Source organism: Gammaproteobacteria bacterium, assembly GCA_013214945.1.
Lineage (GTDB): Bacteria > Pseudomonadota > Gammaproteobacteria > Enterobacterales > Psychrobiaceae > Psychrobium.
The window spans coordinates 1-230,686 of sequence record JABSRT010000005.1 but is presented as its reverse complement, the minus strand read 5'-3'; the positions used below and the strand labels follow the sequence as shown (position 1 = coordinate 230,686).

Annotated in this window: 206 protein-coding genes and 1 riboswitch (1 of these 207 cut by a window edge); of the genes, 105 read left to right on the top strand and 101 right to left on the bottom strand. The window is 43.2% G+C overall.

Going from position 1 to position 230,686, the window contains the following annotated elements; translation table 11 throughout:
- From HRU23_05395 to dnaA, 5 genes are all read right to left on the bottom strand, one after another.
- Positions 1-673, bottom strand: the 5' portion of a protein-coding gene (locus tag HRU23_05395; protein NRA53560.1) for an HDOD domain-containing protein. The gene continues 338 nt to the left of window position 1, outside the view; only the first 673 of its 1,011 coding nucleotides appear in the window; the start codon lies at positions 671-673; its stop codon lies off the left edge, out of view.
- Positions 674-798: 125 nt separating this feature from the next.
- Complete coding sequence (gene gyrB, locus HRU23_05390) at positions 799-3,219, bottom strand: DNA topoisomerase (ATP-hydrolyzing) subunit B (protein ID NRA53559.1); 2,421 nt, start codon at positions 3,217-3,219, stop codon at positions 799-801.
- Between the two features lie 14 nt (positions 3,220-3,233).
- Positions 3,234-4,301 carry a DNA replication/repair protein RecF gene (gene recF, locus HRU23_05385; GenBank protein NRA53558.1) on the bottom strand — a complete coding sequence of 356 codons (1,068 nt, stop codon included), beginning with the start codon at positions 4,299-4,301 and terminating at the stop codon, positions 3,234-3,236.
- Complete coding sequence (gene dnaN / locus HRU23_05380; GenBank protein ID NRA53557.1) at positions 4,302-5,402, bottom strand: DNA polymerase III subunit beta; 1,101 nt, start codon at positions 5,400-5,402, stop codon at positions 4,302-4,304.
- Between the two features lie 58 nt (positions 5,403-5,460).
- The gene (gene dnaA / locus HRU23_05375; protein NRA53556.1) at positions 5,461-6,831 is read right to left on the bottom strand and encodes a chromosomal replication initiator protein DnaA; all 1,371 of its coding nucleotides are present in this window, start codon (positions 6,829-6,831) and stop codon (positions 5,461-5,463) included.
- A gap of 408 nt (positions 6,832-7,239) precedes the next feature.
- Here dnaA and rpmH point away from each other — a divergent pair, with 408 nt between their 5' ends.
- The 5 genes from rpmH (at position 7,240) to mnmE (ending at position 11,142) form a co-directional block, all read left to right on the top strand.
- Positions 7,240-7,374, top strand: a complete 135-nt coding sequence (gene rpmH / locus HRU23_05370; protein ID NRA53555.1) for a 50S ribosomal protein L34 — start codon at positions 7,240-7,242, stop codon at positions 7,372-7,374.
- Between the two features lie 10 nt (positions 7,375-7,384).
- Positions 7,385-7,747 (top strand): ribonuclease P protein component, encoded by a 363-nt coding sequence (gene rnpA, locus HRU23_05365; protein NRA53554.1) that lies wholly within the window; start codon positions 7,385-7,387, stop codon positions 7,745-7,747.
- Positions 7,708-7,971 carry a membrane protein insertion efficiency factor YidD gene (gene yidD / locus HRU23_05360; GenBank protein ID NRA53553.1) on the top strand — a complete coding sequence of 88 codons (264 nt, stop codon included), beginning with the start codon at positions 7,708-7,710 and terminating at the stop codon, positions 7,969-7,971. Before rnpA ends, yidD begins: the two co-directional genes overlap by 40 nt.
- Before the next feature lie 6 nt (positions 7,972-7,977).
- Complete coding sequence (yidC, locus tag HRU23_05355) at positions 7,978-9,603, top strand: membrane protein insertase YidC (GenBank protein ID NRA53552.1); 1,626 nt, start codon at positions 7,978-7,980, stop codon at positions 9,601-9,603.
- 168 nt (positions 9,604-9,771) lie between these two features.
- Positions 9,772-11,142, top strand: a complete 1,371-nt coding sequence (gene mnmE, locus HRU23_05350; GenBank protein ID NRA53551.1) for a tRNA uridine-5-carboxymethylaminomethyl(34) synthesis GTPase MnmE — start codon at positions 9,772-9,774, stop codon at positions 11,140-11,142.
- Positions 11,143-11,205: 63 nt separating this feature from the next.
- Here the strand turns inward: mnmE and HRU23_05345 are convergent, their stop codons facing one another.
- Positions 11,206-12,606, bottom strand: a complete 1,401-nt coding sequence (locus HRU23_05345; protein ID NRA53550.1) for a methyl-accepting chemotaxis protein — start codon at positions 12,604-12,606, stop codon at positions 11,206-11,208.
- 275 nt (positions 12,607-12,881) lie between these two features.
- On the opposite strand from HRU23_05345, the gene HRU23_05340 reads away from it, so the two are divergent.
- From HRU23_05340 to HRU23_05310, 7 genes are all read left to right on the top strand, one after another.
- Entirely contained in the window at positions 12,882-14,621 is a 1,740-nt protein-coding gene (locus HRU23_05340) for a VWA domain-containing protein (GenBank protein NRA53549.1), read from the top strand.
- 49 nt (positions 14,622-14,670) lie between these two features.
- Entirely contained in the window at positions 14,671-15,198 is a 528-nt protein-coding gene (locus HRU23_05335) for a sigma-70 family RNA polymerase sigma factor (GenBank protein ID NRA53548.1), read from the top strand.
- Positions 15,191-15,775 carry a hypothetical protein gene (locus HRU23_05330; protein ID NRA53547.1) on the top strand — a complete coding sequence of 195 codons (585 nt, stop codon included), beginning with the start codon at positions 15,191-15,193 and terminating at the stop codon, positions 15,773-15,775. The genes HRU23_05335 and HRU23_05330 overlap by 8 nt, the downstream gene beginning before the upstream one ends.
- A 96-nt stretch (positions 15,776-15,871) precedes the next feature.
- Positions 15,872-16,504, top strand: a complete 633-nt coding sequence (locus tag HRU23_05325) for a TetR/AcrR family transcriptional regulator (protein NRA53546.1) — start codon at positions 15,872-15,874, stop codon at positions 16,502-16,504.
- An 8-nt stretch (positions 16,505-16,512) separates the two neighbouring features.
- Complete coding sequence (gene mioC / locus HRU23_05320; GenBank protein NRA53545.1) at positions 16,513-16,956, top strand: FMN-binding protein MioC; 444 nt, start codon at positions 16,513-16,515, stop codon at positions 16,954-16,956.
- A 513-nt stretch (positions 16,957-17,469) separates the two neighbouring features.
- Positions 17,470-19,359 (top strand): tRNA uridine-5-carboxymethylaminomethyl(34) synthesis enzyme MnmG, encoded by a 1,890-nt coding sequence (mnmG, locus tag HRU23_05315; GenBank protein NRA53544.1) that lies wholly within the window; start codon positions 17,470-17,472, stop codon positions 19,357-19,359.
- A gap of 133 nt (positions 19,360-19,492) precedes the next feature.
- Positions 19,493-20,674: a fused response regulator/phosphatase gene (locus HRU23_05310; GenBank protein NRA53543.1), complete on the top strand. Its 1,182-nt coding sequence runs from the start codon at positions 19,493-19,495 to the stop codon at positions 20,672-20,674.
- Positions 20,675-20,703: 29 nt separating this feature from the next.
- Here the strand turns inward: HRU23_05310 and HRU23_05305 are convergent, their stop codons facing one another.
- Positions 20,704-21,615 (bottom strand): DMT family transporter, encoded by a 912-nt coding sequence (locus HRU23_05305; protein NRA53542.1) that lies wholly within the window; start codon positions 21,613-21,615, stop codon positions 20,704-20,706.
- 162 nt (positions 21,616-21,777) lie between these two features.
- On the opposite strand from HRU23_05305, the gene HRU23_05300 reads away from it, so the two are divergent.
- Positions 21,778-22,668, top strand: coding sequence for a helix-turn-helix transcriptional regulator (locus HRU23_05300; protein ID NRA53541.1), 891 nt, complete (start codon positions 21,778-21,780; stop codon positions 22,666-22,668).
- Positions 22,669-22,694: 26 nt separating this feature from the next.
- Here the strand turns inward: HRU23_05300 and HRU23_05295 are convergent, their stop codons facing one another.
- The 11 genes from HRU23_05295 to HRU23_05245 form a co-directional block, all read right to left on the bottom strand.
- Positions 22,695-23,492, bottom strand: a complete 798-nt coding sequence (locus HRU23_05295) for an ATP-binding cassette domain-containing protein (GenBank protein ID NRA53540.1) — start codon at positions 23,490-23,492, stop codon at positions 22,695-22,697.
- Entirely contained in the window at positions 23,492-24,163 is a 672-nt protein-coding gene (gene modB / locus HRU23_05290) for a molybdate ABC transporter permease subunit (GenBank protein ID NRA53539.1), read from the bottom strand. Before modB ends, HRU23_05295 begins: the two co-directional genes overlap by 1 nt.
- Complete coding sequence (modA, locus tag HRU23_05285) at positions 24,150-24,914, bottom strand: molybdate ABC transporter substrate-binding protein (GenBank protein ID NRA53538.1); 765 nt, start codon at positions 24,912-24,914, stop codon at positions 24,150-24,152. The genes modB and modA overlap by 14 nt, the downstream gene beginning before the upstream one ends.
- Positions 24,911-25,381, bottom strand: coding sequence for a molybdopterin synthase catalytic subunit MoaE (moaE, locus tag HRU23_05280; protein NRA53537.1), 471 nt, complete (start codon positions 25,379-25,381; stop codon positions 24,911-24,913). The genes modA and moaE overlap by 4 nt, the downstream gene beginning before the upstream one ends.
- A gap of 3 nt (positions 25,382-25,384) precedes the next feature.
- Complete coding sequence (gene moaD / locus HRU23_05275) at positions 25,385-25,636, bottom strand: molybdopterin synthase sulfur carrier subunit (protein NRA53536.1); 252 nt, start codon at positions 25,634-25,636, stop codon at positions 25,385-25,387.
- Positions 25,637-25,644: 8 nt separating this feature from the next.
- Entirely contained in the window at positions 25,645-26,130 is a 486-nt protein-coding gene (gene moaC / locus HRU23_05270; protein ID NRA53535.1) for a cyclic pyranopterin monophosphate synthase MoaC, read from the bottom strand.
- A gap of 2 nt (positions 26,131-26,132) precedes the next feature.
- Positions 26,133-26,651, bottom strand: coding sequence for a molybdenum cofactor biosynthesis protein B (gene moaB / locus HRU23_05265; GenBank protein NRA53534.1), 519 nt, complete (start codon positions 26,649-26,651; stop codon positions 26,133-26,135).
- 1 nt (position 26,652) lies between these two features.
- On the bottom strand, positions 26,653-27,264 hold the full coding sequence (locus HRU23_05260; protein ID NRA53533.1) for a molybdenum cofactor guanylyltransferase: 612 nt from the start codon (positions 27,262-27,264) through the stop codon (positions 26,653-26,655).
- Entirely contained in the window at positions 27,261-27,776 is a 516-nt protein-coding gene (napF, locus tag HRU23_05255; protein ID NRA53532.1) for a ferredoxin-type protein NapF, read from the bottom strand. The genes HRU23_05260 and napF overlap by 4 nt, the downstream gene beginning before the upstream one ends.
- A 279-nt stretch (positions 27,777-28,055) precedes the next feature.
- Positions 28,056-29,033, bottom strand: a complete 978-nt coding sequence (gene moaA / locus HRU23_05250; protein NRA53531.1) for a GTP 3',8-cyclase MoaA — start codon at positions 29,031-29,033, stop codon at positions 28,056-28,058.
- A riboswitch (molybdenum cofactor riboswitch) is annotated at positions 29,024-29,163 on the bottom strand. Its footprint overlaps the gene before it by 10 nt.
- A gap of 110 nt (positions 29,164-29,273) precedes the next feature.
- Positions 29,274-29,861 carry a TetR/AcrR family transcriptional regulator gene (locus HRU23_05245; protein NRA53530.1) on the bottom strand — a complete coding sequence of 196 codons (588 nt, stop codon included), beginning with the start codon at positions 29,859-29,861 and terminating at the stop codon, positions 29,274-29,276.
- Between the two features lie 164 nt (positions 29,862-30,025).
- On the opposite strand from HRU23_05245, the gene hemN reads away from it, so the two are divergent.
- The 6 genes from hemN to HRU23_05215 all read left to right on the top strand — a co-directional run bounded on the left by hemN (position 30,026) and on the right by HRU23_05215 (position 39,727).
- A complete protein-coding gene (gene hemN, locus HRU23_05240) occupies positions 30,026-31,396 on the top strand; it encodes an oxygen-independent coproporphyrinogen III oxidase (GenBank protein ID NRA53529.1) in 1,371 nt (456 codons plus the stop codon).
- A gap of 381 nt (positions 31,397-31,777) precedes the next feature.
- Complete coding sequence (locus HRU23_05235) at positions 31,778-33,808, top strand: sulfatase-like hydrolase/transferase (GenBank protein ID NRA53528.1); 2,031 nt, start codon at positions 31,778-31,780, stop codon at positions 33,806-33,808.
- Positions 33,809-33,852: 44 nt separating this feature from the next.
- Positions 33,853-35,280, top strand: a complete 1,428-nt coding sequence (locus tag HRU23_05230) for a sigma 54-interacting transcriptional regulator (GenBank protein ID NRA53527.1) — start codon at positions 33,853-33,855, stop codon at positions 35,278-35,280.
- A 178-nt stretch (positions 35,281-35,458) separates the two neighbouring features.
- Complete coding sequence (gene ccoG, locus HRU23_05225) at positions 35,459-36,841, top strand: cytochrome c oxidase accessory protein CcoG (protein NRA53526.1); 1,383 nt, start codon at positions 35,459-35,461, stop codon at positions 36,839-36,841.
- A gap of 387 nt (positions 36,842-37,228) precedes the next feature.
- On the top strand, positions 37,229-39,094 hold the full coding sequence (locus HRU23_05220) for a methyl-accepting chemotaxis protein (GenBank protein NRA53525.1): 1,866 nt from the start codon (positions 37,229-37,231) through the stop codon (positions 39,092-39,094).
- A gap of 144 nt (positions 39,095-39,238) precedes the next feature.
- Positions 39,239-39,727, top strand: coding sequence for a DUF1456 family protein (locus tag HRU23_05215; protein ID NRA53524.1), 489 nt, complete (start codon positions 39,239-39,241; stop codon positions 39,725-39,727).
- Positions 39,728-39,880: 153 nt separating this feature from the next.
- Here HRU23_05215 and add read toward each other — a convergent pair whose 3' ends face one another.
- Together add and HRU23_05205 are read right to left on the bottom strand one after the other, a co-directional pair.
- Positions 39,881-40,882 carry an adenosine deaminase gene (gene add, locus HRU23_05210; GenBank protein ID NRA53523.1) on the bottom strand — a complete coding sequence of 334 codons (1,002 nt, stop codon included), beginning with the start codon at positions 40,880-40,882 and terminating at the stop codon, positions 39,881-39,883.
- Positions 40,883-40,936: 54 nt separating this feature from the next.
- Positions 40,937-41,389, bottom strand: coding sequence for a GNAT family N-acetyltransferase (locus HRU23_05205; protein ID NRA53522.1), 453 nt, complete (start codon positions 41,387-41,389; stop codon positions 40,937-40,939).
- A gap of 377 nt (positions 41,390-41,766) precedes the next feature.
- Between HRU23_05205 and HRU23_05200 the strand changes: the two genes are divergently transcribed.
- The 3 genes from HRU23_05200 (at position 41,767) to HRU23_05190 (ending at position 44,303) form a co-directional block, all read left to right on the top strand.
- The gene (locus HRU23_05200; protein NRA53521.1) at positions 41,767-42,447 is read left to right on the top strand and encodes a SapC family protein; all 681 of its coding nucleotides are present in this window, start codon (positions 41,767-41,769) and stop codon (positions 42,445-42,447) included.
- A gap of 233 nt (positions 42,448-42,680) precedes the next feature.
- Positions 42,681-43,211 (top strand): DUF2132 domain-containing protein, encoded by a 531-nt coding sequence (locus HRU23_05195; protein NRA53520.1) that lies wholly within the window; start codon positions 42,681-42,683, stop codon positions 43,209-43,211.
- Between the two features lie 267 nt (positions 43,212-43,478).
- On the top strand, positions 43,479-44,303 hold the full coding sequence (locus HRU23_05190) for a transporter substrate-binding domain-containing protein (protein ID NRA53519.1): 825 nt from the start codon (positions 43,479-43,481) through the stop codon (positions 44,301-44,303).
- 192 nt (positions 44,304-44,495) lie between these two features.
- Here HRU23_05190 and HRU23_05185 read toward each other — a convergent pair whose 3' ends face one another.
- Positions 44,496-44,720: a hypothetical protein gene (locus HRU23_05185; protein NRA53518.1), complete on the bottom strand. Its 225-nt coding sequence runs from the start codon at positions 44,718-44,720 to the stop codon at positions 44,496-44,498.
- Between the two features lie 542 nt (positions 44,721-45,262).
- On the opposite strand from HRU23_05185, the gene HRU23_05180 reads away from it, so the two are divergent.
- Entirely contained in the window at positions 45,263-45,991 is a 729-nt protein-coding gene (locus tag HRU23_05180; GenBank protein NRA53517.1) for a dienelactone hydrolase family protein, read from the top strand.
- A gap of 361 nt (positions 45,992-46,352) precedes the next feature.
- Positions 46,353-47,276, top strand: coding sequence for a glutaminase B (gene glsB, locus HRU23_05175; protein ID NRA53516.1), 924 nt, complete (start codon positions 46,353-46,355; stop codon positions 47,274-47,276).
- 126 nt (positions 47,277-47,402) lie between these two features.
- Here glsB and HRU23_05170 read toward each other — a convergent pair whose 3' ends face one another.
- Positions 47,403-47,825, bottom strand: a complete 423-nt coding sequence (locus HRU23_05170; GenBank protein NRA53515.1) for a hypothetical protein — start codon at positions 47,823-47,825, stop codon at positions 47,403-47,405.
- Between the two features lie 110 nt (positions 47,826-47,935).
- Here HRU23_05170 and HRU23_05165 point away from each other — a divergent pair, with 110 nt between their 5' ends.
- Positions 47,936-48,208, top strand: a complete 273-nt coding sequence (locus HRU23_05165) for a hypothetical protein (protein NRA53514.1) — start codon at positions 47,936-47,938, stop codon at positions 48,206-48,208.
- Between the two features lie 53 nt (positions 48,209-48,261).
- Here the strand turns inward: HRU23_05165 and gorA are convergent, their stop codons facing one another.
- A complete protein-coding gene (gene gorA, locus HRU23_05160; protein ID NRA53513.1) occupies positions 48,262-49,611 on the bottom strand; it encodes a glutathione-disulfide reductase in 1,350 nt (449 codons plus the stop codon).
- A gap of 132 nt (positions 49,612-49,743) precedes the next feature.
- Here gorA and prlC point away from each other — a divergent pair, with 132 nt between their 5' ends.
- The 5 genes from prlC (at position 49,744) to HRU23_05135 (ending at position 56,027) form a co-directional block, all read left to right on the top strand.
- Positions 49,744-51,816: an oligopeptidase A gene (gene prlC, locus HRU23_05155; protein NRA53512.1), complete on the top strand. Its 2,073-nt coding sequence runs from the start codon at positions 49,744-49,746 to the stop codon at positions 51,814-51,816.
- A gap of 2 nt (positions 51,817-51,818) precedes the next feature.
- Positions 51,819-52,520: a DNA-3-methyladenine glycosylase I gene (locus HRU23_05150; GenBank protein ID NRA53511.1), complete on the top strand. Its 702-nt coding sequence runs from the start codon at positions 51,819-51,821 to the stop codon at positions 52,518-52,520.
- Positions 52,521-53,041: 521 nt separating this feature from the next.
- Entirely contained in the window at positions 53,042-54,061 is a 1,020-nt protein-coding gene (gene dctP, locus HRU23_05145) for a TRAP transporter substrate-binding protein DctP (protein ID NRA53510.1), read from the top strand.
- A gap of 105 nt (positions 54,062-54,166) precedes the next feature.
- The gene (locus HRU23_05140; GenBank protein ID NRA53509.1) at positions 54,167-54,715 is read left to right on the top strand and encodes a TRAP transporter small permease; all 549 of its coding nucleotides are present in this window, start codon (positions 54,167-54,169) and stop codon (positions 54,713-54,715) included.
- Positions 54,705-56,027, top strand: coding sequence for a TRAP transporter large permease subunit (locus HRU23_05135; GenBank protein NRA53508.1), 1,323 nt, complete (start codon positions 54,705-54,707; stop codon positions 56,025-56,027). Before HRU23_05140 ends, HRU23_05135 begins: the two co-directional genes overlap by 11 nt.
- Positions 56,028-56,098: 71 nt before the next feature.
- On the opposite strand, the gene HRU23_05130 is transcribed toward HRU23_05135, so the two are convergent.
- Complete coding sequence (locus tag HRU23_05130) at positions 56,099-57,034, bottom strand: LysR family transcriptional regulator (protein ID NRA53507.1); 936 nt, start codon at positions 57,032-57,034, stop codon at positions 56,099-56,101.
- A gap of 122 nt (positions 57,035-57,156) precedes the next feature.
- On the bottom strand, positions 57,157-57,501 hold the full coding sequence (locus tag HRU23_05125) for a hypothetical protein (GenBank protein NRA53506.1): 345 nt from the start codon (positions 57,499-57,501) through the stop codon (positions 57,157-57,159).
- 168 nt (positions 57,502-57,669) lie between these two features.
- On the opposite strand from HRU23_05125, the gene HRU23_05120 reads away from it, so the two are divergent.
- A complete protein-coding gene (locus HRU23_05120) occupies positions 57,670-58,437 on the top strand; it encodes a class I SAM-dependent methyltransferase (protein ID NRA53505.1) in 768 nt (255 codons plus the stop codon).
- Positions 58,438-58,480: 43 nt separating this feature from the next.
- Complete coding sequence (locus HRU23_05115) at positions 58,481-58,900, top strand: HIT domain-containing protein (GenBank protein ID NRA53504.1); 420 nt, start codon at positions 58,481-58,483, stop codon at positions 58,898-58,900.
- A gap of 274 nt (positions 58,901-59,174) precedes the next feature.
- On the opposite strand, the gene HRU23_05110 is transcribed toward HRU23_05115, so the two are convergent.
- The 3 genes from HRU23_05110 to HRU23_05100 all read right to left on the bottom strand — a co-directional run bounded on the left by HRU23_05110 (position 59,175) and on the right by HRU23_05100 (position 62,951).
- On the bottom strand, positions 59,175-59,948 hold the full coding sequence (locus tag HRU23_05110; protein NRA53503.1) for an NRDE family protein: 774 nt from the start codon (positions 59,946-59,948) through the stop codon (positions 59,175-59,177).
- Between the two features lie 64 nt (positions 59,949-60,012).
- Entirely contained in the window at positions 60,013-61,743 is a 1,731-nt protein-coding gene (locus tag HRU23_05105; protein NRA53502.1) for a permease, read from the bottom strand.
- 158 nt (positions 61,744-61,901) lie between these two features.
- Entirely contained in the window at positions 61,902-62,951 is a 1,050-nt protein-coding gene (locus HRU23_05100) for a Gfo/Idh/MocA family oxidoreductase (GenBank protein ID NRA53501.1), read from the bottom strand.
- Positions 62,952-63,212: 261 nt separating this feature from the next.
- On the opposite strand from HRU23_05100, the gene rsmG reads away from it, so the two are divergent.
- The 13 genes from rsmG (at position 63,213) to HRU23_05035 (ending at position 74,022) form a co-directional block, all read left to right on the top strand.
- Positions 63,213-63,857 (top strand): 16S rRNA (guanine(527)-N(7))-methyltransferase RsmG, encoded by a 645-nt coding sequence (rsmG, locus tag HRU23_05095; protein ID NRA53500.1) that lies wholly within the window; start codon positions 63,213-63,215, stop codon positions 63,855-63,857.
- Between the two features lie 5 nt (positions 63,858-63,862).
- Positions 63,863-64,675 (top strand): ParA family protein, encoded by an 813-nt coding sequence (locus HRU23_05090; GenBank protein NRA53499.1) that lies wholly within the window; start codon positions 63,863-63,865, stop codon positions 64,673-64,675.
- A gap of 127 nt (positions 64,676-64,802) precedes the next feature.
- A complete protein-coding gene (locus tag HRU23_05085; protein NRA53498.1) occupies positions 64,803-65,729 on the top strand; it encodes a ParB/RepB/Spo0J family partition protein in 927 nt (308 codons plus the stop codon).
- A 237-nt stretch (positions 65,730-65,966) separates the two neighbouring features.
- Positions 65,967-66,359, top strand: a complete 393-nt coding sequence (locus HRU23_05080; GenBank protein NRA53497.1) for an ATP synthase subunit I — start codon at positions 65,967-65,969, stop codon at positions 66,357-66,359.
- 3 nt (positions 66,360-66,362) lie between these two features.
- Positions 66,363-67,154 (top strand): F0F1 ATP synthase subunit A, encoded by a 792-nt coding sequence (gene atpB, locus HRU23_05075; protein NRA53496.1) that lies wholly within the window; start codon positions 66,363-66,365, stop codon positions 67,152-67,154.
- A 107-nt stretch (positions 67,155-67,261) separates the two neighbouring features.
- The gene (gene atpE, locus HRU23_05070; protein ID NRA53495.1) at positions 67,262-67,519 is read left to right on the top strand and encodes a F0F1 ATP synthase subunit C; all 258 of its coding nucleotides are present in this window, start codon (positions 67,262-67,264) and stop codon (positions 67,517-67,519) included.
- Positions 67,520-67,554: 35 nt separating this feature from the next.
- On the top strand, positions 67,555-68,025 hold the full coding sequence (gene atpF, locus HRU23_05065; protein NRA53494.1) for a F0F1 ATP synthase subunit B: 471 nt from the start codon (positions 67,555-67,557) through the stop codon (positions 68,023-68,025).
- A 15-nt stretch (positions 68,026-68,040) separates the two neighbouring features.
- A complete protein-coding gene (atpH, locus tag HRU23_05060; protein NRA53493.1) occupies positions 68,041-68,574 on the top strand; it encodes a F0F1 ATP synthase subunit delta in 534 nt (177 codons plus the stop codon).
- 14 nt (positions 68,575-68,588) lie between these two features.
- Positions 68,589-70,130, top strand: a complete 1,542-nt coding sequence (gene atpA / locus HRU23_05055) for a F0F1 ATP synthase subunit alpha (protein ID NRA53492.1) — start codon at positions 68,589-68,591, stop codon at positions 70,128-70,130.
- A 72-nt stretch (positions 70,131-70,202) separates the two neighbouring features.
- Positions 70,203-71,069: a F0F1 ATP synthase subunit gamma gene (atpG, locus tag HRU23_05050; GenBank protein ID NRA53491.1), complete on the top strand. Its 867-nt coding sequence runs from the start codon at positions 70,203-70,205 to the stop codon at positions 71,067-71,069.
- A gap of 31 nt (positions 71,070-71,100) precedes the next feature.
- A complete protein-coding gene (gene atpD, locus HRU23_05045) occupies positions 71,101-72,483 on the top strand; it encodes a F0F1 ATP synthase subunit beta (GenBank protein ID NRA53490.1) in 1,383 nt (460 codons plus the stop codon).
- 33 nt (positions 72,484-72,516) lie between these two features.
- A complete protein-coding gene (atpC, locus tag HRU23_05040; GenBank protein ID NRA53489.1) occupies positions 72,517-72,942 on the top strand; it encodes a F0F1 ATP synthase subunit epsilon in 426 nt (141 codons plus the stop codon).
- Positions 72,943-73,266: 324 nt separating this feature from the next.
- A complete protein-coding gene (locus tag HRU23_05035; GenBank protein NRA53488.1) occupies positions 73,267-74,022 on the top strand; it encodes a M48 family metallopeptidase in 756 nt (251 codons plus the stop codon).
- Between the two features lie 85 nt (positions 74,023-74,107).
- Here HRU23_05035 and HRU23_05030 read toward each other — a convergent pair whose 3' ends face one another.
- The 3 genes from HRU23_05030 to HRU23_05020 form a co-directional block, all read right to left on the bottom strand.
- Entirely contained in the window at positions 74,108-75,139 is a 1,032-nt protein-coding gene (locus HRU23_05030; GenBank protein ID NRA53487.1) for a GGDEF domain-containing protein, read from the bottom strand.
- Between the two features lie 161 nt (positions 75,140-75,300).
- On the bottom strand, positions 75,301-76,143 hold the full coding sequence (locus HRU23_05025; GenBank protein NRA53486.1) for a 23S rRNA (adenine(2030)-N(6))-methyltransferase RlmJ: 843 nt from the start codon (positions 76,141-76,143) through the stop codon (positions 75,301-75,303).
- A 135-nt stretch (positions 76,144-76,278) separates the two neighbouring features.
- Positions 76,279-77,133: an alpha/beta hydrolase gene (locus HRU23_05020; protein NRA53485.1), complete on the bottom strand. Its 855-nt coding sequence runs from the start codon at positions 77,131-77,133 to the stop codon at positions 76,279-76,281.
- Positions 77,134-77,178: 45 nt separating this feature from the next.
- On the opposite strand from HRU23_05020, the gene HRU23_05015 reads away from it, so the two are divergent.
- Positions 77,179-78,099, top strand: coding sequence for an alpha/beta fold hydrolase (locus HRU23_05015; protein ID NRA53484.1), 921 nt, complete (start codon positions 77,179-77,181; stop codon positions 78,097-78,099).
- A gap of 10 nt (positions 78,100-78,109) precedes the next feature.
- Here the strand turns inward: HRU23_05015 and HRU23_05010 are convergent, their stop codons facing one another.
- Positions 78,110-79,870, bottom strand: coding sequence for a GGDEF domain-containing protein (locus tag HRU23_05010; GenBank protein ID NRA53483.1), 1,761 nt, complete (start codon positions 79,868-79,870; stop codon positions 78,110-78,112).
- Between the two features lie 203 nt (positions 79,871-80,073).
- Between HRU23_05010 and HRU23_05005 the strand changes: the two genes are divergently transcribed.
- Positions 80,074-80,433 carry a hypothetical protein gene (locus tag HRU23_05005; protein ID NRA53482.1) on the top strand — a complete coding sequence of 120 codons (360 nt, stop codon included), beginning with the start codon at positions 80,074-80,076 and terminating at the stop codon, positions 80,431-80,433.
- A gap of 64 nt (positions 80,434-80,497) precedes the next feature.
- On the opposite strand, the gene HRU23_05000 is transcribed toward HRU23_05005, so the two are convergent.
- The 9 genes from HRU23_05000 to HRU23_04960 all read right to left on the bottom strand — a co-directional run bounded on the left by HRU23_05000 (position 80,498) and on the right by HRU23_04960 (position 91,759).
- A complete protein-coding gene (locus HRU23_05000; GenBank protein NRA53481.1) occupies positions 80,498-81,475 on the bottom strand; it encodes a carbohydrate kinase in 978 nt (325 codons plus the stop codon).
- A 4-nt stretch (positions 81,476-81,479) separates the two neighbouring features.
- Positions 81,480-83,123, bottom strand: a complete 1,644-nt coding sequence (pgi, locus tag HRU23_04995) for a glucose-6-phosphate isomerase (protein ID NRA53480.1) — start codon at positions 83,121-83,123, stop codon at positions 81,480-81,482.
- 20 nt (positions 83,124-83,143) lie between these two features.
- Positions 83,144-84,604, bottom strand: a complete 1,461-nt coding sequence (locus tag HRU23_04990) for a mannitol dehydrogenase family protein (GenBank protein ID NRA53479.1) — start codon at positions 84,602-84,604, stop codon at positions 83,144-83,146.
- A 116-nt stretch (positions 84,605-84,720) separates the two neighbouring features.
- On the bottom strand, positions 84,721-85,824 hold the full coding sequence (gene ugpC / locus HRU23_04985; GenBank protein NRA53478.1) for a sn-glycerol-3-phosphate ABC transporter ATP-binding protein UgpC: 1,104 nt from the start codon (positions 85,822-85,824) through the stop codon (positions 84,721-84,723).
- Between the two features lie 13 nt (positions 85,825-85,837).
- Entirely contained in the window at positions 85,838-86,671 is an 834-nt protein-coding gene (locus HRU23_04980; protein NRA53477.1) for a carbohydrate ABC transporter permease, read from the bottom strand.
- Positions 86,672-86,691: 20 nt separating this feature from the next.
- Positions 86,692-87,630 (bottom strand): sugar ABC transporter permease, encoded by a 939-nt coding sequence (locus HRU23_04975; GenBank protein ID NRA53476.1) that lies wholly within the window; start codon positions 87,628-87,630, stop codon positions 86,692-86,694.
- 106 nt (positions 87,631-87,736) lie between these two features.
- On the bottom strand, positions 87,737-89,056 hold the full coding sequence (locus tag HRU23_04970) for a sugar ABC transporter substrate-binding protein (protein NRA53475.1): 1,320 nt from the start codon (positions 89,054-89,056) through the stop codon (positions 87,737-87,739).
- Between the two features lie 350 nt (positions 89,057-89,406).
- Positions 89,407-90,303, bottom strand: coding sequence for a helix-turn-helix domain-containing protein (locus tag HRU23_04965; protein NRA53474.1), 897 nt, complete (start codon positions 90,301-90,303; stop codon positions 89,407-89,409).
- Between the two features lie 298 nt (positions 90,304-90,601).
- Complete coding sequence (locus HRU23_04960; GenBank protein ID NRA53473.1) at positions 90,602-91,759, bottom strand: iron-containing alcohol dehydrogenase; 1,158 nt, start codon at positions 91,757-91,759, stop codon at positions 90,602-90,604.
- Between the two features lie 164 nt (positions 91,760-91,923).
- Here HRU23_04960 and HRU23_04955 point away from each other — a divergent pair, with 164 nt between their 5' ends.
- The 3 genes from HRU23_04955 to HRU23_04945 all read left to right on the top strand — a co-directional run bounded on the left by HRU23_04955 (position 91,924) and on the right by HRU23_04945 (position 95,079).
- Positions 91,924-92,787, top strand: coding sequence for an AraC family transcriptional regulator (locus HRU23_04955; GenBank protein NRA53472.1), 864 nt, complete (start codon positions 91,924-91,926; stop codon positions 92,785-92,787).
- A gap of 49 nt (positions 92,788-92,836) precedes the next feature.
- Complete coding sequence (locus HRU23_04950) at positions 92,837-93,250, top strand: PaaI family thioesterase (GenBank protein ID NRA53471.1); 414 nt, start codon at positions 92,837-92,839, stop codon at positions 93,248-93,250.
- Positions 93,251-93,459: 209 nt separating this feature from the next.
- The gene (locus HRU23_04945) at positions 93,460-95,079 is read left to right on the top strand and encodes a diguanylate cyclase (protein ID NRA53470.1); all 1,620 of its coding nucleotides are present in this window, start codon (positions 93,460-93,462) and stop codon (positions 95,077-95,079) included.
- Positions 95,080-95,089: 10 nt separating this feature from the next.
- On the opposite strand, the gene HRU23_04940 is transcribed toward HRU23_04945, so the two are convergent.
- From HRU23_04940 to HRU23_04920, 5 genes are read right to left on the bottom strand one after another with little or no spacing between them, the layout of a single operon-like run.
- A complete protein-coding gene (locus HRU23_04940; protein ID NRA53469.1) occupies positions 95,090-96,343 on the bottom strand; it encodes a HAMP domain-containing histidine kinase in 1,254 nt (417 codons plus the stop codon).
- A gap of 34 nt (positions 96,344-96,377) precedes the next feature.
- Complete coding sequence (locus HRU23_04935; protein NRA53468.1) at positions 96,378-97,049, bottom strand: response regulator transcription factor; 672 nt, start codon at positions 97,047-97,049, stop codon at positions 96,378-96,380.
- Positions 97,039-100,236 (bottom strand): efflux RND transporter permease subunit, encoded by a 3,198-nt coding sequence (locus HRU23_04930; GenBank protein ID NRA53467.1) that lies wholly within the window; start codon positions 100,234-100,236, stop codon positions 97,039-97,041. The genes HRU23_04935 and HRU23_04930 overlap by 11 nt, the downstream gene beginning before the upstream one ends.
- Positions 100,236-101,504, bottom strand: a complete 1,269-nt coding sequence (locus HRU23_04925; GenBank protein NRA53466.1) for an efflux RND transporter periplasmic adaptor subunit — start codon at positions 101,502-101,504, stop codon at positions 100,236-100,238. The genes HRU23_04930 and HRU23_04925 overlap by 1 nt, the downstream gene beginning before the upstream one ends.
- A 19-nt stretch (positions 101,505-101,523) precedes the next feature.
- On the bottom strand, positions 101,524-102,870 hold the full coding sequence (locus HRU23_04920; protein NRA53465.1) for a TolC family protein: 1,347 nt from the start codon (positions 102,868-102,870) through the stop codon (positions 101,524-101,526).
- 297 nt (positions 102,871-103,167) lie between these two features.
- On the opposite strand from HRU23_04920, the gene HRU23_04915 reads away from it, so the two are divergent.
- Genes HRU23_04915 through HRU23_04905 form a run of 3 tightly spaced genes read left to right on the top strand, consistent with a single transcriptional unit; the run spans position 103,168 to position 104,829 of the window.
- Positions 103,168-103,515, top strand: coding sequence for a hypothetical protein (locus tag HRU23_04915; protein NRA53464.1), 348 nt, complete (start codon positions 103,168-103,170; stop codon positions 103,513-103,515).
- Between the two features lie 45 nt (positions 103,516-103,560).
- Positions 103,561-104,259 carry a HupE/UreJ family protein gene (locus HRU23_04910; protein NRA53463.1) on the top strand — a complete coding sequence of 233 codons (699 nt, stop codon included), beginning with the start codon at positions 103,561-103,563 and terminating at the stop codon, positions 104,257-104,259.
- A 9-nt stretch (positions 104,260-104,268) separates the two neighbouring features.
- On the top strand, positions 104,269-104,829 hold the full coding sequence (locus HRU23_04905; GenBank protein ID NRA53462.1) for a hypothetical protein: 561 nt from the start codon (positions 104,269-104,271) through the stop codon (positions 104,827-104,829).
- A gap of 147 nt (positions 104,830-104,976) precedes the next feature.
- Here HRU23_04905 and HRU23_04900 read toward each other — a convergent pair whose 3' ends face one another.
- The 6 genes from HRU23_04900 to HRU23_04875 form a co-directional block, all read right to left on the bottom strand.
- Positions 104,977-106,083: a hybrid-cluster NAD(P)-dependent oxidoreductase gene (locus HRU23_04900; GenBank protein NRA53461.1), complete on the bottom strand. Its 1,107-nt coding sequence runs from the start codon at positions 106,081-106,083 to the stop codon at positions 104,977-104,979.
- A 98-nt stretch (positions 106,084-106,181) separates the two neighbouring features.
- On the bottom strand, positions 106,182-107,198 hold the full coding sequence (locus HRU23_04895; GenBank protein NRA53460.1) for an isopenicillin N synthase family oxygenase: 1,017 nt from the start codon (positions 107,196-107,198) through the stop codon (positions 106,182-106,184).
- A gap of 26 nt (positions 107,199-107,224) precedes the next feature.
- Complete coding sequence (locus tag HRU23_04890) at positions 107,225-108,577, bottom strand: FAD-binding oxidoreductase (GenBank protein NRA53459.1); 1,353 nt, start codon at positions 108,575-108,577, stop codon at positions 107,225-107,227.
- A gap of 62 nt (positions 108,578-108,639) precedes the next feature.
- Positions 108,640-110,157 carry an aldehyde dehydrogenase gene (locus HRU23_04885; protein NRA53458.1) on the bottom strand — a complete coding sequence of 506 codons (1,518 nt, stop codon included), beginning with the start codon at positions 110,155-110,157 and terminating at the stop codon, positions 108,640-108,642.
- Positions 110,154-111,080 carry a dihydrodipicolinate synthase family protein gene (locus tag HRU23_04880; GenBank protein ID NRA53457.1) on the bottom strand — a complete coding sequence of 309 codons (927 nt, stop codon included), beginning with the start codon at positions 111,078-111,080 and terminating at the stop codon, positions 110,154-110,156. The genes HRU23_04885 and HRU23_04880 overlap by 4 nt, the downstream gene beginning before the upstream one ends.
- A 312-nt stretch (positions 111,081-111,392) precedes the next feature.
- Positions 111,393-112,388: a LysR family transcriptional regulator gene (locus tag HRU23_04875; GenBank protein NRA53456.1), complete on the bottom strand. Its 996-nt coding sequence runs from the start codon at positions 112,386-112,388 to the stop codon at positions 111,393-111,395.
- Between the two features lie 183 nt (positions 112,389-112,571).
- Between HRU23_04875 and HRU23_04870 the strand changes: the two genes are divergently transcribed.
- The 8 genes from HRU23_04870 (at position 112,572) to HRU23_04835 (ending at position 120,993) form a co-directional block, all read left to right on the top strand.
- Positions 112,572-113,798, top strand: a complete 1,227-nt coding sequence (locus HRU23_04870) for an aromatic ring-hydroxylating dioxygenase subunit alpha (protein NRA53455.1) — start codon at positions 112,572-112,574, stop codon at positions 113,796-113,798.
- A 106-nt stretch (positions 113,799-113,904) separates the two neighbouring features.
- The gene (locus HRU23_04865) at positions 113,905-114,795 is read left to right on the top strand and encodes a DMT family transporter (GenBank protein NRA53454.1); all 891 of its coding nucleotides are present in this window, start codon (positions 113,905-113,907) and stop codon (positions 114,793-114,795) included.
- 433 nt (positions 114,796-115,228) lie between these two features.
- Positions 115,229-116,401: a glycine betaine/L-proline ABC transporter ATP-binding protein ProV gene (gene proV / locus HRU23_04860; protein ID NRA53453.1), complete on the top strand. Its 1,173-nt coding sequence runs from the start codon at positions 115,229-115,231 to the stop codon at positions 116,399-116,401.
- Positions 116,334-117,395, top strand: coding sequence for a glycine betaine/L-proline ABC transporter permease ProW (gene proW / locus HRU23_04855; GenBank protein NRA53452.1), 1,062 nt, complete (start codon positions 116,334-116,336; stop codon positions 117,393-117,395). The genes proV and proW overlap by 68 nt, the downstream gene beginning before the upstream one ends.
- Before the next feature lie 11 nt (positions 117,396-117,406).
- Positions 117,407-118,435 (top strand): glycine betaine/L-proline ABC transporter substrate-binding protein ProX, encoded by a 1,029-nt coding sequence (gene proX, locus HRU23_04850; protein ID NRA53451.1) that lies wholly within the window; start codon positions 117,407-117,409, stop codon positions 118,433-118,435.
- 89 nt (positions 118,436-118,524) lie between these two features.
- On the top strand, positions 118,525-119,859 hold the full coding sequence (locus HRU23_04845; protein NRA53450.1) for an MmgE/PrpD family protein: 1,335 nt from the start codon (positions 118,525-118,527) through the stop codon (positions 119,857-119,859).
- 105 nt (positions 119,860-119,964) lie between these two features.
- Complete coding sequence (locus HRU23_04840; protein ID NRA53449.1) at positions 119,965-120,270, top strand: DUF2007 domain-containing protein; 306 nt, start codon at positions 119,965-119,967, stop codon at positions 120,268-120,270.
- 261 nt (positions 120,271-120,531) lie between these two features.
- Complete coding sequence (locus HRU23_04835; protein NRA53448.1) at positions 120,532-120,993, top strand: hypothetical protein; 462 nt, start codon at positions 120,532-120,534, stop codon at positions 120,991-120,993.
- A gap of 41 nt (positions 120,994-121,034) precedes the next feature.
- Here HRU23_04835 and HRU23_04830 read toward each other — a convergent pair whose 3' ends face one another.
- Complete coding sequence (locus tag HRU23_04830) at positions 121,035-122,081, bottom strand: GlxA family transcriptional regulator (protein ID NRA53447.1); 1,047 nt, start codon at positions 122,079-122,081, stop codon at positions 121,035-121,037.
- A 239-nt stretch (positions 122,082-122,320) separates the two neighbouring features.
- On the opposite strand from HRU23_04830, the gene HRU23_04825 reads away from it, so the two are divergent.
- The 4 genes from HRU23_04825 to HRU23_04810 all read left to right on the top strand — a co-directional run bounded on the left by HRU23_04825 (position 122,321) and on the right by HRU23_04810 (position 128,025).
- Positions 122,321-122,926: a hypothetical protein gene (locus HRU23_04825; protein ID NRA53446.1), complete on the top strand. Its 606-nt coding sequence runs from the start codon at positions 122,321-122,323 to the stop codon at positions 122,924-122,926.
- Between the two features lie 205 nt (positions 122,927-123,131).
- Positions 123,132-123,806 carry a TetR/AcrR family transcriptional regulator gene (locus HRU23_04820; protein NRA53445.1) on the top strand — a complete coding sequence of 225 codons (675 nt, stop codon included), beginning with the start codon at positions 123,132-123,134 and terminating at the stop codon, positions 123,804-123,806.
- Complete coding sequence (locus HRU23_04815; GenBank protein ID NRA53444.1) at positions 123,799-124,854, top strand: efflux RND transporter periplasmic adaptor subunit; 1,056 nt, start codon at positions 123,799-123,801, stop codon at positions 124,852-124,854. Before HRU23_04820 ends, HRU23_04815 begins: the two co-directional genes overlap by 8 nt.
- Positions 124,855-124,866: 12 nt before the next feature.
- Positions 124,867-128,025: an efflux RND transporter permease subunit gene (locus HRU23_04810; GenBank protein ID NRA53443.1), complete on the top strand. Its 3,159-nt coding sequence runs from the start codon at positions 124,867-124,869 to the stop codon at positions 128,023-128,025.
- 151 nt (positions 128,026-128,176) lie between these two features.
- On the opposite strand, the gene HRU23_04805 is transcribed toward HRU23_04810, so the two are convergent.
- A complete protein-coding gene (locus HRU23_04805) occupies positions 128,177-129,070 on the bottom strand; it encodes a LysR family transcriptional regulator (protein NRA53442.1) in 894 nt (297 codons plus the stop codon).
- Between the two features lie 319 nt (positions 129,071-129,389).
- On the opposite strand from HRU23_04805, the gene HRU23_04800 reads away from it, so the two are divergent.
- The 5 genes from HRU23_04800 (at position 129,390) to HRU23_04780 (ending at position 135,469) form a co-directional block, all read left to right on the top strand.
- Entirely contained in the window at positions 129,390-130,223 is an 834-nt protein-coding gene (locus HRU23_04800) for a dioxygenase (GenBank protein NRA53441.1), read from the top strand.
- A gap of 451 nt (positions 130,224-130,674) precedes the next feature.
- Positions 130,675-131,676 carry a BMP family ABC transporter substrate-binding protein gene (locus HRU23_04795; GenBank protein ID NRA53440.1) on the top strand — a complete coding sequence of 334 codons (1,002 nt, stop codon included), beginning with the start codon at positions 130,675-130,677 and terminating at the stop codon, positions 131,674-131,676.
- A gap of 133 nt (positions 131,677-131,809) precedes the next feature.
- On the top strand, positions 131,810-133,390 hold the full coding sequence (locus HRU23_04790) for an ABC transporter ATP-binding protein (GenBank protein NRA53439.1): 1,581 nt from the start codon (positions 131,810-131,812) through the stop codon (positions 133,388-133,390).
- Complete coding sequence (locus HRU23_04785) at positions 133,387-134,502, top strand: ABC transporter permease (GenBank protein NRA53438.1); 1,116 nt, start codon at positions 133,387-133,389, stop codon at positions 134,500-134,502. The genes HRU23_04790 and HRU23_04785 overlap by 4 nt, the downstream gene beginning before the upstream one ends.
- Positions 134,495-135,469, top strand: coding sequence for an ABC transporter permease (locus tag HRU23_04780; protein ID NRA53437.1), 975 nt, complete (start codon positions 134,495-134,497; stop codon positions 135,467-135,469). Before HRU23_04785 ends, HRU23_04780 begins: the two co-directional genes overlap by 8 nt.
- A gap of 305 nt (positions 135,470-135,774) precedes the next feature.
- Here HRU23_04780 and HRU23_04775 read toward each other — a convergent pair whose 3' ends face one another.
- Entirely contained in the window at positions 135,775-136,674 is a 900-nt protein-coding gene (locus tag HRU23_04775; GenBank protein NRA53436.1) for an alpha/beta fold hydrolase, read from the bottom strand.
- 460 nt (positions 136,675-137,134) lie between these two features.
- Between HRU23_04775 and HRU23_04770 the strand changes: the two genes are divergently transcribed.
- Positions 137,135-138,223, top strand: a complete 1,089-nt coding sequence (locus HRU23_04770; protein ID NRA53435.1) for a TauD/TfdA family dioxygenase — start codon at positions 137,135-137,137, stop codon at positions 138,221-138,223.
- Positions 138,224-138,356: 133 nt separating this feature from the next.
- Entirely contained in the window at positions 138,357-140,090 is a 1,734-nt protein-coding gene (locus HRU23_04765) for a BCCT family transporter (GenBank protein NRA53434.1), read from the top strand.
- Between the two features lie 130 nt (positions 140,091-140,220).
- Here HRU23_04765 and sigZ read toward each other — a convergent pair whose 3' ends face one another.
- Entirely contained in the window at positions 140,221-140,769 is a 549-nt protein-coding gene (sigZ, locus tag HRU23_04760; protein NRA53433.1) for an RNA polymerase sigma factor SigZ, read from the bottom strand.
- Between the two features lie 177 nt (positions 140,770-140,946).
- Between sigZ and arsH the strand changes: the two genes are divergently transcribed.
- Together arsH and HRU23_04750 are read left to right on the top strand one after the other, a co-directional pair.
- Positions 140,947-141,636, top strand: a complete 690-nt coding sequence (gene arsH / locus HRU23_04755; GenBank protein NRA53432.1) for an arsenical resistance protein ArsH — start codon at positions 140,947-140,949, stop codon at positions 141,634-141,636.
- Between the two features lie 116 nt (positions 141,637-141,752).
- Entirely contained in the window at positions 141,753-142,055 is a 303-nt protein-coding gene (locus HRU23_04750; GenBank protein ID NRA53431.1) for a transcriptional regulator, read from the top strand.
- A 278-nt stretch (positions 142,056-142,333) separates the two neighbouring features.
- Here the strand turns inward: HRU23_04750 and HRU23_04745 are convergent, their stop codons facing one another.
- A complete protein-coding gene (locus HRU23_04745; protein NRA53430.1) occupies positions 142,334-143,233 on the bottom strand; it encodes a DMT family transporter in 900 nt (299 codons plus the stop codon).
- A gap of 171 nt (positions 143,234-143,404) precedes the next feature.
- Between HRU23_04745 and HRU23_04740 the strand changes: the two genes are divergently transcribed.
- The gene (locus HRU23_04740; protein NRA53429.1) at positions 143,405-143,989 is read left to right on the top strand and encodes a TetR/AcrR family transcriptional regulator; all 585 of its coding nucleotides are present in this window, start codon (positions 143,405-143,407) and stop codon (positions 143,987-143,989) included.
- A gap of 230 nt (positions 143,990-144,219) precedes the next feature.
- On the opposite strand, the gene HRU23_04735 is transcribed toward HRU23_04740, so the two are convergent.
- From HRU23_04735 to ilvC, 11 genes are all read right to left on the bottom strand, one after another.
- Positions 144,220-145,404: an NAD(P)/FAD-dependent oxidoreductase gene (locus tag HRU23_04735; protein NRA53428.1), complete on the bottom strand. Its 1,185-nt coding sequence runs from the start codon at positions 145,402-145,404 to the stop codon at positions 144,220-144,222.
- A 68-nt stretch (positions 145,405-145,472) separates the two neighbouring features.
- Positions 145,473-146,006, bottom strand: a complete 534-nt coding sequence (gene ftnA / locus HRU23_04730) for a non-heme ferritin (protein ID NRA53427.1) — start codon at positions 146,004-146,006, stop codon at positions 145,473-145,475.
- Positions 146,007-146,173: 167 nt separating this feature from the next.
- Entirely contained in the window at positions 146,174-147,112 is a 939-nt protein-coding gene (locus tag HRU23_04725; GenBank protein NRA53426.1) for an ABC transporter permease, read from the bottom strand.
- A 2-nt stretch (positions 147,113-147,114) separates the two neighbouring features.
- On the bottom strand, positions 147,115-148,092 hold the full coding sequence (locus tag HRU23_04720; protein NRA53425.1) for an ABC transporter permease: 978 nt from the start codon (positions 148,090-148,092) through the stop codon (positions 147,115-147,117).
- Between the two features lie 203 nt (positions 148,093-148,295).
- Positions 148,296-149,849 carry an ABC transporter substrate-binding protein gene (locus tag HRU23_04715; protein NRA53424.1) on the bottom strand — a complete coding sequence of 518 codons (1,554 nt, stop codon included), beginning with the start codon at positions 149,847-149,849 and terminating at the stop codon, positions 148,296-148,298.
- Between the two features lie 140 nt (positions 149,850-149,989).
- The gene (locus tag HRU23_04710) at positions 149,990-151,708 is read right to left on the bottom strand and encodes an ABC transporter ATP-binding protein (protein ID NRA53423.1); all 1,719 of its coding nucleotides are present in this window, start codon (positions 151,706-151,708) and stop codon (positions 149,990-149,992) included.
- Positions 151,709-151,961: 253 nt separating this feature from the next.
- A complete protein-coding gene (locus tag HRU23_04705; protein NRA53422.1) occupies positions 151,962-153,209 on the bottom strand; it encodes a mechanosensitive ion channel in 1,248 nt (415 codons plus the stop codon).
- 95 nt (positions 153,210-153,304) lie between these two features.
- Entirely contained in the window at positions 153,305-153,601 is a 297-nt protein-coding gene (locus tag HRU23_04700; GenBank protein NRA53421.1) for a cell division protein ZapA, read from the bottom strand.
- On the bottom strand, positions 153,598-153,840 hold the full coding sequence (gene zapB, locus HRU23_04695; protein NRA53420.1) for a cell division protein ZapB: 243 nt from the start codon (positions 153,838-153,840) through the stop codon (positions 153,598-153,600). Before zapB ends, HRU23_04700 begins: the two co-directional genes overlap by 4 nt.
- 178 nt (positions 153,841-154,018) lie before the next feature.
- Positions 154,019-155,674 carry an EAL domain-containing protein gene (locus tag HRU23_04690; protein NRA53419.1) on the bottom strand — a complete coding sequence of 552 codons (1,656 nt, stop codon included), beginning with the start codon at positions 155,672-155,674 and terminating at the stop codon, positions 154,019-154,021.
- Between the two features lie 567 nt (positions 155,675-156,241).
- Positions 156,242-157,717, bottom strand: a complete 1,476-nt coding sequence (gene ilvC / locus HRU23_04685) for a ketol-acid reductoisomerase (protein ID NRA53418.1) — start codon at positions 157,715-157,717, stop codon at positions 156,242-156,244.
- A gap of 142 nt (positions 157,718-157,859) precedes the next feature.
- Between ilvC and ilvY the strand changes: the two genes are divergently transcribed.
- From ilvY to HRU23_04670, 3 genes are all read left to right on the top strand, one after another.
- Positions 157,860-158,759, top strand: coding sequence for an HTH-type transcriptional activator IlvY (gene ilvY / locus HRU23_04680; protein NRA53417.1), 900 nt, complete (start codon positions 157,860-157,862; stop codon positions 158,757-158,759).
- A 35-nt stretch (positions 158,760-158,794) separates the two neighbouring features.
- Positions 158,795-159,061, top strand: coding sequence for a DUF5062 family protein (locus HRU23_04675; GenBank protein NRA53416.1), 267 nt, complete (start codon positions 158,795-158,797; stop codon positions 159,059-159,061).
- Between the two features lie 164 nt (positions 159,062-159,225).
- Positions 159,226-160,041 carry a PEP-CTERM/exosortase system-associated acyltransferase gene (locus HRU23_04670; protein ID NRA53415.1) on the top strand — a complete coding sequence of 272 codons (816 nt, stop codon included), beginning with the start codon at positions 159,226-159,228 and terminating at the stop codon, positions 160,039-160,041.
- Here the strand turns inward: HRU23_04670 and HRU23_04665 are convergent.
- Positions 160,038-161,129 (bottom strand): hypothetical protein, encoded by a 1,092-nt coding sequence (locus HRU23_04665; protein ID NRA53414.1) that lies wholly within the window; start codon positions 161,127-161,129, stop codon positions 160,038-160,040. The two genes, HRU23_04670 and HRU23_04665, sit on opposite strands and share 4 nt — an antisense overlap.
- 450 nt (positions 161,130-161,579) lie before the next feature.
- Here HRU23_04665 and HRU23_04660 point away from each other — a divergent pair, with 450 nt between their 5' ends.
- Entirely contained in the window at positions 161,580-164,600 is a 3,021-nt protein-coding gene (locus HRU23_04660; protein ID NRA53413.1) for an EAL domain-containing protein, read from the top strand.
- Between the two features lie 55 nt (positions 164,601-164,655).
- On the opposite strand, the gene hutH is transcribed toward HRU23_04660, so the two are convergent.
- From hutH to hutC, 3 genes are read right to left on the bottom strand one after another with little or no spacing between them, the layout of a single operon-like run.
- Positions 164,656-166,188, bottom strand: a complete 1,533-nt coding sequence (gene hutH / locus HRU23_04655; GenBank protein ID NRA53412.1) for a histidine ammonia-lyase — start codon at positions 166,186-166,188, stop codon at positions 164,656-164,658.
- Positions 166,181-167,890: a urocanate hydratase gene (locus HRU23_04650; GenBank protein ID NRA53411.1), complete on the bottom strand. Its 1,710-nt coding sequence runs from the start codon at positions 167,888-167,890 to the stop codon at positions 166,181-166,183. Before HRU23_04650 ends, hutH begins: the two co-directional genes overlap by 8 nt.
- 17 nt (positions 167,891-167,907) lie before the next feature.
- Positions 167,908-168,624 (bottom strand): histidine utilization repressor, encoded by a 717-nt coding sequence (hutC, locus tag HRU23_04645; protein ID NRA53410.1) that lies wholly within the window; start codon positions 168,622-168,624, stop codon positions 167,908-167,910.
- Between the two features lie 121 nt (positions 168,625-168,745).
- Here hutC and HRU23_04640 point away from each other — a divergent pair, with 121 nt between their 5' ends.
- On the top strand, positions 168,746-169,981 hold the full coding sequence (locus tag HRU23_04640; protein NRA53409.1) for an imidazolonepropionase: 1,236 nt from the start codon (positions 168,746-168,748) through the stop codon (positions 169,979-169,981).
- Positions 169,982-170,094: 113 nt separating this feature from the next.
- Positions 170,095-170,790 carry a Crp/Fnr family transcriptional regulator gene (locus HRU23_04635; GenBank protein ID NRA53408.1) on the top strand — a complete coding sequence of 232 codons (696 nt, stop codon included), beginning with the start codon at positions 170,095-170,097 and terminating at the stop codon, positions 170,788-170,790.
- Positions 170,791-170,844: 54 nt separating this feature from the next.
- Here HRU23_04635 and rho read toward each other — a convergent pair whose 3' ends face one another.
- Together rho and trxA are read right to left on the bottom strand one after the other, a co-directional pair.
- Positions 170,845-172,113, bottom strand: a complete 1,269-nt coding sequence (rho, locus tag HRU23_04630) for a transcription termination factor Rho (protein NRA53407.1) — start codon at positions 172,111-172,113, stop codon at positions 170,845-170,847.
- 184 nt (positions 172,114-172,297) lie between these two features.
- On the bottom strand, positions 172,298-172,624 hold the full coding sequence (gene trxA, locus HRU23_04625; GenBank protein ID NRA53406.1) for a thioredoxin TrxA: 327 nt from the start codon (positions 172,622-172,624) through the stop codon (positions 172,298-172,300).
- Positions 172,625-172,784: 160 nt separating this feature from the next.
- On the opposite strand from trxA, the gene rhlB reads away from it, so the two are divergent.
- From rhlB to metF, 3 genes are all read left to right on the top strand, one after another.
- The gene (rhlB, locus tag HRU23_04620) at positions 172,785-174,089 is read left to right on the top strand and encodes an ATP-dependent RNA helicase RhlB (protein ID NRA53405.1); all 1,305 of its coding nucleotides are present in this window, start codon (positions 172,785-172,787) and stop codon (positions 174,087-174,089) included.
- A 75-nt stretch (positions 174,090-174,164) separates the two neighbouring features.
- Positions 174,165-175,652: a guanosine-5'-triphosphate,3'-diphosphate pyrophosphatase gene (locus HRU23_04615; GenBank protein ID NRA53404.1), complete on the top strand. Its 1,488-nt coding sequence runs from the start codon at positions 174,165-174,167 to the stop codon at positions 175,650-175,652.
- 151 nt (positions 175,653-175,803) lie between these two features.
- Positions 175,804-176,727 carry a methylenetetrahydrofolate reductase gene (metF, locus tag HRU23_04610; protein ID NRA53403.1) on the top strand — a complete coding sequence of 308 codons (924 nt, stop codon included), beginning with the start codon at positions 175,804-175,806 and terminating at the stop codon, positions 176,725-176,727.
- A gap of 122 nt (positions 176,728-176,849) precedes the next feature.
- Here the strand turns inward: metF and HRU23_04605 are convergent, their stop codons facing one another.
- Positions 176,850-177,665 carry an SDR family oxidoreductase gene (locus tag HRU23_04605; GenBank protein NRA53402.1) on the bottom strand — a complete coding sequence of 272 codons (816 nt, stop codon included), beginning with the start codon at positions 177,663-177,665 and terminating at the stop codon, positions 176,850-176,852.
- 248 nt (positions 177,666-177,913) lie between these two features.
- Here HRU23_04605 and argC point away from each other — a divergent pair, with 248 nt between their 5' ends.
- The 5 genes from argC to ltrA all read left to right on the top strand — a co-directional run bounded on the left by argC (position 177,914) and on the right by ltrA (position 184,728).
- Positions 177,914-178,912 carry an N-acetyl-gamma-glutamyl-phosphate reductase gene (gene argC, locus HRU23_04600; GenBank protein ID NRA53401.1) on the top strand — a complete coding sequence of 333 codons (999 nt, stop codon included), beginning with the start codon at positions 177,914-177,916 and terminating at the stop codon, positions 178,910-178,912.
- Positions 178,912-179,697 (top strand): acetylglutamate kinase, encoded by a 786-nt coding sequence (argB, locus tag HRU23_04595; protein NRA53400.1) that lies wholly within the window; start codon positions 178,912-178,914, stop codon positions 179,695-179,697. Before argC ends, argB begins: the two co-directional genes overlap by 1 nt.
- An 18-nt stretch (positions 179,698-179,715) precedes the next feature.
- Positions 179,716-180,633: an ornithine carbamoyltransferase gene (locus HRU23_04590; GenBank protein ID NRA53399.1), complete on the top strand. Its 918-nt coding sequence runs from the start codon at positions 179,716-179,718 to the stop codon at positions 180,631-180,633.
- A gap of 96 nt (positions 180,634-180,729) precedes the next feature.
- A complete protein-coding gene (argH, locus tag HRU23_04585) occupies positions 180,730-182,664 on the top strand; it encodes an argininosuccinate lyase (GenBank protein NRA53398.1) in 1,935 nt (644 codons plus the stop codon).
- A gap of 786 nt (positions 182,665-183,450) precedes the next feature.
- Complete coding sequence (gene ltrA / locus HRU23_04580) at positions 183,451-184,728, top strand: group II intron reverse transcriptase/maturase (protein NRA53397.1); 1,278 nt, start codon at positions 183,451-183,453, stop codon at positions 184,726-184,728.
- Between the two features lie 108 nt (positions 184,729-184,836).
- On the opposite strand, the gene ttcA is transcribed toward ltrA, so the two are convergent.
- The 12 genes from ttcA to ccoN form a co-directional block, all read right to left on the bottom strand.
- Positions 184,837-185,727 carry a tRNA 2-thiocytidine(32) synthetase TtcA gene (gene ttcA / locus HRU23_04575; GenBank protein NRA53396.1) on the bottom strand — a complete coding sequence of 297 codons (891 nt, stop codon included), beginning with the start codon at positions 185,725-185,727 and terminating at the stop codon, positions 184,837-184,839.
- Between the two features lie 128 nt (positions 185,728-185,855).
- Positions 185,856-187,466, bottom strand: coding sequence for a BCCT family transporter (locus tag HRU23_04570; protein ID NRA53395.1), 1,611 nt, complete (start codon positions 187,464-187,466; stop codon positions 185,856-185,858).
- A 376-nt stretch (positions 187,467-187,842) separates the two neighbouring features.
- A complete protein-coding gene (gene uspE / locus HRU23_04565) occupies positions 187,843-188,766 on the bottom strand; it encodes a universal stress protein UspE (GenBank protein ID NRA53394.1) in 924 nt (307 codons plus the stop codon).
- A gap of 190 nt (positions 188,767-188,956) precedes the next feature.
- Positions 188,957-189,688: a fumarate/nitrate reduction transcriptional regulator Fnr gene (gene fnr / locus HRU23_04560; protein NRA53393.1), complete on the bottom strand. Its 732-nt coding sequence runs from the start codon at positions 189,686-189,688 to the stop codon at positions 188,957-188,959.
- Positions 189,689-189,764: 76 nt separating this feature from the next.
- The gene (locus HRU23_04555) at positions 189,765-190,445 is read right to left on the bottom strand and encodes a sulfite exporter TauE/SafE family protein (GenBank protein ID NRA53392.1); all 681 of its coding nucleotides are present in this window, start codon (positions 190,443-190,445) and stop codon (positions 189,765-189,767) included.
- A 2-nt stretch (positions 190,446-190,447) separates the two neighbouring features.
- The gene (gene ccoS, locus HRU23_04550; GenBank protein NRA53391.1) at positions 190,448-190,693 is read right to left on the bottom strand and encodes a cbb3-type cytochrome oxidase assembly protein CcoS; all 246 of its coding nucleotides are present in this window, start codon (positions 190,691-190,693) and stop codon (positions 190,448-190,450) included.
- Positions 190,690-193,128, bottom strand: a complete 2,439-nt coding sequence (gene cadA / locus HRU23_04545; protein ID NRA53390.1) for a cadmium-translocating P-type ATPase — start codon at positions 193,126-193,128, stop codon at positions 190,690-190,692. The genes ccoS and cadA overlap by 4 nt, the downstream gene beginning before the upstream one ends.
- Positions 193,128-193,613 carry a FixH family protein gene (locus HRU23_04540; protein NRA53389.1) on the bottom strand — a complete coding sequence of 162 codons (486 nt, stop codon included), beginning with the start codon at positions 193,611-193,613 and terminating at the stop codon, positions 193,128-193,130. The genes cadA and HRU23_04540 overlap by 1 nt, the downstream gene beginning before the upstream one ends.
- Positions 193,614-193,837: 224 nt before the next feature.
- The gene (gene ccoP / locus HRU23_04535) at positions 193,838-194,788 is read right to left on the bottom strand and encodes a cytochrome-c oxidase, cbb3-type subunit III (protein ID NRA53388.1); all 951 of its coding nucleotides are present in this window, start codon (positions 194,786-194,788) and stop codon (positions 193,838-193,840) included.
- Complete coding sequence (locus HRU23_04530; GenBank protein NRA53387.1) at positions 194,785-194,964, bottom strand: cbb3-type cytochrome c oxidase subunit 3; 180 nt, start codon at positions 194,962-194,964, stop codon at positions 194,785-194,787. Before HRU23_04530 ends, ccoP begins: the two co-directional genes overlap by 4 nt.
- An 8-nt stretch (positions 194,965-194,972) precedes the next feature.
- Positions 194,973-195,587, bottom strand: a complete 615-nt coding sequence (gene ccoO / locus HRU23_04525) for a cytochrome-c oxidase, cbb3-type subunit II (GenBank protein NRA53386.1) — start codon at positions 195,585-195,587, stop codon at positions 194,973-194,975.
- Positions 195,588-195,599: 12 nt separating this feature from the next.
- Positions 195,600-197,021 (bottom strand): cytochrome-c oxidase, cbb3-type subunit I, encoded by a 1,422-nt coding sequence (gene ccoN / locus HRU23_04520; protein NRA53385.1) that lies wholly within the window; start codon positions 197,019-197,021, stop codon positions 195,600-195,602.
- A gap of 308 nt (positions 197,022-197,329) precedes the next feature.
- Here ccoN and HRU23_04515 point away from each other — a divergent pair, with 308 nt between their 5' ends.
- Positions 197,330-197,794: a hypothetical protein gene (locus HRU23_04515; GenBank protein NRA53384.1), complete on the top strand. Its 465-nt coding sequence runs from the start codon at positions 197,330-197,332 to the stop codon at positions 197,792-197,794.
- A 145-nt stretch (positions 197,795-197,939) separates the two neighbouring features.
- Here the strand turns inward: HRU23_04515 and HRU23_04510 are convergent, their stop codons facing one another.
- The 3 genes from HRU23_04510 to HRU23_04500 form a co-directional block, all read right to left on the bottom strand.
- Entirely contained in the window at positions 197,940-198,563 is a 624-nt protein-coding gene (locus HRU23_04510; GenBank protein ID NRA53383.1) for a UPF0149 family protein, read from the bottom strand.
- Between the two features lie 202 nt (positions 198,564-198,765).
- Positions 198,766-199,161, bottom strand: a complete 396-nt coding sequence (locus tag HRU23_04505; protein NRA53382.1) for a TerB family tellurite resistance protein — start codon at positions 199,159-199,161, stop codon at positions 198,766-198,768.
- Positions 199,162-199,412: 251 nt separating this feature from the next.
- Positions 199,413-199,919 carry a DUF3087 domain-containing protein gene (locus HRU23_04500; protein NRA53381.1) on the bottom strand — a complete coding sequence of 169 codons (507 nt, stop codon included), beginning with the start codon at positions 199,917-199,919 and terminating at the stop codon, positions 199,413-199,415.
- A 127-nt stretch (positions 199,920-200,046) separates the two neighbouring features.
- Here HRU23_04500 and HRU23_04495 point away from each other — a divergent pair, with 127 nt between their 5' ends.
- Positions 200,047-200,565, top strand: a complete 519-nt coding sequence (locus HRU23_04495; protein NRA53380.1) for a DUF501 domain-containing protein — start codon at positions 200,047-200,049, stop codon at positions 200,563-200,565.
- Between the two features lie 39 nt (positions 200,566-200,604).
- On the opposite strand, the gene HRU23_04490 is transcribed toward HRU23_04495, so the two are convergent.
- The 3 genes from HRU23_04490 to phaR all read right to left on the bottom strand — a co-directional run bounded on the left by HRU23_04490 (position 200,605) and on the right by phaR (position 202,505).
- Positions 200,605-201,258, bottom strand: coding sequence for a trimeric intracellular cation channel family protein (locus HRU23_04490; GenBank protein ID NRA53379.1), 654 nt, complete (start codon positions 201,256-201,258; stop codon positions 200,605-200,607).
- A gap of 271 nt (positions 201,259-201,529) precedes the next feature.
- The gene (locus tag HRU23_04485; GenBank protein NRA53378.1) at positions 201,530-201,871 is read right to left on the bottom strand and encodes a phasin family protein; all 342 of its coding nucleotides are present in this window, start codon (positions 201,869-201,871) and stop codon (positions 201,530-201,532) included.
- 160 nt (positions 201,872-202,031) lie between these two features.
- Complete coding sequence (gene phaR / locus HRU23_04480) at positions 202,032-202,505, bottom strand: polyhydroxyalkanoate synthesis repressor PhaR (GenBank protein NRA53377.1); 474 nt, start codon at positions 202,503-202,505, stop codon at positions 202,032-202,034.
- Between the two features lie 305 nt (positions 202,506-202,810).
- On the opposite strand from phaR, the gene HRU23_04475 reads away from it, so the two are divergent.
- Positions 202,811-204,028, top strand: a complete 1,218-nt coding sequence (locus tag HRU23_04475) for a polyhydroxyalkanoate depolymerase (GenBank protein ID NRA53376.1) — start codon at positions 202,811-202,813, stop codon at positions 204,026-204,028.
- Positions 204,029-204,596: 568 nt separating this feature from the next.
- On the opposite strand, the gene phaC is transcribed toward HRU23_04475, so the two are convergent.
- The 5 genes from phaC to HRU23_04450 form a co-directional block, all read right to left on the bottom strand.
- Positions 204,597-206,315, bottom strand: a complete 1,719-nt coding sequence (phaC, locus tag HRU23_04470) for a class I poly(R)-hydroxyalkanoic acid synthase (GenBank protein NRA53375.1) — start codon at positions 206,313-206,315, stop codon at positions 204,597-204,599.
- Between the two features lie 183 nt (positions 206,316-206,498).
- On the bottom strand, positions 206,499-207,242 hold the full coding sequence (gene phaP / locus HRU23_04465) for a TIGR01841 family phasin (GenBank protein NRA53374.1): 744 nt from the start codon (positions 207,240-207,242) through the stop codon (positions 206,499-206,501).
- 422 nt (positions 207,243-207,664) lie between these two features.
- Positions 207,665-208,192, bottom strand: a complete 528-nt coding sequence (fabA, locus tag HRU23_04460) for a bifunctional 3-hydroxydecanoyl-ACP dehydratase/trans-2-decenoyl-ACP isomerase (GenBank protein ID NRA53373.1) — start codon at positions 208,190-208,192, stop codon at positions 207,665-207,667.
- A 109-nt stretch (positions 208,193-208,301) separates the two neighbouring features.
- A complete protein-coding gene (locus HRU23_04455; protein ID NRA53372.1) occupies positions 208,302-210,407 on the bottom strand; it encodes an AAA family ATPase in 2,106 nt (701 codons plus the stop codon).
- Positions 210,408-210,457: 50 nt separating this feature from the next.
- Positions 210,458-211,648, bottom strand: a complete 1,191-nt coding sequence (locus HRU23_04450; GenBank protein NRA53371.1) for a class I SAM-dependent methyltransferase — start codon at positions 211,646-211,648, stop codon at positions 210,458-210,460.
- Positions 211,649-211,926: 278 nt separating this feature from the next.
- Here HRU23_04450 and HRU23_04445 point away from each other — a divergent pair, with 278 nt between their 5' ends.
- From HRU23_04445 to HRU23_04420, 6 genes are all read left to right on the top strand, one after another.
- Positions 211,927-212,217, top strand: coding sequence for an acylphosphatase (locus tag HRU23_04445; GenBank protein NRA53370.1), 291 nt, complete (start codon positions 211,927-211,929; stop codon positions 212,215-212,217).
- 115 nt (positions 212,218-212,332) lie between these two features.
- Positions 212,333-212,620, top strand: a complete 288-nt coding sequence (locus tag HRU23_04440) for an alcohol dehydrogenase catalytic domain-containing protein (GenBank protein ID NRA53369.1) — start codon at positions 212,333-212,335, stop codon at positions 212,618-212,620.
- Between the two features lie 557 nt (positions 212,621-213,177).
- Positions 213,178-214,158 (top strand): phenylalanine--tRNA ligase subunit alpha, encoded by a 981-nt coding sequence (gene pheS, locus HRU23_04435; protein NRA53368.1) that lies wholly within the window; start codon positions 213,178-213,180, stop codon positions 214,156-214,158.
- An 11-nt stretch (positions 214,159-214,169) separates the two neighbouring features.
- Positions 214,170-216,557, top strand: coding sequence for a phenylalanine--tRNA ligase subunit beta (pheT, locus tag HRU23_04430; GenBank protein ID NRA53367.1), 2,388 nt, complete (start codon positions 214,170-214,172; stop codon positions 216,555-216,557).
- Between the two features lie 2 nt (positions 216,558-216,559).
- A complete protein-coding gene (locus HRU23_04425; protein NRA53366.1) occupies positions 216,560-216,856 on the top strand; it encodes an integration host factor subunit alpha in 297 nt (98 codons plus the stop codon).
- Positions 216,857-217,106: 250 nt separating this feature from the next.
- Positions 217,107-218,276: a beta-aspartyl-peptidase gene (locus HRU23_04420; GenBank protein ID NRA53365.1), complete on the top strand. Its 1,170-nt coding sequence runs from the start codon at positions 217,107-217,109 to the stop codon at positions 218,274-218,276.
- 91 nt (positions 218,277-218,367) lie between these two features.
- Here the strand turns inward: HRU23_04420 and pyk are convergent, their stop codons facing one another.
- The 3 genes from pyk to HRU23_04405 form a co-directional block, all read right to left on the bottom strand.
- Positions 218,368-219,804 (bottom strand): pyruvate kinase, encoded by a 1,437-nt coding sequence (pyk, locus tag HRU23_04415; protein ID NRA53364.1) that lies wholly within the window; start codon positions 219,802-219,804, stop codon positions 218,368-218,370.
- A gap of 81 nt (positions 219,805-219,885) precedes the next feature.
- Positions 219,886-220,743: a MurR/RpiR family transcriptional regulator gene (locus HRU23_04410; protein ID NRA53363.1), complete on the bottom strand. Its 858-nt coding sequence runs from the start codon at positions 220,741-220,743 to the stop codon at positions 219,886-219,888.
- Between the two features lie 120 nt (positions 220,744-220,863).
- Complete coding sequence (locus tag HRU23_04405; protein NRA53362.1) at positions 220,864-221,691, bottom strand: DUF2989 domain-containing protein; 828 nt, start codon at positions 221,689-221,691, stop codon at positions 220,864-220,866.
- 269 nt (positions 221,692-221,960) lie between these two features.
- Here HRU23_04405 and HRU23_04400 point away from each other — a divergent pair, with 269 nt between their 5' ends.
- From HRU23_04400 to HRU23_04370, 7 genes are all read left to right on the top strand, one after another.
- Positions 221,961-223,394, top strand: a complete 1,434-nt coding sequence (locus tag HRU23_04400; protein ID NRA53361.1) for a glyceraldehyde-3-phosphate dehydrogenase — start codon at positions 221,961-221,963, stop codon at positions 223,392-223,394.
- 194 nt (positions 223,395-223,588) lie between these two features.
- Positions 223,589-224,233 (top strand): adenylate kinase, encoded by a 645-nt coding sequence (adk, locus tag HRU23_04395; protein ID NRA53360.1) that lies wholly within the window; start codon positions 223,589-223,591, stop codon positions 224,231-224,233.
- A 125-nt stretch (positions 224,234-224,358) separates the two neighbouring features.
- Positions 224,359-225,369: a ferrochelatase gene (gene hemH / locus HRU23_04390; protein NRA53359.1), complete on the top strand. Its 1,011-nt coding sequence runs from the start codon at positions 224,359-224,361 to the stop codon at positions 225,367-225,369.
- 160 nt (positions 225,370-225,529) lie between these two features.
- Entirely contained in the window at positions 225,530-226,828 is a 1,299-nt protein-coding gene (locus HRU23_04385; protein NRA53358.1) for an inosine/guanosine kinase, read from the top strand.
- Between the two features lie 248 nt (positions 226,829-227,076).
- Positions 227,077-229,071, top strand: coding sequence for a nitrate- and nitrite sensing domain-containing protein (locus tag HRU23_04380; protein ID NRA53357.1), 1,995 nt, complete (start codon positions 227,077-227,079; stop codon positions 229,069-229,071).
- 296 nt (positions 229,072-229,367) lie between these two features.
- Positions 229,368-230,177: a hypothetical protein gene (locus HRU23_04375; GenBank protein ID NRA53356.1), complete on the top strand. Its 810-nt coding sequence runs from the start codon at positions 229,368-229,370 to the stop codon at positions 230,175-230,177.
- Positions 230,178-230,426: 249 nt separating this feature from the next.
- On the top strand, positions 230,427-230,686 hold a 260-nt coding region (locus tag HRU23_04370; protein NRA53355.1), incomplete at its 3' end, for a transposase.

The window sequence follows — 230,686 nt, the reverse complement described above, 5'->3', positions numbered from 1 at the left end:
TAAACACCGCTATTTTTCCAATATCATGAATTAAACCAACAAAGAATGCAGCATAAGGATCTAAGCCTTGATCCTTAGCCGCCTCTTCGCAATATTTAGCGGTGGTAATAGAGTGCTGCCAAACTTTCTCACCAAATAGCTTAAAATAAATAGGACTCACTTTCATCAACCCACCAAGCGAGGCCGCTGTAACCACCTGCTTAAGCGAGTCGAGACCAATAAAATTAATCGCCATTTTTAGGCTATTAACCTCTTGGTCGGTTCGCCTAAAAGCAGCGCTATTTGCTAGTTTTACGACTTGAGTAGCCATGATAGGATCTTGTTGTAAACTTAACTCGACCTGGTCAATAGGTGCCCCGCTATCAATTTTTTGTAAGGCATCTTTCAAGGCTTTGGGGAAAGGTTCTAATGTCATACTGTCAGGGTTGATCAACAGATCACCGACCGCTTCGACAATTTTTGTCTCTAGGTTATTTTCAATTTCTAGACTCTCTGCTTCTTTGCCAAAGAGCAAATCATAAAATAAATGCTCAGAGTTAATCAAATCAACACTGACCTTGCTTGATCGTTCTTTTTGACTCTGTGGTGCCGCTTGAAATGGCTTACTTTGCTCTAGCTTAGCCGTATCGGAGGCTGACTTACCTCGGTTCATTAAATCCTTAAACCAACTCATATTAACTCCTTTTTATACTGATAATTTAGGTTATCACTAATTGAGCTATATAATCTAATTACACCATATTACCGCCATAAAAAAAGGAGCCAGTAGGCTCCTTTTAACATCACGATTAAACTTATTTAGACATCTAGATTAACCACGTTAAGCGCATTATCTTCGATAAATTTACGACGCGGCTCAACTTGGTCGCCCATTAAGGTCGTAAACAATTGATCAGCAGCAATAGCATCTTCAACTGTCACTTGTAACATGCGGCGGTTCTCAGGATCCATCGTAGTTTCCCACAATTGATCTGGATTCATCTCGCCCAACCCTTTGTAGCGTTGAATATAAAGACCACGCTTGGACTCATGCATTAGCCATTCAACGGCCTCAGCAAAAGACTCGATGTTCTTTTTACGCTCGCCACGTTGAATAAAGGCATCCTCTTCCAATAGACCGTGAATGTCCTTGCCTAACTCAACAATTTTGCGGTAATCACCAGAAGCAAAGAAGGTTGGTTCAAAATGGTAATCGGTATCAACACCGTGCATTCTAATGGTCAGTTGTGGCGTGAAACGATTATGCTCTTCATCGCTAATGACTTGGCCATTAAAGAAAGTACCAGAACTGTCTTGCTCATTTAAGACATTAACCAAAGTCTCTAACCAGTTAGTAACCATCTCACGGCTAGACAAAGCATCAACCGTTAGTTCCGGCGTATAGATAAGCTGAGTTAATACACTCGTTGGGTAACGTAACTTAAGACGACTGATTGCCACTTCAACGCTACGGAACTCTTTAACTAGGCTTTCGAGTGCAGTGCCAGCAATGCCAGGAGCTTGAGCATTAACATGCAATGAAGCATTATCAAGTGCGATAGTCGTTAGATATTCAGTTAGAACTTCATCGTCCTTAATATAGCGCTCTTGCTTGCCTTTTTTAACTTTATACAAAGGTGGCTGCGCGATATAGATATAACCGTTTTCAACCAATTCATTCATTTGACGATAGAAGAACGTTAACAACAAGGTTCGGATATGCGAGCCATCGACATCGGCATCGGTCATGATAATGATTTTGTGATAACGAATTTTTTCAGGGAAATATTCTTCACGACCAATACCACAACCGAGTGCAGTAATTAACGTGGCGACTTCCTGTGAAGATAACATCTTATCAAAACGGGCTTTTTCAACGTTAAGAATTTTACCTTTAAGCGGTAAAATAGCCTGATTTTTACGGTTACGACCCTGCTTAGCACTACCGCCAGCAGAGTCCCCTTCCACGATATATAGTTCAGAAAGTGCAGGATCTTTTTCCTGACAATCGGCTAGCTTACCAGGTAAACCACCGAGATCTAACGCGCCTTTACGACGAGTCATCTCACGCGCTTTACGCGCCGCTTCACGAGCACGCGCTGCGTCAACAATTTTACCGACAACGTCTTTAGCGACTGACGGGTTTTCTAACAAGAAATCATTGAAGTTTGAACCCATGCTTTGTTCAACGGCAGTTTTGACTTCACTAGATACTAGCTTGTCTTTAGTCTGCGAGCTAAATTTAGGATCAGGAACTTTAACTGAAATAACCGCGGTTAACCCTTCACGAGCATCATCACCGGTCGCGCTGGTTTTACTTTTCTTGTTATACCCTTCTTTTTCCATGTAGTTATTCAGAGTACGCGTTAACGCCCCACGGAAACCAGCAAGGTGAGTACCACCATCGCGCTGTGGAATATTATTAGTAAAACATAAAATGCTTTCCTGATAACCATCGTTCCACTGCATCGCCACTTCAACAGTCGTGCCATCAGGACGCTCGTCACTGAAGTGGAAAACGTCAGAATGCACTGCCGTTTTATTTTGATTAAGATAACTAACAAAGGCACTAATACCACCTTCGTATGAGAAGTTTTTGCTCTTACCTTCGCCGCGCTCATCAACCAAGGTAATAGACACGCCCGAGTTTAAGAATGACAACTCGCGCACGCGTTTTGCCAAAATATCGTAATGAAATAAAATATTAGTAAAAGTATCAGTACTTGGCCAAAACTGCATCTTAGTACCAGTCCCGGTACAATCGCCAACCGCTTTTAAGGCTTCAACCGGTACGCCATGAATATATTGCTGGAAGTGTACTTTGTCGTGACGCCTAACCGTCAGTTCAAGTTTTGAAGACAAGGCATTTACTACTGAGACACCAACACCGTGTAAACCACCAGATACTTTATATGAGTTATCATCGAACTTACCACCGGCGTGTAATACCGTCATGATAACTTCAGCGGCAGAGACACCTTCTTCTTCGTGAATATCAACAGGAATGCCACGGCCATCATCTTGAACCGATACCGAGCCATCAAGATGAATTGTAATGGTAATTTCACTACAGTGACCCGCTAAGGCTTCATCTATAGAGTTATCTACTACTTCGAATACCATGTGGTGTAAGCCGGAACCATCGTCGGTATCACCGATATACATTCCAGGGCGCTTACGCACCGCGTCTAGCCCTTTAAGAACTTTAATACTTGACGAATCGTAACTATTCTCTGACATATAATATTCTCGTTCTAATTATCCTGAGTAACCACACCCTGTTCCACGTGAAACAAGCGAGTCTGATATTGGCTGGTTTGAGCGTCTATTTGTTTGACATCGATGACCGATAAAAATAACTGCGCCTGAGTTTCGACCAACTGGTCAATTAATATTTGGCGTTTACTGGCATCGAGTTCAGACGATAGATCATCGACCAGATAGATGGTTTTTTTGTCCACTTGCGTTTGCAAATGAACTCCCTGTGCAATACGTAAAGCACAAACCAAAAGTTTTAATTGTCCTCGTGATAACGCATCTTGAACCGGCACATTATCACAGCGTAACCTTAGGTCCGCTTTATGAGGCCCTGCAGAGGTATAACCAAGGGCTAAATCTCGCGGGTAATTTTTCTCAAGCAATTGAGATAATTCAGTTTTTCTGTCCCACCCCTGACTGTAAGATACAGTAACATTAACAGCGGGCAGAAAACGCTCTATTATACCCTGTAATACCGGATTAAACGAATTTATATAGCTATTTCTTAGGGTGGTCAATTCAAGTGAATATTGAACTAACTCACGGTCCCAATAAGAAATTTCACGATAACTGGCTTTGCGTTTTAACAGCGAATTGCGCTGTTTGAGCAGGCGTTTACAGCGGTTCCAAATTTCATGAAAGTTACCATCGCAATGAAAGACTCCCCAATCGACAAACTGACGTCTATTATTGGGGCCACCGGTTAACAAGGTGAAGCTGTCAGGGGTAATTAATTGCAGCGGTAAATATTCAAGCAAGGTGGCGAGACGGGTGACATTATCACCATCGACCTTAACCTTAACATCACCATTACGAAAACGCTGAATACCAACCGAGTGGCCACTGGCCTTGCCCCAAACGATAAAATCATCAGAGTCATGGGCAATAACACGGCTGGCAAGGTGAGTACGAAAGGAGCGGCCAAGGGCCAGATAGTGAATGGCTTCTAGCAGGCTGGTTTTACCGCTGCCATTGTCGCCAAAAATAATGTTTAGCTGGCCAAACTCCAGTTTGACCTCCGCTAAATTTCTTAATCGTTGAACCGATAATTGTTCTAATAACATCTAAAGCCGCATTGGCATGACAACGTACATCGACTCAGAGCTATCAGCCGCCTCGATTAAGCCACTGCTATTAGCGTCGCCTAAGGTCATCTTAACCTGATCGCTCTTAAGGGCATTAAGCGCGTCCAGCACATAACTGACATTAAAACCAATTTCTAAATCGTCAAATTGGTAATCTAAGTCCACTATTTCTTGTGACTCTTCTTGCTCTGGGTTATTGGCGGTTATTTTCAACTCATTGGCTGAAAAATTAAACCGTACGCCACGAAACTTCTCATTAGATAAAATTGAAGCACGCGCCAGCGCCTGTTTAAATTCAAGCCGCGAAGTAATAATAACCTTATCACCGCCACGAGGCAGCACGCGCTGATAGTCAGGAAAACGACCGTCAACCAATTTTGTGGTAAACACCGCATTGTTAATCTTGGCACGTAGATGATTTTCACCAATTTGAACCGCCACCGGATCATCGGTAGCTTCGATTAACCGCAATAACTCAACCACCCCTTTACGCGGTACTATTACCTGTTTATTCGGCAACTGGGCATTGATTTTACGGCTACTGACCGCCAAACGATGGCCATCGGTCGCCACGGTTTTTAATTCGTCGTTATTGGTTTCAAACAACATGCCGTTAAGATAATAACGGACATCTTGATTGGCCATTGAGAACTGGGTACTTTCGATAACCGAGCGTAACAAATGCTGTGGCAACACAAATTCGGTGTCACTTTGCCAGTTATCTATATTAGGAAAGTCATCGGCCGACAAGATCGACAAGGTAAAACGGCTGCGACCCGAACGAATAATCATCCGCTCGCCCTCGATATTAATCTTGATATCGGCGCCATCTTGCAGGCCCTTACAGATATCAAGAAACTTCTTGGCTGGCACAGTCGTGCGACCGGTCTCAACCGCCCCTTCAAGCTCGACGGTTCCGATTAATTCAACTTCAAGATCTGTTGCTGTAACTTTAAGTAAGTGTTCACTAACTTCCAGTAAAACATTAGACAACACCGCCATGGTGTGACGACGTTCAACTGCTCCAGAAACTAACGTTAATGGTTTAAGTAGCTGCTCTCTGGAAATAGTAAATTTCATGAGATTTCCTGATAAAAAATGGCAATATAGTTAAATCGACCATAACACTAATCTGTGTTTATGATGACAACGTTCTGATTAAGTTAGAATAGTCTTCTTTTATATCATGATTCTCTTCACGGAGCGCTTTAATGCGACGACACGCATGCAACACCGTGGTGTGGTCACGACCACCAAAAGCCTCGCCAATTTCAGGTAAACTATGATTAGTGAGCTCTTTAGACAAAGCCATCGCCATTTGACGAGGCCGGGCAACCGAGCGAGTTCGGCGCTTTGACAGCAAATCAGAAATTTTAATCTTGTAATATTCAGCGACAGTTTTTTGAATATTATCAATCGTGACTAATTTTGCTTGCAGTGCCAACAAATCACGCAGCGCTTCTTTAACAAAATCAATGGTAATTGGCCGGCCAGTAAAGTTAGCGTTCGCCATCACTCGGTTCAAAGCCCCTTCGAGTTCACGCACATTTGAACGCAAGCGCTTGGCAATAAAAAAGGCCACCTCGTCTGGTAAATGTATTTTGTGCTCATCGGCTTTTCGTTGCAAAATGGCAACCCGAGTTTCTAATTCAGGCGGCTCAATCGCAACCGTTAGGCCCCAGCCAAACCGTGACTTCAACCGATCTTCAACCCCGACAATTTCTCTCGGATATTTATCACTGGTTAAAATGACCTGATGATTTCCTTCGAGTAAGGCATTAAAAGTATGAAAAAACTCTTCTTGCGAGCGTTCTTTATTGGCAAAAAACTGAATATCATCGATCAATAGCGCGTCAACACTACGGTAATAACGCTTAAATTCTTCAATCGCGTTGTTGCGCAAGGCCTTCACCATGTCTTGCACAAAGCGCTCGGAATGCATATACACAACTTTCGCATTAGGATTTGCTTCTAAAATACCATTGCCGACCGCATGTAACAGGTGAGTTTTACCCAACCCGGTACCGCCATACAAAAATAACGGATTATAAGCGCCGCCTGGATTTTGCGAAACCTGAATCGCTGCGGCGCGACCAAGCTGATTCGACTTACCCTCAACAAAGTTATCAAAGGTATAATTACGATTGATGTTGCTGCTCAATACCGCTTGCGGCAAATCTGAGTCTTGTTCCCAGCTCGGTTTTAATATGGGCTGCTGCCTAACTGGCTGATCAGGGCGTTTACTCTGCGGCGGCTTAGCAACAGGTTTACTGCCAATATCAAAGCGCAAGGTAGGGGCTTCGTTACCCATCACATCGACCAAAAAGTTATTGATATTATCTAAGTACTTGTCTCGGACCCAATCTAGCACAAAACGATTTGGCGCATAGAGAGTTAACGTGTCGTCTTCAAGCACCGCTTGCAAGGGTCTAATCCACATGCTGAACTGTGTTGCAGGCAATTCATCCTGTAACCTATTTAAGCACTGTTGCCAAATCCAAGCAGTCACTAACTTCTCCAAAAATAAACCACAAAAAGGGCCAACATTTTAGCCTTTGAACCCTAAAATCACCAGTAAAACAATGAAAATTTTACTACTAATGTAAATATATTACCGAATAATTAAACAATAGTTACGGATCGATCATCAAAAAAAAAGGATCTTGCCAAGGATCTGCCTGATGTTTACTTATAACCATTTAAAAACAATGAGATAGAAGCAACCAATTGATTTATACATGCCGTTTTGTAACAAAAACGTGATCTTACCCACGATAAATAGTGCAATAAATGGCTTTTATCATTGACAAATTGGCTGTCATTTTTTAAACTCTCGCGTCCCTTTTAATAGGGTGTGTAAGTTGTAATGATGCAATTTACACTTAATGTAACGTTTAAATTCGATCGAGTTATTAACATGAAACGTACTTTCCAACCTAGCGTTTTAAAACGCAAGCGCAACCACGGTTTCCGTGCTCGTTCGGCTACAAAGGGCGGACGTGCTGTTCTTGCACGTCGTCGTTCTAAAGGCCGTGCAAAGCTAAGCGCGTAATAATTGACCCATGGTTAATTATTCTTATCCTCGGGAGTTAAGGCTCTTAACTCCCGATGATTTCAAAACTGTATTCAAAAAACCACTTCGTGCCGGTTCACCTCAACTCACCATTTTAGCCTGTCCCAATACCCTTGGTCACCCAAGACTTGGCTTAGCAATACCAAAAAAACAGTTAAAATTAGCAGTTGACCGTAACCAGGTTAAACGCGTTCTTCGTGAGAATTTTCGTTTATATCAGCACAATTTACTTGCCCTTGATTATGTCATCATAGCCAAAGGCGGAATTGGAAAATTGGATAATAATGAGCTAAATATACTTACTAATAGACTATGGAAAAAAATCGCTCGCCGTTACAAAGAGCAGCAATAGGCTTAGTACGGGGCTATCAAGTAATTATTAGCCCACTGCTTGGTCCACGCTGTCGCTTTACACCGACTTGTTCTCAATATGCTATTGAGGCAATTAATATCCATGGCCTGCAAAAAGGGACTTGGTTAGCGAGCAAACGTCTATTAAGATGTCATCCTTTTAATCCTGGCGGCAGTGACCCTGTCCCAGATAAAGATTATTTAACCAACAACAAAAGAAATTAACGCCTTATGGAATCACAACGTAATTTGCTAATTGCGGGCTTACTCTTCGTATCTTTTTTGCTGTACCAACAATGGCAAATAGATAACGCGCCGCAACAGCCACAATCTATTGAACAAACTGCAAATACCGTTAACGCGGATATTCCTGCTAGCAGCACTGTCTTAGCGCAATCACAGCCAAACGCCCAAACGCAACGCAAAACAATTACGGTTGTGACTGATTTACTTACGATCGCTATCGATACCCTAGGTGGTGACATTGTAGAATCATCATTAATGGCCTACCCCGTTGAAATGGGATCAGCTGATAGCTTGAAACTATTAGAACAACTGCCAAATTACACCTTTGTCGCGCAAAGCGGTTTAATCGGTGCTAATGGTCCAGATTCTAGTAAAGACGGTCGTCCACAATATGAGGTCAGCCAAGACAGCTATCAATTAGCCGATGGCCAAGACGCCTTTGAGGTTGTATTAACTTACACCAATGACCAAGGCATTAATTTTGAAAAAGTTTTTGGTTTTAATCGCGACAGTTATCAAGTGTCGGTTACCTACCGCATTAACAATAACAGCGATCAAAACATTCAGCTGCAGATGTATGCACAGTTAAAGCAGAGCATTGATAAGCCAACTGAAGAAAGCAGCATGATGATGCAGCTATATCGCGGTGGTGCTTTTTCAACCGAAGAAGATAAATACAGCAAGTACGACTTCGGCGATATGGAAGATGCTAAGCTAAAAGAAATCACCACGGGTGGTTGGGTTGCGATGCTACAGCATTACTTCGTCACAGCTTGGATCCCAAATGGTGAATCTGAAAACGTATTATACAGTCGTATTATTGGCGACGATCATGGCGCCATTGGTTTTAAAGCAGAACCTATTACTATTGCCGCTAATAGCACTGGCGAGATCTCCGCTGTACTGTATACCGGACCAAAATTACAAGATCGCCTTGAGGCTACCGCACCCTACCTTGATTTGACCGTTGATTATGGTTTCCTATGGTGGTTGGCTCAGCCGCTACATATGTTAATCACTTTCTTTTATGGCTTAGTCGGCAACTGGGGTTTTGCAATTATTATGCTGACCTTCGCTGTTCGTGGTGTAATGTACCCACTGACCAAAGCGCAATACACGTCAATGGCTAAAATGCGTCAGCTTCAGCCTAAGATGGCTGAATTAAAAGAACGCTTTGGTGATGACCGTCAAAAGATGGGTCAAGCGACCATGGAGCTATACAAAAAAGAAAAGGTCAATCCTTTAGGTGGCTGTTTACCATTAGTATTGCAAATGCCTATTTTCCTTGGTCTATTCTGGATGTTGCAAGAGTCGGTTGAACTACGTCATGCACCATTTATGTTATGGATTGACGATTTATCAGCACTTGACCCTTATTACGTATTGCCATTATTAATGGGTGCCAGCATGTTCTTAATGAGCAAAATGCAGCCATCAATGTCAACGGATCCAATGCAGCAAAAAATGATGCAGTTTATGCCTGTCATTTTCACAGTCTTCTTCCTATGGTTCCCATCAGGATTAGTACTTTACTGGGTAACCAGTAATATTGTGACTCTGATCCAGCAAACCATCATCTACAAAAACCTTGAGAAAAAAGGTCTGAAATAGATTTAGCTTGCTAGAAAATATAAGCCTGCCTCGTGCAGGCTTTTTTATGTCTGCGCTACCTGCCCGCTATTTTTAGTGCAATCTAGTCAATATTAGAAACTCTCTCCTTGGGTATGCTAAAATCTCGCCAATTATATTTACCAAGAACCCATTATGACCATCAATCAAATGTCGAGCTTCGAAACTGACACCATAGTAGCCCAAGCTACCCCACCGGGTCGCGGCGGTGTTGGCATAGTCAGAATCTCAGGCCCATTAGTCCAGCAAGTTGCGCAGCAAATACTAGGCAAAGTACCCAAACCTAGATATGCCGATTATTGTGCATTTTTGAATAAAGATGGCAGCGAGTTAGATCAAGGCATCGCCCTATTTTTCAATAATCCCAACTCGTTCACTGGCGAAGATGTGTTAGAACTGCAAGGTCACGGCGGCCCAGTGATTGTCGATATGCTCATTAAGCGGATTTTGCAAATAGAGGGGATCCGCACTGCGCGTCCTGGTGAGTTTTCAGAACGTGCTTTTATGAACGACAAAATGGATTTGGCGCAAGCTGAAGCCATTGCCGATTTAATTGATGCGACGTCAGAACAAGCGGCAAAGTCAGCCGTACAATCAATGAAAGGTGAGTTTTCAAACCACATTAATAACTTGGTAGAAAGCTTAATTCGGTTACGCATTTATGTTGAAGCCGCGATTGATTTTCCAGAAGAAGAAATCGATTTTCTGTCTGATGGCAAAGTACTAACAGATTTAAACGCCATTATTGAGCATTTAGCGAATGTCCGTAATCAAGCCCGTCAAGGCAGCTTGTTGCGTGAAGGAATGCGGGTAGTGATCGCCGGTCGCCCTAATGCCGGTAAATCATCGTTGCTTAACGCCCTTTCCGGTCAGGAACTTGCTATTGTGACCGACATTGCTGGTACCACGCGTGATGTGCTGCGTGAGCATATCCATATTGACGGCATGCCATTGCATATTATTGATACCGCTGGCCTACGTGAAAGCCCAGATAAAATAGAACAAATTGGAATTGAGCGCGCATGGCAAGAAATTAATCAGGCCGATCGCATTCTCTTTATGGTCGATGGCACAGAAACCGAGCACAGCGATCCGCACAAAATATGGCCTGAATTTCTCGAAAAAATCCCCGCGGGTGTTGGTTTATCTGTTATTCGCAATAAAGCGGATCTTAGCGGCGACAATACTGGGGGATCAACTGAAAACAACTACCCTATTTTCAATATATCAGCCAAGACCGGTGCAGGCATCGCCGAATTAAAAAACCACCTCAAGCAATGTATGGGTTATCAGAGTGTTACCGAAGGCAGCTTTATGGCGCGTCGCAGACACATAGAAGCACTTGACCATGCCACTAGCCATATTGATATAGGTAAAGAACAGTTAGTGTCTTATAACGCCGGAGAGCTATTGGCTGAAGAATTACGCATTGCGCAAAATCACCTGAGCGAAATTACGGGTGAATTTAGTTCCGATGATTTGCTGAGTCGAATATTTACTTCTTTTTGTATTGGTAAATAACCAGACTACCGCATAAACGAATGTTTCACCTTACGACCACCCGGACGTAAGGTGAATTATTTATTATATTTTAAGCCCAATCATTAACTTATCTAACTGCTCTGCCGTTTGATACAAATCATCACAACTCAATACCGACTGATTAGCCGATTGCTCGACATCATGAGATTGAGACCGGATCTCCAGCATACTGGCACCAATATCATTCGCCGCCAACGACTGCTGCTCGGCCGACGTTGCAATTAAGGTACTTAACTCAAGCACCTTAATACTATGTTGGGCAATATGATTTAAATCATTGCCAGTCATCATCACGTGTTTTTTACCGTCTTGTGCTAATGCTACAGTACGCTCCATCACCTGAGTGAGGTTTTGCGTGCCTGCTTGCAAGTCTTCAATCATCGCTTTAATTTCAACCGTAGCGGCTTGAGTTCTGCCCGCTAAGGTTCTTACTTCATCTGCGACAACCGCAAAGCCACGTCCCTGTTCCCCTGCCCGCGCCGCTTCAATGGCAGCATTTAAAGCCAATAGATTCGTTTGTTGTGAAATAGCATTAATGCTCGATACTACCTCATCAATTTTGCTGGCGTTTTCATTAAGGGTAGTTACGGCGTTAGACGCATTGTCAATTTCACTCGACAGCACATTAATTGCTTCAACCGTGGTTTCAACCCCCTTAGAGCCCTTAATCACCTGATCATTAGACGCTTTAATCTCAGCCGTCGACGACTCAGCGTTGTAAGCAACGTCCTTGACCGCCGTGGTCATTTGCTCCATTGCAGTCGCTAACGAGTCGAGGTGCTGACTTTGCGTTGACGCCAATGACTGACCGGTCTGAGCTGTTAATCTAAACGACTCAACACCTTGACGAACCTGACAGCTGGCCTGAGATATTTGTTGCACCAAGGTATGTTGACGCTCAACAAGCGTATCAACACTGACCGCTAAGGTACTAAATTCATCCTTAACCTCAAAGAAATTTAATCGATGGGTTAAGTCGCCATCAGCCGCTTTTTTCAACGCCGTAACCGTGACAAAAAGTGCGCCACCAACAAAGGTTGAAATGTAATAACCAGCCAAAAAAATAATAAATATTGAGCCGGCCAAAATAGAATAAACAAACCCATGATAATCACTAACATCATTGGCAGCAGTCTGATTATAAGCAGCTCGCCCCACCATCGATGGTTGCGCAACGTTTAAATGGCTAATCTCTGATAAAAATGTCTGTCGCTGCGACAGCGGAATATAAGCTTGAGCCTTGTCGATAATATCATTGATATTAATCTGTTGTTGCAACTGACTATTATTGTTACTTGTTAATATATTTTCAAATTTATTGCTTATTAACAAGGTTAGCGTCACTAATAATATGATTGGAATAATCGACAATAGTGCGAATTTAGTTTTTAAAGTCATGTGGATCAAAAACTGATCTATCCAACGGAATTTTACTTCTTTCATCTGGGTCTCATAAAAATGGTGGCTAACAAAATGTTAGATTACGACATAATATCCGAATGTTTTTCTGAAAAAACATCGTTAATTTACAACCGCTAAAACAGTCCTCAAGTATACAACTTCAACTAAGCAGCCCCCAGCAGATTGATTATTACGACGACCACCACCCAACAAAACGTGACAAAGATCACGTTTACATATCTAACCCAATAAAATAAATAACCCTTTTTGATCTTTGCATCGTTTATACCCTTAACTAACCCCTAAGGATTTTTATTATGCCTACTAAAATACTGCTAACATCATCAATTTCACTTGGTTTACTGCTAACTTTAATTGGTTGTAGTGGCCAATCGAGCCCAGCGCAAACCAATAAAAAACAGCCCAATCAACAAATAACCACGCCAATTCAAGGCTCCCCAACGACTGAAATACTCGCAGAACCGGCAATGCTGCCTATGCCGATATCTAGTCATGCTAAATTGGTTAGAAGCAAACTGGTGAATACCAAACAACGCTTAATGACCACAGCAGATATGAATCATTACCTGCCGCCACCAAACATCCCTGCTTACCCGGTGATCAATACTGATGAAAAAAATAGTGAAAGCTATCAAACGCTCGCCAATAATCCGGTAAAACTGGTGCAACAACAGCCAGTATCGACTTTTTCGATTGATGTCGACACCGGCAGTTACAGCAATATCCGCCGCATGATCAATCAAGGTAATTTACCACCCAAAGCAGCGGTACGACTTGAAGAGTTAATCAATTATTTTAATTATCAATACCCCGTGCCAACCACCACTAAGCAGCCCTTTCTAATTGATACAGAAATGTACGCTGCGCCATGGAACAGCGACCGAAAATTGTTAAAAATTGGCTTAAAAGGCTACCAAGTAGCAACCAATCAACTCGGTAACGCCAATTTAGTCTTTTTGCTCGATGTATCAGGTTCAATGAATCAAGCGAATAAGCTGCCATTACTGAAAAAATCATTAATGATGCTGACGTCGCAATTGGGTAAAAATGATCGGGTATCAATTGTCGTTTACGCCGGAGCTGCTGGCGTGGTGTTGCAACCAACAGCAGGCAATAATCATCAAGCGATAAATATGGCATTAAGTCAGTTGCGCGCTGGCGGTTCAACGCACGGCAGTCAAGGCATCGAACTGGCGTATCAACTGGCCAAGCAATCTTTTATTAGTGATGGCATTAATCGGGTAATTTTAGCAACCGACGGCGATTTTAATGTCGGTACCACTAACATAGAGAGCCTAAAATCATTAATCGAAACACAACGTAAATCAGGGATCGGCCTGACCACCCTAGGCTTTGGCCAAGGTAATTATAATGACCACCTAATGGAGCAGTTAGCGGATATTGGTAACGGTAATTATGCCTATATCGATAATATAAACGAAGCACGTAAAGTGCTAGTTGACCAACTGAGTTCAACGCTGCAAATCATCGCTAAAGATGTCAAAATCCAGGTCGAATTTAATCCAGACCAAGTGGCTGAATATCGGTTGCTTGGTTATGAAAACCGCCAACTAGCGCGCGAAGATTTCAATAACGACAAAGTAGACGCCGGCGATATTGGCGCCGGACATGACGTGACCGCAATTTATGAGCTGACCCTCACGAATGCCACAAACAAGCAAATAGACCCATTGCGCTATAAATCAATCACAAAACAACCAAGCCTATCATCTGAAATAGCGATGATAAAATTACGTTACAAACAGCCAAATTCCGCGCATAGTAAACTAATAACAAAAGTTGTTGCACGTAATTTATTATCAACCGCTGCAACCAATGATTTTAAATTTGCCACGGCAGTCGCAGCATTTGGTCAACTACTCCAAGGTGGAAAGTACCTTGGAAAATATACTTATCAAGATGTTATTGAGCTAGCAAATCGTTATAAAGGAATTGACGACTTTGGTTATCGTCATGAATTTATTCAATTAGTTAGAACGGTATCCTTGCTAAACCCAACACCAACTAACCAATAACTGCACGACAAGGATTAGCACAATCGATAATTTAAGCGATGCTCAACTGATGAAAAAATATTGCGCTGGCAGCCATCTTGCTTTTGGAAAGCTCTATCAACGCCATAAAGCAGCAAGTTATCGTTACTTTCTGCGCCAATGCCGCAATCATCATCAAGCTGAAGATTTATTACAAGAGCTTTGGAGCCGGGTAATAAAATCGCAAACGAGCTATCGCCATACTGCGTTATTTACCACTTGGTTTTATCGCATCGCCCATAATTTGTTGGTCGATCACCATAAACACTTAACACTAGTGAATAGCGTGGTCAGTTCGGAGCCTGACGAGGCATTAGATCTGCACCCTAACGCCTCGCCAGAACAAAATATGCTGGCACAAAAACAACGGCAACAACTGAATCATTGCTTAGGCAAGTTGCCCGCGGTCCAATTAGAGGCATTTATAATAAAACAAGAAACCGGACTAACCATCACTGATATCGCTTTAATTGTCGACGCCAGCATTGAAGCGACCAAAAGCCGAATAAGATACGCTGTGACAAGCTTAACTCAATGTTTACGGAGCTTTCATGAGTAATAATCCAGATAATCAGTCAACACGAAAGCAAGAACAACAGTTAGCCGCCTTATACCAGCAACAAGCCAACGAGAAACCATCGTCTGAAATAGATCAAAAAATATTAAACCAAGCATTAGCGCAGCTCAAAGCAACAAAAGAACTATCGTCAGCCAGCACCAAATATATTCCTTATAGTATTGCTGCAAGTGTCGCCCTAATCGGTATTTTAGTGCTCAATTACCCGCAATATTACCAATTTGGCCAGCCCGAACCCGCTCTCGAGTTAAGCGAAATGCAACCGCAATCTGTCAGCGCTCAATTAAGTCGTAAAAAAGCAGCGCCACAGGCACTACAGCGGATGGCCACTGCAGATATGGCCCCAAGTGCTGTGCCTCTAGCTGAAGAACTCTCGCCACCACAAACTAAAATTAGCGACCAGCCAAAGATAAACTATCAGGCTATAGAGCAGCTGTTGTTAGCGGATAAAAAGCCCCAAGCTATCGAGCAGCTAAAACAGATCCGCCAGCAATATCCTAAGATCATCTTACCGGCAAGATATCAGGCATTATTAGCCGAGGATCCAAGTAACCAATAAGCCATAATAAACTTAAGATCAAATTATGAATTACAATTCGCTTTATCTTTGTCGCCAATAACGTTAACTTAAACTTTTAAAGCTTGAGTGATTATTATGGCCTACCGCCCGACCGATAAAACCCGTGCCCATATGGAGTTACAGCGAAAAAACTTATTAAATGCGGCATTAGAGATAGTATCAGAGCAAGGTTTTAGCGCGCTAAGCATCATTAAAGTAGCCGCAAAATCGGGACTGGCTGTAGGATCCGTATATAAGCACTACAGCTCAAAGGATCAATTGCTGATGCAAGTATATAGTGATCTATCATCAGCTGATCTAGTGCTTGATCTTAAAATCATTAATCAATCTCAAGATGTCACAATTCAATTAAATAGCGCATTAGATCAGTTTTTTGCCAAAGCATTAATGGCCGATAAGCTGGCCTATGCCTTATTTGCCGAACCAATATCACCGATAATTAGTGAGCAACGCCAACAATATAAAGCCGAATTTAGAGGCATATTTATTGATATAATAGATCGGGGAATAGAACAAAAAGTATTTTATAATCAAGATGTAACAATGACCTCTAACGCAATAATCGGTATTCTTATTGAATCATTATTAACACCAATGCAATGGCAAGACAAAGCCATGCCAACATTCGAACGAATCAAACTAATTCAACAATGCCAACAATTTTGCCTCAGCGCTGTTATGGGCCACAATAATCCACTTAAAAATTAGGTAACACCATGAGTAATATATCAATAATAGTAGGATCAATGCTGGGCGCCAGCGAATATATAGCCGATCATTTAGCAGAAATGTTAAGCAAGGATCATCAAGTTTCTATCAATTTAGATCCTGATATTGCTCATTACGATCTCTCTAAAAACCAGCTATGGTTGGTTTGTACCTCAACCCATGGCGCTGGAGATTTCCCTGACAATATAGAACCTTTCTTTGAGCAACTAAAACAGCAAGCACCTGATTTATCTAACATTAACTTTGCTGTGTGTGGACTTGGTGATACCAGTTATGACACATTTTGCAATGCAGGTATTGTCATGGACACCCTGCTCGATAGCTTAGGAGCAACGAGAGCCTATTCTCTCAATATGATCGATATTCTCGAGCAAGAATTACCAGAAGAAAATGCCGAACGCTGGTTAAATTTATGGCTAAACACGCTTTAATATTGAACAAAACCTCAAGTTCCCCGCTTGAGGATCGCATTTTATTGCCGATCCCGATCACATTTATCAATCATTTAAATTAAGCCCCAACGATCGGATCGCGATCCAAATTAACAGATCAACACACATTCATGGTCACATTTCGAGCGGTCGCTCCATTTTTAGTCAAATTAAACTGTGGATAACTTGCTTATATCCACCTTTTAAAAAATATTATCCTCTGCATAAGTTTTGCCTTTATTTTGCCTGTGGATAAGTGCCCTTTTTATGCACAGCTTGTAACCAAGAAAGATCCTGATCCCTCAACTGGTTTTGATCTCGATTAAGATCATGCCTATCAAGATCTTAGATCGGTTACTAACAGATCACCCCGATCATTAATAATAAGAGATAATAAAGATCTTTAAAAAGATCTATTTATATTATGTGATCTCCACTGCTGAAATGATCGTTTTAGATCGCGGCTGACAATGTTAGAATATGCTCCCCTTTTTGAGAGTCGTGTGGTGAGTAATGTTATTTAATAAACAATTTGATGTCATTGTGATTGGTGGTGGTCATGCTGGTACCGAAGCAGCTTTGGCGGCCGCACGGATGGGGCAAAAAACTCTCTTGTTGACCCATAACATCGATACGTTAGGTTTGATGTCTTGCAACCCAGCAATCGGTGGCATTGGCAAGGGGCACTTGGTAAAAGAAATTGATGCGCTTGGTGGTTACATGGCCCAAGCCACTGACCTGTCTGGCATTCAATTTAGAACGTTAAATTCAAGCAAGGGACCAGCGGTTCGTGCTACCCGAGCGCAAACAGATCGTGCTTTGTACAAAGCTGCTGTTCGCTCCAAATTAGAAAACCAGCCTAACTTAATGATTTTTCAACAATCTTGTGAAGATCTTATCGTTGAAAACAATCAAGTTTGTGGTGTTGTTACCCAAATGGGCGTTAAATTTAAAGCCACCAGTGTGGTATTAACCGTTGGTACGTTCCTTGGTGGTCGCATTCATATTGGTTTAGAAAATCATACCGGTGGCCGCGCTGGTGATCCCGCTTCAATTGGCTTGGCTGATCGACTACGAGAATTACCGTTACGAGTTGGCCGGTTAAAAACCGGAACACCACCACGCATTGACGCTCGCTCAATTGATTTTTCTAAATTGGAAGCCCAACCAGGTGATACTCCACTGCCAACGTTTTCGTACATTGGCAATGTAAAAGATCATCCTCAGCAAATACCTTGTCATATCACTCATACCAATGAGAAAACACATGATATTATTCGTCAAGGTTTAGATCGTAGCCCAATGTTTACTGGGGTTATCGAAGGCACTGGTCCTCGTTACTGTCCTTCAATTGAAGATAAAGTAACCCGTTTTGCTGATAAAAACTCTCATCAGATTTTTATTGAACCTGAAGGCTTAACCACTAACGAAATTTATCCAAATGGCATATCAACTAGCTTACCTTTTGATGTCCAGGTTAAATTAGTTCAATCGATGCATGGTTTTGAAAACGCCTTTATCACGCGCCCTGGTTACGCCATTGAGTATGACTATTTTGATCCTCGCGACCTAAAACCTAGTCTTGAAAACAAATTTATCAATGGTTTATTCTTCGCCGGCCAAATTAATGGCACCACAGGTTATGAAGAAGCGGGCGCACAGGGGCTTATCGCTGGCATGAATGCCGCTCGACAAGCTCAAGGCCTAGAGTCATGGACTCCACGTCGTGACGAGGCTTATGTCGGCGTATTAATTGATGATCTGTCAACATTAGGCACCACCGAACCTTACCGCATGTTTACTAGTCGTGCCGAATATCGTTTATTGTTACGTGAAGACAACGCCGATTTACGCCTAACCGAAATTGGTCGTAACATGGGCTTAGTCGACGATCATCGTTGGCAGTTGTTTAGTGAAAAAGCCGAAGCGGTTGAGCTAGAAAAACAACGCCTGCGTTCACACTGGGTTCAAGCAAAAAGCCTTCAAGCAGAACAACTCAATAAAACCCTAAAATCGGCAATGAGTCGTGAAGCCAGTTTAGAAGATCTGTTACGCCGCCCTGAGGTCGATTACAAGACATTAATGACCATTGATGGTTGCGGACCTGGTTTAAGCAATCCAGCAGCAGCTTATCAAGTGCAAACTCAAATTAAATATGCGGGTTACATTACACGCCAGCTTGAAGAAGTAAAAAAGCAACAAAGTCATGAAAACACCTTGTTGCCGGTTGATTTACCCTTCGATCAAATATCTGGTTTATCCAACGAAGTTATTGCTAAGTTAACCGAAGCTCGCCCAGCAACCGTTGGCATGGCGGGGCGTATCTCAGGTATTACTCCGGCCGCCATTTCACTGTTACTTATTTTTATGAAAAAGAAAGGTTTGATCAAAAAAGCGAGTTAATTGTTTAATGAATTAATAACTAAATGCCAGTTTTTAAAATTAACTGGCATTTATGTTCGCAATGGCTTTACTTTTATCTCGTTCGTTGTAACTTACTAATAAATTACTATTGCTGTGCAAGGACGCCACAGAAATGCCAGATACTATGACACTGGAACCTGTCACCAGAGAGCAGTTTACTAAAACAAGTAAACTACTGATTATCGAAGACAATCGATTTGAACGTTTGGTGTTAAGACATATATTAGAAACCACGGGGTTTATTTATATTGATGAAGCGGTTAATGGCGTTGAAGGTTTCGAGAAAATTCAAAATAACCAACCCGACCTGATCATTCTTGATATTGAAATGCCAGAAATGAATGGCATTGAATTTTGTAAAAGAATAAGTTCAAATCCAGCCCTAAAACACATCCCTATTATTACCCAAACCGGGCGTAATCGCAGCGAAGACAAACAACAAATTTTTGCCGCTGGCGCTTGTGACTATGTCGCTAAACCTATTGATCAAGCCGAGTTTATTGCCCGGATTTTTTCACACCTTGAACGCACCCGATGGCATGCCGAGTTGGCTCAGTTTCACAGTCGAGTCCAAGACGAATTGGCAATGGCTTCGCAAACACAAAAGATCTTAATCCCGTCGGCCACGGTACTGAGTAAGGTTAAAGACCGATACAACATTGATATTAGACACCATGAACTCACCTGCTCTGAACTTGGTGGTGATTTTTGGGGAATTCATCAGTTGTCCGATCATCAATTAATTGTTTACCTGATTGATTTTTCTGGTCATGGCATTAATGCCGCATTAAATACCTTTAGATTACACACCTTAATGCAGCAATTTTACGAACAATATGACGATCCCGGGGAGTTTTTATCTCAGCTTAACAATGAATTAGCCGCACTACTGCCCACTGGACAGTTTTGTACCGTGTTTTACGGCATTATTAATACCCAAGATCATAGTTTGACTTATGCGACGGCTAGTTGCCCTGCACCATTGGTGTTTCGTCATAATGGCAGTGCTGAAATAATTGATGGCAGCGGTTTTTTATTTGGCACAATTAAAGGTATTAAATACCAAACTCATACTATAGATTTTGCGCCAGGTGACACGTTATTACTCTATAGTGACGCGTTAACTGAGTCACCCGATGTTACGGGTAACTTAATCGATGAAGAGCAAATCATTGGCTACTTCGCCCATGATCATGCAGCAGGTTTTGATAAATTATTAGCCACTATTAACACGCAATACAAGCGTCCTTGGCCGGATGATTTAACCCTGACCAGTTTTTACTTTTCAGCTTAACAGATCACAGCCAATGGCATTTATAGTGATTAAGTCTCGGTTTGCTGTTTGTTTGTCATAATGGCAGCTAACAGCGGCTTTTTACGTTGAATTAATACATTACCAGCAATTACTAGGAGCAAACCAAAGGTTGAATTTATCGTCCACTGGTAGCCCTCATAGAGCGTCGAAGCCGATAATGCGATTATTGGAGTAATGACCAATAAATAAGCGGCATTGTTAGCCCCTAATCGGTCAACTAAAATCAGGTAAACCGTAAAACCAATCACCGAGGCTGGCGCCGCTAAATAAAGCAAACCGCCGATATAATGTAAGCTCGGATCGAAGTTAAAACTTAAGCCTTTGATTAAAATTAATCCGAACAGTGCAATGCAGCCATAAAGCATCGCATAACTGGTGGCAGTAAAAGGTTCAATCGCTTGGCGACTGTTGTGAATACTAATCATATTACCGATAGAAAAAAACCAAGTACCAGCCAGTGCATACAACAGACCAATCAACACATCTTGTGACCATTGAGTCGCGACTAAATCAGTGGCAAATAATAACGATAGGCCACTAAGGCCCACCACAGCACCGAGCCAGAAATTTGCGCTGGTAGGCGTTTTATAAAATAAGCGGCCATGAATGGCATTAAATATTGGCGCGGTCGCCATGACTACGGCCACTAAACCACTGGCAATGTAAGAAGTCGCGCTATAAAAGGCAATAAAATTACAACAAAACAAGCAGAGTCCCTGCAAGGCAAAGAATTTGTGATGAGATACTTTGGTGTTTTGTAACTTATTAAATAATTTGCCAATAATAAACATTAAACTGGCAGCAATCGCAAAACGATAAAAAATTGATACTTCCATCGCGACATCGCCTTGCTGCCACTTAATTGCGATCCACGAAAATCCCCAAACAAAAATCATTAATAAATACAGTAGTGCCGACATAGTAGCCTCTAAATAAACAGTTCTAAGTTGGTTGGCATTATCGGCTCAATAACGGCAGCAAGCTGTCACGATATTTGGCTAATTAACACAATATTGCGGTTACTATTTCAATAGGCGAGTGATTAGGTTGAGCTGTTGCAGATTTATCGTTAGGCTGGGCAAATGAATAAACCAGCTTCACATGTCAGCTTTGAGTTATCGAATAAACTTTGTTTTCGCCAGCGAGCGTTAACGAAGGGTTTACGCTGGGCGCATTATCAAAACGAACAAGACCGCTTATTTTATATCAACGACCAACAGCATACGCTGAGCATGTATATTGAAGGTGGCTTTCAAACTCATCGCACCGACATTCAATCGGTGTATGGTGCACCAGGACGTTTTTGTTTAATGCCCAAAGGCAGTGAAAGTCGGTGGCAGCTTGGTGAACCACAACAATTTATGCACCTATATTTTGACGATAATCATCTTAAGCAATTGGCATTACGGGTGTTTGATCTTGATCCTCGATTGATACAATTGCCAGAATTAACCTTTAGCGAGCACCCAGCACTTGAGGCTTTAGTGCGTCACACCATGTCGAGTATCAATTGGGATAGCAGCGACAGTCAATTAATGATGGAGCAGGTCACCGACACCATTTTGGTAACCTTGTTGCAAAATACCAGTATTACTAAACAGCTGCGTTTGGTTAAAGGCGGTTTGGCGCCGCGCGTAACCCAGCTTATCTGCGACTTTATCCAGGCTAATTATCAGCGTCAGATATATTTACACGAACTCGCAGAGTTGGCGCAGCTGAGTGAATATCATTTTTGTCGAATGTTCAAACAAAGCATGGCGCAAACGCCACAGCAATATTTAACCGAAGTTAGGGTTGAGCGGGTTAAACACCTATTGGGAGCAAGCCAGCAGGGGTTAGCTGAAATCGCCTTGGCCTGTGGTTTTTCAAATCAGAGCCACATGGGGCGTTACTTTAAGCAGCTGGTTGGCATTTCACCGAGCGGTTACCGCCGACAGATTTTCCCGTCCATTATTCGTAGTAACTGTAGCTAACAACACTATAACGAGCGACGGAGGTATTACGAACGATGTTTAAGCAAATAAACTTCGGTTTGCACGCTTAAATTGGCCAGCTCTTCGTCTGATAACTCAATGGTTAGGGTATTCGTTTGATGATTGATCTCGCGAATTAATCCATGCTGGCCTAAATAGCCATGATCTTTTAATAAACGTTGGGCCGGGCCAAAGTCGATCATCTCGCCGTGCTCTAACATCAATAACTGATCACATAATTGCGAAATCTCGCGAGCACTGTGGCTAACATAGATCATTGGCAAATGATGTTGCTCGCTAAAATCTTTTATTAAGCCCATCAGTTGCTCCTTAGCTGGCATATCTAGCGCCGAGAGGGGCTCATCTAGCAATAATAACTGCGGTTGTGCAACCAAGCTGCGAATAATAGCAACCCGTTGCTGTTGGCCCGATGACAGCGAATGAGCGGGTTTGGTTAATAACGCCATAATGCCAAAGTCGTCACACAGCTGCATAATATCGAGCGTCGGGTTACTCACTTGGGCTTGAACTAAGGTCAGGTTTTGAAAAACAGACAAATGCGGAAACAGTCGACTATCTTGAAATACCAAACCAACTTTACGCTGCTGTGCCTTAACTGGCCGTTTAGTGCCTAGCCATTGCTGACCGTGAAAATTAATTTGGCCGCTAACCTGAGTTTCTAATCCGGCAATGCAGCGTAATAGGGTGGTTTTACCTGAGCCAGAGTGACCAAAAACGCCACTTATGCCGGTCGCTGGAAACTGACATTTTAAATTAAGCGTAAAGTGTGGATGTTGATGGTTAATATTAATCTGTAATGACATTAGGTTTTATCTTTTTGCTGTAACAGGGTGTAAATCAGCAATAACATCACCAACGAGCTAATTAACAAACCGGCCGCCATTTGATGCGCTTGTTGATATTCCAAGGCTTCAACATGTTCGAATAGGGCGATCGCCAACACCTGAGTTTCACCGGGAATATTGCCCCCGATCATCAATACCACGCCAAATTCACCCAAGGTGTGGGCAAAACCCATGACTGCGGCGAGTAAAAAACTCCGTTTAGTCATTGGTAAAACGATGTAACGAAAACGGCGCCATTTTGACAGGCCCAACGTGGTGGCGGCTTCAAGTTCCTTGTTGCCCAGCGTCACAAAACCCGCTTGCAGCGGCTGCACCACAAAAGGCAATGAATAAATAATTGAGCCAATAAATAAGCCGGTGAAACTAAAAGCAAGGGTGGTGCCAGTAGCCGATTGCCATATCGCGCCGGGCAGGTAATTAGGCGAAAACGCCAGCAGTAAATAAAAGCCCAATACGGTTGGCGGCAGCACTAACGGTAAGGCAACTAAGGCTTCAAAAAAAGGCCGTAATCGTGACTGGCTTTTCGCTAGCCACCAAGCAATACAAGGCCCGATCACCAATAAAAATGCCGTGGTTAAAAATGCCAGTTTGAGGGTTAGCAGCAGGGCGGTTAAATCAGCTGACATCATCAGGCTCAAGTAAATAACCGGCATTTAAAATAGCGGTGGCGCTGTGGTTTTTTATAAAGCTAATTAGCTGACGAGCCAGCGCAACATTGTTGCTGCTACTAAGGATTACACCTTGCTGAATAATTTTAGGATATTGCTCAGCGGGTAACAAACTAAAGTGATTGGTCACCCCAGCATTAATTAGTTGTGAATAAGAGACAATGCCAGATTGAGCATTGCCCGACTCGACAAACTGAAAAGTTTGTACCACATTGTTACCACGCACAAGTTTGCTTTTTACCTGATCTAACAATTGTCTGTTTTTAATGTAGGTATATGCTGATTTGCCATACGGAGCTAATCTTGGGTTGGCGATTGCTAACTTACCTTGCTGTGATGATATGAATGAGTCAATGTTGTGCTGTTGTGGTAAGTACTGAGCCGGTGCCCAAAATGCCAATTGGCCAAGCGCATAAGTAAATAAGGAATCGGCCAAAGCTAAGTGTTGTTTTACTAATAGTTGTGGTCGTTCACTGTCGGCCGACAAAAACAAATCATAAGGCGCGCCATGAGATATCTGACTAAACAAGGTGCCAGACGAGGCGACAATAACGGTGATTCTATCGGGACTTTGCCGTTCAAAATCTTTAACAATGGCATCGATAGTGGTCTTGAAATTAGCCGCTACTGCCAGTTTTAGTTCGGCTGATTGAACGTTTGAATGGCTAATAAAAAGTAACAAAAAAATCGTTGGTAAAAGACGGTTTATCATTGCTCGTGCTCCGGCTGCCAACGAGTCGCTGCCGCCTGATCTGTTTCGCGCGCATCAACCCAAACCAATCCCTGATCCGTTTGTTCTTTTTTCCAAAAAGGTGCTTTAATTTTTAAGTAATCGATTAAAAATTCACAGGCTTCAAACGCCGCTTTACGGTGAGCACTCGTCACACCAATATAAACAATTTGGTCGCCCGGTTGCAGCTGACCAACTCGGTGAATAATAATTGGCTCGCCAATTGGCCAGCGTGATTTCGCTTGTTGTATTATCGCCGCTAAAGACTTTTCGGTCATGCCCGGATAATGCTCTAACGACATGGCCGCAACGTGCTGCTGTTGGTTAAAATCACGGACCTTACCAACAAAAGTAACAATGGCGCCGTAACCATGAGGATTAAGCTGATCGTTGTTGAGTTGCTGGTAAAGCGCACCAATGTCGAAATCTTGAGTTTGCACACTGATCATCAGTTAACCGCCAGTGACCGGTGGAAAAAAGGCCACTTCGTCGCCGTCTTTTATTACGACATCCCAGCTGCTCATTTCTTGATTGACCGCCACCAGTAACTTATCGCGTTGCAATGCCAAATCCCACTTGTCTGCGGTAGCGGCTAATTGATGGCGAATGGTTTCGATATTGCTCAGCGCTGGAGAAAACTCAAGCTCGAGGCCATCGCAACCAACGAGTTCGCGGGTTTGGGCAAAAAATAAAATTTTTAACATCGTTATTCCTAATTATCGGCCTGATGGCACCAGTCGCCCGACTTGCCGCCGGTTTTGGTTAATAACTTAACCTGTTCGATCACCATATCTTTCTGGATCGCTTTGCACATATCGTAAATGGTCAATGCAGCTGCGGTCGCGGCGGTTAACGCTTCCATCTCGACCCCCGTTTTTCCCGAAAGTTTACATCGGGTTAAAATTCGAACCTGATTAAGCTCTGGTTCGGCAATCAAATCGACTTCTACCTTAGTTAACATCAGTGGGTGGCACAAGGGAATAATGTCAGAGGTTTTTTTCGCGGCCATAATGCCAGCTAAACGCGCGGTCGCGAAGACGTCGCCTTTATGGTGATCGCCCTTAATAATCATCGCTAATGTTTGATCGGACATCTTAATGACAGCTTGAGCGCGTGCTTCTCGTTCGGTCACCGCTTTGGTTGTTACATCAACCATGTGGGCTTCGCCATTGGCATTAAGGTGGGTTAAATTCGCCATGTTTATACCTGCTTTACATGCGCGGCGAAATTACACGGCGTGTGGCGAATATCGAGTTGTTCTAGCAATATTCCATCCCAGCCAGTACGGCAAGCACCTGTTGAACCTGGCAAGCAAAAAATTCCAGTGCCATTGGCAAAGCCACCAAAGGCGCGAGATTGCACGGTTGATGTACCAATTTCGGTATATGAAATATGGCGAAATAACTCACCAAAACCTTCTATTTCACGATCTAACAATACCTTGATCGCCTCTGGTGTGCGGTCGCGCTTGGTAAACCCGGTGCCCCCAGTACAAATGATTACCTGAATTTGTTCACTGGCAACCCATTGAGAAATAACGGCTCTAATTTTATAAACATCATCGATTACAATTTGCTTATCACTTAGTGTATGACCAGCGGTCATTAACGAATCTGCTAGAAATTTACCCGAACTATCAGTGGTTTCATCTCGGGTATCAGACACCGTTAATACGGCAATATTTAGTGGCTTAAATTCTTTTGTTGCTTGGTGTCCCATATTAACCTCGGTTGTGGTGAGTTGGCGCTTGTCCTAATAGACAGTCTTGCCATTGCTCAGGTGTATTAACATTAATAAAATTATCGGCTTGAGTTTGATCTGTGGTTATTTGATCTAGGGCCAAATTATTGATCAGTCGATAAACAGATCGTGATCTTTTGTCGTTAGTGCTTAGTTGTTGGTTGATCGTGCACACGACGGCATGATCGATCTTAATGATCATTGGAAATAAACTGTCAGCAAAATAACAGCCATTACCGCGATTTAGTTGATTAAAGAGTGGTTGCAGTAGTTGTGGGCACAAATGCGGCATATCAACAGCAACAATCACTAACCACTGGTAATCGTGAGCAAGCAGGTGCTGGAGCACCGTTAAGATACCGCCGACAGGGCCAAGATCATCAACTTGGTCTGCAATTGCATTTTGTTGCTGGCGATTGCCTTTATTGTCACCACTAATAAAAACTTCGCTGCAGCCGGCTTGACTTAAAATTCGGCTGTTACGAGTCAGCAAGCTTTCATTATTGAGTTCGAGCAACGCTTTGTCTTGACCCATTCGGCTCGACTTGCCACCGGCTAGTACTAACCCTGCAATGTTCAGGCGCTGGTTCATGATGCGGATTCTGCAATCAGGTTAATGCTAATGGCATTGGTTGGGCAAATACTGACACAGCCGCCACAGCCAGTACAATCAAGCAGCTCTATTTTTGGTTGTGATACGCCGCCAAGGCGCGGAGCAAATTTAATCGCGTAAGGTTCGCAGCTGTCTTGGCAACTTTGACAATGAACATTGTTTTGGGCCAAGCATTTATCATTAATGACGGCTTTGTAAGGCCAAGGGGTGGTGGTGGCAATGTCGGTAAATAATGGCACGTTGCAACTAACAACGCAGTCTTGGCAAAAAGTACATTCACCTAAGGCGAAATTTATTTCGGGAAAACCGCCGCTGCCCTTAACGATGATATTTTGAGGGCAGGCGTTAATACAATCATTGCAGCGGCTACAGTGGTCGGTAAAGTGTTGTTCGCTAATGCTCCAAGGCAAGCGCACCGCGGTTTGAGAAGTCAGGCTGCCTTGGGCGGCGCTAAATTTTCCTCGCAATAAATTGCGTCGTGATAATGAAATGTTTTGTGTTGTCACCGCTTAGTACACCTTAGAGCATCGCTAACCATGAATTATTACCTGCAAGCTGGTCATTGCTACAACCATCATTGTCGCGATGGGAGCAAAAATAGCGATCAGTGGCACCAAATTTAATTCTTGTTTAGCTGACTGCTTATCGTTGTTTATCATTTGAGTTACCCATAACCTATTAATTATGATGACCGTTAGCATTGGCCGTTAATGTGGTCATTGTGGCGTAATTCAAACTATTTACTTTGATCTATCTCAGCTTGGCCGAGGTTAACCACCAATCGAGGCTAAATGTGGGGTTTGCCCCGTGTTGCCTTGATGAAGGTAGTGACTGACATCTTTAGTGGCGACGGCTTCATGCAATCGACTAACCAGTTGTTGGCGCTGATCATCACGCTGTAATAAATCGCGAATATCAATGCCGTAATCACCAAACAAACATAAATGCATTTTGCCTAACGAACTTACCCGTAAGCGATTGCAGGTAGCACAAAAATCTTGTGAGTAAGGCATGATTAAGCCGAGTTGCCCTTGGTAATCTGGGTGGCTATAAACTTGAGCTGGACCGGCGTCTTTGGCATTTTCATTGAGTTGCCAATTGTTTGCTTCAAGGCGTTGTTTGATGTGTTCGCCTGAATAATGGTGTTTTTGATAAAAACTATTGGTATCGCCACATTCCATTAATTCAATAAAGCGCATTTCAACGGGTCGTTGTTTGATAAAATCTAAAAACAGCCCTAATTCATGATCATTAAAATTCTTAATTAGTACGGAATTAATTTTTATTTTGTCAAAGCCAACTTCTAGTGCCTTGTCGATGCCGCGCATCACGTCATCAAAGCGGTTAACCCCAGTAATTTTATTAAAGGAATTAGCATTAAGGCTATCGACACTAATGTTGATTTGGTTGAGGCCGGCATCAAACCATTGCTGAGCTTTTTTAGCCAGATTATAACCGTTGGTGGTCATGGCTATTTTTTGGATTTGCGGGGTCGCGGCAATGGTTTCGATTATTTGAGTTAAATCTTTACGTAATGCCGGTTCACCACCGGTGATCCGAACTTTTTGGGTGCCAACTTGGGCGAAAGCTTCAACCGTGCGGCGAATTTCATCGAGCGAGATAAAACAATTTTTTTTGGTGTGCTGATAACCGTCGGGCAAGCAGTATTCACACTTAAAATTGCACACGTCGGTAATGGATAATCGCAAATAGTAAAATTTGCGACCAAAGGAGTCACTTAACTGCATATTTAGACCTTTCCAAATGTGGGAGGCAGCTATATTTCTATCAACTACCCTGGCGATTCTAAGATCACGGCGTTAGCGCCATATTCCCGCAGTGGAAACTTAGGCCGAAAACGCTTCGGTTTATATGCTTTACATCATGCCATAAATAAAAAAAATAGTAAGGATGAAATTTGACCTGTATCAAAGGCGCTCAAATTAGTTTAAATAAAGAATAAAATTGTAGTTTTTCAGGTGGTTATGTTAACCAGAAAAATAACCTTTCCATAATCTGGCGAGCGCTGGCGTTATTTCTGATCCAAACAATTGATCTTGATGACGAGTTTGTTGCCAAACTCCCAGCATTAACGCATGGCTGTTGCTCATTAAGTTTAGCGCCAACGAAGTACTTAATACCGGATATTTCAGACTAAGCAGCTCGGCTAGTTTAACTAATTCAGCTTGAAACCACTGTCGGTACGTCGCGATAAATTCATCGTCTACCGCAGGTTCCAGCGTACTGGATGACAACGCGGCTAAATTTAAAAAAACATCATCACTGGTTGGACGAGCAAAACAATTAATTAACTCGGATAATTGATGAGTTCCAGTTAGGGTTTGCTCGATATGGTCAAACCACTGCTGATATTTTTGCTGCAGCAAGCTTAAAAATAGCGACTCTTTACAAGAAAAATATAAATAGATAGTGCCTTTGGCTTGGCCGCTATTTTTGGCGATGGTGGCGACGGTCGGTAAATGTTGTTCTTGTTGAAATAATGCGGCGGCGACATCGATAATCGCTTGATGTTTTTGTTGCTTATCTGCCTTGGTTTTAGCTTTTGCTGATGTCATCAGACCAACCTATATAATTAATTACCTAAATAGTGCTACGAAACCGCTCAATTATCAACAAACAAGCTGTGCTCGCGACCTTAACTTGCTATCGATCAAAGTTTATTGGGCTTAGTTGGTCAATAATATCGAATTAAGTAGCAAAGTTCGCGGGAGAACACTCAATGCAAAAGAAAATTCAATGGGATCAAGCGCTGATTGAAAAGTACAATTACAGTGGTCCGCGTTACACCTCATATCCAACCGCGTTGGAGTTCGATGATTCCTTTGCCATTGATAACCTAGTAACGGCAATAGACGGCAGCTCCAGTGAAAAGTTGTCGCTATATATCCACATCCCGTTTTGTCACATGCTGTGTTACTACTGTGGCTGCAATAAAATAATTACCCGCCATCGGCACAAGGCCGATCAGTATTTAGAATATTTAGCGCGTGAAATAAAGCAGCGAGCAAAATTATTTAAACACCAAACCGTCACGCAAATGCATTGGGGCGGCGGTACGCCAACATTTTTAAACAAACAACAAATTTCAGCATTGGTCGCGTTATTAAAAAGCGAATTTAACTTTGCCGCCGAGGGTGAGTTTAGTATAGAAATTGATCCGCGAGAAATTGAATTAGATACCCTAGATCACTTGCGCCAAGAAGGTTTTAATCGGATTAGCCTCGGGGTGCAAGACTTTAATAAAGAAGTGCAACAAGCGGTTAACCGTGAACAATCTGAAGAATTTATTTTTGCGATGATTGAACGGGCCCGCGAATTAGGATTTGTCTCGACCAGCATTGATTTAATTTATGGCTTGCCGCTCCAGACACCAGAGAGCTTTACTAAAACGATTGAGCGGGTGATTGAGTTATCACCGGATCGTTTGTCGGTGTTTAACTATGCCCATATGCCAGCGATATTTGCGGCTCAGCGCAAATTAAAAGACAGCGACATGCCTAGCCCACGTGACAAGCTGCAAATTTTAGAAAATACCATTAACCAGTTAGTGGCGGCTGGTTATCAATACATTGGCATGGATCACTTTGCCAAACCCGATGACGAATTAGCTATTTTGCAAAATAAGGGCGAACTGCATCGAAATTTCCAAGGTTATACGACCCAACAAGAGTGTGACTTATTGGGATTAGGCGTGTCGGCAATTAGCCAAATTGGCAACTGTTATGCCCAAAACCAAAAAGATATTAAGCACTATTACAGCGATATCGATCGCCAAGAACACGCGTTATGGAAAGGTGTTAGCCTTAATCAAGATGATTTTATTCGCCGCAAAGTCATTAAACAGCTTATTTGTCATTTTGAATTAGACTTTGCCAGCATTGAAGCGATGTGGGATCTGAACTTTGAACAATACTTTGCCCAAGATCTGCAGTTGCTGCAAACGTTCATTGATGACCAATTGGTTACCTATCAAAACCGCACACTAACCGTTACCGCCAAAGGTGAATTGCTCATCCGTAATATCTGCATGTGTTTTGATGTTTATTTACGAGACCGAGCGCGGCAACAGCAGTTTTCCCGCGTGATTTAATTGCCTAACTAGCTCTAAACTTATATGCCCAAGTGAGCTGATTGGCTCTGTTTTACTAAGATGTCGGGCCATGTTGTATCACTGTGTCGTCATTCGTACAGTAAGTCGCCGTAAACCCATTACTACTCGGCGGACTTCCAGATGCTAATGGCATCAGGATTTAGCCTTCGTTTGAGGCGCAGAGCAGCATCTCGGCAATAGCTCCTGCATTGTTCTTATAATATTTAATCAAGCGCTAGCCAAGGATAATAGCGGTGATAAATGATGCTTAAATTCGCGCTCTAAAATATATCTGACTGGTCATTTCATAAAAAAAAACTCTGCTATAGTAAATGGAGCAAAACATGCCATTGGAATAAATATAACTACGGATAGTTAACAATGATCATAAATAAACTTCGTGTTTCATCGCTCTTACTTACAGTCACTATTTTTCTTTGCTCGGTTGCCGAATTAATATTATTAGAAATAAAGTACCAAATGTTTTCTGGTGGCTTCTTACAATCGCATCAATTAATTGGCGCAATTGAGGTGGTACTTTTCTGTGTTTTGTTACTCGCTTATAACAGTGTTATTTATGGGACAGGTTACATTATTTTTAAGCTGATTTTGGGTAGATTTCAAAAAAATGATAGTTTAATCGCCTTTCACTTTATGATGACGGCGGGCATCATAACCGCTTCAGCCTTAGTTATTCAGTTTCAACTCCACAAATACTTTTCTGATGCGATGAATTTAATTTTGATTAAAAATATTGCCGGTGGAGAACTACAAAATGCCTTAATGTACGTGATGGAAGAGTTTGTATTGCTGCTGATTGGCTGTGCGGTTTTATTCATTTTGTATATCGCAATTTATGCTGTGGTTAAAGGTCGTTTGTTAAGATGGGCTGCCGCAGAGCAAGCCGTAATAGCTAAATCTAAACAATATTATAGCGCTCAGGTGTTGGTGGTGTTCGTTATTACAATCTGCAGCACCTTACTTGTTAATCAATATCAAGATGTCCGCTACAACTTAAATAAAAGCAACGCGTTTTCTCTGATTGTTGCCAGCTTAGATAAGCTAAGTGATATTGACGGTGATGGTTTTGGTAGTTTTTCTTACCCGATTGATTTTTCAATTTTTAACGCAAATAATTACCCTGGTGCGTTAGATATTCCAGGCAATGGCATCGATGAAGATAATTTGTTCGGAGACTTTAAGGTCACGAACACTGCAGCTGAGATAACTAGCGCAACTAAGTTTGACAAGCACCAGTTTGCAGCTCCACTTAAACATATCATGATTATTGTGATGGAAAGTGCTCGAGCTGACGTCATAGGAAAACGGATTAATGGTAAGTTAGTTGCCCCTAATTTAATGAAGATAAAACAGCAGGGTAAATCTTTTCAGCAAGCTTATAGCCACACGGGTTACACCGCATCATCTCTTGGCAGTTTGTTCTCTGGCCGGATCGGTAAAATTAAGCCGGAGCAATCACTTTATCCCATTTTAGACGCTAATGGATTCCAGCTAGCTGTGTTCTCAGGTCAGGATGAAACATGGGGCAGGCTCGATAAGAAACTTGGCACTAAAAAGTATGCCGATTACTTTTATGATGCCCAGACCGGGGTCGACCTGCGAGTTTTTCCATCCCGTTTACCTAGCAGCATAAAATTAAGTGAAGAAACATTATGGCAGCAGTTTAAAGGCTATTCTGATGGGCTCGACTGGCAACAACCGCAGTATATTTACTTTAATATGCAAGCGGGTCACTTTCCTTATTATCATTCAAAAATGAAAACAGAGTTTGTTGCAGCAGGGATCCCACGATCAAAAATTAGCATTGAAAATAAAGATTGGCTCCATCGCACGTATTGGAACGCGATGAATCATGCGGATAACTATATTGGCGAGATAATAAACGAATTAAAAAGTAAAGGGCAATGGGACAATACCTTACTTATTATTACCGGCGATCACGGCGAGGAGTTGTTTGATAATAATCACCTCGGGCATGGTTTTTATATGAGTGAGCAGCAAACAAAAATTCCATTTTTAACCAATCAAAAAGATTTTGATATAGCTGAACCTTTTGGTCTGTCAGAGGTTAAAAATCATATTTTAAATTTCGTTTTTGGTCAGAAAAAAACAACTAAGGATCAAACCGATGAAAATAAGTTTGTGTTTCAACTTATTGGGCCGTTAAACAACCCTAACCGAATTGGTTTACGCTATGGCGGTTCACAGCAAATAATTTTCGACCTGCGCAATATGCAAGTGATGCCCCTAGGCAGTCGTCGCTGGTTGACGTTACAAGCTGCGATGGCAAACGATGACATTAAAGCGCAGCTTAAAACATTAGTGCTGCATTGGGAAAATTTAAGATGGCAGAGTCACCTCGTATCAAATAAACCAACTGTTAACAGTTAATTATTTAAGCTAACATAAAGCCTCGATATATCGTGGGCATTGCAATGACGACCAATATAAAACAATACTTAGCTAATTCTGAGTTACTGCTCAATGCCGTAGGTGAAGGTATTTATGGATTTGATCTCAACGGCGATGCTGTTTTTATTAATCCGGCAGCCGAGCAAATGACCGGCTGGTTATCATCGGAATTGCTAGGTCATAACATTCATCAATATCATCATCATAGTCACGCTGATGGTTCTGATTATCCTGCCTGTGACTGCAAAATTTATGGCACCTTGTTAGACGGCATCAGCCGCCAGGTCAAAGGCGAAGTCTTTTGGCGCAAAGACGGCAGTTATTTCCCGGTTGAATATACCACCACCCCAGTTTATCGAAACAAACAGATTATTGGCGTAGTCGCCGTGTTTCGCGATGTCAGCGAGCAAGTCGCCACGGAGCAATCATTGCGTGAAGCATTGACTCGAGTTGGCCAATTAACCGAGCAGTTAAAAGCAGAAAACACCTACTTACAGGCCGAATTGCAGCAGCAGTGGTCGATTGACGGTTTAGTGGGGCACAGTCAAGTCTTTAAACAAATGACCCAGCAGCTGGAATTAGTCGCAGCCACCGACAGTACGGTCTTGATATTAGGGGAAAGTGGCACTGGCAAAGAGCTGGTGGCCAGAAATCTTCATCGCTTAAGTTCGCGTGCTCATTCGGCGATGGTTAAAGTTAATTGCGCCGCCTTTAGTGCTAGTTTGCTCGAATCTGAATTATTTGGTCATGAGAAGGGATCGTTTACTGGCGCGACTGAAAGGCGTAAAGGGCGGTTTGAACTGGCTAATCACAGTACTTTGTTTCTTGATGAGATCGGCGAACTGTCGCTGGAGGCGCAAAGCAAGTTACTGCGGGTATTGCAAGAGCACGAATTTGAGCGTGTCGGCGGCAGCACCACCATTAAAGTTGATATTAGGATCATTGCTGCAACCAACCGTAATTTGATGCAAATGGTCCAACAGGGACTGTTTCGGATGGACCTCTATTACCGGCTTAATGTTTTTCCAATTGAGTTGCCGCCACTGCGCCAACGTCAGCAAGATTTGGCGTCACTGTGTCAGGTGATAATCGAAAAGCTTAATAAAAAGCTTGGAAAACAGATAACTGCGATTAGCAATAAAACCTTAGCAACGTTTAAGCAATATAGCTGGCCGGGTAATATCCGCGAGCTGCAAAACGTGTTGGAGCGCGAGGTTATCTTGGCCAGTGGTCATATTTTAGAACTAAAACAAAATTTGCTCGATCATCAACTGGTCAAAAAGCCACAGTTATTAAACTTGGCCCAAGTCGAAAAAGATCACATTACTAAGGTATTGCAGCACTGCCAGTGGCGTATTGGTGGCCAAGACGGTGCCGCTATTATTTTAGGGATGCCTGACAGCACTTTGCGCTCGCGCATGAATAAATTACAGATTAAACGGCCTGTTTAATATTAATTAAATCATGAAAGCTAAGCCACGATATATCGAGTATAGGTGAAATATCGTGGCCTGGTTGACGCTGAGTCAAATATTAATTCGTTATTTTTCATTGCATTAAGGTGTTTGTCGGTTTGGTTCGATTATTGCTATCTAAGGGGGAGCATTAATCCAACGACAGATAAAAACCATGACAATCGAGATAAACCCGAAAGATCTTATAATTACCCCCAAATCAACCGATGGCACCATTTATGTGCGACAACAGCACGGTTACTTTCAGCGTTTAAGGCGTTATATCGGCGGCTTTTTAATGTTGCTGTTTATTGCGCTGCCATGGCTGACGATTAATGGCAAACCTGCAATTTTGCTCGACCTTGATTTGTTACAGTTTCATGTGTTTGGCATGACCTTATTTCCGCAAGATTTTACCCTGATCGCAGGCATGTTTATGGTTGCCGCTTTTATTTTGTTTTTTATGACGAGTTGGTTAGGGCGGGTCTGGTGCGGTTTTTTATGCCCACAAACCGTTTGGATGTTTGGCTTTGTCTGGATCGAAGAAAAAATCGAAGGCAGCCGCAACCAAAGAATTAAACTCGACCAGCAGCCATGGTCACTCAATAAGTTGAGAAAAAAAATCCTAAAACATAGCGCGTGGCTGCTGGTGGCTTTTTTTAGTGCCACCACTTTTGTTTCTTATTTTATCCCAGTGATCGAGTTATATCGCACCATGGCGCAGTTGCAATGGTCTGGTTCAATCAGTTTTTGGGTCGGTTTATTCACCATTTGTACTTATGGTAACGCCGGGTGGCTACGTGAAAAAATGTGTCATCACATGTGTCCTTATGCCCGTTTTCAGTCGGTGATGTTTGACCAAGAAACTTTAGTGGTCGCTTATGATGAAAATCGTGGAGAAGGGCGTGGTAGGCGCAAGCGTAAAGACGATCATAAGGCGATGGGGTTAGGCGACTGTGTTGACTGTAACTTGTGTGTCGATGTTTGTCCGGTTGGCATCGATATTCGTGATGGCCTGCAATACGAATGTATTGATTGTGGCGCTTGTGTTGATGCCTGCAACCAAACGATGGCGCAATTCAATTATGCCCCTGGCTTAATCAGTTATACCAGCGAGGCGAGGTTAGCAGGTGCTGGCGCTGGTTTTATCCGGCCTAAAATTATTGGTTATGCACTTATTTCGTTGCTGGTGGTGACTGCAATGATTGTTTCGGTCGTGCAAACAGTGCCGCTAGAAGTCGCAGTATCACGAGATCGCAATGTGTTATATCGCATTAACAATAATGACGACATTGAAAATAGTTACCAATTGAAACTACTAAATAAATCAACGACCACTATGGAGTATCAGCTTAGGGTATTAGGACTCGTTGGGATCCAAAGCAGCATTAATAAGCCAATTTCAGTTGCCGCGGGCCAATCAGTGACCGTGATAGTCACCTTAACCGCAGCCACCGATGATATAAAACAATCAGTAACTAAATTAACGTTAAGCATTACGGCAGCAGCAAACCCAGATATTAAGACCAATGCAGAAACTCGATTTTATGCAATGTAGTAATTAACTAGTACTTTAGTACCAAAATTGGCGCATGAAAGAGCGCTACTGATAGCGATACTATTATTATAATTTACACCATAACAATGGTATTGCTAAATAAGTAATCTGGAAACGCTTAAAAAATGTTAAAACATTGTGGTTATTTAGATCGTTTTGTAGTATTAAAGTATTAGTTATGTTGTTTCTTATCATGGATCGATTATCAATTGCAGGCATCTCTCGCATCGCTTTTGCTGAATTATTAACTCAGCCTCGTACAGCGACACTGAAAATAACATAGAAATTAAGCGTAATTGTCTTAATCGACTTTTAATGCTCGGTGTCGCCTGATGCTATTTTTTGTCGCAGGCAATCGCTTCTTAAACCATGATAACAGCAGGATGTATGATGATTTTTAAATATCAACTTGGCTTTAAAAGTAAGCTGCGGCTAGTAATAATTTTGGCCTTGGTCGGTTTCACGGTTCTTTCTGGCATTTCATTTAACACCCTAGAAGTGCTTAGCTCAGCTTCGCAGCGAGTCGATAAAATAAATAATAACGCTAACTTGCTAAAAACTTTGCAGCTGCAAGTATTGAACTTGCACAGTAAACCAGACGGGGCGGCGTTACAGCAATTAATTCCAACATTTGACGATAAGCTACAATCGTTACAAGGTGAGCTTACTGGCACCGAAGCTGAAGTTATTGCTGATATCAAAAAATCATTACAAGCTTGGGTTGAGCATAAACAGCAATGGCAACAACAAAAAGAGCTATTGGGAGTTGGGCCAGGACAGGGTTATCGTCAAGTGCTAAGCGATAAAATGGAGGCGATTAAAAGCTCAATGTTTTCAACGTTTGCCAAACATTGGCGTAAGTTTGAAGTGGGCGTCGATGCCTATCTTGAGCATCGTGGACCAGAGCAGCGCCAACAAGCTTATGCAGGTTTAGAAATCTTTGAAGCCGAAACAAAAAGAATGTCGTTCGATGATTATTACGGCGATAAAGTGGCTGAAGTTAAGGTTGCGCTATCTGCTTTAGTCGACGCCATTTCGGGCATGGCTGAACAACAAAACCAGGCCGATTTAGCTTATCAGACCTTTGCATCTGGCATTGAAAGTTCGAATATTTACCTGCAGAATCAGTTACTGTTGGCGCAAACCAACGCACAAGAGGCGAATGCGCAAGCTAAGTTATTAATCTTAGGGGTGTGTATTGGCGTGGCTTTATTGGTCGTGGGTTTTTTAATTCGGATTAGTCATGACGTGGTAACGACCTTAGAGAATATGTCTCAGGTTTTGTATAAATTAGCCGATGGCGATTTAACCCAACGTTTGGCGGTTAACGAAGCTCGCAACGATGAGCTAGACAAAGTCGGCATGGCCGTTAATAAAATGACATCAGCACTGAGTGAAGTGTTAACCCGAGTTACGGACAGTAGCCAAACGTTAGATCAAGGTGCATCCGACTTATCGAGTAACTTGTCAGAAATGGTCAGCAACAATCTAGAAACAGATCAGCAAGCAATGTCGATGGCGACAGCGACAGAGCAGATCAGCTGTACTATTAACGATATGTCGCAAGCGATAGACGCTGCGCATCAGCAAGCTCAACAAGCTCATTTGTCGGCGGAACAGGGTGGTGAGGTTATCAACAGTGCCATTGGAAGTTTGAGTGAATTAAGCATAGTGTTTGATAAGCTCAATAGTCAGGTGCGAGAATTAGAAGTATCATCAAAACGAGTTGATGGCGTGATTGAGATGATCAACAGTTTAGCCGGACAAACCAACTTGCTGGCGCTTAATGCCGCCATTGAAGCGGCGCGTGCAGGTGAGGCAGGGCGTGGTTTTTCGGTTGTTGCTGATGAGGTCCGTAATCTTGCGGGTAAAACCGTGCAAGCCACCCAAGATATTGCTGACATTATCGGTGAAATGCAAAATGGTACCCAGTCGTTATTACTGGCCATGGACGAGGGCAGTCAACACGTTAAGCACGGTAGAGATTTAGGCGATAAAGCGGCAACCGCGGTCGAACAAATTAAATTGCTGGTGCAAGATGTGACCGAGCGTAACAAAGAGCTGTCGGTTAATATTGAAGATGTTTCTGAGTCTACGACCATGATTGCTAAAAGCATGGACAGTGTCGCAGCTAATGTCTCGAACAATAAAGAACAAAGTCAGGTAATTGAGCGTTATGTTAATGATACCAGTGAAAAATCAACCGAGCTGTTGATGATGACCAAGCGTTTTCGTTGCAGCCCTGTCGCCTAAGCTAACGCTGGAATTTAATAATAATAGCGCCACTGGGCGCTGTTATTCTTTTAGGGTATTGAGCAATTCACAGTTTTAGGTGCCATTGTTAGATATTAAACCGTTATTGTGGTAATTTAGCGACCTAAATTTTTGGAGTTAATTATGATCAACAACCTAGTATTACGCCGTTTACGTTACGCACTTAATTTACGTGAAAGCGAAATGGTGAAAACTTTTGCTTTTGCCGATTATGTAATGAAACCAGCAGCGATCAGCGATTTGCTAAAGAAAGAGCTAGAAGCGGGTTTCGTTGAATGTACTGATGTGGTACTTGAGCGTTTTCTTGATGGTCTAATTATCCAGCGACGCGGTGTTAAAGAAGGTGCAGGCCCTTATCAGCCAAGCACTGAGACTGTGCGTTTAAATAATAATATTATTTTGAAAAAGCTACGCATTGCGTTAGAACTGCATGAAAAAGATATGCTTGAAATCATGAAAATTGCTGACTTTAAATTTACTAAGTCAGAATTGGGTGCATTCTTTAGAAATCGCAATCACCGCAACTACAAGCCTTGTGGCGACCAAATGATGCGTAACTTCTTAATGGGTGTGTGTGAAAAATACCGTCCAGGTGAAGATAAAAAAGCGTAATTATTCGGTAATTTAGACACTAAAAAGGCAGCCAAATGGTTGCCTTTTTTATGTTCAGGACGAACGGTATATCGCGGTGACAGGATGTCAAAGAGCGATGATGTTAACGACTAAATGGATTTAGGAGTTAGAGCGACGCAGGACGCCAAACCCTTAGCGCTTGTTACACTTGTCGATTAACTGTTGTTTTTCCTGCGGCGACAAGTAAGCCATTTTCAGACCATTTTGTTGCAATTGCAGCAACTCATTATCCGTTAGGCCAATCATCTTAGCCGCTTGGTTATATTCATAACCAATCTCAATGTCGCTAACACCGGGATCATCAGTATTAAGTGATACTAACAAGCCGTGTTTTAAAAACTGCTTAATCGGGTGCGCTTGATAGCTTGCGACTGTGCTGGTTTGAATGTTACTAGTTGGGCAAGACTCGATCCCAATTTGGTGCTGGGCCAGATAATCCATTAACTTAGGATCTTCAATCGCTTTAACCCCGTGGCCAATGCGGTTAGCACCCAGTTGCTCAATCGCATACCAAATAGCTTCAGCCCCAGCCGCTTCACCAGCGTGCGCGGTAATTTGCAAACCACTGTCGCGGGCTTGCTTAAATTGGTTTAAAAACAGGTGGCTTGGAAAGCCTAGTTCGTCACCGGCTAAATCGACAGCAACCAACTGATCTTTCTGACTTAACAAGGCATCTAATTCAACCTGACAAGCGTCAACGCCAAAGGTACGCGACAAAATACCAATCAAGTTAACCTTCACATCAAAGTCTGCTTGGCCTTGCTTTATGCCTTCAACCACAGCTTCAACCACGCCTTGAGCATGTAATTTATGGCTCATCGCCATATAACCTGGGCTAAAGCGTAATTCGGTATAGTCGATGCCTGCATTGAAGGCGTCTGCCACATTTTCATAAGCAACGCGGCGCACTGCTTCATAATCGCCCAAAACGCCAACCATCCAATCGAGTTTACTTAAAAAAGCCACTAACGACGGTTCTTTTTCAACGACTTGAACGTGGGGTTTTAACGCAATTAGGTTGTTAGCTGGTAGCTTAACATTAAAGGTTTGTGCTAAATCGAGAATGGTTTGCAGCCGAATATTACCATCGAGATGGCGGTGAATATCGGTAAGAGGAATGCTTTTATTTATCATTATATTGTCCTACATCGCTATATTATTTGAACTACTGATCCGAACGGGTAGCTGTTATTTTTTAATCATAGCAACTATTTTACGCCCTTGTTGCTGGTAAGCCCTAAACCTTTGCGCCAGCTCACAAGGTAAATTGTCATCGGCGATCGGTTCAAAACCTAAGCGCAAATAAAAGAGTTCAAGATGGTTAAGCGCAAAAGTATAACAAGGTGATTGTTGATTAACTAATGCTTCGATTAGCTGCGAGGCAATGCCTTGCTGGCGATAATTATCGTCAACATAAACACCGGTTAATAAGTGGTATTTATTGACTATCGGTGCCAGACGAGCGACCGCGATAATGACGGCGGTAGATGTCGCACTTTTTGCTGTTGAGTTGTCTCGGGCAACCCACACCATATCACCGCCACTGGCTTTGGCTCGGGCGCCCACTTGTCGATAAAACTTATTGGCTAGCGGCAGTTTTATCGCGGGTAATTGTTGGTAATTTATATCTGAATTTGTCAAGTTATTCTTCGGCAAGATTGGTCGGTGTTTTTAAGGGAATAATTTTTATTAAAATATTTAAAACCTGTTATACCAAATGGTAATCGGTAAACCTCAATCTTTGATTATACACAGTTTTATTTTTATATTTTTTTTTTAACCAATGTCCGTTTTTTGTTTTAATATGAGATTGTGTTAAAAACGACCGAATTGCCGTGTTGAAGTATTGGAATAATGGGTGCGGATTGTTACCATCGAATTATAATCACCTAATATCTGCATATTTTGGTTGGTTGTAAAGTAATTGAAGTTTTTTAAAGTAGTAGGTGTTACCTAAGATAAAGTTGGTTTGTTTAGCCTCTAAATAATTTATAACGCACAGATAGAGAAAAGCTTGCATGAAAGAGTTTATTTACTATAAAAAGCCAGTCTTATTAAATAGTGTACACCACTGTAATTACTGGTTAGTGCCTATTGCTGGTAACTATACCTACGCAAAAAACACTAATAGCGTATTGATTAATGTAGATGAGTTCGTCAAAGTGGCGAGCCAGTGCGCCATTGTATTTACTCAGAACTGCGAATCGTCGATTCAGCCAATGGTATTGCTAGGCACTAAAGCTGGTGAAAATGATTGGATTGATGCTCAAGGGAGATGGATTGGTCGCTATATTCCTGAATTTATTAAGTTGTATCCATTTGTTCTGTCAGCAAGCCATGAACAAGCCAAGCTAAACGTATGTATTGATGAGGCGTACGCAGGTTTCTCTCGGCTACCTAAATCTGGCTCCTTGCCGCTGTTTACTGAAAAGGTGCAGGGGCCTGCGTTGAAGCAGGCGATGAAAACTTTAATTAGCTTTCAGCATTCGAGTATTAAAACTGCAGCTTGGGTGGCGAAGCTGCAGCAACTGGAGTTACTGATGCCTCTTAGTTATAAAGGCGATAAAAATAACCTTTGGGTGATTGATGAGCGCAAGCTACAAAAAATGGATGATCAGCAAGTTGTATCATTATTTCGCCATGGTGAATTAGCGTGGATATATAGTCATTTGTTATCATTGTTTCATTTATATAAATAATCAGAACACTAACTAAACAGCCAGAGGTTTTGGTGACAATAAAGCTAACCTAATTCTAAGCAATGTATTTATTTCAGCTGATTTTTTCATTAAATACTAATAACTTTGGGAGTCCAATTTTTTACTGTTGCTCTGCTTTCCCGTCCGGCCTATCAACTAGCGCATTGAGCGCTATGTTGTCTTAACGTCAGCAGGTATAATAACGCCATTATCCCCTTTTGGTTGGACTCCCTATGACGAATAATAACGACGGTAATTACCAAAATAACCCACTGCACGGCGTTGGCTTAGAAGCGATGTTGGTTGAACTTGTTGATCACTACAGTTTTGAAATTCTTTTTGCTTACTTAAATATCAATTGTTTTAAAAACAAACCAAGCATTGAGTCTGCCAATAAGTTTTTAAAGAAAACCGTGTGGGCGCGTGAAAAAGTTGAAGCATTTTATTTGTATCAATTAAAAAGTTTACCGCGTGCCTCTGATTCGCAGTTTGAATTACCACCGCGTGACCGCACCATGCCAATCGAACAACAGCCGGGCACCCCTGCCGAGTTAAGTTTGGAAGATGCCGAACAGTTACGTGAAGTGCGCGAAAGCAAAGCTGCAATGTTTGAACGCGGCGGTCGAACTGGGCGTCCTAACTCAGGTTCACGCCCAAGCTCAAACGCACGCTCTGGTTCTAGCTCAAGCAGACCGTCTAGCCGTTCTCACACGCCAGCTGCACCAGCTGCCGATGTCGATCCGTGGGCTAACTGGAAAAAGTAATTCCAGTATTGTTAGCGCGGATATCTAATTCGCGCTAACAATGTCACCGCTATCGACACAACCATTCATCTTATTTTGTCTCGCTTCGTCCCATCTAAAATCGCTTATCAGCAATACCGCTCCTATGTATGAAAAATTGTACTAAACTACTTTTTATTACGTAACGCTGCGCTCAATTAGAGTCGCCAGCTATTTCCAACAACTAGAATTTTACTCACATCATAAATTACAACAGTTCCAATAGTCACAGGTTTAAATGACGGAGCAATGCAATTGAATAAAACTCACTACATTATTTTACTCATTAATGTTGCAGCGATCGCCTTGAATACTCAAGCGAGCCAACCCGAACCCCCTGTGTTGACCGTAAAACCTCAGACTGATGCTTTTGAATTAGTTGTCAGCGCAGCAGTCCCGATAACGTTGTTCTACAACAGTCAGCAAAAACCAAAGGCTTGGACCAATCAACGGGGGCAAGCTAAAGGATTTGCCTTCGATGTAGCGGCAGCAATTTTAAGCCAGGCAAAAATTAAATTTATTGCCAAAGGGGTCCCGTTTAATCGTGGCTTAGAGCTGACAAAAAAATGTGAAGGCCTGATGACCGGGGTATTCAAAAACAAAGAACGGCAAAAAAGCTTAAGCTACTCATTGTCGATAGTGCCAGATAAGGCGGTGGTTGTTACCCGAGCCGATTCGAGCTTTGAGTATAAAAAAATGAGTGACTTAAACGATAAACATATAGCCTACTTACGTGGTGGAACATTTGGCGATGAGTTTGAGCAGGCCGTTGGTAAATTTACAGTAGCAACGCTGCAGGAACCAACGACAATGCTAAAATTATTATTAAAAGGTCGAGTGGAGGTGGTGATTTTAAATCCTGGACGTGCGACCGTCGAATATGCAGCTCAGAATGCTGGCATCGATATGGATCAATTAAAAATCGCGCCAATACCGTTGGCACTAGTGGACAATTACCTCGTATTTTGCAATCAACAACCCAAAAAAAATCAACCGATGCTGCTGCGAATAAACGCCGCAATAACCACGCTAAAACAAAATGGTCTGATCGACCAAATTATGGCTGGCTATTAAGAGCGGTGGATCAAATAAATAATCCATAACAACTACTCAATAATGATATAAGGCTCGCTGAATTTTTTATTCATGCCGTGCCTAATGCCAGCGTAAATATTTTATTCAACCAGCAAGGTGCTGAAATAGCTGGAGTTACTTCGCTTGGTACCACTTACGACTAACTAAATTTGGGTAAGCAGTTTCAAAGTTCTATGCTTCTTCTAAAGGAACAGGAGGTAGGTCTGTACTTTCAGGTGGTTCTTCACCACCTGAAGGGCCATCAGAACGCTCGCTTTGTACTATTTTACCGGCAAAGCAGCCAATAAATGCATTTTCACCCGGGCCAGCTGAATGGTAGTGGTAACCTCGTGTTTCATCACTGTGGCCACGACATTGATCTAAATCGGTTGCTTCTTCACCGTCTTTATTCAACATGGTATAAATTGTAAAACCATCGAGTACATAACCAAAAGCGCCGCCATGGCCGTCGGCTTAAAATTCAACACTAGAGCAAGATCCATCGCTGTGGTAATGATAGCCAGGAACAGGCTTTACATGATTAGCGCAGTCGTTAGAAGCTGCAATGGAGAAGGTACTTAAGATATTTTCAGTTGGATCCGCACCGTTCTCACTCGATTTACAACCGGTAAATAGTAGAGATACGCCTATGGCAAGGCTGGTTGTTAGCATCATTTTCATTAGTAAATCTTATATAAATAAAATCAAAAAATAGCAAAGTAATATTTTATAATTAGTATGATTTCAGGCGGCTAAACCGCAATTGAAACGATTGGTTAATTTACCATTTTATTGCGCTAAAACTATGTGAAGAGTGTGTTGAATAATGGATAAATAAGGCGTAAAAAGAAGATGAAAGGTTGATTATGTCTGCGATATTTTTATTTCTTGAACGACTATTTTATAACTTCGGTTAATTGGAGTGAGATAGTTATTCTAACGACACGAGGGTATTACCAATGAAAGCATTATTGTTAGGTTTATTAATTAGCATATCTTGCGCGGCGCAACAGGTTACTTATCAAGTTGATGGGCAAGACTATCAAGGATATTTTGCTAAAGCACTGGGTGGCTCCAAAGGCAGTGTTTTGCTGATACACGATTGGGATGGATTGACCGATTACGAAGAAAAGCGTGCCGATATGCTTGCTGAGCAAGGTTACAATACTTTTGCGGCAGATCTCTACGGTGCAGGAAATCGTCCCGTTGAAACCAAAGCCAAAAAAGAACAAACGGCTAAGTTATATAAAGATCGTAAAAAGATGCAGCGCTTAATTTTAGCGGCGATTACTGAGTCAAAAAAATTAAGCCAAGATGAGATGGTGGTAATGGGTTATTGCTTTGGTGGTGCGGCAGTTTTAGAGCTTGCTCGTTCAGCAAAAGCGCCGGACGTAAAAGGCTATGTAACCTTTCATGGTGGTTTAGCTACACCTGAAGGACAAAATTATAATAATTTAACTGCGCCACTTTTTATTGCTCATGGTGGTGCTGACACCGCGATCCCATTGAGCCAGGTCGCAGACTTAGGTGCTAAACTTGAAGCCGTAAATGCAGATTATGAAATTCAAATCTACTCTGGTGCCCCCCACGCATTTACAGTCATGGGATCGAGGCGTTACCAAGAAGTAGCAGATAAAAAATCATGGAATGCATTTTTAAATTTTCTTGAGCACAACTTGAATAAATAACCTGCTCTTGCTACGTGAAAACGCCTTGCTAGCACGGATGCTGGTACTTAAATTATGCGCTTGGCTTCAATGTGTTACAAAACTATTATCCATACCTTCGGTTAAGCCAAGGCGTCACCAACAGTTCGAAAACAAATTGTTGGTTGTACTTAAACTCATTTATTAACACCTGACGGGTCTTTTGATAACAAGGTGCCAGAGAGATAGATCCTAATTACAGCGCGTTAACACATATTCCCTCTTGATTTTTTTTCATCGGTTTTAAGTTGTTTTTGCTGACAGAGCTAACTCGATTGGACTTTACTAATAAACGTGTTTATTGTGCTGCTACCATCAGGCTCGACCAAGGCTATGTACCAGATTGAAGACGTTAAATAATACACTACTGACTAATATTCTAGAGCAAGTAAGACCTTTGCTTGGCAGCGGCAAAGTTGCCGATTACATCCCCGCATTAGCGCAGGTTAGTGGTAATAATTTAGGCATTGCCGTGTGCACTATTGACGGTGAAGTTTTTCAGGCCGGTGACTGTGAGCAGCCATTCTCAATCCAAAGTATCTCCAAGGCCCTGAGTTTGACCTTGGCTATTTGTAATTTTGAACCCGAGGAAATTTGGTCACGAGTAGGCAAAGAGCCTTCTGGCCAAGCATTTAACTCAATCATCCAATTGGAATTTGAGCATGGAGTGCCACGTAATCCATTTATTAACGCCGGTGCGTTAGTGATCAGCGATTTATTGGCCGACAAGCTCAATACGCCTAAATATTCCTTAATGGAGTTGGTACGTCGATTAGCGGATAACCCTAAAATTCAATTTAACAAGAATGTTGCCCGCTCTGAATTTCAGCATTCAGCGCGCAATAGTGCGATTGCTTATTTAATGAAAGATCACGGTAATTTTAATAATGACGTTGATAAAATTTTAGTCGATTATTTTCAAGCGTGTTCAATTGAAATGAACTGCATTGATTTGGCTAAAACCTTTAGTTATTTAGCGAATCGCGGTATTCCGGTAGGCCAAAATAAGCCGCTTATATCAGGTAAATCCTGTAAACAACTCAATGCGTTACTAGCAACCTGTGGTTTATATGACGAAGCGGGTGACTTTGCATATCGGGTTGGCATGCCAGGAAAATCTGGCGTCGGTGGTGGCATCGTTGCGGTTATTCCGGGAGAAATGAGCATTTGCGTGTGGTCGCCTGAATTAAATCCATCGGGAAATTCACTCGCCGGAATCGCAGCACTAGAATTGTTAACTGATAAATTAGACCGGTCAATATTTTAAGCGGTCATACAAATCTGGACAAGTTAGGTAGGGCGGAAAAAGCGATTGAATTTCAATTTCATTTTATGCGTCCTTCCTTTCCGTTTGCTTTATGCAATCAAGATAATATCAATTTAGCTTGCTCTATTATTCACTAAGGTTGTTATCTAGGGTTTTTAGCGAACGCAGGAATAAACCTAAACCGCCAACGGCTAGCACTAAAATCGTGATTAACTCGAACGCTGACATGGTTCGCATATGAAAACTAATTGAGGTTATCACACCAAATAACATCGCACTGATCGAACCAATCGTTAAAATCCAGCCGAGATAGTTTTTACTGTTATAAAAAATGAGACCAATACCAAAAATGAAAGGCACCATTACCATGCCAGTGGTTATGCCGACGCGTGAGCCTAGCATTGAAAAACCATAAAGATGCGATCCCATGCCAAAGCCAGACCTGACCGTAATAGCGCTGAGTAACAAATAAAAACCGCTGCACAACATAATTAAGCCAATGAAAAACTGACCAATTCCACCTGATGTGCCACCTGCACCTTTACTCATTTTGTATTCCTGCTGTTATCTCAATATTTGAACAGCGATATTAACGCACTTTTTGATGTTTGACATCGGATTATCATGGTCATTGAATTATTGATGGTAGAAATGTTTTTATGGGTATTAAATATATTATTGCCGATATTTTTGGTTCTATCTGGATGTACGACTTCATCAGAAGTTGTTCCATGAGCAGTTGTGAGTATTTAATACCGCGGTCAGAAAAAGGATTTGATACTACTGGTTCGCAAGTTAAAGCTGATGCATTAAAAGAAATCAATTTATTTTGTAGCAAAAAATATATGCAGATTGAAGTGACAAGTAAAGACATGTTCTCATTTAAGTATGATGCACAAGCAAAGTTAGAGTTTCGTTGTAAAGAGCTATAACAAGTTGATATCCCATTGCCGAGATACCAACTTTAATTTTGCTAAATCAAGCTCTAGCGCATCGTAACGAATTCTTCGCCCGAGGTTGGGTGAATCGCTACGGTACGATCGAAATCGGCTTTGGTTGCGCCCATTTTAATCGCCACGGCAAAACCTTGAATAACTTCATCGCAGTTAAAGCCAATGCAATGCAAACCAACAACTTTTTCGTCAGCTCCTGCACATACTAGCTTCATTTTTGTCGGCTGGCGGTGCTGGGTAATGGCGCTGTACATGGCGGTAAATGAAGAGTTGTAGCATTTTACATTATCGTTGCCAAACTGCTCAATGGCCGCTTGTTCGCTTAAACCAATGGTGCCAATTGGTGGATGGCTAAAGACCACTGTCGCAATGTCAGTGTAATCAAGATGGGCATCGGTTTTGTTGTTAAACAAGCGCTCGGCTAAATGACGACCGGCAGCTACAGCAACTGGCGTTAATTCAACTTTACCAGTGACATCACCCAGGGCATAAATACCTTCAACATTGGTGTTTTCAAACTTGTCTGACTCAATATAACCGCGCGCATTGGTGGTGACACCAGCCGCTGCTAGGTTAAGATTTTCGGTGACCGGGCGGCGGCCAATTGCCCACACTAGGCAGTCAATCTCAATGCTTTCGCCATTTTCAAGCGCTAGGGTCAATGAACCATCGCTATTTTTGGTGACCGATTTTGGCACGCTGTTGGTATGTAACGTTGGCCCTTCGGTAGCCATAATATCAACCAAGGTATCGCTTAACATTGGGTCGAACGAACGTAACGGTTTTGATTTTCTGACCAACAGGTGAGTTTCGCTGCCAAGGGCATGCATTACACCGGCTAATTCAACTGCTATATAACCCGCGCCCACAACGGCAACGCGTTTTGGTTGCTCTGTTAACTCGAAAAACCCATTTGAATCAATGCCATGTTCCGCGCCGACAATGTCAGGAATAACAGGGGTGCCGCCTACCGCAATAGTGATGTGCTTAGCGCGATATTGTTTGCCATCAACTTCAACCGTATTGGCATCGATAAATTTGGCGTAACCATTAATAACGGTAATTTCATTTTTTGCTAATACCCGATCATACGATTGATGAATACGGCCAATATAGGCTTCGCGCTCTTTAACCAATTGCGACCAATCAAAACCTTGGCGCTCTAATTTAAAGCCATAATCTGGCGCATAAGTTAATGCTTCAGCGATATGACCGGCATACCACATCACTTTTTTAGGCACACAACCAACATTGACGCAGGTGCCGCCTAAGGCTTTGGCCTCGATAATCGCGGCTTTTTGGCCGTGCATAGCGGCACGGTTTGCGCTGGCTATGCCGCCGCTACCACCGCCAATGGCGATATAGTCAAATTGTTCAATCATGTTAAATCCTAATAAGTAATGTGCAGAAGTTTAACTATATATAGGGGCATAAGATAAATAAAGCAAGTCGCTTGAAATCTGGCGTATTTAGCCCCATCTTGTAGATATAAACTAAACATTCAAGGATCGCCGATGACAGCTTCAGTAGAGAATGCCAACTTAACCGATAACCCATTATTTTCAATGACAGGTTTACCACCGTTTAGCGCGATTAAACCCGCTCATATCGAGCCAGCCGTTAAAGCGGCTATTGCGTTGTGTCGCGAAAAGGTTGAGCAGGTACTTAATGATAATACCGCTTACACTTGGGATAATTTGGTTGCACCTTTAGAAGAATCAGACGATAAGTTGGGTCGTATTTGGTCGCCAGTCGGTCATCTTAATGGCGTGTTAAACAGTGATGAATTACGCGTTGCTTATGAAGCATGTTTGCCACTACTGAGCGAATACGGCACTTGGGTTGGTCAAAACAAAGCGTTGTATCAGGCCTATCAGCAAATTGCTGACAGCAATGATTTTGCGAGCCTTGATGACGTTAAACAAAAAGTAATTACAGACTCTTTACGTGACTTTAAATTGTCAGGTATTGCGTTAACAGACGAGCAGCAGCAACGTTACGGCGAAATTAGCAAACGTTTGTCAGAGCTAGGTTCTAAATTTAGCAACAATGTGCTTGATGCGACTTCAGGTTGGAGCAAGTTAGTGACCGACGTTAGCGATCTTGCTGGTTTGCCAGACAGTGCGATTGAAGCGGCTCAGCACGGTGCTAAAGAGAAAGATCTTGAGGGTTATTTACTGACACTGGAATTCCCAAGTTATTTACCGGTGATTACTTATGCTGATAACCGCGAATTACGGGCCGAAGTTTATGAAGCCTTTGCAACACGCGCTTCTGACCAAGGGCCACATGCCGGCAAGTGGGACAACAGCGATATTATCGATGAAACATTGGCATTGCGTCATGAGCTGGCGCAGTTATTAGGTTTTGCGAGCTACGCCGACAAATCATTGGCGACTAAAATGGCGCAAGATCCGAGTCAGGTGGTGAACTTTTTAGAAGATTTGGCTCAAAAATCAAAGCCGCAAGCACAACAAGATTTAGATCAGCTGCTTGAATTTGCTAAAACTGAATGTGGCGCAACCGAAATTGAAGCGTGGGACTTAACCTATTACTCAGAAAAACTGAAACAGCATACTTATGCTATTTCAGACGAAGAGCTTAAGCCTTATTTTCCACAAGACAAGGCGGTTAGCGGCTTGTTTGAAGTGGTGTCACGGTTATACGGTTTAACTATTGTTGAACAGACAGAAATAGATACTTGGCACAAAGATGTTAAGTTTTACAATATTAGCGACGTGAACGGCCAGCACCGTGGCAGCTTTTATTTAGATCTGTTTGCACGCGAACACAAACGTGGCGGCGCATGGATGGACGACTGTTTAGCACGTCGGATCACCAGCGATAAAACACTGCAAAACCCAGTGGCTTACTTAACGTGTAACTTTAACAAGCCAGTGGGTGACAAGCCTGCCTTGTTTACCCATAACGAATTAGTGACCTTGTTTCATGAGTTTGGTCATGGTTTACACCACATGCTGACCCAGGTTGATATTGGCGCGGTGTCTGGTATTAATGGCGTGCCATGGGACGCGGTTGAATTACCGAGTCAATTCCTTGAAAACTGGTGTTGGCAAGAAGAGGCGCTATCGTTTATTTCTGGTCATTACCAAACGGGTGAGCCGTTACCAAAAGACATGTTAGACAAGTTGTTAGCGGCGCGTAATTACCACAGCGCGATGCAAATGATCCGTCAGCTAGAGTTTTCATTGTTCGACTTTAGACTGCATCTTGAGTTTGACCCTAAGCAGGGCGCGCAAGTGGCGCAAGTGTTGGCTGATGTTCGTCAAAAATACAGCGTGATCCAGCCGCCAGCCTTTAATCGTTTTCAGCATGGTTTCTCGCATATTTTTGCCGGTGGTTACGCCGCGGGTTATTACAGCTATAAATGGGCCGAAGTATTGTCGGCCGATGCTTTTTCTAAATTCGAGCAAGACGGTATTTTTAACCGCGAAACCGGGCTGTCATTTATGCAGAACATTTTAGAAATGGGCGGTTCGAAAGAGCCAATGGAGCTATTTAAAAACTTCATGGGCCGCGAGCCTCAGGTTGATGCTTTGTTACGTCATAGTGGTATTGGCGCTTAAACATGAGCGCTAATCATGAAACCTTTGCGGCGGTGCTAGCACGCGCTGCCGAGCGTAAAGGTGGCGAGGCCGCGTTGGCGGCTTTAGTTGAAATTCCTGTGTCTAACGAAAACATTAGTCAGTTGCCGTCAGATCGGGTCTTGGCACAAATGACCAAATCGGTGTTTAAATCAGGCTTTGTGTGGCGAGTGGTCGAAAATAAGTGGCCAGGTTTTGAGGAGCATTTTTTTAATTTTGAACTTGAAAAAATATTAATGATGCCCGACGAAATGCTTGAGCGTAAAGCGACAGATCCTAAGATTATTCGTAACCTTAAAAAAGTATTCACCATTCGTGATAACGCCCAAATGATTAAAAACATTGAGCGTGAACACGGGCCAATTGGCGCGTTTATTGCCAATTGGCCAATCGACGATATTATTGGCTTATGTGCGTTGCTCAAAAAACAGGGCAATCGCCTTGGCGGTAATACTGGCTTAAACGTGTTGCGCGGTTTGGGTAAAGACACCTTCCGTTTGTCCCACGACATTGAAGATTATATGCGCAGTCGCGATATTATTACCGGCGGGCTGCAAACAAAAGGCAGTCTTCATGCGATCCAAAATCAATTTAACCTATGGCACCAAGAAACTGGTTTGTCATTGACCGAAATGAGCATGATAGTTGCGTATAGTTGCGGCGATAATCGAGTTGGCTTCGCTTAAAGTGCGTTGAAGATATTATCTTTGGTGCTCGCTGGAGCGTCAAAGGTAAGGTTTTACAGCCATGAAATTCTCTAACCATCAGATAAATCATAAATTATTGTTTTAACTTACTTGAAATAAATGCTGGTTAGTCTTTCTTGTTTCGTTCATATCATCGTAGAATCCCCGATAATTTCACTCTCAGATCGATTATTTGGTCTTGCATAGGCATTCGATAAATTTTTACTCGAAGCTATGGCATAACGAATGTTCCATTTAACACTCGCGTATTAGGTAAAGAAAACTAAACCTTTGCGTTGATTAGGTCGAATTTATCAACCTTAATCATTATGCAATGATTCGGCCGATTTAAAAATGTAAATCGATGTTAATAAACTGATTGTATTTTGTTTTATTGATTAAACAATTACTTACTGGATTTGTCTGTGCCCTATCGCCTTCCTGCGTTGGGAGTTAAGTTCCAATAAGTTAACAACTTGTAATAAGTTGTGAGCGAATGTATTTAATAATAAGGAAAAAGAATGCTTAGTAACGTGATGAAGTTAAAGAAAAAATTATCTACAACAGCCGTGCTGATGAGCCTAGGTTTGAGCATGATTGCTGCCGATGTTGCTGCTGCTGACCATAACTGGCGCTTTAGCAACCTTTATAGTCGTGGTACTGCCTTTGGTGAGTTATACGAAAATTTGGGTAAAGACATTGAAAAATTATCAGATGGCAAAATTAAAGTTCAAGTTTTGTATTCTGGTGAAGGTGTCGGTACTGCAGGTTTATTAGGCGCGGTTAAGTCTGGTTTATTAACGATGGGCGCTCCGTTCCAGTCAATGCATGCTGGTGAATTACCTGCTGGCGTTGTTGAAATCGGTTTGCCTGGTGGCACCGATGATGCAGCTGAACTGCAGTCTTTGTTCCGCGATAAAGGTTGGGATAAAGTTTTAGAGAAAGCATACGGCTCACAAGGCATGGTATGGCTAGAACCTTACATTCAGCCAGCGGTTTACATTATCACTAAAAAGCCAATTAACTCGATTGCCGATTTTAAAGGTCTGAAAATTCGTGCGCCAGGTGCTTACGGTAAATTCCTGCGTAACTTAGGTGCTGCACCAGTTTCACTTGCTTGGAGCGAAATTTACACCAGTTTAGCGACTGGCGTTATCGACGGTTCTATCGGTAGTAACATGATTGATCACCGCGACGGTAACCACGTTGAAGTTGCAAGTTACATGTATCGTTTACCGCTTGCCGGCGCTCAGGTTCTACCTATCGTCGTTAATCGTCGTGCCTGGAAGAAATTACCTGACGATCTAAAAGCAGCAGTACGTAAAGCAACAGAGATGCATGCGCAAGCGCAGCTGACAAATTCTAAGAAATGGGAATCTGAAGCCGTTGCAGAAATGGAAGCTAAAGGCCTTAAGTGGAGCCCTGAAGCTAGCGCAGCAGACAAAAAATCCTGGGCTGATGCTGGTTTATCATTGTGGGATGAATATGCCGCTAAAGATAAATACAGCAAAGAATTGATCGAGATTCTTAAGCAAGGTTAATCTGACATTCGGCGCTTAAACTTAAGCGCCGAATCATACCAATTACATTTAAAATGTAATTGGTATCAGTCATTTTCGTTTACTTTTGCATTGTAGGACTGTTCTATGTTTACCTCGACCTTAACTGGCTACTGCCGTGGCGCTGATTTTATTGTCAAATACACGGGTATGTTGGCCGCTTGTCTGATGCCTTTTTTGGCTGGTGTCGTCGCTTTCGAAGTGTTTTCTCGTTATTTTCTGGATAGCCCGACAATTTGGGCCTACGACGTTTCATTGTTTTTATTTGGTTATATCGCCGCGCTAGGTGGCGCTTACGCGCAGCAGCAGCGAGCTCATATTAACGTTGATATTCTCTATAATAAGGTTTCGCCAACAACCAAAAGTATCTTTAATTTAATTACTTATTCACTCGCTATTTTCTTTCTACTGATTATTGTCGATCAGTGTTGGTATAAATTTGATGAAGCGATTGAGTTTGATTTTCGTCGCCAAGGTGAGTGGGCACCGCCGATGTATCATTTTTGGTTAATGATGATAATCGCCAGTGGTTTATTTATCGTGCAGTTTGTGAGAGATATGTTGTCCGATTTGTATTTTTTGGCGACGGGCCGCCAACTTTGTATAGTAAAAAAGGAGCACCTTGATGGGTATTGAGTTATTAACAGGCGTCTTGTTGCTGTGTATTTTGATATTTTTTGCACTGGGAGCACCCGTTGGGCTGGCACTTGGTGGTATTGCGATGGCTGTGGGTTACATGACCTGGGGCGAGGGCATATTTAATGTTATTCCAACCACGTTGGAAGCGACTTATTTCAGTTTTATCCTGCTAGCTATTCCATTATATATTTACATGGGCCAGTTACTGACTAAATCAGGTATTGGCGATGCGATGTTTGATGCTAGCCAGATGTTAATTGGCAAGGTGCGTGGTTCACTGGCCATTAGTGTCATTGGCGTGTGTTCGATGATTGGGGCGATGGTTGGCATTATTGGCGCTGGCATTATGACCTCGGGCAGTATTGCGCTACGGCCGATGTTAGAACGCGGTTATGACAAGCGATTAGCGCTTGGTGTAATTATGGCAGGCGGTGGTCTTGGCATCTTGATCCCACCGAGCATTCCAATGATTATGTTTGCTGCATCGACCCAAAATTCAATTGGTCGAATGTTTCTTGGCGCGATGGTGCCAGCGGTAATGATGATTATTTTACTGGTTAGTTACGTCGTTATCAGTTGTAAGCTCAACCCAAGTCGAGCACCGTTAGAAGTTACGCCAGCCGGCGAAGCTGAAAAAACGCCGAAACAAAAATTTAGAATTGCCCGCGACGGTTTGTTTGCGATTTTACTGATTGTTGCTGTATTAGGCAGCATTATTACCGGCATCGCAACGCCAACCGAGTCTGGTGCGATCGGGGTAGTGGGCGCGCTTTTATTGGCGATAGTGTTTAAGCGCTTTAAGCGAGAAATGTTTCTATCTGCCGGTTTCCAGACCGCGACTTTAGTTAGCGTTGCGATGTGGATTATCTTTGGCGCTTCGGTCTTTAGTAACTTCCATCTGTTGATGGGTGTGCAAACCATGGTTGCAAGCTTTACGGCTGGCCTTGATATGCCGCCGATAATGATCATCATTATGTTTCAAGTCATTATGTTATTGCTTGGCTTTATTATTGATGAATTTATTATTGTCTTGATGTGTGCGCCAATCTTTACCCCGATTGCCGTCGCGTTAGGTTACGATCCGATTTGGTTTGGCGTGCTGATGATTATCAATATATTGATCGCGGTTCAGACTCCACCTTATGGTTTCGCCCTGTTTTATCTCAAAGGCATTGCTCCGGCCGATGTCAGTATGGGGGATATTTATAAATCAGTGGCGCCGTTTATTATGCTTAATCTTACAGTCTTGATTTTATGTATGATATTTCCTGAGCTAGTACTGTGGTTGCCAGAGCTGGTAATGGGCTGACTAAGCTGCAGGTTATAAAAAACGGCGGTGCTTACTAAGCACCGCCGTTTTTTTTGATTATTTTATTGGTCTTAAGCGTGATTGTAATCTAAAAATATCTGTTCAATAGTTTGCATGAATAATTCTTTGGCACGGTTTTGATGAATTGATTTTTTGCAGACGACCGCCATGCCCAGAGGAAAAACTTTGTTGCTCATTGCAATCTGTTTAAGCTGGCCTTGTTCAACATAGGGTTTAGCCACCGCCTCTGGTAGAAAACCAATATAGTGACCCGATAAAATCATCGCAATCCGCGATTCATAAAAATATGAAACACCCGCCAGGCGCATATAACAGAGATTGTTATACACCTCCTCGTGTGGTTTTAATCCGGCATGAACTAATCGGGCATCATTAATCAGATCTTCGGTCAGCTGCGCTTCGCTTAAGTTAAATAGCGAGTGATCTTGGCCACAGTAGAGGTAATTATTCTCAGTGAATAAATGAACATAAGTTAGCCCCTCTAATTTCCGGTGGTAAGGAATAAAGCCAATATCTAATTTATCGTTTAGCACCTTGCCTTCTATTTCACTCATACTGCTGGTATCAATAAACAGTTCGACATCAGGTGCTTGCTCGGTAAATTGCTTAATAATTTGCGGTAACCGGGTGCGCGGGTCCAAGCTTAAGGTATCACTTAATGCGACTTTAAGTTGGCCGGTAGGGCTTGAGCTAAGGTTGTTGACGGTATTACGAAAGCCGTCGAGGTGCTCTAGCAGTTTATTGGTTTGCTCATAAACAATTGCCCCTTCTTCGGTCAATGAAAAACCGCCGCGGCCTCTTTTACACAGTATTAAATTAAGCCGAGTTTCGAGGTTAGCAATATGAATGCTGATGGTCGGACGGCTGATGTTTAGGGTGGTTTCTGCTGCGGCAAATCCACCGCAATCGACTACTGATTTGAACACCCTAAGTTGCTTGAGTTCGAAATCACTAACTTGGACTAATGAGGGTTTTATAGTGCTCATGATACTCTGCTTTTCTTCAAGGTGGCTAAGGTGATTTTCGTCTAAAATCCGCTCAGCACGAAATGGCACAACCATACCGCTAATGAGGCCGTGAAGCACCATTTTTGTTGGTTTTTAAGCGGTTAATTGACACTAATCGGTTGTCGCTGGCAGTGGCCGCTAAAAAATTGTAATGATTGCGGCGGCTCATTGGGATCAGTGGCTGAATTGGGCAACAAATTAAGGTTGGTTAGCCGATTAAACCTCAAGGTGTGGTTATTGAGCGCAACAATAGTGAGGCCGTCGAATTGTTGATAAAAAGTGAAGTTTGCGCTGGCGAAGATCTGTTGGGAGCTATCGAGTGTAAAATAATCGAGACTGTCACCTACTTTACAGCTGATATGTTGTTGCGTGGCGGCGATGGTCGAAAAACTCAAGCCCAGTAATGCTACAACTGCTAGCCGTAGGGTTGGATTAGAAATAAACATGAGATTACCTCCTAAGCAAGGAGCGATTATAGCATGTCAGCGTGGCATTAAGCCAAACGTGGGTCGGGCTTAATACTTCTCTCGAGCTGCTGGTATTATATGACTTAAGATCCCATAAGCATTAGAATAGCAGCCTATCAATTTTTCTTAGTAAGTTCAGAGTAAGTTATGAGTTATCAGTATCCGGCGATTGTCGCTGAAAATGAATCTTTGGCCGCCAAAGCTAAATTACTGGCTGAGCGCTGGCAGTTGCCATTAGTTGGTGCGGCGGATGATGAGTTTCAATTGCAGCTAACCGAGTCGCGTTTACAGCTAGTTAAACTTGATGAACCGAAATTAGGTGCCATTTATGTTGATTTTATTGACGGCGCGCTGGCACATCGCCGTAAATTCGGTGGCGGTCGTGGCCAACAAATAGCCAAGGCCGTTGGTTTAAAATCAGGGGTCAATCCGACAGTACTAGACGCTACCGCCGGACTGGGCCGTGATGCGTTTGTATTGGCAAGTTTAGGCTGCACCGTCACGATGTTTGAACGCTCACCTGTAGTCGCGGCATTACTCGATGACGGCTTGCTCAGGGCTTGTGCGGATCCTGAAATTGGCAGCTGGGTTCGTCAGCGCTTAATATTACAACACCACAACTCGGTTGAACAATTAGCGCAACTAGAGGCCAGTCACGAGATTGTTTACCTTGACCCAATGTTTCCACATCGCAAAAAGTCGGCTCAGGTAAAAAAAGAAATGCGCGTGTTTCAAAGTTTGGTTGGCAGTGATGACGACGCCGACCAACTGCTGCCACTGGCGCTAAATGCTGCGACCAAACGGGTGGTGGTCAAGCGGCCTAGTTATGCCGGTTTCCTTAATCAGCAAACACCTAGCATGCAGCTAACCTCTAAGGCCAATCGCTTTGATGTGTACGTTAAGGCGGCCATGTAAGGCGTGACCAAGGGTCATTTGTGTAATTAACCAAGGAATTTATATGTTTGAACTCGATGCCCGATTGGAAAATGACACGATTGTATTGGGCGACTTTATCGCATCGCGGGTATTAATGGCTAAAGACAGCCGTTACCCGTGGTGCATTCTGGTGCCTAAATATGCTCACATTACCGAGCTATATCAGTTACCCGATTCAGAGCAACAGCAAGTGATGCGCGAATCGGCATTTTTAGGTAAAACCCTAATGTCATTGTTTGATGGGGGCAGCCTTAATGTCGCGGCTTTGGGCAATGTAGTGGCACAATTACATATTCATCATGTTGTACGCTTTAGTGACGACCCGACTTGGCCTGGACCAATTTGGGGCGTCGGCACAGCAATACCTTTCGAGCAAGATGCACTAGAGCGACGTGCTGCGTTAATTACAGCGCAGTTAAGCGGTCAGTTAGGTTTTGTATAGATCTGTTATCTCTGAAGCGGTAACTTCATTGGTCGACGTATATAACATAAGCGCATTATAATTTAGATATCGATACAAGTTATGTAAACACGCGGTGAATATATTCCTGTACGCTCAACTTTTCGTCCATGAAAAATACGGTTTACTTCACATGCAGCGATATCTTGACCAAGCTTGGTGCTAGCTAAGTTTGTCTGGAACTTAAAATCTGTGCCGCCAAGGACGGCGGTACTTAGGTTTTGTCTGGAACTGAAAACCTGTGCTGCTATTCCAATTATTTAGAACTGTTTATCTCAGTAATAATTTCAACCTTGCCAACTACGGTGCCAGTCTTATCGTAACTGTATTCAGCCATGGTCAGTTGATTGTGGCGATCAAATAACAAAATGCTGGTGCTGCGGGTGCCATATTGCTCGCTGGTAATAAATATCGGTGCCAGCAGGCGCTCTAACTCAAGCTCAACACCAGTTTGTGGCAGGTGATGATCGGGCGCCGCTTGATTGTTTTGCATCAAGCTGACTAATTCATCGGGCGCCGGAGTCTCTGTTTGCTCAAGGTAAGTCGTTAATTGGGCGGTACCGCGTTTTATTTTAGGCCAAGGATCATTAAGCGCCGCGTTCGACAAGCCATGAACACCTTCACCAAGCGGTTCAACGATGCCACTAATATTATTAAACGCGTATAACTTGTCAATCGTGCCATAAAGTAAATTAAAACCAGAGTATAAATTGGCTTGTTGACCTAAATGCTGGCTAAACTGCTGGTCGTTTTTGGTCGAGGTTAAATAGTCGGTTACCAGTTGACCGCGGCTTGGTGCTGCAGTTTTGAGGTATTTGGCATTGCGAATATTAGTTAGAGCTGCAATCTTGCCGCTGTGATTAACCCCGAGCCAAGTGCCATTTGCTTCGAGATCTTGGCCGGCGATAATGGCTGAGTTAGGCCAACGATGCAGTTTAGCTGTGGGGCGGTGATGAAATTCATCGCGATTGGCAATAATGATTAAGGGATATTGATCGCAGACCTTATTGGCAACAAATAATACGCACATTCAACGCTCCAATTAATTTAACTTGGGCGCTATTTTAGGGTATTAATTGCTGCCTGCGCAATGCCTAATGCTTGTGACTAAATAGCTGCAGGTTTGGCAGCAGTTCAGCAATAAAAGCACGAGCGCCACGGCGTAACAGCGACCAAGAGATTAATAACACAATCATGGCTAAGCTGATTTGTTCAAACAGTGCCGGGGCGCTATGGTTGAACTCAAGCGCGGCAATGTTAATGTCACCAATGGTCAAATCAACCACTGTTGCTGCGGTGATCACCGTCGTTGGCAATAAAACCATAAAGGCGACGGTGAGTTTTTTGCCATGCTCTTTGAGCATAAAACGAATTAACTCAAGGCTAATCGTCGGGCCTAATAACATTAATACTAATGCCGAACCTGGGCTCCAGCCGCTGACTAACATCGCTGCAGCTAGTGGCGTTATGCCGGTCGCACATAAGCGGAATGGGATCGCCGCCAGTGCAATAACAAAGATGTCATACCATTGCGCCTGATGATGTCCCTGTGTTAGTAAGCTCGCTAAGATTAAACCAAGCATAATCCAGGGGGCGGTATGGTCGAGTAAATGTTCATAACCGTGGCGCAATGAATGTTGCAGTCGATTAGCCACATCTGCTTGTTTAGCCGCTGAGACCGGTTTAGATTCAGTAACCCAGCGCACCATAATCAGCGCTAAAATCATCACAATGCCGATGGCACAAAGTAATCGGACCGACGTTAGTTCCCAGCCCAGCAATGGCAATGATACCAACAAAGATTCAAATCCTAGGATCGGTGCTGAGATTAAAAATGCCAGCGCCATTGAGACTTGGGCCCCTTGTTTACGTAATAGCTGATAAGCCTTGGTTGCATCTGGAATGCAAAATGGTAAAGGCAAACCAAGTAAAGCACCGCGCAATGTTTGTAATTTAGGCGAGCCAGTAGATTTAATGTTAACCGGATGATTATCGACAAAAAAGAATTTAGTTAAGCTTGATAACGCATAAGCGAGCAATAAAAATGGCGCTAAGGTAAAGGCTAGCTGCACTAATAATTCAAGCTGGCCGTGGGCATGAGCATGGGCGTGTAACTGGCCATGTGCACTTTCTTCATGACGATCGGTCAGCAAAATAGCGCCCAAACACACTAATCCTAGTAACGAGCCAATGCCATCATAATGGGTGGTGCTTTTTTCGTGATGGTGATGGTTTTCGGCATAAGGGCGATGAAATACGACGTGTAAAACAGAGCCTGCAATAAAGCTTTCGATTAATGCGATGACTAGCGGATTAATTTCTGGTCGCCATTGGGTGCCCAATTGAGCGCCAATAAAAGTACCTGCCGCCATTAACCCTAACACTGATAAGGCAACAACCTTGCCAAAATGCGGCCGTAATAACCACCAAACCGTTAGGCCAACGGGTAGTCGGTGGGCAATAACGGCAATAATAATGGTTAACTGGGTAAAGTCTGGATCTGCGGTTAAGGCACTGCCATCGGTAATACTGTGTAATACGAGTCCAGAAACACCCAAGGCGAGCGTTGTTTTATGGGTTAATGCCGCCGCTTTATGAAATAATTTCTCGGCCAATGACGGGCCAAGCAAACCAAGCAGGGTGAACGCGATGCTCCACAGTCCGGCCTGCTCGATTGATTCGGGCAAAATATGAAAAATGACTAAACCGCCGATGACGACAAAAATGAAACCGTCGAATAAATCGAGCATATTATTTTTTTTGGCCGTAAGATTAAATAACATCGGACCGATGAAGAGGGCCAAAATACTAATGAATAATAACATCTGCGGTGGTGTCTATTGAGTAATTAGATAATGTAATACTATAACATAACACTACAAAAAATGAACAGCGTCTTTTAATCAAACGAAGCCGGAGGTGCGAGCTGAGCCACAAAAATTGTCTTCAACAATTTCTCAACCCTAAAGGGGGGGCTCGTCGGTTAAAGCGATATAACTTGCTTGCGGGCGCTTGATTGATAAGCCGCGGTGATTATCGATATCACATCAATCGCATGTTTCTGGGCAGCGGGAGCCGCCGTGTTTTTAGTAATCGACTGATATAATTGATTATAAAACTCAGGGTAATTGCCTCGTGGCGAAGGCCACAGTGTCTCTTTGGAGAAATTTTCAGTGCAACTATATAGCGAGCCCCAATCATCAATTGATTCTTTGCCGTAGTTTTTGTCGCGAGGCGAAATATTATTTTTTAGTTGGCGGTGTTGGTGATCGACCCCTTGCTTGATGTAACTGCCGTTATCACCATGAATGAAGTAGCGCGGACCTGTGTGCTTGATTAACGAGTTACAGCGCAATTCAACATTAAGTTTGGGGTATATTAAGCGCAGATAAAAAGCGTCTGGTGCTTTGGCATTTTTCCTCATGGTGCTGATATCAGCGAAAATACTGCAAGGTTTGCCAAATAAGGTTAACGCTTGAATAATTAAATTGGGTGCTAATTCCCATACTGCACCGCCGTAGTCAGGGTTGTCGCGCCAATTATTTAATACCTGCGGCCAGTATCGGTTAACTTGAGCTGCATAACTGTGAATGTTGCCTAACGTGTGGTCGGTGATCAGCTTGGTAATAGCGAGAAAGTCACCATCGAATAATCTGTTATGGAAAGTTGAGAGTATCTTTTTGTTTTTTTTAGCCAGTAACTCAAGACTGAAGATTTGAGCCGACTCAAGTGCAATAGGCTTTTCGACTACCACATGTTTACCTGCCTCAAGCGCTAGACGAGCGTAGTAGTAATGGCTGTCATTGGGCGTGGCGACAATGACTAAATCGATCGAGGGGTCCGATATAATCTGTGCTGGCGTTCGCTGAGCTGTACCAGCGGGTAGATGGCGACTTTGTGACGATGACTTGGTTGCAATGGCGTCGAGTGAAAAGTGAGGGCTGTCGATCAACAGTGGCGCATGTAAGTGTTTGCCCGATGAGCCAAAACCAATAATACCTGTCGATATATTTTTTCCAGTTTTAGATCGCATACGCTTCCATCGTTATTATTTTTGAGTTATTGAGGCTAACGCCTTTTGTTCTGGTGAGCTTTGATCCCAATCAAGATGCTGGCAACGAAGTAAGTTGTGCAATGTTTTATGAGGCAAAAGTATCAGTTATTGGCCAGAAGGCGCATTGCCTAAGGCTAATAGCTGATTAACTAATTACGGGACTTTGCAATATCGTCCTTGGCTCAGTGGCTAATTCATTATAAAATTGCCTCCTTAACCATTTTTTATAGGTCTTTATTTGTGTTAGCAGAAAAATTACAGCAGCTGATTGTCGCCAGTGACGTCAATGTTAGCGATGAGCATCAGAGCCAACTGGTCAAACTGGTTGCCTTATTAAACAAATGGAACAAAGCCTATAACCTGACCTCGGTACGCGACCCACAAGAAATGCTGGTCAAGCATATTATGGACAGCATTGTGGTATCGCCATTGCTGGAAGGTCAGTGCTTTATTGATGTTGGCACCGGCCCTGGTTTGCCGGGCCTGCCGTTAGCGATTATTAACCCCGACAAACAATTTTTTCTACTCGACAGTCTCGGCAAGCGAATTAGCTTTATTAAGCAAGCTGTCTATGAGTTGGGACTAACCAATGTCACCCCAATTTTGTCGCGAGTTGAAGAGTTTCAACCAGATAATTCACAGTGGCCACAGGCGGGCTTTGACGGTGTTTTAAGCCGGGCATTTGCCTCGCTGGACGATATGCTCGATTGGTGTCATCATCTACCCCATGAAGAAGGTAAATTCTACGCTTTAAAAGGAGTGGTTCCCAATGAGGAACTAACTCGATTACGCAGTGGATTGGAATTGCAGCAAGTACATCAACTGATGATTCCAGAGCTAGAAGGCGAACGTCATCTGGTGATTGTAAAACAAACTAAGGGATAAAGATTGTGGCCAGAGTTATAGCAGTTGCGAATCAAAAAGGTGGGGTTGGTAAAACGACCACCGCAGTTAACTTAGCGGCCTCGTTAGCGGCGACTCGTCGCAAAGTGCTATTAATCGATCTCGATCCACAGGGCAATGCCACCATGGGCAGCGGGGTTGATAAATACGAAGTGCCAATGACCGTTTACGACTTACTGGTCGATGAAAAACCGATCGAAGAGGTGATGGTCAAAAACACCGCTGGAAAATATGATTTAGTGGCGGCCAATGCCGATGTTACTGCCGCTGAAATTAAACTCATGGAATTTTTTGCCCGTGAAGTACGGCTTAAAAATAGCCTCAAGCCTATTCTTGATCAATACGACTATATTTTTATCGATTGCCCACCTGCGCTGAACTTACTCACCGTCAATGCAATGTCGGCAGCTGACAGCGTGTTAGTGCCAATGCAGTGTGAGTATTACGCGCTCGAGGGCTTAACGGCCTTGGTTGATACCATTGGCAAGTTAGCAGCAGTGGTTAACCCTGATTTAGTGATTGAGGGTATTTTACGAACCATGTATGACCCACGCAACCGCTTGGCCAATGATGTGTCCGATCAGCTTAAATTACATTTCGGTGATAAGGTTTATCGCACCGTGATCCCACGTAATGTTCGCTTAGCCGAAGCGCCAAGTTTTGGTGCACCGGTGATGTATTACGATAAATCTTCTACTGGCGCTAAAGCCTATTTAGCCCTAGCTGGTGAAATACTGCGTCGGGCTGAACAGGAACCATCAGAACCGGCTAATGAGGCTAGTGAGCCTTTAGCCTCATAACAAGTTATTTGTGGTTGTCGAGTTAAGCCGTCAGTTGGCGCTCATGTTAGCGTCGTTAGCTGACATCAATAAAGTGCTTGCGGCGAGTAAGAAACAAATATTTAGACGGACTTAAAAAGAGTACAAGATGTCATTAAAAAAAAGAGGTCTGGGCAAAGGTCTAGATGCATTATTAAGTACCAGTGTTACCGCACGTTCTAAGCAAGTTGCAACCGATAAAGCCCACGAAGTTGTTCCGGTGGCCCCCCCAGCCAATGAATTACAGCAACTAGCGATTGAATTTTTAAGCCCCGGCCAATTTCAGCCGCGCAAAGACATGGCGCCTGACGCCCTTGATGATCTGGCCAGTTCAATTAGAGCCCAGGGTATTATCCAGCCGATTATCGTCCGAGAAATAAAAAATGGCAGCGCTGATAAAAATGGTAAACGTTATGAAATTATCGCGGGTGAGCGTCGTTGGCGCGCCGCTCAGTTAGCGGGTTTAACCGATGTTCCTTGTTTGGTTAAAGACGTTGATAATCGCTCAACGGTAGCCATTGCCTTGATTGAAAACATTCAACGCGAAGATTTGAACGCGATGGAAGAGGCGGTTGCGCTTGATCGTTTGATTAATGAATTTGAACTAACTCATCAGCAAGTCGCCGATGAAGTCGGTAAATCACGGGCAACCGTGAGTAATTTGTTACGTTTAAACACCTTAAATGGCGACGTTAAATTACTGTTAGAACGTGGCGATATTGATATGGGCCATGCCCGTGCGTTACTAGGACTTTCAGGTGAAGCGCAAAGCGATAATGCCCGCGCAGTTGCTGCAAAAAATTTGACTGTGCGTGAAACTGAACGTTTGGTGCAGAAAGTATTGAAAGGTGTACCTGAAAAAGTTGCGAAAATAATTGATCCTGATATCGCGAGTTTACAGCAGCGGATAAGTGAGAAATTAGGCGCAAAAGTAGCAATTAATCATAATACTAAAGGCAAAGGTAAAATGGTTATTTCATATACAAATCTAGAAGAGTTAGAGGGGATTATTAGCCATCTACAGCTGCCCCAATAAGTGAATGGCCATTCGTTAAATTGCTGTTACTAGTGTTTTGACGAAAAAGGAACACTAAATAGGGGGGTAATTCCTTCTTTAGTCTGATGTTGCACACTTTTGTACCAGATTTAGCCCGATTCGGTTGCATTATCAACCAGAAAACGTATACTTCCGCATGCTTTTTTCGGCGCGATTTTTTGAGTGATATTCATTATCATTCAACCACTAAAGTAAGCAGGTTGCGGAGTAAATAAATTGGTTAATAGATTAGCTAAGCGTGGGCGGTCAACAGCTTACAAGTTGATTGGCATGCAAACACTGGCTGTGTTATTGGCTTCATTTGTTTTTTTCCTGACAATGGGGTTTCAAGCAGGTTTCTCTGCCATTTGTGGCGGTGTTATCTCTATATTCCCTAATTTTGTCTTTGCTACCTTAGCTTTTCGCAATGCCGGAGCGAGCGCAGCAAAAGAAGTCCTTATCGATTTCTTTCGCGGCGAAGCACTCAAGCTGGTTTTAGTGATAGTGCTGTTTTGGGTGGTGTTTAATCTACTGGATGTGATTTATTTGCCACTATTCGTTACATACGTTATGGCAATAGTACTCCACTGGTTATCACCATTAATTTTTAAATCCGAAAAAGTGGGATAAAAGATGTCTGCATCCGTACAAGGTGAAGCCCTCACTCCTGGTAGTTATATCAGCCATCACCTCCATAACTGGACGGTGGGTGATACAAGTACTTTTTGGCATGTAAATGCCGATTCACTACTTTTTTCTGTTGGTTTAGGTCTAGTTTTTATCATGTTATTCTGGAGCGTTGCCCGTAAAGCAACTTCTGGCGTACCGGGTAAACTACAGTGTTTTATCGAAATCGTTGTTGAATTCGTTGATGGCACAGTAAAAGACACCTTTCATGGTAAAAGCTCGTTAATTGCTCCTCTTGCATTAACCATTTTCGTCTGGATTATCCTGATGAACACAATGGATTTAATTCCAGTTGATTGGTTGCCTCAGGCAGCTAATATGGCAACTGGTCAAGATGTCTATTTACGCGTTGTACCAACCACAGATCCTAATATCGCGTTAGCGATGTCATTTAGTGTCTTTTTCTTAATGATCTTTTACAGCATCAAGATTAAAGGTATTGGCGGTTTCGTAAGAGAACTGACCATGCAACCTTTTAATCACTGGGCATTTATTCCAGTGAATCTTGTGATGGAATTGGTCAGCTTAATCGCTAAGCCTGTTTCTCTTGGTTTGCGTTTATTTGGAAACATGTACGCTGGTGAAATGATCTTTATGTTGATTGCACTTGTTGGTGTTGGTCAGCTACCACTACATTTTATATGGGCAGTGTTCCATATTATGGTAGTAGTTTTGCAAGCCTTTATCTTTATGATGTTAACCATCGTTTATTTAAGTATGGCTCACGAAGATCATTAATTGATTTGACGTTTTTGGCGTGATGACTACATGGCATCACTTCGAAGACTTAAAACAATAAATTACAAATTTTAACTTTTATATTTTAAAACTATCTGGAGAAACTAATGGAAACAATCCTAGGATTTACAGCTATCGCTGTTGCACTACTAATCGGTCTTGGCGCACTTGGTACAGCTATCGGCTTCGGTCTTTTAGGTGGCAAATTTTTAGAAGGCGCTGCGCGTCAACCTGAAATGGCACCTATGCTTCAAGTTAAAATGTTCATCGTTGCTGGTCTTATCGATGCGATCGCTATGATCGGTGTTGGTATTGCTATGTACATGCTGTTCACCAACCCACTTGGCGCGATGTTAAACGGTTAATAGCTGATCTCTTTTAACAAACTAGGAGAGACGTTATGAATCTTAACGCAACCCTTTTAGGTCAATCAATTGCATTTGCAGTGTTCGTTATATTTTGTATGAAATATATCTGGCCACCACTAATGAGTGCTATTGAAGATCGCCAAGCGAAAATCGCTGACGGTCTGGCCTCTGCTGAACGCGCAACAAAAGACTTAGAACTGGCTCAAAGCAAAGCAACTGATCAATTGAAAGATGCTAAAGCTGAAGCTGCTGCTATTGTTGATGCTGCTAACAAGCGCAAAGCACAAATTGTTGATGAAGCTAAAACTGCTGCTATCACTGAACGCGATAAAATTATCGCTTCTGGTTATGCTGAAGTTGAAGCCGAACGTAATCGTGCGAAAGAAGAACTTCGCCAGAAAGTTGCTGTATTAGCAATTGCTGGTGCTGAGAAGATTCTTGAGCGCTCAATCGATCAAGCTGCTGCGAACGATATAGTTGAAAAACTTGTCGGCGAGCTTTAATAGGAGAATTGAGTAATGGCTGATTTAATTACCATCGCTCGTCCCTATGCGAAAGCAGCTTTCGATTTTGCCGTTGAGAAAAACGACGTAGACCAGTGGTTAGAAATGATCACATTTATCGGTCAAGTAGCATCTAATGCTGACGTTGTGAAATTGCTTAAAGCTACTACTGCTTCAAATGAAGCAGCTGACTTGATGATCAAGTTAGGCGGCGAGCAACTTAACGAAAATGGTCATAACTTGATTAAAGTTTTGGCTCAAAATGAACGTTTATTGGTACTTCCTGAAGTTTCAGTATTATTTGCTCAGTACTTTAACGAGTACAACAAGCAAGTAGAAGCAGACATTATTTCTGCTACTGAACTGAGTGACGCACAACAAGCCGATTTGGCTGCGTCATTGGAAAAGCGTTTAGCTCGCAAAGTGAAGCTAAATGTAAGTATTGATAAATCTCTGGTTGCTGGCGTAGTTATTCGTGTAGGAGATCTGTTAATTGACGGATCAGTACGCGGAAAACTAGATCGTCTTAGCAGCCAGCTGCAATCGTAATTGGGGATTAGAGCATGCAACTAAATTCCACTGAGATCAGTGATCTGATCAAACAACGTATCGAACAATTCGAAGTTGTTAGTGAAGCTCGTAACGAAGGTACTATCGTTTCTGTAAGCGACGGTATCTTACGCATCAACGGCCTAGCGGACGTGATGCAAGGCGAGATGATTGAATTACCAGGTGACCGCTACGCGATCGCGCTTAACCTTGAGCGTGATTCTGTAGGCGCGGTTGTTATGGGCCCATACGCAGATCTTGCTGAAGGCGTAAAAGTAAAGTCTACTGGTCGTATTCTTGAAGTACCAGTTGGTCGTGGTTTACTAGGTCGTGTTGTAAACACCCTTGGTGCTCCAATCGATGGTAAAGGTGCTCTTGAGCATGACGGTTATTCAGCAGTAGAAGTAATTGCTCCTGGTGTAATCGAACGTCAATCAGTTGACCAGCCAGTACAAACTGGTATTAAAGCAATCGATACGATGATTCCTGTTGGCCGTGGCCAGCGTGAACTAATCATCGGTGACCGTCAAACTGGTAAGACTGCTATCGCAATCGACGCTATTATTGCTCAGAAAGATTCTGGCATTAAGTGTGTTTACGTAGCTATCGGCCAGAAAAACTCTACTATTTCGAACGTTGTTCGTAAATTAGAAGAGCACGGCGCGCTTGCAAACACTATCGTTGTTGTTGCATCTGCAGCTGAAGCGGCGGCATTACAATATCTTGCACCATACTCTGGTTGTGCGATGGGTGAATACTTCCGTGACCGCGGTGAAGACGCACTGATCATCTATGATGATTTGACTAAGCAAGCTGTTGCTTACCGTCAAATTTCATTGTTACTTCGTCGTCCTCCGGGCCGTGAAGCATACCCAGGTGACGTTTTCTATCTTCACAGTCGTCTGCTTGAACGTGCATCTCGTGTAAACGCAGATTACGTTGAAAAGTTCACCAAAGGTGCTGTGAAAGGTAAGACTGGTTCTTTAACCGCTCTTCCAATCATTGAAACCCAAGCTGGTGATGTTTCGGCATTCGTACCTACTAACGTAATTTCGATTACCGATGGTCAGATCTTCTTAGAAACTGACTTGTTTAACTCTGGCCTACGTCCAGCAGTTAACCCTGGTATTTCGGTATCTCGTGTTGGTGGTGCTGCTCAAACTAAGATCATCAAGAAGCTTTCTGGCGGTATCCGTACTGCACTAGCTCAGTATCGTGAACTTGCAGCATTTGCTCAGTTCTCATCTGATCTAGATGACGCGACTCGCGCTCAACTTGAGCACGGTCAACGCGTTACAGAACTTATGAAGCAGAAGCAATACGCTCCAATGAGCGTTGCCCAGCAAGCGGTAGTTATTTTCGCTGCTGAAAAAGGCTTCCTAAAAGATGTTGAAATCAAGAAAATTGTTGATTTTGAAGCGTCTCTGCTTGCATATGCTGACAGCGAAGGTCGCGAGTTAATGGCTAAGATTAACGTTAAAGGCGATTACAACGCTGACATCGAATCTGAGCTTAAAGCTTTGCTTGACCAATTCGTAGCAACTCAAACTTGGTAAGCTACTTACAAGTAGTTTAACCGAGTCGGTTTCGGGTGCTGGTAACAGCACCTATCTAACTGGAGAGAAGAGATGGCAGGCGGAAAAGAGATAAAAAGCAAGATCGCGAGTGTTAAAAATACTCAGAAGATCACCAGCGCGATGGAAATGGTTGCAGCAAGTAAAATGCGCCGTGCCCAAGAGCGCATGGCTGCATCTCGTCCATATGCGACGAACATGCGTTCAGTGATCGGTCATATTGCAGAAGGCAGCTTGGAATATCGTCATCCTTATATGGACGAACGAGACGTCAAGCGCGTAGGTTACATTGTCATTTCGAGTGACCGTGGCCTATGTGGTGGTCTGAACATTAACTTGTTTAAACAGACGATGAAAGATGCGGCGAACTGGTCTACTAAAGGTGCAGAAATTGATTTTGCATTAATTGGTAGCAAAGCAGTCAGCTTCTTTAATAGCTTTGGTAATGGCAATGTTATTGCACAAACTTCAGGTTTGGGTGATAAGCCGTCACTAAAAGAGCTAATCGGTAATGTTCAGGTAATGCTTAACGCATACGACGAAGGTAAATTGGACCGTTTATATGTTGTTTACAACAAGTTTGTAAATACCATGGTTCAAACACCAACGATCGATCAATTATTACCTTTGCCAAAGCAAGAGGCAGAGTCAGAGAAATCTCATCATTGGGATTACCTCTACGAACCAGACGCAAAAGAGCTGTTAGATACACTTCTTGTGCGCTACGTAGAGTCTCAGGTTTATCAAGGTGTGGTAGAAAACGTGGCCTGTGAAATGGCATCACGTATGGTAGCGATGAAATCTGCTACCGATAACGCATCTGATATGATCGACGATTTGCAACTTGTTTACAACAAAGCACGTCAAGCAAGCATCACTCAAGAATTGGGTGAAATTGTCGCTGGCGCAGCTGCGGTTTAGGCTTAGATTTAATAAACTTAGAGGATATATCATGAGTTTAGGTAAAGTGATCCAGGTAATCGGCGCTGTTGTGGATGTTGAATTTCCACAAGACGCAGTACCAAAGGTATATGACGCACTAAAAGTAACTAATGAAGGTTACAACTTAGTGTTAGAAGTTCAGCAGCAGCTGGGCGGTGGCGTAGTTCGTACTATCGCCATGGGTTCATCTGACGGTTTACGTCGTGGACTAAATGTAGAAAACTCTGGTCGTCCAATTATGGTACCAGTAGGTGTTAAGACACTTGGTCGTATCATGAACGTACTAGGTGAGCCAATCGATGAGGCTGGTCCTATCGGTGAAGAAGAGCGTTGGGAAATCCACCGCGAAGCTCCTACTTACGAAGAGCAAGCTAACTCTAACGATTTGTTAGAAACGGGTATCAAAGTAATCGATCTAGTTTGTCCATTCGCTAAGGGTGGTAAAGTAGGTTTATTCGGTGGTGCTGGTGTTGGTAAAACTGTAAACATGATGGAATTGATCCGTAACATCGCGATCGAGCACTCTGGTTACTCAGTATTTGCTGGTGTTGGTGAGCGTACTCGTGAGGGTAACGATTTCTACCATGAAATGAACGAATCTAACGTACTTGATAAAGTATCGTTAGTTTACGGTCAGATGAACGAGCCTCCAGGTAACCGTTTACGCGTAGCGTTAACTGGTCTTACTATGGCTGAAAAATTCCGTGATGAAGGTCTAGACGTACTTTTATTCATCGATAACATCTACCGTTATACACTTGCGGGAACTGAAGTGTCTGCACTTCTTGGTCGTATGCCATCAGCAGTAGGCTACCAGCCAACACTTGCTGAAGAAATGGGTGTATTACAAGAGCGTATCACTTCTACTAAGAAGGGTTCTATCACTTCAATCCAAGCGGTATACGTACCTGCGGATGATTTGACCGATCCGTCTCCAGCAACAACCTTTGCTCACTTAGATGCAACAGTTGTACTTTCTCGTGACATCGCTTCTCGTGGTATTTACCCGGCAATCGATCCACTAGACTCTACTTCTCGTCAGCTTGATCCACTCGTTGTTGGTCAAGAGCACTATGACGTAGCACAAGGCGTTAAGTTGACTCTTCAGCGTTACAAAGAGCTGAAAGACATCATTGCGATCCTTGGTATGGACGAACTATCTGAAGAAGATAAGCAGTCTGTAACCCGTGCTCGTAAGATTGAGCGTTTCTTGTCTCAACCTTTCTTCGTAGCTGAAATCTTTACTGGTGCAACTGGTAAATACGTTTCACTAAAAGATACTATCGCTGGATTCAAAGGCATTTTAGCTGGCGATTACGACAACCTACCTGAACAAGCGTTCTACATGGTTGGTAGTATCGACGAAGCTGTTGAGAAAGCAACTAAGCTTTAATTACTTAATTGGTTAAAGCTTTAGGAGAATAGTATGGCTGCTATGACTGTACAGCTTGATGTAGTAAGCGCAGAAGAAAGTATTTTTTCTGGCCGTGTTGAATCAGTTCAAGTAACTGGTGAAGCGGGCGAACTAGGCATTATGCCTGGGCACGCACCGCTGCTAACAAGCATCAAGCCTGGCATGGTACGCCTAGTGAAACAGAACGGAGAGGAAGAAATTATCTTCCTTTCTGGCGGAATCTTAGAGATTCAACCAAATGCGGTTAACATCCTTGCTGATGTTGCTATCCGTGGTGGTGATCTTGACGAGAACGCAGCTGAAGAAGCTAAGCGCCTTGCTGAAGAAAACATAAACAATGCCTCTGGCGGTATGGATTATGCCGAAGCGGCTGCACAACTAGCTAACGCTGTTGCTCAGTTACGTGTTCTGCAAATGGTTCGTAAGAAGCTTAAGTAATTTATTACTTAACATTGTTATGTTAATAAAAAGCACCTTCGGGTGCTTTTTTTATGCCTGTAATAAACTCAGCCCTCCCGCTACTACAATCGCCCACCTGATCCTAATTAATTTTCTGCCTAGATAACAACAGCATAAGCTGAGTGTGATTTGAATAATTATCGTTTAGTGCTTGTTATTTGAGTGATTTACGTGCAGTCTAGTGGCCAATATTTCTACTGGTTGTATAAATGCCCCACGTTTTTTGGACAATTAGTATTAAAAATGAAAATAAACCGTTATTGGATAACCAGTAACATATCAATTATAAACAAGGAACGTACTATGAATGTAAATCAATTTCGCCACCCCAAAGAAAGTGTCTACCGTGCCATTTGTGTCATCGTTGGCATCTTAATCTGGATCCCGCTGTTTTTTGCTATCGCGATCTTTTTACCCGTGATTGCTTTTTCGTTATGGATTACTCAGAAGTTTTTTGAGGCCTCGGTATATGGCAATGCAATACATGTTAATGAAGGTCAGTTTCCGGCCCTGCATAATATTAAAGTTGAATTATCTGAAAAATTGGGATTAAAGGATGTGCCTGAATTTTTTATTATTAATTCAGAAGGCACCATGAATGCTATCGCGATTAAATTCCTTAATAAAAAGTTTGTACTAATGTACAGCTCACTAATCGATTTACTAAAAACAGATGATAACAAAAGCATCGAGATGGTATTAGCTCATGAGCTTGCTCATCATGCTGCAGGTCATACTGGTTTTTGGTTAAACCTAGTCATGAAGCCAGCAATGTTTGTACCATTCTTAGGAAGTGCCTACAGCCGTGCCTGTGAGCTAACAGCAGACCGCATTGCTTATAGCTTAGTAGCAGATGTCGACGTCGCTACTACCGCGCTAATTAAGCTTGCTTGTGGTAGCGATAAGTTAGGTAAAGAACTTGATATGCAGACCTTTGTTGAGCAAGAAGCACGAGTACCATCTTTAGCCGGTTTTATTAATGAAATTTATTCTAGTCATACACGCATGACCAAGCGAGTAGAACATATTTCGGCGTTTTCAAGAGAGCAAAAAGCTTAAATTATTCTCTAGTCTTACTTATTTTTATAAGTGACAAAAAGCGCCTGCGGGCGCTTTTTTATTGGCTAGTGATTATTCAGGCCAGCTATTTAATGGCGATGAAATTATCTCGTGAGGCAGCTATTACCTTATTTCGGCCCTGTTTTTTTGCCCGATACAAGCAAGAATCAGCGAGCTTTAACCATTGTGCTGACGACATGCCTGGGCTTAATTCAGCCACGCCTACGCTGACAGTTATTTGCTGTTCACCTTGATTGACATTCATTTGTGCCAGAGTCTTACGTAAGTTCTCTGCAATAATTAATGCTTGTTTACTGTTGGTATGATCGAGCAAGATCAAAAAATCTTCACCGCCGAGCCGAAAAATCGTATCGGTTTTTCTGACATGAATAAACAGCGTGTTTACCAACTGCTGCAAAACAAGATCACCAATATCATGGCCATGCTGATCGTTTATTTTTTTAAAGAAATCTATATCGATTAACAAAATAGCGCTAGTGACTTGGTTACGGTCATTTTGTTGAATTTTCTGACCTAAAATCAAATCCATATGTCGGCGGTTAAAAGCACCCGTTAATGGATCGGTAATCGAATGAGTAAGCAGCTGTTGCTGTAAAGAATGAATTGTTAGCACAATCGCATTACCTAAAATCATCGTCGCAACCGTCGAACCAAGATACCTTAACGTCATCGCCAATTCATGATTAATAAATAACATCAATGAAATGGGTAATACGATCAGCGTATTACATAAGTTTGCCATTCGCAGCGGGGTTAAAAAATATATCGCGACTAATACCTGATAAGTCCAAAGAATCGGCAGCGGACCAATATAATAGACTGCTAATACTAAGGCGAGCCCTAACGTTACGATAATTAGATGAAAGGAAATTGGTGAGGGCTTATTTAATAGCGCGTAGCAAAACATCAGATTGTAACTAAACAAAAATAATAACTGCGCTGTTGCGAGCACCAAGTTGTCATGGCTAAACCAGTAATAGGTTAACGGCACGAGATATAGGTTAAGCAATACTGCAAAAATTTTAAGAAAGGTATTTTGTCTTAAGGCTAAAGAGCCCTCGAGCGATATTTCTCTAGGTAATTTTGAGCTAATCATCTATTGGCATTCTTGCTTGAAAAATAACATTAAATCTATCTTGGTATTGAATAATAATGTTTTCAAACGTAGCGATAAATAAACTGACAATAGGGTGTGAAAAGGAGTTACTTTGGGTGACAGGGCGGCTCAATAGCCACCACTGTCATCAGGGAATATTGTTATTCTTCAACGAGCCATTCAAGGGTAAAATGCGCGCTGTTATCTTGTTTAAGTTGCTTGGTTAGCCACGGCAATAATTCTCGCATTTGTTGTTCTAACTTCCAGGGTGGGTTAACAATGATCATGCCAGAGCCTGTCATACCAAACTCGTTAGTATCACCTTTGACACACAACTCAATACGCAGTATTTTCTTAATGCCTTGCTCAGAAAATTTCTGACAAAAACGCTCAACTTGAGCGCGTGAAACCACTGGGTACCATAAAGCGTAAATACCCGTTGCAAAACGGCGGTGTGATTCAACAATACCTTTAATGGCGTCATCGTGTTCAGTCTTTAATTCATAAGGCGGATCTATCAATACCAAAGCACGGCGTTGTGCTGGCGGCATCGCGCCTTTTAAGCCTTTGTAACCATCGATTTGCTGAATTCTTACTTTGCGCTGACCAGCAAACTCTTGTCTAAGCAGCTCAATATCGGTTGGGTGCAATTCAGTTAATTCAAGTCGGTTTTGTTGTTCCATTAGCTGCCATGCAACCATCGGTGAACCTGGGTAGTAAGTTAAATCGCCATTTGGATTCAACGCTTCAATGGTGTCGATGTACGGCTGCATTAAGTCCGGTATATCATCACGGTGCCACAGTCGCGCAATACCTTCTTTGTATTCGCCGGTTTTTTCGCTTTTAGCATCTCTCAAATCATAACGTCCAGCGGCTGAATGAGTATCGTGATAAACGAACGGCGTCGGTTTTTGTTTCAGAGATTCAATGATTAATGATTGAACAGTGTGTTTTAACACATCAGCAAAATTGCCCGCGTGAAAACTGTGGCGATAACTTAGCATAACAAACCTTTATAATGGCAATAGCAGAAGCCCCCGTGACGATGTTACTAAGCCAAGCGGCGGGCATTTGCTTTATTATACCTGTCATTGGGGGTAAATCGAGAGCCGTGAGCGCTTAACCCGAGATGTTTGAACTTAGTCGAGAAAATCCAAAATAGCATGCGCGACCGCTTTAGGTGCTTCGAGCGGTAATAAGTGATGCTGGCCTTTAAATTCGATGTATTTATTGTAAGGTAATATCTTTTGCCATTTTTGCCAGTTGCTTGCGCTCAAAAACTCTGACTTTTCTCCTCGCAGCCCTAATACTGGTAATTCAAGCTGCTTCAACTGGCGCCAAGCCCGTGGTGGATTTTGATAAAACCATGCTTCCCAAGCCTTGGGGTAACTTAAACACCATTGATTCTCATCAGATTTAGTGGCACCGACAATATATTGCCATAACGCCGGATCGCTGAGTTGTTTAAAAGCTCTTTTGGGGCGATGGAAGTCGAATGCATGTTGCAGGCTTGGCCACTGATCTGGTCGGTTAAGAGTTTTTGAGACTAATTTTAAACGTTTTTTGATGGTACTAGGCAGCAGATTAGCAATTTCAACCGTGGCGCTATTGAGAAATATAGGTTCAATGAATACTACTTTATCAAACAGTTCTGGCGCGCTATTAACCACCTTTAATACCACGATACAGCCCATCGAGTGACCAATTGCGGTAATTTTTTGCCCTGTTTCTTGATACCTGGCACGAGCAAAGGCTAAAAAGTCTTGCTCAAGCAGTGGCCATTGATCTCGGGCATTCGGATCTGTCTCGTCCCAACAAGGGCGTGATAGTGGCGCGAAAATGGTGTAACCCATTAATTGTTCAAGCAGAGGGAGGTAGCAGTGACTTGGATAACCATTGGCATGGACAAACAAACAAGGCTTACTGCCCTGCGTTAGCTTGAGGTAAGGGATCTTGGTTTGTTGGCAAATGGATGTGTTTTCAATATTTTGCATAGTCTGTCATTATAGGTAGCAAATGGAAAAGGAAAAGACCCCGTTGTGATTCAACTTGATCGCTGGCTAGAAAACTTACAACAAAATCAATTCAATGGCACGAACAATGTCAGAATTAATTATGCAATGATGCTGCAGCCGCAACCATCACCGGCGGTAATTGTGTCTAATGGCCGGATTGAAAGCTATTTAAAATATAGTGAGCTAGCGACCGAGCTTTATCAATTGGGCTATAGCGTGTATCTGTATGATCATCGAGGGCAAGGGTTGTCACAACGCTTGGCACAAGATGCTCAGCTGGGGCACCTCGATGACTTTAATCACTATATTGCCGATTTGGATATGCTAATTAACCAAGTTGTCTTGCCTGCGCGGCATACTCGCCATATTTTATTAGGTCATTCGATGGGCGCTGCTATTGCTGCACGTTATGTGCAAACCTGCGATCATTCAATCGAACAGTTAATCTTAGCCAGTCCGATGTTTGGCATTGAACTGCCGATGCCGATTGCCGCAGTACGGTTTGTGACCCAGTTAGCTAAGTTCTATGCGGCTAAAATAAGTGACCAACCAAGTTATGTGTTAGGAGGCCAGCCTTATAGTGTTCGGCCATTCGCTGGTAATAACCTAACGCAGTGTCCGCTGCGTTATCAAGATTTTCGCACCGTTTATGACAGGTTCCCGCAAATTCAGCTCGGCGCGCCTTCTAATTTGTGGTTAACCGAAGCGATAACAGCGGCGGACTTGTGTGTCGAGCAAGCGGCTAAAATCACCATTGCGACCTTATTGTTGCAAGCTGGTGACGACACTATTGTAAAAAATAGCGATCAAGATACTTTTGCAGCTCACATGCAGCCAGATTTAATTACATTGGTGACCATCAAGGCGGCCCGCCATGAATTGTTTTTTGAACTTGACTGTTATCGTCAGTCAGTGATGGCCGAGTTAACCAAATTTATTCGATAAAGCTGTGAGTTTATGCACTTTTTTCTGCCATTATTAGTGCGCTGCTTTGTTGGTGTCGTCGACAATAAAATAGGCTATTACCTTTAATTTTTTTAGCCTGTTTCTTGGCTTCACTGGCCTGATGAGATATTTCGACATGAGACCTAAAGCAGTAAACATCGGGTGATACGACGCCAATAGATAAACTGACTAACTCGAAAAATAGCTGTTCGCCATTACGGCTAGTCGCAAGGTACCCTTGATTATCGATTGCCTTGCGATCAAAAAACTGTAACGTTTGTTGTTTGAAATCCGCCAAGATATTTTTACATATCGCTTGCGAATTACCATGTTTAAATAAAATGATAAAATCATCACCACCGATATGGCCGACAAAAATATCGTTGCGGCGGCAATTAGAGCAAATAATTTGCGCCAATAATTTCAGTAATAAATCACCGACTGCATAACCGTAAACATCATTAAAAGGTTTAAAGTGGTCGACATCAACATAGGCTAGTTGAAAAGACTGTTGTTGGGCGAGCAGGTAATCAATTTCTTTTTCAATCGGCACGTTGCCAGGCAGCATAGTTAACGGGTTAGCGTAACGGGCATTTTCAATTTTAACCTCCGTTATTCGGCGCAGCAGCTCGCGGCTTGAAGCTATGCCAAGATACTTTTCATGCGATGTAATGATGAAATATTGGCTAAACTCTTCATCATTACGCTGAGTAATAAAAAGACTGGCTTGGTCTAATGATGTTAATTGGTCTAAAACTACTGGCTTAAGATCCATAAATTCGTCAATATTTTTACCTGCTAACAGTGCGTGGCCATAAATATCTGAGAAGCGTTCCATTAGTTGATGACGGTTAACTAAACCAACCGGGATCTGGTTCTGTAATACTGGAATACATTGAATTTTCGGATTAGCGACTAAGATTTTATAGAGGGTGCCAATTTTTTCAGTAATATCACAAGTGGAGGACGAACTTGCTAGCTGTTTGATCGTGTCAGCACTATTATTATGTTGATATGATGTTGGCTTTTCGACCTCAATACTCGGGAATACCTTGGTTGGAACAACGGCAGGTTTGGCCAATAAAAAACCTTGCGCGTAAACCATGCCCAGTTCACACAATAATTCAAACTCCTCCTTGCACTCAATGCCTTCGGCGATAACTCTGGTGCTAGTTGCTTTGCCTAAGTCAAAAATAGTCCGTAGAAATTCACGTTTGACGATATCTAGATGGCAGCCATCGACAAAATAGCGATCAATTTTGACAATGTCGGGGCGTAAATAGGACCACTCTTTTAAGCCAGCATAACCGGTCCCTAAATCATCAATAGCGACCGAAAATCCGTAATTACGATACCTTGCTAAGGCTTGATGTAATAACTCTGAAGAGAAAATTGGGTATTGTTCACTGATCTCGATAATGACCCGATCGCAGGACAGGCCGACCTTATTAACAATTTTTAATAACTCACCGTGCGGGTGTTTGGGATCAGTTAATAACATTGGACTGACATTAAGAAATAATTTGCCAGACAATTTCTGAGCGGCGAAACGCTCAATCGCGAGATTTCGGGTCAGCAACTCAAGTTGCGACAAGCATCCGCACTGGGTCGCAACTTCAAATAACCGACTCGCAGAGTATAGAGGTGAGTCCTGTGGCCCACGAGACAGCGCTTCGTAGCCAATAATTTCTTGTAACTCGACATCAAAAATTGGCTGGAATAATGTCGTTATTTGTTGATAGTTTAAAATTTCATGTAAGAGGTTATGCACGGCAAGCCCTTGTGTTAATGGACATTAGTTAAGTTGTTTAGAATTTAGTGGTTAAAAATGACAGTTTGATTACATCCCGGTGATAGTTTTAAGACTGTTGGTTCATAAGGTGCTGTCGTTGCTTGCAACGGTCATTATTGCTATATACTAATGGCTACTTCAACGGGGCTTAGAGTGAGCGCTTAAAAACAAGGAAACTATTGATGTCATTACAACCGCCAGAGCGCTATCAATCAATGAGCGCATATGATGAAGCGGCTAAAACTCATGCCTTAATCGCTTATGGCCTGATGGTAGCAGGGCTGTTTACCGGTATTTTATGGGTGGTAGGACTGGTATGGGCCATGCTTAAAAAAGAGGATGCCCGCGACAGTATTTTTTACGATCATTATCAAAATATTATTTCGACTTTCTTATGGAGCCTTGGGCTGTGGGTGGTTGGTTCGATTTTAGTTTGGGTGTTTTTTGGCTGGTTTATTTTGCTTGGGGTGTGGGTGTGGGCTATTTACCGCCTGTTAAAAGGCTTGGCCCGAATTACAGCTAACCAAAGTTTCCGAGATTGAAACTGATATTTAAACATGCCCTAGGCTGTGGGTCTAAATCACAGCACTAGGGTGTCAGGTCGGTCTAGCTCGCTTTTAAAGCGACTAGATCGGCCTGGGTTGCCAGTGAGGTAAATGCACCTTGATGCGTAACCGCATGAGCGCCACAGCTGCAACCAAAGTTTAGCATTGTCTCAAGCGCTGCAATATCAGCAGTAACTGCTGTCAGTCCTTTTTTAGAGACATTATGCTCGGCTAACGCATATAGGAAACCACCCATAAAGGCATCGCCAGCGGCGGTGCTGTCAACCATTTTCACTTTAGGTGGGGTAATCTTGCCTTCACCCGACTGAGTGTAATAGTTCAGTGAATTGCCGCCATCGGTAACCAAAATTAACGCCACGCCAGCCGCTAGCATCTCTTTAAGTACTTGCTCTCTGGTTTGATTGCGACACAAGAAATCGAGCTCTTCAACACAAACCTTAATGATGTCCGATTGCTTGATGCACTGCCAAATCAGCTCAAACGGATCACGGCCAGTCGGCCACAGGTTAACGCGTAAGTTAACATCAAAACTAATCGTGAAACCGGCCGATTTTGCACGTTCAATGCCGGCCATTGTCGCGTTTTGAATGTTCACTTCAGTTAATGTGTTAGAGCAGTAATGAAAAATTCCTGACTCAGTAAACCACTCAGCTTTAAAGTCATCTGCTGTAAATAACAAATCAGCAGACGGGCTGCGATAAAACTCGAAACTTCTTTCACCTTCATCATCAAGCGAGACAAATGCTAGGGCAGTTTTAGCTTGATCTGTTTGCAATATATAGTCGGTGCGGACCTGTGCTTGCTCAAGCGACTCGCGCATGAAGTCGCCAAACATGTCTTGACCGATCTTGCCTGCAAAATAGCTACGTCCGCCAAGTTTACCAATCGCAGCAGCGACATTAGCTGGGGCACCGCCAGGGAATTTAATGAAGGCCTCAGGGCTATCTGAGTTTTTGTTGTCAATCTTAGTGGACAACATGTCCACCAAGGCTTCGCCGAAAGAAATTACTTTGTCCATCTGTTTAACCTTGCTTTGTAGTGGTTGATGATTGTGTTGTATCTGAGCTTGAATCACAGCGACCAAGGTGCTGCTTGACTATTTCTAGTAGGCCTTGAGTTGAGCCATCATAATCGGTGCTTTGCAGCTCAATATTACGACTAATTTCAGTCGCTAAGCGCTTACCTAATTGCACGCCCCATTGGTCGAACGAATTAATGTTCCAGATGGCGCCTTGCACAAATACTTTATGTTCATAAAGCGCAATTAGCGCCCCAAGATTATGCGGATTTAGTTCATCAAGCAACAGAACGTTGCTAGGGCGGTTGCCCGGGCAGCTCGTATAATCAAGTTTACCTGCTTTCACATCGCCGTTCATAAAGGCATTTGCCTGAGCTAACATATTGGTTAGTAATGCAAATTGGTGGTCTTTGTTTTCTTTATCGCAGGGTAATGAGGCAATAAAATCAATGGGTACAAAACGGGTGCCTTGATGCAGCAGCTGGAAAAAAGCGTGCTGACCATTCGAGCCAGTTTGACCCCAGATAATCGGGCCAGTCGTGTAATCTACCGGTTTACCGCTGCTGTCGACTGATTTACCATTGCTTTCCATGTCGAGCTGTTGCAAAAAAGAGGGCAGTTGATGCAATGCCTGATCATAAGGAATGATCGCTTGGGTCTCGGCGCCAAGGAAGTTGGTATTCCAAATCCCGATTAAGGCCATTAGCACCGGCATATTTTCACTTAAAGGTGCCTCAATAAAGTGCCGATCCATCGCATAGGCACCTTCAAGCAATTCAATGAAACCTTCATAACCAATGCTCAGTGCAATCGGCAGACCAATGCTTGACCATAACGAGTAACGGCCACCGACCCAAGCCCAAAATTCAAAGATATTGTCTCGGTTAATTCCAAATTCCAACGCCGCGAGTTTATTGGTTGAGACTGCGACAAAGTGTTGGCCTATTTGGGCCTCGGTCCGACCCGTGCTTTGCATAAACCAGCGCTTGGCGCTATTGGCGTTAAGCAAGGTTTCTTGGGTTGAAAAAGTTTTAGTTGAGACAATGAACAAAGTTGTTTCTGGATCTAGCCCGCTGAGCACTTTTTTAATGTGCAAACCGTCGACGTTGGAAACAAAATGAAATTTAAGCTCTGGATGTTTGTAATTGAGTAACGCGCGGCACACCATGTTGGGGCCAAGATCTGAGCCGCCAATGCCAATATTGACAATATGCTTGATCGGCTTGCCTGAATAACCAAACCAATTACCGCTGCGAACCTGATCACTGAATGCTTTTAGTTTATCTAAGCCATTCCTAATATCCGGCATTACATCTTGACCATTAACGATGACCGGTTCATTGCCACGGTTACGTAAGGCCATGTGTAACACAGGACGTTTTTCAGTAACATTAATAATGTCGCCGGCCAGCATTTGAGCGCGGCGTTGACGCAATGGCGAGTGTTCCGCCAGTTGCACAAGGGAATCAAGAACTTCTTTAGTTATCTTATTCTTGGAATAGTCCAGAAAAAGCCCGCCGAAACGCAAGCTCATGTCATTAAAGCGTTGCGGCTCGGCGGTAAAATAGTCGGCAATGCGATCGTCGCTATTTTTTTTAGCGAGAGTCTCTAGCTTGTGCCAAGAGGCCGACTTTGTAAGTTCGTACATGGTACTTCCCTGATTAGTAGTTACGTTACATCCAGTGCTTCAAGGCTAACCATGACACCAAATGATTCTATTTTCATTACCGCTCGCTCGAATGCATCAACAAAGCGGTCCGAATTAATTAATTCATGACCAAAAATATCATGTAGATTGAGAAAATTATCCGTTAATTCTAGCGGCTCGCTGACTGCGTCTTTAAGTCGCTGCGCCATCGGATCCTTTATGTTATCAAGATCTTGGCTGTTAATATACAACGCCCAGCTTGCGATGATCAAGGCTACTCGCTCTAACGGCCGATCTTGCTTAATCAATTGATTAATTGTAGGCACCAGAAATTTAGGAATTTTGCTTGAGCCATCCATGCAAAGACGGCTTAATTGGTCTGCCATCTTTTGATTCGAAAAGCGTTGAATCAAGGTTTGTTTGTATTGTTCAAGATTAACCCCTGGAATTTCATCCAAGATTGGGGAAACATCTTTATCCATAAAGTGTTGAATAAAAGTATTAAATCCTGATTCGTTCATCACTTCGTTGGTCGAGTTATAACCGGCTAAGTCACCTAGGTAACCCATCGCTGAATGGCTAGCGTTAAGCAAACCAATTTTCATGCCTTCATAAGGGGTGACATCTTGCGTAAATTGAACACCGACCTGTTCCCAAGGTGGGCGGCCGTTACAAAAATTATCTTCTAGTACCCACTGAATAAAAGGTTCGCAAATTACTGGCCATTGATCTTCAATGCCATAATTATCTGTTAACCATTTACTGTGTTCAGGGGTGGTCATCGGGGTAATACGATCAACCATGCTATTGGGAAAACTAACGTGCTGTTCAATCCAGGCACCTAACTCAGCATCTCTTTTATTAGCAAAAGCAAGCAGTGCTTTACGGGCAACGTCACCATTATGTGGCAGGTTATCGCAAGACATTACCGTAAATGGCTTTTGTGCTAGCGCTTTACGTTGTGCTAATGCTTCGGTCAAATAACCAAATACTGTGCGAGGCTCGGTCGGATGTTCTAAATCATGGATAATATCTGGGTTGTTTAGATCAAACAGGCCAGTATTGTCGTCAACGTTATAACCACCTTCGGTAATGGTTAATGACACAATGCGAACGAGTGGGCAGGTTAGCTTGTCGATTACCGCTGTCGGGTTATCAGGCGCAAATAGAAATTTGGTGATGGCACCAATTACGCTAACAGCCGTTTCTTGCTGATGATCGAGTTCCATCACCGTATAGAGATGGTCTTGATCGGCTAATATTTGCTGCATCTTTTGATCGCTATCGCGTAAACCTACGCCGCAGATAGCCCAACCTTGGCAGCCACTTTCGAGCAAACGCTCGGTATAAACGGCTTGATGAGCACGATGAAAACCACCGACCCCGATATGAACGATACCATGCTGGTCGTAATTACGAGGGTAGCTTGGTCGCGTTATCTGATTGTCTAGTTGGGGTAATGCACAATTGTTCAATTTCATAAATTTTACCTTGGAGTTCCCATTGGCCGCTATCAAAAAGTCACAACTCACCGACGCCAGTTTCTGAGCTACAGAAACTGGCGTGAGAGCGGATAAGGGGTTAGGAGCTTCTTTTGCTAAGCTGCTGCTCGGTTTAGTTTGTGAATGGTCTGGCCCTGTGCATCAAATAGATGACAATGCGATAGATCGAGGCTTAGGCTGACAGTGTCACCAAAGTTACAAGAGAAATCACCAGAGATCCGTACGGTAATTGCTTCTTTAGCGTCGGTTTTTACATAGCAGTACGTATCACTACCCAGATGTTCAGCAACATCAAGTACACCGCTGAAGTGGCCTTCATTGTCTTTGGTAATGTGAATATGTTCAGGTCGCACGCCCAGTGATACCTTGCTGCCATTGGCCAAGCCTGCACCAGATACCGGCACCTCAACAGTACAACCTGAATCAAGTTGTACCTTAACTCCGCCCTGAGCAGTACCAATGACTTGGCCTTCTAAAAAGCTCATTCTTGGCATGCCTAAAAATCCTGCGACAAATTTGTTAGCTGGGTGATGATAAAGCTCCATCGGCGAGCCAACTTGCTCGATCTGACCATGGTTCAGTACAACCACTTTGTCAGCTAGCGTCATGGCTTCAACCTGATCATGGGTTACGTAAATCATGGTGGCTTTAAGATCATGATGCAGGCGAGCTAGCTCTAGTCGCATCTGGATCCGCAGGGCGGCATCGAGGTTAGACAGTGGCTCATCAAACAGAAATACCTTAGGATGGCGCACAATTGAACGGCCAATGGCGACACGTTGGCGTTGACCACCAGACAAGTCTTTGGGTTTACGCTCAAGCAGTGGTTCTAACTCTAAAATACGAGCAGCATCCTCAACTTTATCATTGATCGTTTTTTTATCCAGACCCGCTAGTTCCAAGGCGAAAGACATGTTTTTACGTACCGACATATGTGGGTAAAGCGCATAACTTTGGAATACCATTGCCAAATCACGTTTGGCCGGGGCCAGTTCGGTGATCTCTTTACTGTCGAGAAATATTTTACCGCTCGACACTTCTTCTAAACCAGCAATTGAGCGCAGCAGTGTTGATTTTCCGCAGCCGGAAGGACCAACAAATACTACAAACTCGTTATCAGTAATCTCAAGGTTGATGCCTTTAAGTACTTCGACATTACCGTAAGATTTTTTTAGATTTTTTATTGTTAAATCAGCCATGTGACTACCTTAATTATTTAACTGCACCGAAAGACAAACCGCGAACCAACTGTTTTTGACTGACCCAGCCAAAAATTAGAATTGGCGCACAGGCCAACGTTGATACGGCCGACAACTTGGCCCAGAACAGTCCCTCAGGACTAGAATATGAAGCGACTAGCGCAGTAAGTGGTGCTGCTTCTGAAGCAGTTAGGTTGAGCGACCAAAAGGCTTCGTTCCAGCTGAGAATTAACGACAACAATACCGTCGACGCAAGTCCGCCTTTGCTCATTGGCAACAAAACGCGCCAGATTTCTTGCAACAGTGTTGCGCCGTCCATGCGGGCTGCCTCAAGAATGTCTTTAGGGATTTCCTTGAAATAGGTGTAAGCCATCCAGACCATAATCGGCAAGTTGATTAGGGTGTAAATAATTACTAGGCCGAGACGGGTGTCAAGTAAGCCCAAATCTCTAAACAGCAAGTAGATTGGTACTAGCACGCCAACTGGCGGCAGCATCTTGGTTGATAACATCCACAGTAAGGTTGACTTGGTGCGCTTAGTTTCAAAAAATGCCATTGAATAAGCCGCTGGTACCGCGATAAGCATGCCAATAATGGTTGAACCAAATGCCACTACTACTGAGTTCCAAGCGAAGTGAAAATAGTCACTGCGATCATTAATCGAAATGTAGTTTTCCAACGTCGGGCTAAATATCAGCTGAGGCGGAGAAGCAAATGCATCAATCTCCGTCTTAAAACTGGTTAGGATCATCCAGAAAATCGGGAAGAATATCGTCAGTGCCACTATCCAAGCCAGAGTGCCCATGGCAATCGTTTGAATGCGTCGACGTTGTTTGAGGTTTAACATAAAATCACCTTTAGTATCAGTTACTTTTCGGTCAGGCTTTTGCCAACCAACCGCACGAGGAAGAAGGCGGCAATATTGGCCAGTAACACTGCGATTAAACCACCGGCAGAAGCTAAGCCGACGTCAAATTGCAATAATGCTTGGCTATAAATTAAATAGGCCAAATTGGTTGTTTCGTAGCCTGGACCACCACCGGTGGTGGTAAATATTTCGGCAAAAATCGACAGTAAAAAGATCGTTTCGATCATTACCACTACTGCGATTGGTCGCGCTAAATGAGGCAGAGTCAGGTGGCGAAATAACGCCCAAGGACCAGCACCATCAAGACGTGCGGCTTCTTGTTGTTCTTGATCTAAAGATTGCAGCGCGGTCATCAAAATTAAAATAGCGAAGGGCAGCCACTGCCAAGAAACAATCATAACAATTGAGAATAAGGGGTAATCAGTAAACCAGTCGATCGGCTGGGCACCAAAGAATTTCCAAATCGCGGTAAACACCCCAGCGACAGGATCTAGCAGTAAATTTTTCCAAACCAGCGCGTTAACCGTTGGCATAATGAAAAAAGGTGAAATCAGCATGACCCGGACAATGCCTTGGCCCCAAAATGGCTGATTAACTAACACCGATATAAGGACCCCGAATATGACAGTGATCAACAAAACTGCACCGACCAATATCAGGGTGTTGCTCATGCCTGCACCAAAACTTTCGTCGGTGAGGAAAAATTCAAAATTCTCTAAGCCAACAAAACCATTGTCGTTGGGGTAGAGCAAATTATAGCGGATTAAAGAAAAATAGATTGTCATCGACAGTGGAACAATCATCCAAAGCATTAATACGAATACTGACGGCGATACCATGTATCGGCTCATCTTGGCATTTTGCTTGGCTATTCCCGTGAGACTTTCCTTGCTGGTCGATGTGTTGGTTACATCTTGCTTTAAGGTGGTTGTATTCATAGCAAACTCACACAATACAGATTAGGCTAATAGCCTGAAAGGTATGCACTGTAAACTGCCATCGGCAATTACAGTGCATGGATAAAACGCAGATTAAACTTAGCGGTTACTTGTAGTAACGAGCACGTTTCATTTCGCGAGTTGTAACACGTTGTGCGCTTTTTAGGGCTTTCTCAACGCTCATTGAACCGGCTAGGGCACCAGAAAACAGCTTGCCTACTTGCGTAGCAATTGACTGAAATTCTGGAATTGCCGCAAACTGGACACCGACATAAGGCACGGGTTTTAACGTCGCGTCATTGGCGTCTGCTTTGTTTAACGATTCAAGTGTTTTGGCAGCAAAAGGTGCCGCAGCCATATATTGAGCATTGTCATAGGTTGATGCACGAGTGCCCGGAGGAACTTTAGCAATACCACTCTTAGCAGCGACCAATTGGCCGTATTCTTTAGAGGTGGCCCAAGTAACAAAGGCGGTTGCAGCTTCTTTGGCGTCAGAGCTTGTTGGCACTGCTAGCGCCCAAGACCAGAGCCAGCCAGCCCCTTTACTAGTAACTTGTTGAGGAGCCAAGGCAAAACCAACATCATCAGCAACTTTACTTTGCGACTTATCCGTTACAAAGGCACCAGCGACTGTTGCATCAACCCACATGCCACACTTGCCACTGTTAAATAGGGCTAAGTTTTCGTTGAAGCCATTAGCAGCAGCACCTGGAGGTCCGTATTTACCTAGCAGGTCAACGTATAAACTAAGTGTTTTAGTCCATTCTGGGCCAGTAAATTCAGGCTTCCAATTTTCGTCAAACCAACGCGCACCATGAGCATTAGACATCGTCGTAATTAATGCCATGTTTTCGCCCCAGCCAGCTTTACCGCGCAGACAAATCCCGTATTGACCCTGGTCTGGCTTATGCAGCTTTTGAGCAAAGCTCATTACCTGATCCCAACTAGGTTGGTTAGGCATCACTAGACCATTCTTTTCAAACAGATCCTTACGATAGTAAGTCATTGAGCTTTCTGCGTAAAAAGGTAGTGCGTACAAGGTGCCATCGGCAGACAGTGCGCCTTTTACCGCCGGAAAGATGTCGTCAACATCATAAGCAGCAGGCAGGTTGTCCATGGCGGTTAACCAGCCTTTTTTACCCCAGATCGGCGCTTCATATGCACCAATCGTCATCACATCAAACTGACCACCTTGAGTGGCAATATCTGTGGTTAAACGTTGGCGCAGCACGTTCTCTTCAAGAACTACCCACTTTAGTTTAATATCCGGGTGGCTTTGTTCAAACTCACCAGTAAAACCCTGCATTCGGACCATATCACCGTTGTTTACGGTGCCAATGGTGATAGTTGTTGCTGCTTCTGCTAGTGGAATGGAAGCTGCGATGCCAGCGCCCAAAATCGCAGGAAGGATACGCTTGATTGTCATATTCAAACCTCTATTTATTGTTATAGGTAATTTCTATGTATTTACTAATACCCAGTCATTCGTCATCTTCTGTGTATGAGCCATGGCATTACAGCATGTGTTTAACGAGTGAACAAATACACAGTCTTACCAAGATCTATACTTTTTTGTTGTTTTTTTGTTTGATCTAGATTGTTTTTTTATTTTAACTTAATTAACCTATTGTTATTTAATGGGATGAGTTAACTGGTCAGACGCGAAAAAGTATTTATTTTTACGGATTGTTAAATCGACATATCGAGTTTAGTGGCTCGAACTATTTGATTGTAGTTTGTTTTTTAAACAAGACTGGCAGGCTTTTTATTGCTGATTTAGTCCCGATAGAGGCTATCTGATGAAGTTTTTCGATATTCAGAGGGGGTCATTTTCTTAAGATCATAAAAACGGCGATTAAAGTTGGCGATATTGTTAAACCCAACCGAAAAACATATTTCAGTAATTGGCTCATTACTATGCGCTAGCTGTTCACAGGCTTTGTTGACCTTAAGGCTGTTAACAAACTCGATAAAACCATGTCCGGTTGATTGTTTGAAAAATTTAGAAAAATAGCTCGAACTCATCTTAAGGTGCGCTGCTGTTTCGGCAAGGGTAATCTGACCATCATAGTGTTCAAAGATATAAATAATAGCTTTATTCAAGCGATCTAACACCTTGTCATCTAGTTCTGGCACATAAGCCGATGTCGATAGGACCCGGTATTGGGTCATGGAAGCCAGTAGTTCGATTAAGGTCCAAAATCGAGTCAGGCGTCTAAAGCCGGTCGAATTAGCAATTTCTTCGAACAATTCGACTGCTTGAGATATTTCTCCAGCGTCTAAAAACTCAATGCCATAACGACCACGAGTCCAAAAAGGCTTTAAAGCGTGTAATTCAGGAAACGACTTTTCGCAGCGTTCAATAAAGTCCGGCGAAAAATTTATTACCCGATCGCGAATTGCAATTTGCTCGCCTTTATCAATTTGACTGATCCAATTGTGGGGCAGATTGGGGCCAACTAAAATTAAGCTGTTCGGACTGAAGTTGCCAATATAGTTACCAATAAAAACCTTGCCCGAACTTTCTGTGATCAGGTGTAATTCGTACTCTTCATGGTAATGCCAGCGGACTAATTGACTAGGAAAACCATGTTCGAGAAAGCGGATCGATTCGCCGCGTTGTTGATCAACGAGTTCAAATTGGGGCTGAACTAGTTTTTTTGATTTACTCATCATGACCTTCATTGCATCGCCGTAAGCGACCATAACTAATTGAGATGGTCTAATTGGCGAATTTGAGCCAAGAATAGCGCATGAATACGACGCAATCAATCTTAGAGGTTAATTACGAATGCCTTGCATGCTGCATGAGCATTTTTACGGCGTATTTGCTTAATGCATACCGCTATCTGGATAGCAATGGACAGACCACGGTGCCGACAGGGTATGAGGGTTGAAGCTAGGGATTTGAAAAAGAAAAACAATTTCAAGTTAAAAAAGGGGTAATTATCAGTTACCCCTAAATCTTTTTTTATAACGCGGCAATCAATATTTTACGCACAATATCTAGGGTTAAATCACCGGTTTCTGACAGATGAGTTAACTGCATTTTTTCCATATTGGAGACAACCTGATCGATGCCAGTTTCGTCGATTTGGTAATGAGATAGCTGGGTAACAATCTCAAGCGAATTAAAAAAGGCTTCGGTCTTGTCGATCGCACTATCGATCTTTTCGTCGTCAGTACCTGTCGTGATGTCCCAAACCCGCTCGGCAAATTGCAACAATTTAGCGCGTTTTTGGGCTTTACGTTCACGCATTAAGCTTGGCAAGATAATCGCGAGTGTACGACCGTGAGCAATGTCAAAGCTTGCTGTTAACTCATGACCAATCATATGAGCCGACCAATCGTGAGGTACGCCAACACCAATGATGCCGTTTAACGCCGAGGTCGCAGACCAGATAAAGTTTTTACGTGCGTCGAGATCTGTATTGTCGTTAAAGGTAACTGGGCCATCTTCAATCAGGGTTTTTAAAATGCCTTCAGAAAATCTGTCTTGAATTTTGGCATTGACCGGGTAAGTTAAATATTGCTCAAATACATGAACAAATGCATCGGCTACGCCGTTGGCTATCTGCTCTTTAGGCAAGGTCAGGGTTAAGTCAGGATCTAACACAGAAAACTTAGGAAAAACCAGCGGCGAACTAAATGGATATTTCTGCTGGTTAAGGGTGATGACACCGCCGCTGTTCATTTCTGAGCCAGTAGCAGGCAGCGTCGCAACACAACCAAATGCTACGGCGCTATCTGCAGGCACTGGCTTAAAGCCATGGCTTAGCAAACTGCTGTGATCGCTATCGACCTTGGCTGCTAACGCGATAAACTTGGTGCCGTCCATCACTGAACCGCCACCGAGCGCCAATAAAAAATCAATATTTTCAGCTTGGACAACAGCGACGGCTTTCATCAACGTCTCGAACTGTGGATTAGGTTCAACACCACCAAATTCAACAACGGTACGATCGCCCAACAGCTTAACTACTTTGTCTAACGTGCCATAGCGCTTAACGCTGCCGCCACCATAAATCACCAGTACTTTTGCATTAGCTGGGATGAGTTGGTCTAGTTCATGTAAACGCTCTTGGCCAAACACAATACGGGTTGGATTGTAATAATCGAAATTGTTCATGGTATGCCCTCTGTAATTTATTCATGCATATTACCAGCACTACAGATTGTTTGAATGGGCTAATCACTCAATTTCATGCCCAAAGCTATCATTGGTTGTTTTTTGGCTGGTTAGATTTTGTTGGCTAAGTATAATGTAAAGCAAGATACTCTTTGGAATACATCATGAATAACTTGGTTGATAATATCGCCTTACTTGCTACCAGTGAAGGTTATAACTCGACCCCGCTCGCGGGTGTTGGCATTTATAAAACCAGCCAATCAACCAAGCGAGAGCCGCTTTGTTATAGTCAGGGTATTATTATTGTGGTGCAAGGACAAAAGCGAGTCCATTTTGATCACAAGGCTTATGATTACAACCCTGACAACTATCTTGTATTAACGCTGCCGCTGCCCGCTGAGTGTGAAACCATTGTCGAGGCTGACAAGCCGTTACTCGCTTTGGTGATTAATTTTGATATGAGCATATTGAATGAGCTGGTTCGAATATTTGATGACCATGGAAAAATTATTCGCCATGACAGTCTTGGCGAAACTAAAGGTTTGTTTGTTGGTCGCTGCACTGAGCAATTTTCTTGTGCAATCACCCGATTATCACAATGTTTAAGCACTAAAATCGAGTGCGACATTATCGGCAATGGATTGATCCGAGAAATATTTTTTCATATCCTTAGTGGGCCACAAGCCGCGCCATTGTTTGCATTAGTGTCGCATAATACCCATTTGTCACGGATCGAGCGGGTCTTAAAACATTTGCATAGTAATTTTCAAGCACGGCTAGACGTTGAGCAGCTCGCCGCAATGGCCAACATGAGTAGTTCGACCTTTCATCGTAATTTTAAGCAGGTTACAGCTTCTTCACCGATTCAATACGTCAAAAAAATTCGCTTAAATCGGGCCAAAGAATTACTGATCGACCAAGGAATAAAAGTAAAACAAGCGGCGGGGCTGGTCGGTTACGACAGTCCAACCCAGTTTAGTCGTGAATTTAGCCGCTACTTTGGCCACAGTCCGAGAGAGTGCAGTTAACATCTTAATTGTCGGACATCATAATTATTAATTTATTATTGGAGTAACCATGGTCACCACAGCACAACTGAACCATTTCTTTAAAAATGATTTTCCTCAGGCCGATATTATCGTTGAACAGGTTGGTGGTAAGTCAGCGACAATAAGAAAACGGATCACCGAGCAACATTTACGCCCTGGTGGTACGGTTTCTGGGCCGGTATTAATGGAAGTGGCCGACGCTGCCTTATATGTCGCTATTTTGGGTGAACTTGGCTTGGTTGCAATGGCCGTTACGACCAACTTAAATATTAATTTTTTACGCAAGCCTGCTTCAGACCAAGATATTATCGCTCAGTGCACACTAATAAAAGTTGGCAAACTGCTGGTGATTGGCGAGGTATCGCTTTATTCCGAAGGCCTTGATGAGCCAGTCGCTCATGCTGTTGGTACTTATGCGATACCGCCAAAAATCGGATCATAACTTGGCCTAAATTATAATCGCAGGCTCTTTTTGCTTGCGATGAAAGCTTAGGGGAATTTCATATTTGAGCTTTCTCACCCTGATCTCTATTTTTGTATTGCCACGCCACAACGCTCAGCATATTTGACGTTTAATGACTACAATTAGCTCTATAGTTTGTCAGTTTTTTGTGCTGATTTTGGCGTGATCGCTGACGGTCGGGAGCTCAAATGAATTCTATTAAAACAATCATTCTCCGTTCATTCGCTATGTTACTGCTTTTAGGGGGCTTATGTTTGCTAATGATCGATCATCAGTTGCACCAGGGCATCGATAAGCGGGTGGAAACAGAGTTAAAATGGCTCGCGGAGTTTGCGGTGGAAACTATCGCGATTGCCAATGTCGAATTAAAGACTAAGCGGATCGACCCTATTGCTAAACGGTTAAAAAAAACATCCGGGGCTAGGTTCACGTTTATTAATGACCATGGTTGGGTGATTGGTGATTCAGATGTCGCTTTTAATCAGGTTGTTTCAATGGCTAACCACATCGAGCGATCCGAAATACAGCAGGCGTTGCAGTCTGGGCATGGTAGCGCCAGACGTCATAGTGAGACCCTGCATCACGATTTTTTTTACGTAGCAATACTTAAGACTATTGAGATAAACGGCCGCCCCGTTGATCTCTTTGCTCGGGTTTCATTTTCTGCTGAGACTATCAGCGCTCAAATCATGGATATGCGACTTACATTATTGGTAATCTCGACATTTGGAGTCGTTACTTTAACGATAATTATCGTTATCGCCATGCGTAGAATGGCTAGGGCGAAAGAGCGTGAGCAACAAATTCTTAAAAGTAAATTAGATCAACAAGACAGTGAAATTGAGGCGATGCAAGAGCTAGATTCGCTATTAGGTGCTTGCATTGAATTGGATGATGCTAACAAGGTTATTAATCAGCTGTTACCCAATCTATTAGACCAATCTAGTGGTGGTATTTCCGTTTATAAATCTTCCAGAAATACCCTAGTAACAGATATGTTTTGGGGGAAGCCTTGGTTAGCAGATACTGAATTTCCCCCGAATCAATGCTGGGCGCTGCGCAAAGGGCATGAGCATTTATTTAATGGTGGTGCCAAGGGCGTTGCTTGTGAGCATTTTAGTCAAGACCAAGCGCTAAACCAATCATCATTATGTGTGCCTTTGATTGCGCATGGCGAAACAGTTGGGGTGATGCATATTCATCAACAACAATTTTCAGATCAGCTAATTACATTGATTAACTCTGTGGCTAAAAGAATTGGTATTGCAATTGCCAACGTCCAGCTAAAACACAGCCTGCGCCAGCAGGCGATAAGAGACAGTTTAACCAATCTTTATAATCGTCGATATTTATTTGAAACACTCGAACAGCTGGTCGCTCGGTCGCTAAGATCCAACAGTCCTATTGGCATAATAATGATAGATATTGACCATTTTAAAAAACTCAATGATAGCTACGGTCATGATGCCGGTGATATCGCACTTAAAACTGCGGCCGATTTTTTTGTTAAAGGCACCAGAGCAGGTGATGTGGTGTGCCGTTATGGCGGCGAAGAATTTTGTATCGTTTGCCCTGATAGCTCAATTGAGCAAACTGTCTCAATTGCACAAAAGATATGTATTGGCGTCGCAGGCTTAGAAATAAAAATTAATCACAATGAAAAAATAACCATGACTTTGTCGGCCGGTGTTTCAGCCTTCGTAGATGAAGAAAACATGATTCACGGGGTGATATCACAGGCAGATCAAGCCTTATACCAAGCTAAATCAGATGGCCGTAATTGTGTTAGAGCTTTTAAGTTTATATGACAAGTTATTGTTAATCAGTTAAATAAACGGTTACCTGGTAACCATTGCTTAATTGCTCGGTGCTATAACGCCAATTAAATTGCTTAGTTAGCTTTTCGACCAGCAACATGCCCAAACCAAAACCTAATTCATCATTGGTTTGATTGTTATCATTTGGATTTGATTCAATATTGGTAATAACCACCTGATGACCTTGTTGCACTATTGCCACATGCCCTGACTGGGTATGTTGAAATGCGTTGCGAATTAAATTGTTTAGCACAATAACACCGGGGGTTTTAGCCAGTTCAATCAATTGCTGATCAACCTTAAGGTTAACCTCAACCGACTTTCCTGCCAGTAAATAATTGAGTTCGTGTGCCACATGCTCAACTAACTGACCTAAGCAAACCTGCTCAACACTCATTTTTGTCTCACCTTCACGACTGAGCCACAATAAGGTTTCTGTCATTGATTTCATCGTTAGGCTAGCGCGCTCAATTCTATCGCGAATAATGCGTTCTTTATCGGATGGTGTCGGGTTAACCTTTTCGAGCAAGGCGCTATTGCTTCTTAGTACCGCTATTGGAGTGCGTAATTCGTGACTGGCGTAATTTAAAAAACTTTGTTCACGTTTAATCGATTGCGCCACTGAGACTAAATTTTGGTGGATTAGGCTAGCTAAGCCATTAAGTTCTTTAAACTTAAAGTCAGGAAGTGGCGCTGATAAGTCGTTTATTTTTAGTGTTTTAGCCCATTGTTGCAATGACTCCATTGGCAGCGCGACTTTTTTGAAAATAGTCAGCAACGTAACCACGAACAACATAATGCCGGCGCAACCAACAATGATTATCCACACCAAAGGATCTATTACAAAGCCTTCTTTAGCCTGAACATTTTCTCGTAAACGTTCATTAAAACGTGACACAAATATTAGCTGATCATCGCGCTCAACCACCATTAATGAATAGGCTTTTTCAGGGGGGGCAATATAGATCCAATCAACAAATATTGAGTGATGCACGTTCTTTTCGACAGGGATGGTCTTAAATCGATCTCGCACGGGCTGTGGCACTTTGTTCCAGTCGGTGGTGACATGGAAATGTAATACCTGTTGCTCATCTTTGCCGTCTTGTGGATATTGCGCGCCAATGTCTAACATTAAGCCTTCAACCACCATATCGAGGGTTCCCACAAACAATCGACCACTTTGGTAAGAATAAATAACCGCAATAACCAGCACCAAGCTGGTTAATAAGCTAAAAATGTAAGTGCGAATGCTCATAAGGACTCTGTTTTATTGGGTAAGGCTGAGGCGGTTAATCTTGTTTTAATGCAAAACCAAATCCAGTTTCGGTGGCGACCGAAATATTAGCCTCAACGCGTTCAAGTTGTTTGCGCAAATGGTGAATATGCACTTTTAAGCTATTACTATCGGGTTGGTCGTCGCCCCATACTGCTTGCATCAAGGCCAATCGAGAGACAGGTTTTTCTGCCTCGCGCATTAGTTTCTCTAACAGCTTAAAAGTAATTGGCGTCAGTTTTAACGCTTTATCGTTAAAGCTGGCGGTTTTTTCTTTTAATTGCAGTGCAAGCTGGCCAACAGTCAGGCTGCTTACCTGACCGCTTCGCCGAGTTGATAATGCTTTAACTCGCATTAATAGCTCTTCAATTTCAAAGGGTTTAACCAAATAATCATCGGTGCCAGCGTCAAAGCCGGCCATTTTGTCGCGCAAGGTGTCGCGCGCTGTTAGCATTAAAATAGGGGTGTCATTGCTGTTAGCCCTTACTTTTTGGCACACCGACAGGCCGTCCATCCGCGGTAAATTAAGGTCGAGAATAACCACCTGATAGGGGTTAGCCTCGATTAATGCTAAGCCCTGAACCCCGTTGGCGGCATGATCGCATTGAATATCTTCAAACTCAAAGTAGTCAACCACGGTTGCAGCCAGATCAATATCGTCTTCAACCAGTAATACACTAATGCTCATGTTGTACGTTCCCGTTGGGTGTGTGGCTAAACTTGGCTTTTAGATTATCGATAGCAGATATCGCATCTTGATGGATCATTAATAATGACGGCACTAACAGCAAAGTAATAAACGTTGCGAATAAAATACCATAACCAAGCGACGCCGCGGCAGGAATAATAAACTGAGCTTGCGGTGACGTTTCACTTAGTAACGGCATTAAGCCGGCGTAAGTGGTGATTGACGTTAATAACACCGCCCGTAATCGCCCGGTACAAGCTGCGACTATCGCATCAGATATTTTGTCTGTGGTGGTTTTAACCTGATTAAAACGAGACACTAACAACAAGCTGTCATTTACCACCACGCCGCTTAAGGCAACAATGCCATTAAAAGACAAAATACTTAACACCATATCATTAAGCCAATGGCCCAAGATAGCACCGACTAAACCAAATGGAATCACCATCATAATGATGACCGGTTGAACGTACGAGCGCAATGGAATGGCTAGCAGAATATAAATTGCCGCCATTGCCATCATAAATAAGCGGGTCATAGAATCTGCTGTTTCGGCTTGTTCTTCCGCTTCACCAGCAAAATGAATGGTTAAATCTGGATAACGATTGGCTAAATCCGGGATCAGAGTTTTTTGCAATTGACTGACCAACTCACTTGACGAAATGATCTGCTTATCAACCTGAGCGCTCACATATACTGCCGGTAAGCCTGAGATACGGGTAATATCATTTTGTTGATATTGTTCGGTAATTGTTGCTACCACCGACAACGGCACCACTTGACCATTGCTTAATCTAACTGTGGCGTTCGTGACATCGCTGAGGGTTTGGCGCTCACTTTGCGGGTAACGAATACGAACCTTTACTTGATCTTTATCGCGTTGATAGCTTTGAACTACTTCACCACCAAACGCTTGCAGTACTTGGCGTGAAAGCCCTTGAGTCGTTAAGCCTAGTGCCAAACCTTGTTCGTTTAACGCCAAATGCAGCTGCGCCTGACCTGAATCAAAATTATCATCAATGCCAGATACGCCAGCAATACGGCTAATGGCGGCTTTTATCTCTTGCCCTGCGGTGCTGATCGTGTCGGTATTCCACGCTTTGAGTTCAACTTTAAAGTTATCACCACCGCCAAAACCAGAACGAATATCGAGTTTACGCACGCCTTCAGGCATTTTTGCGATAGCTTTCCAGGCGCTGGCGAAGTCATTTAATGAATAAGGCGCGTTTTTGTCGAGCTCAACAGTAATGGATCCCGCCAAATCACTTTCACCGATCACTTCAATGGTGTCAATGGCGCTGCCAGGTTGGTCATGTTGCGCCATTAATTGTTGATCGGCCATGGTGGCGGCCAGCTCGATGGCGACTAAGTTTTTAGTGGTTTGGCCGAAACTGGCATCGTTTTGCATCGACACACTGGCTTGGATGACACTGCCGGGAATATCAGGGAAAAACGCGGTGCGCACACTGCCGTTGGACAACATGCCAATGACTAAAATAAAGATCGCAATAAAACCACTGACCACCGCATAGCGGTAGCTAATTGCCCACTTTATTGCCGGTAAATATACTTTGTGGTTAAACCATTGCAAGCCATTATCGGCGCCAGCCTGAATGCGAGACCATAAGCGCCCTAAGCCTGACTTTGCTTTGCTATGAGTATTTAAATGGGCTAAATGAGCCGGTAATATTAACTTAGACTCGACCATCGACAGTAATAAACAGATAGTTACCACGACCGCAAACTGCGAATAAACTTGGCCCATCATGCCATCAACATTAGCCAAAGCAACAAAGGTAGCCACTGTCGTTAGCACGCCAAAAATAGTCGGTACCGCCACTTTTTTGGTCCCTAAAATAGTGCTTTCAATACTGTCACCTTGCTCTTTACGGGTCGAGTAAATGCTTTCTCCGACCACAACGGCGTCATCGACCACTATGCCGAGCGCTAAAATGAAGCCAAAGGTGGTCATTTCATTAATCGTCATCGCGGTGAAGCTGTCGGTCATAAAAAATAAGGTGCCGCAGAAAATAAACGGCAACCCAGCGGTGACCCAAAAGGCGACGCGTAGGTTTAAAAACAGCGCCAAGACAATAAAGACTAACGCAATGCCAGACAGGGCATTTTTAACCAGCAATGCCAAACGATCACGAATTAAGGTGCCGCCATCATTCCATGTTTCGACAAAAACATGCTGTGGCAACAAGGTGCTTTCTTGCCATTTAGCGACGATGTTGTTGGCTTGTTCGACAATTTTTAAGACATCGCCACTACCATCGACATTAATTTCAACCCCAATGCCCGGTAGGCCGTTGTAACGACCAATCACTAAGACATCATCCGCGAATTGATCATTAATTTTGGCGACATCGCCTAGTAAAACCTGACTACCATCGGCTTGGGTTAGCAACGGAATATTAGCGAATTCTTGCTGCTGATAAGCTTGTTCAGCCACTTTTAATCGCATTACCTTGTCGGCGTTGCGTAAGCTGGTAGAGATTGCTGTTGCTGATTCGTTGTTGACGATCGTGGCGACATCAGTAAATGATAAATTATAGGCTTGCAGCTTTTGCTCATCGAGTTCAATCGACATCATCGGCTCGGCTTCGCCGGTAATTTCAACATTAGAAATAGCCGATTGCGCTAACAAGTCTGCTTTTAAACGCTGGGCAATGGCTTGTAATGCTGCACGGTCACTGCCGCCAAATATTTTTACTGAATAAGCGTGTTGTAAATTGGTTGCCTCTTCAATAACCGGGTTTTCAGCCCCTTGCGGAAAGTTATGGATTGCATCTACTTTGGCTTTTATATCGCGTAATAAAATAGCGATATCGTAGTCAGATTTTCCTTCGACCACGACCGAGCTGCCGCTCGCGTTAGATGTTGAAGTAATGCGTTTAATGCCTTGTACCGTGGCGAGCGCTTCTTCAATTTTTATCGCAATGCCTTCTTCAGACAACTTGGCATCGCCACTGTCATAAGTCATTGAAATGCGCACTGAGTTAGCGTCAAATGCCGGAAATGCTTCTTTGCGTAACTGGTTAAACGACATTAAGCCTAAAAAGATAATGGTTAACATCAGTAAATTGGCCGCAACCGAGTTGCCAGCAAACCACGCGATAATGCCGCCTTGCTTGGTATTACTGTGATTTAGGGGGCTGTTATTTGAAGGGCTTTGTAACGACATTACAATAACTCCTGCGCGACATCAGCGCTTGATTTAGTCACCTGAGCCGACTGAGTTGATTGAGTTTCTTTGGCGCCAAGCTGACTCATTTGCTGAGAGCGCTGCTCATTGTTTGCTTGCACTTTCATGTTGGTCAAATAACTGGCGAGCGGTCTTTTTACAATGCTAGCCTGCGTTAGTGGCTGTTGCGGTTTCACGTAAACATGATTGCCTTGCGAAAAAATAACATTAACGGCAAGTTGATTAAGTAAGCCGTCGTTGTCGACCTGCCATACCGAATTACTATCGATTAATGCCGAGGTCGGCAGTTGCCATAATTGTGAAATAGCGAGGCCTTTGATGGTCGCTTTAACAAAGGTGCCCGGATATAGCGGCGTGTCGAGTGAAAGAGGTCGCTTGATGGTGACAATCAGAGAACGTTGACGACTGCTGCTGTTGATATGTTGCTCAAAACGGTTGACGGTTGCGACCCATTGGTTAGTGCTGGTTTGATCGGTTAACAGCACTTCAATATTAGCTAATCGTTCAAGACTGTTTGGTAATTGCTCAAGGCTGTTCGGTAATAACTGCCATTGTTGGGGTGATAATGGCAGTGCCACCTCAAATAATGCAATGTCATACAACTGAGCTATTTGGCTGCCAACTTGTAGGTTGCTGCCCATTTGCACTGCTTTAGAGACCACTAAGGCGTCAAATGGCGCGCGTATTTTTGTTTGTGACAAGTCGTACTTAGCTTTAGCCACCTGGATGCTTGCTAATGAGAATTCAGCCTTGGCTGCCGCCAGTTGCGGTTTGCGCAAAACTAAGTCAGACGCTTGCTCTGCCGCCAAGCCCGATTGTTGCCATTCTTGAGCAGCTTGTTCACTGTTTAATTTTTCCTGCGCTAATGCCAGCTTGGCGTTTGCCAAAGATACTTGAGCATTCGCTAAGGCCTGCTCGTAAACAATCGGCTCAATTTGGGCGAGCAACTGACCTTTCTTAACGCTATTACCGGTTAAAAATGTCGGTGATAAATAAGTAACCTTGCCACTGACTTGTGAGGTTAATGTCAGTTGATTGCTCGATTTAACTTCACCGTAAGCTGTCACTGTCGCTTGATGCGATATTGGCGTTGCTTGAATAACTGAGACCATTGGGCTCTGCACGGCTTTTTTCGGTGGTTGGGCTTGCTGGTGGCCAGTCGATGATGCCGAGTTAAAGGCAACGGCTAAAAAAATACTGGCGATCCCGGCGACTGAGGCAAGCGATGTTTTGGTGATAATTTTCATAATTTAAACTCCTAAACCCTTAAACGCCAAAGCCTAATGCAAGACCCAAGGTAATACGGTTGGTTAATCGTTGGTAAATCAATTGCGTAACTTGACCTTGTAAAGAAAATGTTTGCTGTTGAACTTGTAATAAATCAATTAATGAGACGGTGCCTTGGCGGTAACGCTCGGTATAGGTTGTTTCGCTGCGCTTGGCACTCGCTAACGCCGCTTGGGTTAATGTGATCCGTTGGCTAATTGCTTGCTCTTGTGCAATCGCGTTATCGACTTCATTAACTGCGGTTAGCAATGTTTCCTGAAACGCCCAATAGCTTTTTTCAGCGCTTAATTTGGCAATTTCAGCTTCGCTGGTTAACTTGCTGGAATTAAAAATAGGGGCCGACAGTTGGCCTAATAGCTGCCACGCACTGCTGCCAAATAAGGCGTCGTGCAAGTTAGTGCTGCTATTGCCGATTGAAGCGCTTAGGGTAAAACTGGGCAATAACGCTTTGTAAGCGACTTTGTGTTGGTATTGGCTGGCAATAATCTGCTGGTAGGCTTGCTGCAAATCAGGTCGTCTGGCTAAATTTTGTTGCGCGAGCTCAGTTAATGGCATCACCACTTCTGGGAAGGTGGTGCGGTAATTGAGTTGATTATCACTAAGCCCTGTCAGCAAGGATAAATTTCTTAACGCCTGTTGATATTGCGCTTGGTATTGTACCAAGGTGGCTTGACTGCTTTGGGTTGACGACTTGGCCGTATCAAGGTCGCTTAACTGACTTAAGCCTTTGCGATAACGGTTAACAATAATTTGTTCATTGGTTTTTAGCGCAGCAACACTCTCGGTTTCAATGGTAATTAATTGGGCGTATTGCACTAAACCAAGGTAGGCCTGCATGACATTGGCCGCCAGTAAGTCGCGGGCACCTTGGTAAGCATAAGCCGTTGTCATTACTTCGGCTTGCTGGGCACTTGTGGCGTTAGCAAGTTGCTGCCACAGATCAAGGGTCCACGTTAGATCAATGCTTGAGCTATAGCTGGTGGTTGCGGCCTGATTTTTGGTGGTGTTAAGCCCGGCTGACAAGCTTGGCCATTGCGATGATCCAGTAACTGATAATTGCTGCTCGGCTGTTTTTAGGGTTAGCAAGGTTTGCTGTAAATTCGGATTATTGACTAAGGCTGTGTCAATTAGGCGATTAAGGTCAGTTATCGCCAGCAGCTTAGACAGCGGTACTGTTTCGCTCTTCTCGCTGAGTTCTATATTGGTCGCCGCGAGTTTGTTTAGTTGTTGATTAGCTTTTTGATCATAATGAATGTCTTCGAATGTGGCACACGAAGTGACAAAACAAAGGCTTACAACGACACACAGCAAAGATGAACTTTTCACGATTAACCCCATATTTTTTAATAAGGTCAAAGTGTAACCATCAGGGGGTTAAATTGGGGTTAAAAGACAGTGCTTAGCGCACCAATTTCGCGCTATTTTAAGCGGCTAAATATCGCTGGCTTGACGCTAATAATAGCTAAATTACCACCTACGGTCTTATTTCTAACCTTAATCTGTTGATTTTATCTTGGTGTAAATAATGCTAAAAAGCAGTTCGATAATCATTTTATTGGCGATATACTTTGCGCGCTCAATTACGCATCGCCAATAGTGTTGAAATAACGAGGAAGACCTTACATGTTTAAAAAGATTACTGCGGTTATTATATTAATAATGGCCTCATTGGTTTCTAATATTGCTGTTAGTAGCAGTGAACATAACCATGATTTTGCGCCGACCAATGAGCAAGTTATTGCCAAAGCGCTGCGTGATGTGACGGTTATTGTTGATAACGCAGAACCCATTGATGGAAAACCTCTCGATAGCAGCTGGAAAAAAATCACTGATTCTACTATTTACGAAAAATCGTTACGACACTATGTTGTGGCTGTTACCCATGCTAAAGCGCAAAAAACACTTTATGTTTTACTGAGCAACGAAGGCAGTTATTTGGGTGCAAATTTTAGCGGCAAATTCGCAGGCTAATTGCGTAATAAATTTAGTAAAACAATTACGAGGAAATTATCTGTGATGTTGTTTAAATCCATTTCGTTGCAACGGTTGTTGGTTCTGCTGGCCACTTGTTGCTTTGCAGCGACAGCGCTGGCTCATGGTGTCGACGATAGCACCAAACAGTTTTTACTAACAAATCAAGGGATCTCTGTGATTCCATATTTGTATATTGGTGCAAAACATATGGTGACCGGTTACGATCATTTACTGTTTTTAGTTGGGGTTATCTTCTTTCTTTATCGCTCAAAAGACGTGATGGTTTATGTAACGCTTTTTACTGTTGGTCACAGTATTACCCTGATGTTTGGGGTACTGTATGGCGTGGCGATTAATGCCTATTTAATCGATGCAATTATTGGTTTTTCGATCATCTATAAAGGCTTTGATAACCTCGGTGGTTTCAAGCGACTGCTGGGTTTTGAGCCCAATGCTAAAGCGGCAGTGATGATCTTTGGTCTATTTCACGGTTTTGGTTTAGCGACCAAAATACAACAACTGGAAATCCCTCAAGAGGGCTTAGTCGAAAACCTGATCGCCTTTAATATTGGCGTCGAGTTAGGGCAATGCTATGCCTTAATCATCGTGCTGATAGCATTGAGTTTTTGGCGTCGACATCCGAGTTTTTTACGATTTTCAGTCGCAACAAATGCGCTGCTGATGAGCTGCGGAGTAATGCTGGTTGGTTTTCAACTGACGGGCTATTTTACAACAATTTAAGGTAAACGCATGACGCAAAGAGAACAAGCAGCCAGTGCCGAACATAAGTTGGCGCAGGCAATGCAATCAACTAAAAATTTAGCCAAGGCCAGTATTTTTGCCGGTTTTTTTGGCGGATTGGCTTTACTGGTGGCAATTTTACCGGCCGAGTACAACATTGATCCTACGGGGATTGGAGGGGTACTTGGGCTGACCACATTGGCAGAACCAGCAGCTGAAAAACAAGTAACCAAGTCGTCAGCGGCTAATTTTAAAGTACACAATCAAGTCATCACCGTACCAGCGGGGGTCGGTTTAGAATATAAACTTAGCGTACTAAAGGGCAGTGTCATTCGTTATAGTTGGCAAGCAACGGGCGGCGCTGTGTTTTTTGATTTTCACGGCGAGCCTAAAGGTGATACGACCGGTTATTTCCAAAGCTATACCGTCAGCACTGCGAATAATGTTAGGGGCACGTTAACGGCGCCTTTTGACGGCGCGCATGGTTGGTACTGGAAAAATAACGGCAGTTCTGCGGTGACTATTCAATTGCAAGTGAAAGGAAATTACCAAATTATCGGTTTTAAATAGGCAATACTTTCGCTGAAATCAGGTTGCCTACTGTCGTTGTTAACGGTGATCTGTCGCAATCACCGTTAGGCGAGGCAATATTTGTGGCTAGTAAAAGAGTTGGCTCTGTTCTAATAACAACGCTTTAGTACAACAGAGCCAAAAGAGTTAATACTCGACCTTGAGATTGCTCATGACACTGGTGCAACACGAGAGCACATAACCTTGCTCCTCTTCATCGGTTGTGATCCCGCCATTGTGTTGCATGTCATAGTCGCCAGCACTTACTTTTATGCGGCAAGCCCCGCAGATCCCCATGCCACAAGCTTTAGCGATGTTAACCCCAGCCGCATTGGCGGCCTCGTTTAAATTACTGCCTTTGATTATCTCGACGCTGATATCTGATTGGCTAAAATAAACCGACACTTTATCGCCGCTTACCTGTGCTTCGTCAGCTGCAATTGCGTGCTGCTCGGCGTCTTTAGCATCATCTTTGGGCGTGGCGCCAAAAGATTCTTCATGGTAGTGCTGCATGTCAAAGCCGATGGCGACTAATAAATTTCGCACCGCAGTCATGTAAACGGCAGGGCCACAACAAAAAATTTCTCGCTCGAAAAAATCAGGCGCTATTAATTTCAGCATCGGTTCATTAAGGTAACCGCGATAACCGGCCCACGCTTCGCCAATATTGGTGCGCTCACATATTAAATGCAGTTGAAAATTATCGATCCGAGTCGACATGTATTCCAGTTCGCGGGCGTAAATGATGTCAGCAGGGGTGCGGGCGCTGTGCACAAACACCATATCGACTTCAGAATCGGTATCAAACCACCAACGTGCCATCGACATCACCGGAGTAATGCCGACACCACCAGAGAGCATTAATACTTTGTCAGCCGGAAAATCCATGCAGTTAAATTGGCCTGTCGGGCCATGAACAGCAAGTTGGTCGCCGGTTTTTAAGTTATCCGCTAACCAATTGGACACCAGTCCGCCTTCAACGCGTTTGACCGTAATTGAAAAGCTATAAGGAATAGAAGGAGAGCTAGATATGGTATATGAGCGCATTATCCGCTCGCCTTCAATTTCTAACTCAAGTGTGACAAATTGACCGGGTTTAAAAAAGAATAAGATCGGCTGACTCATACCAAAGGTGAAGGTCGTAACATCGCTGGTTTCGCGAATGACTTTGACACATTGTACTGGGTGGCGACCATTGCCCCAGGTTTTGGTGGCAACTGGATTTAAAAAATCGGCAGTATTAAATGGTTTCATGGTAATCCCTACAGCGGTAATAGTGTTAAAGGTATGGTTCAAATAACATGCTGTTACCCAGCTCTATAGCTGGCTTAGTTTAGGTTATGTTCTTTAGCTTAAGCACGGTCATAGTTGCTTAAAACATCATTTATATCAATGTTTTCAAGGTGGGCGTAACTGTCTGCGAATCGTGAGAATTTATGATGTCCACAGAGGTATGGTTCGACTGTTTCTGTGGTGAAGTTTTTGCGGGTTGGCACTACATCGATCAGCGCGTTAAAGTCCATATCCATGAAAAATGGCATTGAATATCGCTCTTGCCCGCTCGCGTTGATAACGCGATGCGTGGTCGAAACATACAAACCCCCGGTTAAGGTTTGAATTAAATCGCCAATGTTAATAATAAATGTACCATCGACTGGCGGGGCACTAATCCATTCTTGATTGTGATTAAGTACTTGCAGCCCACCAATATTATCTTGGCATAAGATGGTCAGAAAACCATAATCGGTATGTGCTCCAATGCCCATCTTTTGAATGTTAATCTTTCCGCTTTGCGGTGGGTAATGTAACAGCCGTTGGATCGTGATCGGCTGGGTCATTCTATCGTCAAAAAAGTTGAGTGGTAAATCCAATGAACGAGCAATTCCTCGCGCTAACTTTAACCCTAAATCTAACATGGCATCGTGGTACTTTGTCGCAATCTCACTAAATTGGGGCATGGTATCGGTGGGAAAAAAGTTTTTACCAAAAAAGGGGATGTTTGATGGTGTTTCAGCCCCCATGTCATAACACTCTTTGTAATCTTTGGTATTTTCGGGATCAACATTCTCTTCGTACATGCCGATATACCCGCGCAAAGTCAGGTTAGAGTTTTTGATATGTATTTTATTTTTTTCTGCAATGGGCAGTGAAAAAAATTGTTGGGTAATGTTAAACATGTCGTCAATTAACTTTTGTTCAACGCCGTGATTTTTCACATATAAAAAGCCAATGTTTTCACAAACAAAGCGTAATTTATTTGCTACCGAATCAATGTCTGAACCATCAACCAATGAGCCGATATCTACCACGGGAATATCGTCGAAATTAGTTTTTTTGCTTTGGGTCGACTGTTCTAATACTGTTGTCATTGGATATTCCCTATCGGATAAATATATTAAAGTTCTTTACCTGCTAACTTTTCTTTAAAGGCTAAATTGGCTTTAACACCGAGCGATAAAAAGGGCTCAGGTGGTAATATTGAAGGTCGATCATAACTACTATATTCGGTGACTAGCTCGGTATTGCCTAGAACGGCTAACTCTGCCGCCAGCATGCCAGATAGCGTCCCTTTTACCGTGCCTAAACCGTTTTGGCAAGCGGCCGAATAAATGCCAGGATCCACTTCGCCAAATGCTGGCACTGAGTTTAATGACAAACAAAGTCGTCCCCCCCAGCGGTGCTCCATGGCAACGTCGCCAAGCATTGGAAAGCGGGCGGCAAAAGCTTTATCGTGCATTTTTACAATCGAATTGATGTCACGCTGATCAATAACCATTTTGGGGTTAAACGTAAAATGGTTGCGCACCGTGAGGCGGTCACCCGAACCCTGATAGTTAGAGATTTTGCGGACCGTCGTGCCCATTGGATCAGCAGGCAGCACGCCCCAATCAGGGCTACCGCCTAGGCGGCTTAATTGATCATCGTTTAATGCCTGAGTCATCGACGCGTAGGTGCAAACATGCAGCAGTCGGCGCTTTAAGTAACCGAACGATTCAAGATGGCCATTGACCGCTAGAATGATTTTTTTAGCTTTTATCGTATGATTGGCCGTTTTTACTTTATGAGGTTTGCCGGGTTCGATCGCAACGACAGCCGTTTGCTGAAAAATATCAACCCGAGCGCTGAGCCCGGTCGCTGCAGTTTGGATAAATGCAGCGGGTTGTATTGTCACTGCGCCTGGCGTAAACAGACCCTGTTGGTAATAATCGCTGCCAGTCCATTGCTGCATTTTTTTTGCGTCGTATAAGGTATAGCTCTCATTGAGCTTATCTAAATGGCAACTATAACTTTCAAGTTGTTTTAATCCGCGCTCGCTGGCGGCTGCAGTCACTTTGCCGCTACGAGAAAATACTTGTTCAGGCATGGCGTATTGTTTAGCCATGGTGGCAGCGAACTCGATAGCATAGCGGTTAAAACGTATTTGCTTTAAGTCTGCTTCGTTGGCACCAGCATAGGTATTCGAATTTAAGTCATGGGGTAAATCGATCATGTAACCGCTGTTTCGCCCGGCAGGTCCTTCGGCTAATTGGCAGGCATCGATCATCACAATTCGTTCGTGAGCCGGCACCAGCTGACTCAGGCGCTGCGCCGCTGCAATACCGGCAAAACCTGCCCCTATCACTAGCCAGTCAGTGTCGATATCAGCAGTTAATTTGGCAAAATCAGTCTGGTTGTCACCAAGTAGCGCTTTCCAGCCTGCAGTGCCTGTTTCTTGGGGAATGCGAGTGACATTAATGTTTTTGGTCATATTCAGATCCAAGCGAAAGCTATAAAAAATAGCAAGCTAAATCATTAGCTTGCTGTTTACATTTAATCGATGTTGCCATCGACGGCATGGTCACTAAGATCGAGCCAAATGGTTTTGAGTTGGGTAAATTGATCATGGGCATGAATTGAATTATCGCGTCCGCCAAACCCCGACTGTTTATAGCCGCCAAAAGGCGTTGTAATGTCACCTTCACCAAAACAATTAACCGTGACCGTACCCGCTTTTATGGCCTGAGCCGCGCGTAATGAACGTTTGGCGTCAGCGGTAAATACGCTGGCCGCTAAGCCGTAGTCAGTATCATTAGCGACAGCTATTGCTTCTTCATAGGTTGCGACTGTGATAACACTCAGCACAGGGCCAAATATTTCTTCTCGGGCCAAGCGGTCGCTATTTTTGACGTTGTCATAAATTGTTGGCATCACATAAACGCCATCGACTGAGTCACCACCAAGTACTAAATCGTGACCGTCGTTTTTGGCGTTGTCTAAATAGCTGCACACTTTATTAAAATGATTCTGGTCGATTAATGCGCCCAATTGATTGGCTGGATCAAGTGGGTTACCGGTTTTCCACTCCAGCGCATGTGCTTTAATTTTGCTCATTAGCTGGTCTTTAATGCCTTGCTGCACGATTAAGCGCGAGCCGGCCGAACAATTTTCGCCCATGTTCCAAAACGCCGCGGCAACGACTTGCTCTGCGACGTTATCGAGACCTTCAGCATCATCAAGCACAATGCATGGATTTTTTCCGCCAAGCTCAAGCACCACTTCTTTAATGTTGGAATCGGCTGAGTAATGCAGAAAACGACGGCCTGTGACTGTTGAACCAGTAAAGGTCAGCATGTCGACATCCATGTGGCTGCCAATGGCTTCTCCAATAACTGGGCCAGTGCCAGTAACTATGTTTAATACACCGGCGGGCAGGCCTGCTTCAATCGCGAGTTCGGCGACACGTAGAGCGGTTAATGAAGTTTGCACGGCCGGTTTTACGACCATAGAACAACCTGCAGCCAGTGCTGGGGCTATTTTCCAAGCGAGCATTAAAATAGGAAAGTTCCAAGGTAATACCGCGCCCACTACGCCAATCGGTTCGCGCACGATCATGGCAACAGCATTCGAGCCAACGGGTGCCGTTTGGTCATAAATTTTGTCAATTAGCTCAGCATGCCAACTAATGGTATTAATAATTTCTGGAATATCGATTTCAACACAGTCGCAAATTGGCTTGCCCGAATCGATAGACTCTAATACCGCGAGTTCATTGGCGTTAAGCTCGATGAGTTTGCACAGCTCAAGCAGCACTTTTTTACGCTCACTTGGGTGTGCTTTGCTCCAGCTGCCACTGTCAAAGACGTCGCGGGCTTGTTTAACGGCGTAATCGACGTCTTGTTTAGTACAGGCCGCGAGTTCAGTAATGACAGCGCCAGTTGCTGGGTTAGTTACGGTGATTGTTTCACCGTTGCTGGCGGGGCGAAATTCGCCCGCAATAAAGCTATTACCAGCAGGCTTTAAAGACGCTGCAATTGCTTGATATGCTTCAAGCGTTAATAGGTCACTCATGCTAAAGCCTCCTGCGGAGATTTTTCTGCCACGATCTCGGCGATAGTGGTTTTTAGGGTGGTGACAACCTCAGTCATTGCTTGCTGGTCGTTGTCATTTAAGCCGTGCAATGGCAGGCGCATTTCACCGCCAGTACGCCCCGATAAGGTGACGCCGTACTTAACGCTTTGAATAAATTTACCGCCTTGCTCTAGCACTGACATTAGCGGCATCATGGCTGCCATAATGCGGCGTGCCTGATTGAAATCGTTTTCAATCACACAGGCACGATACAGCGCTAAGTGTTCATGGGGTAAAAAGTTTGAGCCAGCGCAGACCCAGCTTTTAGCGCCCCAAGCGAAAAACTCTAACGCTTGATCGTCCATGCCACAGGCGGCTTGAAGATGCGGGTAATCATTGGCTAACATGTGCAATCGGTTGATATCGCCAGAGCTTTCTTTAATCGCTTGAAAATTGCTAGATTGCGAGATTGCATCGAGAAACTCAGCTTCCATGTTAATTCCCATGCGATCTGGGTAGTTGTAAAGCATAATTGGTAGGTCGGCCGCGCTGTCTATGCTTAGCGCGTGCAGTGCTAACTCGTGCTGAGTGGGCAACGAGTAGGGCGGTGTGGCAACGAGTAATACGTCGGCGCCATACTTAGCGCCGTCTTCGGCTAACTTAATTGATGCTGTAGGGTCGATCGAACCCGTACCAAAAATGACAATGCATTTATCGCCCGCAATTTGCTTAGATATTTCGAGCAGTTTAACGCGTTCTTGGTGACTCTCGACATAGTATTCACCAGTGGTGCCGCCGACCATTAATCCTTGAACGCCTGCGTCAACTAAGTATTGAACTTGCGCGCTAAAGGCGTCGTAGTCTATGGCTTGGTTGGCTGAAAATGGTGTAATTACCGGGGTGTAAATACCTTCAAAATGCATGAAATACTCCTGTTAATATTAAAGTTATACAACGAGGGGTAGGTGACCTCGTGTTAATGACCAAATATTACCGAGCGAGCATAGTGAGTCACAATCAACCTTTTATGTGGATTAAACATAACGGCAGGTTATCGTTGGTGAGCAAAAAACTAACTATGTTGAGCTAATCAAATCAATTTAAAGCGGTGAATTAGACATGGTATGGCTGGTGTTAAACACTTAATAAATTAAGCAACCAAGTTTAGGTGGCCAACACACTTCAAACACTAGATGCTGAGCTGTGTTGGTTTTATGACTTACCGGGCAAGCGGTTTAGTCAGTTGTTTGGTTATTAGGCACTACAGAGGTGGGTTCATCTTGAACCTGCGCTAACATCCACAGTTTAAAATCTTTTAATGCTGAATTAGCTTCTTTGTCTGCGGCGTAACTTAGGTAGTGCCGTTTTTCTTGCAGGCACGCTTCAAATTGACCAATACGTACTAGTTTTCCTTCGGCTAGCAGTGAACCGACTAAATGCTGCCAGCCGAGACAGACACCTTGATGATTAAGGGTCATTTTTATTAACATATTGTAATCATTGGAATTTGGCATGTTATGGTTTAACGGATCTGCTGGTGGTAATTCTTTGTTTTGTAGTGAAAACCACACCCCCCAGTCGATATGCTCAGAGACTTGTGAGCGACCGTAAGGGCTCAAGTTAAGCAGGGTGGCCTGTTGCAATGATTCGAGGTTGGTTAACTGCGGATGGTCAGCTAAATATTGAGGCGTGCAAACCGGATAAATTAAATCGTAAAATAATGCTATGCCGTGGTAACCCTCGCGCGGATCGCTGCTTTTGTTAATATAAACGTCGGGCTTAACCCCCGGTTCCATATGCAAAAAATTGTTAGTTGTTACTAAATTTATATCGATGTTAGGGTGGGTGGCGATAAAGTCTGGCAGCCGATCTGACAGCCAAAAAGTAGCGAATGCTGGCGTGCAGCAGATGCATAATTCTTGGCGGGCCGAATGATCATATTGAATACGTTGCGCCGCTTGCGCAATATTGACGAATGACAAATAACAAGCATCAAAAAAAATACTGCCAGCTGGTGTTAGTTCGACAGCTCGGCCTGCGCGCCGAAACAGTTTAACGTCTAGGCTAGCTTCTAGTTCTCTGATCTGGCGACTTACCGCCGCTTGAGTAACGCATAAGGCTTCTGCTGCGCGAGTAAAATTTTGATATTTTGCGGCGGCGACAAAGGACTTGATTGCTCTAAGCGAAGGCATTTTCACCAAGATCTGATCTGGATCGACATGTTTAACCATAACCTAACGTAATCTATTATCTAGTAAAAAAGTCACTTTACCCTAGCGTGAGGTCAAAATATACTCATTGCAAATAAATTATAAATAATAAAGACAACCGATTATTTGTGCCAAACCAAGAGTTCTTTTAACGAAAAAATAATCGTGAATTGTTAATAACGTCGTTACCCTAGGAGCCGTACAATGAGCACTCAAACTACTACATTGGAGTTAATCCGCCAGCGTAAGCCGCGCCATGCACTCAGCCGAGAGCTCTATCGAAACGAAGAAGTTTATCGACAAGATCTGGCCCAAATTTGGCATCGTGACTGGATTTTTGCTGGGCACAGTTTTGAAATTGAAAAGGCTGGTGACTATATTACGCTGCAAATTGGTGATTATCCGGTGGTGATTGTGCGTGCAGATGACGGCAAAATTAATGCGTTTCACAATGCATGTCGTCACCGTGGCTCGCGAATTTGCTCGGCAGCTAAAGGCAAAAGTGCCAAGTTAGTATGCCCTTATCACAAGTGGACGTTTGGTCTCGATGGCAAACTGTTGTTTGCGGGTAATATGGGCGAAAACTTTGTTAACAATGAGCATAATCTACAACCTGTCCACTGCGAAGTCATCCATAGCTATATTTATGTTTGTGTCGCTGATCAGGCCTCTGATTTTTCTGCTTTTAGTCGCGATGTTGGGCCTTTTATTCAACCGCATAATTTAGAGCAGGGCAAGGTTGCTTTTGAATCTAATATCGTTGAAAAAGGCAACTGGAAGTTAGTGTTCGAAAATAATCGTGAATGCTTTCACTGTGACGCTAATCATCCTGAATTGCTGAACGCTTTTGTTGAAAATCTCTCTGTTGCTGGGGTAGGAGGTGAAGATGATCCTGAGTTAGTCGCTCATTGGGATAAATGCGAAGCAGCTGGCTTTCCTAGCCGATTGGTGATGGATGAAAACGGTCGTTATCGCATGACCCGTATTCCGTTGTCTGATGGCGCAGTTAGCTACACGATGGATGGTCAGCCGGGCGTTAATACCAGAATGGACGATTCTGATGTTGCAGATCTCGGGGCGTTGCTTTATTTCAAATACCCTTCCACTTGGAACCACTTTTTGGGTGACCACGCGCTCAGTTTTCGCATCCTGCCTTTGAGCAGTGGTGAAACGTTAGTGACCACCAAATGGATCGTCGCCAAAGATGCTGTTGAGGGCGTTGATTATGATTTAGATCGCTTAACCAAAGTTTGGCTCGCAACCAATAATCAAGATTTACAGTTGGTAGAAGAGACTTTCCGCGGTGTTAGTTCACCCGCCTATATCCCTGGGCCTTTTTCAGACGTTGCCGAAAACGGGGTTTGCCAGTTTGTAGATTGGTATTGTGAGTTAATGGAGCAACGACTCACCGAAGATAAAACGCAATTCTAATATCAAGACTAAAAACTAACGAATAGCAAAACGAAGAGGCAAGAAACCACCAGGCAGGTGACTGTTTGGTGGCGTTGCTTCTTCGATTATTGTGGGGTCGATTATTATGGCTAATTCACGTGTGAGTCAGGCTGGCGCTGCTAGCGATAATACTTATTTAAAAGGTTATCTATTGGTGTTGGCGGCGGCTTTTAGCTATGGCTTGCAACCTTATTTCGCTTTTTTTGCTTACAGTGATGGCGCGACTCCCATTGGTTTGTTGCTTGCTCGATTCTGTTTGGCCAACCTGATGTTGCTGCTGTGGTTGCGGATTAAAAAAATTGCGTTGCCACGCGGCAAAGAATTTGGCCAATACCTCTTGATCGGATTAGGTTACGCCGGCGCTGCGCTAGGTTATTACACCGCCAGCCAAAGCACTTCGATAAGTTTGGCGGTAATTTTGATGTTTTCATTCCCCGCTTTTGTCGGCTTATACAGTATTTTTGTCCTGAAGCAGTCGGTAAAACCGATGCGAATTTGTGCAATGTTACTGGCTTTTTTCGGGGTGTTACTTGCTGCTGGTAATAACTTTAAAGGTGATATCAGTGGGGTTGTTTGGGCTTTATTTGCCGCGATTAGCTATGGTTCTGCCATAATTTATGGCGCTCACAAAGCGAGTGCCACCCAACCTTTGGCTGCCGCTTGGGTTATTTTGTTGGGGGGTGTTGGCACCTTTATCTGCGCCGGATTATTGCAAGATGTAAGCTTTCCACAAAGCCTGACTGGCTGGATAGCCGTCGTTGGGCTCGCTTTATTTGCCACCATAGTACCTATTGTTTGTTTTATCAGTGGCTCACCTAGCATAGGTGCGGCAAACGCAGCGACACTTTCTAATTTAGAACCCGTTGTTGCTATAGCGATTGCGGTGTTACTGGTCGGCGAGTCTTTAACTTGGAGCACCGTCTTGGGCGGCGTATTGGTGTTAATCGCCGCGAGCGCGCTAGCGAAACAGCCATAAAATATTAGTATAATTAGCGCACTTTATTGATGACATTACTGTCATTGATAAGGTGTGCTGTCGTCTATTATTTATCAGCTAAGGCTGAACTTTAACTAATAGAGCCGCTGCTATTGCCCCTGTTATTACTTCTTTAGTCACGTTCAAGTACGCGCTACCCCACTGTTATTTTTCCGCTAATAATCTTATCTATCATACTATTTTTAATAGGCATTATATTTTTCGCTAATATTTTCGTTTAGTTTCATGGGCTTGAGTTTTCATTGTGGTGGTGTTTTTTACTATTGATAACCTAAGGTTATGCTTTTTACCTTAGTTATGTCGTTGGACAGTTATTTTTTAAACCGCTAGTTTAATAGCTCAATAGTTATCCGCCAGCGCATTGCTGCTGTGTAGTCATAAATATAATAAACGAATAAAAATGAGGGCTGGTATGGCGCAAAATCAAGAGATTCTGTCGATTAAAAATATCTACAAGGTATTCGGTAAGCAACCCGAAAAAGCCATGAAGATGTTAAGTGAGGGAGCGACTAAAGATCAAATATTTGCTCAGACCGGTCAGACCGTTGGGGTGTTAGACGCCAGCTTTAGCGTCAATCGCGGTGAGATATTTGTGATTATGGGGCTATCAGGCTCAGGGAAGTCGACTATGGTGCGCCTGCTTAACCGATTAATCGAGCCAACCGCCGGTAGCATTACCCTAAACGGCATCGATATTACTAACCTCAACGATCAAGAACTACTGCAGATTAGGCGCAAAGAAATGAGCATGGTGTTTCAGTCTTTCGCTTTGATGCCACACATGTCGGTGATCGACAACGCCGCTTTTGGTTTAGATATTTCAGGTGTTGAGAAAAAAGAGGCCAATAGACGTGCTCAAGCGGCGCTGGATCAGGTTGGTCTTAGCGGGTACAGCGACAGCTATCCACATCAGCTGTCGGGCGGTATGCAACAGCGAGTTGGTTTAGCACGGGCGTTGACCAACGATCCAACAATTTTGTTAATGGATGAAGCATTTTCCGCGTTAGATCCATTGATTAGGCACGAAATGCAAGGCGAATTAATTCGACTGCAAAAAGAGCAACAACGCACCATTATCTTCATTTCTCACGATCTCGATGAAGCTATCCGCATTGGCGACCGAATTGCGATTATGGAAGGTGGCCGGGTTGTTCAAGTGGGCACACCGCAAGAGTTGATGCAAAACCCTGCTGATGACTATGTTGAAACCTTTTTTAAAGGTGTTGATGTGACCAAAATTCTCAAAGCCGGGGACATTGCCTGCCGTGATAGCGTCGTTACTCAAAATGTCGATAAACCGTTAACCATTGACGTTACTTCGAATCAAGGATTTGTCTATCTGACTAATGGTCAGCAGCAGCTAAAGCATGTGGTGGCGGTGCAAGATATTGAACTAGACGACACAGGAAAAGCCACCAATGGGCTGAGTAAATCACACTGTCAAATCAACGTTGATATGCCATTAAAAGAGCTAATCAAAAGCGTGGCAGACAGTCCGTATCCGGTACCAGTTGTTAATGCAGACGGTTGTTTCTTTGGGGTTATCTCCAAAGACATTTTATTACAAACTCTCGGTCAACACTGAGCTTACACCAACAATACAGGGCAGAAAAATGTCAGAATTCTCTATATTAGATCCCTTCCAGTTTATTAATATTCCACTGGGAGCATGGGTCGAAGATGCACTCTCTTACCTCGTGCAGAACTTTCGCGGTTTTTTTCGTGCCATTCGTTGGCCGATAGACCAAGTGTTAGACTTTATTGATTACTGTTTACATGCAATTCCACCGACCATATCGATCATTATGTCGAGTCTATTCGGTTGGCAAGTCGCCGGTAAAAGAATGGCAATATTTTGCGCCATTGTGTTGTCTTCGATAGGTCTTATTGGTGTGTGGCCAGAGGCGATGACCACATTAGCATTGGTACTAACAGCACTATTTTTCTGTCTGGTTTTTGGTATTCCGATGGGAATATTGTCGGCGCGTAACGATACTGCTGAGCGGATCATTCGCCCGATACTCGATGCAATGCAGACCTTACCTGCTTTTGTTTACTTAGTTCCGGTGGTGATGTTATTTGGCATCGGCAATGTGCCGGGGATCTTGGTGACCATTATTTTCGCACTGCCACCCTTGGTACGCTTAACCAATTTAGGTATTCGCCAAGTTCCAGCAGACAAAATTGAAGCAGCGCGTGCCTTTGGTTGCACCCCAAAACAAATGCTTTTCAAAGTGCAGCTACCACTGGCTACTCCAACGATTATGGCTGGGGTTAACCAAACCCTGATGTTGTCACTTTCGATGGTCGTTATCGCTTCGATGATTGCGGTGGGTGGATTAGGACAAATGGTATTACGCGGTATTGGCAGGCTCGACATGGGCTTGGCGACTGTCGGTGGCTTAGGGCTGGTACTTCTCGCTATTTTCCTTGACCGATTAACTCAGGCAATGGGAGAAAATAGTACTAAAAGCCGCAGTGGTCATTGGTACGAATCAGGCCCGGTCGGTGTAGTCGTTGGTCTATTTCGCCGTGCAAAAATAAAAAATAACCAAGAACTGTTAACACAAAAAAAATAGAGGAATTACTGATGATTAAATTATATTTCAAACAGCTCCCTAAAAAAGTCGTTAAATTGAGTTGTGCATTATCTCTAGCTGCGATGGCAATGTCTGGCTCTAGTTACGCGCTAGAACAATTACCCGGCAAAGGCGTGGAGGTAACACCTATCTTCCCGTCGATTGCTGAAGAACGTTTTCGTGGAGAGTTAGCCATGGCTGGGCTGACAGAATTGGGTTACGAAATACAAACCCCCAAAGAAACCGAATACGCGATGATGTTGTTGGCGCTGTCTTATGGTGACGCAGATTTTACCGTGCATTTGTGGGATAAATTACACGATACTTTTTATAAAAAATCTGGGGGTAGCGATACTTTAACCAAAGCCGGAAAGATTATTCCTGGAGTGTTACAAGGTTACTTAATAGATAAGAAAACAGCCGATAAGTATAAAATCACCTCGCTTAGTGATTTAAAAAAACCGGAAATCGCCAAGTTATTTGATACCGATGGCGATGGCAAAGCCGACCTTACGGGTTGTAACCCTGGCTGGGGCTGTGAGTTAGTGATAGATCATCATTTGAAAGCTTACGATCTCGAGAAAACGGTCACTCACAACCGTGGCTCATATTTCGCATTAATGGCCGATACCATTGCTCGTTATAATGAAGGGCAGCCGATACTTTACTTCACTTGGGTTCCACAATGGATTTCTGGCGTTTTAGTTGAAAATAAAGATGTTATTTGGTTGGAAGTTGAGAGAACTGATTTGCCAAGTGGAGATAATACCGTTAATACCAGTTACCAAGGTAAAAACTTAGGTTTTGCGGTTGATGATATCAAAGCGGTGCTTAATCGTGAGTTCGCTGAGGAAAATCCGGCCGCACTTAAGTTTTTGTCATTGTTGAAAATTTCGTCTAGTGACGAAAGCGCTCAAAACTTGAAAATGAAGGGCGGAGAAAAGTCAGCAAAAGATATTAAACGCCATGCGCAACAGTGGATCAGTGCTAATCGAGCTCAATTTGATACTTGGTTAGAGCAAGCAAGAATGGTTAACTAATTTAATTTTACAAAATTATTATGACTTTTAGCGATCAGCTCCATTAACCAATGGACTGATCGTTTTCTTTTTTGGGGTTGGTATTTTTTATGTCTCTTTATCAATTTATTAATACGCTTAATTATCAGGACGTACCTGAAAAAACTCGGTTACTCATTGAAACGTCGCTGTTAGATATTGTCGGTATAGCCGCAGGAGCAAGTGATAATCAAACCAGTATTAATATTAAAAACTATGCCTGTGAGCACTACCCCGCGGGCAACCTTAGCAGTCGATTATTATTTGATGACCGTAAGGTTCATCCATTGGGCGCTGCATGGGCTGGTGGCTTTAGTGCCGACTCGTTAGATGCGCACGAAGGGCATTTCACCTCGAAGGGGCACGCTGGTGCAACGGTGATCCCGGCCTTGCTGGCGCTCACCGACGCTTATTTTGAGCAGGGGCATGACATTAGCGGGCAAGATTTTTTGACCGCCGTGACGATTGCGTATGAAACGAGCTTACGTGCAGGCATTGCATTAATGGGGACAGCGAGCGAATATCACGCCTCGGGGGCGTTCTCTGGTTTGGGAGTGGTATGCGCTGGCGCTAGATTGCTTAAATTTAGCGAAAATGAATTTTTAGCAGCACTGGGTATTGCCGAATATTTTGGTCCGCGTTGCCCGATGATGCGGCTAGTTGATTTTCCGACCATGCTGCGCGACGCTCACGGTGCCGGTGCTTACGCTGGTGTTAATGCATTATTGATGGCGCGTCATGGCATTACCGGATCACCTGCTGCAACTGTTGAATTTGAAAATGTAGCGCATTGTTGGCAAGACTTGGGACAGCGCTGGGAGATAGATGCTCAATATTATAAACCTTGGCCTGTTTGTCGTTGGGCTCAGCCAGCGCTAACAGCAGTGACCCGTTTAATGACCGATAATCCCAATATTAACGCGCGAGATATTAGTAAGATAAAAGTTGAAACCTTTCACGAATCAATGCGTTTACAGGGACATTTTCCTGCTAATGCCGACGAAGCGCAATACGGTTTAGCCTTTCCACTGGCCGCGTTAATTTGTCGAGGTCAAGTGGGACCAAACGAAGTGACCGGAGACTCCATTCACGCCGTGGATATTTTAGGATTAAGCCAATGCATAGAAATTGCTGAAGCGGCTGACTTGTCGGCCCGTTTTCCCGAAGAGATTTTGTCGCGAGTTATGATTGAGTTGCACGACGGCACAGTGCTGGCTAGCGAGACGACTCAAGCCAAGGGCGATCCACAAACAGCGATGACGCACGCAGAACACCGAGCAAAGTTCGATTTAATTTCAGGGATAAAGTTAGGCACCAATCGTCGTGCTGAAATTTGCCAAGCGGTTGATAACTTACCACAATCACAGCACTGCCAATCGCTGTTCGATCTAATAATGCGGCCGTAAAATCTAACGAAACACGGGCTTGCTCGGGGGGGGCATCATCTACTTACATTTTGCTCCTCACTACTTTACAGTGGTCTCATGTGTGGGCGTTACGAGTATTGAGTCATGAAAATGGTTTATAGCAACGAAAATATCTTTCTTGTGAGCAATGTAAAAAACCTCATTGAGGCGCAGCAAATCAGTACATTTATCAAAAATGAGTTCGCCCAGGGAGCGCTAGGAGAAATATCGGCTTTCGATTCTTGGCCGGAAGTTTGGGTGGTTAACGATAATGACTTTGAGCGTGCGCTAGCCATAGTGAAGTCATCGCAGAGCAGCCAAGGCACTGTTGATTGGATCTGTAATAACTGTTGTGAGCCCAATGATCCTTCTTTTGAAATATGCTGGAATTGCCAGGATGTAAACTCATAATATAGAAAAGTTATAGAATCGCCTGAATTGAAGGCGAATAGAGAATAACCCAGCCTTAAATCACCCTGTAGCCGATCAGTAGCGTCTTAAAAATCACAAAGGACATGGCCACTAAATAATTGAAATATTGAGTTATTTCAATTATTCTCTTCGCATATTAAAAACTTAGGCTGCGGATGATTAATTTTGCAGTTTAGTTAGACAATTACTCAGTTATTACCAGAAATGTACAGAATTACATCTGCCCTAAAGGACTTTAAAATGAAATTAATAATAATTCCAATACTACTTGCTGTGCTCACCGGTTGCGCCTCGAATAAAGGTATAACTCAATTACAGCAAATAAATGTCAGCGATAATTCTAAAGTCATTATTTTGAAAGACGAACCAACAAGAGCAAGTGTGTTACCTGTGTTAGAAAAATGGTTTAGTGATAATGGATACAGCTCACAAGTTGTATCTTCATTGGAGGACGTCAAACCAAATGATTATATTTTGTCTTATAGGGCTTGGTGGGGCTGGGATTTAGCGACATACATGAAAAACGTACACATGAATGTTAAAGCCAAAGGCGAGACACTTGGCCAGCTAAATTTCGACGCATTACAATATGGCGGGTTCGGTAAGTTTGGTGATGCGGAGCAAAGGTTAGCCATATTACTTGATGCTTTATTTGGAAAAATAACGATTGAACAAGCAAATAAATCACTCGGGGGCGGTTGATTTATAGCTTTTGTCGTACTAGACAAATAAATGCAGCGACCTCAGCCAAAGTGCTTTGATCGCGCTATCTTAGGGCTAATGCCAAAGAAGTCTTTAAAGCAGCGGCTAAAGTGCGTAGTGGTGACAAAACCACACGCTAGCGCGATATTGGTAATGGAAGCGTTGCTTTGCAATAGCAAGCGACGCGCTTCGGTGATACGCAGTTCAAGATAATATCGGGCGGGGGATGTTTGCAAATGCTCCTGGAATAATCGTTCGAGGTGGCGCCGGGACAGGCCGACGTAATCGGACAATTCTTTAATATTGATCGGTTCTTCAATGTTTGATTTCATTAACTGAATTAATTCATGCAGCGCATCGGGTAATAGCGGTTTGTCATTAATCGTTGTTAATTTATGTTCGCCCATTTCTGCTACCCGATCACAACTTAATATTTCGCGGATCGCCCGCACGGTGCTTTTTCCTTGGAGCTGTTCAATTAACTTAAACATCATTTCTTGCGCACTGACCGGGCCAGCGCACGTCATGCGCTTATCTGCTATTTCGATAGCGTTTTCAGACACCTTGATCTTATTAAATTGCTCTTTCATAAAAGCGTGATTATCAGGATGTAAGGCGCAGCAGGTATCATTGAGCAGATCCGCGTAAGCCAATGAAATTGCGCCGTTCCACATGCCTCCGATCATCACATTGCTTTTGGTTGCTGTTTTTAACATGGCTGTGAGCGGTTTATGTTCTGCTAGCGAGCACCGAAAACCACCGCAGACAATTAAAATGTCCAGCTCAACTACATTTTTAAGTTTGATCTGACTCAATACGCCGTTGGCTGAAATATCGATGCCCAAATCGCTGGTTACGGTTAACGAGTCGAGTCCGTAAGTCGAAAAGCTAAATAAGGGTGATGTTTGCACTAAATTAGCGGTGACCACTGCATCGACAGCTGCAGTGAATGCCATCATTGAAAAATTTTCTAATAACACAAAGCCAATCCGAGTTACTAGCTTGTTTGAGCTATGAACAGGCAGGAAGGCACTGTTGGTATCACGCATCAGGTTGCTAAAATTACGTTTGTGTTGAAGCTGTTGCATTTAATTCTATTCCTGTGGCACCATTTTTTATATGGTTATAAAACTTGTTTTTTTTATTATTTATCGCAATAGTTAATTTACCTTTTTATCTATTTTAGAACAATAAATTAAACGGTAATTACCGCCATTTTTAACCATGCTGGTTGCTTTATGTTGATGCCAGCTCTATCTTGATTGTCGCTGCATATAAGTAAGGGCCGACGGGGCTGTTAAAGCAGCGCTGTAAATTCGAGGTAATCATCAAAAATCTATTGTTTATATTTTGTCTGCTCTCGGTTGCTGGCGTTAGCTGGAAATATTACAACCATGCGGGGCCGGTATCGCTGGGGCCAGGGATAATGGTTCGCGAGATGCCACTGCAGCAAGATATCGATTCACCTAGTAGTTATCGTATTGATAATTACGCGATTAAACCAGTGGCCTCATTTAGTCTTAAAGCCAAGGTCTTGGCTAAAAAAAATTACTCAGCCGATCGAGGCGCCGAACTTTCGCCAACCGATTTGGCCTTGGGTTGGGGCAAGATGTCTGATGAGGCAGTGCTCGAAAAAATCCAAATTTCACAATCGAGCCGATTTTATTACTGGCGGGTTAAATCATTTCCGATCCCGCGCCGTGAAATAGAAAGAAATAGCGCCAACATGCACCTTATTCCGGCCAACGATTTGATCAAAAAAGCCATTGCACGGGTCAGACCCGGTGACATCATTAGCTTGTCTGGCAGTTTAGTTAACGCGACGTCATTAACCGATGGTTGGCGCTGGCAAAGCTCGCAAACTCGCAATGATACCGGCGCGGGCGCTTGTGAATTAATTTTTGTTGAGAGCTTGAGAATAATAACCCCGTAACTTTTGTTATTGGCAGTTAAGGTTAGCTCGATCGCACTTTTTTAAGTTAGCTAGCGATATGTCTCGTTCATTAATTGCACTGCCTAGTGCGTTTAAGTATGATAAGCCCCATTGCGTGACCGTCAGTCATAAAATGACTGTTAGTATCGATATTTGATTAAGTCAATGTGTTAGTAGTGGTTTATTAGTTTAGAGAGAACGTGCTATGGGTGAATCAAGAAAAAATCGCGAGTTTAAGCTGCGAGAGCAAGAGATATTAACCACAGCCACTGAGCTGTTTAGTGAGTACGGCTTAGACAACGTAACCGTTGCCGACATTGCCAAAACGACTGATATTGGTAAGGGAACTATCTATAAACACTTTGTCAGTAAAGAAGCTATTTTAGTTCGCTTAGCCAATGATTTTTCTGAAAACACCTTAAAGACAATTCAACAATTAGACCAGAGCCAGTCGTGTCAGGGCCAAATGCGTCAGATGTTTGAAATTTGTTTTAACGCGCACATTGATCAGCCATTAATCAGTGAAATTAGCCGTCGTTATCATCAGGCCAGTTTTTTTGAGCGCTTGCCAGAAGAGAGTAAGCAGCAATGTTTAGCGATTGAAAATGAGTACATGGCTGTTTTAAGTGGTATTTTTGAAAAAGGTTTCGCGAATAACGAATTACCTGACGCGCCAATGGATGAGCTATTAATTGGTGCGCACGCAACTTATACCGGTGCGCTAGAAATGCTTCATAGCAAGCAATTTCATTGTTTTAGCGAAGCGCCAATGGTGTCACAACAACGTTTTATCGAAATTATTATTAATTACACAATGACAGGTATTTTTGGCCGTAATATTGACGGTTTAAATGCCCAGTTAGGAGCAGAAAATGAATAAGTCAATGGTACTGGCGAGCGGTTTAACAGGATTGTTAATCATTTGGATGTTGTCTGGTGATAACGAAGTCGAACAGGTGCAAGAGCATCGTCAGGAAGAGACCAGCAAAGCTTTAATGAGCGTGGTGGTTCACGTGTCAGATGCGCAGCTAGTGGCTAAAAAAATTACGGTTCAGGGACAAATAGAACCTAACCGGGTGCTGTCACTCAAAACAGAAATCGATGGCAAAGTAACGTCGGTACCCATTAAGTTGGGTACGCGTGTGGCTAAAGGTGACGTACTAGCGACTATTGATTTGAAAACAAGATTAATTGAGCGTCAACAAGCGATTGCGACAGTAAAATATCAAAAGCAGGAATTAGCGGCGACTAAAAAATTATTTGCCAAGAAATTAGAGTCGGGCAGCCGTTTAAGTCAAAATATTGCTAATTTAGCGTCAGCCGATGCAGCGTTAGCGCAGATTAATTATCAAATAGCCAATACAAAAATTAGTGCGCCTTTTGCTGGTGTTTATGATCGACGTTTTGTTGAAATTGGCGATTATCTTGAGAGCGGCCAAACCGTTGTCTCGTTAGTCGATGATTTAAAACTTAAAATAACCGCGATGGTGCCGCAGCAACAGGTCGCAAGCCTAACTCTGGGCCAAGAGGTTACAGCGACCTTAATTAATGGTGAAACCTTAACAGGTGAATTGTCATTCATCTCTACCACTTCTGATAGCAATACTCGTAGTTATCGCGTTGAAGTATTGGTCGATAATAGTAATCATCGTCGCATTGCTGGCATGACAGCCTCATTAATCATCCCAGTTAATGAGGTGGAAGGTCATTTAGTTAATGCATCGACTATTAGTCTTGATAATCAAGGCCGTTTACAGGTTAAAGCCGTTGATAGTGACCATAAAGTGGTAACTTATGTGGTTGAAATTGTGCGGACCGACGCGGACAAAATATGGTTATCTGGTTTGCCACAACATGTTGAACTAATTAGCTTAGGTCAAGATTTTGTGGTGGCAGGGCAAGCTGTCGACGTCTCGAAACAAGGGTAGGAGCACAAGATGATTAGTGCATTAATTAACGCCGCGGTCGATCGCAGCAGAACCACCTTAATGGTGTTGATCTTTCTGTTATTAAGCGGTGCAATGGCCTTTATGAGCATTCCGAAAGAGTCGCAACCCGATGTTGCTATTCCGATTATTTATGTCTCGATGAGTTATGACGGCATTTCACCTGAAGACGGTGAGCGCTTGTTAGTGCGGCCAATGGAAAAAGAGCTCAAGTCGATTGAAGGCATTAAAGAAATGCGTTCGGTTGCGGGCGAAGGCCATGCCTCGGTAACGCTAGAATTTGATGCCGGCTTCGACGCTGATCAAGCTTTGCTCGATGTCCGTGAAAAAGTTGACGCCGCCAAAAGTAAATTACCGGCTGACACCGACGAACCAGAAATTCACGAAGTTAACGTCGCGCTGTTTCCGGTACTTAGTTTAGCGCTTTCTGGTGATGTGCCCGAGCGGGTAGTACGCCGTATTGCGCGTGATTTAAAAGACAGTATTGAAGGGCTCGCTGGCGTTTTAGAGGTTGATATTGGCGGCGATCGTGAAGAGTTGATGGAAGTGATCATCGACCCGCAAGCGCTTGAGAGTTATGAAATAGATTATTATGAATTACTGCAAACTATCGATTTAAATAATCGGTTAGTTGCGGCTGGTGCCATTGATACTGGCACTGGGCGTCAGGTACTAAAAGTGCCGGGAGTAATTAATAACGTTGAAGACATGCTCAATATGCCGGTTAAAACGGTTGGCGATTTAGTGGTTACTTTTAAAGATATTGCTAGTGTCCGTCGTACTTTTAAAGATCCTGAGGGCTTTGCGCGTGTTGGTGGTAAACCGGCGATGGTGCTTGAAGTTAAAAAGAAAGTTGGCGCCAATATCATTGAAACCATCGAGCAGGTTCAGGCATTGGTTAATGAGCATCAAAAGCTCTGGCCTGTCGAGCTGAAGCACAGCTATATTCTTGATCAGTCTAATGAAGTAAGAGACATGCTTGACGACCTACTTAATAATGTTGTGACTGGCATTGTGTTGGTGATGATCATTATTTTAGGCGCAATGGGTTTACGTTCTTCTTTGTTGGTTGGTTTGGCCATTCCCGGATCATTCTTAACCGGAATTTTAGTGCTTTACCTGTTGGGCTACACCCTAAATATCGTGGTGTTATTTAGCTTAATTTTAGTGGTCGGCATGCTGGTTGATGGCGCTATTGTGGTTATTGAATTAGCTGACAGGCGCATGCAACAAGGCTTGTCAGCCAAAGAAGCCTTTGCATATGCCGCTAGGCGCATGGCGTGGCCAGTGATTGCAGCAACGATGACGACATTAGTGGTGTTTATGCCGCTGGTATTTTGGCCGGGGGTGGTTGGGCAATTTATGAAATACTTGCCAATTACCGTGTTGTTTTGTTTAACAGCGTCGCTTTTGATGGCATTGATCTTTATGCCCGTACTTGGTGGTGTTATCGGCCCTAAAAAGGCGGTGCAACAATTTACTGGCGAGTTTGAATTACCGCAAACACGTTTTAATCAGGGCTATCGCCGCGCGCTAACGACCTTTTTACATCACCCAATTAAAACATTATTGGCGGCATTAACTTTTATTGTTGCAACCTATGTTGCTTATGGCGCGTTTGGTGCTGGGGTGGAGTTTTTTCCGGAAACCGAGCCAGAATCGGCCTTGGTTAATATTCATGCCCGCGGTGATTTGTCGATTAATGAAAAAGACGCGTTATTATTTCAAGTAGAACAGCGCTTGTTGAATTTTAGCGAGCTTAAATCTGTCTATGGTCGCAGCTTTAATCAGGCAAATAATGAGATGGCCGAAGATGTGGTTGGGGTTATTCAATTTCAATTTGTTGATTGGCAACAGCGCCGTAAAGCGCAAGAAATTTTAAGTGATATGCGCGAGCAAACGAAAGACATTGCTGGGGTGAAACTTGAGTTCAAAAAAGCCGATGATGGGCCGGTGCAAGGCAAGCCATTTAAATTGTTAGTTAGCGGCTTAGACAATCAACATATCTTTGAAACCGTGACTAAAATTCGTCAAACCATGGATGAGATGGGCGGCTTTGTCGCTGCAGAAGATAACCGACCATTGCCGGGCATTGAATGGCGGTTAAAAGTAGATCGCCAAGAAGCGGGTCGTTATGGCGCTAATATTAGTGTGATTGGCAACGCGGTGAAAATGGTGACGACCGGTATTAAAGCGGCCGAATTTAGACCTGATTCGTCAGACGATGAAGTTGATATTCGCATTCGTTTTCCGCGAGAGCAGCGCAGCCTAGATCAGTTGTTGCAACTTAAAATCAATACCGCGCAAGGGTTAGTACCGTTATCTAACTTTGTAACCTTAGAGCCTGCCAATAAAACCGGCTCATTAAAGCGGGTTGATAGCCGACGCGTTATTACCATTGAAGCAGAACCAGCAACTGGCTTTTTACTTAACGATTTAGTGCTAAAAATGCAGCAGAACCTAAAAGCTGAAGAGTTTCCACTTGATATTCGTTTCGCCTTTAAAGGCGAGCAAGAACAGCAAGACGAAACTGGAGCCTTCTTGGGTAGTGCATTTTTAATCGCTATTTTCTTAATGGCGCTGATATTGGTTACCCAATTTAACAGCCTTTATCAAACCGGCTTGGTATTGTCGGCTATTGTGTTCTCAACGGCTGGAGTATTGATTGGTTTGTTGGTAACGGGGCAAACCTTTAGCATAGTGATGGTGGGTGTTGGCATTATCGCGTTGGCAGGTATTGTGGTTAATAACAATATTGTACTCATTGATTGTTATAACGATTTGCGCCGCCAAGGTCGCAGCCCGTTTGATGCCGCACTAGAGACCGGCAGTTTACGATTGCGCCCAGTTTTACTGACCGCAGTGACCACTGTGTTAGGTTTAATGCCGATGGTATTGTCGATGAATATCGATTTATTTAACCGTCACATTAGTTTTGGCGCGCCATCAACCCAATGGTGGACCCAGCTTTCAAGTGCGATTGCCGGTGGTTTGAGCTTTGCGACAGTGCTCACGTTGTTTTTAACCCCGTGTTTATTGATCCTTGGCGACAGAATTACTAAGGGGCGTCATTACCGTGATGTTGCACATCATCAGGTTGATCTGCCAGCAAGTGATACGGTTACACCCTTGCAAACGGGCACTGGTGGTTAGTCAGTTGAGTTAATCATCTTGGCTTAATCATTAATAAAATAAGGCAGCCATGCGGCTGCCTTATTTTTTATAGTGTAAATTGGCAAGGGTATGAAGGTAAGCCACTATTATCATGCTAATGCCGCGGGTGAGTCCTTTATTGAGCAGCCCTTTAGATATTATTCGATAAATCGCGTAAATGATCCCACAATTGGCTGGCGACAGGGCCGAGCATTCTGGTGCGCTTTTTTACGGCATAATAAGTAACTTTTAATTCATTGTTTGCATCAGTTAAGTTGATTGTTTTTAAAGTGCCACTTTTTAGATCTTCCGCCACTAAATGGCTCGGTAATCGACCCCAGCCCATGCCGCTTAACGCTAATATTCTTTTGGTCGTTAGATCATTGACATACCAGCAGCGTTGTCCATCGTTGACACCTAATGTTACCCCTTGAGAGCCGGTGCCAGAATCTTTTACCACGATTTGATACTCTTTTTCTAGCTCATTCACGCTGCTCAAGTTTGGGTGCCGTAACAGTAATTGTGGGGCGGCGACATTAATTAACTCACCCTGATAAAGCGCAAATGACTCCAAATTTTTAGCATTAATCCGCAGCTCATCCGCTGGGGTAATCACCATATCTGTTTCATCCAATTCAAGTGCATCAAATGCGCCAGTTAGGTACTCTTGCTGCAGAATAATTTGGGTGTCGGCATATTGATTTTGGACTTTTTCTAGCAGTGGTAATACCTTAGTTAAATTAAAAGAACCCTCAAATGCTAACGTAATGCTGGCTTCATTGCCGGTCATAAAATGGTGCGACAGCATTTCTATTTCTTGCGCCTGTGTTAATAATTTAAGCGCCCGTTGATATATCTGCTGGCCCTGCGCTGTTAGCACTAAGCGGTATTGTTGACGATCAAACAAGGCAATACCGAGTTGTCGTTCTAGCTGCTTAATGCCCTGACTAATGGCGGCCTGAGTTTTAAATAGTCGTTTGCTACTTGCCTTAAGCGTGCCTTCTTGTGCAACCATTTTTAACATTTTCAATTGTTCAAGTGTCATAAATTCTCGCTTTTGGTTTCGCTGCATCTAAGCTTACTAAAGCAGTGCCAGTCAAATAATCAAGGCTACTGCAATTAATAGGGATCGCAACATATTAAGAATATGTTTAAGTCTTATCAATATTTATTAGATTTTTATTTATCTATGGAGTTACTACACTAGCCTCATTATCAACAGCCGAATAAACAGGAACAGCAGATGCTTAAATTCACAACGTTTGCCGTCATCTTTTTTTTGGCAACGCAGCAAGGCTACGTCCTAAGTGCGATCAGTTAGCGTTAGTGTTAATGAGCTAAATTTAATAAAACGAAGGTAAATTATGACAGTAACAAATACCAAAATGCCGATTATTTTTGCGCCACACGGTGGTGGTCCAATGCCATTGTTAGGTGAGCCAAATCATCGAGCCTTAACTAAGTTTTTAAGCAATATTGACGAGCAATACTTAAGTAACTTACAGGCAAAACCCACGGCTATATTAGTCATTAGTGCGCACTGGGAAGAAAAAGTCGCGACTATATCTAGCGCGGCAGCACCGGGGATGATTTATGATTATTATGGATTCCCCAAAGAAAGCTATCAAATACAGTACCCGGCCCCAGGGGAACCAGCGCTGGCAAAGCATGTGTTAACGCTGCTGCAGCAACAGGGAATAAAAGGGCGCCTCGATGGCGGTCGAGGTTTTGATCATGGCACATTTGTACCATTAAAATTGATTTACCCAAAAGCAGACATACCTGTGGTGCAACTGTCTTTAGTGAACACGCTTGATCCGCAAACTCATATTGATTTGGGTAAATCAATCGCGAGTCTGGCAGCGCAGGGGGTGCTTATTATTGGGTCGGGCTTTTCATTTCATAATATGCAGGCGTTCATGCAAAAACAAGATCGTGATACGTTCAATAAAAGCCAAGCATTTGATCAATGGTTGAACAAGTCAGTGCTCGGCGATGGGCAGCCGGGGCAAGCAGCACAGGATCAAATAGTCAGTTGGGCTAAGGCGCCACATGCCCGTTATGCGCATCCGCGTGAAGAACATTTGTTGCCATTATTGGTTTGCATGGGCGCAGCTCAAGGTGCGAATTATCAGGCCAAGAACATTTACAACCAAACATTCATGGGCATTAAATCTTCTGGGTTTATCTGGCAATAAAATTAACGTTTAGCGCAAATTTTGTCGCTTGCGGCAAAGCAGATTGAATATCAGAGATGTATTTATGCGCGTTCCCTGTTTATGGCAAGTTTATTGCGGCAAGTGCAATATAAGCTCGATCTGGTGGAACTTTGCTGACTTCGTGGGTAACTTAGGTCCTAAGGTCTTAATATTAATGAGTTAATGTAAGATTTTATAATGAAGAGATAAAAACATTTTCTAGATCAAGTCGGTTAGCGAGCTATTATGTTTAGAACAAATGTAAAAAGGCTGTGAAAATTAGTCGCATTTCATTATTATAGCGTTACATTTTTGAATCCTTCTCTGTAAGCAAGACCTTGGTGTCTGTACTGCGAGCTGTGAATTTGATTTGCTGATTTGTAACGTAGCGGCGCGTAATAGCGCGCTATAATCAATAATAATAAATAAAACCAATCTCTCGGAGAGCTCAATGAAACCTCAACTTCTAGTATTATCTGCCGCTATGGCCATGGCATTTGCCTCATCGGCTACTGCTGCTGACTTTAAACCCGCTGTCGTTTTTGATATGGGTGGCAAGTTCGATAAGTCGTTCAACCAAGGTGTTTATGACGGTGTTGAACAATTCAGAAAAGAAACTGGCGTGAAATATCGTGAGTTTGAGGTTACCACGCCATCACAGCGCGAGCAGGCATTACGAAAAATGGCGCAACGTAACGCCAACCCTATTTTGGGCATCGGTTTCGCACAAGCAACAGCAATGGAAAAAGTAGCCAAAGCTTTCCCAGACACTAAATTCAGCATCATTGACGCTGTCGTTAAATTGCCAAACGTACAATCAATTGTTTTTAAAGAGCAAGAAGGTTCTTTCTTGGTAGGTTTATTAGCAGCCATGAAGTCTGAGTCTAAAGTGGTCAGTTTTGTTGGCGGTATGGATATTCCGTTAATTCGTAAATTTAACTGTGGTTACGTTCAAGGTGCTAAATATGCAGTTAACGACATAAAAGTTATTAGCAACATGACAGGTTCTACCCCTTCAGCATGGAACGACCCGGTAAAAGGCGGCGAGCTAGCACGCAGTCAGTTTGACCGTGGTTCTGACGTTGTATTTGCAGCGGCCGGTGGTACAGGTGCTGGCGTTTACCAAGCAGCTAAAGATGCCGGTAAATTCGCGATTGGTGTTGACTCAAACCAAAACCATATCCATCCAGGCACCATGTTAACCTCAATGGTTAAATCAGTTAATGTTGCGGCTTACAATACCTTTAAAGGGGTGCAAGACAATACTTGGCAACCTGGCTTTAAAGTACTAGGTCTTGCTGAAGGCGGTGTTGATTGGGCTTACGACGAACATAACAAGTCATTAATTACTGCTGAAATGAAAGCAGCTGTTGAGCAAGCTAAAGCGGACATTATTGCCGGTAAAATTGTTGTTCACGATTACATGTCAGACAATAAGTGTCCTTCACTTTAATCGTCTAAAAGGTTAGTGCCGGGCAGTTCTATTTCCCGGCTCAAACTCATTGCCCCGCTTCATTGCGAAGTGAAATCTGTATAGATTACAAGAATTTTCTCGGGGTCATTTATACCAAAAATGCGAATACACAATGCTAACTACCAAAAATACTGAGCAGCAGGAAACATTAACTCCTGCCATTGATTTACGTAAAATCAATAAAAGCTTTGGTCCAGTTCACGCCAATAAAGATGTCGATTTGGTTGTTGCCAAAGGCAGCATTCACGGGATTATCGGTGAAAATGGCGCTGGAAAATCTACCTTGATGAGTATTCTCTACGGCTTTTACGAGGCTGACAGTGGTGAAATATTGGTCAACGGCAAGCTGGCCTCTATCACCTCTTCTAAAGATGCCATCAATGCAGGCATCGGCATGGTGCATCAGCATTTTATGTTGATAGAAACTTTTAGCGTGTTAGAAAATGTGATGTTAGGTGCTGAATCAAGCAGCTCACTTAAAAAGAGTAAAATCAGCGCCAGAGCCGAATTGGCGAGACTCTCACAAGAGTTTGGTTTAGCGGTTGATCCCGATGCAATAGTCGGTGAGTTAGCGGTGGGGCTGCAGCAGCGGGTAGAGATTCTGAAATCTTTGTATCGCGGTGCCGACATTCTAATTTTGGATGAACCAACGGGTGTCTTGACCCCGCAAGAAGTTAAACAGTTATTTGATATTTTAAATGCACTGCGTGAGCGCGGTGTTAGCGTGATGTTGATTACGCATAAATTGCAAGAAATCCTCGAGATCACCGATCAAGTAACGGTAATGCGCGCCGGTACAATGGTGGCTTCTCGTCAAACTTCGCAAACCACTAAAGAAGAGCTGGCCGAATTAATGGTTGGCCGCAAAGTGTTATTGGAAGTTGATAAGTCACCCGCAGCGCCTAAAGAAGTCTTGCTTGAAGCGCATAATCTCACCATTAAGGATTCAGCCGGTATTACTCGGCTCGATAATGTGAGCCTACAAGTAAAGGCGGGAGAGATTCTTGGGATTGCTGGTGTATCTGGCAACGGCCAAACTGAATTGCTCGATGTGCTCAGTGGTATTTTACCCGTGCAGCAGGGAAGCATTACGCTAAGCGGTGTCACGATAGATGCTAGCAATGTACTTAATGCCAAAGATTTTAGGCACTTGAGTTTAGGTCATGTCGCAGAAGATCGGCACAAGCAGGGTATGGTAACCGACTTTAGCGCGAGAGAGTGCTCGATCATGGGCTTTCAGGATGAGCCAGAGTTTAACGGTGCTATCTTGATGGATAATACTGCCGTAACCGAGCACTGTATTAAATTGATGGACGAATTTGATGTTCGCCCTAATAACCCTCACCTCAAAGCGGCTAATTTTTCGGGTGGTAACCAGCAAAAATTATGTATTGCCCGCGAAATGGATCGCAAACCCAAGGTGTTATTAGTTGGCCAACCTACCCGTGGTGTCGACATCGGCGCTATTGAGTTTATACACCAGCAAATTGTCCAGCTGCGAGATGCCGGTAATGCCGTGTTAGTTGTCTCGGTAGAATTAGAGGAAGTTATGTCGTTGTGCGATCGAATTATCGTGATGTTTGAAGGACGAATTGTCGGCGAAATGGCGGCAAGTGATGCCGACGCGCAAACATTAGGGTTGTTAATGGGTAACGCAGGTGAGCCCAGTACCACTGACGGAGGTGCAACATGAGTAACAAAACATTACCGGTCTGGATTGATGTTGGGGTAATCCCTTTAATTAATGTCTGTTTGGCCTTTTTTGTCTCGGGTTTGATTATTTTACTGATCGGCGAAAGTCCGCTCGAGGCAGTGAAGTACATTATCACGGGTGCGTTTGGCTACGATGAAGGCATTGGTTATACCTTGTATTATACCACCAACTTTATCTTTACCGGACTTGCCGTGTCAGTGGCATTTCATGCCGGGTTATTTAATATCGGTGGCGAAGGTCAAGCGTATATCGGTGGGCTTGGTGTCGGCTTGATGTGTATGAGCTTAGACAGCTTTATGCCTTGGTGGGCACTATTTCCCTTTGCTATTGCCGCTGGTGCCGCTTTTGGTGCCGCTTGGGCATTTATACCGGCCTATTTACAAGCTTATCGTGGTTCGCACGTGGTTATCACCACGATCATGTTTAACTTTATTGCCTCGGCGCTCATGGTGTATTTACTGGTTAATGTATTGATTGAACCTGGCAGCATGGCTCCGCAAACCCGTAGTATTATGGCGGCCGCTACACTGCCATCTATCCAAGAACTGTTTGCAGTCATCGGAATCGATATTGCCAATAGTCCGTTAAATATCTCAATATTTCTTGCCTTAATTTGCTGTGTATTGGTGTGGTTATTACTGTGGCATACCCGGTTAGGTTATGCGATCCGCATGATCGGTTTCAACGATAACGCCGCTGTATATTCTGGTATTAATACCCGTCGTGTCATTGTTATTACCATGTGTATCTCTGGTGCTATGTCGGCCATGGTTGGCATTAATGAAGTGATGGGCGCGCAAGAACGTGTGTTGTTAGACTTTGTTGCTGGCGCTGGTTTTACCGGTATTGCCGTTGCTCTGATGGGACGCAATCACCCAATTGGCATTGTGATCGCGAGTTTGTTGTTTGGCGCGCTTTACCAAGGCGGCGCTGAACTCTCATTTGAGGTGCCTACGATTACCCGAGATCTGGTGGTAGTGATTCAAGGCTTAGTTATCTTGTTCTGTGGCGCACTGTCATTAATGATTAAACCGAGTGTGGAAAAGCTATTTTTAAAGTTATACAGCAAAAAGGAGACTACTAATGTCTGATTTTACCCTGATATTACTCTCTACATTAGACTCTACCATTCGTGTATCGACGCCGTTGATTCTCTGTGCGATGGCCGGTTTGTTTTCAGAACGTTCAGGCATTGTCGATATTGGGCTTGAAGGAAAAATGTTGGCCGGTGCTTTTGCCGCGGCTGCAGTCGCCTCGGTTACTGGCTCGGCCTGGATAGGGCTGAGCGCGGCGATGGCGGTTTCTGTTTGCATGGCGCTGTTACATGGTTTTGCTTGTATTAGTCATAAGGGCAATCAAGTAGTTAGTGGCTTGGCGATCAATATTTTGGCGTCGGGTTTAACCGTTGTGTTAGGCATAGCTTGGTTTCATCAAGGTGGTCAAACACCGCTATTAACTGGTGATGCCAGATTTTATGCTATTGAGTTACCTGGTGCCGTAGCAATGGCACAAGTACCCTTTATTGGCCCGATTTACTCGCAGCTAATTAGTGGCCATAACGCCTTAGTTTATCTTGCTTTTGTTACTGTGCCCGTTACTTGGTGGGTGGTGTATCAAACCCGATTTGGGCTGCGCTTACGAGCGGTGGGTGAAAACCCGCAGGCGGTAGACACTGCAGGCATATCCGTTTTTTGGCTGAGATATCGTGCAGTTATCTGCGCGGGCATACTTTGTGGTATCGCTGGCGCCTACCTGTCAACCGGACAAAATGCATCGTTTATTCGTGAAATGTCTGCGGGCAAAGGTTATATCGCCCTTGCTGCATTAATCTTTGGTAAATGGCGACCTAAGACCGCAATGTTAGCGTGTTTGTTGTTTGGATTCTTAGAGGCGTTAACCGTACGCTTAGAAGGCGTGGAACTGCCACTGATTGGTCAAGTACCTACTCAGTTAATGCAGGCATTGCCATACATCTTGACCGTGGTATTGCTCGCTGGTTTTATCGGTAAGGCGATTGCACCCAAGGCAATTGGTGTTCCCTATGTAAAAGAGCGCTAATCAGCACTCTTTTCAAGATGCATTAATCAAGTCATATTACTTAAGACATTAGCTACCGATTAACTCGGTGGCTATTTTTTTACCCCCAGTAAAATCATCGTTATGCCATTAGGTAAGGGCTGCAGCAGTGACAGATTTATTCAGTGACTCGCTTAATTTATTATTGATGATCGGCCGCGGCTGCGGTTGAAAACAATTTTGAAAAAAACCATTGAATATCAGTGATATTTTTATGCCTGTCCCAAGTTTCTCCCAAGTTTCTCTTAGAACATGAATTCGGGCAAAACTCAAAGGTGCAAGTTTAATTAAGCGCTGGCTTGTTGAATAAATTCAATAACGTCACCAAAATAATCATCTACTGCGTTCGGGTGGGTCAACATATTAATATGATCATAGTCACGCGCATTGCCGTTGGCTTTTGACAAAATGGTCATCGTGCCACTGCCAACTTCTTGCGCGAAGCGGCGTACGTCTTCGGGATGACCGAGCAAGGTGTCATTTTTCGCGGCAATAAACCACGTAGGTGGCCATGCCGTGTTTTTTGCGTTTGCGCCATAATCGAAATTATCACGCGGATCTGCCCAGGGTGATTTTCGCACCCACAACTGGCTTTCTTGAATCGACAAATAAGTTTCGTTGTCGCTGCCTAATTTCCATTGTTTAAAGGGAAAATGTCCTTTACGTTTTGCTAACCAAGGCCCAAATCGCTTCCATAAAAACTCAACTTTAATAACTCGCTCAAAGCTCCATTGCTCGATCGTTCGTTTGCTGCCAAAGAACACTTGCGACGCTACGGTTTGATGTAATGTCGGTAATCTTGCTAAAGCCGACGCCATTAATACGCCGCCCCATGAATGCGCAAGCCAATGTACTTTTTGATGAGAGGGATGGCGTGCGAGCACCCATTGGTGACATTGCGGCAATGTTTCGACAATGCCTTCAAGTTGACCATGATTGTTATCTTCACCAATTATGGGCGTGCTCAAGCCACGACCGCGCATATCAATGACATAGACTGGGTAACCGGCACGGGCAATGGTACACGCAAGGCCTTTTCCTGATTTAGAGTAAAAAATACGGCCATCTTCAATCGCACCATGGAGCATGAGCACCGGGGGTAACTCAGTCGGCTGACTTGGCGAAATATAACGCATGTGAATGCGATGGTCATCGTTTTCAATAAATAAGGACTGCTGAGATATCATGGCGTGTTAGTGTTAATCCAAAATTTAAACAGGAGTTTAAATTAGCGTAATTCACAACAGGGCACAATAAATAAAAAGCGACACGAATAAAAATTTAACGAATCAATAGCTATTATGCATGAAGTCAACGCAGGATTAATGGTGCTGGTATAAGCCGTGAAATTACCAAAGTCATCGCAATCGTTGCCGAGTTAGTCGCTTTGCGATGTTTTTGCGCCGCGCGTTGTTGATTGACCAATGTAGTAAATCAGGGTAAAGATACGGTATGAATTTTAATCCCCTTTATATTAAACGCCACGATTGGTGGCCGCCCCCGCACTTTTGTACTGAATAAGCTCTCAGTCAATTATACGAACTGTTGTCCTTTTTTTCGTTTCATGTCGCAGCTGTAACGGTTAATTGAGGCGGTTGGTATTTTTAATCTTCGTTATGACCATTCTTATTTTGGATACTTACTCCTGTGATTAAACATGTGCAAAGCGCCTTGGGCGCTCTACAAATAACTTGGCTCGATAATAACCATTCTTTTTATCCTTACATCTGGTTAAGAGATGTCGATCCATCTGGTTTTCATCCACAAACGGGAGAGCGTCAATTTGACCTAACCCAGATCTCGATAGATCTAGAACCTTCGGATATTAGCTTTGATCAACAGGGTGTTAGCTTGCAATGGCCCAATGAAAAAAAACGGTCGTTGTTCCCAAATAAATTGCTGAAAGATTATGCTCATGCATGTCAGTTAACTGATCCGGCAGCGACAACTACCGACTGCTGGCTTAGCGATGTTGTGCCCGCTAAATTTAGTGCACTAAGCTGCGTAAGTGCAGCTGGTTTAAAGGAAATGTTATTAACTTTAAAGCGGAATGGCTTAGTGATTATTTCAAATTTAGTTAGCGAGCAGGGTGGCGAGCAGTTTGGTGATTTAATCGGTTTTAAGCGTGAAACAAATTTTGGGGTGATGTTTGAGGTACTTAATAAAGCTGAGCCTAATAATTTAGCGTATACCGCTGTTGCGCTGGCGTTACATACTGATTTACCGAATCAAGAAATGCCACCGGGCTATCAATTTTTGCATTGCGTGACCAATAACGCGCAAGGCGGCGAGTCAGTGTTGGCCGATGGTTTTGCGATTGCCCAAGATTTACGCCGTGAAGAGCCGACGTTTTATCAACTGTTGTGCTCACGAAAAATGCCATTTCGCTTTCATGATCAACACTGTGATATCCGTTTTTCACATCCGCTTATTAGCGAAGAAAATGGCCAAATAAAGCACTTTATTTTTAACGCCCACTTAGCTGTTTGTGTCGATAGTAAAGATGGTCAGTTAGTTGATTATTATCGTGCTTATCAGAATTTAATGCAGCGGATTCGGCAAAACAAATACGCGCTGAAGTTAAAGTTGCAAGCGGGTGAAATGATGATTTTTGATAATAAACGTGTGTTGCATGGACGCACAGCGTTTGATCCCAGTACGGGTGAGCGGCACTTGCGAGGGTATTACATCGATCATGGCGAGGTGGACAGCAAAATACGGATGTTATCTAAGTAATTCATAAAGGTTTCTTAAATAGGGCATCTATATAGGTTAAAATAGGCGGCTGTGTCTTCCACTGAGCATAAGGTAAATAAGAAATAACAAGAACAAAAAATAATTAAACCATAATCATGCTTTAGGAAAATTTATGTACAGCGAAGAAGAGCTAGATAAGCTCATTGAAAAAAGAGGTATTCTCAAGGGTCTCAACGCTACCCTTGGCATCACGGCGATCGTTATGGTTGCAGTGTTTATTCTCTACACTATTTTATTAGGTAAAACTGCCAGCAGCCAATTTTTAGGCGTTAAAAGCTGGATCGAGCAAACGTTAGGCTGGTATTACATTCTTGTGATGGTAGCAGCGTTTGTGGTCTGTGTTTATGTTGCAACGTCTAAAAGCGGCAAGATTAGACTGGGCCAAGACAGCGACAGACCCGAGTTCAGCAATTTTGCGTGGTTCTCGATGCTATTTGGCTGTGGTACTGGCGCGGGCATGTTATTTTTCTCGATGTCCGAACCAATGATTCACTTCGCCAGTGGCTGGAGTGGTGGTAACCCTTTCCTAAGCGGTGAGGCTAAAGCGGCAGTAGCGAGCTTTTTCGAAGCAAAGCAAGCAGCGCTTAGTGCAGGGCTATTACCGGGAGACGAAGGTTTCCCTATTCCAAACCATTTAGTGGCAGAAGCAGCGTCTGGTGGTTTACGTTTAACCATCTTCCATTGGGGACTAGTTGCTTGGGCAATGTATGCGATCGTTGGTTTGTCATTGGCTTATTTTGCGTTCCGTAAAGGTTTGCCATTGTCGATGCGTTCAGCCTTATACCCACTGATTGGAAATCGTATTTATGGCCCTATTGGTCATACGGTCGATATTCTTGCGGTATTCGGTACTATTTTCGGTATTGCGACTACGCTAGGTTTGGGTGTTGAACAAATCGGTTCAGGGCTTATTTCACTGGGTCTGCTGGCTGAGAAATCACAAACCGTTACTATTGTCTCAATTGTTGTCATCACGGCGATAGCAACGTTCTCAGCTACAACCGGTGTGGCCAAGGGTATTAAAATACTTTCTGAGCTTAATACTTGGATTTGTCTCATAATCATTTGTTACTTCCTTGTCGCCAGCGATGCAAACTACTTAATTGCCAGCACATTAACAGGCTTGGGTGAATACGTATCGAGCGCTGTTGAAATGTCATTATGGACCGCACGTAGTGCAGACGAACGTACGTGGCAAGGTGGTTGGACTATCTTCTACTGGGGTTGGTGGATGGCTTGGGCAGCATTCGTTGGCATGTTTATCGCGCGTATTTCTCGCGGTAGAACAATCCGTGAATTTGTGGTTGGGGTCATGCTGGTACCGACATTAGTGGCTGTAGTCTGGTTTGGTGTGATTGGTTCTGCTGGTATTCATGCGTCCATTTATGGCGCCGATATGTCCATTTATAATACCGCGGTTAATAACTGGGATTATGCGGGCACTATTTATACCGCGTTTGATGTTTTAACGCCGGGTATTGCGGCAACCGTTGCAAAAGTGATGGCCTTGTTTGTCGTTGTCGTGTTCTTTGTAACCGCGGCCGACTCAGGCACCTTAGTACTTGGTCGCTTGTTATCGTTTGGGCGTCGTCCACCGATTCAACAGCGCATTATTTGGGGCATGGTATTAGGGTTCGTGACCTTAATCATTTTGCTGCTTGGTGGTAAAGAGGCACTTAAAGCATTGCAAGCGGCGAGTATCGCTGGTGCGTTGCCATTTACCTTTGTCATTCTCTTGATGATGGTCGGCCTGTTGAAATCACTGCGTGAAGAAAATGCTGAGCTTGCACAAGATGACACCAAAATACATGGTGTCAGCGATAAAGAAGTTAACGAATTGTCTTAATTGGTAAAACTGGCAAATACAGCCAGAATACTAATTTTTAGTCATTTAAATAAAAACCGGTAATCGTAATTACCGGTTTTTTTATGTTATTTTAACGGGATTTATGTAAGAAAGTTACTGGTTATATCGCTCATCTACAACCCTGACCCCTTGATTTGTTCTTACGTTCATAATCAAACACATTGCCTTTGGCATCAATATTAAAATGGCAACAATCATCAAAAATCCCTTTGAGCAAAACTCTGCTCTTTTGAACCCGAGACTTTAGGGTTGAGTAACTTATGCCAAGGTGCTGCGCGTATTCTTTCTGTGACTTTTTTTCAATATCTATCGCGTGTAATAACGTGGCATGCTCTGCGGGCAACGCTTGAATAAATGGAAGGATACAGTCAGTTAGTTCATTTGTTACTTCGTTGTCTTGTTCTGTATACCAAGTGTCTTCTACCCTTAAAGCTGTGTCTCTGGCTTTTTGTCGATAAAAATCAATAATGGTGTGATTAGCAATTTGGAATAACCAAGACTTAATGCTTGTTTGATCTTTTACGGTACTTAAATTGCTATAGGTTTTAATTAAAATTTCTTGTAATAAGTCATCTACATCGGCTTGATTTGACACCTTGGAGTGTAAAAATCGTTGTAATGCAGTTTTGTATTCCAACCAAATTTTCTCAATATTCATGTCACTTTAAATCCTGTGTAAAAAAGCCCAATCATAAGACGAATCACTTTATATAAAGACGAAAATGAGTGATTAAATTTATTCTTTTGTCATTTATAGCAAAAATAGCTGACTTTATATCGTCTTATTAAAACCAGAGCCGTCTTATGGGTAAATGACTAATTAATTGGAGCCACGATGAGCTACTTGCAAGATGAAAAATTTAACCTTATTCCACACTCAAATAATATCAGTGCACACCCGCCCCGTGTCTTAATGTTATATGGCTCATTACGAGATAATTCATATAGCCGCTTAGCTGCTGAAGAGGCGGGTAGAATTTTAGAAGCGATGGGGGCACAAGTTAAGTTCTTTAACCCCAAAGGATTGCCGCTATTTGATAGTAACGAGTCAGCGAATCATCCGAAGGTGCTAGAGCTGAGAGAGTTAGTGCAATGGTCAGAAGCTCAAGTTTGGTCGTCGCCTGAAATTCACGGCAATATGTCTGGTGCAATGAAAACACAAATTGACTGGATCCCACTTAGTGTTGGAGCCGTACGGCCAACTCAAGGAAAAGTACTCGCCGTGATGCAGGTAAGTGGTGGCTCGCAGAGCTTTAACGCAATAAACAATATGAGAATATTAGGACGATGGATGCGCATGCTGACAATACCTAATCAGTCCTCTGTCGCTAAAGCGTACAATGAGTTTGATGACGAGGGTTTAATGAAAGCGTCGGGCTATCGCAACCGAATAGTCGATGTAATGGAAGAGTTAATGCGCTTTACGTATTTAACCAGAGATCAAAATCAGTTTTTGGTTGATCGATACAGTGAACGTAATGCCAAAAAACCTCAATTGAGACCTGAGCTATTGTCGGCTAGTTAAGCGCCTAATCGCGAGATTAAAAGCGAGTAACCATGGTTTAAAATCGCTGCCGAGTGCGAAAGAAAAATATGTTAGGATTTAGGCTGTTACTTTCACAATAAAAATAAGTGGGCATCATGGGCATATTATCTAGTATTAAAAACCTATTTAAGGCATCAGGGGAGAACCCTGCTGAAGTCGAAGCAGAAGAGGCCATCGAGTATAAAGGGTTTAATATTGTCCCGACTCCGCTAGCTGAAGGCGGCCAATTTCGGGTAGCCGCGACCATTAGCAAGCCGCAAGATGAAACCGAAGCAGAGTTAAAGACGCATCAATTGATCCGCTCAGATATTATCCCCAGCCGTGACGAATGCATTAGCATTTCAGTACGTAAAGCTAAAATGATGATCGACCAACAGGGCGATGGTATTTTTGGTTAAGGCTCGATATTTTGTGCGTTTAAAATGAAGTTACCTCTGTTATTTTTACTAACAGAGGTAATATATTGAGGTTTTAAATGATTTCTACTAACAACAGTTTCTTGTGCAGCGACAATAAAATTTGTCCATAAGAAATTATTTAACCCTTAGGCCACCTCAAAACTGGTTCAGCAAAGGAATGCTTAGCATTATCTAGGGCTACTTTGTACCTTCTCATGTATAAATCCTCTTTGTGATGCTCTAACACTATCTCGCTAGGTGCGGTAATATCCATGTTGCTATCCTCGGTTAGTTAAATAAATGCCTATAAAGATAATTAGCGCTCCTATAAGAGTAAATAAGTCAAATGTTTCTCCATATAGAAAATAAGCGGTAATGGCAGCAGATACAGGAACTAAGTAGAAAATACTAGCAACCTTACTCACCTCACCCCTGTGTATCATTATATAAAGCAGGCTTAGCGCGCCAAGAGAAACACCGAATGTCATATATGCTAAAGCTCCTATAAATTGGGGTGTCCATTCGACTGAAAATTCATCAAAAAAAGCTAATAAAATCAAACAAATGATCCCGGAAGCTAAAGACTGAATACTACCTCCAGTTATAATGTTCATGTCAGAACAGAATCTTTTTTGATATAAATTCCCGGCTGTTAAACCAAGTAGGCCAATAACAGACATAGATATCGAGAGCATCCCAACTGCTTCTATATCTATATTATGAGCAACAACTACTGCCACCCCTATTAGCCCAAAGATTAATCCTAACCATTGTGACTTTTTTAATTGTTCACCAATCATGCGGCTTGCAAAGACACCTACTAATATTGGTTGTAGAGCAATCACTAGGGCTGATATTGCAGGTGAAAGACCCATATCGATTGAAGTAAATACACCTATTGAAAACGTAGCTACAGTTAAAGAACCAGCAATAGTGATATGAATAATATTTTTAATGTTTGGTATCGGTAGCCTTAACATTAAAACAATAGTTGCAAATATAAGACCCGCAATCATGAATCGTAGAGTCAGGAAACTGAGGGGTGAGGAATAAGGTAGCCCATATTTAGCCCCTACAAAACCACTGCCATAGAGGGCTACAAATAAAAATGGATACAAAAGAGGTTTTAATGATTGCAAACTAGTCAGAGGGTAGTGCTTGTAATTTAGGGTATTCATAATGACTTACTTCCTTTGAGTTGTTAGTACGAAAAGATATTTAATGAGAATAAATATTCCTACTCTATACCCTCACAGACACCATATGTACTAGATAGTACAATTAATGTAATGTACCATATAGTACATATAATTATGATGCAATCGGAATTTAACAAAATGAAGAATACTTTGAATAAAAAAGAAAGACTAGTTAGAGGGGCTGGGCGAGAGTTACTCCTTGAAGCTGCTACTATTTTATTCTTAGAGAATGGTTTTGAAGCAACCAGTCCTCAAGCAATATATACGAAAAGCGGTGTAGGACAGGGGAGTTTTTACCACCACTTTGCTGGCAAAGATGATTTGGCAAATCAAGTACTATCAAATCTCGCAATTTTAGAGTCGAGAAAACTGGATATTATTATGCAGACATATGATTCACCCATTGAAAGATTAAACGAATATTTAAAATTTGGTCGCAAAGGCACAAAAGGGTGTAAATTTGGTCGCTTTGTTTATGAAAGTTCTGTAAACAAGGGAGAGCTTTCCACGCCGATAAGAAAGTATTTTGATGATCTTTTGGTATTTTTAATTTCAAATATTGAGCAAGCTCATGCTCAGTCATTAATAAAAAACAATATGACCCCCAAGTTAATGGCTCAGGCTATCATCTCTTATATACAAGGAGGATATGCACTTTCAAGAGTTTATGATAACGATAGTTTTTTATTGGATAATATAACTATAATTAAATCATGGTTTGGTCTAACTAATTAACCTAAGGTCTGGATAAGAGACTCCTTCATGGCTTTAGCTTTCATGTTTTTCCTTGTGCCAGTAATAAAATATATACCGTTAAAATATGGGACACGCATTAATTTATTGTTGATTCTACAATAGATTAATTAAACGTGATATTTGGTGTGACTGTAATGAGGTCACCTCTGTTATTTTTACTAACAGAGGTAATATATTGAGGTTTAAATGATTTCTACCAACAACCGTTTCTAAGCGTACTGCCCAGCACACCAACCACTTGCCCAAGCCCACTGGAAATTGTACCCACCAAGCCAGCCGCTAACATCAACTACTTCGCCAATGAAATATAAACCTTCCACGTTTTTTGCCATCATGGTTTTTGATGAGATCTCGTCGGTGTCGACGCCGCCTAATGTTACTTCAGCGGTGCGGTAACCTTCGGTGCCATTTGGCTTTAGCTGCCATTGGTGGAAATAGTTAGCAATGGTGGCAAAGTCTTTTTCATTGAACTGATTTAATGGCTTGTCGGTTAACTTATTAAGCTCGACTAGGCGCTCTATTAATCGTTTAGGAAAATGCTGTGCCAGACAATTTTTTAAGGCTTGCTTAGGGTTGCTTTCACGCGCGATTGTTAGCAGTTCGTTTAAATCACCATGGGGTAATAAATCGATGGTAACCGCTTGTCCTGGTTGCCAGAACGACGAGATTTGCAAAATAGCTGGGCCAGACAATCCACGGTGGGTAAATAGCATGTCTTCGCTAAAGTTAACGCCGCTTTCGCTGGTCACGCTAACCGGCAGGCTAATGCCCGACAGGCACTCGTAGTCGTCTTTGTCGGTGTTTTGCCACGTAAAAGGCACTAAGCCGGCCGTGGTGTCTTTTAATTTAAGCTTAAACTGCTGCGCAACTTTGTAGCCGAACGGGGTCGCGCCAAGTTTTGGCATTGACAGCCCGCCGGTCGCAATGACTAAAGACTGACAGCGCAATTGACCTTCGCTAGTCGCAATTGAAAAACCTTGATCTAGCTGCTCTATCGCCGTAATTTCGGTGCGTAATTGAGTGGTAACATTGGCTTGCTTACACTCAGTTTCAAGCATGCTGACAATGTCTTTGGCGCTGTCATCACAAAATAACTGACCCAAGGTTTTCTCGTGATAGGCGATTTGGTATTTGTCGACCATCGCAATAAAATCCCATTGGGTATAGCGACTTAGCGCTGATTTTACAAAATGCTTGTTGCTGCATAAAAAGGCGCTAGGTTCGATATTGTAGTTGGTGAAATTACAACGGCCACCGCCACTGATTAAAATTTTGCGTCCGACTTTTTTGGCGTTATCGAGCAGTAGTACCTTACGGCCTCGATAACCGGCGGTTGCCGCACAGTGAAGACCCGCAGCACCTGCGCCAATAATTATTACGTCGAACTCTGTCATGTTTTTTCTCTATAAAAAAAAGAAAGGATGCCGAGGCATCCTTTTTGAGCGGGTGATTATACAGCAATTTACACGACGGTTGAACCCGGTGTCATAATGCTGGTGCCACCGCTAACGGCTAGTGCGGCAAAGTCTTTGTCGATCAAGAACATTGCTGGGCCGTCGTGACCAATTAATTCTAACTTGTCTAAAATACCTTTAAATAACTTTTCTTCTTCGTGTTGTTCTGCAACATACCACTGTAAGAAATTAAAGGTTGAGTAGTCTTGTGAGCTAAATGCAACATGAGCCAAGTCATTAATTTGTTTAGTGATTAGGCATTCATGTTCGAAAATTTGAATGAATACATCACGTAATGATTCAAAATTATGCGGCGGCGCATCGATAGCACCTAAAATTGGTAGGCCACCCGTTTCAGATACGTAAGTGAACAGACGCTTCATGTGTTCCATTTCTTCGTTGGCATGCTTGCGTAAAAATAACGCGGCGCCGTCAAAGCTTTTGTCTTCACACCAAGCGCTCATCTGCAGATAAAGGTTTGATGAATAGAACTCAAGATTAATCTGTTCGTTCAGTTTCTCGATCATTGGTTGTGCCAGCATAAAATCTCTTAATTGGTCTGAATAAATTTGGGGCAATGATGGCGTAAATTTGGCAGCTGGTCAAATGCAATTTACGTGTTTTGAAAAAAAAGAAGGCCACAATGAGCGTGGCCTTCTTTTTGTTTTTCAGTGACTTGTAATGTTAATAACTCTTGTTTAGGTAATGATTAGCCTTTATAGATCTTCGGGTTGAAGACATCGCGTAACCAGTCACCCAGTAAGTTAATAACCAACACCAATGATACTAATACAAAACCAGGGAAAGCGGTGATCCACCAAGCGCCTGAGAATATGTAATTAAAACCGGTACTAATCAGTGCACCAAGTGATGGCTGATCAACAGGTAAACCCAAACCTAGGAACGACAGGGCGGCTTCTGACATGACAGCATTGGCTATTTGCACCGTTGAGATAACTAAAATTGGCGACAAACAGTTAGGCAATATGTGGCGGAACATGATTCTAGGCGCTTTAAAGCCCATAACTCGTGCCGCTTCAACGTATTCTTTTTTCTTTTCAGCCAATACCGAAGCACGGATAGTTCGGGCATATTGCGGCCATTCGGCCACCCCAATAATCACGACCAGCATTAAGACCGCATATTGGTTATAAAAATCAGAGCCAAAACTGGCTTTAAAAATTGCCGAAATGATAATAGCGACCATCATGGTGGAAAACGACAGTTGCACATCGGCAAAGCGCATTAAGAACGAGTCGATGCGGCCACCAAAGTAACCGGCCGATAGACCAATGATAATACCTAGGAATAGCTGTAACGCGACGGCAAAAAAGCCGATGGTTAAAGACAAACGCGTACCATACAAAATGGTCGATAAAATGTCGCGGCCTTGCTCATCGGTACCAAGTAGGAACCGCTCGTCACCTTCTTCAAGCCAAGCTGGCGGTAATTCCGAGTCCATGATGTCGATAGTCGACAAATCATAAGGATTGGTTGGTGCAATCAGTGGTGAGGCTAACGAGACAATCAGCAGGGTCATAAAGACCGCAAAGCTAAACATTGCCACTTTATCTCTTAAGAAGTAGTACAGAATGTCAGAGCGTTTAAAGCGTTCAAAACGAGTTGGAGCAGCGCTAATAATGGTCATGGTTATGCTCCTTTACCGGTTAGATCGATGGTTGGATTGATCCAGCCGTACAATAGGTCAACAATGGTGTTGGTAACCACAAAAATTAAGCCGACAAAAATAACGTAAGTCGTGATTAGCGGGGTATCAACTCGGTTAATCGCTTCTAAAAATAAGAAGCCTGTGCCGGGCCATTGAAAAACCGTTTCGGTTAAAATGGTGTAAGCAACCATGGTGCCTATTTGCACGCCGCCAACGGTTAATACCGGCAGCATAGTGTTCTTTAATGCGTGCTGAAAATAAACCTTATTTAAGGCTAAGCCTTTCGCTTTGGCAAATTTGATGTATTCAGAGCTTAGTGCTTCTAACATTTCAGATCGAACCAGACGAATGAACAGTGGCAACATAATTGAGGCCAGAGAAACACAAGGCAATACCAGATGAGCTAGGCCATCAGCATTGAAAAAACCTGAATTCCAGCCGAGTAAATTAGTGGTTTCGCCGCGGCCATAAGATGGCAACCATTGCAGTTCTATCGAGAAAACGTACATTAGCATGATGGCGGTGAGGAACACGGGTACAGAAATGCCAATACTACTAAACGCCATGACGGCTTTACTAAAAAAGCTGCGTGGGTGAATAGCGGAATAAACGCCTAATGGGATCGACAAAAAGATAATAATAAAGGTCGCACCGACGACTAATTCGAGGGTGGCAATTAACTTATCTAAGATGACATCAACAGCGGGGCGTTTATAAAAATATGAGGTACCAAGATCGCCTTGCACGGCGTTGGTAATAAAACGGGTATATTTGGTAACAAATGGGTCATTAAGCCCTAGTTCGTCACGTAAAGCCTGTCGTTCCGCTTCTGAAACGGATTGACCGACGAGTTCTCGTAATGGGTCGCCGAGGTTATCCTGGATGGAAAACGCCACTAAACTGATCACAAACATCACTATCAGTGCCTGAAACAGGCGATTGACCAGAAACGTAAACATCTCTTGCCCCTTTTAAAATTCTAAATATGACCTTAGTCTGGTGTGGTTAATCACCTAAAACTAAGTGTTGTAAAATACGTGCTGTAAAAATAAGTATTACAAAATAACGACGCAAATAAGTACTAAAAAAAGCACCACAACAAAATAAAATTCATCGACTATCGGCTGGGTTGTTACCCGCGATAGTCGATGAATGTCGAGACTTACTTAACGACTAGGTCGCCAAAGTAAGGGAAGTTCATCGCGTTAACGATAGGCTTAATCATCACGTTAGACTTTGCAGCCCACGCTAGGTTTTGCCAGTGTAGCGGTACAAATGCAGCTTCGTTATAAAGCGTTGCTTCAACACCTTTAAGCATTTCAGCACGCTTAGCACTGTCAGTTTCAACGTTAGCAGCTTCTACCATTTTGTCCATTGCTGGGTTTGAGAAGTGACCACAGTTGTATTGACCACGGCCAGTTGCTTCGTCACGAGTCATGGTTAAGAATTCAGAGAAGTTAGCTGAATCTTCAGTGTCTGAGTGCCAACCAATCATTAGCATATCTGCTGAACATAAATCAAACTCAGGCCAGTATTGCGCTTTTGGCATGGTTTTAAGATCAACTTTGATGCCGATTTTAGTTAGCATTGACGCAGTTGCTTGCGCAATTTTCGCATCGTTTACGTAACGGTTATTCGGTGCAATCATTGATAATGCAAAGCCGTTTTCATAACCAGCTTCTTTCATTAGGGCTTTCGCTTTCTTAATGTCGTAACGTGGCGTTAGCTCAGCATTGTGACCGGCGTAACCTGCTGGGCTTTGCTGACCAGCTGTGGTTGCGAAGCCTTTCATGATTTTTTTCACGATGCCTTCGTTATTGATTGCATGCACAATCGCTTGACGAACACGAACATCTTTTAGTGCTTCATTGCTGTTTTGGTTCATTTGCAATGTGATGATACGAGTACCAGGCAGTGTCACTAGATCAATGTTTTTAGCACTTTGAATGCGTTTGTGATCGTTAGGAGCAACTGGTGCAATCATGTCAACATCGCCAGAAAGAAGCGCAGCAACACGAGTCGCATCTTCTTTGATTGGCACTAATGTTAGCTTGTCGACGTTGCCTTTAGAAGCGGTGTCCCAGTAGTCGTTAAAACGTTCAAATTCAACTTTAACGCCTTGTTCGCGTGACGTGATCACAAATGGACCCGTACCAGAAACGTTGGTTGATGCAAATGAGCTGCCGTGCTTAACCAATGCCGCTTTGTCGCTGCCGTCAGCCATCTTGCCAGAGTAGAACTTGCTGTCCATTGGGAAAATGTAAGTAGCTGTTTGCAGTACTAACGGGAATGAACCTTTTGATACTAGATCGAAGGTGTAATCGTCGATTTTAACGATTTTTTCAAATGGTGCAAAAATAGCTTTAAAATCTGGTGAGTTTTGTAAGCGAGCAAAAGTCCAAACAACATCGTCGGCTGTTAGCGTATTACCAGAATGGAACTTAACGCCTTTGCGTAAATTAAAACGCATCGTAGTATCGTTAACTCGTTCCCAGCTTTCAGCCAAACGTGCTTCAAAATTGAAAGATTGGTCGTAACGCACTAACGGATCAAAAATCATGTGAGACACTTGCAGTGTACCACCTGATAACTGCTCATGTGGGTCAAGAGATACTGGATCAGCATCGTAAGCAACCGTAATGTCGGCTGCTGTTGCGCTTAGGCTTAAGGTTGCAGCCATTAATGCGACAGCAAGTTTAGTCTTGATGGTTTTCATGCATAACTCCTTACGCGGGAATCAATCCCTAGTTGTAGTAGTAGTTGTAATTATTGTTATTTTATCCGTTTATATCCGGCCTCATTGAAACCGAGATTCCAATGAGGCAGGCTATATAACGGCATGCTTTATTCACCAGCTTACTTGAAGGTGCTGATATCTGCTTTTAGGCCTTTAAACTCAGGCATTAAAGAAATTAGTTTCTTGCTATATGGGTGTTGTGGATCCGTAAATAATTGTTCGGTCGGCGCCACTTCCAACAAGGTACCCATTTGCATCACCCCAACCCGATCACACATTTGGCGAATAACAGGTAAGTCATGGCTAATAAATAGCATGGTTAGGTTTAGCTCTTGTTGCAGATCTTTTAACAGATTAAGAATTTGCGCTTGAACCGATACGTCGAGTGCTGAGGTTGGTTCATCACAAATGAGTAATCGTGGTCGAGTGGCTAGCGCCCGCGCGATTGAAATACGCTGGCGTTGGCCGCCAGAAAATTCGTGCGGGTATTTAAGCCCGGCCATTACGCCTAATCCAACGTGCTCGAGCAAGTCGGTAACTATTTGACGAGTTTCATTTTCATTGGCCGTTAATTTATGAAAGCGAATTGGTTCGGCAATGATGTCATAAATCTTCATGCGAGGATTCATTGAAGTATATGGGTTTTGAAACACCATTTGCATTTGACGGCGCAGTGGACGACGTTCTTTTTCAGATTTTATGGCAGTTAAATCGATGTTTTCAAACGTCACCTGACCAGAGTCTGGCTTATATAAGCCAGCAATAATCCGAGCAATGGTTGATTTTCCAGAGCCTGACTCGCCAACTAGACCGAAAGTTTCACCTTCATTTATTACAAAGCTAACTTTATTTGATGCTTGAACATATTCACGCTTTGATTCAAAGAACGAATCTTTGGTGACGAAACGTAAACTAACGTCCTCAACGGTGAGTAATGAGCCGGTGTAGCTGCGATGATCTTGGCTTTGACCAAGCCAGTGATTCTTAATATCTAGTTGCTCCATTTCTTGAGCTTCTTCGATATAACTTACTAACGGAAAACGGTCGAGTTTAATGTCAGAACGTGGCACGGCTGATATTAAGCTACGGGTATATGGGTGATCGGGATCGCCCAATACTTTGGCCGTTGGGCCAAATTCAACTAAGTCGCCACGATACATCACTGCAACACGATCGGTCACGTTAGAGACCACGCCCATGTCGTGGGTGACTAACATACAGCCGACATTTTTCTCGATACATAAATTGCGGATCAAGGTTAAGATTTGATCTTGAATCGAGACATCTAATGCCGTTGTGGGTTCGTCGGCAATAATTAAGTCGGGTTCACCAGCCAAAGCAATCGCAATAACGACGCGTTGGCGCATGCCGCCAGAAAATTGATGCGGAAACTGTTTAAGGCGGTTTTCAGGCTGAGGGATCCCAACTTGGTTCATCAGGGTCAGTGCCCGATCGTAGGCTTCTTTGTCAGACACCTTCATGTTGGCATGAATGGTTTCAATCAATTGGCGCTCAACGGTAAATAACGGGTTAAGCGAGGTCATAGGATCTTGAAAGATGAAACCTATTTTAGATCCACGCACGCTCCGCATTTCTTGGGCTGTTAACCCCGAAATTTTTTCACCGTCGAGAAATACCTCGCCGTTAGCGACAATACCAGGAGGGCTTAACAAATCGATTACGGCGTTGCCGACTGTCGATTTTCCTGCACCAGATTCACCGACCACGCCAACAATTTCACCGCGTTCAATGGTTAAAGATAAGGATTTTACCGCAACTTCAACGCCATGGCGGGAAGGGTATTCAATCCGAAGGTTTTTTATTTCTAATAGAGACATTATCAGGCCTTTGCTGCTTGTTGCAGTCTTTTGCCCTGGTCGAAAAGTAACCAAATGTGATGGCACAATACGAGAGCTAAATGTAATTTGCACTTAATTTGGCAAATATTGCACTTAAAAGCAATGAAAAACGTTAATTAACTGTTTTTTTGATGTATCGAAATGTTGACTGTCTGTTGGGTATTGGTTGCAGGGGCGGTGTTTTTTGTCATTAAGCGCTCATTATACCTTGGTATAATGAGCATTCATTCGATTAGCTATTGTTACTTAGGTGCTTAAAGTCTTGGCCCGTTGGATTTTGGAATGGCTGCAGCTTAAATTCTGGCAAGACAGCATAAATATGATCAAATAAATCGGCCTGAATAGATTCATAAGCTGCCCAGCGCTGATCGGTGCAAAAGAGGTAAAGCTCAATCGGTAATCCGTGTTCGGTTGCTGCCAATTGCCTCACGATTAAGGTCATTTCTTGGTTAACTAATGGGTGCTGGCGCAAGTAAAACTCGACGTAAGCGCGAAAGGTGCCGATGTTGGTTAGCTTGCGGCCATTAGCGGTAATATTAAGATCACTATCGAGCAGCTGATTATTCGCATCCATTTGCTGTTGCTTGTCGGCCAAGTACTCTTTGATAAAAGCAATTTTCATTAAATGATCTATCATCGGCTGATCGAGAAAACGGATGCTGTTAATGTCGATATTTATTGAACGTTTAATCCGGCGACCACCCGATTGCTCCATGCCACGCCAATTTTTAAATGAGTCACTGATCAGCGCATAGGTTGGGATCATGGTGATGGTTTTATCCCAATTTTGAACCTGTACTGTGGTGAGTGCTACTTCAAGCACTTCGCCATCGGCCCCATATTTAGGCATTTCGATCCAATCGCCACGACCAACCATTTGATTGGCCGCCAACTGAACGCCAGCAACAAAGCCTAAGATGGTGTCTTTAAAGACTAACAACAGTACCGCGGTCATCGCACCGACACCACTGAGGAAGTAGAACGGCGACTTATTTAGCAAGGTTGAAATAATTAAGACAATTAAGATCAGTACTAACACTACTTTGATTAACTGAATAATGCTTTTGACCGGCAACTTCCTGTTGAGGCCGTGGCGGCGGGTATAGTCGAGCAGGACATCAAGCATCGCTAGCATGAACAGTGATACTTTGATCATGATGGCAATATTACAGATTAATAACCCAAGATCTCGTAACCAGGGGTAGCTGTTTAGTGCGATAGGAATAAGTAAGAAAACAATCAGCAGCGGCACGACGGCGGCAATCTTGGCTAAGGCTTGATATTTATCTAAGGTTTTAAATAAAAATGGCGAGGTTTTATCAAGCAGTTTATGCAATAGATTGACCAAAATTCGACGATCAATTTTATCGACCACAAAACTAATAGTGAACATCAGAGTGACTAAAATGGTGGTATCAAGCCATTGATATTGAGTGAGTGGCTGATATAGCGAGAGCAGTTTATTTAGATAATCGGTCAAGATATTGATTCCGAACGGACTAAGGGTGTTACTAGAGTAAATTATTTAACAAGTTTTTGCCATAACAGCCGTGAGTAAGATGATGAGTCAGAAATTTATTTAGTCTTGGCGATTAATGCTTGTTCGATGGTATGAGTGAGCGTCTCTAAGCGGGTAGTTAGCTCATTGCTAAGTGTTTGTTGAGCTTGCTTGGCTATTAGCAATTCGCCGCTAAGGTTAAGCGCAGACATCAAGGCGATGTTAAGCAGGCTAGTGGTTGGTGACTTTTGTTGTATTTCTGCCATTTTTTGATTTAAAACGTCGGCAGATTCCAACAGTGCTGTCGCCTGCCCCTGAGGGCAACCAACAGTCATTGTTTTTTCAAGCAAGGTAATTTCTAGCTTTTGACTCATGCTTCCTGCTCAAGTCGATTTAACAGGGTGTTGATCTTGCTGAGCGTGGTGGTTTGCTTTTCTTCTTGCTCGAGCGCTTCTAGTTGTAGCGTTTCACTTTCATCAGATAGTTGCTGCAACTGAGATTGAAGCTGTTCATTTTTCTGGTTAAGGCTGGCAACGTCTTGCTGTAATGACTGGTTTTTCTCCAGTAATTTTTCAATATGCTGCTCTAATTTTGGCAGTGCTGTCTCTAACATGGGGTAATCCATTAATTTTGTAGGAGGTAATAGTGTTAATTTAATCAAAATACAGTAATAAAGCTAGCTGGCGAGTCATTTAAAGCCATTTATTTAGCATAATCTTCACTGTTTGATTATCGGTTGCGCTATTAGAGCAATATCAAGCTGAATTTAAGCTTACTGCGGGCATAAAATCTTAATCAAGCTGATCTATTGCTGGTTGTTTTACTGGTCGTATCTGTAACCGGGACTTACTCAATAATTTTGTAATAGCTTGCGGCTTGCCAAAGAAAAAACCTTGGTAGTATTGGCACGATTTTGCTTTGAGCAGGCGATATTGTTCTTCTTTATCGATGCCTTCAGCGATAACATTAATATTGAGCGCATTAGCCATGGTTAATATCGCGGTAATTATTGAGGCATCATCGGCATTTTTATCAACTTCACTGATGAACGAGCGATCTATTTTGACGGTATCGACCGGCAGTTTCTTTAAGTAGGTCAGTGAGCAATAACCGGTGCCAAAATCGTCGAGCGAAAATTGAATGCCATAGCTGCGCAGTTTATTCATTTTTGCGCAGGTATCATTAATATCACTCACGGTTTCTTCTTCGGTGATTTCGATGACTAACTGGATGTGTTGCAGATCATGGCGCGATAAAATGGTTTCAATTTGACCGACAAAGTCTTCTTGCAAGAAATGACTCGGACTTATATTAACCGCAACCTTTAGTGGTAACTGCGGATAGTCGGCGCTGGCCAGTGCTGCGCATTCACGACACGCGAGGTCTAAGACATAGCGGCCAATTTTATCAATAACTCCAATTTCTTCAGCCAGAGCAATAAATTCACCAGGCCCAATCACGCCTTTAGTCGGGTGGTGCCAGCGCAGTAACGCTTCAACTCCGATTAGCTTTTCGTTGTTGTCAACTTGGGGCTGATAAACGAGTTCAAATTCGTTATTTTTTATTGCTTGGTGTAATTCATTGGCTTGATTTAAGAATTTTTGGGCTTTTTCTTGCATTTGTGGTTCGAAAAATGAAAAGTATCCTTTGCCTTTATCCTTGGCATCATAAAGTGCTATATCGGCTTGGCGAAGGATGTCTTCTGCGCTATTAGTCGAGTGATGATTAAATACCGAGATACCAATGCAAGCGGTTAAATTTATTACTTGACCGTCGACTTTTAATGGGGTGCTTAGAATGTCGAGAATGCCAATCGCGTGGTTATATGTTTTTAATGCAACCCGCTGCGGTTCTTGATCTAAGTTTTGAATGACTAGCATGAATTCGTCGCCGCCAATCCTAGCCAGATAATCTTGAGAACGATGATTAAACGATAAACGTTTGGCGATCGATTTCAATACTTGGTCACCTTTGGCATGGCCGAGTGAGTCGTTGATTGATTTAAAATTGTTAATATCGATTAAAAACACCGCATGGTGGTAATTGTTCTGAAGGTTTTTGTTTTTCCCTGCAGTAATATACTTTAGCAGTGCGTAACGATTGGGTAACTCGGTGAGCAAATCTTGATATCGTTCGACGTTTAATTTTAATTGAGCTTGTTCGCGCTCATTAATTTCGATCACCAGTTGGTTGTTAGCCATACTAAGCTCTGTAGTTCGCTCGCTCACTAGCTGTTCTAACGAATTGTTGAGTTGGAGAAGTTCATTTTTGGCGACGGCTAGCTCTAATATTGACGGCAACCAGCGTCGAAAGCCGATAGCTAAAAAAATTAGGCCAAGCAGCGATCCAATAACTTTTTCGATGAAGGCCTGAGCGTCGGTATCGCCGATAAGTACGTATTGATTTAATTGGGGGAAATTATCGGTAATATCGATGAGAAAACTCAAGCAAAGTAAACTAAAGCCAGTGAGGATTAACAGTGACCCTGGTTGAGTGGTCACCTGGTATTTAGTGACAGCCCTGAATAATGTCCAACATACGACCAAAGACGAGCAAGCGATGAGGCTCTCGATAATAATGTCTTGCATTGATATAGCCTTATTGTTTATAGCAGATAAAAATTAAGCCATCGTAATGATACCAATTCCATTAATTCTCTTTGCGCACAACAAGATCATAAATTTAATGGGTATGAACAAGACACGAGCCTTATCGATAGTCATATATAATATATTAAGGGATATTAAGATTTATTCAAGCGCTGGCTTATTGAGTTAACGCATAAAAAAAGCCAATGAAAGTCATTGGCTTTAAGTTACACGCAAGGTGTTAAATTGAGTTGTATTGGTGCCTAGTTAGTGTCCATTCAGAAACTGCGAAGCAGGACACTGGCTATGTGGTATAGGGATGTGCCAATATTTTCAACTTGTTGAAAATGAAAGCGAAGTAAAACCACGTTTTACGGTAGTGTCTCCAGAAACAGGCAAGGATGTCTGTTTCTGGACGATAACTAGTTAGACAATTTTCTTCATCGCTGACATGTGGCCGCGTAAAGTATTACCAATTTGTTCAACGCTGTGATTACGTAATGCTTCGTTAATCGCAATTAACTGACCGTTATCAACACCGTTGCTAGTTTCGCTTAGGCCTTTACCAATTACATCGGTATCGATGCGAGTCATAAAGTCTTTTAATAGCGGTAAACATGCATGGTTATATAAGTAACAACCGTATTCTGCAGTATCAGAAATAGTCGCGTTCATTTCGTATAACTTCTTACGTGCAATCGTATTAGCGATTAACGGCGTTTCATGTAGCGACTCGTAGTAAGCAGACTCTTCTTTAATGCCTGCAGCAACCATTGTTTCGTAAGCTAATTCAACACCTGCGCGAACCATAGCAACCATTAAGATGCCTTTGTCGAAGTATTCTTGCTCGGTAATTTCATGGTCACCAGCGGCTTGCTTTTCAAACGCAGTTTCGCCCGTTTCTTTACGCCAGTTAAGTAACTTAGCATCATCTTGAGCCCAATCAGCCATCATGCCTGACGAAAACGCGCCGCCCATGATGTCGTCCATGTGCTTGTTGTACAGTGGACGCATGATTTGCTTTAGCTCTTCCGATAACTCAAACGCTTTAACTTTTGCAGGGTTAGACAGACGGTCCATCATGTTGGTTACGCCGCCATACTTAAGTGCTTCAGTTACTGTTTCCCAACCGTACTGAATTAACTTTGAGGCGTAGCTTGCTTCAATGCCTTGTTCAACCATTTTGTCAAAACATAAGATTGAACCAGTTTGTAACATGCCACATAAAATGGTCTGCTCACCCATAAGGTCTGATTTTACTTCAGCAATGAAAGAAGACATTAATACGCCAGCTTTATGACCACCAGTACCAGCGGCATAAGCTTTTGCTAATGCTAGGCCTTGGCCTTGTGGGTCGTTGTCAGCGTGAACAGCGATTAGCGTAGGCACGCCAAAACCACGTTTGTATTCTTCACGAACTTCAGTACCCGGACACTTTGGCGCAACCATGATAACGGTTAAATCTTCACGAACTTTCATGCCTTCTTCAACAATGTTGAAACCGTGAGAGTAAGTTAAGCAAGCGCCTTGCTTCATTAGCGGCATAATCGCTTCAACTACTGAGCTGTGCTGCTTATCAGGAGTAAGGTTTAATACAACGTCAGCATCTGGAATTAATTGGTCATAAGTACCAACAGTGAAACCATTCTCTGTTGCATTTTTCCATGATTGACGTTGTTGTGCGATTGCTTCAGCACGTAGGGTATAAGAAACGTCTAAGCCGCTATCACGTAAGTTTAAACCTTGGTTTAAGCCTTGCGCGCCACAACCAACAATAACAAGTTTTTTGCCGACAAGCGCTTGAACACCATCGCTAAACTCAGAGATGTCCATAAACTCACATTTGCCTAACTGAGCTAACTGCTCGCGAAGTGGTAATGTATTGAAGTAATTGTTAGCCATGACTAAATTCCTACTGAAAATATTATAAGAGATCACCTATTTGGTGATGATGAAACTACCATAAATCAATTTTAGTCTTGCGTAAAATGATATATGTGGGCTACTGTGTTGCATTATTTGCATCAATAAGGGCTGTAAGACAATGGACAATCGCCAACTGAAAATGTTTTTAGCCCTTGCCGATACGCTGCACTTTGCCCAAGCGAGTGAACAGTGCCACGTTAGTCCATCGACGTTAAGCCGAAATATTAAGCAGCTCGAGCAGCAGCTCGGCGTTGTGTTATTTGAGCGCGATAATAGAACTGTCACCTTAAGTCATCATGGTCAGCTCTTTATTTTGTATGCGACCACCACACTGGCGCAATGGGATGTCTTTAAAGGATCGCTTGACGATGACAGCAATGAGCTACGTGGTGAGTTGAGTATTTATTGTTCTGTTACCGCCAGTCATAGTTTTTTACACCAAATGCTTGCACGTTATCGCCAGCGCCACCCCAAAGTTGAAATTAAGCTTAGGACTGGCGATGTCGCCTTGTCTGTGCCTCGGGTGCTGAACGAGCAGGAAGATATGGCGATTGCCGCCAAACCCGACTTAATGCCCGTCAATTTAGCCTTTCAAACGATTGGCTGGTCACCCTTGGTTTTTATTGCTCCGACCATCCGCTGCGATGTGCAGGCGATTATTGATAGCGCTCAAGGTCAGGTGTTGCCTTGGGCTGAATTGCCAATGATAGTGCCGGAGCAGGGCTTTGCCCGAAAACGCCTTGATCAATGGTTTAAGCGTAAAGGCATTAGGCCGGTTATATATTCTGAGGTTGCTGGCAATGAAGCGATCGTGAGTATGGTTAGCTTAGGCTTTGGCATTGGCGTCGTGCCAAAGATTGTATTGGACAACAGTCCGTTAAAAGAATTAATTCGAATGGTTGATGTTAAACCGGAACTTGCACCATTTGAAGTGGGGATTTGCACCCTAAAAAAACGTTTAAAAACACCTTTAGTCAATTCGTTATGGCAAGTCGCTAAGGAAGGAATTGCCAATTAATCTAGATAAGCAGTATACCAATAGAGGGATAATCGATGAAAAAGCATAAGAATGAAGACAAGTTATTCAAGCTGGCCATGGAAATAGGGGGCGGTTACGCCAAAAAGCGTGGTTACGCTGACTTTGACAAAGGCATTTCGAATAAAGACAAGGTTGAATGTATTTATCGTTTACTGGTCAGTGATGGTTTGATTAAACCACTGCCAGAAGATAAAGAAGACGGTCCTAATATTAAACATCGGTTAGTGTTATGGATAATTTCGCAATTGCCGGCAAGCCATGCGTTGATTAAAGAATCATAGGATGAATATATTGAAGATAAAGGCTGTAATGCTAGCTTGGTTATTGGCTGGTTTGAACTATTGCAAATCTACTACTAGACTTGATGAGTGCTATGTGGCGGATGTGATTGCTTGGCGATGTGATCTGTTATTTATAGCAAATCATTTCAAACATGGATGCCACTATGACTAGTAATTCGCAAGCAACTACCGAGTCCCATTCTGAGCCGCTTTCATTAGCTGATAACTTTCAAAAATATTTTCGGGTCGTCGTTGCTAATACCAAAGAGCTACGGCAAGAAGTCTTTAAAATACGCCACGATGTTTATTGCCGCGAATTAGAATGGGAAGGCAAAAAGTCGTCAGGCATGGAAACAGACGAATACGATGATTATTCTTATTACTGCCTCTTGCAGCATCGTACCAGCAAAGCATTCGCGGGTTGCATTCGCATTATTATTCCACCTGCGGATAAACCAGAACTAAAAACCCCTTTTGAGGTAAATTGCTTATCAAGCCTTAGGCACGATGTGGTTGATATTAATGCGCTGCGCCGCGGCAGTTTTGGTGAAATATCTCGATTAGCGGTACCAGATACCTTCCGCCGTCGTCGAAATGAAGCAAACCAACCATTTATCATTAACGAAATCTCAGGCGATCATGGCGGTCACGTTTTTACCGAAGAAGAGCGACGTAGCTTCCCGAACATTGCCATCGGCTTATATTTAGCGGCGTTGAAACTCGTGAGTATTTGCAACCATGATGCCGCGTTTGTGATGATGGAGCCTAAACTGCGTCGGCGACTCAATCGTTTTGGCTTTTCATTTATTCAAGCCGGTGAAGTGATGGACTACCATGGTGCCAGAGCGTTATTTTATTTACCAGCGTCGGAGTTTTTTGCTGAACTAAACTCCGAGCTATTGGCTTTATTTGAGGGGATATCGAAAGATATTGACGAACAAATACAGCTGATACCTTATACCAACCCGCTCGACCGTTAGGCCGCTGTAACACGTAAAATAGCGACACCTTGGCGGTAACCAATACCGCCATTGCCATGGACCAGACCAACCTCTTTATTGGTGGTTAATAACTGCTGATACATCCCAATTAAACCATTGAGCGCCGGGTTGTTCCACGGTCCGCGTGCTAAGTTCATGCCGCCAGTGATGGTCACTAAATGATTATCAAGAAAATCGGCTATCTGATCGAGCGATTTTACCAGCCCACTACTGAGTAAAAAAGCCAGCGGCACAATCGGGTAGCAAGTATATAGCTCCATTAATGCCGAGCCATTTTTAATCGCTTGTTCAAAATTTAAATTTGCTTGGGCGCAGGCCTGCCGGTAAGCGCTATTTAAATGGTGATATTTCGCTATTAGTGGTAATTCATTTGGCTCATCGATCGAAAGTAATTCCAAACCAATGCCAGAGACATCTACTGTGGTATTTGGGGTTAAGCACAATTGTTGGCTTAACTCATCGCTGCATAGTAATAAATGACCGCAAAAATCGACTAAAGGGTTGGCGCAGTCAACGCCTCGAAATAAAGGGGTTACTTGGTTAAACCATTTAGGCTCAGGCGCGGGGAAATGAGCACGCTGTTGTTGCTGGGCCAGTTGATGACTTTTGGTGTAATTTTCGAATAAATTATTGGCAAGTTGCTTGAAGGTTTTGCTATCAGTATCGTGTAACTCAATAAACTCATGAGCCAACTCATCATAGAGCTGAGCGATTGATAAATCATCACGATAAACTGCCATTAGTTGATGCCGTTCCTGACGTTGATAACCTGTTTTTAACGGATCACTACCGCTAATAACCACCGCATGATGCCCTTGTTCTATTAATTCTTGCGCGCGAGCCAATGCCATTATCGGCGCGCAACCACTGCGAAAGTGATTATCAGGTAGCTCACTATGCCAATCACTCGATAAGGGTTCAATCGTTAGTTGCACCGGTGTAATGCCGGCCTGCTTGACCGCTTCTAATCTGGTTTTAAAATGTGCAATTTGTTGAGTGATGTTAAGGCCATCATCTTGATTTATTTTTGCATAACCGGCGACGATTTTTAACGATTGTTTGCTCATATTGATATTATTCCTGCGAGAAAGCCAGTGTCATATGTACCTTACTTTTAACCATCGAGCCACCCTCGCTGCTGCCGTTTAGATAATTGGCAGTCAATGCTGCTGGCAAGTTATCAATACAATGACAGAGATTGTTCTTAATTTATTGTTGTTTAATTAAAACATTGATGATTATTGTTTATATAAAACAGGCGGTTATTTTTTTGTTGATGTTTGTTTTCGGCTAAAAATTATTATTTATCGGACTTGGAAGTTTGCAAAAAAACAATTAGGTGATAACTTCGTGTTTAACGTCTTTTTAATTAAACCTGATTAAAAGATGTATAAATCTCGTTGCTAGCGCTTCATTTAAACATCGCGCACAAGTTAGTAGGTTTATTATGCTGGTGCTGGAAGTACCATTTTAAAGTAACATGAAATATGTAGCAGTTATCGTATTGGATGAAATAAATGCCGCAGCAAGAAAAAAACATCACATCAAATTTTGATTGGACTGTCGACAGTGACAGCTTTCCTCTTTATCAACTAGCTGTTGAGCAACTAGTGTCGATCCCTGTTGACATTTTTTTTGAGCAACTGGTTGAACGGCTTGCAAATTTTTTCGGTTGTGATTACGTCATGGCGCTGCAAAGTTGCAATATGGAGTCAGATGTTGCTAAGCCACTCGCTTTCTGGGCCAAAGGGCAATTAGAATCTTTGGCCGAATTCTCGACTATAAATACCCCATATTCTGAACTTAAAGGGCATCGTTCATGTCGTTATGGCGAGGAGATTCAGCAGTTATTCCCTCAAGATCTTTTTGTGAAAAATCATCATATAACGGCTTTTGTAGCGCTGCCTTTGCTTAATGCTAAAGATCAAGTAATCGGCTATTTAACCATGATGAGTGCCGACTCGAAAATACGTAAGTATCCTTTTTCTATTTTAAGGGCTTATGCGGGGCGAGCAAGCGTTGAGTTAGAGCGCCGTTTACACAATCAAGAGGTTGAGGCGTTAATTGAAGGTTATTGCTTACCGGTTGAACAAGGACTTTTTGCCCAATTAGCTAAAATTATTGGAGATGTGCTTGATGTCGACTATGTCATTATTAGTCACATGCCGAAAAATGGTGGCGATGTGCTTGAATCAGTCGTGGCCTATAACCGTGGTGCATTATTATCGTCCTTTGAGTACTCGATTAAAGGCTCCCCTTGTGAAATGGTGGTTGGTCAACAGCTTCAATCCTATCCAGAGCAGGTGCAGCAGTTGTTTCCTGGGTTTAGCTTACTTCAAGATTTAAACGCTCAAGGCTATGTTGGTGCGCCCTTATTTGACTCTAATGGCGATGCGCTCGGGGTGCTGGCGGTAATTAGCGAACGGCCAATCAAAAATGTAGCGAAAATAACGCCGCTATTAGTGGCGTTTTCAAATCGGGTCGCTTATGAGGTCGAACGTCAGCGCAGTGAGGATTTTATTCGGCACTATCATGACATTTTATCGGCGACCGATGACTTAATGTCCTTTGTTGATACCAATTATATTTATCGCGCGGTCAACAATGCCTATTGTTTGAAATTTAACAAATCAATTAGTGAAATTGTTAATCATTCGGTGCTTGAGTTACACGGTAACGACGTTTTCTATGGTGGCTTACAAGCGAGCCTTGATATTTCACTGCGCGAAGGTCAAGCGATTACAACCGAGTTTGAGCGTAAAGCGCCTGACGGCTCAGTCCGTTGGATCCAAGGTCAGCATAACCCATCATTTGATAGTGACCATAACATTATTGGGGTGGTGGTATCAGCAAGAGACATTACCGAGCTAAAGCTGATTCAACAAGCGTTAGCGCGTAGTGAGCAACGTTTACAGTCAATGTACGATGATGCCCCCGCGATGTTTTTTACCGTTGATGCGCAGGCTTTTATTACTTCGGTTAATGCCTATGGCGCGACAGACTTAGGTTACCGGGTCGACGAACTGATCAATACCAATATCAGCCAGATCTTTCTGCCTGATGACCGTGCCGCGTTTATGGCTAAACTTAAGTTGTGTTTTGCTGATCCTGATAACGCTCATAGCTGGGAACTGAGAAAAATTGATCGATCGGGTAAAGTCATTTGGGTCAAAGAAACGGCGCGGGTAGTGACCGATCAAAATAATTCAGCTAAAGTTTTTATTGTGTCGGAAGACATTTCTGAAAAGCATAAATTATCGCAAAAGCTATCTTATCAGGCGTCGCATGACGCGTTAACCGATTTAATTAACCGGCATGAATTCGAACGATTATTGCAGCAGCTGCTCGACAATGATAACGACAAAGCCGAGCATGTTTTGTGCTATCTCGATCTTGACCAGTTTAAATTAGTTAATGATTCATGTGGTCACCTAGCCGGCGATCTTTTATTGAAAAATGTTGCGGACATTTTGCATTTAAAGGTGCGTAAAAGTGATGTACTAGCTCGTTTAGGTGGTGATGAGTTTGCTATTTTGATGGAGTACTGCTCATTAGAGCAGGCTAAAATGGTTGCTAATACGATCAGACAATTGATTCAAGATTATAAATTCATTTGGAAAAACCAAGCATTCTCGATTGGGGTTAGTATTGGGCTGGTGGTGATTAACCCCGAAACTGACAGCTTAGTGAAAGTGATGGGTTCGGCCGATGAAGCCTGTTATGCCGCCAAGGCGGCAGGCAGAAACCGGGTCCATATTTATCGCGAATCAGATCATGAAATCAGTCGCCGCCGTGGTGAAACAGAGTGGGTCAGGCGCATAAAGCAAGCGGTTGTCGAACATCAATTTTGTTTATACGCTCAGAAAATTTGCCCGGTAGATCCCAACAGTGATATCAAGCCAAGTTATGAATTACTATTACGCTTGCGTGATAATGATTCGGTGGTATTGCCTGACTCATTTTTCCCGGCTGCCGAGCGTTTTAATCTGGCGACTAGAATCGATGAATGGGTTATTGCCGCTGCCTTTCGTTGGCTGGCGAGTCCGGCCAGTCGCATTGATCAAATGAGCCATTGTGCGATTAATTTATCCGGTCAGTCGCTTAGTGATGAAGACTTTTTGGAGTATGTGGTGTTTCAGATTGAACGGCTTGAGGTGCCTGCCGATAAAATTTGCTTTGAAATCACCGAAACGGCTGCTATTTCTAATATGGCTGGCGCAGTGCGGTTTATTAACGAATTTAAACAGCGGGGTTGTCTGTTTGCGCTCGATGACTTTGGCAGTGGGGTTTCGTCGTTTGGCTATTTGAAAAACTTGCCAGTAGATTTTGTAAAAATTGACGGTTGTTTTGTTTCTGACATGGTTGAAGATCCGATTGATTACGCGATGGTCCGGTCAATTAACGAGATTGCTCACGTGATGAACAAGCAGACGATTGCCGAATATGTTGAAAGTGAACAAATCTTAGAATGTTTGCAAGACATCGGAGTCGATTTTGCGCAAGGCCATCACATTGGTCGGCCGCAGTATATCGGCTAATTTAATCGCTAATAAGCGCCGTGGTAACGGCGCTTATTTTCACCATACCAATGGCTTAAAAGCTGGCCAGCATGCCTGCTGGAATTAAATCATTTAATATCGCTTGTTTTAATAAGCTGCTTGCACGTTCGATATCTGGTGCGAAGTATCGATCTTTATCATAAAAATCAACTTCTTCACGTAAAATCAATTTAGCCTGTTCAATTTTAGCCGACGACAACAGCGGCGCTCTAAAATCCATGCCTTGAGCCGCAGCGAGGTACTCAACCGCTAAAACACCACGGGTATTTTCACTCATGTAACGTAAGCGGCGGGCCGCATAAGTGGCCATTGAAACATGGTCTTCTTGATTGGCACTGGTCGGTAAGCTATCAACTGACGCCGGATGCGCTAACGATTTATTTTCACTGGCTAATGCGGCACTGGTTACTTGCGCAATCATAAAGCCAGAATTAATTCCGCCATTGTCGACTAAAAATGAAGGCAAGTTACTGATGCTTTTATCAATCAATAACGCCATACGCCGCTCCGATAATGAACCAATTTCTGCAATGACTAACGCCAAGTTGTCGGCCGCAAAGGCGACTGGTTCAGCATGGAAGTTACCACCAGAAATAATATCACCTTCGTCGGCAAACACGAGTGGATTATCGGTTACCCCGTTGGCTTCAACGTGTAAGACTGATGCGGCAAAGCGAATTTGTGCTAAACAAGCGCCCATGACTTGCGGCTGACAGCGCAGACTGTAAGGGTCTTGCACTTTTTCGCAGTTAGCGTGTGAAGCGCTAATTTCAGTACTGTCGGTTAATAGTGAGCGATAAATGCTGGCGGCATCGATTTGGCCTTGTTGACCACGCACCTGATGAACTCGATCGTCGAATGGGCTGCGTGAGCCTAATGCTGCCTCTACGCTCATTGTGCCTATAACACTGGCACTGGCATATAAATCTTCTGCGTTAAACAAGCCTTCAAGCGCTAGGGCGGTTGAGGCTTGGGTGCCGTTGAGCAAGGCTAGCCCTTCTTTGGCGATTAAGGTCATTGGCTCAAGACCTGCAATGGTCAAGCCTTCGTTGGCGCTAATAATTTCACCGTTATGACGTGCTTCACCTTCGCCAAGTAAAATCGCACTCATGTGTGCAAGTGGGGCTAAATCGCCCGATGCACCTACTGAGCCTTTTTCTGGCACACAGGGATATACTTGGGCGCTGACTAAACGCATTAAAGCCTCAATAACTACCAGTCGAATACCTGAATAACCACGCGCTAATGAATTTATTTTTAAGGTCATCATCAAACGAATCGTTTGATCGCTCATGTATTTACCGATGCCAGCCGAGTGTGATAGCACAATAGAACGTTGCAGTTCTTCCAATTTGTCTTTTGGAATACGGGTATTGGCCAGTAAACCAAAACCGGTGTTAATGCCATAAACGACCCGATCTTCGGCAATGATTTGCTGCACAACTGCGGCACTTTTTTCAATTGCGGCGATTGCACTTTGATCAAGACTAAGGGTCGTTGGATTACGGCTAATTTTGCGTAACTGACTCAGGCTCAGTTGACCCGGAGTAATTGTTAATTTATTCATTATTATTATCTACTTTATTGTTATGTGAGGCATTAATCATTGGTAGATCTAACCGTTGTTCGTGGGCACATTGACGAGCAATTTCGTAACCAGCATCGGCGTGGCGCATGACGCCGGTTGCTGGATCGTTCCACAGTACTCGGCTAATACGAGCGTCAGCCTCATCACTGCCATCGGCCACAATAACGACACCAGAGTGTTGACTAAAGCCCATGCCGACCCCACCACCGTGATGAAGTGAAACCCAAGTGGCACCACTGGCGGTATTAAGCAGCGCGTTGAGCAATGGCCAGTCTGATACCGCGTCAGAGCCATCGAGCATAGCTTCCGTTTCACGGTTTGGTGAGGCAACCGATCCTGAGTCGAGGTGGTCACGACCAATTACAATCGGCGCTGATAGTTCGCCAGTTTTAACCATTTCGTTAAAGGCTTGAGCTAAGCGCGCGCGGTCTTTGAGGCCGACCCAACAAATTCGCGCTGGCAACCCTTGAAACTGAATGCGCTCGCGAGCCATATCGAGCCAGTTATGTAGGTGTGGATTATCAGGAATTAGCTCTTTAACTTTTTGATCCGTTTTGTAAATATCTTCTGGGTCGCCAGACAAAGCAACCCAGCGGAATGGTCCGATGCCTTCGCAGAATAATGGTCGAACATAAGCAGGTACAAATCCGGGGAAATCAAACGCATTAAGTTCGCCAGCTTCATAGGCCATTTGACGAATGTTGTTGCCATAATCAACGGTCGGCGCGCCGCGTTTTTGCATTGCTAGCATTGCCGTCACCTGAACCGCCATCGATGCTTTAGCGGCTTTAACAACGCCAGCTTCGTCTAACTTACGCTGCTGCGCGGCGTATTCCATAGTCCAGCCCTGAGGCAGGTAACCATTAAGTGGGTCGTGAGCACTGGTTTGATCGGTTACGGCATCAGGGGTAATATTTTGTGCCACCAGTTCGCTATAAATATCGGCGGCATTGCCAAGTAAACCGACTGAGATAGCTTGACCTTGCTCGACCGCTTGATTAATTAAGGCTAAGGCTTGTTTGAGGCTAGTGGCTTTCTTGTCGACATAACCGGTTTCAATGCGGTAATCAATCCGGGTTTCATCAACATCGACCGCTAACATACAATAACCTGCCATCGTTGCTGCTAGTGGCTGTGCACCACCCATGCCGCCAAGGCCACCGGTTAAAATCCATTTGCCTTTGGCGTTGCCGTCGAAGTGCTGACGGGCCATTTCGACGAAGGTTTCGTAAGTGCCTTGAACGATGCCTTGCGAACCAATGTAAATCCAAGAACCGGCGGTCATTTGGCCGTACATCATCAGCCCTTTACGGTCTAATTCGTTAAAATGTTCCCAGTTGGCCCAGTTCGGCACCAGATTAGAGTTGGCAATTAATACTCGAGGCGCGTTGCTGTGAGTTTTGAATACGCCTACCGGCTTACCTGATTGTACTAATAGCGTTTCATCGTCTTCAAGCCGCTGCAGGGTCTCGATTATTTTGTCATAACTGGCCCAATCGCGTGCAGCCCGGCCAATGCCGCCGTAAACGACTAGCGATTGTGGGTGTTCGGCCACCATCGGATCGAGATTATTCATTAACATGCGCATTGGCGCCTCGGTTAACCAGCTTTTACAGCTTAAAGTAGTACCAGTTGGCGCGTGGATGACGCGGCTATTATCAATGCGATTATCAGTAGTCATTACGGGCGATCCTCGGTTTATTTAGGGGGATTAGCAACATTAAAGCGGCCGCCTAATCTAAAGCGACTGCTGGGATGAATTAAGCGGGCAAAGCTAACCACGCCTTTGGAGCTGAATGTACGACGTTTTATTTCTAAGCAGGGCTCATGCTCGGCCAAGTCGAGATGCGCAATTACAGTGGCGTCTGGCATCGTCGCTTCAATAATATGCTCGGCTTCGGTCAATGGCGCAGCCATGCTCAGTAACTCGTGCGGGGTAAATTGGGTGAAGTCGCTGGCCAGATAATTAGGCACTAGTGCCGGGTTAACATAGCGGTGCTCTAGCTGCACTGGACTGTCATTTTCTAAGTGGATTAGCGACGAGAAATAGACCGGGCTTTGTGGCTCGATACCTAGGGTGATCGCTAATTCTTGATCGGCTATTCGCTGCTCGACTAGCAGCACCTTGACGGAATAATGATGGCCGCGTTGGCGGATTTCGTCACTGATATTCTTTATTTCAAGCGCAGAAGATTGTGATTTTAAGGTCGCAACAAAGGTGCCTCGCCCTTGGCTTCGTACTAAAACACTTGCTTCACATAACTCAGTTAGCGCGCGGCGAGCGGTCATCCGGCTGCAGTCAAATTGTTGGGCTAGCGCATTTTCAGAGGGCACTTTAGAGTTTTCTGGCCAGGCGGAGGTTTCAACCTGACGGCAGATATACTGTTTTATTTGTTCGAACTTTGCAATGCTCATAATCGCTTAATGATTCGGTTATACTTGATGCTTTATAAAATGTCACATTCAACTTGTATATACAAGTGCTGCAAGGTATTATTTTGCTATAACTTGCCATTAACCCAATGAGAGCTGTTTGATGTCAGTAATTTTTAAAGAAGAATACGATAGCGTCTGGCTTGATGTTAATTTGGCGACGATTAACGAAACCGATTACGGCATTATTGAGAATGGCGCTTTGCTGATCAAAGATGGAAAAATTGCTTGGCTTGGTCCGCGCAGTGAGCTGCCTGAGTTTGATGTTCTGGCCACCCCATTATATCAGGGCAAGGGCGGATGGATAACCCCTGGCCTAATCGATTGCCACAGTCACATTGTGTACGGCGGTAACCGTGCTAAAGAGTTTGAAATGCGCCTTGAAGGGGCAAGCTATCAAGAGATTGCTGCTGCTGGCGGCGGCATTATTTCAACCGTTAAAGCGACCCGAGCTGCCGATCGTGAAACCTTATATGTCAGTGCCAAAAATAGATTAAACGCCTTAATGGCGGAAGGTGTTACCACGGTCGAAATAAAATCAGGTTATGGCTTAGATACCGAAACAGAAGTTAAAATGCTTGAAATTGCCCGGATGCTAGGTGAGCACCACCCCGTTGAAATAACAACAACTTTTCTTGGCGCCCATGCGTTGCCGCCTGAATATAAAGATAATAGCGATGGTTATATTGATTTAGTCTGTGGCGAAATGATCGAGCGGGTTGTTAGCGAAAACCTTGCCGATGCAGTTGATGTTTTTTGTGAATCTGTCGGCTTTAATCTGGCGCAAACTAAACGCGTTTTTGAAGCGGCCCAAAAACATAATTTACCGGTTAAGCTGCATAGCGAGCAACTGTCTAATCTTGGCGGTGCGGCATTAGCGGCAGGTTTTAAGGCATTGTCGGTCGATCATATTGAATACCTTGACGAGGCGGGTGTGCAAGCGATCGCCGCGGCTGGTACCGTGGCGGTAGTATTGCCTGGTGCCTATTATTTTTTGCGTGAAACCCAGCAGCCACCGTTTGAATTATTGCGAAAATACCAAGTGCCGATGGCGATCGCCACCGATACTAATCCCGGATCATCGCCGATTTGTTCACTGCAATTGATGTTAAATATGGCGTGCACTTTGTTTCGAATGACTCCTTACGAAGCGTTGGCAGGTGTGACGCTTAATGCGGCAAAAGCACTAGGCATTAGTGATAAAGTTGGTCGGTTAGCGGTTGGCATGCAGGCTGACTTTGTGATGTGGGATATTACTCATCCAGCCGAGTTGTCGTATCAATATGGGGTTAATCCTTGTTTGCAGGTGGTAAAAAAAGGCGAACTTATTCGTCAGTAATTCTAGCTTTTACAAGGGCTTAATATAGAACATTTTATTATTACTAAGTGGTCGCTGTGCTGGCTGTTTTCGGCTAATATAGCTGTAAATAGCTGGTTAACTTGAGGTTTACGATGTTGCATTCATTTAAAGGTGCGCGCAATTTATTGAGTCTGTTCGATGAGCAACAGCGCTTACAATTATTAGCACATGCCAAAACTATTCACTTGGTTGCTAACCAAACATTGTTTAGTAAAGATGATCCTGCCGATAATTTTTATTTGGTCAATTCCGGTCAAATTAAGTTATTTAGAGTGACTGCCGGCGGTGATGAAAAGATTTTCCATTTGTTTGCTGCCGGAGGCTGGATTGCCGAAATGGCGATGTTTTTACCCTCACCTCATTATCCGATGAATGCTCAAGCTGAGGTCGCTAGCGAGTTGCTCGTGGTGAAGCGCGAGACTTTGTTAGGTATTGTTGAAAGCTCACCGAAGCTCGCCTGTCAATTACTGGGCTTTATGAGCACTAAAATTTTCTCGTTAGTCAATAATGTCGACAAGCTAACCTTTATTAACGCCAGTCAGCGCTTGGTGTTGCATCTTGGGCATTTATATCAAATGCAAGATGTCGGGCAAGATAGAGTGCAGTTGCAAGGGCCGAAGCGGGTGTTGGCGAGTCAGTTAAACATTACCCCTGAAACATTCTCACGGATTTTAGGTAAATTTAAGGTTCAGGGTTTTATCGAAGAGCAGGGTGATTACATCATTTTTCTCGATAAGGCGGCATTATGCGCTGAGGTAGAATTAACGCTCGAGATATTCCAGCGCTAAAAAAGCCAGCGTAAACGCTGGCTTAATTCAATCTCAGTAAAGTGCAATAAGCAGTTACTTAGATTTTGGGCTCTTCATTGACTTAAAGAACTCGTCATTAGTCTTGGTCATTGCCAAACGGTCAATGATAAATTCAGCCGCTTCAACTTCACCCATTGGGTGAACTATCTTACGAATAATCCAATTCTTTTGCAGTTCGTCAGCCTTAGTTAATAACTCTTCACGACGAGTACCAGAGCGGGTAATGTCGATAGCTGGGTAAACGCGACGTTCTGCAATCTTACGGCTTAAGTGCAGTTCCATGTTACCGGTGCCTTTAAACTCTTCATAGATAACTTCATCCATTTTTGAGCCGGTATCAACTAGCGCAGTAGCGATAATGGTTAAGCTGCCACCTTCTTCAATGTTACGAGCCGCACCAAAGAAACGCTTTGGACGGTGTAATGCATTGGCGTCAACACCACCGGTAAGTACTTTACCAGATGATGGAATAACGGTGTTATAAGCACGTGCTAGACGAGTAATAGAGTCAAGTAAGATGACAACATCTTTCTTGTGCTCAACGATGCTTTTGGCTTTTTCGATAACCATTTCAGCAACTTGCACGTGGCGACTTGCTGGTTCATCGAAGGTTGAAGCGATAACTTCGCCTTTAACCAGACGACGCATTTCCGTTACTTCTTCCGGACGCTCATCAATTAGCAATACCATTAGGTGTGCTTCTGGATTGTTGGTCGCAATTGACTGGGCGATGCTTTGCAGCAACATTGTTTTACCAGCTTTTGGCGGCGCCACAATCAAACCACGTTGACCTTTACCGATTGGTGCCGACAAATCAATGATTCGGGCAGTTAAATCTTCGGTACTGCCGTTACCACGTTCTAAACGAAAACGTTCAGTTGGGTGAATAGCGGTTAAGTTTTCAAATAAGATTTTGTTACGCGAGTTTTCTGGCGTATCAAAGTTAACTTCACGAACTTTTAACAGCGCAAAATAACGTTCACCGTCTTTAGGTGGACGGATTTTACCAGCGATAGTATCACCAGTACGCATGCTAAAGCGGCGAATTTGGCTTGGTGAAACATAAATATCATCCGGGCCAGCCAAGTAAGATGCGTCGGCACTACGTAAAAAGCCGAAGCCGTCTTGAAGAATTTCTAAAACGCCGTCGCCGAAGATGTCTTCTCCGCTTTTAGCGTGTGCTTTTAAAATAGCAAAAAGAACATCTTGTTTACGGGCACGGGCTAAATGATCTAGTCCTTTCGATGCAGCAATTTCGAAAAGCTCAGACATTGTCTTTTGCTTTAGTTCGGTTAAATTCATATTTGAAGGGTCTTTGTAAAAAGTCGCTTTGACTTATTAAAATAATGAGTAAGTGAAGTGTCAAACAAGAAATCGTTTGGCATGGTCGAAGTATATATCGCCCAACAAATTATCACCAATAGCAGGCGGGGTAAAGCAATAAAGGCATATTTTTAATTAAACATGCCTTTATCTGTGGTCGAGATTAGATATTTGCTTCAATAAACTCAATTAGCTGAGTTTTTGATAATGCGCCTACTTTAGTCGCTGCAACGTTACCGTCTTTGAATAACAGTAAAGTTGGGATACCGCGAATACCGTATTTTGGTGCAGTATCTGAGTTTTGGTCAACATTAAGCTTGCCAATAACTAGCTTATCAGCGAAATCTTGAGCTACTTCATCAAGAATTGGCGCAATCATTTTACAAGGTCCGCACCACTCAGCCCAGAAGTCAACAAGAACAGGAAGTTCAGATTTTAATACATCTTGTTCAAAGCTACTGTCTGAAAGCTGAATAATTGTGTTGCTCATGGTTTTCTCCGTGGAATTATATTTAAGCAGAGGAAATGATCCTCTTGATATATGGCAATATGAGGGCTACTCAGCGAATGTTCAACCCCTAAATTTAATTTTAATCGATATAACGCAATCAGGCTGTGTTCTTTGTTACAAGACCTGATATGCTAACGGGATGAAAAATACTCACTTAACAGATACTAAATTTGAGCAGTTTGATCTGGCTGACTCGTTAAAAAGCGCCTTACAATCAGTTGGCTATACTCAGTGTACGCCAATTCAAGCTCAGAGCTTACCTGTTCTGTTGCAGGGTAAGGATATTGCTGGGCAGGCGCAAACAGGCACCGGAAAAACCTTAGCTTTTCTGGTTGCAACCTTTAACCATCTTTTAAAAACTCCAGCGCCAGAGGCAAAAAAGCCGAATCAAGTCCGTGCGGTTATTATGGCGCCAACGCGAGAGTTGGCGATTCAAATCCATAAAGATGCGATGCCACTAGCTGAGGCCACTGGCCTGAAATTAGCCTTAGTTTATGGCGGCGATGCTTATGACAAGCAAATTGCAGAAATCGAAGCTGGTGCTGATATTGTGGTGGCTACCACTGGGCGCTTAATTGATTTCATGAAGAAAGGTGTGATTGATTTACGCCATGTTCAGGTTGCGGTATTAGATGAAGCCGATCGGATGTTTGATTTAGGCTTTATTAAGGATATCCGATATATATTCCGCCGGATGCCAGAAGCGTCTGAACGTTTAAATATGTTATTTTCTGCGACCTTATCTTATAAGGTGCGAGAGCTTGCTTATGACAACATGAGCGATCCGGTCCATATTGAAATTGAACCTGAGCAAAAAACCTCAGCTAATATCAGCGAAGAAATATTCTACCCGTCTAATGAAGACAAAATTCCACTGTTGCTGACTTTAATGGAAGAAGAATGGCCTGATAAAGCGATTGTTTTTTCTAACATGAAATATCGTTGTGAAGAAGTTTGGGGTTATTTAGCGGCCGATGGTCATCGGGTTGGCTTGCTAACTGGCGATGTGCCACAGAAGAAGCGGCTTAAGATTTTAGAACAATTTACCTGTGGTGAACTCGATATTTTAGTGGCGACTGATGTCGCGGCGCGTGGTTTGCACATTGCTAATGTGACTCACGTCTTTAACTTCGATTTGCCAGACGATGCGCAAGATTATGTTCATCGTATTGGTCGAACAGGCAGAGCCGGTGCATCAGGTTTATCTATTAGCTTTGCTTGTGAACAGTTTGCCCTTAATTTACCCGCGATTGAAGAATATATTGCGCACCAAATTCCTGTTAGCAATTATGAGCAAGACTCATTGCTAACAGATATTAAGCCGCCAAAGAAACAGCAGCGACCACCACGTAAAGATGGTGCTGGCTCAAGCTTTAATAAACGCCATAAAGGCCCAAGAGATCAACATAAGCGTGATCACCATCGCGGGCGCCAAGCTTCATAATTGAATCTGCCGAGCAAACATCTGTTTGCTCGACGTTAGATCCTGCAGTCGTTGTGTAAAATTAAGGAGTGCTCTTTGGCGTCGTCAGATAACCTTTTTGCCATTGTAGATTTAGGATCAAATAGTTTTCATATGTTGGTGGTGCAAGATATTGCTGGCACACCACGCGTTATCACTAAAGTTAAGCGCAAGGTTCGGCTAGCAGCAGGGCTCGATCAAGATAACCACCTCGAATTAGTGGCGATGGAGCGAGGCTGGCAATGTTTGGCATTGTTTGCTGAGCGATTAACTCATATCCCAATGACTCAAATTAAAGTGGTCGCGACTGCTACATTACGCTTGGCGACCAATGCAGAGCAATTTTGTCAGCGTGGTCAGCAGATCCTTGGTTTACCAATCAATATTATTAGCGGCGAACATGAAGCTGAGCTTATTTACCACGGCATGGCAGTGACTAGTGGTGGCGAAGGAAAACGCCTGATTGTTGATATTGGCGGTGCCAGTACCGAATTGATTCTGGGTCAGCAATTCTCACCGATAGTATTAAACAGCTTAAATATGGGTTGTGTTACTTGGCTTGATCGCTATTTTAGTGATGGTAAGTTATCTCAATACAACTTTGAGCAAGCCATAGCGGGTGCTAACTATGTCTTAGCACCCGTTTTACCAGACTATCTCGCACACCAATGGCAGCTTTCATTGGGCGCTTCAGGCTCAGTGCAGGCGGTGCAAGAGGTTTTAAGTGCCCAAGGCTTAAATGAGTTAATTACCCTCGAGAAATTAGAACTGCTCATGACTCAAACCATTGCGTGCGAAGACCTAGCATCGTTAAGCTTGGTCGGACTTAGCGTTGAGCGCCAGCCTGTTTTTGCCAGTGGTCTAGCTATTCTGATCAGCCTGTTTCGTCAGCTCGATTTAAAATCGATGCAGGCATCTGGCGGCGCGTTACGGGAAGGGGTCATTGCCCAATTACTTGGTCAGCAGCAGGTTAAAGATTTAAAGTTGGCGACTGCGACTAAGCTGCAACAGCAGTTTTTGGTTGATCAAAAACAGGCTGATCACGTGGTTAAAGTTGTAGCTAACCTCGCAACTCAAGTCGAGCCTTACTGGCAGGTAACGCGTCATGACGGCAACGCGCTATTACAATGCAGTGCGATGTTACATGAAGTGGGTGTCAGTATTAATTACGCCAAGGCCAACTGCCACGGTCATTATCTGATAAACCACAGTCCGATGACGGGTTTCTGTAGCGGTAAAAAGTCATTAGTGAGTGCGTTAATTGCAAATTACAAAAATCCAATCAATGATGGCTACTTGTCGCAGCAAACTTGGCTGCCATTAGAGCAAGCTGCGCGTTTGGCCACATTATTGCGACTGGCGGTTATTATCAGCGGTCGTTATCAAGGAGGCCGTGTTAAAGACATTGGTTTAAGCGTGGTTAATGCCAAGCTGCAAATTAATTTAAACCAAGATCTGGCGCAATCGTCGCCTTTATTAGTGGCTGATTTACGCCAAGAAATAGCAGACAACGAGCTCGTTGAGATGGCCTTAGTTATAAACTAATTGCTCGCGGTATGTTATTTGGTTCGCCGTTCTAAAGCCGAAATTAAACATTGTGTTTAATTTCGGCTTTTTTGTTGACTCAAATTTAAATTAGGTTAATATTTGGCTATCTAGACGTCTATACGTCTTCTGTTTTTTCTAGGGGAAAATCGTGGCTATTGACCATGCACAACATATTGAATCATTTAACCAGTTACCAAGCGATTTGAAAGATAAGCTTGGTGTTTCTTTTGAATTTTTTCCACCTTCAACCCCGCAGATGGAACAGACGTTATGGCGCAGTATTAAACGACTTGAAAGTCTCGATCCTAAATTTGTTTCGGTGACGTACGGCGCTAATAGTGGGGTGCGTGATCGGACCCATAGCGTGATCTCGAAAATTCAACAGCAAACTAAGTTAGTTGCTGCGCCGCATTTGACGTGTATTGACGCCACTGGCGCTGAGTTAGATCAATTAGCGAAAGATTATTGGCGCCAAGGCATTAAAAGTATTGTTGCATTGCGCGGTGATGTGCCGGCTGATGCTAAAACAGCGCCACAAATTTATGCCGCAGATTTGGTGGCTCGATTAAAGCGCGTGGCTGATTTTGATATTTCGGTTGCCGCTTATCCCGAAACCCACCCTGATGCGCGCAGTGCTCAGGCTGATATTATTAATTTGAAGCGTAAAATCGATGCTGGCGCTAACCGTGCGATCACCCAGTTTTTCTTTGACGCCGATACTTTTTTGCGTTTTAGAGATCGGACTCTTGCCGCTGGCATCGATGTTGATATTATTCCAGGTATTTTACCTGTTACTAATTTTAATCAGCTCAAGAAATTTGCTGGCTTTACCAATGTAGCTATTCCACCATGGATGCATCAGCTTTACAGCGGGCTTGAAACAGATCAAACAACTCGCAACATGATCGCTGCCAGTCATTCGATTGATTTGGTGAAGGTTTTAGCTAAAGAGGGGGTGCAAGACTTCCACTTTTATACCCTTAATCGTGCTGAGCTTAGTTATGCTATTTGTCATGCGATTGGGGTGCGGCCGACATCTTCACCGGTTCAGCTGAGTAACGCTGTTGCCTAAGGCCCCATGACCGCTAAAGGTTCTGGCTAGTTAATAACACTTTCTGTTTAAAGAGCTTCTCTGGTTAAGGACTCTTGCTTGCTAAAGGCTCTTGTTCGCTAAGGGCTCCTGCGGGCAAAGGGCTATTGCTGCTTAAACCAGTCCATTAAATCCGGGTGGTTATAGCGGTAACCAAGTTTGTTAGCCGTTATCGCGCCGTCAACTAACTTGCTTTGCTCGCCACCTTTCGCCACAAATTGCGGTACTGTTAATGCCAGTTGACTGGCACCTTGCTGATGAAATTCACGGCGGGTTGGGTGGCTTGGCGCGCAGCCAAGATGGATTCTGCCCCAGCTATTTTGCATAATAATTTGCTCGATTAAGCCAATGCAATCTTGTTGATGGATCATGTTAACTACTGCCTCAGGATTACTGATATCGACCTTCCCTGCCAAAAACTTGCCTGGATGGCGCCCTGGGCCAAATAGTCCAGCAAGTCGTAATACGCTGTGACAACCGGATCCTTTGATTAATAAGGCTTGCTCAAAGTCGGCCATCGCCTGTGCTGAGTCTGAGGTAGGTACCGTGGCTGTTGATTCTGTCACTATTCCAGATTGTTGACCATAAACACCGGTCGAACTAATGAATAAAATATGGCTGATATTATTAGCGTCGGCTAGTTTAACTAATTGTTGCAGTTGATATAAATAATCAGCCTGCTGGCGCTGTGGCGGCACAACAATAATCATGATATCGAAGGTTGGAAGGGCTGATATTCGCCCTGTTAAGTGTGGATCGTTGGCGTTTAACTTTATTAATGCTGGCGTGGTGCCGCCGAGCCGAATAACTTTTTTATCGCAGGTTGTGGTCGCTGTTACTTGATGCCCTGCAAGCGTTAAGTATTGCGCCAGTGGCCAACCGAGCCAGCCACTACCAATAATCAGGATATTTTTGTTCATAAATAGAGTACCAATAATAGATTTCAGGTATTTATGCAATAATGTTGCATAAATACCCATATGTGGTTATATTTAGGTATCTGGCCATTGTGCCTTACCTTTTAAGATTAGCACACGACCAATGATTCAAGTTATTTCATCATATCATGCAACACCCTCGCGACGACGATAGCCGATAAGTTATCAACCGTCGGCCATTCTATTATCGGCCAAAACTCTTTATTAAATAAATTAAGTGAATGAATTCTATGATTAATATTGCCATTATTGGTGCCAGCGGTTATACGGGTGCTCAAATGTGCCAATTGCTTGATGCCCAGACAAAAATTAAAGTTACCGGTTTGTATGTTTCGCAAGGTAGTGAGGATAAAGATAAGTGGCTGTGTGAACTTTATCCACAATTTTCAGGGTTATTTGATTATCAATTGCAAGGTTTGAGTCCGCAAGCTATTAGTGAGATCAGTACGCAATGTGACGCTGTCGTGTTGGCGACCAGTCATGAAGTTAGTCATCAGTTGGCGCAGCAATTTCACCAAGCGGGTTTAAGTGTTTTTGATTTGTCTGGTGCTTATCGTTTTAGCGATGCTAGCTATATTTCACAATATTATGGATTTGAACATCAGCACCCTGAGTTACTAACTCAGGCGGTATATGGCCTAGCAGAATGGAATAGTGAGCAAATTAAAGCCAGCAAGATGATTGCGGTGCCAGGCTGTTATCCAACAGCTTCTTTATTAGCGCTTAAACCATTATTTGAAGCTGGATTACTCGACTCAAATCAGTGGCCTGTGATCAATGCGGTGAGCGGCGTGACTGGAGCGGGGCGTAAAGCGTCGATGGTTAATAGCTTTTGTGAGGTCAGCTTGACCCCTTATGGTGTATTGGGCCATCGTCATCAACCGGAAATAACCACTCAGCTAGGTTGTCCGGTGATCTTTACTCCACATCTAGGTAATTTCAAACGGGGAATCTTGGCGACAATTACGGTTAAGGTTAAGCCTGAAGTTGATCTAGAAGCGGTCAAAAATGCATATCAGGTTTATGATGATAAACCTATGGTGAGAATGCGCGAGCCACAGTGGCCTAAAATCGACCAAGTTGCGGGCACGCCATTTTGTGATATTGGCTGGAAGCTTGATCCCGATAGTGGGCATTTAGTGGTGGTCTCGGCGATTGATAATTTACTCAAAGGTGCCGCAGCTCAAGGTCTGCAATGCATCATGATTCATTTTGGCTTGGAGGCATAATGGCAAAGCAACCTTTAGTATTAAAAGTTGGTGGTGCTTTATTGGAGTCACCAGTGGCGCAAGCCGAGCTTTTTGCCGTGATAGCTAAAATTATGGCCAGCGGAATTCAGGTTGTACTGGTTCATGGTGGCGGCTGTTTGGTTGAGCAATGGCTTGAGCAGGCCAATATGGTCAGTCAAAAAATAGAAGGTTTGCGGGTAACGCCAGCCTCACAGATTGAACTGGTCACGGGTGCATTGGCTGGCGCGGCCAACAAAAAACTGGTGGCGACGGCGAAAGTAAATCAGTTAAATGCAGTTGGTTTGAGTTTAGCCGACGGTGACATGGTGGTAGCTCAACAAATTGATCAAAAATTCGGTCAGGTCGGCCAATGTACGCCCTTAGCTGATACCTTACTAACCACCTTAATGGCTAAAAACTATCTGGTGATTATCAGTTCAATTGCGAGCGACGCCAGTGGACAATTGCTTAATGTTAATGCCGATCAAGCAGCGCAAGTCATTGCCCACTTATTGCACGCTAAACTTATTTTGTTGTCAGATGTACCTGGAGTATTAGATGGTGACAAACAATTAATTACGAGTCTTAATCAGGCGCAAGCGCAAGTGCTGGTTGAGCAAGGGGTGATTCTCGGTGGCATGAAAGTTAAAGTAGATGCTGCCTTTGCAACCGCCCAGCAGTTAAATGATTCGATCGTGATTGCGAGCTGGAAAACACCGCAGCAATTATTAGCCCTTATTGATGGCAGCCCTTGTGGCACTACAATTACCGCCACTACGCTTTAGCAAAGAGAAGATACGGATATGGAAAAATTACAGCACTTTTTAACCTTAAAAGATTTAAGCCAACAACAATTTCTAGCGTTGATCGAATTGGCTAAACAGGTAAAAACTAACCCAGCTAATTACAGTCAAGCGCTGGCCGGAAAAAGTTTAGTGACGTTATACGAAAAACCGTCGCTGCGTACTCGCGTTAGTTTTGATATTGGCATTGCCAAGCTTGGTGGTCACTCGGTCTATTTAGATCAAAATAATGGTGCGGTTGGCGTGCGTGAGTCAATCGCCGATTTTGCAAAAAACATATCATGTTGGGCCGACGGTATTGTCGCCAGAACGTTCAGCCATAGCACGGTTGAAGGGCTGGCTGAGTTTGGTAGCGTGCCAGTGATTAACTCGTTAAGCGATATGTATCATCCGTGTCAGGCGTTGGCCGATTTTTTAGCGTTAGCGGAAAAGTTTGATGATTTAAGTCAGGTTAAATTAGTGTATGTTGGCGATGGTAACAATGTAACGCATTCGCTAATGATCGCCGCCGCATTAGTTGGCGCACAGATGGTGGTTATTTGTCCTGAAGGCCATTTCCCCGACGGTAAAGTGGTGCAAGATACACAACAGCTAGCACAGCAGCACGGCGGCTCATTGCTGCTTTCAACCGATATCGCTGATGCCAAAGGGGCACAAGCTATTTACACTGATACCTGGATTTCAATGGGCGATGATGTTGACTATCAAGATATTGCCGCTAAATTCGCGCCTTATCAGATTAATGAAGCGTTGATGGCAACCCTTAATGTTGAATATTTTATGCATTGTCAGCCGGCTCATATTGGGCAAGAAGTGACGCAGCAAGTATTTGATGGTACTAATTCGTTAGTTTTATTACAGGCTGAAAATAGAATGCACGCGCAAAACGCAGTGCTTATTACATTATTAGCCGACTAGCGCTGGCATTAACGCCAACACCAGATAAATTAATAGTTGCAGCGCGGGTTCGCGCGTTGCAATATGAAATAAAATAGTAATACGTGAGGAATAACAATGGCAGCACTATGGGGCGGACGGTTTTCGCAAGCGGCAGACGAGAGATTTAAATCTTTTAACGATTCTTTAAGATTCGATTACCGGTTGGCTAAACAAGATATTATTGGCTCAATTAGTTGGTCTCGAGCATTACAGCAAGTAAACGTATTAACGGCTGATGAGCAGCAACGTATAGAAGCGGCGCTTAACGAGCTTGGTGAAGCGGTTGTTAAAGATCCTAAACAGATTTTGCAAAGTGATGCCGAAGATATTCATAGTTGGGTTGAAATCCAATTAATTGCCAAGGTCGGTGATTTGGGCAAAAAACTCCATACTGGCCGTAGCCGTAATGATCAGGTCGCGACTGATTTAAAACTGTGGTGCAAAGAGCAAGCTGTTGAGTTATCAGAGTTGTTGGTTAAACTGCAGCAAGCGCTGCTTGATCTGGCTGTTCGTGAGCAAGGCACTGTGATGCCAGGGTATACTCACTTGCAACGCGCCCAGCCGATTAGCTTTGGCCATTGGTGTTTAGCCTATGTTGAAATGTTTGATCGTGACTTGAGCAGAATGCGTGATACCGCTGAGCGTCTTGATCGGTGCCCATTAGGTTCTGGTGCATTAGCCGGTACGGCTTACCCAATCGATCGCCATGCATTGGCTCGTGATTTGGGATTTAAACGTGCAACTCAAAACAGTCTAGATTCAGTATCTGATCGTGATCATGTGGTTGAGCTGTTAGCCGATGCCAGCATTTCAATGATGCACTTGTCGCGTATGGCAGAAGATTTAATTTTCTATAACTCGGGTGAAGCTGGTTTTATTGAATTAGCTGACAATGTTACCTCTGGATCATCGCTGATGCCCCAGAAGAAAAACCCTGATGCCTTGGAGCTAATACGCGGTAAAACTGGCCGAGTTTTTGGTGCTTTAAGCGGCATGATGATGACACTTAAGGCATTGCCATTAGCGTATAACAAAGACATGCAAGAAGACAAAGAAGGCCTGTTTGATGCACTTGATAACTGGGGCGATTGTTTAGCAATGGCTGCGTTAGTGCTAGAAGGCTTGCAAACGAATAAAGCAACAATGTTAGCTGCTGCTCAGCAAGGTTATGCCAATTCAACTGAATTAGCTGATTATCTAGTATCTAAAGATATTCCGTTTAGAGAGGCGCACCATATTGTCGGTGAAGTAGTCGTCGCTGCAATTGCCAAGCAGTTACCATTAGAAGATTTTACCTTAGAGCAACTCAAAGAGTTTTCAGCGGTGATTGAAGCCGATGTTTACCAGCATTTAACCATTGATGCATGTTTGGCTAAACGTGAGGTGCTTGGTGGCACATCATTGGCGAGTGTGATGTCGGCTCTTGATCGTCGTAATGTGATCAGCGAAGAATTCACTTCACCGGCAGTGGTCGGCGGTACGGCCGATGGCCAAGTCCAGCATGCCATGGGCACAATGCAGCAACGCTTAAATGCCAGTAAAGCGCAGTTAATGAATGTACGCCATGCCAGGTTGTCAGATGTTGATGCGATTGAGACGATGATTAAAGCTTGGTCGGAGGCTGGTGAGTGTTTGCCGCGCGATCGATTTGATATCGTTAATAGTATTTTAGATTTCTCGGTCGCCGAAAATGAACAAGAACAAGTTGTTGGCTGTGCGTCGTTATATATTTACGGTACTGGTTTAGCTGAAATTCGCTCTTTGGGTATTAATGTTGATAGCCAGGGTTATGGTCAAGGCAAGGCGTTAATCGACCATATGGTTGCTCGGGCGAGTGAGTTAGGATTTGAACGAGTGATTGTATTTACTCATGTGCCTGAGATGTTCACTAAGTTAGGTTTTAGCGAAGTCGCCCGCGACTCATTGCCTGACAATGTGGTTCAAGACTGTCAAGGTTGCCCTGATAAACTTGAGTGTGATGAAGTGGCAATGGCGTTTGCACTTAATTAGGCTCTAGTTTTACAATAGAAAGGCGATGCCCAATGGGCATCGCCTTTTTTGTTTGCCCAGCAAAGCTGGCAAACCCGTCCGCTTGAAAGAAAGCGGAGTCACCCTGACTAAGGGGAAGATAATCTGAATGACAAGGGCGTCACTGGCTAACGGTGGGGTCTGAAGGAAGTCATAGGAAATTAGATGTACACAACTAACCGTAACCTGTTTCGGCGGCATTGGTGGGTAAGCGTCCAAAATAGCGCGAAGCCCAATACTTAGTCAGACCAATGGCGTGTTTGAGGGTGGAATATCTAATAGGGAGCCAGTGCATTAACTGGGGAAGCCTGACATCAGTTCCAGCCATACGCTGGAAGCATCAGTTCAAGGAGTGATCCGAGACTCATGTTGGTGTGAGGTGGCAGATGAACCCGTAGTAGTGAGCAAGGCTAGGCCGATGAAAGCCAGTAATGGTGTGGAGGGTAAAACCAAGCCGACCATCAGCAATGTGTTTGATGGAATTAGTTTGCGCCAAAAACGTTAATTAATTGCGAAGGGGTGAAGTATTCTTTAAGCGTATGAAAAGCGTTAAGTTGACGTTGTAGGTTCAAAAGTATTCCGACGGGAATAAGCCATAAGCGACGGCCAAGCAGGAATGTGGATGCTGAGAGTTGAGGGCTGAACATGGGAGTAGTTGAGATTATTTAGGTAGATTGTCAATTGACTAGAACGCCTAATGACTTAGTGAAATAATCCCACGATGACGACAATGAAACGAGTGGACATACCGCAAGCAAAGGCAGTTTAATGACGATTTATTACAGCTTGTATAGTGAGTTGCTTAATCTCAACAAGCTATATGTTGGATTTAACAAGGTAAAGCGCGCCAACGGAGCAGCCGGAATAGATGGGCAGTCCATAGGTGCGTTCGCCGAAAATCTAGCAATAAACCTGAAACAACTGCAACTTGAACTGCAAACCAAGCAATATCGAGCACAACCAGTTCGGCGGGTAGAAATACCTAAAGACGATGGTGGTGTCAGGTTGTTAGGTATCCCCGCAGTGAGAGACCGGATAGTTCAACAAGCATTACTGAACATTCTCCAGCCTCTCTTCGATCCAGATTTTCACCCATCGAGCTATGGGCACAGACCGAAACGAAGTTGTCATGACGCCATCAGTAAAGCGACGATGTTTATAAGAGAATATCAACGCCAATGGGTGGTCGATATGGATTTATCGAAGTGTTTTGACTTACTCGACCATGAGTTAATCATCAAGAGTGTCAGACGCCGGGTGATAGATGGCAGTATTTTGAAGCTGATTAGTCAGTTTTTGAAAAGCGGAGTCATGGTCGGTGAACAGTGGGAAGTGAGCGAAAAAGGGAGTCCGCAAGGTGGCGTGATTAGTCCCTTGTTGGCTAATATTTACCTTGATGCGTTCGATCAAGAGATGAAGAAGCGAAATCACCGAATAGTGAGATATGCTGATGATATTTTGATTTTATGCAGTAGCGAGCAAGCGGCAATGAATGCGTTGGCTAAAGCGACCCAAATACTAGAGCAAGACTTGAAGTTAACAGTCAATCAGAAGAAAACTCACATCGCACATAGTGTTGATGGTGTTAAATTCTTGGGGGTTGAAATAGGTAGCCGATATACTCGGATACAAGCCTCGAAGCTCAAAGGCTTTAAACAGAAAGTTAAGCAGTTAACCAAACGCAATGGTGGCATCAACTTGGAAGAGGTCATAAAACGACTAAATCCAGTAGTTCGTGGTTTTGTTAATTATTTTAGTATTGCGAATTGCCAGCGAAAGCTAAAAGAGCTAGCCGGATGGATAAGAAGACGATTACGGGCGATACAGCTGAAGCTGTGGAAAAAGCCGTCAAGGCTACATCGACGACTAAAGCAGTTGCATCATAAACCGCCATTTAAGTTCATCAAGATGAACTCATGGCGAAATTCAAATAGCCCGTTATCAAGTTTTTCAATGCCAAATAGCTGGTTTATAACGCTTGGTTTATTTTCGCCAGAAGACGTTGTAACAGGATGGCTTGTCTCACCAATCTATTTAAGAAATTAGTGATATGTGAAGAATACATGAGCCGTATACGAGGTCCGTACGTACGGTTCTGTGAGAGGGATGAGGCGAAAGCCTCACCCTACTCGATATTTGCACTAGGCTGATACGTTAGCTAAGTTCGATAAACTCGATATCAGTAGCCGTAGGTGCGGGTTTAATCTCTGGCTGGTCAAATGCTTGATCGCCTTCACTGCTGGCCGTGCCGGTGGCGATATTTTTAAAGTCATGCAATTTGTGATCGGCTAAATGACTCGGCGTGATATTTTGCATCGCGGTGAACATTGACTCTAAGCGGCCAGGGAATTTGCTGTTCCAGTCTTGCAACATGCCTTTAATCGCTTGGCGCTGTAAATTGTCTTGAGAACCACAAAGATTACACGGAATGATCGGGAATTTTTTAAGCGCTGAAAAGGTGACTAAATCAGCTTCGACACAGTAGGCGAGGGGCCTAATCACAATGTGCTCGCCATTATCACTGCATAATTTTGCAGGCATCGACTTAATTTTACCGCCGTAAAACATATTTAGAAATAAGGTTTCTAACATGTCATCACGGTGATGGCCTAAGGCAATTTTGGTGGCGCCAATCTCTTTAGCAGTGCGATATAAGATACCACGACGCATTCTTGAGCATAACGAGCAAGTAGTTTTGCCCGGCGCAATTTTATCGATAACTATCGAATACGTATCTTCTTCGACAATCAGGTATTCCACTCCGATAGATTCAAGGTAAGCAGGTAAGATATGCTCTGGAAAACCCGGTTGTTTTTGGTCTAAATTAACCGCAATAATGTCGAAGTGGATTGGCGCGCGTTTTTTCATGGTTAACAGGATATCAAGCATCGCATAGCTGTCTTTGCCACCTGATAAACAGACCATGACTTTATCGCCATCTTCAATCATCGCAAAATCACTAATGGCTTTGCCGACGTTGCGGGTGAGTTTACGCTCTATTTTCTTTAGCTTGACTTTATCTTGCTCAGACAATTGTTGGTCCATGAAATTCTCGATCTTACTACGATAAAAAAGGCCGCCATTATAGGCGACCTGATGCTCACAACATAGTATTTTTTGTTCTGGCAGCTGTGACTTAAAACCGATGGGATTTAAGTCACAGCATATATAACCTATTCCTTACTAATTTCGCTTTTTAAGCCCATATACAAACTAACGCATAACGCTAGCAGTACCACAGTAAAGGGCAAGCCAGTGGAAACGGCCATTGCCTGTAACGCGCCCAGTGCTTCAGAGCCACCGACTAACAGCAAGACAATGGCTACGATACCTTCAAATGAGCACCAAAAGACTTTTTGAGAAACAGGTGCGTTTTCTTTGCCACCGGCAGTAATAGAATCTATGACCAGTGAACCAGAGTCAGATGACGTGATAAAAAATACCAACACTAACACTATGCCGATCAGTGAAAGTAAGCTCGACAATGGAAAGTCCTGGACCATCACGAACAATTTCAACTCTTGGGCTGCACTTGCAACCGGAGCGCTGCTGTCTGCGATCACTTGTGAAATTGCGGTGCCGCCAAACGCGCCCATCCAAACGATGCCTAATAGGGTAGGTACTAATACAACACAGAGGATAAATTCACGCACGGTACGACCCTTTGATACTCTAGCGATGAACATTCCGACAAATGGAGACCAAGAAATCCACCAAGCCCAGTAAAATGAAGTCCAGCCTTGAGAAAAGTTAGCATCTTCTCGGCCAAAGGGCATCGACAGCGGGATGACTGATTGGACATAGCTTAAGCCACCGCTGAAAATAGTATTGAGGATATCTCCAGTCGGGCCCATCACAATGATAAAAGTAAGTAATACCAGTGCCAGACCCATATTGAGTTCAGATAGCAGCTTAACCCCACCATCTAAACCACGTACCACCGAGCAAATAGCAATAGAGGTAATCACAGCGATCAATAACACCGTGGCAAATGAGCCCGTGCCCCAGCCAAACAAAAAGTTAAAGCCAGAAAGCGCCTGAGTGGTGCCAAACCCTAAGGAAGTGGTCAAGCCAAATAAGGTTGCAAATACGGCTAGAATATCTATTACGTGGCCCCAAAATCCCCAGACTTTCTCTCCCAGTAATGGATAAAATGCTGAACGCAACGTCAGCGGCAACTTACGATTATAAGTGAAAAAGGCCAGGGCCAGCCCAACCACCGCGTAAATTGCCCACGGGTGTAATCCCCAGTGGAAAATTGTCGCTGCCATTGCCAGATCTCGTGCTGCCTCTTGGTCGCCGATGGCTGCGCCAAGTGGGGCCCAATCGGTTCTAAGACCTGTGGTCGCGTCTAGTGCAATTCCGCCCATTGAAGAGCTAAAATGTGACATTGGCTCTGAAACGCCGAAAAACATTAGGCCGATGCCCATGCCTGCGGCGAACAACATCGAGAACCAGCCGATATAGCCAAATTCGGGCTTCGCATCCTTGCCACCTAAGCGGACCTTACCCAGTGGTGTTACCACCAAAATGACACAAAATAGTACGAAAATATTGGCGGAGAGTAAAAAGAACCAGTCAAAAGTGCTGGTGATAGCAGGTCGCAGCCAACCAAAAAACTCAGCGGCTTGCTCTTTAAACATTAACGATAAAAGGACAAATGCGACCACTGATATCCCTGAGATAAAAAACACAGGGTTGTGAATATCTAAACCAAAGGGGGTAATATTATCTTGTCCAATCCGGTATTTTGTTTCTGTTTCTTTTTCTTTACCATCATTCATAGTAACGTTCCTCGTTATTATTATCATGCAGCGAGATTTGTTAGCAGACTGCATCATCTATTAACGGTTAAAAAAATGGATTTAGCAATGTCTTAAAATGATATAACTAATTAGTGTCGTTAAAGTACAATTAAAGCGCGTAATTTATGGTGGTAATTGACCTGGACGGTTTTTGACCGAATAATTGTGAATTATTGAAGAATGAATTTATGGAATTAGATTTAACGACTATTATTTCTGATCAAAATCAAGCGTAATCCACAGTTTCACTATTGATAATTATACGATTATTTCGTTTTGCCATTAAATAATAATTAACTGCACCAGCAAAGGCCGCCTTTGGGGCGACTCTGTGCTAATACAACGACAGGGTGTTTTATGGTTGCAGCGGTGATATAAAACCTGCTGGTTTAACCGCCAATAAATCGCAGTGTAATTGGTCGATAACATGCTCAGCAGTATTGCCGATAAACGCTGCTGACAGGCCAGTACGACCGATAGTGCCAATGATGAGTAATTCAACATCGAGCTCTTGCGCGATAGCTGGAATAACATCTTCGGCTAAACCTTCTTCGGTAATGCAATTGCTTTTATCTAGGCCAAATTTTAGGGCGATTTTTTCCATGGCCTCAAGGTGCAGTTTACGCACTGAGCTGTTGTATTCATTGAGATTAAATTCTGGAATTTCTATTGCAATATTAACCGGAGTGCCAGGATAACCATTAACCAGTTTTACGTTACCCGAGACTACCTTTGCAATGTCCGTCGCATGTTGAATCACCTTATTATTAAGATCAATATGGGCTTCATCTTCACTAATCGCGTTAACGGCGGTCAAGATGATGCCACCTTCGGGCCAAGCATGCTCCTTAACCAATAAAACGTCACAGGGTGATTTTCGCAATAAGTGCCAATCGGTAGGCGTGAATATCACCGACTTTATTTTGCCGTGGTTATGGGTTGATTTAACTAAAAGATCAACATCATGCTCGAAAACATGACTAATAATCGCTTCAAATGGACGGTTGTGCCACGTAACAGTACTTTCAATTGTTAGGTCGCTATACTTTTCAATTAATTGATCTACCCAAGTTTGTTGCTGGCCGATAACCCCTTGGCGCATTGCTTCTCGTTCATCAGCGGAAAGCATAGAAGTCATTTCGTACGAGAGATCGTAAATACATAAAATAAGAGAGATTTTTGCCCCGTAACTGCGTGCTAGGTAGGCGGCACGGTCAAGACTGGGTTGATGTTCGGTCGTTGGGTCGACCACGACTAATATATTTTTATATTCCATCATAATTCACTACTTATGTTATTGATTAATCGGCTGTTAAATCACAGAGTTAAGAAATAATACAACTAGATCCTACTTTAGTTTATATCAAGAATTAGCCTTAAAAACAAGCGCTATACATTCGTTATTAGTTACTATAGTCCATAAAAAAGCCCATCAGGAGATGGGCTTAAAGATAAATGATAAAAACAGCTTAGACAGACGCTTTACTGCCGCTGGCTTGTTCGAGTGCCAGCTGATCTAAGATGGTAATGTATTTACCTTGCACTGAAATAATATCGCTCTTTTGAAAACGACCCAGTAAACGAGAAATCGTTTCAACGGTTAAACCAAGGTAATTACCAATGTCGCCTCGGGTCATGGTTAAGCGGAATTCTTTAGAAGAAAAACCTCGCTCACCTTGACGCTGGCCTAAACTGTGCAAAAAGGTCGCTAAACGCTCTTCGGCGCTACGTTTACTTAATAACAGCAACATGGTTTGGTCATTGAGGATTTCATCACTCATTAAGCGCATCATTTGTTGGCGTAATCTTGGCATCCGACCCGATAATGAATCAATCGTGTCATAAGGGATTTCACAAATCATTGAGGTTTCTAGCGCAATCGAGAAGCTTTGATGCTGCTTGCGGCCTATGCTGTCAAAGCCAATAATATCACCGGATAAATTAAATGAAGTAACTTGTTCATGACCATCGGCTGACAAGGTATAGCTTTTAAAGCTGCCAGAACGGATAGCAAATAGAGATTGCAATTCTTGGCCAGCACTACAGACCAAATCACCTTTTTGAATTGGTTTTTTGCGCTCGATGATATTGTCTAATTGACCCATTTCCGTATCATTGAGGCTAAAAGGAATGCACAAATCCGCCATACTACAGCTTTGGCAATGAATTGAATTGGTTCCGTGGCAGGGTTTTGAGCTCATTTATCTGAATAATCCGTCATTTTACGTGTATAAAACCGATATTAACATTAAAATTTAATCTGAACCAGATCAAAGGCTAAATCAGTAGTGCAGTAGAATAGATCATCTTTAAGCCGTAAATAATTATTACGAGCGCACCCACGCTGCGAAATAGGCGGTGATTAAGTAGGCTGGCTAATTGTTGCGAGAATACCCCGATAGCTAACATGGCTGGCAAGGTACCTAAACCAAACCCGAGCATAATCAAAGCCCCAGCGGTTGGACTAGCACTGGCAGCAGCCCAAGTCAGCGTGCTGTAAACCAGGCCGCAGGGTAACCAACCCCAAATCATGCCAAAAGGCAATGCGGCAAAAGGGTGCTTAAACGGAATAAAATGTTTAGCCCAGGGCGAGATAAACTGCCAGCCGCGTTTACCAATTAATTCAACCTTAGTCAGGCCATTAAACCAGCGTCCGATGTACAGCCCCAGCAACACTAACATGGTGCCTGCGGCTAATTGCATTAGCTGCAAGATAACATGTGATTTTAAGGCAAAAAATTGGACGCTAAAACCGATTAAAGCGCCTGCTGTACAATAACTTAAAATTCGGCCGCAGTTATAACTTAACAGATAGGGCAGTTTAAATCGCAGGTTAATGCGATGATGAATTGGGATGTTTGCTGAGAACACCCCGACAATACCGCCACACATGCTTAAGCAATGACCACCGCCTAAGAAACCGACCACCAGAGCGGCAAAAAAATCATAACCAGCCATGGTTACTTGTGGTCTGTGTCGTTGGTTTTCACACTCTGGTTTACCGACGTATCGTTGCTATTTTTTGTGGCAACGTTGGCCGTCACTTTAGCCGGCCAACGTTGCGGTTGATCATCATCAAATAAAATATTGGCACCTTGACGGTCAAGATCATCAAACTGCTGACTTTTTATCGCCCAAAAGAAAAACCAAATTGCCACTGCAATAATAATTAAGGCCATCGGGATTAACAGTAACAAGATATTCATTTTTTGCCTTTTAATAATCGAAGCGAGTTAGTGACTACTATCACTGAACTCAGTGACATGCCAAGTGCTGCCAAATAAGGAGGTAACAGGCCAACGATTGCAAAAGGCACCGCAATTAAGTTGTAACCAATTGCCCAACCAAAATTTTGCTTAATAATACGTTTGACCCGATGCGCTAGGCCAATCGCAATAGCGACTTTGGCTAAATCATCGTGTAATAATACAATATCAGCGCTTGATTTCGCAATATCGGCCCCGGTGCCCATGGCAAATGACAGGTGCGCGCCAGCAAGCACCGGCGCATCATTAACCCCGTCGCCAAACATCGCGACAATGGCGCCGTTTTGTTGTTGTTCGCTAAGGTAGGCTAGTTTTTGCTCGGGCGTTTGGCCTTTAACTAAATGGTCGATTTTAAGCACGTTGGCCACAAAATCACCATGCATTGAATTGTCGCCGGTTAACAGGGTAGTGGTGATGCCACGAGCCGTTAAATACTCGATTAACGCTTTACTTTGCGGGCGGATTTGGTCGCTTAAGCGCACGCTTGCGACTAGTTGGCCATCGCAGCTAAGGTAAATAACGACGCTGTGGTCATCCGACTGCTCGATGGGCTTAACACCGGCATATTGAGCACTGCCAAGCAGGTAGTTTTGGCCATTAATGGTGCCACTGATGCCGCCACCTGATTTCGCACTACATTGAGTGGCCAGATAGCTCTGATCAAAATGTTCGCTAAAAGCGGTTGCAATAGGGTGCTGCGAATTAGCCTCTAGGGCGGCACATAGGGCTAAAACGTGCTGTTGGTCCAATGCTGAATCGACTGCGTTGATGGTAAATTCGCCGGTGGTCAGGGTACCTGTTTTATCAAAGCAGACATGATTAACCTGGGTTAATGCATCAAAGGCATCGCCCGAGCGAAGCAAAATAGCCTGCCGGCTGATAGTCGCTGAGGCGCAGGTATAAGCCGAGGGTGTTGCTAACGATAATGCACAAGGGCAGGTCGCAACCAGCACGGCTAATGCTATCCAAAATGCTTGATCAGAACCGGCCAAAGACCAGCCTATATAGGTTAAACCCGCTAATACAAGGATCGCCAGCACCACATATTGGGCAAGTGAGTCGGCCAGTGAAGCCAGTTTAGGCTTGGTTTGCGCTGCTTGCTCTTGCAGCTTGATAATCTGTGAAATTAAGCGTTCGCTAGCGCCGCAGCTAACCTCGATGGTTAACGGACTCTCAATATTTTCACTGCTAGCAAAAACGGTATCGCCGACAGTTTTAGCCACTGGCATCGATTCACCCGTGAGAATTGCTTCTGAAGTTTGAGAGGTGCCACTAATAATGATCCCGTCAGCGGCAATAACTTGTCCGGGTTTGGCCAAAATGATATCACCGGGCTGCAGCAAACGTGCAGGCACGGTTTGTGTTTGACCGTCGACCAGCTGCAATGCAGTGCTCGGAATTAATTTAAATAAATTACTGCTGGTTTGTGAGGCTTTTTTCTTGGCGCGTTGCTCAATAAAACGCCCTAACAGTAGAAAAAATGCAAACATTGAAACGGACTCAAAGTACACTTCGCCGCTTTTGTTGATTGTCGCGATCACACTGGCGCCAAAAGCCAATAATATTGCCAATGATACTGGCACATCCATATTTAGCCGGCGGGCAGCTAGCGCACTAAGCGCGTTGCGATAAAAGGGGAGCGCGCAATAACAGACCACGGGTGTAACAATGATTAAGCTGATCCAACGAAAATAATTGGTAAAACCGACGCTTAAGCTGCCTAACACATCAAAATATACGGCCATCGCAAACATCATTACTTGCATGGTGGCGAGCCCAGCGATGACCATTTTTCTTAAATAGGCATTCGCGGTGGCTACTTCGTGTAATTCGGCACTGTCAACCTGAAACGGGTAAGCTTTATAACCCACTTTGGCCACTTCAAATAGAATGGTCGACAGCTTTAACTGTTGATCGTCCCAGCTGACACTTAAACGTGAAGTGGTGGTATTGACGTTGCTTTGCAACAGTCCAGGTAATTGAGCGAGCTGGCGCTCGATTAACCACGCACAGGCGGCGCAGCTAACATTTTCGACCGTTAAGGTAATTTCGTTATGATCACTATGGACATCAACAAACTCTTGCTGCAATTCCTTAATGTCATAACTATAAAGTTCACTCAGTTGCTCTGGCACCAGATCCTTGGCTTGAGTGCCTTTTTCACTGCGTAAGCGGTAGTAACTGACTAACCCGTTATCAACTATCGACTGGGCCACGGCTTGACAGCCATGACAACACATGAGGCGTGTTTGTTGATCTATTTCGACGGTTAATTCAAGTGCTGGCGTTACGGGCTCACCGCAGTGGTAGCAATCTTGTTCAGTCAAATTTTGTGACGAACTAGATTGCGACGACAGAGTCTGAGACGACATCATTAATTACGATCGAAAGAGTCGAGCAGGGTAGCAAACTTAGACGGGAACATATCAACGGTTTGAATGCGCCACTCACCATCAAATGATTCAAGCTGAATGGTCCATTTGCCGTTAACTTCACTCGGAATATCAGCTCGGTAGACACTGTTGGCATCGGCGGTAATTAACATGTCAAAATCTTTGGCTTTTTGAGTACGATGAATAAAGTGCAAACGCAGCGCGCTTTGCTGTGGCTCGCCAAAGGTTTGTTCTAATACCAAGGTGTCAGCATTAACGGTTAGTCTGAACTTTAATGCCAAGCGAAACGCGTTATCAAGTCGGGTTAAATCGACATTAATCGCTTTGCCTTTTTTATAATAATCTTCAACCACCATGTCGGGCTTATTGTCGATTGCAATAAATAAGGTGGTGACACTGGCGGTAACAGCAGACAGCGGCAAGAAAATGAGTACCCAAGGCCAAAATTGTTTGTACCAAGGTTCAATAGTTTTTTCCACAACAACTCCAAAAATAAATTTATTCCAGTTAAATCAACAAGCAAGGTATAAGCAGCAAGCTTAACTACAATAAACTTTTGTGACTAACAGTTTGAGATAAGGCGACCAATAGGTGATGACTATTGATGGTTGCCAGTGATGATTTAGCTATTTTGTTGCGCCAATATAAAAGGCTCCGCATCAGCGGAGCCTTTTTGTAAGATTTACGTTGGTTATTTATTTGATAAGCTATAAACGTAAGCAGAGATTACGTGAACTTTATCATGACCAAGAATATCTTTCCAAGCTGGCATCATGCCAATTCGACCATTAGTAACCGAATCAGTAATTGCGCGCTCAGAGCCACCATATAACCAGATGTTATCGGTTAAGTTAGGTGCGCCCATGGCGTAAGAACCAGTACCATCAACACCGTGACAACCGGCACAAATACCAAACTTAGCTTTACCTGCCGTCGCGTCTTTGGCGTTAACTTTACGACCACCTAAACTACGAACATAAGCAACAACTTCTTTAACGCCTTGTTCGCCGCCAAGTGCCGCAGACCAAGATGCCATCGCTGTGCTGTTACGCCCATGCATGATAGTTTCTTTGATCTTGTCAACACTGCCGCCGTGCAACCAATCGTTATCAGTTAGGTTAGGGAAACCACGCTGACCACGGGCATCACTGCCGTGACACTGAGAACAATTTTGAATAAATAGGCGTTGACCTACTTTAATTGCTTCAGGATCTTTCGCTAGCTCGTCGATAGGCTTAGCAGCATAGGCTGCAAAGATTGGGTCATAACGTTCTTTAGCCATGGTTATTTCCATGTCATATTGAACATATGCGCCTTTTTCTTTTGAGGCGATGACAGCGGCTCTAGAATCAGCAAGTGAATAAATTTCTTTATTCGCGCTTTTCCATTGCCAAGGACCTTCATAATTTGCAACACCGTATAGTGCTAGGTAACCCAAGCCCCATACAATTGAGATTGCAAACATGTATGTCCACCACTTTGGAAGTGGGTTGTTCATTTCGATAATGCCATCGAAGGTATGAGGCATTTCTTTGCCTTCCTCACCCATCGTATCAACGATAACCATGCGTAAGATATACGCACAGCCAAAGATAACGATTAGGGCGCCACCGATAATCCATGCACTCCAGAAGTTACTCATTTGGACTCTTCTCCTGATTTTTTAGCTATGTTGTCAACTTGCTCGTCAGCAAACACGTAGTTTGCTGCTTCATCAAACGCTTTCTTACGGCGAGAGCTATAAGCCCAGCTATAAATACCGATAAACAAAACCAGCATTCCCACTGTAACTAAGCCTCGAAATGTAGCGTAATCCATAGCAAATCCTATTTTAAGTGGGTGCCAAGTGACTGAAGGTACGCAATAAGCGCTTGAAGCTCAGTTTTGCCTTTAACAGCATCTTTAGCACCTGCAAGATCAGCATCGGTGTATGGAACGTCGAAATAGTCACGGAATATCGTTAGCTTTTTCTCGGTTAGTTCACCGTCTAATACGGTTGTTTCTAACCAAGGGAAGCCCGGCATATTCGACTCTGGCACTACAGCGCGCGGATCATTAAGATGCGCTACGTGCCATGCGTCGCTATAACGACCACCAACACGAGCCAAATCAGGACCAGTACGCTTAGAACCCCATAAGAATGGGTGATCCCATACCGACTCACCCGCTAATGAGTAATGACCATAACGTTCAGTTTCGTGACGGAACGGACGGATCATTTGTGAGTGACATTGCACACAACCTTCGCGAATGTAAATATCACGGCCTTCAAACTGCAGGGCAGTATAGGGCTTCATATTTTTCATCGGCGTATTGGTTTCTGACAAAAATAGCTGTGGTGTGATTTCAACTAACGTACCAAAACTAATGGCAACAATAGCTAATAGACCCAGAAGACCAGCATTTTTTTCAACAAGTTCGTGATTGAATTTTTTAAACATTGCTTAACTCTCCTACGCTTGGTTAAAATCAGTTCTTGCATCAGATGCAGTCACTGTTTTAAAGACGTTATAGGCCATGATAAACATACCTGCTAAGAAGAATGCACCACCAATGGCACGCATTAAGTAGAAAGGTTTTGACGCCTGTAAACTTTCAACGAAGCTATAAGTAAGGGTACCGTCGGCGTTAACCGCACTCCACATCAACCCTTGCATTACACCAGAGATCCACATTGCAACTATGTATAATACCGTACCAATTGTTGCCAACCAGAAATGGGTGTTAATCAGCTTAGTGCTGTACATATCGGTTTTGCCCCATAGACGCGGGATCATGTGATATAACGCACCAACAGAAACCATCGCTACCCAACCAAGTGCACCAGAGTGTACGTGACCGATAGTCCAGTCAGTGTAGTGTGATAAGGCGTTGACGGTTTTAATAGCCATCATCGGGCCTTCGAACGTTGACATACCGTAGAACGATAGTGAAACGATCAAGAAACGTAAGATAGGATCTGTTCTTAATTTATGCCAAGCACCAGATAAGGTCATTATCCCGTTAATCATGCCACCCCAAGAAGGCGCAAACAGGATAATCGACATAACCATGCCGACTGTTTGAGTCCAGTCTGGTAATGCAGTGTAATGAAGGTGGTGAGAACCGGCCCAAATGTACAATGCAATCAATGCCCAAAAGTGAACAATCGACAAACGGTAAGAGTAAACAGGACGTTCAGCTTGTTTAGGAACGAAGTAATACATCATACCTAGGAAGCCAGCTGTCAGTAGGAAACCTACGGCATTGTGACCATACCACCACTGAACGATAGCATCTGTCGCGCCGCCGTATGCAGAATAAGATTTCATCCAATCAACAGGAATCGCAGCACTGTTAACGATGTGTAAAACAGCAACCACTAAAATGAACGCACCATAAAACCAGTTAGCCACATAGATATGTGAGGTTTTACGGATCATTAATGTCCCGAAGAAGTTTATCGCATAACTAACCCACACAATGGTGATTAGAATATCAATTGGCCATTCTAATTCAGCGTATTCTTTTGACGAGGTATAACCCAGTGGCAAAGAGATTACGGCACAGACAATAACAGCCATCCAACCATAAAAGGTGAAGCTAGCGAGCTTGTCGCTAAATAACCTAGTTTGACAGGTACGTTGGACAACATAATAAGACGTTGCAAAAAGGGCGCTTGTACCAAAACCGAAAATAACGGCGTTAGTATGAAGCGGTCGTAAACGGCTAAAGGTTAGCCAGGGTGTATCGAAATTTAATTGTGGCCAGTATAACTGTGATGCTATTAATACACCGACTGCCATGCCAAATATGCCCAAAAGTACCGTGGCAATTGCGAATTGGCGAACAACAGTGTAGTTATAATCAGCACTTGATGGACTTGTGTGAGTCATCTTCAGGCTTCCATTGCTTACATTTGCTTGTTAAACCTAGCCATAAATGGCTAGTAAATACCTGTTCAGTATTACTGAACAGACCCAGTGCCTGATTCATTTTTTTGAAGCTAAGAATCATAGCGCCATTATCATACGATAATAGGGCGCTATTGTAGCTTGATTTGGATCAAAGTTGAAATTTGATAAATGTCATTTTGTTAAATAATTAAAAAAAACATTGTGTAATGACCAATTAATAAACCATTTAATAAGAATAAAATTAAAACTAGGCTACAATGGGCTAACTTAAATAAAAAATCGTTGCGATGAAAAAAATACTCCCCCTAATTTTTACTGGTTGGTTTTTAATGGCGAGTTCGGTGGCGGCACATACCCACTCTCACACGCCGACTGCAACCGAGCAAGAAGCCGAAACTGCAATCATCGCCAGTTCATGTGATGTGTTCCCTGGTTGTCCATTGTCGTTATATGGCGATAAAGTCACGCTGGTTTTACCCGACGAGCTTTACGCTGAGCGTTTATTAGATATCTCGCTTGAATTTAAGCAACCCGTCACAGAGATTACCGCCCAGTTAGCTGGTGTATCGATGTATATGGGGAAAATACCGGTTATCTTCAGTAAGCAAGAGGCCGGTAATAGTTATCTGGCAAAAACCATTGTCGCACGATGTGGCTCGCACATGATGACATGGCGCTTGGCGGTGTCGTGGCTGCAAGACGGCATGCCGCACTATGGCTACCAGGATATTGTGGTTGCTAATCCGCCGTAACGTGTAGCTAGCGAATAATACGAGAGTAACTTGCCAATGCGCAGCGAACATGCCAATTTCAATGCATGTTCGCTGCGTCATAAAATGATACTATTTCATTTCATCTTATTTTAGCCGAGCCGAGTTACCTTGGTTAAGAGTAAGACTAGTTCCAATCGTCTTCCGCTTCGTCATACAGACCCGAGCTTAATGCTACTTGCTCAACCAGTTGGGCATATTCTGGCACCAAATCGTTGATTAGCTGATACATGAGCGGCGCAAACTCGTCGATCGTGCTCTGCTGTTGACTCGAGACCACAGCGTCGGCATTTTCATGATCAGCAAAGAAGGTTAGCGCCATAATCGCGAGCGAAAAACTTTCTAATAATTCTGACGAAAGCTCAGCCGATTCTAATAGTTTTTGCGAATAAAAGTTAAGCCCACAAGCAAACCCTAAACTCCATTCATGCAATGGATGACCGGCTAAAAAGTTGGCTTGGGCCAAGTCTGAATATTCAATATGGTCGGGCAAGGAAATACCGCTATCAAACATTTGATCGCTAATTTCGTTGTATAAAGTCGCTAAACTTAGGGTTATTTCATCCGGAAGGGTGTCGGTATTGTGATTAAATATCGTGCTTAACCACTGACTGACTTCGATTGGATCAGGGGATGCGATAACGGCAAAGAGATACCCTTTAACAGCGGTTAAACTTAACGTGCCGTTTGGTGATTTTTCAAGAAGCCAGCTATTGAGTTGCTGTTGTTGTAACGACGACAGTGCTTGCAAAGTATTTACCTAATTATTAAATGTCGAATATTACGTTAATATTACTCCTTTTTTAGCCTAGAACATACAGCCGATTAGTGGCAAAGTCAGTTTGACGGGAAATGGTTGAAACTTTCTGGAATAGCTAACAGATCAAAGCGCTATGCTTGTTTGCGATCAAAATTGCAGCGTTCAGGGCGAAATGTCGCCCCTCACATTGATTTTAATAAAAACAGCTTTTTAAAAAGGTCAGCGCTTGCTCTTCAACATCAGCTAACTCTTCATCAGCCAGTGCCACACCCTCGGCCAGTTTCACGGCTTCGTGTTGCGCTTTTGGATCAATGATATGACTGGCACGATGGCGAATAAAGTCTTCAACTTGGTTGTTCGCTATCGCGGTTTGGCATTTTACGCTAATCTCTTTAAGGTAATCTGCTGGTGACTGAGTCGAAGTCCATATTAATGACTCAAGCCAGTTTTGAGTATATTGCATTTCTCGTTGGTCAACGATGCCGTCAATTTCAACAAACAGAATAACCAAATCAACTAAGGCTTCACGTTGCTGCTGATCGACACAAACGCCCATATCAAAGTTGCTTAATAGCTTTTCGAAATTCATCAGTTTTCCCTATGACTTATTATTAGTGAAGCTATAACCTATCATAGGCAGTTGTTAAGTAAACCTAAATTAATACCAATCTAGGTAAGTAAGTGGTCTACTTTTTTATGAGTATAAATTGATTAGGACAAGGCATTTCTTTACGTATGTAGTTATTCTCCATAGAAAAGAAATAACGCAGTCATCATCTATTTAGACCATTAAAAATGATCAGGTACTTTGCTAGGTTGGTATAAGCGCACTTGGCGCAATCAAAATTGCGCTAACATGCTTTGCTGGTAGTCATCGGTGCTGACGCTAACATTACAGTCAGTTAATACTTGGTCCAATTGGGCTATTTTACGCTTGAGTGAATCGATGGTGATGGTATTGTCATCGAGCTGCCACAATTGCATTGATCCCTGATAGTAGAAATTGAGCGATACCATGGCGTCTGGATTGTGTTGCTGCACTTGCTGTTCTATTTTGGTTATTTTACGATTAATATAATTAAGCTGCTGCTTTAACAACCACACATAATATATTTCGGTCATTAGTGGGTGGTGTTTAAAGTGATTTAGTAGTGCCAAAATAGTCAAACCACCGATAATTACGCCAGCGACGTTTAAACTAAAATTATCGTCAAATTGGCTGCCTATTAACGCAATTAACAAGGTCGATATTAGTAACGCGATCAGCATAAAAGCGCCAACGACGGCGACTAGCAATAAGTTTAAGTTTTTACGGTAACGAGTTTTATTTATAGTACGAAGTTTCATGAGCGCTATTATCAAATGATGGACGGCGCACTTTATCACATTTAAGCCAAATTTTAGGATAAAACAGGTTAATTTATTCGGTCGAGTGGCGTATACTCGCCGCTTTTTATTATGAAGTGATCCGATTATGGCTAATTGTCAACTCACCGAGCAGCAACTTGAAATCATCCGTCGTCAACTTGGGCGCGAGCCTCGTGGCATTGTCAAAATTGCGGCTCAAACACCTGCAGGCATTCCGACTGTATTGCAAACCCGTTCGTTAGTGAATGACAAACCATTCCCAACCATGTTTTGGCTATGTTCTAAAGATTTACACAAAGCGATCGCAGAAATTGAAACGTCAGGCTGGACCAAAATGATTGAAGAGCGGATCATGCAAGACGAAGAGCTGCGACAGGCTTTTTATCGTAATCATCAACAATACGTTGCTGATCGCTGGCAAGCCATGGAACCAAGTGACCGTCAACGTCTTGAGGCGCTTGGTTTTATTAAGTTATTTGATCAGTATGGTATTGGTGGTATTTCGCAATGGGACAAAGTACGTTGCTTACACATGCAGTATGCCCATCATTTATGTGGTGATAACGTGATTGGCCAATTGATGGATCAAGAATTCGAGCTAAACACGCTTAAAATCGAAATTTAACGGCTCTGCGGTGCCAGACATCAGCACCGCATTCAATATTTATTTGTTGTCGGGAGAGTTGTAACCTGGCATTGACCAGCCCCATATTATCGCGGCGCTGCGCAGGCTGAAAGCCGCTAATACTCCGCCGATCACCGCGACATTCTCGCTAACATTAAGCCAATGTAAGCCCAAATAAACCGTCGCACCCACTACGGCATTGGTGACATAGAGTTCGCGCTGACTTAGTACCAAGTCATAACCGCAAATAATATCCCTGAAAATACCGCCAAATGTAGCGGTAATAACCCCAAGACAGACACAAATTAGTGGCGCAGCACCTTGCTGAACGGCTATTTGAGCCCCTGTGACACAAAAAAGCGATAGCCCAATGGCATCCATCCAGATCAGTGTTTTGGTCCGAGAAGCTAATTTAGGGACAATGTAATAGGTCATCGCTGATGCAATTAAACACAGTCCGACATAGGTAGCATCTTGCACCCAATACATCGGTAATTGTCCTAGCAGCACATCACGAGTGGTGCCACCACCAAGGCCGGTAACTGTGCCGATTAGCATAAATCCTAGGATATCCATATTCTTTCTCGCGGCATCGAGAGCACCAGATATCGCAAAAACCGCAATGCCAAATAAGCTGAGCCAGTTAACCACTAAGCTCAAATCTAACAGTTCAAACACGTTATTATTCACCATTAACTAAAGGGTTAAATATAACGAAAAAAACCTGAAAACACTAGATGTAAAGCTCTATTTGTAAATTTTGTTAGGGGCGGATTATGCTCAGGGGAAAACGGGTTACTAGAATGGTTGTTTGGTTACTGCAAGGTTAGTGGTATCTGTCGCGTAGCTAAGGCTTAAGTGTGATGATACTGAAAATAAAAGAATAGGGCTAAATAGTTATTACGCTATCTAGCCCTATTAGTATTGAATGCCTCTGTTAACTGCTATCAGACGCATCAGCTAATTATTTTGCTGCTTGAGCAAAAGATTGCTGAGAAGTTTCAACTAATTCTTTGATAATTTTTGAAGACTGTTCGTTCGCAGCACTAATAGCAGCAACGATTTCTTTATTAGAAGACGTTACCTGCTCAGTTACGCTTTTACCAAATTTCTCAGATAAGCTCTGAACATTTGCTAAGTCTTTTTGCTCTAACAATTGCTTGTTAAAATCTAAAGAACTAGCAATAAACTGGCTTACTAAACTGCTTTGTTGAGCCAGTGCTGTTTCAAGTACTTTAGCATTTGCTGTTAGTAGTTGAGTTGAAGGCTGAAACATCTTTTGAAGTTGTGCGTTAAAATCAGTCATTGTAATTTCCTTAGGGTTTAGAAAGTGGTTAATATTATTGTTGCGCTGCAACATTAGACCCAGTGTATGGGCTGGTTGATTTATAGTCAACTCTTTTTTTTGTGCGCTGCACCAATTTTAGGATTAACTTACTTTCTCTCAGGTATGACCGAAATTTTAACTATTTATTGTGGTCGTCTTCTTCTTCTTCTTTATCTTTGTCGTCGGTGGGGCCGGGTTTAAAAAATGCAGTTTGCATATTGCTCCACATCTTGAGGTTTTGCTGCGCCATCTCGGCAATATTATTGATTGGTACTTGTGTCGCTGACGAAAAGGCATCTTGCTGGCCGCTAAAGGCACTTAAGCTTTCTTCTAAGTATTGGCCAAATACGTTTTGGGCGTTACCACCATAAAAACGAATGAGATGGGCTAGCGAGTTTTCACTAAAGATAGGCTTACCCTGAGACTCTTCTTCCATAATAATTTGTAATAAAATCGCGCGGGTTAAGTCTTCAGCACTATTTGAGTCGATCACTTTGAACTTACAGCCTTGGATCACCAACTCTTTAACTTTGGTTAAGGTAATGTATTTGCTTTGTTCTGTGTCGTACAAACGTCGATTAGGATATTTCTTAATAATCCTCAACTCTGACATAGCTATTATCTCTTTTTTACTCAGTAACGCCCAGTTTACCTTCCAATGGTCAAAATACCAATGTAATTGGCGATGTTTAATACAATTTAGCCATTGAAACTGCTCACTTTTCTCGCGGGAAATTAATAAGATTAGATTATTGATTGATTTTTGGGCGTTTAAACGTGTAATATCAATCTATGTTGCGCTGCACAATTTTGTTATGCTTGTGATTAACTTGTATCCGGTAGTTGGCTCTCTATCATTAGCAGCGCGTTTTGTGCCCAGTGTAAGACTATGGCCAATTGATTGTTGAGGATGTTAAAATGTTATATCAAATGCAGCAAAACTATACAGCTGCTATTTCACCGCTTAATGTGTGGATGAAACAGTTAAAATCGATGTGTAATCAACCATGGTCACCGTTAAACTACAGCTTTGCTGGTAAAACGGTTGCAGCTGCTGCTGAGCTCGTTGAGCGCCATACCGGTGAATACGGCCAACCAGAATTTAATATTGATTTCGCCGATATCGATGGCAACAAAATTGCGATTAAAGAAGAGATAGCAGTAGCCAAACCTTATTGTAATTTAATTAATTTTAAACGAAACGGAAATTATGATCATCCTAAGGTGCTGCTTATTGCGCCGTTATCGGGCCATTATTCAACCCTGTTACGTGGCACGGTTGAGCATTTTATAAGTGATCACGATGTCTACATTACGAGTTGGATCAACGCTCGTGATGTGCCATTAAGTGATGGTGACTTCTCATTCGACGATTATATTACTTATGTGATGGAGTTTTGCCAGTTTTTAGGCGACGACTTCCATATTATTGCCGTGTGTCAGCCGACAGTGCCGACTATTGTCGCAACCTCGGTGATGGCACAGCAAAATGTCAGTTATCAGCCTAAATCAATCTCATTGCTTGGCGGCCCAGTTGATACCCGTGTTAGTCCTACCGAAGTTAATAACTACGCGGTCGACAAAGAGCTTGCATGGTTTGAAAAAAATGTGATTTGCACCGTGCCTGACAAGTTTGCCGGCGCTGGTCAGCGGGTTTATCCTGGCTTTATTCAATTGAGTGGTTTCATGAGTATGAATCTCGATAGCCATATCAATAAACACTTCTCCTTTTTTGGTGACTTAATCAAAGGCGATGGCGATAGTGCTGAAAATCACCGCCGCTTTTATAATGAATATCTTGCGGTAATGGACATGCCCGAGAAATTTTATCTCGATACGGTTAAGCATGTTTTTATTGAACATAATTTACCGAAAGGCGAAATGACATATCTCGGCAAGCTGGTTGATAGCACCGCAGTAACTAAAGTGGCGTTGCTCACTATTGAAGGTGAACATGATGATATTACTGGAGATGGCCAAACCCAGGCCGCGCATCAAATATTAAGTGCTATCCCAGCAGATAAAAAACATCATCATACGCAATCTGATGTTGGCCATTACGGTATCTTTAACGGTCGTCGCTTTAGGCAAGAGATTGGACCGATGATCAAGAAATTTATACAAGATCATAGTTAATACCTTAGTTAAAACGTTAGTTAAGTATTTGTTTAAGTATTTGTTTAAGTATTTGTTTAAGTATTTGTTTAAGTATTTGTTTAAGTAAGTAGTTTAGTCAAAAAGCGGGAGCATAATATGCCCCCGCTTTTTTGTGCTTAGTGTGTAGCCCTAGGACAAGTTGAAAAATCTGAGCTCAGTAACGTACCTAGAAAACAAACGATTAATAATACTAATTGCATTTAATAATTGACCACTTGTGCTAGTTTAAATCAACAATAAGGCTACCGCGTCCTGCTCGCGCCCCTTATCTACGTCCTGTAGACAACTGCGTACCTCTCAATCCCAATAGCCCGCTATTGGTCATTCGAGCGCCTTGTTCTTGCTGATTCCCCCTGCGCACAACAAGATCATATCTTTAATAAAATTGGTATAAGACCATGGTTAAGTGTGAGATGAAAAACACCAAATGATGTGCACAAAAAAGCCGGCTTGGAGTGCAAACCGGCTTCTTAAAAGCTGTTATAGCGATGTTAGGAATAACATCGCTATAACAAGATATTACTGGCTGAGATAAATATCTCGCTGGTTAGGTCATGTCATCAAGTTTTACTTTTACATAACGCCCTGGTGCCGGTTCTATTTCGGGGTAGTCGCTGCTGCCATAGCCCGGTGCAGCTACTTTTTTACCAGCCTGAGGTTTGATCCATGCATCCCAGTGGCTCCACCAAGAACCGTCTTGCTTAGTCGCAGACTCTAGCCATTGGTCGGCACCTTGACCTAAGGTGCCATTGGTCCAGAAATGGCGACGATTACGCGATACTGGGTTGATAACACCTGCAACATGACCGCTGGCGCCTAACACAAACTCAATATTACCGCTCATTAACTCAGTGCCGGCAAACGTGCTTTTCCATGGCGCAATATGATCACCAATGGTCGAGAGGAAATAACACGGAATATCAATTTTCGAGAGATCAATAGGTTCGTTACAAACCGTCAACTGATCTTTTTGACACAATTTATTGTTCAGGTACATTTCGGTAATGTAAAACTGATACATTTCATAAGGCAAGTTAGTTGAATCACCATTCCAATATAAAATATCAAATGGGGTAGGTTGCTTACCTTTAAGATAATTGTTTATCACATAAGACCAAATAAGATCGCGCGAACGCAGTAAATTAAACGCGGTGGCTAATTTACGGCCACTAAATACGCCGTCAGCTTTAGCTTCTGCTAACAACTTGTCTATTTGTGCTTTATCGATAAAGACTGATATTTCACCAGGATCTTTAAAATCGAGCATGGTAGTTAAGAAGGTCGCACTATTAATCGATTTATCCTTACGATTAGCCAGCACGCCGAGCGCAGTAGCGAGTAAAGTGCCGCCAACACACCAAGCTACCGCATTAATGTCTTTGCTATCACTGATGCTTTTTACGATATTAACCGCATTAATCACCCCTTGTTCAATATAATCGTCCCAATGGATATTGCCTTGCTCTTTAGTCGGATTAGCCCACGAAATTAAAAAGGTATTTTGATCCTGATTAACACAATAATTTACAAACGAATTGTGAGGCTGTAAATCCAGGATGTAATATTTATTAATGCATGGAGGAATAATTAACGTTGGCTTTTGGTGAACATTTTTACCTTGGGGTTTAAAGTGCAACAGTTGAAATAATTCATTTTCATAAACAACTGCTCCTTGGGTCACTGCGATGTTTTCTCCTAAGGTAAAGGCGCTTTCATCGGTCATGCTGATCCGTCCTTTTTCGACGTCTTCAACCAAGTTTTTTAAACCATTAACTAAGCTTTGACCATTGGTATCAATCGCTTCTTGAATAACTTCGGGGTTGGTTAAGGCAAAATTATCAGGAGACATTGCATCTGAGTATTGGCTAATAAAGAAATCTAACTGCGCTTGTTCATGATCTTCTAAGCCTGATTTACTGGCGGCATCAGCCAAAATGTTAGATGTCATGACATAAGATTTTTTAATGTAGTCAAAGATCTGGTTTTGAATATTTTGCAAAGCAGGCGGCTCTGCTAATGGCGTCGATTGCTGGCTTTGCTGGGATAGCAATTGATTCCATAGGTTCATTTGTTGCTGCTGAAATTCGACTACATTATTGAGCCATGCGGCCGGATCAGATAAATGCTGCTGAGAAAGCGCCATCCACTGTTGATTAAATTGGCTAAAAGCTTGTTGTGATTGCTCTGATGACAGGCTAGCGAGCATTTTATTTGTTTCGTTATTGATAAAAGTTAAAAATTCTTGATTGGTGGCGTTATCATCCATTACTACTTACTCCGTGTATTTAATGTCACAAAGCCACTTACCTTGAGATAAGTGACTTGCATAATATTAAACCAATGGTTTCATCAGCTTAATATTCTTGATCATTTTAGCGACTTTGGGTGATTGATTAATCTTAATACGATGGGGCTCATCATCACTTAGTTTACGCATTGCTGCTCGCTATTAATTGATTTTAGTCGTAGAACTTTTAGTCGGTTCGCTGGTCACTGGCTTCGATTTTTTTACCGTTGCGGTGTTCGCTTTAGCATTCACGCTCGGCTGTGTTTTAGCAACAACAGCAGCCGGGGTTGTGCTAGCTGATTTTTCAGTGACTGGCTTAGCGACTTGGGTTTTAGTGTCGGTCGCTTTACTTGGGACCGGTGCACTTGTTTTGACAGAACTTTCTGCTTTAACGACTTCCTTTACCGCAGTTTGCTTGCTAACAGCTTTAGCCGCTGTTGCTTTAGTTACTACAGGTTTGCTTACTGCAGGTTTAGTCGCTGCAGTTTTTTTACTTGCTGCTTTAGCGGGCGCTTTAGTTGTGCTTGGCTGTTGGGCCGGGCTGACATCTTCGGCAGTGTGGGTCTGGGGTGTTGGTTGCTCGAATAAGCTAGTAGCAAGTAACGAACTGGTGAAGGTATTTTGATAATTACTTTGGGCTTTAGCAAAACAGTCAGTAATAGCCGTCGAATATTGACTTAGTTGTTGTTGATAATCGCGCATATTACTTTGTTGTAATTCAAAAATTGTTTGGGGATCACCAGCGCTAAATAATTCACCCGACTGAGCAGAAGCTTGTTCAATCGAATTTAAAAATAATTGACTTTGGCTATTTAAGATATCGGTAAATAGGGTTTGAGTTATCTCACTCATCTGTGAAAGTGGATCTAAAAATGGCTGGTTCGAAGTCGTTTTAGCTGCGGTCATGACATATCCTTATTTAAAATTATCTCGGCTACTCGATATACGGGGCAATTGCTGCGTTGCAACATAGGAGGTTAACTTATGACTATTTTTTAATCATGTCAATGATTTTATTATCAGATAATACCAATTACCTTAAATTTATATTCTTGTTGTATCAGGAGATAATTAATTTAGGCAAGGTACGCAATTGATTCGACATGGGGTTCGATATAGGGGTGACATTAGGGGCAATGCATGAGTACTTTAACGAGTAATAACTAGCGATTAGGCGTGAGGGCAACGCTGACTAAATGGGCTTTATCAAGCACATGTGATCACTAAATTACAGAGATTGCTATGATAATGACTGAGCTGAGCTTAGTTGAATTTATCTCAAAAAAAAATGACGCCTAAGCGCCATTTTTGGAGATGTTGAACCGAGCTTAAAAAGCCGTAGTATCAGTAAATAAGCCAACTTTTAAATCTTTAGCGGTGTAGATCACACGACCATCCACTTCCATTACCGCATCAGCGACACCCATCACCAAACGGCGATTGATAACGCGCTTCATGCTGATTTTGTAAGTGACCTTTTTAGCGTCAGGCAGGACCTGGCCAGTAAACTTAACTTCACCCACACCCAGCGCACGGCCACGTCCCTTGCCGCCGACCCAACCAAGATAGAAACCGACTAGTTGCCACATTGCATCAAGACCAAGACAGCCCGGCATCACCGGATCACCTTTAAAGTGACAATCAAAAAACCATAAATCAGCATTAATATCTAATTCAGCAATAATTTGGCCTTTACCAAATTCACCGCCATCTTCAGTCATGCTGATAATGCGATCCATCATTAACATGTTATCTGCGGGTAGCTGTGGGTTACCCGGTCCGAACAATTCGCCACGGCTGCTTGCTTGTAAATCTTCTTTTGAAAAACTAGATTGTTTAGACATTGTATCGACCATTATTAAAATTTCGGATAGGTTAGCGAACAGTTGTACGCCAAACAACTCCGATGAGCTTACTAAAAGTCTTATTATTAATTAAATGCGACGATTTGTCTCTTTTATCGACTTAATTTAACCAATTTTTAACTTTTTCAAACCAAGAATGCTCACCAAGGTCAGGATTATGAATTTGTTCAATGCGCTGCTGAATTAATCCATACAATGATTTCGGGTCAAAATTGTCGTTTTTATCTAATACGCCAGCAGGCAATTCAAAACACAACTGGATCGCTTGATCTACGTGATCAATGGGATAAATAGTGAAATTGCCAGCAGCGACAGCATCAATAACTGGCTGACCTAAATTAAGATTAAAGCAATTGCTGGCCGGAATAATTACGCCTTGGTTGCCGTCGAGCGGATTAAGGGCACAGGTCTTAAAATAGCCATCAATCTTTTCATTAATGCCGCCAACGGCTAAAACATTACCGAACTGATCGATAGCGCCCGTTAATGCAATGCCTTGCAATAGTGGTTGTTTCGAAAATGCGGACAATAAACAGATTAAACTCGCTAATGCCGCACTGTCACCATCAATGCCTTGGTAAGACTGCTCGAATACGAGGTTAGCCGACAACGGGATTTCTTCCTCGAGCGCAAACTTCTGGTGTAAATAAGAGGTTAAAATAGCCACGCCTTTAGCATGAATATTACCGGCTAAGTCGACTTTACGCTCGACATCGTCAACATCACCGTCACCAACATAGACCGCCGCGGTTATCCGTGATGGTTCACCAAAGGCATCTAGGTCTGTCTCGAGCACTGACAAGCCATTGATTTGGCCAACTTTTTTGCCTTGCGTTTCAATGATTAATTGTTGTTGTTTGATGGCGTCAAAACTATAACAAGCGATCCGGTCTTTACGGCTGTTATAATCGTTAATCGCGGTTTCAATGTGTTTGCGTTCAGTTTGTGTCCCATCATCGATATGCGTTTGCGCTTGCTGGATTAACTGGGTGAAAATCACGCTGTCTAACGAAAACTTGTGTTGATGCTCGACCATGGTTGATGACAGTTCCATTAAGCGAACAATCGCCGCAATGGATAAATCATGGCAATTAGCCCGTCGTGCTAAGTTCTGTAAATAACCGGCGTAATCTAACAGACCTTGATCTTGCTCAATGTCTATCTGGTGATTAACTTCGGCAATTAATGGGAACAACTGCATAATGTCAGGATCAAGTTCAAGGAACAATTTGTATGACAGCGAGTCGCCGACCAAGATGATTTGCAGCTTTAAATCGACAGGCTCTGGATCAAGCCAAGCGTTAGCACTAATCCACTTTATTTGTTGATCGAGCAGCGCCGACTTTAATTCAAACCATAGCTCTGGCGCTTCTAATAATCGTTCCGCTGGCAATACAATAATACCGCCGTTGGCCCGATGGAGTAGGCCCGGTTGTAACAAGTGGTGATTGGCCACGGTCGAACCTTGCTCGGTCACTACGGCAATATCGCCGAACAACTTAATGCTGTTCGGATTATCACAGTAAATAATCGGTAACGGTTGATTATCATTGTGGGCGACAAAACTATTGGCCAACACCGGATGGCTCAACAGGGCGCCTCGGTCTAAACGTTTCGCCAAATCAGTTAAATAACTGACGACTTTAGGTAAGCGTTTAAACACTTTTAATAGATGATCAATGCTCTGGGTATAACGCCCAATGACAGTTACTGCGCTGTCGCTGCTGGGCTGCTCTGCATCGACAGGTGCTGCACTGTTAGGCTCTACACTGTCAGGTTTTACATTGCCAATTTCTGCTAATTTGTTAGCCGCTAACGCAGGCGCCTTGTCATTACGTTTTAGCCATGAACTGACCAAACGTGAAAACTTGAGCCCTTGACCTTTCGGCAATTGCAGACAAATTGGTCGGCGTGGGTTATTGAGATCTTCAACGTAAACTAAATCAAACACCACATTATCGCTGTGTGGGTGGCTGGTGATCAGTTCTTTGATTAAGCCTTTAGTATCAATCGTCGGATAACTTAACAGAAACAGGTTCTGACCCTGACATTGTGACTTTGAAAACAGCTTAAACGCATTTTGGGCTCGGTGCTGTCCGGTCGCTAACCCTTGAGAGTCAATGGACTGGGATTGCGATAACAGCTCTTGAGCACGTATGCTATTAAAGCCGAGCTGGATTGGCGCTAGTTTTTGGACTGTTTTCAAAGCTGATTTTCCATCATTTACTAAATGTTAAGTGTTGATTCGAGTGTACGCTATCTAATTGTTAGCGCTAGACCTTTTAAGTAGAAACCTTCAGGGAAGGTACTGGCAATCGGGTGATCAGATGCTTGCGATAAACGCGCGATAATTTGGGCGTCACGGCCGGCATCTAACGCGGCATCCGCAACCACTTTTTGAAACAAATCGGCAGGCATTAAACCAGAACACGAATAAGTCAGCAAAGTGCCACCCGGGTTAAGCAATTGCATGGCAACCATATTGATATCTTTATAACCACGACACGCACCGTTTAGTTGGGCTTTGTTATCGGCAAATTTAGGCGGATCAAGAATAATCACATCAAAGGTTTTACCTTCCTCGCGGTAACGGCGCAATAACTTAAACACATCGGCTTTAACAAAGTCGACCTTGCTCATGTCTAAATTATTTAGCTCAATATTTTGTTTGGCAATATCTAGCGCACCTTGCGATAAATCGACATTGGTAAAATGCTTAGCGCCATTAGCTAAGGCGTAAATACCAAAAGTGCCAGTGTAACTAAAACAATTTAACACGGTTTTGTCTTTGCAATAATCGCCAGCAATAGCGCGGTTATCACGCTGATCAAGGTAAAAACCGGTTTTGTGGCCCGCTTTAATGTCGACCAAAATTTGATGACCATTTTCTTTAATAATCGTTAAATCATCACCAAGTTCACCCTTGATTGGGCCAGAAATAGGGGTTAAGCCTTCTTTTTTGCGTACTTCGACATCTGAACGATCGTAGATATTATGCTCAGGGAATACTTGCTCTAACGCACCAATAATTGATGCACGATGATGTTCGGCGCCAGCACTCAGTAATTGACAAACCAAGGTCTGGTCAAAGTGGTCAATGGTGATGCCTGGCAAATAATCAGACTCGGCAGCGACTAACCTAAAACCGGTCAGATCTTGCGCCGCGATTAACGCCTTGCGTGCTTGATAAGCTGCGGTGATCCGTTTAACGAAAAACTCTTGATCAATAAATTCATTTTCGTCGAAGGTCCAAACGCGCACTCGAATTTGTGACTCAGGTGAATAAGCACCTCGAGCAAGCCAGTTGCCTTGACTGTCAAGGATGTCTACTGTGGCCCCGAGCTCAGCTTGACCATTTACTTTCTTAATCGCCATAGAAAAAATCCAAGGATGACGACGTTTTAAGGCTTTTTCACGGCCGGGCTTTAAAATCACAGTAGCTTGCATAGGAGTACTCAAATCAACGGAACAAATAAAAGCGTGAGTGTACGGTTTCAGCCAGACTTAGGCAACAGATTATCGTTAAATACGCCAAACTGGCGGGCGTTGATGATGGTTTTGCGATCTAAAGCGCTCGATTAGCCATTGAGTTGAAATAGGCCCGTTTAAAAAACGAATACCCGAAGATATACCACCGTGAATAAGGCTAACTTCGCACCAAAAACCTATGTTATGTTTTATGCTATCAAAATCGCTTAGGATTAACGAGACGTTAACTATTTATCATGATCAAACCACCACATAATCAATTAATTCAACGGCTGTTTTTAGTCAGCGGCAAGGTTCAGGGGGTCTGGTTCAGGCAATCGACCATGCAATTGGCGCAGCAACTTAATATTAGCGGTTACGCTAAAAACTTGACCGATGGCACCGTTGAGGTCTTTGCGGTTGGCACCGAGCTAACATTGCAACAATTGACTGAGTTTTTAAAGCAAGGGCCGGCGCAAGCGCGAGTCGACAATTTAACGGTTACCACGGTATCGATGGCGATACCTGATGATTTCACGGTCGCTTAATAGATAGTTATTTAATGCTGCCAAACCGGTGTTTTACCTTAATCGAGCAACGCTATATTTTTTAACAAAAAAGCAATTTAGCCAACCTAATCGAACCAACTCATCGAGAAAGCCAATGAGATACTTAAGCGACAATCAATCGCAGCAGCTAGTGCTAGCTCAGTCACATGATTTGCAGCCAAACAGCAACGAAGTGTTAATCGCCACACAAGCCAGTGGCATTAACCGTGCTAACTTGTTGCAATTGGACGGTCACTATCCGCCCCCTGCCGGAGCAAGTGACATTATTGGTCTTGAAGTGGCAGGCTCGGTGCTTAGTGCGCCGCCGGGCAGTCAGTTTCAAGTAGGGGATAAGGTTATGGCGTTGATATTATTGTTGATTTTATTGGCGGTAATTACCTAAGCCAAAACATTAACGCTGCCGCGACTGACGCTGTGCTGGTTAACTTAGCGATGCTCGGTGGCCGTTATGGTGATACGTTTGACTTTTCCAAAGTCTTGGCTTAACCCTTAACCCTTGTTGGCTCAACGTTACGTAACAGAAGCAACCACTATAAAAGTGAATTAATCAGTCAATTTAGTCAACAATTTCTGAGTTACTTTGCAACGGGGCGACTTCAACCGGTGATTGATAGCCAATATCACTATCAATAAGTCGCGTGTGTGCATCAAAAAATACGCGATAATTTAACCATTGGAAAATTAGTACTGCATAGTTTTGATCAATAAATGGACGGTTGTTAGGGGTTTGACCAGTTGAACTTTGGCAGAGAATAATTCCCAACTTGCTGGAATAGCTAACGAATAAATATGTTTATATTTGACCAATGCCACGTAAAACACCCAATTATAGGCAGTTACGCCTAGTAATTAGTTGGACTATCACGTAAAATTATCGCCCTTTGTCATTCAATTAATTAATGACTCGGTCGATGGTCGGGTTATATTCGGGATAGCTTAATGCAGCATTTAGAACAAATCGTTGAGCAAGCTGAGGCTGATATTTCTCAGGCCAGCGATATTAATACCTTAGATCAGATCCGAGTATCTTTTTTAGGTAAAAAAGGCCAGTTAACAGAACAATTAAAATCGTTAGGTAAATTATCTGCCGATGAGCGTCCGAAAGCTGGCCAACTGATTAACAAAGCCAAGCAGCAAGTTCAGCAGTTGTTGACTGTTAAAGGCGATTTTTTACGTGCCGAGCAGCTTAATCTAAAACTGGCGCAAGAATCTATTGATGTTTCTTTGCCTGGTCGCCGCAGTAGCATTGGTAATATTCATCCGGTTAATCGTACTATTGAGCGCATTGAATCATTTTTTGGTGAGTTAGGCTTTGAAGTTAAAGCAGGCCCAGAAATTGAAGATGATTTTCATAATTTTGATGCATTAAATATTCCTGACCACCATCCGGCCCGTGAAGATCATGATACGTTCTTCTTTGATCCTAAAACTGTGTTACGTACTCAAACGTCTGGCGTTCAAATCAGAACAATGGAAACTGAGAATCCACCACTACGGATAATTTCTCCGGGTCGTGTTTATCGTAACGATTATGATCAAACGCACACGCCAATGTTTCATCAAGTAGAAGGCTTAATGATTGATAAAAACGTTAGTTTTACTCAACTTAAAGGCATTTTACACGACTTCTTAAATAACTTTTTCGAAGAAGACTTAGAAATTCGATTCCGTCCGTCTTACTTTCCGTTTACTGAGCCTTCGGCTGAAGTAGATGTAAAAGGTAAAAATGGTTGGTTAGAAGTACTAGGTTGCGGAATGGTCCATCCTAACGTGTTACGTTCGGTGGGCATTGATCCTGAAGTTTATACCGGCTTTGCCTTTGGCATGGGGGTTGAACGCTTAACCATGTTACGTTATGGCGTTGACGATCTGCGTGCGTTTTTTGAAAACGATGTTCGTTTCCTACAACAGTTTAAATAAGGCAAGTTAGAATGAAATTTAGTGAATCATGGCTCCGCGAATGGGTTAACCCAGCCATAACTACCGAACAACTTTCTGAGCAGCTGACTATGGCTGGACTAGAAGTAGACGATATCGCGCCGGTTGCCGCACAGTTTAGTAAAGTTGTTGTTGGTGAAGTCGTTGAGTGTGGTCAGCATCCTAATGCCGACAAATTACGCGTCACTAAGATCAATGTTGGCGCCGAAGAGCTTATCGATATTGTTTGTGGTGCATCTAACTGTCGTTTAGGCATTAAAGTTGCTGTTGCTCAAGTGGGTGCTGTGTTACCTGGTGATTTTAAAATTAAGAAAGCCAAGTTACGCGGTGAACCATCATTTGGCATGTTATGTTCGTTTAGCGAACTTGGCATGAGCGATGACGCTGAAGGCATCATGGAACTTCCTCTTGATGCGCCGGTTGGTACAGATTTACGCGAATATTTATCGCTTGATGATGTAACAATCGAGGTTGACTTAACGGCTAACCGTGCTGATTGTCTAGGTATCAAAGGAGTTGCCCGTGAAGTTGCTGTGCTTAACCGCATGGAAACGACCGAGTTAGAAATTACACCGGCCCCAGTAACCATCGAAGACAAACTGGCGATTAACGTTAGCGCACCAACAGCTTGTCCGCGTTATTTAGGCCGTGTGATTAAAGGAATTAACCTTGAAGCAGCAACACCGCTGTGGATGGTTGAAAAGTTACGTCGTTGTGGTACTCGCTCTATTGATCCGGTGGTTGATGTCACCAATTATGTGTTGCTTGAACTAGGTCACCCGATGCACGCGTTTGATTTAGCGGCTATCGATGGCGCAATTGACGTACGTTTAGCAAGCGATAACGAAAAGTTAACCTTGCTTGACGGTAAAGAAGTTAAATTGTCATCGCAAACCTTAGTGATTAGCGACGACAATAAAGCATTGGCTATTGCTGGCATCTTCGGTGGCAAAGACAGTGGTGTTACTGATAAAACTCAAGATATCTTTCTTGAAAGTGCATTCTTTGCACCATTAGCTATTGCTGGTAAAGCGCGTAGTTATGGTCTGCATACTGATGCGTCACATCGTTATGAGCGTGGCGTTGATCCTGAGCTGCAATTTGTAGCAATGGAACGTGCAACTAACTTGTTACTTGAAATTGTGGGCGGCGCAGCTGGCCCAATTGTTGAAGCCGTATCAAGTGAAGATTTACCACAGCAAGCGACGATTGAATTACGTCGCAGCCGGATAGAACGAGTATTAGGAATTAAGATTAGTGACGAAGACGTTGCGGCTATCTTAAGTCTGTTAGGTGTTGAAATTAGCGGTACTGAACAAGGTTGGTCTTGTAAGGCACCGCTATACCGTTTCGATATCAGCATTGAAGCAGACTTGATTGAAGAACTGGCGCGCGTTTACGGTTACAACAACATTCCTAATGTGTCACCAGTGGCGACATTGGCAATGACTAAGCATAACGAAGCACAGTTAAGCCCAAGAGATTTGCGTCAGGTGTTAGTTGGTCGTGGTTTTAACGAAGCTATAACTTATAGCTTCGTTGATCCGAAGGTCCAAAGCCTGTTGTTTCCACAACTCGAAGGTAAAATATTACCGCACCCTATTTCAATCGACATGTCAGTGATGCGCGTTAGTTTGTGGACCGGCCTTTTACAGGCAGTAAGCCACAACCAAAAACGTCAGCAACCACGGGTACGTTTATTTGAAACTGGTTTGCGTTTTTATCCAAACAAAGACAGCGAACACGGTGTAATGCAACAGCCGATGATTGCAGGCGTTATTGCCGGTAACATCAGTGATGAGCATTGGGATATCGACAACCGTGGCGTTGATTTCTTTGACCTTAAAGGTGACGTTGAAGCATTACTTGAACTGACGTTCGACAGTGCAAGTTTTGAGTTTAGAAAAACCGATTTAAGCGCGTTACACCCAGGCCAGTCAGCTGAAATTTTCCGTAACGGTGAATCAGTTGGTTACATTGGGGCGATTCACCCGCAGTTTGAGAAAGCACTTGGCTTAAACGGCCGTACTATAGTGTTTGAATTGACTCAGGCATCGCTATTAGCACGTAAATTACCAGAATCAGTTGGCCTGTCTAAATTCCCGGCTAACCGACGCGATATCGCACTAGTCGTTGCAGAATCAGTGAACGCTAATGATGTTATTAACGCTATTAAAGGCATTAATGAGCAACAATTGGTTGCGGTTAATTTATTCGATGTTTACCAAGGTAAAGGTGTTGAGCCCGGCTTTAAGAGCTTAGCAATAGCCTTAACTTTGCAAGACACGAAACAAACATTAGAAGAAAAAGAGATATCACAGCTAGTAGACAAAGCAATTTCTGCAGCTGCTGATTCATTTGGCGCAAAACTAAGAGACTAGTAATGGCACTAACTAAAGCCGAAATGGCAGAACACCTATTTGAAAAATTGGATTTTAGCAAAAAAGAAGCCAAGGAGATGGTTGAACTGTTTTTTGAGGAATTACGTGGTTGTCTTGAGCAAGGAGAGCAGATCAAGCTATCAGGATTTGGTAACTTTGATCTTCGTGATAAAGCTGAACGTCCAGGGCGTAACCCAAAGACAGGCGAAGATATTCCAATCGTCGCTCGTCGGGTTGTTACCTTCAAAGCGGGCCAGAAATTAAAGGCCCGTGTTGAGCTATTAGAAGCAACAAAGTAAATTATTGTGGTTGATATTGTGTTAGCTTTTTAAGCTGCGCAGACGGGTCAGCCAGCTCAATAAATACTTAATCAAAAATGCCGCTCAGTAACTTACTGAGCGGTATTTTTTTGTCCAATTCCCAGCCACAAGACAATCTATAATCAGTGGTTCATACCGCTAGCGCAGCACGGCTAAAATCGCTATAGTCTAGTGAGCATCACTATGTTCCTTTAATACTCATCCACTTAAATGGAAAACACTAACCTTTATGAATCAGCCTATCATCAGTATCACCAATGCTAATCTTTATGCCCCTGAGCATTTAGGGCTTAAAAATTTACTGATTGCTGGAGGAAAAATTGTCGCGATAAGCGATGAGCCGTGGGCGCTGCCACCACAGATTTCATCGCTAGCTGTTGATCTGCAAGGCAAGCGACTGCTGCCAGGTTTTATTGACAGTCATGCGCATATTACGGGAGGTGGTGGCGAAGCTGGTTTTGCAACTCAGGTACCACCAGTGCCAATCAGTGAGTTTACCGGCGCCGGTATTACTACCGTGGTCGGTTTATTAGGTACCGACGATTTAACCCGAAGCATTGGCAATTTGGTGGCACGGGCTTATGCCTTGCGAGAAGAGGGCATGAGTGCCTATTGCTGGACCGGTGGTTATCATTATCCACTGACCACGCTAACCGGCAGTGCAAAAGCAGATATTACCTATCTAGATCCGGTGATCGGTATTGGCGAATTTGCAATTAGCGATCACCGCTCTAGCCAGCCAACATTTGACGAAGTGATCCGTCTAGCCAGTGAAGCGCATGTCGCGGGGTTGATGACAGGTAAAGCGGGGGTTATTCATTTTCATCTTGGCGATGGCGATCGCAAACTGGCTCTAATTGAGCGGGCACTTAAAGAAACTGAGTTGCCAGCGCGAACTTTTAATCCGACCCATGTTAATCGTAATAAGGCACTGTTCGAGAGTGCTTGCCAATTGCTCGGCCAAGGTTGCTACATTGATATCACGGCTTTCCCCGCTCCATTTTGTCAGTCGGGTTGGTCGGCGGCGCAGGCTATCACTTTGGCACATGAGCGTCATTTACCCCTTGACCATATAACGATAAGTTCTGATGGCGGTGGCTGCTTACCTAACTTTGACTTAGGGGGTTGTTTGACCAGCATGGATATTGGGCGAGCTCAGATGCTTGCCGACACATTAAAGCAATTGCTGGGGCAAGGCCTGCCGTTAGACACTGTGTTGCCTGTCTTTACTTCAAATGTTGCTGATTTACTGCGTTTAAACAATAAAGGGCGTTTAAAGGTTGGCTATGATGCTGATTTGGTTGTGCTAGACGAGCACGATAATATTTGTGATGTAATGGCACTTGGTCGTTGGCACAAGCGAGATTATGAAATGTGCATCAAGGGGACGTTTGAGTAACGGGCTGAAACTGGTATTAGATGAAGCAAATCAAAAAAGCGCCAAGTAAACTTGGCGCTTTTTAAACGTTATGACAGTGACTGACGAACCGTTATTTTACGGTCAATACTTTACAAGTATTGGTGCCGCCAACAGTTTCCATCACATCGCCGTAAGTAAACAACACCATATCACCTTCTTGAACATGGCCCTGTATTTTAAGCTCAGCTAACGCCGACAATGCTAATTGATCATTGCTGACCTTAGTACTGTCAAAGTACACAGAGTAAACGCCGCGATATAACGTGCTAGCGTTAAGACAAGATTGATGACGAGACAAGCAATAAATTGGCAGTCGTGAACTAATACGTGACATTAGCTGAGGCGTTTTACCCGACTCACTTAATGCAACAATTGCTTTAATACCTTTAAGGTGATTAGCCGCATACATGGTTGCTAATGCAACAGTTTCTTCAATGGTCGTGAACTCTTCCTGTACGCGGTGACGCGACGTGTAAATAGAAGGGTGCTTTTCAGCGCCTAAACAAACATTAGCCATCGCTTTAACTGTTTCAACCGGGAAATCACCAGCGGCGGTTTCGGCTGACAGCATCACAGCATCAGTACCATCAAGTACGGCGTTAGCAACATCCATTACTTCGGCACGCGTTGGCATTGGGCTAACGATCATCGACTCCATCATTTGGGTCGCAGTAATAACGATGCGGTTGTAAGTACGGCTGCGTTGAATAATTTTCTTTTGTACCGCGACTAATTCAGCATCACCAATTTCAACGCCCAAATCACCACGAGCAACCATAACAGCGTCAGAGGCAAGGATTACATCATCAAGTGCTTCGTCGGTAGCGACTACTTCAGCGCGCTCAATTTTAGCCACTAATTTAGTGGTTAAACCTGCTTTCTCGGCCAAGTTACGGGCATAACGCATTTCGTCGCCATTGCGTGGAAATGATACGGCCAGATAATCAACGCCAATTTCTGCAGCGGTTAAAATATCTTTTTTGTCTTTTTCTGTTAACGCCGCGGCTGTTAATCCGCCGCCTTGCTTGTTAATGCCTTTATTGTTCGATAGCACCCCACCGATTAATACGCTGGTATGCACTTCGCTGCCTTTAATTGCAGTTACTTGCAACTGAATGCGGCCATCGTCAAGCAATAACACATCGCCAACGAACACGTCATTCGGCAGTTCTTTATAATCAATGCCAACGCGCTCAAGGTCGCCAGAATCTTTGTCTAGCTCGGCATCTAAAATGAATGGCGCGCCATTGCTAAGTACAATTTTTGAATCTTTAAAACGAGCGACCCGAATTTTAGGTCCTTGCAGGTCTCCTAAGATCCCAACATAAGTATTAAGTTTTTTAGCGACACTGCGCACCATTTCGGCACGAGCAATGTGATCGCTAGCGCTACCATGTGAGAAGTTAAGGCGCACAACGTTGGCGCCAGCCAAAATCAGTTGTTCTAAAATTTCAGGCGTATCCGTGGCAGGTCCAAGAGTGGTGAGAATTTTTGTACGGCGATACATTTCATTTGTCGACATTGCTTAGGTCCATCCTTCGTTGCTGATGTTTGTCATCGGTTAATACTAGAATTGTTTTGTTACAGTTTATTGTTCATCAATCGGTTTATTAAAGCGTGAATCTCTGACGCCTTGGGTAACTTTTTGTAAATTAACTCTAAATTTAGTACCACGGCGTAAAGTGAAACCCGTGGCTAAGACATCGATAATGACCAATTGGCCGATGCGTGAATTCATTGGCATATATAAATCGGTGTCTTCAGGAATATCGGAACTGATCAGTAAATGACAAGCTTCGGCCAGTGGCGAGCCTGAGGCGGTAATGGCAATGACAGTCGCGTCATTTTCTTTGGCCATTTGTGCGAGCTCAACCAACGATTTTGTTCGTCCGGTGTGTGAAATTAACACCACGACATCACCTTCGGCTGAATTTGCGCAACTCATCCGCTGCATTAGCGCGTCTTGAAAACTCAGGACTGGCACATTAAAACGGAAAAATTTATTTAAGGCATCTTGTGCAACCACCGATGAGGCACCTAGGCCAAAGAAAGAAATCTTTTTGGCTTGAGTAAGAATGTCAACCGCACGATTTATCGCGTTGGTATCAATCATCTTTCTACTTTGAGCTAGGCAGGCTAAGGTTGTTTCGTAGATTTTACTGGTGTAATCCTCAACGCTGTCTGACTCATCAATGTGGCGGCTAAGGTACGGCGTACCGTTGGCTAAACTCTGGGCTAAATGCAGCTTAAAATCAGGAAAACCTTTGGTGTCCATCCGACGACAAAAGCGGTTGACGGTTGGCTCGCTGACATTGGCCATTTTTGCTAACGTCGCAATGCTAGAATGAATGGCCGTTTTAGGGTTGTCGCGAATGACATCTGCAACTTTACGTTCAGATTTACTGAGGTTTTCGATGTTCAAAGTAATTTGTTCTAACACATTCATCAATAATGCCTATTTGTTCTTTAATAGACATTATTACTTATTGACGGCCAAAAAACACGTAAATAAACAAAATTATGTAATTTTATTACAAAAATATTTTATTTAGAATAATTTTTCCAGCTAATACTGCGACTCTGGTGAGACAAAATCATGAGCATTAATCGAGGCATAAGTCGTTTTCGCGATTGTTGTCATTTTATCAAAGTCGACCGATTGACTGTTTAATCGGCTTTTTAATAAGTTGGTATTGGCTGTTTTTAAACCGGAAAGTTCAGCAATTTGGGTCCAAATGTAAGCCAGTGGGTATTTCTTTTGCCGCATAAAGTTAGTGGCTAAGCTGGCATATAACTGATTATCAATCAGCGATGCTGATGCTGGCGTGACTAATTTTAGGGCGTTGTATTGCGCTTTTATTTCTTTGTTGGTATCAACTTTGGCGTAATAACTGGCCATCATCAGCTGCAGCTCGGTGGTTTCAAGCTTGTTAGCACGGTCTAGTTTAAGCAGTTTTCTAATTTTTGTGCGGCTGCCGTCTTGGACCCAATGATAATATAACAACTGAGGATATTGACTGGCGCGAGTCGCTTGCTCTAACTTTGCTATCTCTTTAATACTGGTTAAGTAGGCTAATGTTTTGGCTGAGGTGCGATCGGTAATTGTGGTGCGCATTATTTTTGATGCAACATTGATACACTGATGAAAGTCACCCCAGGCCAGCAATGTACGATAGTGGTTGTCTTGATCGTCTGGCGCGATAATACCCTGAAAGCGGCGTGAAATAAGATCAGCCCGTTGCGTTTTGCACCACCCTTCAGATGCAATGTCGTTGCAAATATTGGGCTGCTGCTCGCACATATCATAGAGGGTAACTCGTGAGTCACCGCAACCACTAAGCAATAAAGAGCCAAAGACCATAAATGCTGCTAGCAGGGTAGTTTTCAATTTCAATGTAAGATCCTATTGTAATAAGTAGAGGTTTTACCTCGGGAGTTGCTAGTATTCACCCGGTAAGTACGTTAAAATATGCCGCGTTTTTAGGGCGATATATTCATTGTTTTTGCAACATTGCAGCTCAATTACACCATGTATACATGGCCGCAATATTGGCTTGCCTTATTGACACTGGAACGACAAATTACTTTGTTTTTCCGTGATATTTTACTTTAACTCAAAATTGATATGCTTTTCAAATTTAGTCAAACGAAGGATAGCCATAAATGAACCAAGATAAGTACTTAAATAGCTGGCAAGAACGTCAGGAACTTGCTGAAACAATGCAACCGATTTTAGGCAAACTGTTCCGTCAACAGGGCGTTGAAATTACTGTTTATGGTCGTCCTCTATTATCAGCTACCACCATTGATATTATTAAAGCACACCGTAATGTTCGTCAACATATCGGTGAAAAATTGCGTTTACGTGAATCTTTCCCATTGTTGCTTGCTATCTCTGAAATGGATATCACCCATGCGCGCATCGACTTAGGCAAATTAGCGATTAAATATAACAATACTCATGGTAATAACTATGACGCTGTTGAAGAATTCCTAAAAACGGAATTAGCCGAAGTTCATGACGTTGAAGATAAGGGTGAGCCCCGTGATGTAGTATTATATGGCTTTGGTCGAATTGGTCGTTTGTTAGCACGTTTACTGATTGAACGTAGTGGTGTTGCTAACCGTTTACGTTTACGCGCTATTGTAGTACGTGGCAGCGGTGGTGATTTAGAAAAACGCGCCAGCTTACTGCGTCGCGATTCTATTCATGGACCTTTTAATGGTTCAATTGAAGTAGACGAGTCTAAAAATGCCATTATTGCTAATGGTAACTACATTCAAATTATTTATGCTAGCTCGCCTGACTCTATCGATTACACCAAGTTCGGTATTAACAACGCACTTATTGTTGATAACACCGGTAAGTGGACCGATGAAGAAGGTTTGTCAGAGCACTTAAAGTCGATTGGTGCTTCAAAAGTATTGTTGACTGCGCCTGCTAAAGGCGACATCGATAACATCGTTTACGGTGTTAACGAACACATGATCGGCGATGCTAAAATCGTCAGTGCAGCAAGTTGTACTACTAACGCGATTACGCCAGTACTAAAAGCTATTCATGACAAGTTCGGCATTGTTAATGGTCACATTGAAACGGTTCACTCATACACCAATGATCAAAACCTAATCGATAACTACCACCCAGCGCCTCGCCGTGGTCGTAGTGCCCCATTAAACATGGTTATTACGTCAACGGGCGCTGCTAAAGCTGTGTCTAAAGCCTTGCCTGAGCTTGCTGGTAAATTAACCGGTAATGCTATTCGTGTACCAACACCGAATGTTTCAATGGCTATCATGAACCTGAATTTGGCTCAGGGCACCAACGTTGAAGAGTTAAACGCTTACTTAAGTCACATGGCGTTGCATTCGGAGCTGCAAGATCAAATCGACTTTACGACTTCTCACGAAGTGGTGTCGACTGATTTGGTTGGTTCTCGTTATGCCGGTGTTGTTGACTCGCAAGCGACCATTACCAGCGATAGCGGTTGTGTATTGTATGTATGGTACGACAACGAGTTTGGTTATAGCTGTCAAGTGCTGCGCGTAATGCGTAACATGCTTGGTCAAGACTACCCAACGTTACCGCGTCACTAGTGGTCACTAAAAATTAGTAAGGTGTTCATTACGCCCAACTAATATTTTAAAAAGCAGCTTCGGCTGCTTTTTTGTTTTTATTGGTTTAAGTGGCCTATCTGGCTAAAGTCTAACCACTATCTACTGTACATATAAATTGGCTTGTGTATCATCCAAGTCAGTTAATTTTTACTTATTTATTAGAGGAAAGTCACATGCGCATTATATTGCTTGGAGCACCAGGAGCAGGTAAAGGCACACAAGCTCAATACCTAATGGACACTTACAATATTCCACAAATTTCAACGGGTGACATGTTACGCGCTGCAATTAAAGCAGGCACGGAACTGGGACTTGAAGCTAAAAAAGTGATGGACGCTGGTCAGCTAGTGTCTGATGACTTAATCATTGGCTTGGTTAAAGAGCGTGTTGCACAAGACGACTGTCGCGAAGGTTTCTTGCTTGATGGCTTCCCACGTACCATTCCACAAGCAGAAGCGATGAAAGAGCACGCTATTTTAGTTGATCACGTGGTTGAAATTGACGTGCCTGACGAAAATATTGTTGATCGCATGGGCGGACGTCGTGTTCACGCCGGTTCTGGTCGTGTTTACCACGTTGTTTACAACCCACCTAAGGTTGAAGGTAAAGACGATGTAACTGGTGATGATCTTTCTATTCGTCCAGACGATGTTGAAGAGACCGTGCGCAAGCGTTTGGCTATTTACCACGAGCAAACTAAGCCGTTGGTTGATTTTTACATGGCGGCACGCGACGCTGGTTTAAACAAATACCACAAACTAGACGGAACGGTTGATGTTGCCGCGGTTAGTTCAAAAATTAAGTCACTATTGGCTTAATTTTTAATCGAACTTATGTGATTATTTGCTAAAGTAACAATCACTTGATTAAGCTCACGTTGTGGGCTTTTTTTATGCCTGAACCAATGTTAGGCTAACGCTATATATATTTAGGGTTTAGTCGTGTGAACAAGCAGAATAATCAACGTATTGGTGTCTTAGTGGTCAACTTAGGCACACCAAGCGAGCCAACAGCAGGTGCCGTTTTTAAGTATTTGGCCCAATTCTTATCCGACAAACGTGTTATCGACTTACCCGCTATTGCCTGGCGTACCTTGTTGTACGGGCTTATTCTGCCATTGCGCAGTCCTAAAGTCGCTAAACTGTATCAACAAATTTGGACCGAACATGGCTCGCCATTGCGTTATTATAACGAGGCGATAACCGAAAAATTGGCCACGAGTTTTCAATTAAGTAATCCGGACCAAATCCTGTGTCTAAGCGCCATGAGTTACGGTCAGCCAAGCATCGCCAAAGCGTTGGCAGAGTTTGAGCGCCAGCAGATCAAAAAAATAGTCGTGCTGCCATTATTTCCGCAATACAGCGCAACCACTACCGCGGTTGTTTATGACCAAATTGCGGCCGTATTAACTAAAACTCGCTATTTACCCGAAATAAGAATGGTGATGGACTATTGCGACAAATCTGAATATATCACCGCGTTAGCAGACAATGTCCGCGCCAGCCGCGCTCAATCGGGTAACCCTGCGTCGCAATTATTGCTGATGTCATTTCATGGCATGCCACAGCGCTATGTTGATGCGGGTGACCCTTATCAAGCACAATGTCAGCGAACTGCTGAAGCGCTTGCGACTGAACTTGGTTTGAATGCTGACCAGTGGAAAATTAGTTATCAATCTCGTTTTGGCAAGGCCCAATGGTTAACCCCTTATACTGATAGTGTCTTGCGTAATTTACCCGACGCTGGCGTTAATAATATTGATATTATTTGCCCGGCCTTTGCGGTAGATTGTTTAGAAACGCTTGAAGAAACTGCGGTTGAAAATAAAGAAATTTATCAACACGCTGGTGGCCAAGGTTACACTTATGTGCCGGCACTTAATGATCAGGAAAACCATGTTGCCATTTTAAAGCAGCTTATTGATCAACAAATGTTAGGTTGGCCGCTTAAATAATGGTTATTAATTAATTATTTTGTGAGATAAGAGGGCTTACTCACAAAATTTCAGTTTGGCAATAAGCAGTTTGCAGGGTTTGGTTTAAAATAGTTCATCTACTAGTAAATTTGGTACAGGCATTGTCGACATTGCGCTGTACCATTGTTTAGGGTTGCAAATGAAATTTCCCGGTCAACGTAAGTTAAAGCATTACTTTCCTGTCGCTACGCGAAAAGCGCGTAACGAGACATTGAAGCTCCAGCCTGTTCAAAGCCATATTTGTGGTATTGATCAAACCTTGGTTGATATAGAAGCGCCAATCGATGAGTCTTTTCTTGAAAAATTTGGTTTAATAAAAGGGACCTCTTGCTTAGTTGATGACAAAGAAGCGGAGAAGATCTACAACGAATTGGTTGAAAAAGATCTGATTAGCCATGAATATGCTGGCGGCACCATTGGCAATACCCTGCACAATTACTCGGTTTTATCCGATGATCGCAGTGTGTTGTTTGGCGTTATTAGCGACCCTATTCGTGCTAAAGGTTATGCATACAAATACTTGTGTAACACCAGCTCGAAAGTTGACTTGGATTTATTGCAACCAGTCTCCGGTCCTATCGGCCGTTGTTTCACGTTAATCTGCGCTGATGGCGAACGTACTTTTGCGTTTAACAGCGGTTTGTCAAATGCACTAACCAGCGAGTCGATTAATATTGATGTGGTTAAGTCGTCTTCGGCGTTGGTAATTAGCGCTTATCTGATGCGAGTTAATGACGATGACACCATGGATCAAGCCACGATGACGGCAGTTCAATACGCCAACGACAATAACGTACCCGTGGTACTGAGTTTGGGTACCAAGCAAATTATTGCGCAAGATCCCCAGTGGTGGTTAAACTTTATCGACAAGCATATTAGTGTCGTGGCGATGAATGAAGAAGAAGCTGAAACCCTAACCGGCGAAAGTGATTTGTTAAAAGCCAGCGTTAAAACACTTGAGGTCGCAGACTTAGTATTATTAACTGCGGGCGCTGATGGTTTATACCTGTCAGGGTTTACCGAGCAAGACAGTAAACGCGAAACAACTCATCCATTGCGTACGGGCAGCATCAGTGACTTTAACAAGTACGAATTTAGTCGCCCAATGCGTAAAGCCGATTGTAAGTCACCGCTGATGGTTTTTTCTCATATTGAACCTTACATGGGTGGCCCCGCTTCGATTAAAAATACCAATGGCGCAGGAGACGGCGCATTGTCAGCCTTGCTACATGACATGGCGGCTAATCACTACCATAAGCAGTATTTCCCGACCTCAAGCAAGCACACCAGCTCAGCGTTGGCGTATTCGTCATTTGCCCAAATTTGTAAGTACTCTAACCGCGTGAGTTTTGAAATGCTAAATCAGCATTCGCCGCGTTTGTCTAAAGGCTTACCTGAAAAAGAAGACAGCTTAGAAGAAGCTTACTGGGAACAGTAAGGCTTAGGTCTTTTAAAACTGCTTTAATGAAAATGCCAGACAAGAAATTGTCTGGCATTTTTTGTATAAGCCTTTCTTTATTGCTTATTGTGCATTTATCTCGCACTAGCCTGATATATATCAAGTAAATGTGAGATAAGTTCACTGTCGTTAATATGTTTTGGCATAATTGAAACCCAATTTAATACATAGATGAATCACTGCGTGTGAGTGTCTATTTTAGCTGTAAGCCACCGCGTGAGAGTGCTATGCCAAAAATTAAAGATTTAAAGCTTCAATATAAACTCGTGTTACTGATTATCCCTTTGTTATTCGCTTACCTGTGGTATTCAAGCATTTCTATTTATCAAAATTATACCCAGATGCAGACAATGGAGCATCTTGGTGCTGATATTGAACTCTCAATATTTAATAGTCGATTAGTGCATGAACTGCAAAAAGAGCGGGGCGCAACAGCGGTATTTTTAGGTTCATTAGGTCAGCAGTTTGCAAGTGAATTGAAAGCACAACAGTTGAAAACCGATGATGCATTAAAGCAACGTCAATTATTCATTACACAAAACCAACCACTATTTGATCAAGACATCGCAGACTCACTGAGTAAGGTGAGAAAAGAATTACAAAATTTAGGTCAAATTCGTCAGCGTATTTTAACGCTTGATGTTAATACGAACAAAGCGGTGGCCTATTTTACGAATACCAACCGTACGCTGTTAGAAATGGCTATTGCCATTGCTAACATTGCACAGCAACCGGTAATTAAAACAAAAGCTTTTGCTTATTATAATTTCCTGCAAGGAAAAGAGCAGGCGGGCATTGAACGCGCTATTTTAAGTAATGCCTTTGTTGCTAAAAAGTTTAGCGCGGGCCATTACGAAAAGTTTAACGGCTTGTTGAGTGCTCAAAGCGTGTATTTTAATACCTTTGTTTTATCTTCATCTGAGGATTTAGTGTCGTTTTATCACCAAACAATGGATACGCCAGCGACACGGCAGGTAGCAAAAATGCGAGAGCAGGGCAAGTTGTTAGCTAATCCAAACCATCAAGTCACGGTCGACGGTTCTCATTGGTTTGGCTTAGCCACAAAACGTATTAATCTACTGAAAAAAGTTGAAAATAAGTTATCCGAAAGCCTGTTAGCAGGGGTTGAATCCCATGCTAGCAAAGCACAATCAACATTTTTGTTCTCGCTATTAGCTGCTATTTTTGTGACGGCATTAGTTGTGCTGGGCGCAATATATATTACACATCTGTTGTTAACCCAGATAAAGGAACTGACCAAAACGTTAGTTATTATTAAGGAGAATAATGACCTAACGCCAAGAGCTAAAGTATTATCAAACGATGAACTTGGCGCGATGGCGCATGCGTTAAACTTAACGATGGCAGAGTTTTCGTCAGCGGTTAACATCATTTCGTCGAGCAGTTTACAGTTATCGTCTTCTGTCGAGCAGATATCGGCCACTATTGATATCAACGAAGTAAATTTACGCGAGCAACGCAGCCAAACCACGCAAATAGCAGCAGCTATCGAAGAAATGACGGCCAATTCCGCAGAAATCAATACCAATACGCAAGACTCGGCTAAAGCGTCTCAAAACGCGGCATCGCTGGCAACTCAGGGCACGCAAATGGTCAGTGACGCCAATGAGAAAATTAGCGCCTTAGTGCAACGCATTGTGCAGCTAGAGCAAAAAACGGTCAACCTGCATGACTCAAGTAACAGTATTTCAGGCGTGGTGGATGTAATAAAAAATGTATCTGAGCAGACAAATTTACTGGCGTTAAACGCGGCTATCGAAGCGGCACGCGCTGGTGAACAAGGGCGTGGCTTTGCGGTTGTAGCTGATGAAGTGCGATCGCTCGCTCAACGGACACAGTCGTCAACGGTTGAAATTGAAGCCATAATTTCGACCCTGCAATCTGATGTTACAGAGTCATCTGACTTAATTAAACATTGCAAAGACGAAGCTCAATCGGTGGTTGACGCATCTGAAAAAGTCTCTGATTCGCTGATTAATATTGAACATAGCATTTCTGACATTGCGCAACTGTCTGACAAAATAGCATTGGCATCACAACAGCAATTAGAAGTTGCAGGTGATATTAGTCGCAGTATTACTGATATTGATACCAGTTGTACTGAGTCGGTGGAGAGCATTAATCAAGTTGTTGCTGCGACGCACGAACAGACAAAAATGGCCAGTGAACTGCATTTAATCGCGAGTAACTTTAAAATTTAATTTTGGGGGTTGCTGAGGGCATTGTCTGGTGTTGCGCATTGTCGTGAATAGGCGATTTAAAGGTATTTTTCACGCTTTAATTAGTTTTAACTAATGTTATTTCAAAAAGTTACCGAAGCAACCCAATACAAAGTGTGCATGCACACTTTGTATTGGGTTGTATCTGTACTAAATGCTGGTAATTAATTGTTTTAAATACTATTCTACTTGGAAATGACTATTTGGCATGCATTTGTAAATGTGCATGCTTGATATATAAATGTTAGCATTCAAAATCAACATTTCGCAGAGGACGCATGAAATCAGTCACAATTAAACTTTCTTACCAGAATGGAGATGCCGATTTACATCGATTAGATATGTATGACGCATCAGTTTCTCTTCAAGGGTTTGCACAAGCCCTAGCTATAACAACGCACGCTTTGCTTAATGATGGTGATGTAAAACGTAAAGGAAAGGCTAGCGGCGTAAAGATTTACGTCAACCCGCCTCAAAAAGGAAGTTATGAGCAACTTCTAACGTTGGTTATAGATAACAAAGAGGCTATTGGAGCAAGTATTGTTGCTGCTGCTTTCTGGGATATATTGAAATGGACTTGGTCAAAAACATTAGATTTAGCTTATGAACCAGAAACACCTTTTGTTAAAAAGCTTGATGAAAAGGTGGAACCATTTATTGGTGATATGGAGGTTGCATTAGAGTCTGCTTTAGAGCGAGCTCATCGACCAATTCGCAGTGATAATAATATGACAATTTCTGTTGCTAGACCAAGAGTTGGTGAAGCGGTAAAAATGAACAGTGACACTTTGAAAAGTGTATCTATCAAAACAGAAAATGAGTTACTAACTGGCATTATTGGTAATGTTACAAAATATAATATCATTACAGGTATTGGTCGTTTTTATGATGATAATTATGAGCATACCGTCTCTTTTATTATTCCTGAAAGCTCAGGTTCATCTTTGAGACGTCGCTTAACTTGGTCAATGCATTACGCACAAGGTGATGGTAATGGCGGAAAAATTGAATTACATGCTAGACGTGTTGTGTCAGCCAAAGGCATATTAAAAAGGTACTTAGTAGAAAAAGTCATAGCCCGTAAATAATTGAATGCTAACAAGTCTATAAACAAGGACAAATTTTAGCTACGCATTTTATGTTGCCGCTGCGCGTCAGTATCACACAAAATGCTTCACAAAAAAATCGCCTGTTATAGAGGCGTTGAGGCTGTAGAATTTATCAAAAAAGAACGTTTTCACGTTCTTTTTTAGTTTATGGGTTTTGTATGAATATTAAGCTTGAACCCCGATCTGGTCTGTGATCTAATGGTTATTATTCACCCCGAGTGAAACAAGATGGCCAACTACAAACCTGATTTATCTTGTCAAAATAAATTTATCCCCATTGATTTCTCCCTGCAAATTGTCTCCGGAACTTTCGAGTATGCATTAGCTCATATTGTCGATAATCGCCTTGACCTGTCTGGTTTTGACCAGTGGTATTCTAACGATAAAAAAGGCGCGGCAGCGTACTCTCCCCAGGTGATGTTAAAAATTATTCTGCTAGGTTATTCAAGAGGATTAATTACTAGCCGTCGTATTGCAGATGCTTGCGC

What these genes read in the sequence shown, in the direction of transcription:
- gyrB (NRA53559.1), bottom strand. Translation starts at nt 3,219, where the DNA reads ATGTCAGAGAATAGTTACGATTCGTCAAGTATTAAAGTTCTTAAAGGG.
- recF (NRA53558.1), bottom strand. Translation starts at nt 4,301, where the DNA reads ATGTTATTAGAACAATTATCGGTTCAACGATTAAGAAATTTAGCGGAG.
- dnaN (NRA53557.1), bottom strand. Translation starts at nt 5,402, where the DNA reads ATGAAATTTACTATTTCCAGAGAGCAGCTACTTAAACCATTAACGTTA.
- rpmH (NRA53555.1), top strand. Translation starts at nt 7,240, where the DNA reads ATGAAACGTACTTTCCAACCTAGCGTTTTAAAACGCAAGCGCAACCAC.
- rnpA (NRA53554.1), top strand. Translation starts at nt 7,385, where the DNA reads ATGGTTAATTATTCTTATCCTCGGGAGTTAAGGCTCTTAACTCCCGAT.
- yidD (NRA53553.1), top strand. Translation starts at nt 7,708, where the DNA reads ATGGAAAAAAATCGCTCGCCGTTACAAAGAGCAGCAATAGGCTTAGTA.
- yidC (NRA53552.1), top strand. Translation starts at nt 7,978, where the DNA reads ATGGAATCACAACGTAATTTGCTAATTGCGGGCTTACTCTTCGTATCT.
- mnmE (NRA53551.1), top strand. Translation starts at nt 9,772, where the DNA reads ATGTCGAGCTTCGAAACTGACACCATAGTAGCCCAAGCTACCCCACCG.
- HRU23_05345 (NRA53550.1), bottom strand. Translation starts at nt 12,606, where the DNA reads ATGAAAGAAGTAAAATTCCGTTGGATAGATCAGTTTTTGATCCACATG.
- HRU23_05340 (NRA53549.1), top strand. Translation starts at nt 12,882, where the DNA reads ATGCCTACTAAAATACTGCTAACATCATCAATTTCACTTGGTTTACTG.
- HRU23_05335 (NRA53548.1), top strand. Translation starts at nt 14,671, where the DNA reads ATGAAAAAATATTGCGCTGGCAGCCATCTTGCTTTTGGAAAGCTCTAT.
- HRU23_05330 (NRA53547.1), top strand. Translation starts at nt 15,191, where the DNA reads ATGAGTAATAATCCAGATAATCAGTCAACACGAAAGCAAGAACAACAG.
- HRU23_05325 (NRA53546.1), top strand. Translation starts at nt 15,872, where the DNA reads ATGGCCTACCGCCCGACCGATAAAACCCGTGCCCATATGGAGTTACAG.
- mioC (NRA53545.1), top strand. Translation starts at nt 16,513, where the DNA reads ATGAGTAATATATCAATAATAGTAGGATCAATGCTGGGCGCCAGCGAA.
- mnmG (NRA53544.1), top strand. Translation starts at nt 17,470, where the DNA reads ATGTTATTTAATAAACAATTTGATGTCATTGTGATTGGTGGTGGTCAT.
- HRU23_05310 (NRA53543.1), top strand. Translation starts at nt 19,493, where the DNA reads ATGCCAGATACTATGACACTGGAACCTGTCACCAGAGAGCAGTTTACT.
- HRU23_05305 (NRA53542.1), bottom strand. Translation starts at nt 21,615, where the DNA reads ATGTCGGCACTACTGTATTTATTAATGATTTTTGTTTGGGGATTTTCG.
- HRU23_05300 (NRA53541.1), top strand. Translation starts at nt 21,778, where the DNA reads ATGAATAAACCAGCTTCACATGTCAGCTTTGAGTTATCGAATAAACTT.
- HRU23_05295 (NRA53540.1), bottom strand. Translation starts at nt 23,492, where the DNA reads ATGTCATTACAGATTAATATTAACCATCAACATCCACACTTTACGCTT.
- modB (NRA53539.1), bottom strand. Translation starts at nt 24,163, where the DNA reads ATGATGTCAGCTGATTTAACCGCCCTGCTGCTAACCCTCAAACTGGCA.
- modA (NRA53538.1), bottom strand. Translation starts at nt 24,914, where the DNA reads ATGATAAACCGTCTTTTACCAACGATTTTTTTGTTACTTTTTATTAGC.
- moaE (NRA53537.1), bottom strand. Translation starts at nt 25,381, where the DNA reads ATGATCAGTGTGCAAACTCAAGATTTCGACATTGGTGCGCTTTACCAG.
- moaD (NRA53536.1), bottom strand. Translation starts at nt 25,636, where the DNA reads ATGTTAAAAATTTTATTTTTTGCCCAAACCCGCGAACTCGTTGGTTGC.
- moaC (NRA53535.1), bottom strand. Translation starts at nt 26,130, where the DNA reads ATGGCGAATTTAACCCACCTTAATGCCAATGGCGAAGCCCACATGGTT.
- moaB (NRA53534.1), bottom strand. Translation starts at nt 26,651, where the DNA reads ATGGGACACCAAGCAACAAAAGAATTTAAGCCACTAAATATTGCCGTA.
- HRU23_05260 (NRA53533.1), bottom strand. Translation starts at nt 27,264, where the DNA reads ATGAACCAGCGCCTGAACATTGCAGGGTTAGTACTAGCCGGTGGCAAG.
- moaA (NRA53531.1), bottom strand. Translation starts at nt 29,033, where the DNA reads ATGCAGTTAAGTGACTCCTTTGGTCGCAAATTTTACTATTTGCGATTA.
- HRU23_05245 (NRA53530.1), bottom strand. Translation starts at nt 29,861, where the DNA reads ATGACATCAGCAAAAGCTAAAACCAAGGCAGATAAGCAACAAAAACAT.
- hemN (NRA53529.1), top strand. Translation starts at nt 30,026, where the DNA reads ATGCAAAAGAAAATTCAATGGGATCAAGCGCTGATTGAAAAGTACAAT.
- HRU23_05235 (NRA53528.1), top strand. Translation starts at nt 31,778, where the DNA reads ATGATCATAAATAAACTTCGTGTTTCATCGCTCTTACTTACAGTCACT.
- HRU23_05230 (NRA53527.1), top strand. Translation starts at nt 33,853, where the DNA reads ATGACGACCAATATAAAACAATACTTAGCTAATTCTGAGTTACTGCTC.
- ccoG (NRA53526.1), top strand. Translation starts at nt 35,459, where the DNA reads ATGACAATCGAGATAAACCCGAAAGATCTTATAATTACCCCCAAATCA.
- HRU23_05220 (NRA53525.1), top strand. Translation starts at nt 37,229, where the DNA reads ATGATGATTTTTAAATATCAACTTGGCTTTAAAAGTAAGCTGCGGCTA.
- HRU23_05215 (NRA53524.1), top strand. Translation starts at nt 39,239, where the DNA reads ATGATCAACAACCTAGTATTACGCCGTTTACGTTACGCACTTAATTTA.
- add (NRA53523.1), bottom strand. Translation starts at nt 40,882, where the DNA reads ATGATAAATAAAAGCATTCCTCTTACCGATATTCACCGCCATCTCGAT.
- HRU23_05200 (NRA53521.1), top strand. Translation starts at nt 41,767, where the DNA reads ATGAAAGAGTTTATTTACTATAAAAAGCCAGTCTTATTAAATAGTGTA.
- HRU23_05195 (NRA53520.1), top strand. Translation starts at nt 42,681, where the DNA reads ATGACGAATAATAACGACGGTAATTACCAAAATAACCCACTGCACGGC.
- HRU23_05190 (NRA53519.1), top strand. Translation starts at nt 43,479, where the DNA reads ATGCAATTGAATAAAACTCACTACATTATTTTACTCATTAATGTTGCA.
- HRU23_05185 (NRA53518.1), bottom strand. Translation starts at nt 44,720, where the DNA reads ATGTTGAATAAAGACGGTGAAGAAGCAACCGATTTAGATCAATGTCGT.
- HRU23_05180 (NRA53517.1), top strand. Translation starts at nt 45,263, where the DNA reads ATGAAAGCATTATTGTTAGGTTTATTAATTAGCATATCTTGCGCGGCG.
- HRU23_05170 (NRA53515.1), bottom strand. Translation starts at nt 47,825, where the DNA reads ATGAGTAAAGGTGCAGGTGGCACATCAGGTGGAATTGGTCAGTTTTTC.
- HRU23_05165 (NRA53514.1), top strand. Translation starts at nt 47,936, where the DNA reads ATGGGTATTAAATATATTATTGCCGATATTTTTGGTTCTATCTGGATG.
- gorA (NRA53513.1), bottom strand. Translation starts at nt 49,611, where the DNA reads ATGATTGAACAATTTGACTATATCGCCATTGGCGGTGGTAGCGGCGGC.
- prlC (NRA53512.1), top strand. Translation starts at nt 49,744, where the DNA reads ATGACAGCTTCAGTAGAGAATGCCAACTTAACCGATAACCCATTATTT.
- HRU23_05150 (NRA53511.1), top strand. Translation starts at nt 51,819, where the DNA reads ATGAGCGCTAATCATGAAACCTTTGCGGCGGTGCTAGCACGCGCTGCC.
- dctP (NRA53510.1), top strand. Translation starts at nt 53,042, where the DNA reads ATGCTTAGTAACGTGATGAAGTTAAAGAAAAAATTATCTACAACAGCC.
- HRU23_05140 (NRA53509.1), top strand. Translation starts at nt 54,167, where the DNA reads ATGTTTACCTCGACCTTAACTGGCTACTGCCGTGGCGCTGATTTTATT.
- HRU23_05135 (NRA53508.1), top strand. Translation starts at nt 54,705, where the DNA reads ATGGGTATTGAGTTATTAACAGGCGTCTTGTTGCTGTGTATTTTGATA.
- HRU23_05130 (NRA53507.1), bottom strand. Translation starts at nt 57,034, where the DNA reads ATGAGCACTATAAAACCCTCATTAGTCCAAGTTAGTGATTTCGAACTC.
- HRU23_05125 (NRA53506.1), bottom strand. Translation starts at nt 57,501, where the DNA reads ATGTTTATTTCTAATCCAACCCTACGGCTAGCAGTTGTAGCATTACTG.
- HRU23_05120 (NRA53505.1), top strand. Translation starts at nt 57,670, where the DNA reads ATGAGTTATCAGTATCCGGCGATTGTCGCTGAAAATGAATCTTTGGCC.
- HRU23_05115 (NRA53504.1), top strand. Translation starts at nt 58,481, where the DNA reads ATGTTTGAACTCGATGCCCGATTGGAAAATGACACGATTGTATTGGGC.
- HRU23_05110 (NRA53503.1), bottom strand. Translation starts at nt 59,948, where the DNA reads ATGTGCGTATTATTTGTTGCCAATAAGGTCTGCGATCAATATCCCTTA.
- HRU23_05105 (NRA53502.1), bottom strand. Translation starts at nt 61,743, where the DNA reads ATGTTATTATTCATTAGTATTTTGGCCCTCTTCATCGGTCCGATGTTA.
- HRU23_05100 (NRA53501.1), bottom strand. Translation starts at nt 62,951, where the DNA reads ATGCGATCTAAAACTGGAAAAAATATATCGACAGGTATTATTGGTTTT.
- HRU23_05085 (NRA53498.1), top strand. Translation starts at nt 64,803, where the DNA reads ATGTCATTAAAAAAAAGAGGTCTGGGCAAAGGTCTAGATGCATTATTA.
- atpB (NRA53496.1), top strand. Translation starts at nt 66,363, where the DNA reads ATGTCTGCATCCGTACAAGGTGAAGCCCTCACTCCTGGTAGTTATATC.
- atpE (NRA53495.1), top strand. Translation starts at nt 67,262, where the DNA reads ATGGAAACAATCCTAGGATTTACAGCTATCGCTGTTGCACTACTAATC.
- atpF (NRA53494.1), top strand. Translation starts at nt 67,555, where the DNA reads ATGAATCTTAACGCAACCCTTTTAGGTCAATCAATTGCATTTGCAGTG.
- atpH (NRA53493.1), top strand. Translation starts at nt 68,041, where the DNA reads ATGGCTGATTTAATTACCATCGCTCGTCCCTATGCGAAAGCAGCTTTC.
- atpA (NRA53492.1), top strand. Translation starts at nt 68,589, where the DNA reads ATGCAACTAAATTCCACTGAGATCAGTGATCTGATCAAACAACGTATC.
- atpG (NRA53491.1), top strand. Translation starts at nt 70,203, where the DNA reads ATGGCAGGCGGAAAAGAGATAAAAAGCAAGATCGCGAGTGTTAAAAAT.
- atpD (NRA53490.1), top strand. Translation starts at nt 71,101, where the DNA reads ATGAGTTTAGGTAAAGTGATCCAGGTAATCGGCGCTGTTGTGGATGTT.
- atpC (NRA53489.1), top strand. Translation starts at nt 72,517, where the DNA reads ATGGCTGCTATGACTGTACAGCTTGATGTAGTAAGCGCAGAAGAAAGT.
- HRU23_05035 (NRA53488.1), top strand. Translation starts at nt 73,267, where the DNA reads ATGAATGTAAATCAATTTCGCCACCCCAAAGAAAGTGTCTACCGTGCC.
- HRU23_05030 (NRA53487.1), bottom strand. Translation starts at nt 75,139, where the DNA reads ATGATTAGCTCAAAATTACCTAGAGAAATATCGCTCGAGGGCTCTTTA.
- HRU23_05025 (NRA53486.1), bottom strand. Translation starts at nt 76,143, where the DNA reads ATGCTAAGTTATCGCCACAGTTTTCACGCGGGCAATTTTGCTGATGTG.
- HRU23_05020 (NRA53485.1), bottom strand. Translation starts at nt 77,133, where the DNA reads ATGCAAAATATTGAAAACACATCCATTTGCCAACAAACCAAGATCCCT.
- HRU23_05005 (NRA53482.1), top strand. Translation starts at nt 80,074, where the DNA reads ATGTCATTACAACCGCCAGAGCGCTATCAATCAATGAGCGCATATGAT.
- HRU23_05000 (NRA53481.1), bottom strand. Translation starts at nt 81,475, where the DNA reads ATGGACAAAGTAATTTCTTTCGGCGAAGCCTTGGTGGACATGTTGTCC.
- pgi (NRA53480.1), bottom strand. Translation starts at nt 83,123, where the DNA reads ATGTACGAACTTACAAAGTCGGCCTCTTGGCACAAGCTAGAGACTCTC.
- HRU23_04990 (NRA53479.1), bottom strand. Translation starts at nt 84,604, where the DNA reads ATGAAATTGAACAATTGTGCATTACCCCAACTAGACAATCAGATAACG.
- ugpC (NRA53478.1), bottom strand. Translation starts at nt 85,824, where the DNA reads ATGGCTGATTTAACAATAAAAAATCTAAAAAAATCTTACGGTAATGTC.
- HRU23_04980 (NRA53477.1), bottom strand. Translation starts at nt 86,671, where the DNA reads ATGTTAAACCTCAAACAACGTCGACGCATTCAAACGATTGCCATGGGC.
- HRU23_04975 (NRA53476.1), bottom strand. Translation starts at nt 87,630, where the DNA reads ATGAATACAACCACCTTAAAGCAAGATGTAACCAACACATCGACCAGC.
- HRU23_04970 (NRA53475.1), bottom strand. Translation starts at nt 89,056, where the DNA reads ATGACAATCAAGCGTATCCTTCCTGCGATTTTGGGCGCTGGCATCGCA.
- HRU23_04965 (NRA53474.1), bottom strand. Translation starts at nt 90,303, where the DNA reads ATGAGTAAATCAAAAAAACTAGTTCAGCCCCAATTTGAACTCGTTGAT.
- HRU23_04960 (NRA53473.1), bottom strand. Translation starts at nt 91,759, where the DNA reads ATGAACAATTTCGATTATTACAATCCAACCCGTATTGTGTTTGGCCAA.
- HRU23_04955 (NRA53472.1), top strand. Translation starts at nt 91,924, where the DNA reads ATGAATAACTTGGTTGATAATATCGCCTTACTTGCTACCAGTGAAGGT.
- HRU23_04950 (NRA53471.1), top strand. Translation starts at nt 92,837, where the DNA reads ATGGTCACCACAGCACAACTGAACCATTTCTTTAAAAATGATTTTCCT.
- HRU23_04945 (NRA53470.1), top strand. Translation starts at nt 93,460, where the DNA reads ATGAATTCTATTAAAACAATCATTCTCCGTTCATTCGCTATGTTACTG.
- HRU23_04940 (NRA53469.1), bottom strand. Translation starts at nt 96,343, where the DNA reads ATGAGCATTCGCACTTACATTTTTAGCTTATTAACCAGCTTGGTGCTG.
- HRU23_04935 (NRA53468.1), bottom strand. Translation starts at nt 97,049, where the DNA reads ATGAGCATTAGTGTATTACTGGTTGAAGACGATATTGATCTGGCTGCA.
- HRU23_04930 (NRA53467.1), bottom strand. Translation starts at nt 100,236, where the DNA reads ATGTCGTTACAAAGCCCTTCAAATAACAGCCCCCTAAATCACAGTAAT.
- HRU23_04925 (NRA53466.1), bottom strand. Translation starts at nt 101,504, where the DNA reads ATGAAAATTATCACCAAAACATCGCTTGCCTCAGTCGCCGGGATCGCC.
- HRU23_04915 (NRA53464.1), top strand. Translation starts at nt 103,168, where the DNA reads ATGTTTAAAAAGATTACTGCGGTTATTATATTAATAATGGCCTCATTG.
- HRU23_04910 (NRA53463.1), top strand. Translation starts at nt 103,561, where the DNA reads ATGTTGTTTAAATCCATTTCGTTGCAACGGTTGTTGGTTCTGCTGGCC.
- HRU23_04905 (NRA53462.1), top strand. Translation starts at nt 104,269, where the DNA reads ATGACGCAAAGAGAACAAGCAGCCAGTGCCGAACATAAGTTGGCGCAG.
- HRU23_04900 (NRA53461.1), bottom strand. Translation starts at nt 106,083, where the DNA reads ATGAAACCATTTAATACTGCCGATTTTTTAAATCCAGTTGCCACCAAA.
- HRU23_04895 (NRA53460.1), bottom strand. Translation starts at nt 107,198, where the DNA reads ATGACAACAGTATTAGAACAGTCGACCCAAAGCAAAAAAACTAATTTC.
- HRU23_04890 (NRA53459.1), bottom strand. Translation starts at nt 108,577, where the DNA reads ATGACCAAAAACATTAATGTCACTCGCATTCCCCAAGAAACAGGCACT.
- HRU23_04885 (NRA53458.1), bottom strand. Translation starts at nt 110,157, where the DNA reads ATGAGTGACCTATTAACGCTTGAAGCATATCAAGCAATTGCAGCGTCT.
- HRU23_04880 (NRA53457.1), bottom strand. Translation starts at nt 111,080, where the DNA reads ATGCATTTTGAAGGTATTTACACCCCGGTAATTACACCATTTTCAGCC.
- HRU23_04875 (NRA53456.1), bottom strand. Translation starts at nt 112,388, where the DNA reads ATGGTTAAACATGTCGATCCAGATCAGATCTTGGTGAAAATGCCTTCG.
- HRU23_04870 (NRA53455.1), top strand. Translation starts at nt 112,572, where the DNA reads ATGAGCACTCAAACTACTACATTGGAGTTAATCCGCCAGCGTAAGCCG.
- HRU23_04865 (NRA53454.1), top strand. Translation starts at nt 113,905, where the DNA reads ATGGCTAATTCACGTGTGAGTCAGGCTGGCGCTGCTAGCGATAATACT.
- proV (NRA53453.1), top strand. Translation starts at nt 115,229, where the DNA reads ATGGCGCAAAATCAAGAGATTCTGTCGATTAAAAATATCTACAAGGTA.
- proW (NRA53452.1), top strand. Translation starts at nt 116,334, where the DNA reads ATGCAGACGGTTGTTTCTTTGGGGTTATCTCCAAAGACATTTTATTAC.
- proX (NRA53451.1), top strand. Translation starts at nt 117,407, where the DNA reads ATGATTAAATTATATTTCAAACAGCTCCCTAAAAAAGTCGTTAAATTG.
- HRU23_04845 (NRA53450.1), top strand. Translation starts at nt 118,525, where the DNA reads ATGTCTCTTTATCAATTTATTAATACGCTTAATTATCAGGACGTACCT.
- HRU23_04840 (NRA53449.1), top strand. Translation starts at nt 119,965, where the DNA reads ATGAAAATGGTTTATAGCAACGAAAATATCTTTCTTGTGAGCAATGTA.
- HRU23_04835 (NRA53448.1), top strand. Translation starts at nt 120,532, where the DNA reads ATGAAATTAATAATAATTCCAATACTACTTGCTGTGCTCACCGGTTGC.
- HRU23_04830 (NRA53447.1), bottom strand. Translation starts at nt 122,081, where the DNA reads ATGCAACAGCTTCAACACAAACGTAATTTTAGCAACCTGATGCGTGAT.
- HRU23_04820 (NRA53445.1), top strand. Translation starts at nt 123,132, where the DNA reads ATGGGTGAATCAAGAAAAAATCGCGAGTTTAAGCTGCGAGAGCAAGAG.
- HRU23_04815 (NRA53444.1), top strand. Translation starts at nt 123,799, where the DNA reads ATGAATAAGTCAATGGTACTGGCGAGCGGTTTAACAGGATTGTTAATC.
- HRU23_04805 (NRA53442.1), bottom strand. Translation starts at nt 129,070, where the DNA reads ATGACACTTGAACAATTGAAAATGTTAAAAATGGTTGCACAAGAAGGC.
- HRU23_04800 (NRA53441.1), top strand. Translation starts at nt 129,390, where the DNA reads ATGACAGTAACAAATACCAAAATGCCGATTATTTTTGCGCCACACGGT.
- HRU23_04795 (NRA53440.1), top strand. Translation starts at nt 130,675, where the DNA reads ATGAAACCTCAACTTCTAGTATTATCTGCCGCTATGGCCATGGCATTT.
- HRU23_04790 (NRA53439.1), top strand. Translation starts at nt 131,810, where the DNA reads ATGCTAACTACCAAAAATACTGAGCAGCAGGAAACATTAACTCCTGCC.
- HRU23_04785 (NRA53438.1), top strand. Translation starts at nt 133,387, where the DNA reads ATGAGTAACAAAACATTACCGGTCTGGATTGATGTTGGGGTAATCCCT.
- HRU23_04780 (NRA53437.1), top strand. Translation starts at nt 134,495, where the DNA reads ATGTCTGATTTTACCCTGATATTACTCTCTACATTAGACTCTACCATT.
- HRU23_04775 (NRA53436.1), bottom strand. Translation starts at nt 136,674, where the DNA reads ATGATATCTCAGCAGTCCTTATTTATTGAAAACGATGACCATCGCATT.
- HRU23_04765 (NRA53434.1), top strand. Translation starts at nt 138,357, where the DNA reads ATGTACAGCGAAGAAGAGCTAGATAAGCTCATTGAAAAAAGAGGTATT.
- sigZ (NRA53433.1), bottom strand. Translation starts at nt 140,769, where the DNA reads ATGAATATTGAGAAAATTTGGTTGGAATACAAAACTGCATTACAACGA.
- arsH (NRA53432.1), top strand. Translation starts at nt 140,947, where the DNA reads ATGAGCTACTTGCAAGATGAAAAATTTAACCTTATTCCACACTCAAAT.
- HRU23_04750 (NRA53431.1), top strand. Translation starts at nt 141,753, where the DNA reads ATGGGCATATTATCTAGTATTAAAAACCTATTTAAGGCATCAGGGGAG.
- HRU23_04745 (NRA53430.1), bottom strand. Translation starts at nt 143,233, where the DNA reads ATGAATACCCTAAATTACAAGCACTACCCTCTGACTAGTTTGCAATCA.
- HRU23_04735 (NRA53428.1), bottom strand. Translation starts at nt 145,404, where the DNA reads ATGACAGAGTTCGACGTAATAATTATTGGCGCAGGTGCTGCGGGTCTT.
- ftnA (NRA53427.1), bottom strand. Translation starts at nt 146,006, where the DNA reads ATGCTGGCACAACCAATGATCGAGAAACTGAACGAACAGATTAATCTT.
- HRU23_04725 (NRA53426.1), bottom strand. Translation starts at nt 147,112, where the DNA reads ATGACCATTATTAGCGCTGCTCCAACTCGTTTTGAACGCTTTAAACGC.
- HRU23_04720 (NRA53425.1), bottom strand. Translation starts at nt 148,092, where the DNA reads ATGTTTACGTTTCTGGTCAATCGCCTGTTTCAGGCACTGATAGTGATG.
- HRU23_04715 (NRA53424.1), bottom strand. Translation starts at nt 149,849, where the DNA reads ATGAAAACCATCAAGACTAAACTTGCTGTCGCATTAATGGCTGCAACC.
- HRU23_04710 (NRA53423.1), bottom strand. Translation starts at nt 151,708, where the DNA reads ATGTCTCTATTAGAAATAAAAAACCTTCGGATTGAATACCCTTCCCGC.
- HRU23_04700 (NRA53421.1), bottom strand. Translation starts at nt 153,601, where the DNA reads ATGAGTCAAAAGCTAGAAATTACCTTGCTTGAAAAAACAATGACTGTT.
- zapB (NRA53420.1), bottom strand. Translation starts at nt 153,840, where the DNA reads ATGTTAGAGACAGCACTGCCAAAATTAGAGCAGCATATTGAAAAATTA.
- ilvC (NRA53418.1), bottom strand. Translation starts at nt 157,717, where the DNA reads ATGGCTAACAATTACTTCAATACATTACCACTTCGCGAGCAGTTAGCT.
- ilvY (NRA53417.1), top strand. Translation starts at nt 157,860, where the DNA reads ATGGACAATCGCCAACTGAAAATGTTTTTAGCCCTTGCCGATACGCTG.
- HRU23_04675 (NRA53416.1), top strand. Translation starts at nt 158,795, where the DNA reads ATGAAAAAGCATAAGAATGAAGACAAGTTATTCAAGCTGGCCATGGAA.
- HRU23_04670 (NRA53415.1), top strand. Translation starts at nt 159,226, where the DNA reads ATGACTAGTAATTCGCAAGCAACTACCGAGTCCCATTCTGAGCCGCTT.
- HRU23_04665 (NRA53414.1), bottom strand. Translation starts at nt 161,129, where the DNA reads ATGAGCAAACAATCGTTAAAAATCGTCGCCGGTTATGCAAAAATAAAT.
- HRU23_04660 (NRA53413.1), top strand. Translation starts at nt 161,580, where the DNA reads ATGCCGCAGCAAGAAAAAAACATCACATCAAATTTTGATTGGACTGTC.
- hutH (NRA53412.1), bottom strand. Translation starts at nt 166,188, where the DNA reads ATGAATAAATTAACAATTACTCCGGGTCAACTGAGCCTGAGTCAGTTA.
- HRU23_04650 (NRA53411.1), bottom strand. Translation starts at nt 167,890, where the DNA reads ATGACTACTGATAATCGCATTGATAATAGCCGCGTCATCCACGCGCCA.
- hutC (NRA53410.1), bottom strand. Translation starts at nt 168,624, where the DNA reads ATGAGCATTGCAAAGTTCGAACAAATAAAACAGTATATCTGCCGTCAG.
- HRU23_04640 (NRA53409.1), top strand. Translation starts at nt 168,746, where the DNA reads ATGTCAGTAATTTTTAAAGAAGAATACGATAGCGTCTGGCTTGATGTT.
- HRU23_04635 (NRA53408.1), top strand. Translation starts at nt 170,095, where the DNA reads ATGTTGCATTCATTTAAAGGTGCGCGCAATTTATTGAGTCTGTTCGAT.
- rho (NRA53407.1), bottom strand. Translation starts at nt 172,113, where the DNA reads ATGAATTTAACCGAACTAAAGCAAAAGACAATGTCTGAGCTTTTCGAA.
- trxA (NRA53406.1), bottom strand. Translation starts at nt 172,624, where the DNA reads ATGAGCAACACAATTATTCAGCTTTCAGACAGTAGCTTTGAACAAGAT.
- rhlB (NRA53405.1), top strand. Translation starts at nt 172,785, where the DNA reads ATGAAAAATACTCACTTAACAGATACTAAATTTGAGCAGTTTGATCTG.
- HRU23_04605 (NRA53402.1), bottom strand. Translation starts at nt 177,665, where the DNA reads ATGAACAAAAATATCCTGATTATTGGTAGTGGCTGGCTCGGTTGGCCA.
- argC (NRA53401.1), top strand. Translation starts at nt 177,914, where the DNA reads ATGATTAATATTGCCATTATTGGTGCCAGCGGTTATACGGGTGCTCAA.
- argB (NRA53400.1), top strand. Translation starts at nt 178,912, where the DNA reads ATGGCAAAGCAACCTTTAGTATTAAAAGTTGGTGGTGCTTTATTGGAG.
- HRU23_04590 (NRA53399.1), top strand. Translation starts at nt 179,716, where the DNA reads ATGGAAAAATTACAGCACTTTTTAACCTTAAAAGATTTAAGCCAACAA.
- argH (NRA53398.1), top strand. Translation starts at nt 180,730, where the DNA reads ATGGCAGCACTATGGGGCGGACGGTTTTCGCAAGCGGCAGACGAGAGA.
- ltrA (NRA53397.1), top strand. Translation starts at nt 183,451, where the DNA reads ATGACGATTTATTACAGCTTGTATAGTGAGTTGCTTAATCTCAACAAG.
- ttcA (NRA53396.1), bottom strand. Translation starts at nt 185,727, where the DNA reads ATGGACCAACAATTGTCTGAGCAAGATAAAGTCAAGCTAAAGAAAATA.
- HRU23_04570 (NRA53395.1), bottom strand. Translation starts at nt 187,466, where the DNA reads ATGAATGATGGTAAAGAAAAAGAAACAGAAACAAAATACCGGATTGGA.
- uspE (NRA53394.1), bottom strand. Translation starts at nt 188,766, where the DNA reads ATGATGGAATATAAAAATATATTAGTCGTGGTCGACCCAACGACCGAA.
- fnr (NRA53393.1), bottom strand. Translation starts at nt 189,688, where the DNA reads ATGAGCTCAAAACCCTGCCACGGAACCAATTCAATTCATTGCCAAAGC.
- HRU23_04555 (NRA53392.1), bottom strand. Translation starts at nt 190,445, where the DNA reads ATGGCTGGTTATGATTTTTTTGCCGCTCTGGTGGTCGGTTTCTTAGGC.
- ccoS (NRA53391.1), bottom strand. Translation starts at nt 190,693, where the DNA reads ATGAATATCTTGTTACTGTTAATCCCGATGGCCTTAATTATTATTGCA.
- cadA (NRA53390.1), bottom strand. Translation starts at nt 193,128, where the DNA reads ATGATGTCGTCTCAGACTCTGTCGTCGCAATCTAGTTCGTCACAAAAT.
- ccoP (NRA53388.1), bottom strand. Translation starts at nt 194,788, where the DNA reads ATGAGTAACTTCTGGAGTGCATGGATTATCGGTGGCGCCCTAATCGTT.
- HRU23_04530 (NRA53387.1), bottom strand. Translation starts at nt 194,964, where the DNA reads ATGGATTACGCTACATTTCGAGGCTTAGTTACAGTGGGAATGCTGGTT.
- ccoO (NRA53386.1), bottom strand. Translation starts at nt 195,587, where the DNA reads ATGTTTAAAAAATTCAATCACGAACTTGTTGAAAAAAATGCTGGTCTT.
- ccoN (NRA53385.1), bottom strand. Translation starts at nt 197,021, where the DNA reads ATGACTCACACAAGTCCATCAAGTGCTGATTATAACTACACTGTTGTT.
- HRU23_04515 (NRA53384.1), top strand. Translation starts at nt 197,330, where the DNA reads ATGAAAAAAATACTCCCCCTAATTTTTACTGGTTGGTTTTTAATGGCG.
- HRU23_04505 (NRA53382.1), bottom strand. Translation starts at nt 199,161, where the DNA reads ATGAATTTCGAAAAGCTATTAAGCAACTTTGATATGGGCGTTTGTGTC.
- HRU23_04500 (NRA53381.1), bottom strand. Translation starts at nt 199,919, where the DNA reads ATGAAACTTCGTACTATAAATAAAACTCGTTACCGTAAAAACTTAAAC.
- HRU23_04495 (NRA53380.1), top strand. Translation starts at nt 200,047, where the DNA reads ATGGCTAATTGTCAACTCACCGAGCAGCAACTTGAAATCATCCGTCGT.
- HRU23_04490 (NRA53379.1), bottom strand. Translation starts at nt 201,258, where the DNA reads ATGGTGAATAATAACGTGTTTGAACTGTTAGATTTGAGCTTAGTGGTT.
- HRU23_04485 (NRA53378.1), bottom strand. Translation starts at nt 201,871, where the DNA reads ATGACTGATTTTAACGCACAACTTCAAAAGATGTTTCAGCCTTCAACT.
- phaR (NRA53377.1), bottom strand. Translation starts at nt 202,505, where the DNA reads ATGTCAGAGTTGAGGATTATTAAGAAATATCCTAATCGACGTTTGTAC.
- HRU23_04475 (NRA53376.1), top strand. Translation starts at nt 202,811, where the DNA reads ATGTTATATCAAATGCAGCAAAACTATACAGCTGCTATTTCACCGCTT.
- phaC (NRA53375.1), bottom strand. Translation starts at nt 206,315, where the DNA reads ATGGATGATAACGCCACCAATCAAGAATTTTTAACTTTTATCAATAAC.
- phaP (NRA53374.1), bottom strand. Translation starts at nt 207,242, where the DNA reads ATGACCGCAGCTAAAACGACTTCGAACCAGCCATTTTTAGATCCACTT.
- fabA (NRA53373.1), bottom strand. Translation starts at nt 208,192, where the DNA reads ATGGTCGATACAATGTCTAAACAATCTAGTTTTTCAAAAGAAGATTTA.
- HRU23_04450 (NRA53371.1), bottom strand. Translation starts at nt 211,648, where the DNA reads ATGCAAGCTACTGTGATTTTAAAGCCCGGCCGTGAAAAAGCCTTAAAA.
- HRU23_04445 (NRA53370.1), top strand. Translation starts at nt 211,927, where the DNA reads ATGATCAAACCACCACATAATCAATTAATTCAACGGCTGTTTTTAGTC.
- HRU23_04440 (NRA53369.1), top strand. Translation starts at nt 212,333, where the DNA reads ATGAGATACTTAAGCGACAATCAATCGCAGCAGCTAGTGCTAGCTCAG.
- pheS (NRA53368.1), top strand. Translation starts at nt 213,178, where the DNA reads ATGCAGCATTTAGAACAAATCGTTGAGCAAGCTGAGGCTGATATTTCT.
- pheT (NRA53367.1), top strand. Translation starts at nt 214,170, where the DNA reads ATGAAATTTAGTGAATCATGGCTCCGCGAATGGGTTAACCCAGCCATA.
- HRU23_04425 (NRA53366.1), top strand. Translation starts at nt 216,560, where the DNA reads ATGGCACTAACTAAAGCCGAAATGGCAGAACACCTATTTGAAAAATTG.
- HRU23_04420 (NRA53365.1), top strand. Translation starts at nt 217,107, where the DNA reads ATGAATCAGCCTATCATCAGTATCACCAATGCTAATCTTTATGCCCCT.
- pyk (NRA53364.1), bottom strand. Translation starts at nt 219,804, where the DNA reads ATGTATCGCCGTACAAAAATTCTCACCACTCTTGGACCTGCCACGGAT.
- HRU23_04410 (NRA53363.1), bottom strand. Translation starts at nt 220,743, where the DNA reads ATGAATGTGTTAGAACAAATTACTTTGAACATCGAAAACCTCAGTAAA.
- HRU23_04400 (NRA53361.1), top strand. Translation starts at nt 221,961, where the DNA reads ATGAACCAAGATAAGTACTTAAATAGCTGGCAAGAACGTCAGGAACTT.
- adk (NRA53360.1), top strand. Translation starts at nt 223,589, where the DNA reads ATGCGCATTATATTGCTTGGAGCACCAGGAGCAGGTAAAGGCACACAA.
- HRU23_04385 (NRA53358.1), top strand. Translation starts at nt 225,530, where the DNA reads ATGAAATTTCCCGGTCAACGTAAGTTAAAGCATTACTTTCCTGTCGCT.
- HRU23_04380 (NRA53357.1), top strand. Translation starts at nt 227,077, where the DNA reads ATGCCAAAAATTAAAGATTTAAAGCTTCAATATAAACTCGTGTTACTG.
- HRU23_04375 (NRA53356.1), top strand. Translation starts at nt 229,368, where the DNA reads ATGAAATCAGTCACAATTAAACTTTCTTACCAGAATGGAGATGCCGAT.